Below are 225,051 nucleotides of genomic sequence, written 5' to 3' on the forward strand. Positions count from 1 at the left end.
TCGACGTGGCGAAAGAGAGCACGTCGCCGTCGCTTTCGGCGGGGACGGAAACGACGTCCCACTCGAAGTCGTTTCGGGCGTAGGGTCCGGGGGTCGCCCGCAGTTCCGGGACGCGCGGTGCGAGACCGTCCCGGTCGTCCGGTCCGACCGCGACGTCGACGCCCGTCCCGGTGGTGTCGGCCCCGAGGACGAACACCGGGTCCCGAATCGGTTCACCGACGTGGACGAACCGCGGCGGGCCGGGATGGTGGGAATCGACGGGGGTCCGCGGGTGGAAGTCGTGGGTCATCGGTCTGGAATCCGCCTTGAAGCGTCGCAAGCGGTGGAACCCGTTTTAAATCGTCGCGAACGGGGAAATCCGCCGACGCACGGGATCTCCGTTGCGACCGTTACTGCCGGCATCGTTCTAAGGATTGGGGCGCAGACGGTTCGGGCGGGAGCGCCCCGCGGTCCAGTCCGCGTCCTTTATCTCGAAGCCGCGGTCACCGGATAGGTATGGCATCGTCCGGTCCGGACCGAGCGACCGTTCGCGGGTTGCTCGAACTGACGCGTCCCGGGAACGCGGTCGCCGCGGGCGTGCTCACGTTCACCGGCGCGTTCGTCGCCGCCGGGATCGGGTTGGGTCCGATCGCCGTCGTCGCTGCCGTGGCGGCGACGGTCTTCGCGACGGCCGCGGGCAACGCGGTCAACGACTACTTCGACCGCGACATCGACCGGATCAACCGCCCCGACAGGCCGATCCCCCGCGGGGCGGTCTCCGCACGCGGGGCGCTCGCGTTCAGCGTCGCGCTCTTTCTCGGTGCCGTCGCCGCCGCGCTGGCGCTCCCGATGCTCGCCGTCGCCATCGCCGTGGTGAACCTCCTCGCGCTCGTGGCCTACACGGAGGTCTTCAAAGGGCTACCCGGCGTCGGAAACGCGGTGGTCTCGTATCTGACCGGATCGACGTTCCTCTTCGGCGCCGCCGCGGTCGGACGACTCGCGGATCCCGCCGTCCTGGTGCTGTTCGCGCTCGCCGCGCTGGCGACGCTGACGCGCGAGATCGTCAAGGACGTCGAAGACGTCTCCGGCGACCGCGAGGAAGGGCTCAGGACGCTGCCGATCGTCGTCGGCGAGCGGGCGGCGCTCCGGGTCGGTGCCGTCGTGATGGGCGTCGCCGTGCTCGCGAGCGCCGTCCCGTTTCTGATGGACACCTTCGGGATCGTCTATCTGCTGCTCGTGCTCCCGGCGGACGGCGTGATGCTCGCCGCGGTCCGGGCGTCGTTCTCGGCGCCGTCGATCGCCCAGCGACGACTGAAACGGGGGATGTTCCTGGCCGCGGCCGCGTTCGTGGCCGGGCGTGCCGTCGAGATCGTTGGAGCCGTGTGAGAATCCGTTGGAACCTGTGAGTACCCGTTGGAACCGTGTGAGTATCGACGCTGAGTGCGTCGACGGACGGGCGTCTCACGGCCCGATTTGGGAGATAAACCGTCCGGCGGCACCGTGGCACCGGTGTCGGAAATTCTCACCGCGGAACCCGTCACAATCAAAAAGAATATTATGTGCACCCAGTATGGTATACTCGTCAAATGACTCCCGGCGAGTCGATCCACCGAACGACCACTGTCGCTCCTGCAGCCGGCTCGACGCCGAGGAATCCGGATGTATGACCTCGGCCCGGACCTCGACAGAGAGGTCCCTCCGGGGACGAACATCCTGGTGAGCGGGCCACCGCTGTCGGGGAAACGGTCCCTCTGTTTGGACGTCCTGGCTTCGGGAACCGACCAAGGCGAGGGCGCGATCATCGTCACCACGAAGGACGGAGCCGACCGCGTGTTGAACGACTTCGCGAAGCGGACCGCGTACGAGGACCGCCCGGTGGCCGTCGTCGACTGCGTCACGCGCCAGCAGGGCGTCGGCGACGTCCGCGACGACGACCGGATCAAATACACCTCTTCGCCGGTGGACATGACGGGGATCGGGATCAAGCTCTCGGAGTTCCTGCAGGCCTTCTATCAGGACCGCGGCATCGAGCGGAACCGCGTGATGTTGCACTCGCTGTCGACGCTTCTGATGTACGCGGACCTGCAGACGGTGTTCCGCTTCCTCCACGTGTTCACCGGCCGAGTCCAGAGCGTCGACGGGCTCGGCGTGTTCGCCATCGACGCGAGCGCCCACGACGACCAGACGATGAACACGCTGAAACAGCTGTTCGACGGGATCGTCACGACCTACGAGGACCGCGAGCCCTCGGTTCGGCTCGCGGGCGACTGACGGTTCCGAAGCCGCGGTCGCGCGTTCGGAACCGCCGGGGACCGGAAGGACCAGAAACTATTTTTGGCGTAGTTCCATCGGGATCGGTATGTCATTCACTGTACTGCTTCAAGGTGCTGCCGGCGCGGTCGGCGTGGTGATCGGACTCCTCTTTCTGCTCGTCGGGATCGCGATGATCGTGTGGACGTACACCGACGCGAAGAAGAACAGCACGCACCCGGCGTTCCTCTGGGCGATCGTCGTCTTTCTGGCCCCGATTCTGGGACTCGTCCTGTACGTGCTGCTCGGTCGAAACGCCCGGTAACGCCGATCGACGCGCACGGAAGCGGTGATCCGTTCCCTGAGGTGATCGGCCGAAGAAGCGTCTGCGCCCCCGAGACGTACGTCCGGTCCGCACTGCCGCAGCAGTATTTTACGTCCCCCGAACGTCCGTTCACGTATGGTCATCACCGAAGACGACGAACTCCGAGCGGTACTGGACGCCGAGACCGTCGCGGTGGTCGGCTGTTCGACCACGGCCGGGAAGGCCGCCCACGACATCCCCGCGTACCTCCAGCGCAACGGGTACCGGATCGTCCCGGTGAACCCCTTCGCCGACGAGATCCTCGGCGAGACCGCCTACGACTCGCTCGCGGACGTCCCCGAGAAGGTCGAGATCGACGTCGTCGACGTGTTCAGGCCGAGCGAGGAGGCCGGCGGGATCGTCGACGAAGCGATCGAGCGACACGAGTCCGTCGGCGACGTCGATTCGGTGTGGCTCCAGCTCGGCATCACCGACGACGAGGCCGGCGAGCGGGCGTCGGCGGCCGGCCTCGGTTTCGTCCAGGACAAGTGTATGAAAGTCGAGCACGCGCGTCTCGCAGAGTAGCCGACCGCGCGTCCGGGCGAGTCGGTCCCGGGACGCGCTCGCCGTGTGTCCCCGAAACGACTACTCGCCGGCGTCGGTCTTCGTCGAGGACGGATCGACCGACGCCTCGTCCGCGGCCGTGTCCCCGTCGGCGCCGGGCCCCTCGCCCGAGGCCTCGGCCTCGAAGATGTGGGCGTCCGCGGAGACGCTCTCGACGTCGATGCCCTCCTCCTCGGCGAGCGCCTCGAGGAGCGCGCGCATCTCCGCGCTCTCGCGTTCGAGGCGGTCGACGCGCTCTTTGGTCTCCTGGGTGGTCTCCCGCATCTCGATGACCTGATCGCGCAGGTCGTTGAGCCGCGTGTAGACGTCCTCGGCCATATCTGTCACTTTCTGGAGCTTCTTCGCCGTTCCTCCGAGTCCCATAAGCCCCTCTTCTGGACCGGGCTTTGTGTGCGTTCCGGCTTCGACCGGGGAGCTAAAGGCGGGTCCGGGCCCGTCCGAACGCCTCACGCGAGGTCGTCGGCGTCGAGCCGCCCGACGAGACGGCGGAGCCCGCCGTAGACGACGACCGACCCGACGACGACGGCGGCGACGGAGAGGTACTCGGCCGTCCCGCCGCTGCCGATCGCCAGCCGCGCGGCGGCGTTGATCGGCCCGTTCGGGAGCAGCGCCGTGCCGCCGAAGACGAAGAGCACGCCGATCGAGTAGAGGAACTGCGCCGCGCGGCGTTCGGGCGTCAGGAGCGCCAGCGCGGCACCCAGCCCACAGATCAGGAGCGCCAGCGCCGCGACCAGCGCGAGGAGCGGGGGGACGTTCGCGACGCTCGTGCCGTTGAGTTCGAGGAGGCCGATCCACAGCGCGGCCTGGAGCGGCGCCAGCCCGGCCGCCGCGAGAAGCTTCCCGTCGACGACGTCGATCAGCGAGACGGGCGCGACCCGGAGCAGTTCGAGCGTGCCGCGGTCGATCTCCTCGGTCAGGGAGTCGACGGCGACGGAGCCCGAGATGAAGACCGGGAGAAAGAGCAGAAGCGGGAGCAACACCGTGTACGTGAACCCGAAGTACGGACTGGAGGCGGCTTCCGGCGGCAGTTCGAGCGGCAGCGAGTCCAGGTACGCCGCGCGGTCGGTCCGCTCGGCCCGCTCGAACGACCGGACCACGTCCCGCAACTGGACGACGACGACCGTCGTCTGGACGTTCGAGTCGGGTGCGACGGCCCTGAGGAACACCCGCTCGTCGCGCGTCTCCGCGACGAGCACCGCGTCGACGCCGGTCGCGCGGTACTCGTGGAACGCGCGCATCGCCGTCTCCTCCGAGCGGTAGAACCGCGCGTCGACGCCGCGGACCTCCCGCGAGGCGCGGATCAGTTCCTCGGCGGCGTCGCCCGTCACCGCGACGTCGACCTCGTATCCCTCGACCCCGCCCGGGTCGTACAGCGAGACGAGGCCGACGACGAGGAACGAGGAGAACGCCGCGATGAAAAGCTGCAGCGCGAGCGCCAGGAGGATCGTCTTCTCCCTGCGGAGGCTGTCGAACTCGCGGCCGGCGATGGTGATGCGGGGGTCCCGCCGCTTCCCGCCGCTCGCTCCCGGCTGCGGAGCGGGGCGGTCGCTTCCGACCGTGTCCTCTCGGTCAGCCAAAGTAACTCACCACCGTGAGGTTGTAGGCCGTGTGGACGGCCACGCTGCCGACGAAGGCGACGCCGTACCACCGGAGGTCTCGCATCGCTCCGAGAGCAGTCAGCCCCGCCGTGACGACGTGCAGCGCGAGCGGTGCGAACAGCAGGCCGAGGGCCGGGAACACGCCGATGCCCGACGGCGCGAAGGCCGCCTGCCCGAGCGCCAACTCGGGGAGTCCCACGACCTGCGAGACGGCGGTGAACTTCTCTCCGACGAAGAATCCGAGCCCCGAGAGCGCGCCGAGGACGACCGCGACGCGTCCGACGCGCGGGAACGTACCGCTCTCGAATGCGGCGTAGACGTGGAGGCTCTTGGCGACCTCCTCGACGAGGGCGACCACGAAGAGGAGAAGCGGCACGGTGAGCGAGACGGGCAGGGCGAACAGGACAGCGACGGCGAGCAGTTCCGCGACGAACACGAACGGGATCGACAGCCCCGAGAGGACGGCGACGTCCCGCGGCCGCGACACCCGGGCGTCGAGCGCGTCGAGCAGTTTCAGCGGCACCGCGCGCTGGGTGAAGAGGTCCTCCTCGCGGTAGATGCCGGTCCCGAGCAGGAAGAGGACGCCCGCACAGAGGACGAACGGGGCGGTCGCGAAGGCGAACGCGCCGGGCGATACCGACTCCAGCGGCTGGAGGTCGCGGACGACGACCGTCAGCGGCGAGATGAGCGCGATCGGCGTGACGTTCGCGAAGATGGCCGGGACGAACGTGTAGGCCGTCAGGAAGACCGAGACCGTGACCGTGACGAACGTGAGTTCCTTGAACGACCGGGCGAACATCGCGCCGGCGAACGTCGCCGCGAGGAAGACCAGCGCGATCGGCAGCACGGCCGCGACGGAGACGAGGCTCCCGCCGACGCCGAGGGCGATGAGCGCCGTGATCGCGACCATCGCGCCGAGATACGGCAGCGTCTTTCCGGCGACGATGTCGCCCGGGGAGACGGGCGCGACGAGGAGCAGTTCGCCGCGGCGGTTGATCCGCTCGTTGAGCATCGTGCTGCCGTACGCCTGCACGACGAAGTTCATCGGAACGAGGAAGACGAACGCGAGCACGAGCGAGCCGAACGGGAACGGAGGCTGGATGTCGGCGGGCGAGCCGGAGCCACCGCCGCCGAGGGGATTGATCCCCGAGAGCGCGGGCACGCCCAGCGGGCCGCCCCCGCCGCTCGTCGTGGAGGCGTCGCCGTCGCCGCTCCCGTCCCCGCCTCCGTCGTCGCCGTCACCGCCGGAGCCGTCGCCGCTGGAATCGACGACGGCCTCGCCGTCTCCGCCCCCGTCGGCGAACGCCTCGTCGGGAAGCGTGTCGTCGCGCGAGACGTACTGGAGGACGGTCACGACGGGAAAGGCCGCCGAGCCGTTCTCCTCGCCGCGCATCTGCTCGAAGTTGTGACGCCGAACCGCCGACCGGAGCTCCGAGAGCGCCGCGCGCCCCTTCGGCGTGTCGACGGCGCGGAACTCGCCGTCTCGAATCAGCACCTCGACGTCGCCGTCCCGGAGCGCGTCCGGGTCGGGCGAACGAGCGTCGAGGGCGACGCTCCGCTCGACCGGTTCGCGGTACGGGCTGTCGGCGGCGACGCCCACGCGGTAGACGTCCCGGTCGAGCGCGACGCCGCCCCCGAGCAGGCCGGCTCCGAGGATCGTGCCGGCCAAGAGCAGGGCGAGCACACCCAGAGCTGCCGTCCGCCTGTCGACGACGCCGGCCGAGCGCGAGACCTCCCAGCGAGCGATCCGGCGGATCGACGAGAGGTGGTCCCGAAGCGAGCGCTTCACCGCTCGCTGCCCCCGTCAGTCGACGACGCTGTCCGCCGTCGCCCCCGCTCGGAACCGGCCGCCGGCGTCGCCCCGCTGGCGAGGTCGAGGAAGATGTCCTCGAGGCTCTGTTCGCGCGTTCGGATGTCGACCACCTCGCCGCCGTCGGCAGCGGCACGCTCGCGGACGTCCTCGACGGCGTCCATATCGGGCACGACGCTCCGGTGACGGTCCGTCTCTGCAGGGACGCTCCCCGCGGACGGATCGGGTTCCGAACCCGCTACCGGGACCGTCGTGAAGACGTGGTAGGTCGTCTCGCCGTATTCTTCGCGTATCTCGGGGACGGTCCCGCGGGCGATGATCTCGCCGCGGTTCATGATCACGATCCGGTCGCAGACGCTCTCGACGTGATAGAGGTTGTGCGCGCTGAAGACGACGGTCTTTCCCCGGTCGGCGAGTTCGCGTGTGAACTCCAGGACGTAGTTCGTCGTCAGCGGATCCAGCCCCGAGGCGGGTTCGTCGTAGATCAGGAGGTCGGGGTCGTTGACCAGCGAGCGAGCGATGGCGACCTTCCGTTTCATCCCCTTCGACATGTCTCCCAGGCGGCGCTCTCTGTGCTCTAATTCGAGGCGGTCCAGCGTCCGCTCGGTTCGTTCCCTCGCCTCCGAGCGCGGGACGTCGTAGAGGTCGGCGAAGAAACGCAGGTACGACCGCGGCGTCATGTCCTCATAGAGCGGCGATTCCTCGGGGAGAAAGCCCAGGTTCCGCCGCATCTCCGGGTCGCCGGCGTCGTAGCCGGCCACCTCGGCGACCCCGTCGGTCGGCTCGACCAGCCCCGAGAGCATCTTCAGCGTCGTCGTCTTCCCGGCGCCGTTCGGGCCGACGATGCCGAAGATCTCGCCGCCCTCGACGGCGAAGTCGCTGCCGACGACGGCGGGGAAGTCGCCGTAGGTCTTGCGGAGCCCCTCGGCGCGTATCATCGTCATTGTCGAGCGCCACGGATCCGGCGGGAATAAAACCTGACCGCCGGGTATCGATTCTGATACGGGCTGAGTCACGAGGTTTCTTTCGTGTCATTTGGTGACAACACACAGTCGACAGTATGAAGTTCTCCACCGTGGAGGTACAACCGAACGGAGGCAAGCGTGACCGAGGACGAGGGGGACGAAAGAGCGTTCGACGCGGGCGAAAGCGACGCGACCGCCGAAGAGGGATCCGGCTGGTCCGCAGTGCCGGATGTCGGCGACGACGACCTCGAGATCCCGCTCCCGTGGAACACCGTCTCCGGCGGGGGGTCCGACCCCGACGGTATCGAGACTGGGAACGCCGACGAAGCCGACAGCGGGAGCGCCGACGAAGCCGACCGTGGGACCGCCGGCGAGGTCGCCGGCGACGAGGGTGGAGACGGGGAGGCGCCGACGGAGTCCGGAGAGGAGACGGCCGACCCCGAGACGTTCGAGGACGTCCGGTTCGTCGGACCGAAGAGCGCGGCCGTCCTCCGCGACTCCGCGGTGTCGCTCTCCGATCTGGTCGAGAAACGGGTCGCCTACCGGGATCTGACGGAAGCGGGCGTCAACCCGGGCGTCGCCGCGAAGATCAGGCGCGAACACTCGCTGTCGTGGTCGCTCGACGGCGGGGGGACGGACCTGGATCGGCGCTCTACGCAGGTCCGCGGCCTCGACGACGACGAGCGGGCGTGGATCGCGGCGTCGTCGGGCTGGTCCGACGAGTCGGCCGCGACCGAGACCGACGGGTCAGGGGACGCGACGGAGGCCGAGGCGGCCTGGCGGGCGCGGACCGACGACGCGGCGACGCCGTCCGGGGGGGAGGACCGTCCCCAGACAGCCGGCGAGGCCGCGTGGCGCGACGGAACCGGGGCGGGCGTCGGCGCGTCGGAATCCGACGAAAGCGTGGAGCGCTCCGACGTCGACGCCGAATCCGCCTGGCGAGAGCAGAGCGTGCCGACGCCTGTGACGGCGCTCGACGACATCGACGAGCGGGCCGCCGCGACGCTTCGTCGGGCGGGCATCGGGTCGGTCCGTCGACTCGCGACGGCCGATCCAGAGAGCGTCGCGGACGCGCTCGAACTGGGCCGCGACGAGGTCGAAACCTGGTGTCGGCTCGCGCGCGAACACGAGTAACGTGACGTGACACCGGTCGGTGAGTGACGTGGTACCGATTGGGGCACTGTGACGCCGATACCGCTCTTCGCGATGGACCTTCCGGTCGCCGCTTCCGACTATTAACGTTCCGAGTAAATATTTATACGACCGGAAGAACGGGGCGTACAGGCGACTAGAACGTCTTCTACGGCCGTTCAGACGTTCGAGAACGGATATTCGCCAACAAAGAGTTTATGTATATAGTCACCGCATACGCAACTAACGAACACCTCCGTTACTGACACGAGTACTCCGATGGCTACGAAAGAAAACTCCGGCTCGACCGACGCCGAATCGACCCAAAAGACCGTCAACGCCGTCCTCGACGCCGTCGCGCGCACCGCTCCGGAGGTCCGGCGTGGCCTGCCGGGCCGACGCATCGCCATCGAGGGGAAGAACCCCTCGGGCGAGGAACAGAAGGCCGCGGACGTCTACACGGACGAACTCCTCTTAGAGCGCATCGGCTCGATCTCGAACGTCGGCGTCTACGCCAGCGAGGAGCGGGCCTCCGGCGTGGACGTCGGCTCCGGGCTCTCGGTCTGCGTCGACCCGCTGGACGGCTCCTCGAACCTCGAACCGAACGCCGCGATGGGCACCATCGTCGCCATCTACGACGACGACCTGCCGGCGTCGGGTCGGGACATCGTCGCCGCCGCGTACGTCCTCTACGGCGCGACGACGACGATGATCGTCGCCCGGTCGAACAAGGAGACCGTCACCGAGTACGTCATCCACGAGAGCGGCGACTATCAGGTGGTCCGAGAGGAACTGACGCTCCCCGAGAACCCCTCGGTGTACGGCTTCGGCGGCCGCGTGCCCCACTGGGTGGAGGAGTTCGAGGAGTACGTCTCCGAGGTCGAGTCCGACCCCTCGATGAAACTCCGGTACGGCGGCGCGATGATCGGCGACGTGAACCAGGTACTCACCTACGGCGGCATCTTCGGCTACCCGACGCTCACGAACGCGCCGGAGGGCAAACTCCGCGTACAGTTCGAGGGCTACCCGGTCGGATACATCCTCGAGAAGGCCGGCGGGGCGTCCTCGGACGGCCGGAAATCGCTGCTCGACGTCGAGAAGGACGACCTCCACGCGCGGACGCCGGTGTACGTCGGCAACGAGGGACTGATCGACGACCTCGAAGCGGCGCTGGCCGATCGGTACTGAGACCGCCGGTCTCCGGGCGGGACGAGCCTATTTATATTTTCCAGAGTGCAGGCAGATGTAGAAAGAACTTGGTTTATATGACGAATACAGGCGTCTGATCGGTTTTAATATGCTATGTACCTGAAGAGAATATAAATATATCTTGGAGTCAGCTCACCAGGAATCCTCGAAGAGATTCGCGTAGGCGTCGATCCGTTCGTCGCTCGGCGGCGACGTCGCGAGCGCGACGACGAGCATCGCCGCGAGCTGGACCACGAGCAGCGGTATCACGGGCAGGAACCCGAAGGTGAGACTGCCCGGAAGTATCCCGAGCTGGAACCCCCACAGACCGGCGAAGCCGAGTGCGAGCCCGACCGCCGACGCGTGCTTCGTGACCCGTCTGGTGTACAGCGCGGTCACGATGGGGAAGAACATCAGCGCGTAGCCGCTGAACGCGAAGATGGTCGTGTCGATGATCGACTCGCGGGTCAGGAGCGCCGCGACGTACGCGACGGCCAGAATCGCGACGATGAAAAGCCGCGTCATCAGCACCTCCGCCCGGTCGGTGATGTCCACGAACGGTCGGAGGATGTCCTCGGTGAGCATCGTCGCCAGGGTGAGCACCTGTCCGTCGAGCGTCGACATCAGCGCGGCGAGGATCCCCGCGAGCGCGAGGCCGACGAGCCACGTCGGGAAGTTGGCCTGAATCAGCGCCGGGAGGATGAAGTCGGGGTTGTCGATGTTCGGGAACTGACCGACGCCCCAGAAGCCCAGCATCACGGCGGGCCCCCAGGTCAGCATCAGCGCGATCGGGTAGACGACGGCGGTTCGCTGGAGTTTGCGACTGGACCGCCCGGTCATGTACCGGATGAAAAGATGCGGCAGGATGAACGTCTCGATGGAGACCAACACGGCTACCGAGGTGTAGCTCTTCCACGTGAGCGGCGGGAGGTCCGCGCGGTTCAGCAGCGCCGGGTTGACCTCCAGCGCGGCGCTCGTGGCCGCTCGGAAGCCGCCGAGTTGCTGCGGGATGACGATCGCGAAGCCGATGAGCGCGATCACGAAGACCGCGCCCTGGAAGGCGTTCGTCCACCCGGTGCCCCGCATCCCGCCCGCGGAGACGTACGCCAACACGACGAGCGTGATGATCAGCCCGCCCGCCCAGTAGGGGACGAAGCCCTCGGTGAGCGCCTCGAAGGCGATCCCGCCGCCCTGGATGCCCACGAGCAGGTACGGCACCGTCCAGAACGTGAAGAGCAGCATCGCGAACAGTCCGAGATAGGTCGACTCGAAGCGGTGATTCAGCACCTGCGCCGGCGTGATGTGCCCGAACTGCTTGCCGACGAGCCACACCCGGTGTCCGATGGTCATCATGAGCAGCGGGAACGTGAACACCAGGAGGCCGATGAAGTAGCCGTAGGCGTTCGGACCGATGTTGTAGGCCAGCCCGGGCGCGCCGATCATCACCACCGCGGACATATTCGTCGCGAACAGCGCCGCGAGCAGGACGATCGTCCCGAAGGACCGACTGGCCATCAGGTACTCTTCGCGGGACCCGCCGGTCCGGCTGGAGGCGTACTGTCCCACTCCGAGGACCAGCGCGAGGTAGGAGACGACGATGACGAGGATCAGCGTGATGTCGGACGTCAGTGCCACCATCTCGATCACCTACCGTTCCGACCCCGACGCGGGCTCGTTCGGCGTGCTGACGTCGTCGCGCTCCTCGCCCTTCGGCGCGACCGTGTACACCCAGTACAGCAGGAGCACCGCGAGAACGGTGTAGGCGAGGTCGTAGGCCAACTGGATCGGCAGCCACCCGAACAGGAGGCCCGCGTCCATCAGTCCGAACAGTGAGGTGTGGTGCAACAGTACCATCCCGACGAGCATCACGAGAACCGCCGCGTTGCGCGGCGAACTCGGATACCAGACGCTCTCTTTGAACATACCCGAATCGAGGTATGTACAATCTACAATAATAAACTAACTATAAAATCGAGGTACGAAATCGAGTAGTTACGACTCGTCCCTGACGTTAGGGAATGCGGTTACGACAGCACGTGCGCCGTCTCGTAGTGCGTCCGGAACGCGAACCAGAGGCCGTGTCGGCCGGGGATCCGCTCGCGGGTCTCGCCGCCCGCCGACCGCAGTTCGTTCCGCGAGAGCGACCACCGCGTCCCCTCGCCGTCGACGAGGGCGATCTCTCCCTCGTCGGTCTCGACGCGCTCGACGGGGCCCGCCGGCGCCTCGTAGACGGCGACGTCGTCCGTCGCATCCAGCAGGGCGACGACGTCTCGATCTCCTATCTCGGCCTCCAGGACGCTGCCCTCCCCCTCGCGGAGGTCGTCGATCGAGATCACCCAGACCTCGTCTGGGTCGTCCGCGACGACGCCGTACACCGACGCCTTCTCCGGGAGCGGCCCCTCCTCGCGCCGGACCCCGGGCTGGACGATCTCCTCGCGGTTCCAGTAGTGCTCGAAGAAGTCGACGTTGCCGTCGTAGTACGAGTAGTCGTACCCGTAGCCCGTGTCGAGATCGAGCGCGAGGGTGGCCGGATACTCGGCCTTCCAGTCGCCCCACTCGGTCTGGGTGACGGCGAACTGGTCGAGGAACAGGTCCGGGTCCGTTGCGAGCGTTTCGCCGCCGATCGGTGTCCCGGCGTGTTGGTCCCACAGGGTCTCGGTCTCCTCGTCGTACATCACCTTGTTGCCCGAGGCGAGCATCCCGGTGCTGCCGAAGGTCCGGACGTCGAGGGCGTCGGCCCCGTCGGGGTCGTCCGCTCCGCTCGGCCCGTCAGCGCCGTCGCCGCCGGTCGGGACCCGCCGGTCGTAGAGGATCGGCGCGTTACAGAGCGTGCAGTAGGTGAGACTCACCGGCACGCCCTGGAGTTCCGCGTTCAGCAGTTCGTGCGGGAACAGCACCCACCGCGGGACGGCGTAGGCCGTCCCCTCGATCTCGAAGCCGAAGACGACGTGATCGTCGTCGAGGTAGCGTTCGGGGGCGTCGTCCTCGGGGACGTCACGGTCGTCCGCATCGCCGCTCGCGTCGACGGCCTCGCCGGGGACGAACGTCGGCCCGTTCAGCGCGGCGAGGAACGAGCGGTCGCAGTTGCCCCACCGGATCCCCTGCAGGTCGAACTCCCGCGGCTCGCAGTCCAACAGGCCGCCGACCGGCGGGAGGTACGACCGGTACAACCGCAGTTTCCACTCCTCGAACCCGTCGAGCGGGTCGATCTCCTGCTGGGAGTACCACGTCTCCCACTCGACCCACGCGTGATCGGAGTCGAAGTCGGGATCGGCGAGGCTCGCGAGCGCGTCGCGGATGCCGGGCCAGCGGACCTCCGGGAGTTCGAGGTAGCGCGGCGGATCGCGCTCTCTGAGCACGGCCGGGAAGCCGAAGCGCTCCCAGTCGTTCGCGATGCTGTCGATCACCAGCAGTTCGACGAGGTGCGGCACGACCCGTTCGTCGCCCTCGTCGGCGAGCGCCGAGACCGCCGTCGCGTGCACGTCGGCGTCGCGGACGAGCAGTTGCTCGGTCAACCACCGGAGCCGGTCCACCGAGGTTCGATCAGTCTGTGTCACGGTACCACATCTGACTGAATCGAGCGTCATAATCGTTCCTCATCGGGGGCCGATGACCCCGCTCCGATGGCCGACAACGGCGGGTATAAGTGATAGTTACACACAGTAGTACGCATATGCCTGACCGCGACAGCGATGCCGTTTCAGACGGCGGCGATGCCGTTCCCGACGGCGGCGTAGCCCGCGCCGCACCGGCGAGAGACGCCCGGTCGGACTACGAGTACGTCTCCGAGTCGGTCGAGCGACCCGACCTGGTCGACGCGCTCGAACCGCGCGTCGACGGCGAGGTCCGGTTCGACACCTACACGCGCCAGATGTACGCCACCGACGCCAGCGCCTACGAGGTGACGCCGATCGGCGTGGTGTTCCCGACGTCGACCGACGACGTCGCGAGCGTGGTCTCCTACTGCGCCGAGGAGGAGATCCCGGTCCTCCCGCGCGGCGGCGGCACCAGCCTCGCCGGCCAGACGGTCAACGAGGCCGTCGTCCTCGACTTCACGCGCCATATGGACGCGGTCTACGACGTCGACCCCGACGCCCGCGAGGCGCGCGTCCAGGCCGGGACGGTGCTCGCGACGCTCAACGACCGCGCCGCGGAGTACGGCCTGACGTTCGGGCCCGACCCGGCGGCGGGCAACCGCAGCGCGATCGGCGGGGCGATCGGCAACAACTCCACGGGCGCGCACTCGCTCGTCTACGAGAAGACGGACCACTACGTCGAGGAGGCCGAGGTAGTCCTCGCGGACGGGACGGTCACGACGTTCGGAGAGGTCGCGGTCGAGGACCTCCGCGAGCGCGCCGACCCCGAGGGCGACGCCGAGGCCCGAGTCGCCGCGGGCGTCGTCGCCGTGCTCGACGAGCACGCCGAGGAGATCCACGAGCGCTACCCGGAGATGAAGCGGAACGTCTCGGGGTACAACCTCGATCGGCTCGTCGCCGAGGCCGAGGGCGAGTACGGCGAGGAGGGCGTCGTCAACCTCGCGCGCCTGCTCGCGGGCTCCGAGGGGACGCTCGCGGTCGTCACGGAGGCCACCGTCTCGCTGGAGCCGGTCCCGGAGACGAAGTCGGTCGCGCTCCTGACGTACGACAGCGTCGTCGACACCGTCAGCGACGTCGTCCACGTGCTCGAACACGACCCGGCGGCGGTCGAACTCATCGACGACGTGCTGATCGAACTTGCGTCGAACACGAGCGAGTTCGAGGAGGTCGCGGGGAAGCTCCCCGACCGCACGGAGGCGGCGCTGCTGGTCGAGTTCTACGCCGAGAGCGACGAGGCCGGTCGCGAGAAAGTGCAGGCCCTCCTGGACGATCGCGTTCCCGATCGCGGTGACGCTGCGGGCGGCGGAGGCGACGCCGAGACGACCGCCGACCCCGACCGCTACGCCTTCGACGCCTTAGAGGCCCACGACGACGAGGATAGAAAGGAACTCTGGAAGCTCCGGAAGTCGGGTCTCCCGATCCTCCTGAGCCGGACGAGCGACGCCAAGCACATCAGCTTCCTGGAGGACTGCGCCGTCCCGCCGGAACACCTCCCGCAGTTCGTCACGGAGTTCCAGTCGGTCCTCGAAGAACACGACACGTTCGCCTCGTTCTACGCCCACGCCGGGCCGGGCGTCCTGCACGTCCGCCCGCTCGTGAACACCAAGTCCCAGACGGACCTGGACGCGATGGAGGCGATCGGCGAGGCCGTCACCGACCTCGTCGTCGAACTCGGCGGGTCGGTCTCGGGCGAGCACGGCGACGGCCGCGCGCGGACCCAGTGGAACCGGAAGCTCTACGGCGACGACCTCTGGTTCGCGTTCCAGGACCTCAAGACCGCGTTCGACCCCGACTGGCTCCTCAATCCGGGGCAGGTCTGCGGCGACGTCGCGCTCACGGAGAACCTCCGCTTCGATCCCGACTACGAGTTCGACGCCGGGTTCGACCCCGCCTTGGTGTGGGACAACGAGAACGGGATGCAGGGGATGGTCGAACTCTGTCACGGCTGCGGCGGCTGCCGCACCCAGCAGACCGAAGGCGGCGTGATGTGCCCGACCTACCGCGCGGCCGACGAGGAGATTCAGGCGACGCGCGGTCGGGCGAACATGCTCCGGCAGGCGATGAGCGGAGACCTCCCGGACGATCCGACCGACGACGAGTTCGTCACCGAGGTGATGGACCTCTGCATCGGCTGTAAGGGCTGTGCGAACGACTGCCCGAGCGAGGTCGATATGGCGAAGCTGAAGGCCGAGGTGACCCACGCCCACCACGAGGAACACGGCTCGTCGCTCCGCTCGAAGCTGTTCGCGAACGTCGACACGCTGGCGAAGGTCGGCAGCGCGTTCGCGCCGGTCTCGAACTGGGCCGCGAAGGTGCCGGGCGCGCGAACCGTGCTGGAGGAGACGATCGGCATCGCGAGCGACCGCACGCTCCCGACGTTCGAGCGCGAGACGCTGCAGGACTGGTTCGAGGCCCGCGGCGGCTCCCGCGTCACGGTCGGCGAGGCGGACCGCCACGCCCTCCTCCTCCCGGACACGTACACGAACTACAGTCACCCCGAGGTCGGGAAGGCCGCGGTCGAGGTGCTCGAAGCCGCCGGCGTCCACGTCGACGTCGCGGACGTGACCGACAGCGGTCGACCGGCCTTCTCGAAGGGCTACCTCGACGTCGCCCGGGAGACCGCACAGGAGGCGGTCGACGCGCTCGCGCCGCGGATCGAGGAGGGCTGGGACGTCGTCGTCGCCGAGCCCTCCGACGCGGTGATGCTCCAGTCGGACTACGGCGACCTCCTCGCCGGCGACGACGTCGAGAGCGTCCAGGCGAACAGTTACGGCGTCTGCGAGTACCTCGACACGTTCCGACTCGACGAAGCGATCGACTTTGCCACTCCTGATCGCTCGGTCGCCTACCACGGCCACTGCCACCAGAAGGCGACGAAGAAGGACCACCACGCCGTCGGCGTCCTCCGGCGGGCGGGCTACCGCGTCGATCCGCTCGATTCGGGGTGCTGTGGGATGGCCGGCTCCTTCGGGTACGAGGCCGAACACCGCGCGATGAGCCAGGCGATCGGCGACACCCTGAAGGGGCAGGTCGACGACAGCGAGGCCGAATCGGTCGTCGCCCCCGGTGCCTCGTGTCGGACGCAGCTCAACGACCTCGGCGCGACGGTCGACCGCGCGCTGTTGCCCGACGGCGACGCCGACAGGGACGAGCCGCCGACGCCGATCGAGGCGCTGGCGGCGGGGCTGGCGGACGGACGGTAAGCGGGGTCGCGGCCGAAGGACCGGCACGCGTTCCTTTTCGATCCGCGATTTCGATCACGCGAGCGTTTATCAACGATGGCGGGACCACAGTCTCCGTGACCTGAAGGCAGTCCCGCGTCGGGTCGCGGTCGTTCGGCACGTCGGCGCGGGCACGAGAACGACGGCTGCCAGTTAGGCGAGGAACCGGCCGGTCGTCCGACGCGGGTGCCGACTGTTCGCCACCACTGAGCGGCGTCTCCGCCCACGATCGAGCCACGCGTCGTCGCTGAGCGGCGTCTCTGTCCAGGACCGACCGGCATCGATCGGATCGGGGACGTGTACGCGTCTCGTACTGATTACTCTCACTTTTTACCGCCGAACCCACCCCCCGGCGCTCGGCGATAAGAGACGAGAGTAATCAGTCTCAGGCGTCCAGCGGAGCCGTTCCCCGGTAGAACAGCCACGCGCCGAGGAGCGTCGCGGCGCCGATCACCAAGAGCGGCGGGGCGTAGCCGCCGGTGAGTCCCCGGAGCACGTTCAGCGCGATCGGGATCGAGAACGCCGTCGTCGCCTCCGCGACCGTGAAGATCCCGACGATGGCCGTCGCGTTCGCCGGCCCGAACCGCTCGATGATGATCGGCGAGAACAGCGGCGCGACCGCCCCGAGGCCGACGCCGAACAGGACGAGTAAGGCGTACATCGGGAGCGGCGTCGTCACCAGCGGGAGGGCGCCCATCCCGAGCGCCGCGAGGACGACGCCCGCGGTGAGCGTCACCCGCATCCCGATCCGGTCGGCGAACTCGCCGCTGGCGACGCGGGCGGCGACGCTGACGCCGCCGACGATCCCGAACGCCGTGGCCGCGAGCGTCCGGCGGATGCCGTTCTCCGTGAGGATGCCGACGAAGTCCGCCGAGAGCACGAAGTACCAGCTCCAGATGAGCGCAAAGCCCGCGAGCGACGCCAGGAACGCGCGGTCGGTCAGGTTCGATCGGAACCACGTCGCGTCGACCGGCGAGACGTCCGTTCCCCGGCGCCCCGGCGGTCGACGGTACAGGAGGCTCGCGAGCAGGATGGCCCCCACCGTCGCTCCGCCGACGACCGCGAACGCGCCCCTGACGGAGGTCCGTTCGAGCAGCCAGACCCACACCGGCGGCAGGACGAAGACGCCGAGTCCGTTCCCGGTCATCGTGATCCCCATCGCCCGTCCCTGGTACTTCTCGAACCACTGCGGGACCAGCGAGATGACGACGACGAACACCGTCCCGCCGGCCGTCCCGAGCAGTCCGAAGGCGAGCACCAGTCCCGCGAAGGAGGCGGAGACCTGCAACAGCGCGACGGCCGTGGCGAAGACGACGCCGGCGGCCGCGACGACCGGCCGCAGCGGTACCCGGGCGATGAGGACGCCGATCGCGCCGCCGGCGACGTAAAACGCCGCCGTCGTGATGGAGAAGATCGACGAGACGCGAAGGCTCGTGAGCCCGAACGCCTCACCCAGCGCCTGGGAGTACACGGTGAACGTGAAGACGATTCCCCAGATGAGCACGAGCAGGAGGACGCCCAGCGCGACGATGAGCCAACTGGTGAGCGAGTCGAGGGCGGAGTCTTGCACGTCTGTCATAATGTGTCACGAGCGCCGGCCGTCCGAACCCGGAGCGCCGGCGACGCCGTAGTTCGGTCAGAGCGTGTCGCCAGCACCGCTTAGTGTTTTCTTTCGGTTCCGGAACAAAAACGCCCGTCGAGAGTTCCGATATCATCCGTGTAACCCGGTCACTACCGGTAAACGCCGTAATCTGACCAAACTTTCATTAGTGAATCACGGTAAGTATGACCTATGGCACTCGAAGGCCAGTCACGATACAGCATCGACGCGGACTGGAACAAACTCTATATCGACGGCGAGTGGGTCGAATCCGAGAGCGGCGAGTCCACGCCCGTCGAAGATCCGTCCACGCGGGAGGTCGTCACGGAGGTCCCCAGCGGAACCGAGGGCGACGTAGACGCCGCCTACGAGGCGGCCGTCGAGGCACAGAAGGAGTGGGGCGAACAGCCCCCGGCCGCGCGCGAGGAGGCCGTCCAGGGACTCATTCAGGCGATCGAAGAGCACTCAGAGGAGATCATCGAACTGATCACCACCGAGATCGGCGGCATCCACGGCGTCGGCGAGACCTCGATCCAGATCACGCAGGACCACCTCGCGGAGGCCGCGACGCTCCCCCGGCGGATGAAGGGTGAGACCGCCGCCTCGAACATCCCCGGCAAGGAGAACATCGTCTACCGCGAACCCGAGGGCGTCGTCACGGTCATCTCGCCGTGGAACTTCCCGCTGAACCTCACGGCGCGGGCGCTCGCGCCGGCGATCGCCGCGGGCAACTCGGTCGTCCTCAAGCCGGCGACCGACGCGCCGATCGTCGGCGGCCTCGTCTGGGCCCGCTTGGCCGAGGAGGCCGGCATCCCGCCCGGCGTGATCAACGTCGTCACCGGAAGCGGCTCGGAGATCGGCGACCACCTCGCCGGCCACCCCGACAGCGACGTCGTCGCGTTCACCGGATCGACCGAGGTCGGCCAGCACGTCGCCGGTCTCGCCGCGGAGAACCTCGCGGTCCCGGCGATGGAACTCGGCGGCAACAACGCCCACATCGTCACCGACGAGGCGGACCTCGACCAGGCGATCGACGCCGCGATCTTCGGCTCGTTCATCCACCAGGGGCAGGTCTGCATCTCGATCAACCGCCACCTCGTCCACGAGGACGTCTACGACGAGTACGTCGAGCGACTGACCGAGCGCGCAGAGAGCCTCCCGGCCGGCAGCGCCCACGACGAGGTCGTACTCGGCCCCATCATCAACGAGTCCCAGCGCGACGAGATGCTCGGGTACGTCGAGGAGTCGATCGAGGCCGGCGCGACCCTCGAAACGGGCGGAGAGACGGTTGAGCTCGAAGGCGTCGAGGACTCGCTGGTCGTCCGTCCCACGGTGCTCTCCGATGCGACGAACGATATGGCGGCGTCCTGCAACGAGCACTTCGGTCCCATCGCGCCCGTGATCCCCTTCTCGGACGTCGACGAGGCGGTCGAGATGGCCAACGACACCGAGTACGGGCTCACCGGCTCGGTCCACGCCGGCGACATCGGCACGGGGCTGCAGATCGCAAAGCGGATCGACTCGGGCAACATCCACGTCAACGACCAGGGCATCAACGACGAGGCGCACGTCCCCTTCAGCGGCACGAAGGCCTCCGGTCTCGGCGGCTACAACTCCACGGACTTCCTCGACGAGGTGACCGAGAAGAAGTGGATCTCCCTGCAGCACGAACCGCGGGAGTTCCCGTTCTGAGATGGTCGACGGGACGGTCTGCATCGTCGCCGGCGGGGGTAACGGCCTCGGACGGGCCGCGGCCCACGAACTCGCTGCCCACGGCGCGCGGGTGGTCGTCAACGACCTCGGCTGCGAGGTCGACGGCACGGGCAGCGACGCGTCCGTCCCCGAGGACGTCGCCGAGGCGATCCGCGAGCGGGGCGGCACCGCGACCGCCCACCACGGCGACGTGAGCGACTTCGAGTACGCCGAGCGCCTGATCGCCGACACCGTCGCGGAGTACGGTCGCGTGGACTTCGTCTGCAACTTCGCTGGCATCCTCCGCGACGGGATCAGTTACAAACTCTCGGAGGAGGACTGGCGTGAGGTGATCGAGACGAACCTCACCGGCCAGTTCGCGCCGCTGCGTGCCGCCGCGAAGCACTGGCGAGAAGCGAGTGAGGAACAGAGCGTCGAGAGCGACGGGGACGAGTCTGACGACGGCGGATTCGACCGCCAGCGCTCGTATCTCGCCGTCAGCGCCGGGGCGGCGCGCGGCAGCCTGGGCCAGGCGAACTACGCCGCCGCGAAGGCCGGCGTCCTCGGGATGGTCCGCTCGGTGTCGAACGAACTGATCCGCTCGAACGTCCGGGTGAACGCGCTGGTTCCGAACGGCTACACGCGGATGACCGAGACGGTGCCGGAGGAGCACCGACCCTACACCGAATCGGAGATGCCCCCCGAGAAGGTCGCGCCGCTCGTCGCCTACCTGGCCAGCGAGGCGGCCGAGGACGTCACGGGCTGTACGCTGTACGCCGGCGGCGACCGCGTCGGCGTCTTCTCCGACCCGGCGACCGAAGCCGTCGGCGTCAGTCCCGACGGCTGGACGCTGGAGTCGCTCTCGGAGCACTTCCGCGAGGACGTCGCGGGCGACGTCGAACTGAGTCGGACGGAGAGTTACCTGTAGGGCGGTCCCCTCGCCGTCTCGCTTTCGGCCGTCCGACCCGACGCTCGCGCCGAAAGGCATCTTTTATCACGGATTCCGCCGATGATTCGCGTATGCGATTCGTCCGCTACGACGACGACCAGCTCGGACTGCTCACCGACGACGGCACCGGCGTCATCGACCTCTCGGACCGCCTCGGGCTCGACGGCGACGAACCCCTCGTCGAGTACATCGAGGGCGACTACGACGCCGCCGAATACGAGGACGAGGATCCCGACCACGACGTCGAGGACGTCGAGATCGGCTCGCCCGTCGGCCGACCGGGGAAGGTCATCGCCGCGCCGCTGAACTACGAGAACCACATCGAGGAGGCCATCGCCGACAAGGACATCACCACCGACGAGTGGTTCTCGATCAAGGACAAGGGCTACTTCCTGAAAGCGCCCTCCAGCGTCGTCGGCCCGGACCACGGGATCGAACTCCCGTTCGAGGACCGCCGGACGGACCACGAGGTCGAACTCGCGTTCGTGATGGGCGAGGAGGCCAAGGACGTCTCCGCCGAGGAGGCCTGGGACCACATCTTCGGGTACACGATCCTGCTCGACATCTCCCTGCGCGGTGACCAGGACCGCTCGAACCGCAAGTCCTACGACACGTTCACCGTCATCGGGCCGTGCGTCGTCACCGCCGACGAGATCGACGACCCGCAGGACCTCCAGATGGAACTGCAGCTCAACGGCGAGCGCCGCCAGTACGAGAACACCGGCGACATGGTCTACACCTGCGCCGACGTCGTCCAGTACGCCTCGCTGGGCGCGACGCTGGAAGTCGGCGACGTCATCACCACCGGAACGCCCGAGGGCGTGAGCGAACTCCACGACGGCGACACCATCGACGCCGAGATCGAAGACGTCGGCTCGATGACCGTCGAGGTCACCGGCCGCGACGTCTCCTACGCCGACGCCAACGTCACGAAGGGCGGCCAGGAGTAGGCCGTCGGCCCGTTCGCGAGTGGGGCCAAGAGCGACGTCCGACCCGCTGTTCTTTCGGATCGACCGCCGTGACGAAGAGGGACTGCCGTGGCGATCGATCGGCGGTCGCCCTCCTCGCGCGCGCACCGGCAGCCGGACGGCCCCGAGTTCCCCGCCCTCGTCCGCCTCCGCCGGACGCTGCCCGAAAGGTAGGCTTAAGAAAGCCGCCGACGTACGACGTGACAATCGATGTCACTGCTCGAAGTAGATTCGATAGACGTCGCGTACGGCAACGTGCAGGTCCTCTGGGACGTGAGCCTCTCCGTCGACAAGGGCGAGACCGTGGCGTTGCTGGGAGCCAACGGTGCGGGGAAGACGACGACGCTGAAGACGATCTGTGGCGACCTCTCCCCTATGGACGGGGAGATCAGATACAAGGGCGAGTCGATCGGCGACATGCCGCACGAGGACGTCGTCGCGAAGGGCGTCGCCCACGTTCCCGAAGGGAGAGAGGTGTTCACCGAGAGCACCGTCCGCGAGAACCTCGAACTGGGGGCGTACCTCGACCGCAGCGGGATGGACGAGCGCCTCGAACGCGTCTACGACATCTTCCCGCGTCTCGAAGAGCGCGCGAAACAGCAGGCCGGGACGCTGTCGGGCGGCGAACAGCAGATGCTCGCGATCGGCCGCGGGCTGATGAGCGACCCCGACCTGCTGCTCCTCGACGAGGCCAGCCTCGGACTCGCGCCGGTGCTCGTCGACGACGTCTTCGAGGCCATCCAGCGGATCAACGACGAGGGAACGACCGTACTCCTCGTCGAGCAGGACATCTACAACGCGCTCCGCGTGGCCGACCGCGGCTACGTCATCAAGACCGGCGAGATCTCGCTGTCGGGGACGGCCCAGGAGCTCGCACAGGACGAGCGCGTCGAAGAGTCGTACCTCGGCGCGTAGCCGGGACGCTGTAGGCTTTTTTCCGAACGGCGTCGGAAACAGAAAAAAGAAAAGCGCGAGAACCGAGCCGACTCAGTCGTGGGCGGCGTCGGTCTCGACCGTCTCCTCGACGAGGTACTCCTTGATGAGGCCGTAGAGCCCCGTCGGGAGGAAGATGATGAAGAGGATGATCAAGATCCCCTCGACCGCAGAGGAGAACCCGCCGACGATCGCCGAGAGACCGTTGTCGAGAAGCAGGAACAACGCGGACCCGAAGATCGGCCCGGCGAACGTGCCCATCCCGCCGAGGATGACGATGACGAGCGAGTCGATCGTCCACGTCACCGCGAGCGTCGACTGGGGATTGATGTACAGCGTGTAGTGGCCGTACAGCGCGCCGGCCAGCCCCGCGAAGAACGAAGAGACGACGAACGCGTACATCTTGTACTTCAGCGGGTTGACGCCGAGACTGCTCGCGGCGTCCTCGTCGTCGTGGATCGCCTTCATTCCGAGGCCGGTGGGTCCGCGGACGATCAGGTAGGTGACGACCACCGTGGCGACCGTCGCGACGAGCGTGAGGAAGAACATCACGTCGCCGTGGGAGATGGCCTCCCCGATCGAGAGGTCGGCGTTCACGTAGTAGCCGGTCGCGCCGCCGGTCAGGTCCCGGCGGTCGAGCATCACGAGTTCGATGACGGCCGCGAGCGCGAGCGTCCCGATGGCGAAGTAGTGGCCGGTGAGCCGGAAGATGACCGGTCCGATCACCAGGGCGATGAGCGCCGACGCGAGCGCACCGATCGGGATCGCCACGAGGAGCGGTAGTTCGATCGAGCCGGGGAACCCGGCCGCAGAGGGCGTCGTGAGCCACGCGGAGACGAACGCGCCCATCCCGAAGAACGCGGCGTGACCCAGCGAGATCTGCCCGGCGTAGCCGGCGAGCAGGTTCCAAGAGACGCCGAGCATCACGAAGACCAGCCCCGTGAGGATGAGCCCGGTCAGCGAGTCCGTCGTGGTGAACGGAACCGTCACTAACCAGAGCACGGCGAGGACGCCGAGCCCCTGCACGCGCCGATCGGTGGCGAGCGACTCGCCGGGCGCCTTCTCGAGGAGCGCCACTACTCACCACCTCCCGAGCCACCGAAGAGGCCCTCGGGCTTGACGAGCAGGACGACCAGGAAGATGAGCAGGCTCACGACGTTGCGGTAGCCGCCGCCGAGATACAGCGCACCGAGGTTCTCCGAGACGCCGAGGACGAGGCCCCCGACGAGCGTCCCGATGACGCTGCCGACGCCGCCGAGGACGACCACGGCGAACGTCTTCAGCAGGTAGGACCACCCGACGTACGGGTCGATGGGGAACAGCATCGAGAGCAGCGCGCCGGCCGCGCCGGCCAGCGCCGTCCCGATGCCGAGCGTGATGACGTAGATCTGATCGGTGTTGATCCCCATGTACTTCGCGGCGGTTCGGTTCTGCGCGGTCGCCCGAATCGCCTGTCCCGTCTTCGTGTACTGCAGGAACGCCCAGGTGAGGACGATCAGCAGAACGGAGACGACGAACGTCACCGTCCGCGGGAACGACATGAACGCGAACCCGAGCTCGAATCCGTCTCCTGGGATGCCGATGTCGGCGGTTCGGGCGTCGCCGCCGAGCAGGACGCGACCGAGGTTCTGCAGGATCAACGCGAGACCGAACAGCACGATGATCGGCTGTTCGAGCCCCTCGTCGACGACGTGCTTCAGGAGCACCTTCTGCAACAGGACGCCGAGGCCGAACATCAGGACCATCGCGAGCAGCATCCCCACCAGCGGCGTGATTCCCGTCGCCGCGAAGACGAGGATCGCGACGTACGCACCGACCATCAGCATGTGGCCGTGCGCGAGGTTCACGATGTCCATAATCCCGAAGACGAGCGAGAGGCCCAGGGCTGCGAGGGCGTAGATGCCCCCGAGCAGCAGACCGTTCACCACCGATTGGGTGAGCAGGTCGGTTGCGACCATCGTCAGGCGTGTACGGCTTCTGTCCGGCCGGTCATCGCTCGCTCCACGGCGGGATCGGGTACTGGAAGTCGATAGCGCGCTCGGAATCGGTGTCCGGGTACGCCAGTCGCTGTGCGCCCTCCCACCACTGGCCGGTCGGCGCGGTCAGTTCGCCCTCGGTGGGCAGCCCGTTCTCCTCGAAGGTGAACGAGCCGATCACGGTCTCGAACTCCGTGCTGCGGAGCGCGTCGCGAACCGCGGTGGGCTCGACGGAGCCGGCCGCCTCGACGGCCTGCTGGGCGACCTGCGTCAGGTTGTACGACCCGCCGACGTTCGCGGGCATGTACTCGCTCTCGATGTCGTACTCGTTGAAGAACGTCTCGCGGAGCGCCGCGTTGCCGTTGCCCGTCAGACCGGGCACCCAGCCGGGGCACATCAGGGCGTACGCGCCGGACTCGCCGAGGGCGGACCACCAGGCGGACGGGTCGGCGCCGCGGACGAACTTCAGCATCTTCGGGGCCCAGTTGTTCGACTGCATCTGGTTGACCGCGGTGATGCCGCCCGGCGGCGTCGGGTTCGACAGCAGCACTTCGACCTCGTTGCTCTCGGCCTGCGAGATGAGCGTCGAGAAGTCCGAGGAACCGATCTCGAAGACCTCTCGCATCACGACGTCGTAGCCCGCCTCACTGAGAGTGTCCTCCCAGTACTGGGCCTGTTCCTCACCCCAGCCCGAGTTGGGCTCCCAGATACCGACGTTCGTCGGTCGCTCCTCCTCGGGGATGAGCTGGAGCGTCCCGAGCGTCGAGCGGGCGACGTCGCGGGACTTCGGGAACGGCGCGAACGTCCACTCGTAGTTGTCGTTTCGGTGCGGTGCCTCGTAGGCGAACGCGATGCCGAGGAAGGGAAGCCCCTGGTTCTCCGCGAAGGCGCTCCCGGCCGTGACGAGCAGGCTGGAGAAGCTCCCCCAGATCATGTTGACGTCGTTGTTGCTGACGATGGCCTGGAGCTGTTCGCGGAGCGTCTGCGCGTCGCTCTCGTCGTCGCGGAGGATGAGCTCGACGTCGCGGTCGAGCTCTTCGTTCATCCGGGCGACGCCGAGTTCGTAGCCGCGTCGGAGGTCCTCGCCGAGCGAGGAGAAACTCCCCGTCTCCGGAACCGTCCCCGCGATGGTGAGCGGCGTCGTGTCGCCGCCGCCGTCCCCACCGCTGTCTCCGCCGCCGTCTCCGCTGTCGCCACCGTCGCCGCCGCCGTCACCGCTACCGTCACCGCCGTCGTCTCCACCCCCGCCGCCGAGCGTGCAACCGGCGAGACCGGTGATCGCGAGTGTACTGGTCGCCCCAGCACCTTTTAGATACGTCCGTCGTCGAATTGAGGTGTCATCACGAGCCATACCGTGTGGCACAATAATTATAATGGAATATAAAAGTGTATGGTCCAGAAGCGGTGTGTTAGCGACTCCCGTTTCGGGCGGTAGAGAGTGCAGAGCGCAGCGTCGCAGACGGCCTCGACGGCCGAGCCGTCGTCGCTACGACGACGGCTCGGCCTCGGCGTAGAGGTTGAACGCCTCGAACACCGGCCGGTCGGTCATCGCGAGCAGCGTCGCCTCGCCGTGAGGTTCGTGGTGGTGGATCTCGTCCGGCGGGACGATGAAGATGTCCCACTTACTCCACTCGAAGGCCTCGTCGCCGATGTGAGTGATACCCTCGCCGTCGATGACGAAGAACACCTCGGTCATGTTGTGGAAGTGCGGGTCGGTGTCCTCCTGCATCAACTGCGCGCGGAACGACATCGTCGGGAACAGCGGCGGTTCGCCGCTGGCGGGGTTGACGTACGAGAGGCTGTAGCCGTCGTTCGGGTTCGGGTCGTTGTTGTCGGCGCGCTGGTGCAGCGACTCGACCATCTCCTCCCACTGGAACCGGTAGGGCGGCGTCGGCTCCCGGTTCCCCTCGAAGGGACCGGGGATGCCGTCCTCCTTGAGGTCCTCCTGCGCCCGGCCGCGACCGTACTGGGAGGCCCAGTAGCCCTGGCTCTTCGTGACCGGCTGGCGTTCGAGTTCGTGGTACTCGAAGGTGTTCTTGGCGTTCAGCGAGTCGAGGACCAGCGGGAGGTCGAGCACGTCGAGCCACGCGGCGGTCTCGTCGCTCTCGTTGACGTGGTCGTGCCACTCCCACTGCGGCGTCGTGATGAGGTCGTTGTCCTTCATCGGGAACTCCTCACCGGCGACGACCGTCTTCATATCCTCGTGGCCGTCGATCGTGAAGCGCAGCGCGTTCGCCCCGTGGCGGTGCGACGGCGCGGTCTCGCCCGGTGACACCGTCTGGATCCCGACGTAGATCGTGTTCGAGATGGCGTTCGCCGTGTTGATCGGCACGGCGACCCGTCGCTGGAACCCCGGCGGCAGGTCCGCGATCGGGACGTCGCGTTCGATCGCGTCGATGGACTCCTTGATGTCGTCCCACTTCCAGATGTCCGCCTCCGGATCGTCGAGGACGGTACCCATCTCGTCTTCGACTTCCCAGAGCGGACGGAGGTCGTGCTCCTCGAGGATGCTCCGTGTATCGGAACTCATCTCTAGGAGTTCCTCTGGCTCTTGCTGTGCCATACGCGATTATTCGTGAAACTCGATAATAAGTGTGTTGGAGGCTCGCACGCCACAAAACGGCACAGGTGTCCCTCAGAACGGCCTGTACCGTGATTTCGACGACACCGACGACCGGGGCGCGCCCCTATGCGGTGGCTTCGGCGGTCTCTGTCGACTGCGCCTCGAAGACCTCCTCGGTGCTGAAGAGCGACCGACAGTCCTCACACACCATCTGTCGCTGGATCGCGTACTCCCAGAGCTTACCGCCGCAGTTCAGACAGTCGAAGTGCGCCTCGACGAACGGGTCATTGGTCGCGTACGGGTTCTCGAACTCCGCCATACACCGAGTTACTCGCGTAATTCCTAAAAGCGTATCGCCGGGTCCGACGCTCCCGGCGAGGGTTTATATACGATACCGGGACCAGACGGCCCGTGAGTTGACGACCACCCCGCGCCGGGTCGCGGTTGCTCGGCACGTCGGCGCGGGAACCGAGCGGGGAACGGAACCGGCGGCGACGCCGCCGGCGAACGCCTCGCGAGCGGGTGCCGACTGTTCGCCAACCACTCCCGGTCGACCGAGCGCGGTCGCTCCGCTCGCGGAGGGAGCCGGCGTCGCGGCGCCACACGGGGTCCGGAGAAAGCCGTCCCGTACTCTCGCTGCGATTACTCCTCGGCGTACTCGACGAACTTCGAGTGGATCTCCTCGGGGATCTCGACGGCGCCGCCGCCGCCGGTCTCGGCGCAGACGCGCTGTTCGTATCCCGAGAACGCGAGCGTGTCGCCGTTGTACGCCTCGTACTCGAACCGGACGGCCCGCGTGCTGGGGTCCGGCGTCAGCGTCATCCGGACGTCGTCGCCCGCGTGGAGCGGCGCCTTGAACTCGAACTGCATATCGACGAGCGGGAACCCGAAGTCGTAGTTCTCCGTGAGCTCCCAGAAGGGATAGCCGATCTCCTGCATGAACATGTCCGAGGTCTCGTGGAGCGCGTCCACGATGCGGGGGTAGTGAGCGATGCCGTGCGGGTCGGTGTCCGAGAACCGGACCGTCCAGGTGCGTTCGTACATTATCGTTCCTCGAGTACGACCAGCGCATCGAGCGCCATCACTCCATCGGTCGTCGCAAGAACTGGATTGACGTCGAGTTCGGCGATCGGGTGGTCGTCGACCAGGTCGCCGACGGCTACGATCACCTCCGCGAGACGCTGCACGTCCGCGGGGTCGCTCCCGCGGTAGCCCGAGAGCAGCGGCGCGGACTGCAGTTCCGCGAGCATCCCGCGGGCCTCGGCGGCGTCGATCGGGGCGATCCGGTGGCTGGTGTCCTCGAAGATCTCGGTGAAGACGCCGCCCAGCCCGGTGAGTACGACCGGACCGAAGGACGGGTCCCGGACCCCGCCGACGATCACCTCGGTCCCTCGTTCCAGGTCCGCCGCCGCCTCGACGAGGACGTCGGCCTCGATTCCGCGCTCCGCCGCGGCGTCGAAGATCGCCTCGACGGCCCCTCGAACCGCGTCGGGGGTGTCGAGACCGACGGCGACGCCGACGCCGCCGGCCCACTCGCTCTTGTGCGTGACGTCCGGCGAGGACACCTTGACGACCGCCGGGTAGCCGACGGTCTCGGCCGCCTCGACCGCCTCGTCGACGCCCGAACACACCTCGAACGAGGGCGTGTCGACGCCGACCGACGCGAGGAGCCGCTTCCCCTCGGCCTCGGTCAGCGTGTCCCGGCCGTCGGCGCGAGCGGCGGCGATCGGTTCCGGGAGGGCCTCACTCATCGGTCGACACCTCCTCGTCGGCAGCCCCGGCAGGCGCGTGCCCGTCGGCGGCGGCTCCAGCAGACGCGTTCCCGTCGGTGACGACCCCGGCAGGCGTCGATCCGCCGTCGGCGACGCGGTCGTCGCCGTGTAACTGCGCGTACCGGGCGAGCGCGCCGGCGGCCTCGGCCGCGCGTTCGGGCGTCTCGAAGAACGGCACGCCGACGTCTTTCAGCGCCTCGCGCTCGTCGGCCAGATCCTCTTCGATCCCCTCGGTCGCGAACAGCACGGGCTTGTCGACGCGTTCTGCGAGACCGTCGAGTTCCTCGACCGGCAGACCGAGCGCCGCCTCGAACAGTTCGTAGACGAGGACGATGTCGATCCGGTCGTCCTCGGCGACGGCAGTGACGACGTCGCCGAACGCGGGCATCGGCCGGCCGGTGTCGACGGGGTTGTCGGCGTAGGTGATTCCGGGGAGGATCTCGTCGACGCGTTCCTGGGTCGCCTCCGTCAGCTCCGGAAGCCGCCCGCCGGCGCGCTGGATGCGGTCGGTGATGATGATGCCCGGGCCCGCCTGGGCGGTCACGACTCCGACGTTCGGGCCGTCCGGGGTGGGAGAGTTCCCGAGCGCCGCGGCGGCGTCCAGCAGGTCGTCGGTGGCGTCGACCGTCGGGACGCCGTACTGGGCGAACCCCGCGGTGTACAGCTCGTGATCGCCCGTGAGCGCGCCCGTGTGCGACTCGGCGAAGTCGCCGACGTCGGACTGGCCGACCTTGTACGCGATCACCGGCGTGTCGCTCTCGCGGCAGGCTTCGAGCAGCCGGCGGCCGTCGTCGGTCCCCTCGACGTGGAGGGCGATGGCGTCCGTCCGGTCGTCGCCGTCGAAGTACTCGACGGTCTCGGCGAAGCCGACGTTGGCCCGGTTCCCGAGGCCGACCATCGCGGAGATGCCGCGTCCCTGTCGCCGCGACTGGAACGCCAGGACGTGTGCGACACCGCCGCTCTGGGCGATGACCGCAGTGTTCCCCGCCGGGATCTCCTCGGCGCCGCTGGCGAACGTGCACCGCAGGTCGGTCCCGGGGACCAGAAACCCGCTGGTGTTCGGTCCGAGCAGCGAGATGTCGTACTCCTCGGCGATCTCGACGATAGCCGCCTGTAGCTCCTCGCCCTCCTCGCCGGCCTCGGCGAACCCGCTGGCGTAGATGACGGCCGCGCCGATGCCCGCCTCCCCGCACTCCTCGAGCACGTCCGGTGTCGCCGGTCCCGGGACACAACAGAGCGCGAGGTCGACGTCGCCGTCGATTTCGGTCACCGAGGGGACGAACGTCGAGCCGAACAGCTCCCCCGTGGCGGAGGGGTTCACCGGATACACCGGCCCGTCGAACTCCGCGGCGTTCGCCATCGCTTCGTACCCGATCTTTCCCTCGGTCGCCGACGCGCCGACGACGGCGATCCCCGAGGGGTCGAAGAGCTGTCTGAGAGTCACGTTCCCTCCTATACCGAATACCGTCAAAGCGTTTTCCCCCGTGGTCGACACCAGTCCCACACGACTCGCCGAGCGGAGGGCGCTTTCGCACTCTGGATCGGGGCCGAGGCCGCTGTCGGATCGGCCGTGACCGCTCTCCTCGACTCACGGCATCTCTTCGGCTATTCCGTAAGTTTATCATCTTGGGTTGGATATCGATCGATAATGACGTTACTGGAAGGACGAGGGCTGACGAAGAAGTTCGGCGGGGTCGTCGCCATCGAGGACGTCTCCTTCACCGTCGACCGCGGCGAGGCCGTCGGGCTCATCGGTCCGAACGGCGCCGGAAAGAGTACGCTGTTCCGGACGATCACCGGCGTGCACCCGCCGACGGAGGGAGAGGTGTTCTTCGACGGCGAGAACATCACAGGCGAGTCGCAACACGAGATCTGCCACCGCGGGATGGCGAAGACCCACCAGATCGTCCGGCCGTTCGAGAGCCTTTCGCTCCTCGAAAACGTCACCGTCGGCGCGTCCTTCGGCGGCCGCAAGTTCGACGACCCCAGAGAGCGAGCCGCGGAGATGCTTGAGTTCGTCGGGCTCGACGAGCAGATGCACGCCGACGTGGGCGAACTCAGCGTCGGCCAACTCAAGCGCCTCGAGATCGCGCGCGTGCTCGCGACCGATCCCGAGATGGTCCTCTTCGACGAGGTCGCCGGCGGGCTCGACCCCGAGGAGACAGAGGGCATCATCGACCTCGTCGGCGACATCATCGACGAGGGGAAGACGGTGTTCCTCATCGACCACGTGATGCGCGCGCTGATGAGCGTCAGCGAGCGCGTGATGGTGCTCGACAACGGGAAACTCATCGCGGAGGGAACGCCGGAGGAGATCCAGAACGACGACCAGGTCATCGAGGCCTACCTGGGCGAGCACGCCGGGAAGGACCTCTCGGACGCGATCGCCGAGAGCTGAAGTCGATTTTTTCGAGAACTCCTCGCCCGCCTACCGCTTCCCGGCGAAGTCGACGAACGCCGCGATCTTCTCGCTCGCGCCCTCGGTCACGCTCGACCCGTGGTAGACGAGGCCGACGTCGAACTCGTACTCCAGCAGTCGCGAGAGCGACTCGTCGGCCGTCGCGACGTCCGCGGAGTAGTACGCCGTCGGGAGGACGAAGTACCCCGCCGGGAGTCCCCTGGCGTCCGACCCGAACAGGGCGTCCCCGAGGACGGCGACGCCGCTCGCCTCGTCGACGAGCGCGTGATGGCCGTCGGCGTGCCCCGGCACGTGGACGGCCGTGAACGTCCCCACCCGGTCGCCGTCGCCGAAGCGGTGGTCCACCGCGACGTCGACGGCGACGCCCTCGGGAACCCACGTCTCCAGGTCGAAGCGTTCGACGAGACCCGCCAGGCCGCCCACGTGGTCGGGGTCGCCGTGCGTGATCACGATCCGCTCGGGCGTGATCCCCAGCGAATCGAGCGCGGCGGCGACGACGTCGACGGTGTCATCGAAGCCGGCGTCGACGAGCGTCGGCGTCTCGCCGTCGACACAGAAGACGCGCCAGCGGGCGTCGTCGGCCTCTTTCACGGTGATGTCGTAGACGTCCGGTGCGGTCTCCGTCACGGCCGGGTCGGTGTCCGTCATCACCCGTGTGTACGCCGCCGCGGGTGTTAAACCTACACTGTGAGTCCGAACGGATTCGGCGGGTGATCCGCCGACTGCGGACGCATCGACACCCCTATTGTGGTCCACGGTGACACGACGGACACGAACGATGACAGATGGAATCCCGGCGCGGGCACGCGGTGCGCTCCCGGTCGATCCCTCCTGGCTCGCGCTGCCTGCGGGCGTTCTCGTCGCCGGCGCGGTTCTCCAGTTCGCGCCGCTGTCGGCCGAGGCCGCTCGAATGCTCGCGATCACGCTGTTCTGCGTCGCGATGTGGATCGGGTCGCCGGTGGACCCGTGGTTCACCGCGCTGATCGGGATCGGGCTGATCGGCGTGGGGTTCTCGGCCGAACTCGCGCTGACGGGCTTTCAGTCGCCCGCGACGTGGCTGGTCGTCGTCGGCCTCCTCATCGGCGAGGCCGCGACGGCCAGCGGACTGGCCGGCCTCGTCGAGCGGACCTCGTTGCACCGGATGCCGGACCGGATTGCCACCGACGCCGTCGCCGTCTACCGCTATCTGCTGGTCGTCCTCTCGGTCGGGAGCCTGGCGCTCGCGGTGTTGGTCCCCTCTTCGCTGGTGCGGGTGCTGATCCTCGCGCCGATCCTCAAGTCGCTGGGCGACCTGTTCACCGAGCGGAGCGCGAAGATCGGGATCTTCCTCGGCCCGCTGTTCGCGACCTACTACGGGGCGTCGGGCGTCCTGACCGGGTCGCTGGCGAACATCATCGTCACCGGGCTCGTCGAGTCGAGCGGCGGGCCGGCGATCTCCTGGACGGAGTGGACGCTCTGGATGGGACCGGTGATGGGGATCGGCCGAGTCGTCGTCGTCGTCGCCGTCACGTACCTCCTGTATCGGCCCCGCGACAGGGACGCGATCGACGCTCCCGAACGTCTCGAATCTGTCTCCGCGTCGCCCGAGGAGCGACGGATGCTCCTCTTTCTCCTCGTCGGCGTCGCGGTCTGGGCGACGGACTTCGCCCACGGCCTGCACCCGCTCTTCGGCGCGGTCGTCGTCGCGCTCCTGTCGTTTTCCCCGCGGATCGGCGTCATCGACCACGAGGCGATCGGCGAGACCGACTTCTCGATCCTCTTCTTCCTCGGCGCGATCTTCGCCATCGCGGAGGGCCTCCAGCGGACCGCCTTCACCGACCTGGCCGCCGAGACGATGCTCTCGTACCTGCCGAGCGATCCGTCCCTGCCGCTCGTCTTGGTGTTCGTCGTCGTCGTCTCGATGTCGCTCGCGTTCGTGATGGAAGGGATGGCCGTCGCGAGCGTGATCACGCCCGTCTTCGTCTCCTTCGCGACCAGCGCGGGGATCCCGCTCGTCCCCGTCGCGATGATCGAGAGCGTCGCCCTGAACGCGTACTTCTTCCCGTACCAGTCGGCCGTGCTGGTCGCGATGCTCGGACTCGGCGTCGTCGACACGATGGAGCTGAGTCGGATGGCTGGACTCTGTACGGTCGCGACGCTCGTGTTCCTGCTGCCGATTCAGATCGCGATGTTCACGTTCCTGTTCTGAGCGCCGCCGGACGCGCGTTCACGGGGCGGTCCCCGCCGCTCCCCACCGACGACCGCGTTTTGAAATAGAAAATCCGACGCCGGCTACGAGAAGTACTTCTCGACGAGGTCCTCGCGCTGGATCGTCCCCGTGTCGGTGCGCGGCAGTTCCTCGTCGGTTATCGCGTACGCCCGCGGCCGCTTGAAATCCGCCAGCCCGTCGTGCTGGAGGCAGTACTCCTCGAGGTCGTCCTCGATGAGTTCCGCGCCGTCCTCCGTGACGACGACGGCCGTGACGACCTGTCCCCACTCCTCGTCGTCGAGGCCGAAGACGCAGGCCTCCGACACGTCGGGGTGGTTGCCGAGAACGCGCTCGACCTCCGCGGGGTAGACGTTCTCGCCGCCGCTGTTGATCATGTTGTCGACGCGGTCGACGATGTAGAGATAGCCCTCCTCGTCGATCCGGGCGACGTCGCGGGTGCGGAGCCACCCGTCGAAGTAGGACTTCTCGGTCGCCTCCTCGTTGTCGATGTACTCGTGGGACATCCCCGGACCGCGGGCGATGATCTCACCGCGCTCGCCGGCGTCGACGGTGGCCTCGGGGTCGGGATCCTCCGAGAGCGGGACGGTCTCGACGACGCGGATCTCCCAGGTGAACGACTCCTTGCCGATGGTGCCGGGGTGCTCCTCCTGGACGCTCGGGTGGGCGAAGGAGAGGTCCGGGCCCGCCTCGGTCATCCCGTAGGTGTTGTAGACGTGCTCGGAGAGGTGCTCGTGGGTCGCCTCGATGAGGTTCTCCGTGACGATGGCGCCGCCGGTGCGAATGTACGACAGCGAGTCGGTGTCGTACGGCGTCTCCGCCTCGCGCTGGACGTCGTTGAGCGCCTTCAGCTGGGTCGGCACGGCGAGCAGCCCCGTGACCTCGTGGGTCTCGATGAGGTCAAGCGCCTCCTCGGGGTCGAACGCCGAGTGGAGGACGACCGTCGCGCCCGCGACGAAGTGCGGATAGAGCCACGCGTCGGTCGTGACCATGTGGTACCACGGCGAGGTGCAGAGCGCGGTGTCGGTCTCGTCGATGCCGTGTTCCATGATGACCTGGGCCGCACCGTACCAGAGCTGCTCCTGGTCGAACGCGACGGTCTTGGGGACGCTCGTGGTCCCGCTTGTGTGTAACACCGCACACTCGTCGCCGGCCGGCAGCGACTCGTCGAGGCCCGGGTTCGACTCGTCGAGCACGGTCTCGTAGGACTCGACGGCCTCGTGGTCGACGTCGCGGTCGCCGGCGTGGATGGCCGCGTCGAACGCGCCGCGGTCGAGGAGTTCGAGGGCGTCCTCGACGTTGTGGTCGTCGAAGACCAGCGCCTCCGCGCCCGCGGTGTCGGCCATCTCCTGTAACTCGCCCACCGTCGCCCGGTAGGAGAGTTGCACCGTCGCGACACCGCGCTTGTTCCCGGCCCACATCGACTCGATCGCCGAGAAGTGGTTGATCGCGAGAGTGGCGAACCGCTCGGTCCCGATACGGTCGGTGAGGGCGTTCGCCAGACGCGTGCTCCGGTCGTCCAGTTCGGCGTACGTGAACGAGCGGCCGTCGTCGGTTACGAGCGCCGGTTTGTCCGGGTGACAGCGGACCGAGCGCGCGAGGGCATCTCCTAGTTTCATAGTCTCGTGGTAGGCATCAACAGGCCAACTGCAGCATTAATTGTTTTGATCGGTGCCGGTTCGCGGACCCGCGTCCGGCGCCGGCAGTGGCACCGACACGGCGAATTTATCACCGGCCGGGCGGAATCGCCCCGTTATGACACGAGTGCGCGGCGGCATCGACGCCCTCCTCGCGTACGTTCGACCCGCGTTCATGTTCCCCGCGGTCGGGATGTCGGCCTACGGCGGAGCGCTGGCGCCCGCGCCGGCGTTCGAGTGGCCGATCGCCGCGCTCCACGCCGGGACCGTCGGGCTGGCCCTGTTCGTCGCGCACCTCCGCGACGGCTACGTCGACGGCCACCTCCGCGAGGAGGAGACGCCCCGGCTCTCCGTCGCGGCGTTCCGGCGGAGCATCTGGGCGGGTTCCGCCGGCGTGGTCGCCCTCTCCGGCCTCTTGGCGGCCCTCTCGGGGATCGTACCGGCGCTCTCGACGGTCGCCCTCCTCGCGCTCGCGCTCCTGCACGCCCCGTATCTCGACCGACATCCGGTGACGGTCACCGTCGACTACCCGGTCGGTATCGGCATCGCCCTGATCGGTGGACACGCGGCGCAGGCGACAGTCCCCGCGACCGCCGCCGCCGTCGCCGCGCTCTTCGTCGGCCTCCTCGCGGGCATCAAGGTCGGCATCGACCGCCTCGACGAACCGTTCGATCGGTCGATCGGCAAGCGGACGCTGCCGGTCGCGTTCGGGCCGGAGCGAGCCGATCGCATCGCGGCGGGGCTCTTCCTGCTCACCGCGGCCGGGACCGTCGGTGTCGGGCTCTCCGGGACTGCGGGATTTCTCCCCGTCACTCCGGCGCCGGCCGTCGGCGCGGCGTTCGTTCCGGCCGCGTGTCTCCTCGCGACGGCCCGGCTGGCCCCCGAGCGGGCGGTTCGGGTGCAGATGGCGCTGACGTACGCTTTCGCTGCGCTCCTCTTTCTGTCCGCGTGCGACTCCGGGTGTGCGGGGATCGCCGTGGTCGAGGGGAGCCTCGACGTGCTCGGTCAGGGGGGTCTCGACGCGCTCGCCCGCGCGATCGGTGGTTAATGACCGGCGGACGGCGATCAGCGGTACGCGATCGTGAGATCGATCTCGTCGGTGGCCGCGCGCAGGCGTTCGAGGATCTCGCCCTCGCAGCGCTCCTTCGACATTCGGTGCGCGGGTCCGGCCACGCTCAATGCGCCCTGCACTTCGCCGTCGACGGTCAGCGGGACGCCGATCGCCTGGACCCCTTCTAAGTCCTCGCTGAGGTTGAGCGCGTACCCCTGCTCGCGGATCTGTTTCAGTTCCTCGTCGAGACGCTCCCGGTCGGTGATCGTGTTCTCGGTCCGGGCGGGCAGGCCGTGTCGCTCGACGATGCGGTCGACCTCCGCCTCCGGCAGGTGTGCGAGAATCGCCTTGCCGCCGGAGTTGTAGTGCATGTGGTCCTCCGTCCCGAGGATGGTGTTGACGTTGATGTCGTTGTCGCCCCCGCGCCCGTAGACGTAGATCGCCTTGCCGTTCTGGTGGGCGATGAGCCACGACATCTCGCCGGTCTCGCGTTCGAGTCGGTCGACGGCGGCGAGTCCGGACTGAAAGATCTCGAGCTGGCTCCGAACGTACTGTCCGTACTGGAAGAACCGGAGTCCCAGGTGGTACTCACCGCCGCGCTTGACGACGAAACCGCGGTCCACGAGCGTCGTCAGGTGGCCGTGAACGGTGCTCTTGGCCGCGTCGAGACGGTCCGCGAGTTCGGTCACCCCCGCCCCGTCGAGTTCCCGAAGGAGTTCGACCACGTCGAACAGCGTCTCGTCGGACTTGATCCCCCGGCTTTTCTCCGATTTCGGTCCCATACGTCCTTTTTTCGAACCGGAGGCAAGTATTTGTCGCGGACCGTCGCCCCGGGCCGTCCGGTCGCCGGTCGACGGTGATTCAGCAATCTATTCGATGTCGTCGAATACCCGCGAATCCGATCAGAAAGATAACAACCGTACGGATGTTACCGCCGCTCGATCTTATTTTCACATACAAAACAGTGGAGGCCGCCAAAACCGAACGGACGGACCGTGGTATCGGATTTCACGACGGGCGTCGCCGGTCGTCTCGACACCGCGCGTTCGATACCACCGAACAGCCGTCCGGGCGTCAGTCGACAGCGCGCGTGTCCAATCCCGCACCGCGGAACCGGGCGGCCAGTTCGACGTACGTCTCGTGGGTCCGGTCGATCTGTGCGAGCTGCTCGTCCGTCAGCGGTCGCGTCTCCGCGGGCGTGCCGTACGCGAGGTGTCCCGACGGAACCGTCTGGTCCTTCCGTACCACCGCGTTCGCGGCGACGATGCAGTGGTCCTCGACGGTCGCTCCTCCCAGGACGGCGCTCTGCATCCCCACGAGCGCGTGGTCACCGACGTCCGCGTAGTCGACGACCGCCCCGTGGCCGACGGTGACGGCGTCGCCGAGGGTCGCCCCGTGGAGCATCGCGAACTCCTGAACGTTCGTCTCCCGGCCGACGGCCACGCCCGTTCCGTGTCCACGGAGACAGGCGAACGGCCAGACGCTCGACCGAGCCCCGACGTCGACGTCGCCGACGAGGTACGCCATCTCCGAGACGAACGCGTCTTCTGCGACCGCTGGTTCCGCGTCCTCGAACGCACGTAACATACCGGACAACTGCCGGCGCGCGTCATTAATCTCACTGTCGCGCGATCCGCGCTCGGGCCGTCGAGGAAGCGTTTCCGACCGCTGTGTTCGACTCTGTCGAACAGAGTTGGCTGCTCTGCCGACTCTCCCCCGAGCACTCGGGGACGGATCGACGGCGAGGGGCTCGGAATCGGCGCGGAATTATAAGTGGGTGGCCGGCGGACTGAGAGGTATGGTTCGAGTACTACTCGCACTCGACGACGACATCGCACAGGCACACGCACAGACGAACGCCATCGAGGACATGGTCGAGACCGCAAGCGACGCGGAGGTGTTCATCCTCCACGTGTTCCGCGACAACCCCGAGGGGGCGTCCGTCCAGCAGGTCGAGGCGGTCCGAGAGGCGTCCGACCGGTTGGAGGAGGCCGGCGTCGACGTGCAACTCCTCGAAGCCAGCGGTTCACCGGCGGACGAGATCCTGCGGTACGCCGACGAGCGGGACGTCGATCAGATCTGCGTCGGCGGTCGGAAGCGCTCGCCCGCCGGCAAGGCGCTGTTCGGAAGCGTCACCCAGGACGTGATCCTCGGGACGCACCGTCCGGTGCTGGTCTGCGGGAGCACCGAGGAATAGAGAGCCGGACGTTCGATCGGAGCGAACGGATCGCCGACGACGCGTTTCGGAACCCGTCGTCGTTACTCGCTTTTGATCGCCGAGTCGAGATTCCGCTCCAGTGCGGCGACGCTCCGACTGATCTCTTCGACCTGGTCGGTCTGTTGCTGGTTCGCCGCGGCCAGTTCGGCGACCTCCTCGGCGATCCGCTCGACGCCCTCGACTGTCGTCCCGAGCATCGCCGAGATGTCCTCCGCGCTCGTCGCCTGCTCGTCGGTGGCCGTCGCGATCTGTTCGAGTTGGTCCGAGACGTCCGCGATCGACGATTGGATCTCGCGCTGGTTCTCGTTGACGGCCTCGATCTGGGTCTCGATCTCCTCGACCCGCTCGGTCGTCTGCTCGATCCCCTCGATGGTGTCGGTGGCGATCTCCGAGATCGACTCGACGAGCCCCTCGATGCGATCCGCCTCCGTCTTCGACTCCGAGGCCAGCGACTTCACCTCGTCGGCGACGACGGCGAAGCCCTCTCCGGCGTCGCCCGCCCGAGCGGCCTCGATCGACGCGTTCAGCGCCAGGATATTGATCTGGTCCGCGATGTCGTCGATCAGGGCGACGACCTCGTCGATCTCTTCGACCCGATCGGCGAGGTTCTCCGCGTCCGAGGCCATCCGGTCGCTCGCGCTCGCAACGTCCTCGACGGTCCGCAGGAGTTCGGTCGTCGACTCCTCGGACTCGGTGGCGAGATCGGCGGTGTCTGCGCTCTGCGTGCTGATCGTCTCGACGCTCGCGGCCACCTCTTCGGTCGTGGCGCTGAACGTCTGGATCTCGTCGTCGACCTCTCGGACGTGCTCGGCTTCCTGCTCTGCGACCTCGGCGATCACGTCGACGTTCTCTGTGACCTGCGAGGACGCCCCTTCGAGTTCACCGACGGTCGACTCTAAGTCCTCTCGGACCTGCTTTTGGACGCGCTGCATCGACTTTCGCTGTTCGACGAGGTCGGTCACCTGATAGAGGACCTCGAAGGATCCGACGACGGACCCGTCGGGGGCGGTGAGGGGGACCCCCATCGCTCGGCCGTGTCCCTTCTCGCCCTCGGTGTTCGTGATCGTCCGCACTTCGGTCTCTCGGATCGTCTCGCCGGTGCGTGCGACCTCCTCGGCGAGCGTCTCGGTCACCTCCTCGGTGCCGATCACCTCGTGGGCCTCTCGACCCAGCGCGTCCTCGGCCGAGAGGCCGACGAACGACGCCTGCTCCTCGTTCCAGTGTGTCAGCCGACCGTCGTCGTCGACGACGATGACCGGTTCGGGGAACTCCGCCGCGAGCTGGTCGAACATATGCCGCCAGTGGTCGCGTTCGGCCTTGTACCGCTCAGATTCGCTCAGCCCGTCTGGAAGGTCCGGGGCGAGGGTGGCGTTTTCGGGAACCGGGTTTTGGGTTGCCATCGCGAACGTGTCCATCGTGTCCCCACATAACTGATTCGCCCGGTTTTCACGAATGATACCGGAGGTCCCGAGAGCGTCTCGGGCCGGCGGACCCGCCGGCGATCAGTCGTACGCCCGCCCCTTGACGAGGACGACCGTCTCGAAGCTCGCGACGACCTCGTCGTCGTCGTTGAGCGCCTCCCCCGCCGTGGTGACGTAGCCGCGGTCGTCGTGCTTTTTCGAGGGCTGCTTGTCCAGTATCTCGGTGCGCAAGCGCAGCGTATCGCCCGGCCGGACCGGCTTTCGCCACCGGATGTGTTCGGCCTCGACGCCGGCCAGCGCCGCGGGCGGATCCGGCTGCTCTGCGATCATCCGCATACACATCGCCATCGTGTGCCAGCCCGAAGCGACGAGCTCTCCGAAGAAGGAGTCCGCAGCGGCCTCCTCGTCGGTGTGAAACGGCTGCGGGTCGTACTTCCTGCCGAACTCTTTGATCTCTTCGGCCGTCACGTCGTAGGATCCGAACGTCGCGGTCGATCCGACCTCGATATCCTCGAAATATCGCATACCCGATGCACACGCGGCGGTGTAGAAAACCCTTCGACGCCACGGTCGTCGTCACCACGTCGATCAGTCGTCCTCACCAGCCGCACGGCCCGCAGCGCCGCCGTGAGGAGTGCCACACCAACGTACCGCAAGGATTTATGTACCGTAAGTCGAAGTAGCGAGTATGGCGCGACAGTCAGATCTGGAAGAGGCTGCCGAGGCGGCGGACGACCTGCCGGACCCGCGCGACGTCATCGGCAAAGACGAGGAGGTCCCGCTCGGGGAGATCTTCGACGGGACGTTCATGACCGAGAACACCGACTTCGACACCTTCGACGAGATGGTGGCCGCGAGCCCCTCGGAGGCGACCTCCGCGGACGAACTCGGCCGGATCCCCCGCGGCGAGTGGGACGAGTTCATCGCGGAGACGACCGACTTCGAGGACGAAGAGGAGTTCGTCTTCGCCGCCAGAGACCACTGGGTCGCGAAGAAACTCGGCCTGAACTGACACCGAACCCGAATCCGCCGGCGTTCGCAACGGATTCGCTGAGTCCCTGCTGTACCCGTCGAAACCGCCGCGTCCGGCGGTCTCCAGCCGATGCAACCACAACGATTATGAGGTACGTGTGGTAACGTACGAACAGACACGATGAGCTCAACCGACATCGACCAACCAGTCTTAGTCGCCGGTGCGGGGCCGACCGGGATGACCGCGGCGCTCGCGCTGCACGCGCGTGGAATCCCGACCGCGATCCTCGAAGCCGACTCCGAGGACCGCGACCGCGCCGGGAGCCGTGCGATCTACGTCCACGGATCGACGCTCAAGACGCTCGAACGGAACTACCCCGGCCTCGGGAAAGACCTCGTCGACGAGGGGCTCGTCTGGCCGACCCGCCGGACGGTCTGGCGCGGCAAGGACGTCTTCGAGCGGACCTACGACAACCCCGGCGGCAGCGGCGAGTTCCCCCACTTCACCAGCCTCCCGCAGGTCACCACCGAGAAGTACATGCACGAGGCCCTGGACGACCTCGGCATCGACATCCACTGGGACGCCGGCGTCGAGTCCGTCGAGTCGACCCCCGACGGCGTCCACGTCGAGACGGCGGACGGTCGAGAGTGGGAGACGCCGTACCTCATCGGCGCCGACGGCGGCGGCTCGGCGGTCCGAAAGGAGATCGGCTCCGAGTTCGAGGGCGACCAGTCGGAGAACTCCTTCATCATCGTCGACGTGGAGACCCTCGACGGCAACACGATCGAGGAGGAGCCCATCCCGTTCGAGCGGCTGTTCCACTACGACGCCCCCGAGGCGGGCGGCCGCAACGTGATGCTCGTGCCCTTCTCCGGCGGGTGGCGGCTCGACATCCAGTGTCTCGGCGACGACGACCCCGAGGAGATCGCCAGCGACGAACAGATGCGCGAGTTCGTCCGCGAGATCATGGGCGAGGAGTACGTCGACAACATCCAGTGGACCTCGACGTACAAGTTCCTCCAGGTCATCGCCGACTCGTTCGTCGACGAGCACCGCCGCGTGCTGCTGGCGGGCGAGGCCGCACACCTGCTGGCTCCCTTCGGTGCCCGCGGGATGAACTCCTGCGTCGCCGACGCCGACGAGGCCGCCTCGGCCGTCGCCGTCGCCGCGCGGGCCCGACAGGACGCCGTCGCGCGCAACGAGGTCGAACTGTACGCCGCCCGCCGCGAGCGCGCCGCCGAGTACAACGTCGACGCCGCGGGGCAGGCCCTGGACTACCTGCAGGGCGACACCCCGGTCACCGTCCTCCGCAAGGAGGTCGCCGCGTCGCTGGCGGACCACTTCGAGTCGGCCGGCGAGTACCTCGACGACGCGCCGTACGGCCCCCACGACGCCCCGCCGATCGCGGCGACGGGCAACTACTGATACCGGTTACTCTCCCTTTGTACCGCCGAGCCTCACCCCGGTTGTCGGCGCTCGGCGGTACAAAAGGAGAGTAATCAGTCTGAGCGCGTCGACGAGCGGCCGCTCCGCGAACTCCGTTTTTTGCCGGCGCGATTCTCTCCGGGGCCTCGCCTCACCGGCTCTCGTTGGTCCGACCGGGTCGTGACCGGGCGGATCAGCGACCTGGCCGACCTCGGGCAGTGGCGCGACCGACCTCGGGAAAGAGCGCGACCGATCCCGCTCAGAAGTTCCGGTAGATGAGGTCGCGCTGGACCGCGCCGACGCCCTCGTAGGCCATCGGCATCCGGACGTCGCGGTAGACGCGGGTGACCCGCTCGTCGTCGAGGAGCGCCCGGCCGCCGTGGAGTTTCATCGCCGTCTCCGCGCACTCGGCGGCGACTTCGGTGGCCTTCGCCTTCGCCATCGCGGCCCACCGCTCGGCGTCTTCGCCCTCCATCACGTGATCGACCGCCTGCCACAGCAGCGCGCGAGCGCTCTCGAACTCCATCCGCATCTCCGCGAGGTCGTGCTGTACGGACTGGAAGTCCGCCACCTGCCGGCCGAACTCCTCGCGGTCGTGGACGAACTCCCAGGCCTCCTCGATGGCGGCCGCGGCGAGGCCGATGCCGTGCGCCGCCACCCGGACCCGACCGGTGTTGAAGAACTCCGCGACCATCTTGAACCCGTTCCCGCGCTCGCCGACGAGGTTCCCCTCCGGCACGCGGCAGTCGTCGAAGACGATGTGCGCCTGCTCGGACGCTCTGTAGGCCATCTTCTCGGGGATCGTTTCGGCCTCGTAGCCCGGCGCGTCCGTCGGGACGAGGAGCAGCGAGTGGTTGCCGTGCCGGTCGTCGGTGTCCTCCGTCTTCGCGTAGACGGTGATGTAGTCGCCGGAGACGCCGTTGCCGATCCAGTACTTCTCGCCGTTCAGGACCCACTCGTCGCCGTCGAGGCGAGCGCTCGTCTCCATCCCCGCGAGGTCGCTGCCCGTGTCGGGCTCGGAGATGGCCATCCCGGTCCGTTTCTCGCCCTCGGCGACCGCGCGGAGGTACTCTTCTCTCTGCTCCTCGGTGCCGAACTCCTGGAGGATCTCGGTCCCGAAGCTCTGGCTGACGATCCCGAGACCGAGTCCCGCGTCGGCGCGGAAGAACTCCTCGACGGCCGCGACGATCTCGTCGAGCGAACGGCCCGGGCCGCCGTACTCGGCGTCGATCTCCTGGGCGACCAGTCCCGCGTCGTGCGCGGCCTCGACGACGTCGACGGGGTACTCCCCCGAGTCGAAGTACTCGGCGGCGACGGGGGCCATCTGCTCTGCGGCGAACGACCGCGCGCGGTCTTTCGCGACTCGCGCCTCCTCGGGAACGACGGTGTGTGACAGTATATCTGATTGCATATCTTTTTTCCGTGGTGTCAGTTGTCAAAAACCTCTGCGTGGGAGCCCCGATCTCAGTCCTCCAGCGGAAGCGAGCCGTGTTCGTCGGTGAACTGGTCTCGAAGGCTCTTCTTGTTGAACTTGTGGGTCGTCGTCTTCGGAATCTCGTCGACGAAACGGAATACATCGGGCAGCCACCACTTCGGGAACGTCTCCAGCAGGTGTTCCCGCAGCGTCTCCTCGTCGACGCTCGGATCGTCGGTCACGACGAACGCGACCGGCCGCTCCTGCCACTTCTCGTGGGGAACGCTGATCACGGCCGCCTCGGCGACGCCCTCGGCGTCGATGAGCGAATTTTCCAGTTCGACCGACGAGATCCACTCCCCGCCGCTCTTGATCGCGTCGTCGATCCGGTCGACGATGTCGAGGTACCCGTACTCGTCGATGGTGCCGACGTCGCCGGTCTTGAACCACCCGTCCTCGGAGAACGACGTCTCGTTGGCCTCGGGACGCTTGAAGTAGCCGTCGGTCAGCCACGGCGACCGCGCGTGGATCTCCCCGGGCGTCTCCCCGTCGTGTGGCACCGGCTCGCCGTCGGTGTCGCGCAGGCGGATCCGCGCGCCCGGCGCGGGAATGCCCGCCTTCCGCTTGAGTTCGTAGCGCTTCTCCTCGGGGAGGTCCTGCATCTCCGTCGTCTCGAAGGTGTTCGCCAGGTGCGGCGACGCCTCGGTCATCCCGTAGCCCTGGTAGATCGGGGCCTCGTACACCTCCTCGAACTTCTGCATCAGCGACGCCGGCGGCGCGCTGCCCCCCGTGAGCACGCGGTCGAGGGTGTCGAGCGGTTCGCCCTCGGCGGATTCGAGGTAGCTGTCCATCTCGATCCAGACGGTCGGGACCGCCGCGGCGACGGTCACGTCCTCGGCGTCGATCAGGTCCGCGACCGCCTGCGGGGAGGTGTGTTGTCCCGGAAGCACGAGCTTCGATCCGTAGAACGTCCCCGAGTAGGGGAAGCCCCAGCCGTTGACGTGGAACATCGGGACGACCGGCATCACGGTGTCGTTCTCGCCGACGCCGAAGACGTCGACGTGCCCGTGGACCAGCGTGTGGAGGAACATCCTGCGGTGACGGTACTGGACGCCCTTCGGGAGGCCCGTCGTGCCGGAGGTGTAACACAGCGCGAACTCCCGCTCCTCGTCGAGTTCGGGCCAGTCGTACTCGGTGTCGTAGCCCGCGATGAACGACTCGTAGTCGACGACCTCCTCGAGGTCGGTGTCCGGGACCGCGTCGTCGAGTACGACGTACTGCTCGACGGTTTCGAGGTCGTCGGCGATGGCCTCGACGGTGTCGAGGAACTCGGGGTCGACGAACAGCATCCGGTCTTCGGCCTCGTTTATGATCTCCACGAGGTGGTGTTCCGGAAGCCGGTGGTTCGTCGTGTGGATGCTCCGGCCGCTGCAGGAGGGGCCGAAGTAGAGCTCGTAGTGACGGTAGTGGTTGACCGCCATCACCGACACGCGGTCGCCGCCCTCGAGGCCGTAGTCGTCGAGGGCGTGAGCGAGCTTACAGATCCGCTCGTAGGCGTCCGCGTAGGTGTAGCGGTGGATCGATCCGTCCGCCAGTTTCGAGACGATCTCCTTGTGGTCGAAGAGGTCGACCGCCCGTTGCAGGAACTTCGTGATCGTGAGTTCGTAGTCCTTCATGTCTCGTTTCTTGTCTACTCCTGTGGTTCGAACCGGTAAAAAACCCGCTCGTGGTCGACCGGGCCGTCGATCTCGACGATCTTCATCTCGACGGGATCGCCGATCGCGAGGTCGTCGTACTCCGCGTCGTCGATCCGCGCCGAGAGCTTCACGGGCCCGAGGTCGACGATGCCCGTGACGAACGGGACCTCCTCTTCCATCCCCATCGGCGCGCCCGCTCGGACCGTCGAGAACGCGAAGAGTTCGCCCTCGTGCGGGAGGTCGACGTACTCCAGATCCTCGCTCCGACACTCCGGACAGACGATCCGCGGCGGGAAGTGGAGTTCGCCGCACTCCTCGCACCGCGTCGTCGTCAACTGTCCGTCCCGGAGGTTGTCGTAGAACTCGACGATCTCCGTCGTCGCCTCGTTCTGTAGCTCGTAGAAGTCGAGCAGTCGGGGCAACTCGATCGTCTTCGGGATCTCGACGACGTCCCTGTCGGTCCCGCCGTCGGTCACCGCCTCTGCGCCGCTTCGGAGTTCGTCCGCGTTGTCTCTGTCGTTCTCGTTCATGGTCGACCTCGCGCGAGGGTCATCACGCTGTGCACCGAGGCGCTGCCGCTGAGGTTGTGGATCAGCCCGGTCTCGGGGTCCGGTACCTGCCGCTCGGGCTCGACGGTGCCGCGGAACTGGTTGAACACCTCCAGCGCCTGCGAGACGCCGGTCGCTCCCAGCGGGTGTCCACAGCCCAGCAGTCCGCCACGGGGGTTGACGGCGATGTCGCCGTCGAGTTCGCTGCGGCCCTCCTCGATGAATTTCCCGCCTTCCCCCTTCTCGACCCAGCCGAGGTCCTCGTACTCGACGATCTCGCTGATCGAGAAGCAGTCGTGGACTTCCGCGACGTCGAGTTCGTCGACGGGGTCGTCGATGCCGGCCTGCTCGTAGGCCTGTTCGGCCGCCTTCGTCGCCTGCGGCCACGCCGACATCGACGGGAGGTTGTTGATCGAGTTGCTGCCGAGACACGTCTGGCCGCTGCCGGTGATCCAGGCGGCCTCGTCTGTGACCTCTCTGGCTTTCTCCTCGTTCATCAGGATCAGCCCCGCCGCGCCGTCGGTGACGCCGCTGCAGTCGTACAGACACAGCGGCGGCGACAGCTCGAAGGAGTCGTAGACGTCTTCGACGGACACCTCCTTTTGGAAGTGCGCGAACGCGTTGTTCGCCGCGTGGGTCTTGTTCTTCGCGGCCACCTGCGCGAGTTGCTCGCGGGTGGTGTCGTACTCGTGCATATGCCGCTGGGCGACCATCGCGAAGTACGGCGGCGCGTTGAAGCCGTTGACGCCGTCGAACTCCCGATCCATCACGTTGGCCATACTGGTCTGCGCCTCGGGGGTGTACTCCCGCGGGAGGTTCATCTTCTCGACCCCGAGCACCAGCGCCGTGTCGATCTGCCCCGCGGCGATGGCGAGCCACGCGTACCGCAGCGCGGCCTGCCCGCTCGCGCAGGCGAGTTCCGTCCGCGCGATCATACTGTCGACGTCAACGCCGAGCAGTTCCGCGACCATCGGCGCGACGTGCGTCTGGAAGGCGAACCGTTCGGGCTGGACGGAGCCCACGAAGAGCCCCTCGATGTCGTCGGGCGTCACGTCCGGGACGTCCTCGAAGGTGGCCTTGCCGGCCTCCTGGATCAGGTCCTTGTAGCTGGCCTCGCGGACGCCCCACTTCGTGTGGCCGCCGCCGACGATGCCGACGTTTCGCGTCATCTCACTCGCCCCCGAAGTCGGGTTCGCGGTCCTGGTTGAACGCCGCCACGCCTTCGAGCATATCGTCCGTCGTCGCGAGCAGGCCGAAGCCCTGGCTCTCCAGCGTGAGGCCGGTGTCGAGACTCGCGTTCTGCCCCTCCTGGATCACGTTCTTCGCGACTTCCAGCGCGGTCTGCGGCCCGTTCGCGAGGTCGTCTGTGACGTCGTCGATCAGTTCCTCGAACTCGTCGTCCTCGACCGCGCGGTTGAGGATGCCCCACTCCTCGGCGCGCTCGGCGGACAGTTGCATCCCGCGGTAGACCATCTCCTTCGTCCGCGGCTCGCCGATGAGCCGGACGAGCCGCTGGGTGCCGCCGCCGCCGGGGATCAGGCCCAGGTCGATCTCGGGGCTGCCCAGCGTCGACCCCTCGGTGGCGTAGCGGAGGTCGCAGGCGAGCGTGATTTCGAGGCCCGCACCCAGACAGAAGCCGTCGATCTTCGCGATCGTCGGTCGCGGATACTCGTAGATCGTCTGGACGGTCTCGTCGACGCTCGCGAGGTCGGTCGGTTCGGCGGTGGTGAAGCCGGTGATGTCCGCACCGGCCGAGAAGGCGCGGTCGCCCGCCCCCTCGAAGACGACGCAGGCGACGTCCTCGTCGTCGACCGATTCGAGGACGCGCTTGACCTCGTCGAACATATCCGTCGAGAAGGCGTTGAGCCGCTCTTCGCGGTCGAAGACCACGTTTAGCACGCCGTCGTCGGTCAGTTCGTGGGAGATGTAGTGGTACGGACCGCCGTCGCGGTAGTCGTAGAACCCCCGTCCCGCCTTCTCGCCGGTGTGACCGTTCTCGACGAGTTCGACGAGGTAGTCGTCGGGTTCGTAGCGCTCCGCGCCCGTGCGCTCGTGGAGCGATTCCAGTTTCTCCAGCACGTTGTCGAGGCCGAGCTTGTCCGCGGTTCGACAGGTCCCCTCGGGGAGGCCGCCGCCGAGGCGCATCCCGACGTCGATGTCCTCGGGGTCGGCGACGTCGTCGCCGACGAGCCGGGCTGCCTCGTTGATCATCCGCGCCTCGATTCGGAGCGTGTCGACCCCCTCGCCGTCGGTCGGCTCGTAGTTCACGCCCTCGCCGTCCTCGTAGTCGTAGAAGCCCTTGCCCGTCTTCCGTCCGAGGTTGTCGTTTTCGACCCGAGAGCGGATCGAGTCGGGGACGGGGAGGTCCCACTGGTCGCGGGAGTGAGTGAAGATGTCCAGTCCACCGAAATCGTTGAGTTCGAACGGACCCATCGGATAGCCGCGCTGGAAGATCATCGCGGCGTCGACGTCCTGGATCTCGACGTCGCCCTCGTCGAGCATAAAGCCCGCCTCGCCCATCAGCGGCGTCAGGACGTTGTTGACGACGAACTGGGGGACGTCCTTTCGAACCCTGATCGGCGTCTTATCGAGCGACTCGACGAACTCGACGGCGGCGTCGACGACCCCCTCGTCGGTCTCCTCGCCCGAGGCGACCTCGACGAGGTCCATCTTCACCGGCGGGTTGAAAAAGTGCATCCCGCAGACGTACTCGGGGTGTTCGGTCGCCTCCGCGATGTCGGTCACGCGGAGGCTGGAGGTGTTCGTCGCCATAATCGTCTCCGGCCCGGACGCCGCGTCCACGTCGGCGAAGATGTCTCGCTTGATCTCCAGATCCTCCGGTGCGGCCTCGATCACGAGGTCGGCGTCGGCGACGGCGGCCTCCAGATCGACTGTCGTCGAAACCCTGTCGAGGACGTCCTCGGGGTCCTCCTCGAGTTGCCCCTTCTCGGCGAGTTTGCCGAGGCTCCACTCGATCTGGTCGTACCCGTCTTCGACGAGTTCTTCCTCGATATCGCGCATCACGACGTCGTAGCCGGCGATGGCGGCCACTTCGGCGATACCGTGGCCCATACTGCCGGCTCCGAGAACCGCGACGCTCTCGATTTCTGCGTCCATCGAGTGAAAATTCGGATCACACGTATTGAATGTAACGGTGCGACGGTGTCTCACGGATGGTGTGGTCTCACCATTCACGGGGGACGTGGTAGCGGTATTCGTACAGGGGTGAACAGCGCGTGAGACGGGTTCGGTTCGACGTCGCGGCCCCCCGTCCGCGCTCGGCGGCGCGCTCGGCCGTGCCGGCGACCTCGTCGGCGGCGGTGGCCCGCACCACATCCCGGCAGTCGATGACGCGACCCGGCCGTCGACGGCGAAATTTCACGCGCCAACCGAGCGACGGCCTCCGAGCGCTAGTCGCCGCTGCGGAGGCCGCCGAGTCGCTTGCGGAGGCCCTCCCTGTCGTCGTACAGCGACGTGATCGACGGCACGATGCCGTCTCGGAAGTACAGGAAGAGGACGGTGAGAAGCAGGCCGAACGCGACGGTCCGCCACTGCCCGAAGTTCCCGAGCAGGTTGTCGATGTAGATGATGACCGCAGCGCCGACCAGCGGTCCGTACCGCGACCGGAGGCCGCCCAGCACCAGGATGATGAGGACGAGCACGTCCACGGAGTTGAAACTGAACAGTGACGGGATGATGATGCCGGTCGTCTGCCCGTAGAACGGCCCCACGAGCCCGATGATGAACGTGCTGATGAACCCGGCGAACACCTTCAGCCGGACGACGTCGACGCCCGTCGCGCGGGCGGCGAACTCGTCCTGGCGGATCGCGTCGAACGCCAGCCCGTACTTCGAGCGGTTCAGCCAGGTGTACACGCCGAGCACCGCGGCGAAGATGGCGAGCAGGACGTAGAACTGGATCGCGTACGAGCCGAGTCCGGTCACCTGTTCGACGGCCGGCAGCTGGAGCCCGTTGAACGGGAACCCGGTGCTGCCGCGGGTGATGTCGCGAAGCCCGACGAGCACCTCGGAGATGATCATCTGGAAGGCGAACGTCACGATTGCTAGGACGATCACCGTGAACTGCCGGCGGGCGGCCACGTAGCAGACGATCGATCCGAAGACGCCGGCCACGAACGCGCCCAAGAGCAGCGTGATCCACGGCGAGATCCCGAGATACTGGGCGGTCAGCGCGGTCGTGTACGCGCCGACCGCCGCGATCCCGCCCATAAAGAGGATCAGCTGATCGGTCTCGCCGAAGACGATGTTGAGCGCCATCGCGAAGATGGCGAAGATCATCACGCGGATGAAGCGCCGCGAGATGTAGGTCGTCGCGGGGTCGAAAAAGAGGAACGGCACTGCCAGGAGTGCGGCGAACACGACGGCGGTTGTGAGTCTGTCCCGAGTCAGGGCGTCTGCGCCAGTTCGGTTCATGATATCTGCTCCGGTTTGTAGATCAGCACGGCGATCGCGACGGCGAAGAGCGTCACTGTGGACAGGTACGAGCCGAACAGCGCGCCCGCGACCGTGATGACGATACCGAGGACGATGCCCGCGGCGACGGTGCCTCTGATGCTGTCGACGCCGCCGACGATCGAGACCATAATCGCGAACGTGGTCAACTCGAAGGCGCTCGCGGGCGTCACCTCGGCGTCGAGGGCGTAGAGGATGCCCCCCGCCGCGGCGATGGCCGCGCTCAACACGAACACGATCGACTGCACCCGACGGGGACGGATGCCGCAGAGGATCGCGCCCGTCTCGTCCTGGATGACGGTCCGCGTTGCAACCCCGAGGTAGGTGTGGTTGAAGAAGTAGTAAATGAGTCCGAACAGGACCCCCGCAGACACGATAACCGCCATCGAGGACCCCGTTATTCCAGCGCCGCCGACCGACACCGACGGGACGCCGCTCTCGAGGAAGTAGCTCCCGGCCAGGTAGACGAAGAGCAGGCCCTCGAACAGTAACGACAGCCCGAGCGTGACGAAGATGCCGAGAAGCACTCGGTCTTCGCCTTCTTCCCGGTAGACGAGCGATAGTACCGATCGGTCCAACGCGAACGCGAACAGGGCGACGGCGACGATCCCGCCGAGTCCGGCGACGAGCAGCCCGGGGACGACTCCCAGGAGCAGGGAACACACGATGACGGCGATGACCGCGAAAACGCCGAGCATGAGGTTGAGAATGCCCCCCAACCCGAAGACGAGCGTGATCCCCAACCCGAGGAGCGAGAGGATCATCCCCCTCGCCAGCCCGTCGATAAGCAGTTCTACGCCTCTGGCAAACATAGTGGCTCATCGTTGGACTGTGTGTATAAATATTATGGATACCGAACCGCTTCCCGCGAAACTGGCCCCGGGGTCGGTTCCGACGTCGGTTCCAACACGTCGGTTTCGTGACGACGATCTCACACATTGCCGCGGATCCGACGATCGGACCCCGATCACCGAATTATTTATGTAGAATCGTGGGAAAGCCGAGTCTGTGCTAACCGCCACCAACGTAACCAAGCGATTCGGCGGGCTAGTCGCCGTCGACGACGTCGATTTCGCCATCGGCGACGAGGAGATCGTGGGACTGATCGGACCGAACGGGGCCGGCAAGACGACTCTGTTCAACACCATCACGGGCGTGCACCCCCCGAACGAGGGTTCGATCACGTTCAACGGCGAAGAACTGGTCGGCAAGACCCCGAACCAGGTGGCCCAACTCGGCGTCGCCCGGACCTTTCAGGCGGTCCGGACGTTCAACGAATCGAGCGTCCTCGACAACGCGACGGTGGGCGCGGTGTTCGGAAACGACGAGTCCGTCTCGATGACCGAGGCGACCGAGCGCGCCCGTGAAGCGCTCGCGTTCGTCGGACTGGGCGGCCGCGAGGAGGAAGAGGCCGGGTCGCTGACGATCGCCGACCGGAAGCAACTCGAACTCGCGAAGGGCCTCGCCGCCGGTCCCGACCTCATCCTCGTCGACGAGATCGGCGCGGGGCTCACGCCGGCGGAGATCGAAGAGATCACCCAGACCTTAGAACGCGCCCGCGACGAGCGCGGGATCTCGGTGTTCTGGATCGAACACATCATGGAGGCGATCATGAGCGTCACCGACCGTATCATCGTCCTCAACCGGGGCGAGAAGATCGCCGACGGCACCCCCGAGGAGGTCCGTTCGAACGAGGAGGTCACCCAGGCGTACCTGGGGGAGGTCGAATCGTGACGCTGATCGACGTCGACGGCCTCGACGTCCACTACGGCGATCTGCAGGTCCTGTGGGACGTCTCGCTTTCGATCCGCGAGGACGATTCGATCGTCTCGATCGTCGGACCGAACGGGGCCGGCAAGACGACGCTTCTGAAGACGCTTTCCGGCGTCCTGACGCCGACCGCCGGCCGCGTCGAGGTGCTCGGCCAAGACGTCACCCGGGTCCCCGCCAGCGACATCGTCGAGCGGGGGTTCGTCCAGGTGTCCGAAGAGCGGAACCTGTTCGGCGACCTCTCCGTCGAGGCCAACCTCCGGATGGGATCGTTCACCAAGCGCGAGACCTTCGAGCGGAACCGCGATAGGGTGTTCGAGATGTTCCCCGTGCTCGAAGACCGGCGGGACAAAAAGGCCCGAACGCTCAGCGGCGGCGAGCAGCAGATGCTCGCGATCGGTCGAGGGCTGATGGCCGAACCGGAGGTGCTGGCGCTCGACGAGCCGTCGAACGCCCTGGCCCCGCAGCTCGCCGAACAGGTCTTCGAGACGATCGAGGAGATCTCCGACGACGTGACCGTCGTCCTGGTCGAACAGCACGTCGACCGGGCGCTCGCGCTCGCCGACCGCGGCTACCTGCTCGAAAACGGCCGCATCGAGACCGAGGGAACCGGCGCGGAACTGCTCGAAAGCGACGCGATCAAAGAAGGGTATCTCCGCGGGTAGCCGTCTTTTTCAGCCCGACAGGATGTCGCTCGACGGGTCGTACGCCGGGAGCGGCTCCGAGCGGAACTCCTCGGTCAGGTCGACGCTCCCGTCGGGGTAGTACTCCGGCGAGCCGGACTCGAAGCCGACCATCAGCTGGACGAGGTTCTGCAGTTCGCCCCACTCGGTGTACTCGATCGGCGAGGCGAACAGCGTGTCGAGTTCGATGTTCCGGATCGAGTCGGCGATCGCGGTCGGGTTCGCCTCGCCGGCGTCCTCGATCGCGGCGGCGAAGAGGTCGGCGACGACGTAGCCGACGCCGTTCAGCACGCCGAACCACCCCTCCGTCTGGTCGTAGAACCGCTGGGCGACCTCGGCGTACTGATCGGAGAACGGGTCGGGCTGCGTCTGCGCGAGGAATCCCTGTGTGACCGAATCACCGAGCGCGTTGGCCGACAGCTTCGCGTCGCTCCGCCCGATGACGTAGTCGGGGTTGACGTCGCTGAGGCCCTGCAACTGGTTGTAGATCGTGAACACGCCCGGCGGGTGGCTTGCCGTAATGAGCAGATCCAGGTCGTCGGGCATCGACCGGAGGTACGTCGTGAACGAACTCTCGCCGAACGGGGCGACCTCCATATGCACGTCGATGCCGTCCGGGAAGACCGACTCGATGCTCTGCTCCCAGGCGCGACCGTACGAGTAGTCCGCGATGATGGCGCCGACGCTCTCGAACCCCTGATCTTGGATGAACTGGCTCACCGCCCTGGCGTTCGTCGGGGCCGGCGCGAGTCCCATCCGGAAGTTGTACCGGGAGTCCCGCGTCAGGAACTCCGAGCTCCCGACGAACTGGGGAACGTGCGGGACCTGGTTCTGCTCGGCGATCGGCCCGACCGTCAGGCCGATGTCGCTCGAGATCGGCCCGGTGAGGGCGACGGCGTCGTCGGCCTCGATGAGTTCGGTCGCGAGCGTACTCGCCTCCGCGGGATCGAGCTGAGTGTCCCGGTCCTCGAAGACCAGGTTGCGACCGAGCACGCCGCCGTCGGCGTTGATCTCGTCGAGCCGGAAGTTGAAGCCGTCGACGAACTCCTGAGTCGTCTGCGCGTAGGGCCCGGTGTAGGGCTGCAGCCCGCCGATGACGATGTCTTCGCCGCCGTCACCGCCGCTGTCGCCTGCTGTCGCACCGTTGCTATCACCGCCGCTGTCGCCGCCGCTGTCACCGCCGCCGTCCCCGCTGTCGCCGCCGTTGCCGCCGTTGCCGCCATTGCCGCCACAGCCGGCGAGGGATCCCGCGACCACGGTCGCACCGGTCAGTTTCAGGAAATTTCGTCGATCGGCCCGATTCGACCCACTGGTGTTACCAGATGGCATACTCCTAACTGTCTATCATCAACATATATACTTTTCTACTACGGCACGGCCCAGTCGAGCGCGACGAGGGGGTCGATCACCTACAGTCGACCGCCACACTACGGACCGTGGGCGTCGATCGTTCCGCAGCGACGGCGATCACTCCTCGTCGACTCCCTCGCGACTCCGAAGCGACTGGCGGCGGACCTTCCCCGTCGTCGTCGTCGGAATCTCGTCGGTGAACTCGACCTCTCGGGGGTACTCGTACTTCGCGAGCCGATCCTTGACGTGAGACTGCAGTTCCACGACGAGCCCCTCGCTCGGATCGTACCCGTCCGTGAGAACGACGAACGCCTTCGGGATCTCGCCGCGCGTCTCGTGGGGTATCCCGATCACGCCGACGTGCTGGACCGCCGGGTGCGTCAGGAGCACCTCCTCGATCTCCTTGGGCGCGATCCGGTAACCGGAGCTGATGATGACGTCGTCCGAGCGGGAGTGGAACCTGAAGTAGCCGTCCTCGTCGACCGACACGAGGTCGTCCGAGAGTAACCAGCCCTCCTGGACCGTTTCGGCCGTCTTCTCGGGCAGGTTGTGATACTCGAGGAACAGCATCGGGTCGTCCTCGTATCTGACCGCTAGCTCCCCGATCTCGTGTGGCTCCTCGATCCGCTCTCCCGTCTCGGGGTCGAGAACGGCCACCTCGTGTCCCACCGAGGGGACACCGAAGTACCCGAGGCGGTGATCGAGGCCGACCGCGGGATCGTCGCAGACGAGCCCCCCGATCTCGGTCGTTCCGTACCCCTCGATGAACGCGGCGTTCTCGAAGGTGTCGCCCACCCACTCGATGATGTTCTCGTCGGCGGCTTCGCCGCCGGTCGTCAGCGACTGCAGACTCGTGAGGTCGTATCTCGTCGCCGGGTCGTCGATCTGCATCATCATCCGGACCGCCGTCGGCGGGAGGTTGAGGTGGGTGACGCCGAGTCGGTCGATCAGCTCGAACTCCACCTCGGGGTCGAACTGGTCGCCGGCGTAGCCCACCACCGGCAGCCCGTAGAACAACGCCGGCAGGACCATCCCGGGGAGCGACATGATCCAGGACCACTCGGACACCGTCCGCACGACCTGTTCGTCGTCGGTGCGGTGACACTGGAGGCTGAGGAACTGCGGCAACTCGCCGAGGAGGTGACGGTGGGCGTGGACGACGCCCTTCGGCTGTCCCGTCGTCCCGCTGGTGTAGATGATGAACGCCTCGTCGTCGGCCGCGGTGTCCTCGCTCTCGAACCGCCCCGGCCGCCCGTCGATGGCCTCCGCGAAGGTGACCGCTCCGTCGACGCCGAAGTCGTCGTAGGTGACGACCAGTTCGAGGGAGTCGACCCGGTCGCGGACCGACCCGAGCGCGTCGACGGCGGCCTCGTCGACGAGGAACACGGAGGCATCGCAGTCAGAAAGCCGATATTCGAGGCCGTCGGATCCGAGGAGGACAGTCAGGGGGACGGAGACGGCGCCGAGTTTGAACGCCGCGAGGTGACCGGCGAGCGATTCGACGCACTGGGTTCCGTTTATCGCGATCCGGTCACCGGCGCCGACCCCCTCCGCCGCGAGGTACGCCGCGAACTTGCTCGCCTTCCGATCGACCTCCCGAAACGTGTAGGTCGCGTGGGCGTCGTCGGGTCGGGAGAGAGAGAGCGCGACGCGATCGGGGTCGGTTTCGGCCCACCGTTCACACGCGTACTCGGCGATGTTGAACGTCTCCGGGACCTGCCACTCGAACCACTCGCGGACCTCTTCGAGCGTCTCGAACCCCTTCTGGTGGAAGTAGTAGTTCTCGAGCTCGGCAGTCTCTGTCATCGTGTCCCTAATTGCAACGGTCTATAATAAAAATGCCCTCCTGGTCGCCCTCGCGCGCGTCGGACTGCGAGATGTTCGAACGTCCGCTAGGGCGCGTACTGGTAGTTCACCGAGACGATGTTGGCCGACTTCTGGACCTCGTCGGCGAGCCGCTCGCGGTACTCCTCGTCGCGGAGGCGGTCGGAGGGGCAGACGATCCCGATGGACCCGAGCACCTCCTCGCCGACCCTGATCGGGGCGGCGACCGCACCCATTCCGACGACCTGTTCGTTGCGGTCGATGCCGTACCCACGCTCTCGGATCGTCTCGAGCTCCGATTCGAGCTCCCTCTCGTCGGTGATCGTGTGCTCCGTCCGCGCCTCGAGCCCGTGCTCGTCGATGATCTCCCGAAACCTCTCTTCTCCGAGGTGTGCGAGTATCACCTTCCCACCCGCGTGCGTGTGAATCGGCGTCTTGAGCCCGGGGTAGATCCCGAGTCGGAGCGACTCGGAGCCGAACTCGGTGTGGAGTATGACGAACCGTCCCCGCTCCTCGACGTTGATGCTGACCAGCTCACCCGTCTTGTCCACCAGCCGTTCGAGCTCCGGCTTCGCCACGTGAAAGAGGCGGTTCCGGTACTTCACCTGTCCACCCAACTCCAGCAGCTGGAATCCCAGCCGGTAACTCCCGTTCTCGTTGATCACGTAGCCCATCGAACGCAGGGTTCGCAGGTAGTCGTGGACCGTACTCTTCGGCAGATCGAGGCGTCGAGAGAGCTCTGCGACGCCGACCTCCTTCTGCTCTTTGAGCACGTCCATTATCTCGAAGGCTCGCTGGATCGTTTTTAGTGGCGGCGCGTCGTCGGTCATCTCTACAGGCCAAGTGATTCCGAGGTGACCTAAAGACTACGGTTATCTCGAACAGTCCTTCCCGATATCGCGACGACCTAGAATCGGGTCGGCAACGGCGTGGACGGTCGCCGTTCCACTTTTAAATCGTAGCGCATCCCCGGAGATCGGTTCGTCACGCGTTTCGATCACTACCGAATCGCTCCCCGGTCTCGAACGACGTCGATACGGCCGTCACCGCGCCGTCTCTCTCGAACGCGTTTCCGACCGAAGCGGATCGGTATCACTGCGAGTAAATCGAACGCCCGATCGGTCACGAACGCGGCAGTCACAACGGGCGATCTACCCGAGGCCCGGCGCCGTGGGAGAAACTGTGACGAACCGTACGGTCGAAGCGGTCAGACGACACGCGGAATCGGACGCCGCTACCGTCCTCAGAACTGTTGTCTCCCCATCGCGAACGCCTCGAGGCCCGGAGTAAGACACGTAACGAAAGTACAACTGTTATCCTTTACTCCTCGATCGGGGGAACTTCGATCGCCGATACGAAATCGCTCGTAGTGACTTATCATCAAATAAAATATATCTGTATCGGTGCTGTACGCATTTTGGCTCGAAACGCGACCTGAAGCGGCTTGAAGTCGAAAAATAGATGAAGCGTTTTTTTATCATTCATCGGAACAAACGTGAATCGGCAGCCCACCCGTTCGCGTCGGTGTCTCACTTCCGGTAGTGCGGAGATATCGAACGAATCCCGTGTGAAAAATGATACTCGATACCGAGTTCTCCACACAAAGTATATATACATATGAACGGTTACATCGGGTATGGCGACTTCCGAACAACTGACTGACTCCGCGCATTTCTCTGTCGAGAACGTCGGCGGAATCGACCACACCGAAGTGGACATTCCGCCCGGCGTGACCGTCCTCACGGGGAAAAACGCGACCAACCGGACCTCCTTCCTCCGCTCGATCATGGCCGCGATGGGCAGCGAGCGCGTCTCCCTGAAAGGCGACGCCGAGGACGGCCGCGTCGAACTCACCCTCGACGACACCACCTACGAACGCACGCTCACCCGCGCCGGCGACGGCGTCACCTTCGAGGGCGACGCCTACCTCGACGACCCCGAGGTCGCCGACCTCTTCGCGTTCCTCTTAGAGACCAACGACGCCCGCCAAGCCGCCGCCCGCGGCGAGCAACTCCGCGACGTCATCATGCGCCCCGTCGACGTCGACGCCATTCGCTCCGAGATCCGCCGTCTCGAAGAGGAGAAAGGCGACATCAACGACGAACTCGCCCGCATCGAGTCCGACAAGCGTGAACTCCCGGAACTCGAACAACGACGCACCCAACTCCGCGAGAAGATCGAAGAAAAACGCGCGGAACTCGCAGAACTGGAGGACGAAATCGACGACAGCAGCCGCGACGTCGAGGAGGGCCGCAAAGAGCAAGCGGAACTCGAAGAGAAACTCCAGGAACTCCGCTCGACCCGCTCGGAACTGGAATCCATCCGCCGGAAGATCGAACGCCAACAGGAGAGCATCGCCTCGCTGAAACGCGAGCGCGGCGACCTCGAAGACGACCTCGAGGAGCTGCCCGAGACGCCGATGGGCGACCACCGCGACCTCGAATCGGAGATCGAGCGACTGCGATCCGAACGCCAGGAACTCAACACCGAGATCAACGAACTCCGCAGCCTCATCCAGTACAACGAGGAACGCCTGGAAGCCGAGGACTACGATCTCCTCGAAGACGGCGGTGCGACCGCCGAGGGCGGCGACGGCTCCGTGACCGACCAACTCGTCGCCTCCGACTCCGAAACCGTCGTCTGCTGGACCTGCGGGTCCTCCGTCGAGCGCGAGCAGATCGAATCGACCATCGAGCGGCTGAAGTCGCTCCGCACGGAGAAAGTCGAGGAACTGAACGGCGTCAAGAGCCGCCTCGAAGACCGGAAGCAACAGCAGCGAGAGGCGACGAAGAAACAGCGCAAGCGCTCGGAAATCGAGCAGAAACTCGACGACATCGAGTCGGAACTGGACCGCCGCGACGAGCAGATCGACGCGCTGAAGGAGAATCGCGAATCGCTGACCGACGAGGTCGAAGACCTCGAATCGGAGGTCGAGAGCCTCGAATCGGCGGACTTCGAGGAGATCCTCTCGCTGCACAAGGAGGCCAATCAACTCGAATTCGAGATCGACAGCCTCGAATCCGACCTCGATGAGGTGACAGAGGAGATCGAGTCGATCGAGGCGGACGTCGAGCGGGCGGACGAGCTCCGCGAGGAGCGCTCGGAGCTGGTCGACGAACTCACCGACCAGCGGACGAAGATCGATCAGATCGAGGCCGAAGCCGTCGAGTCGTTCAACGAGCACATGGAGTCGATTCTGGACCTCCTGGGCTATGAGAACATCGAGCGGATCTGGATCGAGCGGATCGAGGGCGCGGGGACGAGCGACGGGCAGACGCGCTTCGAGCTGCACATCGTGCGGACGACCGAGAACGGGGCGGCCTACGAGGACACGATCGACCACCTCTCGGAAAGCGAACGGGAGGTCACGGGACTGATCTTCGCGCTGGCTGGCTACCTCGTCCACGACCTCCACGAGACGGTGCCGTTCATGCTGTTGGACTCCCTGGAGGCGATCGACTCCGACCGGATCGCGGCGCTGGTGGAGTACTTCGCCGATTACGCGGACTTCCTGGTGGTGGCGCTGCTGCCGGAAGACGCCCAGGCGCTCGACGACGAGTTCACTCGCGTTACGTCGATCTAGGGACGTCCGGGTTCGCCGGGGATAGCCCAGTACATTTTTGAGGCTCTTCGGCGAAGGGACGTCAATGCCAGACACGACCGACAATCGGCCGTCGAGCAAGGTGGCGCGGCTGATCGCCGAGTACGGCCTCGACGGACTGGGCGACGAACTGGAGGCCCGCTGGACGGGCGACGGCGTCGAGCGGACGAGCCTCCGAGATCTCGCGGACTACTTCAACGAGCGGCTTCTGGAACAGACGCTCATCGACGCCGGGATGAACGCACTGGAGAGCGACGTCTCGACGATGTACCAGAACCTGACCGACGACGAGGTGAGCACCGGTGTGCGAACCGACACGCGGAGCCGCCTGGAGCAGAACGGAATCGACGTCGACGCGCTCGAGTCCGACTTCGTCAGTTACCAGGCGATCCGCTCGTATCTCACCGAGTATCGCGACGCCGAGTACCGCCGGCTCTCCGACGAGGAGAAGGTCGAAAAGGACCTCCAGAGCATCCAGCGGCTGATGACGCGGACCCTCTCTGTGACCGAAGAGCGGATCGAGAAGCTCCGCGAGACCGAACGCATCGACGCCGACGCGTTCGAGGTGCTGCTGGACGTGCAGGTGCTCTGTCAGGAGTGCGGCGAACAGTACTCCGTCTCGGAGTTCCTCGAGAACCGCGGTTGCGCCTGTCAGAAGGAAGAACAGTGAGACGCGCGACACGCGTACGATCGTAGCGTCCCCGGCTGCCGATCCGGTCGATGGTCCGTACGGTCGAGCGCGTGGCGACGAACGCTGCGGTCACGCCTGACTGAGTTTCAGCTCCAGTTCGTTGGCGGCCCCGCGGATCTGATCGACGATGCCGTCGGCGAGCTGCTGATCGGTCATCCGGTTCGCCGGCCCCACGATGCTTATCGCCCCGACGACGTCGCCGCCGACGATGATCGCTTTTCCGATGGCGCGTGCTCCCTCGACGGCTTCCTGATCGTTGACCGCGTACCCGCGCTCCCGCGTGGCCTCCAGCTCGGCGAAGAGTGCCTCACGGGAGTCGATGGTGTGGGGCGTCCGCTGTTCGAGGCCGTGTCTGTCGACGATCTCTTCGACCCGCTCTTCGGGGAGGTACGCCAGGATGCTCTTGCCCGACGCCAACTGGTGGAGATACGAGCGCGTTCCGATCCGAGCGTGCGTCTGGACCGCGTGCTCTCCGAGCGCGTAGTCGAGGTACACCGCGCGGCCGTGCTCCTCGGTGACGAGCCACGTCGCCTCGCCGGTCTCGTTCGCCAGTTGAGTGATCGTCTGTTTGCCGATCTCGGCGATGGCGTGGCGGTCCCGGGACGCGATGCCGTGATCGAGGAGCCGAAGCCCCAGATCGTACTTTCCCTCCGTCTTCACCAGGTATTCGAGGTCGTACAGCGAGGAGAGATAGTCGTGGGCGGTACTCGTCGGCACGTCGAGCGTCTCCGTGATCTCGGTCGCACCGAGCGGCCCCTCTTCCTGAAGCAATTCGATAATCTCGGAGACCCGCTGGATCGACTGTAACTTAACCGCATCGTCTGTCATTGTCATTCAGTACGTAAGGAGGGCGTATAAACTTAGCTTTGTGGTCTCTCGCCCGTTGCCCGCCGGTCGATACTGTCGGACCGCCCCGGAGGCCGATCGCCTCCCCTCGGTGTAGCCAGTCTCGCATTCGTCGACGGATATCCGGCGGGTCCGCATCAGTCCTGGGGACAGTGGCGACGGCGGCGTTACCGGGTTCGATGGCGAGATCGGGGAATCCGAAGCGGGCCCCTCGATCCGGCCATCTCGAATGGCTCGATGTCGCAACCACGCCGGGGGCCGGGCGGAAAACGCTATTTCTAACGCGCGTACTCTTGTTATTTCTATCCCGAAGAGGGGTAACCATCATAATAATTAATTTTATATCATCCGACAATATCGGATTTTTGAGGCCTCACACCGATAGCGGGGCAGGTGGATCGGTCACCCCGGGACAGAACCGATCGGCTTCCGCACGGGAGACGAAGGCCCAAAAGTCAGTGTCGGGGTCGGCACGTGGCCGCGTTCGTACTCACGGAGTCGTGCTACAGACGGTCCAAAAGCGGGTGGTCAACGGCCGAAACGGCGTCATACAACACAGTCGACGACGGGAGCGGTCGATACGACGAGAACGAGGACGTCGACGTTCCGGTTCGGGGTTACTCGCCTTTCCGCTGGTCGGGCGAGTACGGCACCTCACCGACCGTCGCGCGGATCTCGGTCTGTTCGTGCCGTTCGACTTTCGGGTTCGGCGAGTCCTCCTCGCCCCACACCAGCGTGACTTCGGTCCCGGGCTCGCTGTGTTCGACGTCGATGCTACACAGCGAGATGATCGTCCCCGCGTCGTACTCGTAGGAGCGCGAGTGGGAGAGACCGATCAGTTCCCCGCCTCTCAGCACCTCGTCGTAGTTCGCTCGTCCCCAGGCGATCCGCGGGAGGTCCATGAACTTGTTCGTCTCGCCATCACGGAACAGCGACGCGTAGACGTCGACGACGTCCTCGGTGTCCCAGGCCAGAGAAACGAGCGTCCGATCGGGGTCCTCGACTTTCTCCGCGAGCGCCTCGCGACCGACGTAGTCGTGATCGAAGCTGATGAGTTTCTCGTAGCCGAGTTCGATCGGGTCCATGTAGTACTCGGAGATGTCGTCGGAAACGAAGCTCCCGTCGATGGAGTAGGTCGCCTCTCGGCTGTCGGCGTCGAGCCACTCGCGGTAGTCGCGCATCTCCTCGACGTCGTAGATCGGCGGAACGCCCGGGGGAACCCACCCGAGCTTCACCGAGAGCGTGTGGTACGCCTTCGATCCGAGCCGTTTGAGTCCGTACTCCTGTCCGGCCTCGACGATCGCCTCCTGGACCTGGTCGGCGTGCTCGTAGGGACCGATGAACTCGAAGCCGAACTCCGTCGACATCCCGTGCCCGACCGCGAGGGTGTCGACGCCGGCGAGGTCGATCTCCTCGAAGTGGTAGAACGGAATCGAGTCGAGGTCGGCGTCGGTGACCTGCTCTAGGACCTCGCGGGCGTTCGGGCCCTGGACCTGGAACACGAACTTCTCGGGGTCGCCCTCGTGTGCGGAGGTTCTCGGCTCCGTCTCCACGGTCGCGTCGTAGTCGCCGGTCTCCAGGTTGTACCGAACCCAGTTCGCCGACAGCATTCCGGCGCTGTAGTACTCCTCGTCGCCGACCCGCAGCATCGGTCCGTCGCCGATGATGTGGCCGTTGGGGTTACACATCACGAGCTGCTTCGCGCGTCCGACCTCGAAGCTCTCGAAGCTGTTGACGCTGAGATCGCGAAGCAGATCGCGGGCGTCGGGGCCGGTAACGCGCAGCGAAGTCATATGGTGCGAGAGGTTGGCGAGCGAGACGGTCTCTGTGACGGCGCGCTGTTCGTCGAGCCAGTTCGTCTGCTCGTTCGGCACGACCGGGAAGTTGTCCGTGTAGTCGCTGCCCTTGCGACGCAGTACTTCCACGGGGTTACCAGACGCCTGAATCTCTTCGGGGTCCATACGTTGAGGGGCTTCCCCCACACACTTAAATATATCTTACATAGATCGTTTGCAAAACGCAGGTGAATTATCGGAAAATAATACGAGAAATCCCCCCTTCGGGTCGGGTCCCGCCGTCGTTACAGATCCAGCAGCCGCTTGATGTTGCCCGAGAAGATCTTCTCTCTGTCCGCCGCCGGGATGTCGAGCTCCTCGATCAGCGGGATGATCTCTGTGGCCCAGTACTGTCCCTTGTCGGGACCGAACGGGTAGTCGGCGCTGTAGACGACGTTGTCCGCGCCGAAGAACTCCAGTCCGCACTCCAGGGGGTACGATTCGCCCTGGCTACTGACGGCGGTGTCGCCGTAGATCCGATCGAAGTACGCGTCGAGCGGTTCCGAGAGGTCGGCGATGGCGGGGTTTTGGTACAGTTCCGGCTCCTCGGTCCGCGTCTGATACCACGAGCGGATCCGGCCGATCTGGTAGGGGAACGACCCGCCGAGGTGATGAGAGATGATCTCCAGGTTCTCGTGGCGGTCGAGAACGCCCGAGAAGATGAGTCGGGCCAGAGCGATGTTCGTGTCGAACGGCCACGCCAGCATCTTGTAGATCCAGGTATGGGACTGGTCGTAGTCGTGCCAGTCGGCGAGTTGGGGGTGGATCCAGATCGGGATGTCGAGGTCGTCGACGGTCGCGTAGAACTCCTCGAAGTCGTCGTCGTCGAGCATCCGCCCGTCGATGTTCGAGAAGATCTGCACGCCGGACATTCCGAGGTCCTCGACGCACCGACGGACCTCGTCGACGTACTCGTCGGTGAGAAACGGCACCGTCGCCGTCGGGATGAACCGATCGGGGTGCTCGTCGGCGATCCGTCGGATCTCGTTGTTCGCGACGCGGGTCGCCTCCAGGGCGTCGTCGGGGTCGATGCCCTGCCAGAGCATCGGCGCGGCGAGGTTGATCACCTGCCGATCGATCCCGTTTTTGTCCAGATACTCGATCCGTCCCTCAACGTCGAACATCCGCGGCGCGTTGCGGAGGCTGTCCAGTTCGGAGGTCGGGTGGACCTTCTCCAGTTCGTCGAGCGCCTCGCTCGACATAATGTGCGAGGTCGCGTCTATGATCTCGGGCATCGTTGGCTGCTTGGTGTGATATTACTTAAATCATTGTGTAACTCGGGTGAGCGAGCGCACGAGCGCTACTATGGCGATACCGTCTCAGAGCGCGATTCTCCCGGAGTCTGGGATTGACGACCCCGATCCGGTCGCAAAGCCTAATACCGTTACCCGGATACGTGATAGTATGTCTCAGGAGCGCGTCGAGCACCGCGGGATGTTCGTCAACGGGGAGTATCACAAAAATGAGAGCACGTTCTCGGTCGAGGACCCCTCGACCGGGGGACAAATCGCGTCGGTGACCGACGCCGGCGAATCCGGAGTCGACGCCGCGCTCGATTCCGCAGAGCGCGCACAGGCCGAGTGGGCGGCGATGGACCCCGTCGAACGCGGCCGCGTGCTGCGCGACGTCGCCCGCGCGCTGGAGGCCCACGTCGAGGAACTGGCCGAGATCTCGACGCGGGAGATCGGGCGTCCGATCGGCCAATCGAGGGGGCTGGTGGCCAACGCGGTCGATTACGTCGACTACTACGCGGGGATGACAGACAAGATCGAGGGGCAGACCTTCCCGCTGAAACAGTCGAATCAGGCGTTCAGCCGGAAGGAGCCGATCGGGATCAGCGCGCAGATCGTGCCGTGGAACGCGCCGGTGCTGCTCTGTTTCCGCGGCGTCGCCCCCGCGCTCGCCGCCGGCAACGCCGTCGTCGTCAAACCCTCGCCCTTCGCGCCCGGCGTCATCCTGAAACTCGCCGAGATCGCGAGCGAGGCAGGTCTCCCGGACGGGCTGTTCAACGTGGTTCCCGGACTGGTCGAGACGAGCAAGTCGCTGACCACCGACCCGCGGGTCGACCAGATCACGTTCACCGGCTCGGTGTCGACCGGCCAGATCGTCGGGAAGACGGCGATCGACCAGGTCGTCCCGACGGTCCTGGAACTCGGCGGCAAGAGCCCCGCCGTCGTGTTCGACGACGCCGACCTCGACGACGCGCTCGACGGGGCGATGAAGGCGATCACGCTCGTCAACGGCCAGGTCTGTTTCGCGACGACGAGGATCTTCGTCCACGAGGACGTCTACGACGAGTTCAAAGAGCGGTACGTCGACGCCGTCGAGTCGATCACGCTCGGTCCGGGCTCGGAGGACCCCGATCTGGGGCCGGTGATCTCCGCCGACGCGGTCGAAGAGATCGACGGCTACGTACAGAGCGCGGTCGACGAGGGGGCGACCGTGCTCACGGGCGGCCGGCCGGCGGACCGCGAGGGGAACTTCTACGAACCGACGGTCGTCGTGGGCGTCGACGACGACGCCGCGATCTCCTGTGAGGAGGTGTTCGGGCCGGTCATCAACCTCTACTCCTTCTCCGAGGAGGAGGAAGTCATCCGCCGGGCGAACGACACGGAGTACGGCCTCTACGCGACCGTCTGGACGAACACGCTGGATCGCGCCCACCGCGTGGCCAACGGGATCGAGGCGGGCAGCGTGATGGTCAACCAGTACGCCGGCTCCCGGCCGCAGACGCCGTTCGGCGGCTACAAGAAGAGCGGTCTCGGCCGCGAGAAGGGGATGCAGGCCGTCGATCACTACACGCAGTTGAAGACGATCAACGTCGACATCGGCTCCGTCGGCGACGAGTGAGGCGCGGCGTTCGTCTCCGCCGCAGTTTCTCCCCGTCCTACGGACGCTCGACCTTCACGTCGAGCACCGCGGGCGTCCCGCCGTCGACGGCCTCGACGGCGTCCGCCAGCGCCCCCGGCAGTTCGTCGGGATCGTCGACGACGCGCGTGTGGGCGTCGACCAGCGTCGCCGGAGCCGAGAGGTCCATCGTCGTCTCGATGCGGCTCTCCGGAACGGCGTCCGCGGCGGCCGCCCCGTCCGGGTACTGCGCCGTCGTCGCGCCCTCGACGGCGTTCCAGCCCTGGTTGTCGTAGACGACGGTGAGCGTCGGCGCGTCGTACTCCGCCGCGAGCAACGCGCACGCGGAGGGGTTCGCGAACAGGTACGAACCGTCGCCGACCAACGAGATCACGCGGCTGTCGGGGCTGGCGAGTTTCGCGCCCACGCCCGCTCCGCCCGCCCAGCCGAGCCCCGCGCCGCCCTTCCAGAAGTAGCTCCCCGGTTCCGCGAGTTGGATCTGCGACATGATCGCGGGACGGCTGGTGACGGCGTCCTCGACGACGATCGTCCCCTCGTCGACGATCGAGTCGATCGCGTCCGAGAGCACCGTCGGGGTGAGCCGATCCGCTTCGACGTCGGCCGACAGTCGGTCTGCCGCGTCCGCACGGCGTTCGGCGGCGACCCTCCGCCAGAAGGACCGGCCGCCCTCGTCCGTGGAACCGAGACGGTCGGCGACGGCCGAGAGCGTCGCCGCGGCGTCGGCCTGGATCGACTCGTCGACCGCGAACGGCCACCGCGGGAACGCGGGCTTCGTCGGGTCGGGATCGATCTGCACGACTGCGGCGTCGGTCGCGACGGCGTCCCCGTCGGGGATCCAGGGCACGTCGGTGTCGGCGAGAATCACGAGGTCGGCGTGCTCCAGCGCCACCGCCGGGTCGTAGCCGACGTGCTGCTCGTGGTCTCGCGGGAAACAGAGCGTCGTCGGCGTCTGCTCGACGACGCCCGCACCGGTCGCCTCGGCGAACCGCACGAGTGCGTCGACGCGCTCTTCGGCCGGCGCTCGGCCGATGTCGCTCGTGATCACGGCCGGTCGCTCCGCGTCCCGGACGAGTTCGAGGAGCCGTTCGGTCTCGTCGCCGTCGGCACCGCCGGGGCCGACTCGACGGCGCGCGGCGGTCGTCGGCGTCGGGTCGACGGTCTCGCTGAGCGCCTCCCGCGTCGCCGTGACGTAGACGGGTCCCGCGGGTTCCGACGCCGCGCGTTCGAGCCCCCGCCGGACCGTCTCGGCCGGATCGGCGGGCGGTCGGTACTGATCGGTCCAGCGGCAGTACTCCCGGACGATGCCGGGCTGGTCGAAGACGTCCTGGAAGTAGTGGACGGGGTGGTCGCGCGACCCGGAGTGTCCGGCGTCGGTCACGGGGGCGAGTCCGGCGAGGACGTACACCGGCGCACCGGCCCGGTGGGCGTTGTGCATCGCCGCGCCGAGGTTCTGCGTCCCGACGTCGACGTGGACCAGGACGACCTGTGGATCCCCCGTCACGGCGGCGTGGCCGTGCGCGGCGCTCATCGCGGCGAACTCGTGGGGACAGGAGACGATGTCGGGGATCTCGTCTCCCTCTCCCGCCCGTCTGACCGCGGCGGCCGCCTCCAGGAGCGGGGTGTGGTCGGTTCCGAGGTTCGCGAATATCTTTGTCACCCCCTGGCGGTGAAACGAGCGGAGGAATCTCTCTGCGGCGGTGCGGTCGGCGTTCGTGGAGTCTGGTTCGGATGGTGACACGGGCGTGGTCTCTCCTACGTGAGACACTCACTGCCGATCCGGATATAACTATGCCGACGGACGCTCGCGAATACGAGCGAAACGACGTCGGTGACGGACGAGGCCGTCGGAAGGTCGAGAATCGGAGTCGCCGTCGAGGTGCCCGGAAGGGAGGGGTGCCGTGACAGACCGGTTCAGCGGGGCCCGGTGCCCATCGAGGACTTGACGTCCTCGCGCCAGGAGAAGAGGTACGTTTCGGCCTTGCTGAAGACGCCGTACTCGATGATCATCATCACGATCACGAACAGGACGACGTACTGGAGCACGCCGACCATCGAGAATCGACTCATGTTGTCTCGGATGAGGAAGCCGATCCCGATGTTCGAGATGACGACCTCCGCGAGGATGGTCACCTTCCACGCGACCGAGAAGGTGAACCGAATGCTCGAGAACACCTCGGGGAGGATCGACGAGAACAGGACCCGTCTGTACACCCGCGTTCGCGACACGCCGAACGCGCTCGACATATTGAGCAGGTCCGAGTCGACGTTCTCGACGCCGCTCTGAATCATGTCCACGACGAACGGAGCCGTGATGACCGCCGTCGCGAGCATCGGCGTCGTGTCGCTGATCCCGAACGCCATCGCGGTGAAGATGACGACGAACAGTCCCGGAACGGCCATCCCGACCAGGACGTAGTAGCGGAGCACCCGCCCCCAGAAACTGCTCACACCGAGGACGATGCCGCCGACGACGCCCACGACGAGCGCGGCGACGAACCCGTATATGATCCGCTGCATCGACGCGACGAAGTGCATCACCCACTCGCCGGTCTGGAGCATCTCGTACATCGACGCGCCCACCAGAAGCGGGGAGGCGATGAGGTCGGTGATGCCGAAGACGCGGGCGCTCAGTTCCCAGACGAGGACGAGCAGGAGGATCGACTCGACGAAGACGACTCTCCGGTTGCCGAGGAGGACGCCTTCCACCGTCCCGCGTAGCTGTGAGGTGCTCATCGGGCCTCAGACCATCTCTTCGAGGTCGGACACCGTCATAAACGTGAGGTGGTCCTGCCACCCCGAGGGAACCTGTCCCAGGTCCTCCATCACGTTCATCACGCTCCGGGCGTCCTCGACGGACTGCTCGTCGAGACCGACTTCGGAGTACAGCGCCGAGCGCGAGAGGCTCTCGATCTGCTCTACCTCGTTGCCGGAGAACAGATCCATCAGGAACCGCGCTTCTTCCTGGCTCTCGGCTTCGAGCGTCTCCTGTCCCGCCGGATCCTCAGCGATCTCCGGGATGTTGTCCTGAACGTAGTTGAGGCCCTCACTCCACATGTTGATCATATTCAGGAGCACCTCGGGGTTCTCCTCGGCGAAGTCGAGTCGGGTCGAGAGGCTGACGAGCGGCGGTCGGCCCCACCCCTCCTCGAGGTAGTCGTTCCAGATCCACAGCAGCGGTTTGAGTTCGCCGTTGACGATCTCGGTGAGCCCCGCCGAGGAGGCCGAGTGAACGGCCGTCGCGAGGTCGCCGCGCAGTGTGAGTTGCGGCATCGTTCCCCGGTCGGTCGTCTGGACGTTGAAATCGCCGCCGTCCTGCGCCAGGTTGTAGCCGTACTTCTCCTGGATGATGTTCTGGAGGTGCGGCACCGCGCCGGCGGCCCAGCCGGGGATCCCGAAGCGCGCGCCCTCGTCGACGATCTTGTCGAGCGACGCCTGTACGCTTCCGGTCTCGGCGGGGTCGTAGGGGCCGCCGACCTCGACCCACGGAGTCGAGACGACACCCTCGATGTTCCCGAACGTGACGAGTTGCTGGTCCTGTTCGACGCCCAGACGGGCGTCTTCGACCCAACTGACGGTCCCCATATCGATCTGACCGGAAGCGAAGAGCGTCGCGTCCTCGAAGGTGAGTTCGTAGTCGAGCTGGTAGCCGTCCTCCTCGAAGCGCGGCTGGATGAGGTCGTTCTCGGCGAGGTAATACTCCATCACGATGTTCACCGGCATCCCGACCGGCGGGGTCGCGAACGACACCGTCGTCAGGTCACCGCTTCCACCGGAGTCGCCACCGCTGTCGCCGCCGGAGTCGCCGCCACCGTCGCCGTCCGAATCGCCGCCTCCATCGCCGGAGTCGCCGCCGTCTCCGCCGCCCCCGCCGCTCGTACAGCCGGCGAGGGTCGCAGCGACCGCACTTGCGCCGGTCGCCTTGATGAACTTCCGCCTGTTTATACGACTGACTGACTGAATTGGCCGCTCTTCCCGTGGCATACGGTATCAAATCAGCATCGATCATTAAAAACCCATCGGTCACGAACCCCCGGACGACGCCGAGTGCACCGGACGGCGTGTATTCCGAGCGCGATTCCTCCGCGTGACGCACGCCGCGGCATCAGTGCCACGTCTGCGGGTGCGAGTGGGGGCCGTGAAACGACAACTCGACGACACCGTGGGGTGGTGTCCCGTAGCAAACCTAAAGTACACCGAATATCTATAGGCGGTCACAGTTATGAACCGAAACGAGTCTCTCACAGTCCGAATCCGACCGTATTCGGAGATCGCGACGGACGGAGGTGGCCCGGATGGCGTCTGAGGTGCGACAGTCGGGGCAGACGGACGAGACGGCGGGGGTCGCCCACGGGACGTCCGCCGCCGGCGCGATCCACGTCAGGAACCTCACGAAGGTGTTCGACACCGAGGAGGGGACGGAGACGGTCTTCGAGGACGTGAGTTTCGACATCGAACCCGGATCGTTCGTGACGCTCATCGGGCGCTCCGGCAGCGGCAAGTCGACGATGCTGAACATCATCAGCGGCGTCCTCGAACCGACGGAGGGACGCGTCGAGTTCGAGGCGACGGAGGAAGGCGACGTGACGCTCGGACACGTGTTCCAGTCGCCCCGGCTGCTGCCCTGGAACACCTGCGTCGAGAACATCGAGTACGTCCACGAGGACAACCCCGACTACACCAGGGAACTGGCCGAGGAGTACCTCGACCTCGTCGGGCTCTCGAACCACTACGACAAGTACCCCTCACAGCTCTCCGGCGGACAGCGCCAGCGCGTCGGCATCACCCGGGCACTGAGCATCGATCCGGAGATCCTCGTCATGGACGAGCCGTTCAGCAACCTCGACGAGATCACCGCCGAGTCGCTCCGCGAGGAACTCATCGAGATCTGGCAGAAACTCGGGAAGACGGTGTTCTTCGTCACCCACGACATCACGGAGGCGATCGAACTCTCCGATCGGATCCTGATGCTGGGCAACGGAGAGATCTTCGACGATATGTCGATCGAACTCGATCGACCTCGCAACGTCGACTCCGAGGAGTTCCTGAAAGTACGACAGGACGCGATCGACCGGTTCCACGCGATCAAGTGAGTGGGTCGATGGAACGCAGCAATCCACACCCGTCTACGCAAAGAATTAAGTCTATAAGCGTAATCCCTGATCGTATGCGAGTGAGTGACCCACGAGTGTCTCGGGGACGTGTACCGGTTACCGGCAGCCGGGGACCGCCGGCGGTCGGGCCGGTGGAGTGAGAGCCGATGTCCACAAGCACCCGGTCGCTTCCGACGCCGCTCCGTTCGACGCTCGGAGACAAGTGGGCCGCTGCGCTCATCAGCGCCGCGCTCGGGCTCGCCGCCTGGTGGCTCGTCACGGTGGTCTTCCCGCGCGGGCTCTTCCCCGGGCCGATCGAGACGGTGAACGCCTCGGCGGAACTGCTCGCCTCCGGCATCGTCTGGACGCATATGGAGGCCACGTTCTTCCGGACGTTCCTCGGCTTCATCGGCGCCTTCTTCGTCGGCGGGGCGCTCGGCGTCGCGATGGGGATCAACAACTTCGGTGAGAACTTCTCGACGCCGATCATCATCATCGCGCTCTCGGTCCCCGGCATCGCGTGGGCCGCGATCACGACGATCATCTTCGGATTCGGCGTCGCGGCCCCGGTCGTCGCCACCGCCGTCACCGTGTTCCCGTACATCTCGCTCCGGATCTGGAAGGGGGTCGAGGACATCGATCCGAACCTCATTCGGATGAGCCGTTCGTTCGACATCTCGAAGACCCGCCTGCTCCGCCGGATGATCCTCCCGAGCATCGCCCCGGCGCTCTTCACCGCCGTCCGGTTCGGACTCGCGATCTCCTGGAAGATCGAGACGCAGGCTGAGATCTTCGCCTCGAACTCGGGCGTCGGCTACCGGGCGATCGAGGCGTTCTCGCGCTATCAGTACGACACCGCGATGGCGTGGGCCGCCGTGTTCGTCGTCATCGTGTTCCTCCTGGAGATGGCGGTGCTCCGCCCGCTCGAACGGAAGGTGTTCGCCTACCGGAAGGAGGCGGATTTCGGCGTTCTCTGATCCGCTCGGCGCCGCCCTGTCTCTTCCGTGGGCGTCGGTCTCACTCGGAGGGAGTATTATATACGTGGGTAGCGAACCCCTGGCGTATGTCCGTTCTCGCAGCAACCGACGGAACGACTGTCCCGGACCGCGTCGTCGAGGTGGCGGCCGATCTCGCAGCACAGTACGGAGAGGAGCTCGTCGTCGTACACGTGATCCCCGAGGACGTCTTCGAAGAGCAGCGGAAGTCCTCGGTCGAGAGCACCTCGGACCTCGCGCTCACGTTCGCCCCGGAGATAACCTACCGGGAACTCGGCGATCAGACGGGGACGCCGGGCGGAAGCGACGACCGGTACTCGCTCGAACACGCGCTCCGCGACGCGGCGGGCGTCGCGGAGGACGTGACAGAACGGACGGTCGACGACGTCGACGACGTCGAGGCGTCCTACCAGGGGCGCGTCGGCGACGTCACCGAGGAGATCCTGCAGGTGACAGACGAGACGGATCCGCGGTACCTCGTCGTCGGCGGGCGGAAGCGGACCCCCGTCGGTAAGGCCATCTTCGGAAGCGTCACGCAGTCGCTGCTGCTGGAGGCCGACCGGCCGGTCGTCACGGTGATGAGCGGGGAGTAACCCGGCGCCACCGAGCCGAACGGTTATCATCCCTCACGACAGACCACCGCATAGCAGATGAACGCTGAGAACACAGCCGTGGTGACAGGCGCGGCGACCGGCATCGGAGCGGCGATCACAGAGCGGCTCGCGGCGGACGGGTACCACGTCGTCGTGGCGGACGTCGCAGACGGGAGCGAGACGGTCGCTCGCGTCGAGGCGGCCGGCGGCAGCGCCGAGTTCCGCGAGGCCGACGTCACCGACGAGGACGCGATGCGATCGCTGTTCGAGGGCCTCGACCTGGACGTCCTCGTCAACAACGCGGCGTACTACGCGCCGCTCGTCACAGACAAGAAGCGGTTCGACGAGATCCCCTCCGAAGAGTGGGACACCGTCCTCGCGGTGAACGCGAAGGGGACGTTCCTCGCATCGAAACACGCGCTCGACGCGTTCGGCGACGGCGGGAGCATCGTGAACATCTCGTCGTCGGTCGTGACGATGGGCGTCCCGGGCTTTCTCCACTACGTCGCCTCGAAGGGGGCGGTGCTCGCGATGACGCGGGCGATGGCTGCCGAAGTCGGCGACATCGGCGTCCGCGTCAACGCCGTGATGCCGGGGTTCACCTGGTCGGAGGCCTCCCAGCAGGCGGGCGAGGAGTACCTGGAAGACTACGTCGGCGAACAGGACCTCGACCGGGTCGTCGAGCCCGAGGACATCGCGGGGGTCGTCGCCTTCCTCGCCAGCCCCGACAGCGGCGTGATGACCGGGCAGGCGATCAACGCGGATCCGGGGCTCTCGTACTACTGACGTTACTGACGTCGCGGGAACGTTTGCGCCGTCGACTTCAACTCAGAAGTGTCACGCCGATCGCGCCGGCGACGGCGACGAGCGCGCCGATCACCAGCCGCGGGGTGATCCGTTCGAGGTTGTCGCTCACGAAGAGGATCGAGAGGAAGATCACGACGAGCGGGCTCGACTGGACCAGCGGCACGACGAGCGACACCGGCTCCAACTCCAGCGCGCCGTAGTAGCCGAGGAGAAAGAGCGTGTTGGCGAGTCCCGCCCCGACCAGCCACGGGAGCTCGCGGCGCTCTACCTCCCGGAGGTCCGGAAGCCCCTGCGTCCACCACAGGTAGACGAGGAACCCGACGCCGGCGCTGACCGTCTTGACCGTCAGCCCGGTGAGGACCGCCGCCCCCTCCGCGAACCCGAGTTTGGCGAACGTCGGCTCGATCCCGTAGAAGAACGCCGCCGCGAACGGGAACGCGAGGCCGGCGTAGCCCGCACCGCCGTCCCCGGCGTCCGAACGCCCGTGCTCGTAGGTGATGATCGCGATTCCGAGGACGATGGCGACCATCGAGACCAGGTGGCCGCCAGTGACGACCTCACCGAGGACGACGACGGCGATGAGCGAGGCGTGCAGCGGCTGTGAGGCCTTGATGGGTTCGGCGCGGCTGGACCCGATCCGCTTGATCCCCTCGAAGTGCATCGCCCGCCCGACCATCGTTCCGAGCAGTCCCGCGGCGGTGAACGCCCCGAGAGAGCGGAGCGTCAGGTCCTGAATCGGCGAGCCGAGCAGGAACGCCGCCGGCACTAGCGCGAGGACGTTCACCACGAGAACGACGACCAGGGCGTCCGAGGAGTCGCTGGTGATCGTTCCGTAGCGGATCGACAGCGACTGTACCGCCAGCGCGAACGCGCCGAAGGCGGCCAGGAGGACGCCGAGCGAGAGGATCTCTCCGCCGGGGATCATCGCGTCGCTCCCGTTGCGGTTTCGATACGAACGCCGCTCGGAGCGTTGGGACTCTCGACGGGGCTGCGTTTCATCGGTAGCGACGTGGACGTGTTACGGTATAACAGTTGTCATTCGACGGACCGCGTCGAACCGAGTGGTTGGACGGGGCGTGACGAGAAGGTGAACGGTCGCCTCGACGCCGCCGCGCGAGTTGTCATCGCCACCGCATAATGCGGTGTTCTGCGGCGCGCAGCCCCTCTTGCCCGAGGATGATCAGGATCACGGGCACAACCACCCACCCGAGGAGGAGGTCGACCCGCTGCTGCTGGAACCAGTAGTTGACCATGTAGCCGACGCCGGACCCGGCCCCGAACACCTCGGCGATGAAGAGGACCTTCCAGGAGACGACGAGGCCCCAGTACATCGAGGGGAAGAGGTACTGGAGGACCTGCGGCAGGAGGATGTCGCGGTAGCGCTGGAGGCGACTCGCGCCGAAGAAATCGGCCATCTCCGTGATCTCGGGGTCGAGTTCCTGGGTGCCCTCCCACATGTTCAGGATCACGAACGGGACGCCGACGATCACGACCGTCAGGACGGGGACCCACTCGGAGATACCCAGCGCGATGATGAGAGCGAACGCGACCGCGATGGACGGGACCGAGAGCCCGAGGACGATCCACGCGCGCAGGAACGCCTCCGCCTCCTTGCGGAGGCCCATCGCCGTTCCGACGACGGTGCCGACGACGACCGAGATGGCGAACCCGGCCAGCAGCCGTCGGAACGTATCGAGGATGTTGCTCTGGTAGGTGCCGAACTGGGAGTCCGTGACCACCGTTTGGGTGGCCACGGCCAGTTCGACCAGGCCGGGAAGGACGTACGACGGATAGAACTGCGATCCCACCTGCCAGGCGATCAGAAGCACCGCCGCTACGGCCGCCTTCTTTTCGATATTTCGTTCTTGGATGTAAGAATACATAGGGAGTGTCGAGCCGTTGCGGACGTTACTGCGGGTTCCGGAGGACGTCGTCCTGCGACGGCATCTCTTCGAGGAAGTCGTAGCTGCTCATCAGTTCGACGAACTCCCAGGTGGCGTCGCGGTAGTCGTCGGTGGTGGTGTCGCGGAAGATCTGTCCGTCGCTGGCCCACTCGTCGACGACGTCCACCTTCGCCTGGTTGTCGATGGAGGCGGTCTCGCCGTACTCGTCGAGGATCGAGACGGTGTTCTCCCGCCAGTGTTCCGTGGCGCTCTGCCCGCCCCGGAGGAGCGCCGCGGCGGTCTCGGTGTTGTTCTCGTACCAGTCGGAGTAGCTCCACCACGAGGTGAGCGGCAGCGTGTAGCCCGTCCGCTCCCGCCACATCTCGTTCAGTTGCGTCAGCCGACGGTACGTGTCGGGATCGGACTCCATCGTGATCGTGAGCCCGCTCACGTTGATCACGCCGTCGATCTCCTCGTCCTGCAGGAGGCCGAGGAGGGCGGGCGGGGCAGCGGTCGTCGTCCCGAAGTCCTGTCGCAGTCGGAGCCCCGATTCCTCCGCGACGACCGCCTGGAACGCCTGGACCGTCGAGGAACCCCACGACCACACGCCGATGCGTTGGCCCTCCAGGTCACCGATCGACTCGTACTCGCTGCCGGCTCGGGTGTACAGCGCGTTGATGCTCTGGAGGCAGCCGTCCCAGCCGAACGTCACGAGGTCTTCCCCCTGGATGTAGTTGCCCATATAGGGGATCATCGAGACCATATTGACGTCGACTTCCCCGCTGGTCAGCGACTGCACCTGCGCGCTGAACGGGGCGTAATCGACCGTGAGGTCGATCCCCTCCGCCTCGAAGACGCCCGCGTCCGTCGCGGCCTCGTACATCGGGTAGTGAATCGTACCTTCCGGGAGCTGGATCCGAACCGACGTCAGATCGTCCCCCGCGGAGCCGGCAGTGGTCCCTTCGGACCCGCCGTCGCCGCTATCGCCGTCTCCGCTACCACCGCCGTCACCGCTGTCTCCGCCGTTACCGCCGCTGCTGCAACCGGCCAGTCCGGCGATTCCGACAGCACCCGATCCAGCGATAAACCGCCTTCTGCTAACACGATGCATAGTACTCCGAAATTTATCGAAGGTAATAAAATCACCGGGAAGATCGTGAATGATCGCGCGTTCGTCGACGGAGACCCGGGTTCGTCCCTCGTCAGCGTCGGGTCACCGACTCGCCGGCGTCGAGCCATAGAAAGATTATTATACACTCACAATCTTGTGCCAGGTGTTCACACGATCTATGTACCGACACGATCTCTGTGCCGATATTCTCTCGAGAAACGCCTCAGGAGGGGGGCGATGACCGCCGCCGAAGAGGAGGCGCCCGCCCGCGGGAACGGAGGGGGGTCGGAAGGGACCCTGGAACTCCGAGACATCGTCAAGACCTTCGAGAAACCCGGGCAGGGCCAGATTCTCGTCCTCGACGAGGTCGACCTCGACGTCGAGACCGGCGCGTTCATCTCTCTTCTCGGCCCCTCGGGCTGCGGAAAGACGACGTTGATGAACGTCGTTTCGGGGCTCATCGAACCGGACGGGGGAACGATGCGACGGGGCGGACGCGACGTCTCTCCGGACGACCTCTCGCTCGGGTACATCTTCCAGGAACCCCGGCTGCTCAACTGGAAGACCGTCGCCGGCAACATCGAGTTCGCGCTCGAAGCCAGGGACGTCCCGGAGGCCGAGTGGGACGAGCGGATCGAGCGCTACCTGGAGATGGTCAACCTGGGGGACGAGGGGGACAACTACCCGACCCGGCTCTCCGGCGGGATGAAACAGCGCGTCGCCATCGCCAGAGCGCTCGCGACCGAACCCGAGATCATGCTGATGGACGAACCGTTCAGCAGCCTCGATGAGATCACCGCCCGCGACCTCCGACAGGAGCTTCTGGACATCTGGAACCGCGAGGAGAAGACGATCCTGTTCGTCACCCACGACATCAACGAGGCGGTGTTCCTCTCCGATTACATCTACATGATGAACACCGACGGCGAGATGTTCGCCCGGCGGGACATCGACATCGACAGGCCGAGGCAGTACGACGATCCCGACATCGCACAGCGCGAGGCGGAACTGTACACGGAGTTCCACGAGCAAGTGGTGGACTGAGATGGACCGGCTGACACGGTACCTCTACACCGTCGCGTCGGTCATCACGCTCCTGGCGCTGTGGTACGTCGGCGGCGTCACGCTCCCCGAGGTCGTCCCCGGGCTGCCGGAGACGTACGCCGCGCTCGTCGTCGTGCTGACGACGCCGGGGCCGTACGATCACATGTTCTACTTCCACGTCTGGAAGACGATCCAGATGCTCTTCGCGTCGCTCGTCGTCTCGATGATCGCGGGGACGCTTCTGGGCGTCGCGCTCGGACGCAACGAGACGCTCGAGAGCACGCTCGCGACGTGGGTGTACGCCTGGCTCGCGATCCCCTCGCTGGTGATCGTGTTCCTCTCGGCGATCTGGATCGGGTTCGACGCCAGCAGCGGCTACTTCGCCATCCCGCTCGTGATCACGCCGTTCGTGGGCCTGAACATGTGGGAGGGCGCTCGCAACCTCGACGACGACCTCGCGGAGATGGCGGAGTTCTTCGGGGCGGGGCGCGTCCAGACGTTCACCGACATCGTCATCCCACAGCTCGCGCCGTTCCTGTTCGCCAGCTTCCGCTCGGCGCTCTCGATCGGGTGGAAGATCACCCTGCTCGTCGAGGCGTTCCTGCTCACCCGCGGCGTCGGGTTCATGTTCCGGCGGTACTTCGACCAGTACGACCTCCCGACGATGATGAGTTGGCTCATCATCTTCGTGGTGTTCCTGATCGTCGTCGAGTACGGCGTGCTCGCGCCGCTGCACGAGCGCGTGATGGAGTGGCGGCCGGACGCCGAGGGGGTGCGAGTGACGGAGTGAATCGACCGCCGGCCCGCCGAAGTATCGAGGCGGTTTCGGGAGCCCAGAACGGCCCCTCCGTCCCAATCAGCGGCGCTTCTTCCAGTCGCAACACGATCGACCTCATCGAGCGCCGGGAGCACTGCCGTACTGAATTTTGCCAGAGAAAATTCCCGTAGAATACGTTTTCAAATTGAGAACACACGATAGGGAGTCTCTCACAAATAGACGTTCCAAACGCGGTCGCAAACAGCGGTACATCTGTTATTTCACCGACCAATACTGACAGGGAATATACGCTGAACGCGCGTTTCCGCCTCTATCTGTCGAATCTTCCCCACGAGCGGCGGATCAATCTTTCCGACGTCATCGGGATCGCTTTCCGATTTCTGTTCTGAGATAGAAAATTCTCTCAGTTCGTAGTTTTCTTTACGTCCTCATCGGAGACGGACCGCGACGGGTCCGACGACGACTCCCGACCGGCGTTCACCCCTCGACATCGAGCCTGACGTCGAGGACGGCATCCTGCCCGCCATCGACCGCCGCGACCGCCTCCGAGAGGGCTTCGTCCAGCGAGTCGAGGTCGTCGACGCGCCGGGCGTGGGCGTCGCCGATCGTCGCGACCCGCGAGAGGTCGACCGTCTCGCCGTAATCGCCCTCGGGGACCCCCTGTGCGGCCGCCGCTCCCGTCTCGTGTTGTTTCCGCGTCGCCCGGCGGACGGCCTCCCAGCCCTCGTTGTGGTAGATAACGCTGAGCGTCGGCGCGTTCGCGTTGTCCGCCGCGAGGACGCTCGCGGCGGGGTTGCTGAAGAGGTAGCCGCCGTCGCCGAGCAGGGAGATCACGCGGTGGTCGGGCGCGGCGAGTTTCGCGCCGATCCCGGCGGGCACGGCCCAGCCGAGCCCCGCGCCGCCCCGCCAGAAGAACGACCCCGGCTCGGACAGCGGGATCTGCTCTAGGGCGGGCACCCGGTTCGTCGTCGCGCCCTGCAGGACGACCGTCTCCTCGTCGACGTGGTCGCCGATCGCATCCGAGAGCACCGCCGCGTCGAGCCGACCTGCCGCCCGCGACTCCTCGACGCGCCTCTCGGCCGCCGCGCGCTGTTCGGCGTGCATCTCCCGCCAGAACGTCCCGTCGCCGCCGCCCGCGGTACCGACGCGTTCGGCCAGTCGCCGGAGCGCGGCGGCCGGATCGGTCATCAGGGTCGTATCGATCTCGAACGGCCACTTCGGGTAGGCGGCCTTCGAGGGCTCCGTGTCGATCTGGACCACGTCGAGGTCGTCCGGAACCGTGGTCTTCGAGGGCACCCAGGGAACGTCGGACTCGAGGACCACCAGGAGGTCGGCCTCCCGTACCGGATCGGTGGGGTCGAAGCCGACGTGGAGGTCGTGGTCCCGCGGGAAACACAGTTCGTGCGGGACGTGTTCGACGACGCCGGCTCCGACGGTCTCCGCGAACCCGACGAGGGCGTCGAGGTCGGGGTCGCCCATCGGCCCGGCCCCGCTGCTCGTGACGACGAGCGGCCGCGCCGCGTCTTCGAGGCGCGCGACGACATCGTCGAGCGCGTGGTCGTCGGGGCCGGCGGGTCGTGCCCGTCGGACGGGTCGGACGTCACCGGGTTCGGTCGGTGAGGGGGTTTCGAGCGCCTCCCGGGTCGCCGTGAGGTAGACCGGCCCCGACGGCGTCGAGGCGGCGCGTTCGAGGCCGCGCCTGACCGTCTCGTTCGGATCGGCGGGCACCCGGTACTCCTCGGTCCAGCGGCAGTACTCCTCGACGATCGACGTCTGGTCGAAGACGTCCTGGGCGTAGTGGACCGGGTTGTCCCGCGAGCCCGGGTACCCGGCGTCAGACACCGGCGAGAGTCCCGCAATCACGAACACCGGAGCGTTCGCGCGGTGGGCGTTGTGCATCGCCGCGCCGAGGTTCTGCGTCCCGACGTCGACGTGGACCAGGACGGCCTGCGGATCGCCGGTCCGGACCGCGTAGCCGTGTGCGGCCGACAGCGCGACGAACTCGTGCGGACAGACCACGAACTCGGGGAGGCGGTCGTCGCCGCCGGATTCCCGGAGGCGAGCGGCGGCCTCGATGAGCGGGGTGTGGTCGGTGCCGAAGTTCGAGAAGACGTACTCGACCCCGCTTTCGGCGAGGGATCTGAGCATCGACTCCGCGACGGTCCGTTCGTCCGCGCCGGTCGAATCGTCGATCGGCGTCATCGTTCGAGTGGGCCCTGCGAGGTGGTGGGCGACCGCTTCCTGTCACCGAGAGACATATTCGAAGGAGAACGATAGACGACATAAATTTATGCACCCACGCGGACCCCCGGCCGGGTCTCCTCGGGGCGGTCGCCCACTCTCGAATCCACGAGACGGCCCCCGGATCCGAATCTATATACGACTGATGGTCGAGAACGCAGGTATGTGGGTCCCGAGACACGAAGGGGGACGCAGTGGCGTACGATGATGCGGTCTTCCAGGTCGTGGGCCCCGAGTCCCGCAGCCCTCTCGATTCCGGTGGCGATTCTCGCCGCGGCGGCCGTCCGGATCGCGGCGCCCTTCGCGCCGGCGGGGGCGACGATGCTTTCGATCACGACCCTCTGTATCGTCCTCTGGGTCGGGAACGTCGTCCCGCCCGCCTACACGGGCGTGCTCTGTCTGGGACTCGTCGGCCTCGCGTTCTCGCTCGACCTCGCGCTCGCCGGGTTCAGTTCGCCGGCGACGTGGCTGATCGCGTTCGGGCTGGTGATGGGCGAGGCGACGCGCCGGAGCGGGCTCGCGGAGTGGGCCGGCCGCTGGGTCATCCACCGCGTCACGCTCGACTCCCCGTCTGCGGCTCCGAGGCGGACGTACCGACGGCTGCTGTTCGGGCTCTCCGCCGCGGGGCTGCTTCTCGTGTTAGTGATCCCGGTCGGCATCGTTCGCGTGCTCGTGCTCGCCCCGGTCGTCCTCGAAGTCGGCGAGCGGTTCGACTCTCGGCGGGTTAAGCTCGGGCTGTTCTTCGGACCGATCCTGACCACGTACCTCGGGACGTTCGCCGTCCTCACCGGCGGCTCGCCGAACATCATCGTTCTCGGCGTCCTCGAATCGGTCGCGGGGACGTCGATTCCCTGGACCGAGTGGTTCGTCCTGATGTTTCCCGTGATGGGCGTCGGCCGACTGTTTCTCGTCGTCGGCGTCGTGTACGCGATGTACCGGCCGCCGGCGGCGGTGGAGATGGAGGAGACCGCGAGCGGGTTGCGGTCGATGACGGGGGACGAACGACGGATGCTCGGGTTCCTCGCCGCCGGCGTCGCGGTGTGGGTGACGGACGTCTTCCACGGTTTCCACCCGGTCTACGGCGCGCTCTTGGTGGTCGTCCTCGTGTTCCTGCCGCGCGTCGGTATCGCGGACTTCGAGGAGACCGTCGGCGAGGTCGACTTCTCGATCCTCTTTTTCGTCGCCGCCGTCCTGGCGATCGGCGAGGGGCTGACGCGGACGAACGTCGCCGCCGCGCTCGCCGAGGGGGCGTTGACGGTCGTCCCGACGGACGCCTCGACCTCGGTCGTGCTCGCGATCGTGTTCCTCGCGACCGTCGCGCTGATGGTCGTGATGGGCGGCCTCGCGGCCGTGAGCGTCGCGACGCCGATCGTCGTCGCGCTCGCCGCGGACACGGGGATCCCGTTGGTCCCGGTCGTGCTGGCGTCGACGGCCGCGCTGGGCGTCCCGTTCTTCCCGTACCAGTCCGCCGTACTTGTCGTCATCCTGGCGTTCGACATCGTCGACGCCCGGGAACTGATCCGCGTCGCCTCCGTCGTCGCGGTCGCGACGGTTCTGGTGCTGATGCCGCTCCAACTGGGGATTCTCTCGGTCGCGTTCTGATCGCTCTCGAATAGCCCTCTGATCGTTCTCTCGAATAGCTCTCTGATCGTTCTCCCGAATTCCCTCCGCTATCAGCTCCGAGCGGGAAGGGTCGACTGCGACGGATTTTTGTATTCGCTTGCGTATCTATGTACGATGCTACACGCCAACGGTTCGCTGCTGACGGTCGACGTGGGCGACCGGACCGCGGAGACGACGAACATCGACGACGAGCTCGAGGAGTTCGTCGGCGGACGGGGCGTCTCGACGAAGCTCGCGCACGATCGGATCCCCTTCGACGCCGACCCGCTCGGCCCGGAGAACCGTGTGTACCTCGCCTCGGGCCCCCTTCAGCAGTCCTCGATGAGTTTCACCGGTCGGATGAACATGACCGGCCTCTCGCCGCTGACGGACGGACTGCTCTCTTCGAACGCCGGCGGGTACCTCTCGCGGAACTTCGTCGGCACCGGCCACTCCGTCGTCGAGGTCGCCGGCGAGAGCGACGAACTCCTCGCCGTCCACGTCACCGACGAGGGCGTCGAGTTCGAGGAGGTGCCGGAACTGGCCGGCGCGACCGTCCCCGAGGTGACAGAGGAGATGAACGAGCGCTACGGCCTGGAGGCGGAGAACCTCGTCACGATCGGCCCCGCGGGCGAGAACGAGGTCCGGTTCGCGGCGGCGATGACCTACGACGAACGGGCGTTCGGCCGCGGCGGCCTCGGGGCGATCCTCGGCTCGAAGAACGTCAAGTGTCTCACCTTCGAGGGCGACTCCGCTCCCGACGTCGACCTGCCGAACGAGGACGTGCACATGGACGTCCACCGGCAAGCGGCCACGAGCGACGACATCTTCCGTCGACAGGGGACGACCCACCTCGTGCAGGTCCTCAACGACAACTTCTCGCTGCCGACGCGGTACTTCTCGGAGATGTCCTTCGAGCACGCCGAGAAGATCAACGGCGACCGCGTCGAGGAGAAGAAGTACAAGAAGGCGGCCTGTTCGGTCTGTGCGTTCGCCTGTAAGCTCCCGACCCGCGACGAGGAGCGCGGCGTGGAGACGGAGGGCCCCGAGTTCGAGACCGTGATGTCCTTCGGCAGCAACTCCGGCGTCGGCGACATCGTCGACATCATGAAGTCCAACGGCCTCTGTGACGATCTCGGGATGGACACCATCTCCTGTGGGAACACCATCGCCGCCTACCTCGCGAGCGAGGACGAGTTCGGCAACGTCGAGTTGATCCACGAACTCATCGAGAAGATCGCCCGCCGCGAGGGCGTCGGCGACAAACTCGCCGAGGGCATCGACCGCATCCACGAGGACCTCGACGTCGAGAACTGGACCGTGAAGGGGATGGACTTCGCCGCCCACGACGGCCGCGTCGTCCACGGGCAGGGCCTCTCCTACGCGGTGGCGAACCGCGGCGCCGACCACATGTACTCGACGCTGATGATCCCGGAGTACAACGACGTCATCCCCGCCGAGGGAACGGCCGGAAAGGCCGACTTCCTGATCGATCACGAGAACCGCAACGCGGTCCGCGACTGTGCGGTGCTCTGTCAGTTCGGCCTCGGTCGCGTCATCGAGGAGGAGGTCTTCGAGGCCCTCTTCGAGGAGGACTACGAGGACATCCTCGCGATCGGGGATCGAATCGTGAACCTCGAACGGCACTTCAGCAACCAGCGCGGCCGGGACGCCGCCGACGATCGACTCCCCTACGACCTGCCGGACCTCGACTCCTCGATTCAGGAGTACTACGAGGCCCGCGGGTGGACCGACGACGGGATCGTCCCCGGCGACCTCGTCGCGGACTTCGCCCAGGCCGCCGGCGACTGAACGCCCAGGCCGCCGGCGACTGAACCGCCTCGACGCTCTCGTCGCGATCGTGCGATCCCGTTTTGCTGTGCCGCGGAGCCTCCGCACCGGTTCGGAGAGTCAAAGGGGTGTCGCCGGTGGAAGGTCCGTCTCTCGACCCGTCGTTTAGTCGGCGTTCTCGGGGTCCTGTGACTTGTATCGGTCGCGGATGTGGTGTGCGCCCTCGTCGGACCAGTCGGTCTCGTCGGTCGGCACGTAGTCGTACTGTCGCCGGGCGTGCTGGCCGGCCTTGCCGCCCCACCAGACGAAGCTGTCCGATCCGTCCTCGGCGGTCCAGGTGACCGTCTCCCACTCCGGATCGAAGATGAGGTAGCCGCCGGCGAAGATCTCGATTTTGTTCCCCGACGGCTCGACGTAGTAGTTGAAGTGAGCCTGACTGACACCGTGGCGGGCGGGGCCGCCGACGAACTCGATGCCGCGCTCTCTGAGGAGGTCGGCGGCGCGTTCGAGTTCGCCGCGGTAGCCGCCGTCCATATAGTAGGCGACGTGATCGATCTTGTCGACGACGTTCGCGTCCGGCGGCGGGGCGACGAACGCGATCTCGTGGACCAGCGGGCTCACACTGAGCCACGCGCCGGCCTGGTTCCCGTCGGGGTCCAGCCCCTCCTCGCGGAGGTCGAACCCGAGGACGCTCTCGAAGAAGTCGACGCACTCGGGGACGTTGCTCACGTTGAAGTTCACGTGATCGATGCGGCGGAAGCCGGCACCGCGCTCGGGCTTGCGCGCGGGCTGATTCTTCAACCGGGGCTTGTTCTCCGGAGCAACCGTGTCGAACGCGCGGTCGACGTCGTAGACCAACTCCATGTACTCCGGCGTGGCCCCCGGATAGTCGAACTTGAGCGCTCGCCCCTGTCCGGGTTCGGCGCCCTCCTCGATCCACTCGGTGTCGTACCCGGCCGCCTCGATCCGCTCTTCGAACTCCTCGAAGTCCTCCTCGTCTTCCAGCATCCAGGCCACGTGTTTGCAGCCCCAGGTGTCGCCGTCGCGGAGGATGAGCGTGTAGTCCTGCCAGTCGCCGAAGGCCGCCAGATAGTACGCGTCGTCCTCCTCGTGGCGGACGTACATCCCCATCGTGTCGCGGAAGTGCTCCAGCGACGCTTCGAGATCCGGACAGTACAGTTCTGCGTGTGCAAGAGTTGCAATACCCATATGACTGGATCGATGATTACATTATTTATTTGTTACGCTGGTTTCGAGCGTTTGAGAAACAGATACAATTATTTTCCGAGTAGATATCGTGGCCACGAACTTACCCGTCTTAGAAAAATGTATATAATAGAACCTCCAACCGTTTCGTATGGCAGAACTTGCCAAACTCGGACACATAGCCTTCGAGACGCCCGATCTCGAGGAGTCGCTTTGGTTCTTCCGGGATCTGATGGGCATGAAGGTCGTCGAGCGCGACGACGACACCGCGTATCTCTGTGCGCTCCGAGACTACGAGCACCACACGATGAGCCTCACGGAGGGTGAGAGAGGCGCGGTCGATCACATCGGATTCCGCGCCAAAAACCCCGAGTCCGTCGAGGAGTACTACGACCGGTTCGAGGAACTCGGTCGGGACGTCTGGTGGACCGAGGACGGACACGAGGCCGGCATCGGCGACTCGATCATGTTCGAGTCGGAGTCCGGACACCGCTTCGAGATCTACTACGAGATGGAGAAGCCGGACATCGACGGCGAGCAGCGCTCGAACATCCCGATGCGTCGGTACAGCCCCGAGTACGCGAACCGAGTGTACCCCCAGCGCATCGACCACACGCACGTGCAGGACGGCAACCCCGAGGCGACCTCCCGGCTCTTCGAGGAGGAGTTCGGAATGGGTCTCAACGAGGTCTTCAAATCCGAGGACGGCACGACGTGGGGCTGGTGGCACGCGACGACGCCGCTGCCGCACGACATCGCCGTCCATAGACTCGAAGAGGACGCGACCGAGTTCCACCACATCGCCTACCACCTCGATCACCTCCAGGACCTCTGGGACGCCGCCGACATCCTCTCGGAGAACAACGTCGAGATCGACGGCGGCCCGGGCAAGCACGCCATCACGAACGCGAACTACCTCTACGTGAACGACCCCGCCAGCGGCATCCGACTCGAACTGTTCGCCGGCCCCGGCTACCTCAACTTCGAACCCGACTGGGAGACGGTCGTCTGGCAGGAGGACATCGGCTCCGAGTCCGATCACCAGTGGTTCGGGACGCAGTACAGCCTCGGCGGCATCCCGTACACGGACCGTTAGGATCGTCGGCGGAACACCCTTCTTTCCGCTACTCCTCGGCAAGTCGGGCGTTGACCGTCCCGATCGAGGTGAACTCGACGGAGACGACGTCGCCGGGCGCGAGATCGACCGCGGGCGTCAGCGACCCGCTCAGGACGACGTGCCCCGCTTCGATCCGCTCGTCGAGGTCCGACAGCGTGTTCGCGAGCCACGCGACCGACCGCGCGGGGTGATCGAGGACCGCCGCGCCGACGCCGGAGGATTCGAGCGTGCCGTTCTTGTAGAGTTTGACGCCCTCCAGAGAGAGGTCGGTGTCGGCGAGACTCGTCTGCTCGCCGGCGACGTACAGCGCCGAGGAGGCGTTGTCGGCGATGGTGTCTTCGATTCGGATGTCCCAGTCGCGGACGCGGCTGTCGATGACCTCGACGACGGGGAGCACAGAGCCCGTCGCGTCGAGGACGTCGAGGTACGTCACCGGCGGGTCGAGCGGTTCCTCTATGATAAAGCCGATCTCGGGTTCGATCCGCGGGGCGATCAGGTCCTCGCCGGGAATCTCTCTCCCCTCGACGAACATCGTGTCCAGCAGCCGGCCGTAGTCGGGTTCGTCGACGCCGAGTTGCTCCTGGATTCCATCACTTGTAAGTCCGATCTTGTGGCCGACGATCTCCGCGCCGTCGTCGAGGCGGCGGTCGATGAAGCGCGTCTGGATGTCGTAGGCGTCCGCCATCGTCAGGTCGTGCTCGGCGGTGAGCCGATCGATCGGTTCCTGCGTCCGCAGCGCGTCGTAGAGCGCGTCGGCCAATTCCTCGCGCGTGTCGTCTGAGACTGCCATAGGCTCGCTACCGCCGGAGGCGTCAAATAGGTTGGTGATCCGGTCGGTTCCGAGGAGTGGGTGGCCAAGAGCGAACCGGGTCGCCGGTTCGGCGGTGCCGTCGGCGACGCAGATCCCGGGCTTTTATGCGAGATTACCACCGAAGCTCCGGTATGGACGTGATCCACAGCGCGATCTGGGTGTCGGACGTCGAGCAGACCCTCGACTTCTACGTCGGAGAACTCGGATTAGAGAAGACGAACGACTTCGTCGGCGGCGACGACGCCCGGAACGTCTACGTGCGCGGCGAGAGCGAGACGGAGATCCAGTTCAAGCACAAGCCCGACCACGACCTCGGAGAGCCCACGACCCGGCGGTTCGACCACCTGGCGCTGGAGGTCGACGACACCGACGCGCTGGTCGAACGCCTCACTGAGGAGACCGAGAGCGAACTCCTCCGCGGTCCCCTCGACTCGACCGGCGTGAGCGCGCGGATCGCCTTCGTCACCGACCCTGACGGCCACGTGATCGAGCTGATCGAACCGCGCGAAGACCTCTGATACGGCGGCGCCGGGGATCGAATCGAAACACCGAGTCAAAAACGCGAACGGCGGGAACCGAATTCTGCGGACGGAAATGGCCGATCAGTCGTCGTCGGAGGCGGCTTCCGCGGCCGCGCCGGACTCCTTCTCCTCGGCGAGCCGCGAGGCGACGTCGGTGATCAGGTCCTCCTGCCCGCCGACGACCTCCATCTCGCCGAGTTCGACCAGGATCTCGCGGGGGTCGATGTCGTACTTCTCGCCGGCGCGCCGGGTGTGCCGGAGGAACGAGGAGTAGACGCCGGCGTAGCCGAGCATCAGCGAGTCGTTGTCGAGTTCGGGCATCTCGTCGTCGTCGATCATCGGCACGAGGACGTCCTCGGCGGCGTCCATCACGCCGAAGAAGTCGGGGTTGATGTCGTAGCCGGCCTTCTCTAAGACGCCGACGAGCACCTCGATCTGCGCGTTGCCCGACCCGGCACCGAGGCCGCGGAGGCAGCCGTCGGTCGTCACCGCGCCCTCTTCGAGCGCGGCGAGCGTGTTGCCGATGCCGAGACCGAGGTTGTTGTGCGCGTGAAAGCCCACGTCGATCGAGAGCTCGTCGACGAGCGGGCGGATTCGGTCGCGGACGTCGTTCGGCAGCAGCGCGCCCGCGGAGTCCATCAGGTAGACGGCGTCGGCGCCGTACTCCTCCATCAGTTTCGCCTCCTTCAGAATCCGCTCGGGCTCGGCCATGTGCGAGAGCATCAGCAGGCCGTTCGCCTCCAGACCGCGGTCTTTCACCTTCTCGAAGTGGTCCTCGGAGATGTCCGCCTCGGTGACGTGCGTCGCGATCCGGCAGATGTCCGCCCCGCGGTCGATGGCCATGTCCAGTTCCTCGACCGTGCCGATGCCCGGGAGCAGGAGTACCGAGAGCTCCGTGTCCGTGAGTTCGGGGACGACGGCGTCGAGGTACTCCTCGGTCGTGGCCGCGGAGAAGCCGTAGTTGATCGACGAGCCGCCCATCCCGTCGCCGTGGGAGACCTCGACGACGTCCATCTCCGCGGCGTCGAGCGCGGCCGCGACGTCGGCCATCTCCGCGGGCGTGAACTGGTGGTCGACGGCGTGCATCCCGTCGCGGAGCGTCATGTCGACCAGCCGGACGTCCGCGTCAGTCATCGCTGACACCCCCGATGGCGTCGGCGTCGACCGCGTGCTGTGCCACCCGTTCGGCCGCTCCGAGTGCTGCGCTTGTCATAATGTCTAGGTTGCCCGCGTACGGCGGGAGGTGCTGGCCCTCCCCCTCGACTTCGAGCATCGTCGTGAGGATGATCTTGTCTTCGAGGTCGAACGCGACCTCGTCTTGGTCCTTCACGGTCGGTTCGAGCGTGACGTCGTAGCCGGGGACGTACTCGCGAACCTCCGATTCGATCCGCGAGACGGAGTCTTTGACCTCGTCGACGTCCGTCTCCTCGTGGACCATCGTGTAGACGGTGTTCCGCATCATAATCGGCGGCTCCGCCGGGTTCAGCGTGATGATCGCCTTCCCCTCGTCGGCGCCGCCGACCTCCTCGAGGCCGGCCGCCGTCGTCTGCGTGAACTTGTCGATGTTCTGTCTGGTCCCCGGACCGGCGCTCTTCGAGGCGATGTGCGAGAGCATCTCCGCGTATTCGACGTCCGCGACGCGGTCGACCGCGTGGACGAGCGGGATCGTCGCCTGCCCGCCGCAGGTGACCATATTGATGTTCTCGTGGCCGCTCTCGACGACGTCGTCGACGTTGACGACCGGGACGGTGTAGGGGCCGATCGCCGCCGGCGTGAGGTCGACCGCGAAAATGCCGAGGTCCTCGTAGACCGGCGCGTGCTGTTCGTGGATGCCCGCGCTGGTGGCCTCGAAGACGACGTCGATCTCGTCGGCGTACTCCTTCACGCTGTCGATGCCGTCGGTGCCGACGCCGACTCCCTCGTCGACGGCGGCCTGGAGCCCCTCGCTCTCCTCAACCGGGAAGATGCCGATCATCCGCCGGAGGTCGATCTCCTCCCCCCTGTCGAGTATCTTGTACATCAGGTCGGTTCCGATGTTACCCGGACCGACGATCGCCGCATCTAACGACATACGTTCGGGTACGAATCTATCGTACTAATAACTTCGCTTGGCGCCGGTGGGACGCACCGGGTTCCGGCGGCTGACGGAACCGAAAGACGGGGGAGCGAAGTCGGAACCGACGATCCCGGCGAGGTCGGACGACAGCCGCGGGGAGTCGTCGGGCCGCCCCGCTCAGAAGAGGTACTCCCGGGGCTCGCGCTGGACCGACGTCCACTTCGTCTCGGTGAACTCGTCGATGATCCACTCGCCGTTGTAGCGGCCGAGACCGGACTCCTTCACGCCGCCGAACGGCACGTGCGGCTCGACGTTGACCGGCTGGTCGTTGACGTGCATCATCCCGACGTCGATCTGATCGGCGACGTCGCGGGCGTGCCCGCGGTCCGCGGAGTGAACCGATCCGGCGAGGCCGTACTCGGTGGCGTTCGCGAGTTCGATCGCCTCCTCGTCGTCCCCGAACGGGATGATCGGCGCGACGGGGCCGAAGTGCTCGTTGCACGCCGCGGCCATGTCGTTCGTGACGTCGGTGATGACCGTCGGTTCGACGAACAGGCCGTCGGAGCCGCCGCCGGTGAGGAGCGTGCCGCCCTCCTCGACGGTGCGCTCGATGTAGTCGAGCATCTCGTCGCGCTGGGACTCGTTGATGATCGGCCCGATCACGACGTCGTCGTCGGTGGGGTCGCCGATCTTCAGCTCCGAGGCGCGCTCGGCCAGCCGTTCGGCGTACTCGTCGTACAGCGACTCGTGGACGAGGTGGCGGTTGATCGAGATGCAGACCTGTCCCTGGTTCCAGAACGATCCGAAGACGCCGGCGTCGACGGCCTGATCGAGGTCCGCGTCTTCGAGGACGACGTGGGGGTTGTTGCCGCCGAGTTCCAGGGCGGGGAACGCGAAGTGCTCGATCGCGTTCTCGCCGACGAGCCGTCCCGCGCCGGTCGACCCGGTGAACGCGACGACGTCGCAGTCGGGGTGTGCCGCCGTGCGGTCGCCCGCGACGGAGCCACGTCCGGGGACGACGTTGAGCACGCCGTCGGGCAGGCCGGCCTTCTCGAAGAGCCGGGCCAGGAGGAGGCCGCCGGAGATGGTCGACTCCTGGGCGGGCTTGAGCACGACGCTGTTGCCGAGCGCGATGGCGGGCGCGACCGCGCGGATCGAGAGCTTCATCGGGACGTTCCACGGCGAGATCACGCCGACGACGCCGACGGGCTCCTTCCGGATGATGTTCTCCTTGCCGGGGATCTTCGACTGGTTGTGGCCGCCGGAGGAGCGGAACGCGAAGGACGCGGCGTCGTGGACGAACGTCACGGTCCCGCCGTGTTCGATGTCCTGGCGGGGCTTGGCGGCCCCGGTCTCGACGGCGAGGATCTCTCGGATCTCTTCCTCGTACTCGTCGATCAGATCGGCCGTTCGGCGGACGACCGCGGCGCGCTCGTCGGGTGTGGTTTCCTTCCACTCCTGCTGTGCGCGCGTGGCCGCCTCGAACGCGCGGTCGACGTCGGCCTCCGTCGCCGCCGGTACCTCGGTGATCGACTCCTGCGTCGTCGGGTTGCGGACGTCGATCCGGTCTCGCCCCTCGGGCGTCTCCCACTCGCCGTCGATGTAGAGCCCGCCCCAGGGGGCGTCGATCGAGATCTCCTGATCGCGTTCGGCTTCTTGCATACGTCCGATCCAACGGTCGCCACGAGTAAAATGATGTCGACCCCGGAACCGGTTGATGATTTAAAATGAACGTGTTCGGGTAACCGAATACCATTACGCGACGGGTGTCCCTCCGACCGAAAGTCCGGCTGTCGAAAGTATAATGAGCGCACCGGCGAACCGTAGGAGTGTATGCCACTCAGCCAGGACGAGGTCGACGACCTCGCGACGAAACTCTACGAGGCCTACGACGAGAAGGAGCCGATCGCGCCGCTGACCGACGACGTCGAGTTCTCCACCGAGGACGCCTACCGCATCCAGTTCGAGGTGTTCGACCGACTCAGCGCGGGCGGCCGCGACGACGTCGTCGGCCACAAACTCGGCCTCGTCAGCGAGGCGAAACAGGAGCAACTGGGGATTCCGGAGCCGATCTTCGGGTACGTCGCCCACGAGACGGTGCTGGAGAACGAGCCGATTCCGACCGAGGAGATGATCGCCCCGCGGATCGAGGCCGAGATCGGGTTCGTCCTCGACGAAGACCTCACGGCCCCGGTCTCGACGATGGACGTCCTCACGGCGACGCGGGCGGTCGTCCCCGTCGTCGAGATCCTCGAGAGCCGATACCAGGGCTGGGCGATCCCCTCCGCGCAGGACGTCATCGCGGATCTCACCTCCGCCGGCAAGGTCGTCGTCGGCGAGCAGTACCGCGACGTGACGGACGTCGACCTGAAGATGGAGAGCGTCGCCGTCTCGGTGAACGGCGACGTCGAGGCCACCGGCATCGGCGGCGACATTATGGGCAATCCCGCCCGACCCGTCGCCTGGCTCGCGGACCGACTGGCCGACGTCGACGACGGTCTCCGCGAGGGCGAACTCGTGATGAGCGGCGGGATCTCCGCCGCGATCGACATCGAACCCGGCGACGTCTACACCGTCGAGTTCGCGAACCTCGGCTCGATGGAAATCCGCGCCGAGTAACGAATCGGAACGCGTTCTCTATCTGAAAATTTCGGTCTCCCCGGGCGGAACCGACGTGAGGAGGCCGTTCAACCTTGATAATTCGCGTCCCGCCGAAAACAGATAACATATGTACGCCTGTTTTCTACAGAAACGCGACGTCTGGAGACGACGCCGGTTAGACGGCAGAGTTTTGATCTCGAAAACGGAATTCGTGAAACGCGACCTCTACGAGATCAGGTCGTAGAGATTGTCTGCGAAGATGTCCTCGCGCGTGTCGTCGTCGACGTCCATCCGGTCGACGGCGTCGATGGTGTATTCGACCGTTTGGCGACCGCGCTCGGGACTGAAGGGGTAGTCGGTCCCGAAGACGACGTTGCCGGCGTCGAAGAAGGACTCCGCACATTCGAGCGCCGGCGTCGACCCCGAGACCGCCGTGTCCGCGTTGAACTTCTTGAAGTACTCCTCGGCGGGCCTCGACAGTTCGGCGGCGTGCTCGTGGTACCCCTGGTAGTTCTCGGGGTAGGCCATCCGCTGCTGGTAGAACATCTCGATCCGGCGGCCGTAGAACGGGACCATCCCGCCGCCGTGGTGGGAGACGATCTGGAGGTCGGGGTACTCCTCCATCACGCCGCCGAAGACCAGCCGCGAGAGGGCGAGCGTCGTGTCGAACGGCCACCCGAAGAGCCGGTGTTCCATGTACTCGGAGGCCCAGTCGTACCACTCCCAGAGCTGGGGGTGCATCCAAAGCGGCGTGTCGGTCGCCTCCGCGCGCTCGAAGAGCGGCCAGAAGCGATCGTCGTCGAGTGGCCTCCCGTCGACGTTCGAGAAGATCTGGACGCCGGCCATGTCCAGGTCGTCGACGCAGCGGTCGAACTCCGCGAGGAACTCCTCGCTCACCGTCGGAATCGTTCCGACGGGGATGAAATCGTCGGGGTGCTCGTCGGCGAGCCGTCGGATCTCGTCGTTGGCTAACCGCGTGATGTCCAGCGCGAGGTCGTGGTCCATCCCCTGGAACATCGTCGGCAGCGCGAGCGTGATGACCTGTTTGTCGACGCCGTAGTCGGCCATGTCCTGTTTCCGCTGGTCGTGGTCCCAGAGGAATTCCGGGCGACCCGAGAGCCCCTGGAAGCCGAACTTGTCCGTGAGGTCCTCGAAGAACCGCTCGGTCAGTACGTGCGTGTAGCCGTCGACGATTTCCGGCATATACGGGTACTACGCGCGAACGGGGTGATAATTGTTCTCACTGCGTTTCGTCCTCACCGGATTCGCGGTCGCGTTTCACTGCCTGGCGTACTTGATGTCGAGAGCGAGTTCGTGAGCGGTGCTCTCCACTTCCGCGGTGATGTCGTCGTCGAACCCGGCGTTCCCGAGCCGCTTCGTGGGCGCGGAGATGCTGATCGCCCCGAGGACGTCGCCGCCGAGTTTGACCGGCGCGCCGATGCAGGTGAGCCCCTCGGTTCGTTCCTCGTCGTCGGTCGCATACCCCCGTTCGCGGATCGTCTCCAGCTCCTCGAACAGTTCCTCGCGGTCGGTGATCGTGTTCTCCGTCGCCTCCGGTAGCCCCCACTCGTCGACGATGGCGTCGACCCGGTCGCGGGGGAGCGAAGCGAGGATGGCCTTCCCGATTCCGATGTTGTGCAGTCGGAGCCGATACCCCACGTGGGTGTCGAGGTGGACGGCGTAACTCCCCCGGGACTGGTACAGATAGACGGCCCGCCCCCCCTCCTCGGTCGCGAGGTTCGCGAGCATCCCGGTGTCGCTCGCCAGTTGATCGATCTTCGAACGGCCGTACTGATACAGCGGCGACCGACTTCGAACGTGCCCTCCGAGAGAGAGAAACTTCAGGCTGAGAGTGTACTCGTCGCCGTCTTTCGTGACGTACCCGTGTTCCCGAAGCGTGCTGAGATGGTTGTGGATCCCGCTCTTGCTCATCTCCAGGCGGTCTTCGAGTTCGCTGAGTCGAAACCCGTCGTCGGTGTCGAGCGTCTCGATCAGCCTCAGTGTCTTTTCACTCGTTCGGACGGGGTGGTTCGCCTTTTTGTTCATACGTACTCGATGCGCACGGAGACACATACATTTTCGGTGTGAAAACTCTGCACTCTTTCGATGCCGATATAATTAACAACAATAGTAGTAAAGTTAATTAATTATCGGATAATATTCTTATATAGGGATAAATAAGTGGTTTGAGCGGATTTATTCTGACTACAGTAAGTATACTAATTGTTGTTACGTTTATTCACTGCGTCCCCCGACACCTAGGGACCGCTATCGAATCGGCACCCGGACGAAGGCGGTTACAATACAGTAGTTCTTAAATTCCCCCCGGCTGAAATTCCGGTTATGTCCGACCCGAACCCATTTGAGAGTCTTCAAGAGCAGGTCGACGACGCTGCGGCCTATCTCGATATCGACGAGGACGTTCTCACGCGACTGAAGCACCCGGAACGCGTTCTCGAAGTGAATCTCACGGTCGAACTGGACGACGGGTCCCACCGTCGATTCAAGGGGTTCCGTTCACAGTTCAACGGCGATCGGGGACCGTACAAGGGCGGAATCCGGTATCACCCGGACGTCTCTCGCGACGAAGTCAAAGCGCTTTCGGGGTGGATGGCTTACAAGTGTGCGATCGTGGGGATCCCGTTCGGCGGGGGCAAGGGCGGCATCGTCGTCGATCCCGACGACTACTCGGAGTCGGAACTCGAACGGCTGACGCGGGCCTTCGCGACCGAGCTTCGCCCGCTGGTCGGCCCGGACCGTGACATCCCCGCCCCCGACGTGAACACCGGACAGCGGGAGATGAACTGGTTCAAAGACACCTACGAGACGCTGGAGCGGACGACGGCCCCGGGCGTGATCACCGGCAAGGCCATCAGTTCCGGCGGGAGCGCGGGCCGCGTCGAGGCCACCGGTCGGTCGACGATGCTCGCGGCCCGCGAGGCGTTCGACTACCTCGATCGGGACGTCGCGGACGCGACGGTCGCGGTCCAGGGGTACGGCAACGCGGGCTCGATCGCCGCGCGGTTGATCGAGGACCTCGGGGCGACCGTCGTCGCCGTCTCCGACTCGTCGGGGGGATCTACGATCCCGACGGGCTGGACGCCCGCGCGGTGAAGTCGTTCAAGAACGAGACCGGAACCGTCACCGGGTACGAGGACGCCGAGGAACTGACCAACGAGGAGCTTCTCACGCTCGACGTCGACCTCCTCGTCCCGGCGGCGCTCGAGAACGCCATCGACGGCGACCTGGCCGAGGACGTCTCCGCCGACGTGATCGTCGAGGCGGCCAACGGGCCGCTGACGCCGCGCGCCGACGACGTCCTCACCGAGCGCGACGTCCACGTCGTGCCGGATATCCTCGCCAACGCCGGCGGCGTCACCGTCTCGTACTTCGAGTGGGTCCAGAACCGCCAGCGCTTCGCCTGGACCGAAGAGCGCGTGAACGACGAGCTCGAAGCCGTGATCACCGACGCCTTCGACGACCTGGTCGCCGCCTACGAGGAGAACGGCCTCCCGAACTTACGGACGGCGGCGTACGTCGTCGCGACCCGTCGGATCGCCGACTCCTACCTCGAAAGCGGCAACTGGCCGTAGTCTAGGGCGCGGTCTGCGAGCCCCCGATCGAGGCGACGCGCACCCGTCGTCGACCCGAGCGATTCAAGTCGGTTCCGGGCGGGGTTGCATACAATGCGTCAGGACCACCTCATCTCCGCGACGCAACTGTCGCGGCCCGACATCGAGGCGGTGCTCGACCGCGCGGCGGAGATCGACGCCGACCCGAGCGCCCTCCAGGGGCGACACGACGGTGCGATCCTCGGCCTCTGCTTCTTCGAGCCGAGCACCCGAACGCGGATGAGTTTCGACACCGCGATGAAACGACTGGGCGGCCGCACGATCGATATGGGATCGGTCGAGTCCTCGTCGGTGAAGAAGGGCGAGACGCTGGCGGACACGATGCGCGTCCTCGAGGGCTACGCCGACGCGCTCGTCCTCAGACACCCCTCCGAGGGCTCGGCGAAGATGGCCACGGAGTTCGTCGACGTCCCGCTTGTCAACGCCGGCGACGGCGCGGGCCAGCACCCAACGCAGACGCTGCTGGATCTCTACACGATGCGGCAGAACGCCGGCCTCGACGACGTCACGGTCGGGATCATGGGCGATTTGAAATACGGGCGCACGGTGCACTCGCTGGCCGCCGCGCTGACGAACTTCGATACCCGCCAGCACTTCATCAGCCCCGAGAGCCTCAGGCTGCCGCGGAGCGTCCGCTACGACCTCCACGAGTCGGGCGCGCAGGTGCGAGAACACACCGCGCTGGAGGAGGTGCTCTCGGAACTGGACATCCTCTACGTCACCCGCATCCAGCGGGAGCGCTTCCCCGACGAGAACGAGTACCTGAAGGTCGCGGGGGAGTACCAGATCGACGCCGCGGATCTGGAGGCCGCGAAGGACTCGCTGACGGTGATGCACCCGCTGCCCCGCGTCGACGAGATCGCGCCGGACGTCGATCAGACCGAGTACGCGACGTACTTCGAGCAGGCCCACAACGGCGTCCCCGTTCGGATGGCGCTTCTCGATATGTTGCTTTCGGAGGAGGGTGACCGATGAGCGACACCGACCGCGAACTCCGCGTCTCGAAGATCCGAAACGGCACCGTCATCGACCACCTCGCCGCCGGACAGGCGCTGAACGTCCTCGCGCTCCTGGGCATCGACGGCTCCGGGGGCGAGAGCGTCTCCGTCGGGATGAACGTCCCGTCGGACAAACTCGCGAAAAAGGACATCGTGAAGGTCGAGGACAGGGAGTTGAGCCAGTCGGAGGTGGACGTGCTCGCGGTGATCGCCCCGGAGGCGACGATCAACATCGTCCGGGAGTACGACGTCGTCGAGAAGAAGCGGATCGACCGTCCCGAGTCGGTCGACGGCGTCCTCTCGTGTCCGAACCGGAACTGCATCACCAACGACGACGAACCGATCCGGACGCGCTTTGCGGTCCTCGACGACGCGCTCCGCTGTGATTACTGCGGCGAGATCGTCCGCGAGGACGAGGTCGCGACGCACCTGGACGTCGCCTGAGCCTCAGCGACGCGTCTCGACGTCGCCCGGCCCACTGCGGCGCATTCCGACGTCGCTCGAATCACTGCGGCGCATTCCGACGTCGCTCGAATCACTGCGGCGCATTCCGACGTCGCCCGACCCACTGCGGCGCCCCTCCCCGGCCGATTGCGGCGGCAAGAGACCCGCAATCGACGACGGCGGGCGACGGTCGATCGGTTTCCGCCGCGCCGTCGCGCGGTCTCTCGGGAGGGAAACCACTTTGTACCGAGGGAGTCTAGGGACTGGTATGTCCGGAAAGTCCAAGTTCATCCTGGTACTGGCCCTCATCGCACTCGTCTACTTCGTCGTCTCCGGCGGCGAGGATCCCGTCGAGGTCGAAGTCGACGACGAATAAGCGCTCCTGATCGACTCCGCGTGAGGACCTCGCGTCCGAGGTCTTCGGTACATCACACCGACGAGCAGGTGGTCTCTCCACACGAATAGCGTCGGTACGACGCGAGAGCGACGCAGCGGGCGTCGCGCCCGGCGGTGAGATCCTCGCGGATCGTCGCGAACCGTGCCGACGGACTCATACCGCTCGGCCCGAAACGGCGCCTATGTACGGTGTCGTCACGCGGAACGCCGAGGAGGTCGAATGGAGCGAGTTCGACGTCGGCTTCTACGAGGTCAAGGACGTGACCGGGCGGGCCGCACAGCCGCTCTCGAACGCCGTGAATATGATCTCGTGTTTCGGCGACAGCGCGGCGGTCGACGCCGATCCCGACCTCGTCGCGGTCGACGCCGAGGGCACGCCGGCGACCCGCGAGCAGCCCTACTTCGACTGGTCGCACGTGTGCCCGACCAACGAACAGTATCGGGCGGGGCTCCTCGAGATCGTCGCAGACTGCGCGGCGGAAAACGGCGACGTCCGACTGGACGACGTCGGATTTCCACGCGAGGGGTACTGCCGGTGTGACCGCTGTGAGCAGCGCTTCGGGGAGAGCGGCCACGACGACTGGCGCGACTGGCGCGCCGCGGAGGTCACAGACTTCGTCGCCGACGCGGCCGAGCGGATTCCGGGGCGGACCTACCTGACGCTGTATCCCGACCCGTATCCGGGGCACCTGTTCCGCCGCGAGGGGATCGACGTCAAGTCCCTCGCGGAGTACGTCGACGAGTTCGTCGTCCCGCTGTACGACACCGCCTACGCGACGACCTACTGGCTCGAGACGATCGCCAAGGGGTTCGAGAGCTTGCTCGATCCGCTCGGGACGCCGTTCTCGATCGAACTCTACGCCGTCGACGTCGATCTCGACGCGCTCGTCGGAGCCACGGAGGTCGCGGAGACGTACGCGGAGAACGTGTACTTCGGCTACGACGCCTCGAACGCGGCGGCGGCGATCCGCCGCAAGGGAGCCGACGAGCGGTCGGGCGTCACCCACCGACCGGAGGGCGGAGCCGAGTGAGCGGACAGAGCGAGCCGAAAAACGACAGGAAGAGAGAGCGGCCGTCAGATCGCACCGGCGAGGAACGCGACGACCACGATCCCGACGACGAACACGAGCGCCGCAAACACGAACAGCCCGGCGACGAGTCGGCGTTGCTCCGCGGTCGGCTCGGCCATACGCTCGCTTACGAATCGGACTCGTAAATACCCGACGGCGGGATGGCCGGTCGGGTTCTCGGGGGTGGAAACGTCGTCACGCCGAGGCCGGGAACGCTGTCACTCCGGCGGCTGGCGAAGGGCGGAGAACGCGTCGCCCGCGAGCCCCGGACCCGCGGGAACCCGTATGCGACCGCCCTCCACCGGAGCCGGGTCGGGGGCGAGGTCGTCCGCGAGCATCGCCCCCGTCGCGAGCCCGCAGGCGGGGACGTCCGGAAGCGCCGCGGCGACGTGCACCGCGCCGACCCGTGCGATCACGGCGTCGATCGTGGTCGTCACGACGACGTCGACGCCGCGCTCTGACGCCTGCCGCGCCACGTCGAGCGTCCGGATCGGACCGCCGAGAGCCATCGGTTTACAGACGAGGGCGTCCGCGGCGTCGGCCGCGAGGACCCGCGCCGGTCCGGCCGTCGCCAGCGACTCGTCGAGCGCGACGCCGACGCCGCGGCCCCGAAGGTCGGCGTGTCCCTCGACGTCGGCGGACGGAAGCGGCTGCTCGACGTACGAGAAGTCGAGTTCGGCGGCCACGTCGAGCATTCGCCTCGCCGTCTCGACGTCCCAGGCGCCGTTGGCGTCCGCGCGGAGGCCGACGTCGTCGCCGGCGGCCTCACGGACCGCTCGGAGTCGCGTCGCGTCGACGTCTGGGTCGCGCGCGCCGACCTTCACCTTCACCGTACTGAACCCCTCCTCGACGGCCTCGCGCGTCGCCCCGGCGGTCGCGTCGACGGAGCCGTCGCCGACGGTGGCGTTGACTGCCACGGTGTCGGCGGGTGTCTCGTCGGCGAGGAACGCCGCCAGCGACTCCCCTGCAGCGCGTGCTTCTGCCGTCGCGACGGCGAGTTCGGCCCCGTGCCGGGCGGCCGGACGACGAGGCCTCCCCGCCTCGCCAGTCTCGCTCGGAAGCGACTCGGGGCCCCGCATACCCGAAAGCGCGTCCTCACACTCCGCGTAGGACTCCGTCCAGCCGGGGAGCGGCGTCGCCTCGCCGAGTCCGACCACGCCGTCGTGTTCGACTCGAACGAGAAAGCCCTCCCGTCGGCTGATGGGCCCGCTGGCGGTCGAGAGCGGCGACCGGAGATCGAGGGAGAACGGTTCGGTCTCCATTACAGCGGGAGCGCCGTGAACGAGAGGCCGACGGCGAACAGGACGGCGTAGGCCGCCAGGAGCCGTCCGGTCCGTTCCAGCGTCGGGTTGAGGATCCGACCGTCGGTCTCTCCCAGGATCGTTCGCGTGATGCTTGCGGCGTACGGGAGGGTGAGATACGGGAGCGCGATGGCCACCGTATACCCGGGACGGGCGAGGAACCACAGCGGCACTGCGTACGCCACGAGGAGCATCGCGAGGAACTCCGCGCGGGCGAATCCGTAGCCGAACCGAACCGCGAGCGTCCGCTTGCCGGTGGTGGCGTCCTCCTCCCTGTCGCGGACGTTGTTGACGACGAGAATGTCCGTCGACAGCGCCGCGATCGGCAGCGCCGCGACGAGGACCGCGAGCGGGAGCGTCTCGGGCGGGACCCCGAGGGGGAACGGCTCGGCGAGCACCGCCGCGGCCTGGACGTAGTACGTTCCCGCGACCGCGACGAGGCCGAAGAACACGAAGACGAACAGGTCACCCAGGCCGTGGTAGCCGAGCGGGTACGGGCCGCCGGTGTAGGCGATGCCGGAGGCGACCGAGAGGAGTCCGACCACGAGGATCGGCGCGCCGCCGACGTAGACCAGGTAGGTGCCCAAGAGGATCGACGCGGCGAACGTGAGATACATCGCGCGCTTGACCGTCTCGGGGTCGATGAGCCCCCCGCCGTCACTCGGGTGAACCCCTCTCGTTCCTCGGTGTCGGCGCCCTTGACGTAATCGTAGTAGTCGTTGGCGAAGTTGGTCCCGATCTGGATGAGGCCGGCACCGACGAGCGCCGCCAGTGCCGGGAGGACTGCGAACACACCGTCGTGGACGGCGATCCCGGTCCCGACGACGACCGGCGAGGCCGCCGCCGGCAGCGTCTGTGGCCGGGCGGCCATCACCCACGCCTCGCGTTTCGTGACCTCCTGCGTGCTCATTACTCTCCCCTCCGAACGGCGAGGGTGTCAAGCTTATCCTTCCACCTTTTTTCACGGAGGGGTCTGCAGGACCCCTCCGCGCAAAAACCGGGAGGAAAAAAGGCCGCCGACGTCGACGGTGAACCGCTCGCTTCGTCGCCAGCGTTCTGTGCTGGCTTCCAGCGAGACCGGAGGTCTCGCCCGGCTCGCGGATGCTCAGACAAGGAACGCCTAGGTCGTTCAAAACAGAACGATGAGATACTGTTACTCAGATCATCACAACTATTTTTCCCTCAGCGTGGGAGACTATACGTAACGTGAATAAAAATAAAGAATTGGTTATTTACGAACGACAGGATGACACTGAGTTTGAAGACGACTTATTCACGGCATTTGAGGTAGCCGGTGCAGACTTGGAGAACCAAGATGTACCGATGATGGAGTTCATTGACCCACTTGCGCTTAAGCAATTAAATTGGGATAATCCACAGTTAGAAGTCCGAACTGAAGTATGGGGATACCTCTTACGTATCACTCCCGACGATATTACGATCTACTCACGTGAATAAATTCGTTCAGTCCAGGACCTACACGTACCAATCTCCAGGAGGCTTCTGGTTGGTGTGAAATTCTCAGGGCGTCGATTCGACGCGCTCTCCTCGTACTGTGACGTAAATGAGTATGCCGAGCAGTCCGGGAACCAAGCCTGCCAAGAACAGCAATGCGATACCTACTCCCCATTGCCACGCCCAGTCGCTCCCACGAGCTTTCGCATCGCGGTAGACCCACCGACCGATTAGACCGAAGACGAGGGCCAGTATCAGGAAGATAATCATCAACTCGGGTCCACCGGGGACTTGTAAGGGAAGCGGGAACACAGATAATGCAATTCTCAGAACCCGTATAGACTTTTCTCATACGGTCAACCCACACTTCTGTTTCAACAGCTGATTCAGCTACAGAGGTGTGAAAACAGTCCCTCGGGAAGAGTTCAATAACACCTTCGGGCCCACACAAAATTACAAGAGTATCAGCGCGATTTTTCCGAGGAGACGGGCGGTAACGTTGAACAGAGACATCGAAGTGATCAGTCCAATCATACCGATGGGGACAGCGATCACTGCTTCAGTCAACGTGTCGATCGTCCAGATGCCGAGTTCGATCCCAGTACTGGGAACCGTGTAAATGAACGGTGCCAGCAGCAAGCCGGCAGACACACTCAGAGACGCGATGAGTAGACTAAACACCAAGATCCCGAGCGGGAGCTTCAACACTAAATAGACGATACCCTTCCACGTTGAGCGAGCTACCACCCGTACTCGTATCTGCGGCCATAGCGTCGTCTCGTCTGTAATTGCGTCTTCAGGTGGCCGGATATCGAGGTTCAGCAGCGCGTTTGTGAGTTCTCGCTCGAAGGCACTAAGATAGCGGCTCCCGAGAATGACGCCGATCAACAGCGGCACTCCCACCAGAACGACTGTTAATCCAAGTCCGAGGACAGTCCCGACAGTTAACAGAACGAAGTATGCTATCCCGAGAGGAAACATTATCAGTAGGTACAGGAGATTTCGGTACGTCTGTGCTCGGCTGAGTGGCCTGAGCACGGTGGACATCAGCGAATCGTCCCGTTTGGGTCGGTCGTCGTGACTGCCCGATTCATTTCTGAACACCAATCTCGTCGATTCCCGTGCTTGTAGGCTGCCGTTTTGTGTTGCGTGTCGCCCGTCGATCTTGCCAGAGAAGCCATACTCCGATCGCTCCGGCGAGCAGTACGAACCCGATTGAAATCAGTTCGTAGACCATCGACGTCGTCGCTGCGAGTGATCCGGTCACATCAACTGCGAAGTGCCAGACGATGAGCGGCCAGAGGCTCTCTAGCCGGAGTGCAATCGCACCGAGACCGATACCTAACGGGATGATGAGCAGCATCTGTGGGAGCCACTCGGCCAGCGAATTCCCGAGGATGACCTGTGAGATGTGGGCTAGACCAAACATCGTGGCCGGAAGCACGACAGCCAGCAGGCGGCTGCGAGGCTCAAGTGCACGGAGCAACACACCACGATAGATGAGTTCTTCAGAGATGGCCGCTCCGAGTGCCACACCCACGATGATCACGAAGAGTGCCGCCCACGGCGGAAGGGTTTGGCCCTCAATGAGCGAGATCTCGGGGATAGCGAGGCCGAATATGACTGGGACAAAGACGACGACCGCGAAGGGGAGCAGATAGACAATCGCACGCCGATTGACTGGTGCCGTGAGCCGAATTTTTCCCCACCACCCGAGCCAGGTGACGAGCGCGATACTAACCGCCACGATGAGCCAATTGAGCACGAGCCCGATTCCGTGAAGCGTCAACTGGGGCACGACAGCTTCGAGGATAGTTCGTGTGAGTAGTGTCAGGACAACAAGTGCGGCTGTGAACCCGAGTGTAAATCCGACTGGGTGACGTTCGACAATCGATACCATACAATATGTACGTCAAACTACTATATATAATCGTATTGACAAACGGACACTGACAACCTATATCAAAATCCTCGTGCTGGATATCAGAGAAGACGTAGATCGTTCGATAAAGGGCCACTATTTTGCAATCTATTCAACCACGGTGAAATCGGTGTCGTCGGTCACCAACAGTTGATTTTCGTTTTTCTTTACATATCTGTGATCTTTTACTCCTCTGAATCGAATCGTCTCCCCAACGTCGAAATGAGGATGTGAAACCCCATCCGAGACGACCAGCGGGACTCGTTTGGATGAGCCTTCTTCGCGGACGATAGCCTTTAGATCAGGTGTATTGGAGGTGTTTTTTGCTACGAATTCGACCTCACTGATCGTGGCTTCGACTGTGACAAACTCTTCAGAGCCACGTAATTCAGTAAGATTCCGTTCCGGATAATCCTTAGAAACGCTCGTGGTTGAGGTCTCATATTGTTCGTTTGGCTCTTGGCTTGATGATACAATATCTGGGTCTTTGAGTTCTACCGTCAGATAATTTGTTTCGCTGTCCGTTCCGATACGAAATGACTGAACCTCGACCGTGATCGTTGCCCCGCCATCTGTTGGGGTCGGTTCATCTCCGGGGAACAGACAAACAGTCTTAGAATCACCAGCTGGTTCGGTTACTACCCACTGACCGCCAGACCTTCGGATCTGAATTTCTCCCGTTCCACCAGACCTGTACCACACTTCAGTCATACACTCTCTTCATCAGGTATATGTTTCAAGCTTTGTCCGTTTAGCTACTATTAGGACAGCAAACATATCATCAGACTCTATTTAGGAAATATACTATCGGATCATACGTTAGAGAGTGGACTGGGCACTCTACGCAATACGCATCGTCTATCAGACGGCTAGTTCAGAGAGAAGGATATCGAATTAATAGGATTTCAACAGCGCCGGCTGTCCCTGTGTTGGGCACACCAAGATTCTGAAACAAGCGATTTACCTGTACGGTTCAAGCGAGTGGAGCGGCACATACGAGTGAGATCCCCTACTCCGTTATAAATACATTACCGGATTAAGCTAAATCTCGATGCTATTCTGGGCCCGTTATACTAATTGTATGGCACACAAAGGCCGCAGTGGCGAGACGAGCACAGACACTGAATCAAAATTCTATCTCCCTGTGGGGATCTCGCCATCTTCCAAAGAGAGCTGGATCGACCGCATCTGGACGGTCCTGTTCAATCACCGCGTCTGAGAAATCAGAATCGCAGCAAGTGGTGACGATGAAAGAGAACTAGTCAACTAGTTTTTCCAAGGACATCGTTATCGACCACGTTCGAGGACCATCATACGAGGACTTCTAACATTTCTTTGCGAACATCACAAGATGAGTTTCAACTAAATATCTGGGAAACTAACATAGAGTGGGAATACGTCTTGGAAATCACTCGTGTAGAAGACTAATGAGCGATATTAAAGCCGTCATCCGAGTCGAGCACCCTGATATTGTGCTCACGGGCACTGTCAGTCACGACCAAAGTGCGACGGTGATGCCTGTGTCAGAAGCAGGTACTGACCCCGACACGGGGAGGTTTCTATACCACGTTGAATCATCGGACTTCTGTCGATTCGAAGATGGATTACGAAGTGACCACACGATAGCAGAGTTCAAACGAGTCATCGAAACCACCGCTGAGAGGGCAATCTACAGCTTTGAGTACACTGACGAAGCAAAGACGTTCTCGCCGGTGATCTCGAAAGCGGACGGTGTAGCGCTTGAGATGGAAAACGAGAGCAACGCGTGGCTCATCTCGCTGTGGATGCCCGATCGAGACAGACTGGCCGACGTTTGGGACTACGCGCAAGCCAACAGTATCGACATCGATCTACGGCGGGTAAACGAGTATGCGAGTCTCGGGAAGACAACTGCTGGATTGACTGAAACGCAACGCGAGGCGTTACTCGTCGCTTTCGAGGCAGGATATTTCAAGGATCCACGCGAGGTAACACTCAGTGAGGTTGCGGACACGCTCGACATTTCGAAGCCAGCCGCCAGTGGTCTTCTTCGACGTGGAATCCAGCGATTAATCATCTCCAGCCTCGTCGAGGACAGTTGAACAATTACAGCCAGCTTTTTGTTGACTCGGGTGCGACTCCGGCGCACCGCTCTCCACGGGCGACCCGTGAGTCGCCCGTGGGGAAGCGAGACGGCTCTGCCGTCTCGCCCTCGTTGCAAAAAGCTGTCTTGCTGAGCGAAGCAGGGATTACATACACCGGATAGTTCGGATAGGTGTAACTCGAAGGTCCGGAGTTTGCACCCACTATTTACGCGTCCCCCGTGATTTTTGAACTATGGTCCCTTCCGAGAGCATAGACGACGACCAATATTTCGGTGGGCGAAGAGGTGTCGTAGTTCTCGCTGTTGCGTACGTGGCAGTTGGACTCGGGTTGTTCTACAGTCTCGCTACGCAGTCGATAGACCTTTTCAGCGGCGTTCTTGTCGCTATCATCGTTTTAGTGGGGCTATCACTGTATATCCTCTACAGACGGGAGGGATTAGTGACAGCCGAGAATAAACTCATTGCCATCTTCGTTCTGGTCGCAACGGGGCTTTTGTTTGGACTCCTTGAGTTCACCACCCTACCGTCAGAGATTGTCTATGGAATAGTATTTGGGGTCGGTGTCGTTGTTCCCGGGTTACTCCTACAGTATACTGATTACGGGAGTGACTGATTGGTTCGATTGTTCTATTCGCATCGTCTATCAGACGGCTAATTCATCGACGATAGACGTGAAATCAATGGTCCCGAACATCCGTCCCACGCTCAGATTCTAGCATATTCCACCGCGATCGAGGCCGAAGGCCGAGCGAGCGGCCTTTTTTGGTCCAGATTTTTTGCGGGGGTTCGAGGCCGCGCGCAGCGCGGCCGAGGACCCCCGATAAAAAAGGTGGGTTAGTAGTGCCAGGGGTACCCCGAGAAGTCGGGGTCGCGGCCTTCGAGGAACGCGTCCCGTCCCTCCTGGGCCTCCTCGGTCATATACGCCAGGCGCGTCGCTTCTCCGGAGAACACCTGCTGGCCGACGAGGCCGTCGTCGGTCAGGTTGAACGCGTACTTGAGCATTCGTATCGCGGTGGGCGATTTATCGGTCATCTCGTCGGCCCATTCCAGGGCGATGTCCTCCAGTTCCTCGTGGGGAATCGCCTCGTTCGCCATCCCCATCTCGACGGCCTCCTCAGCGGAGTAGGTCTTCCCGCGGAAGAACACCTCTCGGGCCTTCTTCTGGCCGATCTGCTTCGCGAGATAGGCCGAGCCGAACCCGCCGTCGAACGACGCGACGTCGGGGTCCGTCTGAAGGAACTTGGCGTGATCCTCGGAGGCGAGCGTCAGGTCGCAGACGACGTGCAGCGAGTGGCCACCACCCACCGCCCAGCCGGGAACGACGGCGACGACCGGTTTCGGCATAAATCGGATGAGGCGCTGCACCTCCAGGATGTGGAGCCGACCGGCCTTCGCCTCGCGGACGAGCGGGTCGTCTCCCTCGTCGGCCTCGTCGTCGTCGCGGTACTCGTAGCCCGACTCGCCGCGGACCGACTGATCGCCGCCGGCGCAGAAGGCCCAGCCGCCGTCCTTCGGCGACGGGCCGTTGCCCGTCAGGAGGACGCAGCCGACGTCTGCTCGCTTGCGGGCGTCGTCGAGCGCCGCGTAGAGTTCGTCGACGGTGCCCGGGCGGAACGCGTTGCGCTTCTCGGGCCTGTCGAAGGCGATCCGAACCGCCGGCACGTCGATCCCCCGGTGGTACGTGACGTCGTCGAAGGCGTCCGCGCCGTCGACCTGCTCCCAGCGCGCGCCGTCGAAGATCTCTGAAACCATACCGGGAGAGGGCCGGGAACCCGCAAAAAGATTGGTTTCGACCGTTCGGGAGCGCTCCCGCGATCCCGGGCGGTTACGTCGTCGTTTCGAGAACCCGTTCGACCGCCCGGTCACGGAGGTCCGTTCGGACCTCGTGGCTCGACTCGGCGTCGGTCACGACCTCCACGACGTGCGAGCCGTCGCGTTCCGTCGCCTCCGTGTACGCCTCGCGGAAGGCCCCTCGGTCTCCGCCCGCGACGCGCGCGAACGAGAGGTCGTAGAGGTCCCCCGTCGGCTCGAAGTCGAGCCCGTGCGGCGTCACGAACTGCGAGGTGAACGGCGGATCGTACGCCTCGATCGGGAGCATGTGGAAGATGCCGCCGCCGTCGTTGTTGAGGAGGACGATCGTCGCCTCGACGTCGCAGCGACCGAGCGCCAGGAGGCCGTTCATATCGTGGTAGTAGGCCAGATCGCCGGTGACGAGCGTCAGGTCGTCCGTCGTCGCCGAGCCGGCACCGAGCGCCGTCGAGACGATGCCGTCGATGCCCGACGCCCCACGGTTTCCGAGGACCGTCCGAGTCGCCGTCGTGGGGCCGCCGAAGCGATCCAGGTCGCGGACCGGCATCGAGTTCGAGACGAAGACCGTCGAGGGGTCGGGCGCGAGCTCGACGACGTCCGCCAGGATCTGTCCCTCGCAGAACGATTCAGTGTCGTCGAGAACCGCCTCGTGAGCCGCCTCGGCGTCCGTCCAGCGGTCGCGCCACGCGGTGCTCCCCGGACCGGCGAGCAGTCGGGAGAGCCGACCGAGCAGCCGCGAGGGGTCCGCGACGACCAGATCCGTCGCGGTGAACTCCGCCTCGCGCCACCCCGCGGTCGGATCGACGACGTACTGCCGGGCGTCCGCGGCGGCGAGGTACTTCCGGAGCGGCTTCGACGTCGGCGACGCACCGACGCGGACGACGGCGTCCGGATCGGGCCACGCCTCGCGGACGCGCTCGCCCAGGAAGCCGTCGTACCCACCGATCACGGGCGTCGTCCGAACCAATCCCCCGTATCGGACCCCCGAGAGCGGATCGGCCAGGACGGGGAAGCCGCTCGCGTGGGCGAACGCGGCGACCGCCTCGGGATCGACCCCTGGAGCGTCGGTGGGCCCCACCACGAGCAGCCCGCGGGGTGCCGAGAGATCCGCGGCCAGTTCCCGCAGCGCGTCGTCGTCGAGTTCCGGTACGCCCGCGGCGGTGTCGACGAACGGCCCGTCGCGCCCCTCGGTCGCGATGTGGGGCAGGTCAGCGGGCACGTCGCCCTCGACGGGCGTCGGTTCCAGCGGTTTGCGGAACGGGAGGTTCAGGTGCACCGGTCCTGCCGGCGTGCCTGTCGCCCTGGCGACCGCCCGGGCGGCCGTCGTCCGGAGCGACCGGAGCTTTCGCGGCGTCGCCTCCGGTTCGGCGACGTCTCGGTACCACCGCACGGCGTCGCCGTAGAGCTTCTCCTGATCGATGGTCTGGTTCGCACCGGAGTCGCGGATCTCGGGGGGCCGATCCGCCGTCAACAGCAGCAGCGGCACGCGGGACTGGGAGGCCTCGATCACCGCCGGGTGGTAGTTCGCGGCCGCCGTCCCCGACGTGCACACCAGCGGCGTCACCTCGCCCGTCCGTCGGGCGCGACCGAGCGCGAAGTACGCCGAGGAACGCTCGTCGAGGTGCGAGTACACGTGGACGTCCTCGTGCCTGTCGAACGCGACCGTGAGCGGCGTCGACCGACTCCCCGGAGAGATACAGACGGCGTCGACGCCGGCGGCGACGAGTTCGTCGACGAGCACGCGGGCCCACAGCGTGTTGCGGTTGGGGTCGCGGTCCCGCGTCGACTCACCGGATCGTTCTCTCTCGGTCATCGGTTCTCCGTTCGTTCTCGCTCAGTCATCGTCGTCCCGTCGGTCTCGCTCAGTCATCGTTTCTCCGTGCGGTTTCTCTCGGTCATAGCCGTCCCGTCGGTGGCGTTCAATCATCGCGTTCCCGTTCCAGTTCGTCCAGAATCGGTCGGTACTTCAACTGCACCTCGTCCCACTCCCGGTCGGGATCGGAGTCGGCGACGATGCCGACGCCGGCGAACAGCGTCGCGGTGTCGCCGCGGGCGACCGCAGAGCGGAGCGCGACGGCGAACGTGCCGTATCCGGCGGCGTCGATCCAGCCGACCGGCGCGGCGTACCACCCGCGGTCGAACGGTTCCGTCTCCCGGATCGTCGCCAGCGCCCGCCCGGGTGGAAGCCCCCCGACTGCGGGTGTCGGATGCAGGGCCTCCACCAGCGAGAGGACGTGCTCGTCGCGGTCCAGGGTCGCCGTGATCGGCGTCCAGAGGTGCTGGACCGTCGCCAGACGTTTGACCCGGCGCGAGCCGGTACTGACGGTGCCCGCGAACGGCGAGAGCTGCTCTTCGATGGTCTCGGCGACGAGGTCGTGCTCGTGGGCGTTCTTCTCGTCGCGGGCGAGTTCCTGCGCCAGCCACTCGTCCTCGGCCGGCGTCTCGCCGCGTCCCGTCGTCCCGGCGAGGGCGTCGGTCTCGACGGTCCGACCGCGAAGCGAGACGAGCCGCTCGGGCGTCGCCCCGAAGAAGGAAGACTGCGGACGCGACGACGTGGGCTCGGGTTCGACGAGGAACCGGTAGCACTCGGGGTACGTTCGGCCCAACCGGGTGAGGACGTCGGGGAGCGAGAGCGTCCCCGCGAGGTCGACGTCGAGCGCCTGGGCGAGGACGACCTTCCGGAGGTCGCCGGATTTGATCCGCGAGACGGCCGCCTCGACGCCCGTCTGCCAGTCCGACCGCGCGGTCGTTCGTCGGCGGTCGGTGACCCCGGGGGGCCGGCCGGCGAGTCCGGGGCGTCGAGCGAGTCGATCCGTTCCCGTTCTCGGGCGAGTCGCGACTCGACGGTCTCCGGGTCGACGTCTCGTCCCACGGCGTTGACCGTCAGCCACGCGCCGCCGTCAGTCCACGTGACCTGCACGCGCGGGAAGACGAACCGCGCGCCGGGGAAGTCCTCCCACGGCGACCCCGAGGTGCTGTCGGCGTGGAAGGCGAACCCGCCGAACAGCCTCGGACGGGCGGCCTCCGTCCCGGCGTGGACGTCGCCGGAGGCGAAGAGCGACTCCGCCGACTCGCGGATCGACGAAAAGCGGCTCGGGCCGTCGGCGGTGAGCGTCGCCGCCGCGCCGCTGCCGACGACGGTCGCCTCCTCGGGCGCGCTCCAGACCGTTCGCGGCGCGTCGGCCCCGTGCAGCACCGCACGGAACGACGGCGTCGAGATGGGGACAGAGCGGCTGACGAGGTTCGTTTCCGCCGCGTCGGTCCGCAACGATTCCATTACCCGTGCTGAGGGCGCCACGCTCTTTTATTTGACTATACCGGGGGCGGCGGTCGCGAGACCGACCCACGGATCGGGGTTCCGCTCGGGCCGCTCAGCCGTATCGCTCCTCCTCCCAGGGGTTCGCCGACGCGGAGTAGCCGCGCCGCTCCCAGTACCCCCGTTCGGTCTCGGTGAGGAACTCCACGCCGTCGACCCACTTGGCTCCCTTGTAGGCGTACTTGTGCGGCGTCACGACCCGGAGCGGCCCGCCGTGCGGTTCCGGTAGCGGGTCGCCGTCGAGGCGGTAGGCGAAAAGCACCTCGTCGCGCAGACACTCCGAGAGCGGGAGGTCCGTGGTGTAGCCGTCGAGGGCGTGAAAGAGCACGTGCGTCGCGTCGTCTCGAACCCCGGCCTCCGCGGCGAGCGTCGGGAACGTGACACCGGTGAACTCGCAGTCGAACGTACTCCACCCTGTGACGCAGTGGAAGTCCTGCCGTTGCGTCGTCGCGGGCAGGGCTCGAAACTCGTCGAGATCGTAGGAGCACTCGTCTTCGACGGCACCCCACACGTCGAAGGACCACGTCTCGGGCGTCCACGACGGCGTCCCCCCTTTCGAGAGCACCGGGAAGTCGTCCGTCTCGCGCTGGCCGGGCGGGAGCCGCTCGTCACCGAACTCGCGGTACAGTTCTGTCGCGTCCTGAACCATACCCGCCCTCGTGGCGCCAGGCACCTTACGCTGCCGTTAAGGGAGTCGAAGGCAACGAGAACTGATAATGGTTATCAGACCGCGGCAGCGCCGTTCGGTCACGTCCGGGGCACTTCCGATACGAGATAACGTGAAAAAGAAATAATTATGCGGTGACTAAGAAATTTATGTGTCTTCTTCGTAAAAGATAATTCTCTTATCACGGAAACTTCGCCGCAGGGTTTAAATAACCCGGCTTCAAACCCCCTCACGTTCAGATGCCCAAGGTGAACATCAACGTCCCCGAACACCTCGAGATGCAGATCGCACAACTCGTCGACCAGGGCGAGTTCGTCAACCGGGAGGAAGCAATCGAGGAACTGCTCTCGACCGGCCTGCGCGCGTTCAAGACCAGCGGCCCGATGGACGAAGACGACCGCTTCGAAGACGACGGGATGATGGGCCACGAAGACGAGTACGTCTTCTGACCGTGTCAGTTTCCACCAATAATCCTTAAATCGGCCTCTCACGTATCCACGTCTATGCACAAAGACGAGCTCCTGGAACTGCACGAACAGATGGTGATCATCAAGGACAACTTCGCCGCGCGCGAGGACGTCGATGGCAGCATCTTCGACAAGTACGAGAACCTCGAAGTCGACCCGTCTCACGTGCACAAGTCCAAGAGCGAGCACAAACACGCCGTCTTCGTGCTCGGCAACGCGCTCGCGACGGCGATGAGCGAAGACGAGTTCTCGAACGCCGGACGCGTGGGCAAGCGGATGGAGGAACTCGCGAAGGACGCCGAGAACAAACTCTGAGTTCGGGGCGCTCACGGTCTGACGGTCCTCTCACAGATCGCTCGTGTGCATCTCCTGTCTCCTCCCGGCGCGGCGTTCGGTCGAAACGACGTAGTTTCTTAACTGCCCGGTCACTCCTGGGAGACGATGGAACCCCTTCCGGTCGAGCTTCTGCAGCGCGTCGGCGTCGTGGCCGCGCTCGTGATCTCTCTCGCGGTCGCGTCCGCCCTGGACCGGCCGTCGGCGCTCGGCGCGCGCCTCCGCCGGCGGTTCGTCCTCGGCGTCCCGTGGGGGACGCTCGTCACGGTCGGACTCGTACTCGCGGTCTATCTCTTCCTGCAGGGCGGCTACGGCAACTGGTACTCGCCGGTCACGATCCCGTTCCGCGCGTGGTCGTACTTCTATCCGCTCGGAATCGCCAGCGCCGCGTTCTCACACGGCGGCGCGGGACACCTCGTCGGAAACCTCGTCGGGACGCTGACGCTCGCGCCCCTGGCGGAGTACGCCTGGGGGCACTTCCCGCGCGAGCGGGGCGCGCACTCGTTCGGATCGCCCCGGACGAACCCGTACGTCCGCGCGTTCGTCGTCTTCCCGGTCGTCGTCGTCGCCGTGGGGCTGCTCACCTCGGCCTTCGCGATCGGTCCGATCATCGGCTTCTCCGGCGTCGTCTTCGCGTTCGCGGGCGTCGCGCTGGTCAACTACCCGCTCGGTACCGTCGTCGCGCTCGCGGCCGGCGGGGCGCTTCGACTGGTGTACAACGCGCTCCGGGCGCCGGTGCTCACCGCCAGCGGCCGCCCGGGGTACATCACGCCCTGGTGGGCCGACATCGCCATCCAGGGCCACGCCCTCGGGTTGCTCATCGGCGTCCTCGTCGGCCTCGTGATCGTCCGCGCGCGAACGCGAGACGGCAGGCCGAGCGCGCGTCGACTGTGGCTCGGTACGCTCCTCTTCGCGGTCGAACAGTCGCTGTGGGCCGTCTACTGGTTCCGCGGCGGCGAGACGTACGTGCTCTACCGGGCCGCGGGCGTGATCCTCGTGGCGGCGCTCGCGCTCGTCGTCGTCTTCGCCGCCGTCGCCCGCGACGACCCGCTCTTCACTTGGGAACTCCTCGGCGACAGCGGCGTCGTGCGGAACTGGCAGGTCGCCGCCGGCGTCCTCCTGCTGTCGACCGCGGCGATCGCGGGCCCCGCGGTGCCCGCGAACCTGTTCACGGCCGAGTCGGGCGACCTCCCGGGCGAGGAACTGATGGTCCGCGACTACGAGGTCACGTACGCCGAGGACGTCGAGAACGGCCTCGTCGCGGTCGTCGACGTCGAGGCCTTCGGCGAGACGACCGCCGTCAACACCTCCGGCGTCATCGTCCGCAGCGAGGAGCGCGGCATCTGGACGACGACGGTCACGAAGGGCCGACTCGCCTTCGACGGCCAGGCCGCCGTCCGCCTCGGCGGCGTCGGGTGGCGCGAGACCGTGTACGCACAGCGCGACGGCTGGAACGTGCTCGGCAACGGCACGGCCTACCGGGTCGCGCTCGGCGACAAGGAGTCCGGCCGGGTGGTGTACACCTCCGATCCCGTCACGGCCGCGCCGACGCTCGCCGAGCGGAACGTGACCGTCGTCCCGACCGAAAACCGGTATCTCCTGCGCGTCGATCGCGGAAACGACTCCCTCAGCACCCGGATGCCGGCGAAGAACGAGTCGGTGACGCTCGACGGGCTGACGTTCACGCGCAACGACTCCCGCGTGTTCGTCTCCTACGACGGGACCCGGCTACAACTGCTCGCGAAGGAGACCTACGAGTGACAGGCGTCCTTCGGAGTCGGCTACGTCGCACCGTTCTCGTCCGTCGTCGCGCCGCCCCGATCTCCTAGTCCGTCGTCGCGCCGTCCTCGTCCGCCGTTGCGCCATTCTCGTCCGTCGTTGCGCCATTCTCGTCCGTCGTCGCGTCGCCCCCGCCGTCGTCGCCGGACCACTCGATCCGGTAGACCTCGGCGTCGATCTCCTCGGCGTCGGCCTCGTGGAAGTCGAACTGCCGCTCCAGAGCGAGCGTCGCTCGGAAGGCGTGGGTGACGTCGCCGCCCCTGTCGGCCGCGAACGACTCGACGAACTCCCGCGATCCCGCGTTGTGAACCGAGTAGGAGACCGTCGATATCGACGCCGCGGTTTCGAGGAAGGCGCGGTCGGCGTGTTCGTTCCCGCGCTGCGCGCCGAACGGCGGATTCATCAGGACCGTCGTCGGGCCGTCCGGACAGAGCGGCGCGCGCGTCGCGTCCGCGTGGATCCAGTCGATCTGGGCCCGCGTCCCGACCCGTCGACGGTTCCGCACGGCCGTCGAAAGCGCCGTGCGGTCGACATCGATCCCGACGACGCGCGCCGGCCCCCTGAGCGCGGCGCCGAGCGCCAGCATCCCGGTCCCGGTCCCGAGGTCGACGACGAGCCGGTCCTCGACGTCGCCGTTCAGGTCCGCGACGTGGACGACGTGGGCGGCCAGTTCCGGGGGCGTCGGATACTGTTCGAGGTCCGCCTGGGGGTCTTCGAACCCCGCGACGACGGCCAGCTGCGTCTCCAGCGCCGACTTCGTGCCCATCAGGGACACCCTCCGGTTACCGCGACGGCGACGCCGTCGACGAGGGCTGTCCCCTCGGCGGAATGCGGCGGCGCGAAGGTCGGTTTCATCGCCGTAGCGTTTCCGCCGAGAGCATAAAAACCCGGCCCCGCGTGAGCGCCGGCGGCGACGTGCTCACAGTGGTGCTTCACGCGGTCTTAGCCGCCGGAAACGACGTGCAGGCCCGTGATGCCGACGACGATCAGGCCGATGAACGCCACGCGAAGGGGCGAAGCCGGCTCGTCGAAGAGGACGACGCCAAGCGAGGCCGTCCCGACGGCGCCGATGCCGGTCCAGACGGCGTACGCCGTGCCGATCGGGAGGTCCTCGACGGCCCGGGCCAGGAGCACCATACTGGCGACGATGGCGACCGCCGTGCCGAGCGTCGGCCCCGGCTTCGAGAACCCCTCCGAGTACTCGAGTCCGATCGCCCAGCCGATCTCGAACAGGCCCGCGAGGAGCAGGAGGTACCACGACATACCGCCCGCTACCCGCTCGTCGCGACTATAGGTTCCGTTCTACCGACGACTCGACTTCAGTACGATTTCCGAACGACCACCGATCCGTCGGCGTCGCGGACGGTGACCACGTCGCCGTCGTTGTTCCAGACGGCGCCCCCGGCGCCCCAGTAGACGGTCGTTTCGGTGTCCGATCCCGATCCGGTCCGCAGGGTCAGCTCCGCCCCGGGGTCGACGACGGTCCCGTCGGGGAACGTGTAGGCGTGGTCCGCGGCGTCGGAGACGGTCCATCCCGAGACGTCCAGCGGCTCGTCGGCCGAGTTGCGGAACACGACGTACTCGTCGTTCAGGTTCTCGTTGTCGTTGCCCTCGGCGTCGTAGTGGACCTTTGCGATAGTCAGCGGCCCCTCGCCGCCGTCGGTGCGGGTCGCGGTCGCCTCGGTGGTGCCCGACACGGCCTCGGGGTCGGCGCAGGCCCACAGGCCGCGCCGGTCCTCGCGCGCCCTCGCCTCGGTCCGCTCGTAGCGTTCACGTTCGGTAAAGGTGCTCTCGTACAGGCGGGCGTGGCCCTCCCGGAGGAGCGCGTGGTTGAACGACCTGCCGTCCACGTAGACGTACGCGAGCAACCGCCCGTAGTACCCCCGTCGGTCCGACTCCTCGTCGAAGACGAGCGTGACCGTCTCGCCGGCCAACCGCTCTTTCGCGTACGCCGAGGCGCGCTCTCCCGCCGTGCGGAGACAGGACTCGCCGGCCTCCGTCTCGGGGACGCCCTCGAACTCGTCCGGCGAGTTCGATCCGTGCACCTCCGGCGTGTCGACGCCGAGCAACCGGACCGTCTCCCGCGTCCCGTTCGGATACGCGACCTTCACCGTATCCCCGTCCACGACGTCTGTGACGGTGACCTGGACCCCCTCGGTGCCGGGATCGAGCGTCGGTGCGTCCGTGCCAACAGTCGTAGTCGTCGCATCCGCGCCGCTCTCGGAGGCCGGCGTTCCGGAGAGACAACCCGTGGTAACGACGAGGAAGACGACGACGACCGTCAGGGCGCGCATACACGGTTTTCGGACGGCAGAGTCATATACCGATTGGGACTCCGCGGGAGGTTCTATTGGTATTTTGTCACAAAGGTTTAAATTCACTGTTCACCACAAACCTTATAATGGAACGTTCGCGTCGTCAGCGCCAGCGAGAGCAGGAGACCGAACAGACAGACGACGAACGGGTCGTCTGCCCGGAATGCGAATCCGAAAACATCGTCACGGACGCCGATCAGGGGGAGTTAGTCTGTGACGACTGTGGCCTGGTGTTGGACGAACAGCAGATCGACAGAGGGCCCGAGTGGCGGGCGTTCAACCACTCCGAACGGCAGTCCAAATCTCGCGTGGGCGCGCCGATCACGGAGACGATGCACGACCGCGGCCTGACGACGACGATCGACTGGAAGGACAAGGACGCCTACGGGCGCTCGCTCTCCTCGGAGAAGCGCTCGCAGATGCACCGGCTGCGGAAGTGGCAGGAGCGCATCCGGACGAAGGACGCGGGCGAGCGGAACCTCCAGTTCGCGCTCTCGGAGATCGACCGGATGGCGTCGGCGCTGGGCGTCCCGCGCTCGGTACGGGAGGTCGCCTCCGTGATCTACCGCCGCGCGCTCAACGAGGACCTCATCCGCGGGCGCTCGATCGAGGGCGTCGCCACCTCCGCGCTCTACGCCGCCTGTCGCCAGGAGGGGATTCCCCGCTCCCTCGACGAGGTAGCGGAAGTGTCGCGCGTCCCTCAGAAGGAGATCGGCCGGACGTATCGGTACATCTCCCAGGAACTCGGTCTCGAACTGAAGCCGGTCGACCCCAAGCAGTTCGTGCCGCGCTTCGCCTCTTCGCTCGGACTGAGCGAGGAGGTCCAGTCGAAGGCGACCGAGATCATCGACGTCTCCGCCGAGCAGGGACTGCTCTCGGGGAAGTCGCCGACGGGGTTCGCGGCCGCGGCGATCTACGCGGCGTCGCTGCTCTGCAACGAGAAGAAGACCCAGCGGGAGGTCGCCGACGTCGCGCAGGTGACCGAAGTCACCATCCGCAACCGGTACCAAGAGCAGATCGAAGCGATGGGCTTCCGCTGACCCCGGCCCAGCGTCGCTGACGACCGCATTCTCTCCGGCGGATCACCGTCTCCTCTGGACGCGTCCGACGATTCCGACGCCGCGTCCGCGACGAACACGATCACCTCGCGGTTCCACAGACCGAGCCGGTAGCTCTCCGGTTCGTACTCCGGGCCGAGACGCTCCGCGAGCGCGTCGCGGTCGGACGGATCGGCGACGACGATCGGCGGGGCCGACCCGTTCCTCTCGGCCGAATCGAACGACGAGACGTTCGCTACGCTTCCCGTGTCCGCGCCGGCCGACTCGAAGTACCAGGGAAGGGGGAGGCGGTTCCCCCAGGTGTCGTCGACCGGCGGGTAGCGGGTGGTCCGATCCGCCGGCACGTGGAACGACGGCCCGACGTAGCGAACCTCGACGGTCGCGGGGTCGCCGTCTGCGACGTCGCGGGCGGCCGATTCGAGGCCTTCGAGGTCGTCGCTCGGCTGCGCGAACTGGGCCAGTTCGTTGCTCCGGTCCGAGGGCCCGTAGACGTCGGCGGCGACGACCGCTCCCGTCTGCGCGCCGACGGCGACGAGGACGAGAACGACCGCGACGACGGTTCCGGCGTCGACCTCGGTCCGTGCCGCGGCGTCGACGTCGGCCCGCGAGGCGGCGGCGACGCCGCGGCGGAGGATCGCCGCGAGGCCGACCGCCGCGGGCAGCGAGAGCGGAACGACGACGTGGACGAGCGTCCACGGCGCGGACACCTCCGAGAGCGTCGGAAACACGACGACTGCGGCGAGTCCCCAGTAGCCGACGCCCTCGACGAGCGGCCGGCGCGACGGCGCGTAGCGCGTCCAGAGCGTGGTCGCGACGCCCGGGAGGAACACCGGGAGCGCGGCCGAAACGAGGAGGCCGGCCGCGTCGCCGACGTACGGGAGGAACGCGTGCGTGCCGTCGGGGAAGCGGTGGACGATGCGGACGCCGACCAGCCGACGAAACGCGCCGACGGTCCCCTCGTAGAAGGCCAGGTGGAGCGTCGTCGGATCGTACAGCCCGACGTCGACTCCGGGTCCCGACCGCGGGGCGAACAGGAACGCCGTGACGCCGACCGCGAGGAGACCGGCGCGGGCCGCGGGCGTCGCCGTCCCCGCGAGTCGCTCGCGGACCGCGATCGGGATCGCCCGAACGCTCGTTCCCCGATCGCTCGCGACGCTCCGCTGGTCGACGACGAGCACCCACGCCACGGCCCAGCAGACGAGATAGCCGGCGACGAACCCGGAGGCCGACGCCGCGAGCGGCAGCGCGACGGCCGCGGCGTAGGCGTCGCGTCGGCTCCGGCGGTTCCACGCCCTGAGCGCGAACCCGACGGACGCCAGGGCGAACAGCGCGAGCGGCACGTCGCCGCGGAGGAAGCGCGAGTAGTACAGAAGGAGCGGTTGAACGGCGAGGACAGCCGCGAAGAGCACCGTCTCCGCGTCGTCGAGGTACTCCCGGAAGAGCAGCGCGACGAGCGGCAGTGCGCCCCCGAGAACGGCGACGGGGAGCCGTGCGATCCGTTCTGAGACGCCGAGAGCGGCGAACAGGGCGCGATCGAGCAGGTAGAGCAGCGGGCCGCCGGCGACCGGGCGGTACTGGTACGCACCCGTGTCGAGGAACCTGAGCGCCCAGTAGCCGACGCGGGCCTCGTCCCAGTGGAACGGCCGCGCACCGAGGCCGACCAGTCGGAGTCCGAGGCCCGCGACCGCGATCGCGACGACGGCGAGAACGACGGAATCGGGTCGAAACGACGATTCGAGGGACGACACGCGCCGTCGCTCGGACCCGTCGGACGCGGCCTCGTCCTCGCCGGCCATACGGTGCCGTCGCCGCCGGGGGAGTAGAAGTTTTGTGATCGGCGTCGGAGCGGTACGATCGCCGTCGGGCGTTGTGATCGCCGTCAGGTGTTGTGATCGCCGTCGGGTCGTGTGACCGGTGTCGGAGAACGGCGGTGCCCGCGGGGAGCGCGTCGCGCTCGGCCGCGATCTCCGATCCGCAACGCACAAGCGACGTCCCGCCCCAGTCCGCCTATGAGCGTGGTCGAGTCGCTCCCGTCGCGGCCGCTGGAACCGCAGGAGCTACTGGAACTCAACGGCGCCGAGGCGCTGGAGATGGCCGTTCCGGTCGAAGACGAGGGCCGAGTGACGGGGGTGCTGATCGCGACGGCGTCCTGGGTGAAGGGGCTCGGGTTCGACGCCGACGCCGGGTCCTGGACCGTCGTCGAGGCCGTCTCACTCGGAGAGGGTGTCGAGCGCGTCGACGCCTTGCAGACCTGCGAGGCCGAGATCCTCCGGTTCCGCGGCGACGATCCCGACGACCTAACCGCCGCGGACGCCCCCGGCACGTACGAACCCACCGTCGACGGCGGCGAGTGACGCCGACGATAGCGAATTGAACCGCCGAGGAGCGAATTGAACCGCCGAGGAGGTGGTTCACGGGCGAGCACGCCATCGAAATCGCGAACCTCCTCCGACGTGACAACCACGGGTAGTTTCTAAACCCTCGGCGTCGTACTCAACTCCGAGACGATGTACGACAACATCCTCGTTCCGACCGACGGTAGCGCCGCCAGCGAGGGGGCGGTCGATCACGCCATCGAACTCGCGAAACAGTACGACGCGACGCTGCACGCGCTGTACGTGGTCGACACCGGCGCGTACTCGGCGATGGAAGTCGGCTCCGACATCGTCATCGAGGCGCTCCAGGAGGAGGGCAACCAGGCGGTCGACCGCGTCGCGAGCGAGGCCGACGAGGCCGGAGTCGCGGTCGAGACGTCCGTCCGAACCGGGATCGCCCATCGCTCGATCGTCGAATACGTCTCCGAGGAGGGGATCGACCTGGTGGTGATGGGAACGCACGGTCGGACCGGCGTCGGTCGGTTCCTCCTCGGCAGCGTCGCAGAGAAGGTCGTCAGAACGGCCGACGCGCCGGTGATGACGGTTCGAGCGAACGAGGAGGAGACAGAAGAGTGAACGGGTTCGGGACGATCATCGGGGACCCGCCCCGTCGTCCGGGACGGCCACACCCCGACCGCTTCGCGAAGAGTTTTGAATCGGTCCGTCGAACGGCGAGGTATGACTGACTACACCGTCGAGTTCGTCGGCACGGGCGAGACGATCGAGATCTCGGACAAGCAGACGATCCTGAAGGCCTGCATCGAGGCGGGAATCGCCCAGGAGTACTCCTGCCGCGTCGGGATGTGTCTGGCCTGTTCCGCCGAGATCGTCGAGGGCGAGGTCGCCCAGCCCGCGGCGAGAGGGCTCACCGACGAGGAGCGCGAGAACTACGCGCTCACCTGTATGGCTCGGCCGCAGAGCGACCTGAAACTCGACCGGGGCGTGTATCCGCCGAGCATCGAAGACGACGCCGCGAGCGCGGCCGCCGCGGCCGACGACGACTGATACTGGTTACTCTCGTCTCGTACCGCCGAGCGCTCCCCCCACTGACGGCGCTCGGCGGTGAAAAGTGAGAGTAATCATTATGAGATGGGGATACGGACCGCCGTGATTGTTCACGACGATCGTCAAGACGCGATGCTGACGGAAGCGAAGCCGATCGACGGCGTGCCGTCCGACAGAGGCGACCGCGGTCAGCCGATCGCGGGAGCGCGGAGGGACGTCTCACCGGTTCGGTCGTCGGGCCTCACTGACTCGCGTCGCTGGCCTTATCGACCCGCGTCGCCGGTTTTATCCACTCGAATCGGCGGCCCTATCGACTCGCGTCGTCGGGGCTGTCGGTCCCGTCTTCGACGACACCGCCGTCGGTTCCGACGAACGCGAACCCGTCCTCGGCCGCCGCGTCCGCCGATGCATCCGCCGAGACCGTGGGGGCGTCCCGTTCGCGTGAATCGTCGGCGTCGACCGACGGCGTCGCCTCGGGAGCCGACTCCGCGGCCGCCGGCCGAGCCGACCCGGTCCCGTCGCCGTCGGACGGGGATCCGTCCGAGTCCAGGTCGGCTAGTCGATCCGCCGCGCGTCGAATCCGCTCCATCTGTTGGGTCTGTTCCCTGCTCGCTTCGGCGACGTCATCGACGCGCTCTGCGACCTCGTCGGCCCGATCGCGCGTCTTCTCGACCATCGCGGTCACCTCCTCTGCGCTGACGGCCTGCTCGTCGGTCGCGACCGCCACCTCGGTGATCCCCTCCGTCGTCCGCTCGACCGCGTCGACGATCTCGTCGAGGCTGTCCATCGCGTCCTCGCCGCGGTCGATTCCCTCGTGGAGTTTGTCGGTCGTCTCCGAGAGGCTCTCGATCGTGTCGGCGGCGTCGGCCTTCACGCGGTCGACCGTCTCTTCGACGTCGCTCGCGCGCTCGCGGGACTCCTCGGCCAGCTGCTTCACCTCGTCGGCGACGACGGCGAACCCGTCACCCGCCTCGCCCGCCCGGGCCGCCTCGATCGACGCGTTCAGCGCCAGCAGGTTCGTCTGCTCGGCGATGTCGTCGATCGCCTCGATAACCGCGTCGATCTCGTCGATCTGCGACTGCAGGCGTTCGAGATCGGCCGACGCCTCCGTCGCAGCGTCGGCGACCTCCTCCATCACGTCGATGGCCTCGTCGGCCGCCTCCTCGCCCGAGCGTGCCCGGGAGGCCGCCTCGTCGCTCGTCCCCTCCACCTCGTCGGCGGTCGCGGCGATCTCCTCGACCGTCGCGCTCATCTGTGAGATCTCAGCCGCGACGTCTTCCATGTCGCCGGCCTGTTCGTTCGCGATGTCGCGAATCGCCGCCGAGCGTTCCGCGACGACCGACGAGGACGAAGAGACGTCGTCGATCGGCTCCCGGAGGTCCCGTTCGACGTCTCGGGCCAACCGCTCACGGTGCTCCGCCGCGCGGCGCGCCTCCTCGCTGTAGGCGTGGATGTACGTGTCCATCGCGATCTGCTGATCGAGCGCGAGCACTTTCATCAGCGAGGTCGTCCGCGCGACGACGGCGTCGACCGCCGCCTCGACGTCCGCGTCTCTCGTCTGCCCCACTTCCGTCTGCTCGTCGGCCCCGCCCGTCGCTTCGTCGTCAACGCTCTCGGACGCCGATCCGCCGAGGAGACCGGCGAGGAGACCACGTCGTTCCGAGTGGCCGGCGGCGGTGCGCTCGGCGTCGGCGGCGGGGGTTCCGCCGTCGGAGGGGTCGGCCGCGTCCCGCGGCCCGTCGCCCGAACCGCTCTCGCTCCCGAACTCCGCTTTCACTTCTTCACCGATCGCGTCGATCAGACCCTCGTAGTAGACGCTGTAGGCCCCCATATAGAACTTCGGCCCCATGTTCAGCATCTCGTGGACCTTGCCCACGCGCGCCCGACGGGCGAAGTAGTCTCGGCCGTAGTCCCCGTCGGTCAGCGACCGCAGGTACGACTGTTGGTCGGTCTTTAGCCGTTCGAGGCCCTTGCTCGACCGGCCGAGGACGTCCGTCGCGTCGGCGTCGCTCGTCAGGTGCTCGTAGAACTCGTCGACGACCTCGTCGGCGACGTCGTCGAAGGCGGACTCCAGTTCCCGCATCCGTTCTCTGTCGGCGTCTTCGAGACGAACGAACGACTTCCGCCACTCGATCTCCGCGTCGTCGATGTCCAGCGCGTCGATCAGCTCCTCGCCGTCGACGTCCCCCCGCTCCCGCTCGCCGACGACGACTCCCTGATTGTTCATACGTGGGATACCGACGTCTCGACTTAAGATTGTTCGCAGCTGCTATCAGATCTGATATCCACGGGACGCGTGCGCGAACGGTTCCGGATGGCCGAGATGCTCAGATGGCCGAGACGCCCGGATGTCGGGAACGAACCGGCGTCGAGAGCAACGGTTAGGTGACGCGACCCCGCGGTATCGATATGGACAGCGACGACGCGACCGCCGCGGAGGACGAACGGACGCCGGGCGGGCTCCGAACGCGCCTCGAATCCGACTACGCCGGAGAGCTCGCGTTGCTGGGATCGGATCGGTTCCGAACCGCCGCGGCGGACGGCACGCCGAGCCCGGAGACGCTGCTCGCGGCCGCGGCCGAGAGCGAACACGCCGCTCGTGTGACGTTCGCCGAGTGGGCGGCCGACGAGAGCGACGACGGCGCCCGCGACGCCTTCGAGTCGGTGGTCGAGCAGGAGACGGAACACCGCGAGCGGGTCGCCGCCGAACTCGACGGGTGGGCCCCGGAGGACGGCGGGCCGGGACCGATGCACGCGTACCTCCGGGGGCGCGAGGCGACGGTCGAACGGATCGCCGGCGGGATGGTCGGCCGCCCGCTCGTCTCGCTCCGAACGCACGCGCAGTTGATCGATTTCTTCGAGCGCGAGCGGGAGGAGGGCGATGGGTCCGCGCGGCGCGCGTCGCTGTTTCGCGACCTCAGGGCGGAGACCGCGGGGACGCTCGAGGAGGGGCTGGCTCTGCTCGGAGAGCGGTGCGGAGACGGAGAGTGGGAGACGGCGGAACTGGTCGCCGGCTACACGATCCGGCTCGCCCACGACGACACCGCCGACGCGCTTCGCTCGCTCGGGATCGACCCCGGCGTCGGCGACGAGCCGTGAGCGGACAACGTCCGGCGAGCCCGACTTCGCGCCGCTCAGTCGAACGCCGTGAGGCGCAGCCTCACGTGCCCGGCGAAGCTACGCTTCGTCGAACGCCGATGGACTCGCTCCGCTCGCCCATCGAGTCCGATTCGGCTCACGCCGAATCGAACAACTCCTCGCCGTCGACCATATGCTCCTCGACGGCGTCCATATCCAGCGTCAGGCCGAGCCCCGGTTCCTCGGGGATCTCGATGTAGCCGTCTTCGATGACGGTCTCCTCGACGAGGTCGTCCCACCAGCCGAGTTCGTAGGAGTGGTACTCGACGGCCAGGGCGTTCGGGATCGCCGCGCCGACCTGCGCGGAGGCCATCGTCGCGACCGGCGAGGAGACGTTGTGCATCGCGACGGGGACGTAGTACTGGTTCGCCACGTCGGCGATCTTCCGCGTCTCGCGCATCCCGCCGACCTTCGGGAGGTCGGGCGCGACGATGTCGACCGCCTGGTTCTCGATCAGGCGACGTTCCTCGGTGACCCGGTACCTGTTCTCGCCGACGGTGATCGGCGTCGTCGTCGACTTCGTGACCTCCTCCTGGACCTTCAGGTTCTCCGGCGGCACGGGGTCTTCGAGCCACCAGACGTCGTAGTCCTCGATGGCGGCAGCGAGGCGTTTCGCCGACCCGCCCGAGAACGTCCAGTGGCAGTCGAAGGCGACGTCCGCGCGGTCCTTCACGCGCTCTGTGACCTGTTCGACGATCTCGGCCTTGTGGCGGATCTCGCCCGGACGGAGGTGCCGGTTCGCGCGATCCTTCTCCAGTCCGGAGGGGACGTCGAGGTCGAACTTGAGGGCGTCGTAGCCGAGGTCCTCGACGACGCGCTCGGCCTCGTCGGCGCAGGCTTCGGGGTCGGCCTCTTCCTCGGTGTGGCAGTCGCAGTAGACCCGCATCTCGTCGCGGTACTTCCCGCCGAGCAGCTGGTAGGCGGGGAGTTCGAGGATCTTGCCCGCGAGGTCGTGCAGCGCGACCTCGATGCCCGCGATGGCCGTGACGGTGACGCCCTCGATCGATCCCTCGCCGGACATCTTCTGGATCAGGTGCTCGTAGAGGCGATCGATGTCCAGGGGGTTCTCGCCGACGATCATCGGCGTCATCCGCTCGATGAGTTCCGGGACGCCCGCGCCCCAGTAGGCCTCGCCGGTACCGACGACGCCGGCGTCGGTGTAGACGCGCACGAGCGTCCACGGGAAGTTCCCGTCGACCATCGTGGTCTGGACGTCCGTGATCTCGACGTCGCGGCCGCCGCCGCGCTTGGCGCGCACTCCCATCGTCTCCGCGGAGAGTTCCCGCATCGTGTATTCCGCGTTCGGATCGTGTAAGTCGGCGTAATCGACTCCCATAGATGTTGGTTTACTCGATATTAGGTAAACCTTTGGAGAGTACCGGAGGACCGGTCTCCGGCGAGCCGTCAGCCGAGCTGCGCCGCCCGGATCGCGATCCCGACGTCGTCGAGCGGCCGCTCGGTGATGCTCGGGCCGTGGCCGACGTGGATCACGTCGAGGTCCTCGTCCAGGGACCGCCGGAGGTACTCGATGCTCTCGACGAGCGTCTCGCGATCGCCGCCCTCCAGGTCAGTGCGGCCGAACGCGCCGTTGGCGAACACGAGGTCGCCGGCGAAGCAGACGCCCGCCGATCGGGAGTAAAAACAGAGGTGGTCGGGCTTGTGGCCGGGCGTGTGCAGGGCCTCGTAGCCGTCGTCGCCGATCTGGACCGTCTCGCCGTCGGCGACCGGGTGGTCGACGTACTCGCTCTCGGGGTCGAAGCCCCACGTCTCGACGTCGAACGCGTCGCGGACGGCGGCGACGTTCTCGACGTGATCGGGGTGCGTGTGGGTGAGATAGAGGCGGTCGAGGTCGTCGACGTGGGATTCGATCCTAGAGACGACGTCGAAGTTCGCGCCCGCGTCGACGAGTGCGGTGGTCTCACCGGTGACGAGGAAGACGTTCGCGGTGAACGCCTGCACGTCGCGTGCGAGGTTGTGGATCACGGCGGTCGGTAGGTCGGCCCCCGACTTGCGTCTTTCCGCTCGGACGCGTGGTACGCCCGCGCCGGCGTGACGCGCCGCATCGAACCGGGTCGCGCGGCATCCGATCCGCGTCGGTCGGGGCGCTTTTGTGTGCCCGAACCCAGCGGCCGATATGTACCGGAAGGGGCACTACGGCGTCTCGCTGCTCGTCTTCGCGCCGATCGCGTTCGTCCTGCTCGCGTTCGACCGGGCGGACCTCGCGCTCGTCACCGGGGGGACGATGCTGTGGCTCGCGATGCTCCCGGACGTCGATCACCGGATTCCGGGCGTTCCCCACCGCGGCCCCACGCACTCGCTGGCCTTCGCGGCGCTGGTCGGCGCGGCGTTCGGGGCGGCCGGCGTCGCCCTGCAAACGGCGGCTGGCGGGGTCGCCGTCGACGTCGCCGCGGTCTCTCGGGGCGTCTCGCTCGCGGCGGCCGGGTTCGCGCTCGGCGCGCTCACCGTCGTGGCGCACCTCCTCGGCGACGCGCTCACCCCCGCCGGCGTCAACTTCCTGTGGCCGCTCTCGGGGCGCACGTACACGCTCGGGTTGTGGACCGCCGACAGCGCGGTCGCCAACTACGGACTCCTCGCGATCGGCGTGTTCGCGACCGGTGCGGCGGCGTATCTCGGAGTCGCGATCTGACCTCGGACACGCCGGTCTGGCCTCGGACACGCGATCGACGGGGAGTCTCGACACAAGGCTTATTTATTGCCTTCGCGTATTGCCGGCCGCAATGGCGAAAGGTACGGTTGCGTTCTTTAACGACACGGGCGGTTACGGTTTCATCGAAAGCGACGATTCTGAAGAAGACGTCTTCTTCCACATGGAGGACGTCGGCGGCCCCGACCTCGAAGAGGGCCAGGAAGTCGAGTTCGACATCGAGCAGGCCGACAAAGGCCCGCGAGCGACGAACCTCCAGCGCCTGTAAGGACGCACCACGAGAGCGGTACTGCGGTCGGCGATCCCGTCGAGTCTCACCACGATTCTGCATTTCTCACCCGCCGAGCGACGCGTGTCTCTCGTTTCCAGGCTCGAAACGGGCCGAGGATTCCGTCACAGTTCGCCCTCGGCGGCAGCAGTCCGGAGGTCCTCGGCGCGCTGGCGGATGGCTCGCCACTCCGCGTCGTCCTTGCGGTCGACGTGTGAGTACATCAGTCCCATCCGACCGGTGCCGCGGAGCGTCTCCTCGTGTCGCTTCAGGAAGTCCCAGTAGAGCGCGTTGAACGGACAGGCGTTCTCGCCCGTCGTCTCGGATTTCGCGTACGGACAGGCGGCGCAGTAGTCGCTCATCCCGTCGACGTAGTTCGCGGAGGCGGCGTAGGGCTTCGAGGAGAGCACGTCGGTCCCGAACGATCCCATCCCGACGACGTTCGGCGTCGTCACCCAGTGGTAGGCGTCGACGAACCCGAGGTGGAACCACTCGTTGAGTTCGGCGGGGTCGACGCCGTAGAGCAGCGCGAAATTAGCGAGGATCATCAGCCGCTCGATGTGGTGGGCGTATCCCCGCTTTCTGACGTGCCCGACCGCCTCGGAGAGACACCGCATCTCCGTCTCGCCGTCCCAGTACAGCGGCGGCAGCGACGCCGTCTGTCCGAGTTGGTTCGCCTCCGCCAACTCCGGCATCGCCCGTCGGTAGACGTGTCGCACGAACTCCCGCCAACCGATCACCTGGCGGACGAACCCCTCGACGCTGTTGAGCGGGGCGTCCCCCGACTCGTACGCCGCGACCGCCGGATCGACGACCTCCCGCGGGCGCAAGAGGCCGAGGTTCAGCGCCGCCGACAGCAGCGAGTGACACAGCGCCCACTCGCCGTCGCGCATCGCGTCCTGGTAGTCGCCGAACTCCGAGAGCCGGACCGACACGAAGTGATCGACCGCCGTCAGCGCCTCCTCGCGCGTCACCGGCCAGCGAAAGCCGCTCGGGTCGCCCCAGTGGTCGTCGTAGCGCTCGGCGACGAACGCCTGAACCCCGCGGGTCGTCCCGTCCGGTTCGAACCGCGGGACGTCCGGGGGCGACCACTCCGGCGGCGGCGTCTCCCGGTTCTCCTCGTCGTAGTTCCACGCGCCGCCGACGGGGTCGTCGCCGTCCATCAGGATCCCGGTCTCCCGCCGGACGTGTCGGTACCAGTCCTCCTGACGGAACGCGGTTCCCTCGTCCGTAACGGCCGTTCCGGACTCGCCGTCGTCGGACGCGTCGACGCCAGCCCAGGCGTCGAAGTCCGCTCGCGAGGTCAGAAACAGGTCGTTCTCGACGAGCGTCAGCGCGCCGCCGCGCTCGTCGACGAGCCGGCGCCGCCACTCGTCGGCCCCGTGGCTCGGCGAGCGCATCCCGACCAAGTCGTCGCCGGGGTTGGCCTCGAAGTACTCCTCGAGCGCGTCGCCGAACGTCTCGGCGCGGAGGTAGGTGACGTCGTAGCCGCGGTCGCGGAGGTCGTCGCGGAAGTGTCGCATCGCGCTGAACACCAGCGTGAGCTTCTGGGGGTGATAGCGACGCCGTTCCGCGAAGGCGTGCGCTTCGACGAGCAACACGTGGTCTGCGGACCGGAGCGGCGTCGCGTCCGGGTGTAACTGATCGCCGAGGAGCCAGACCGTCATCGGGTTTGTCTTCGACGAGCGCGACCTAATTCTGTCGGCCGGACCGTTGTGACGCGTCGCGGTGCCTCGGGCTGCGGAACCACATTTTCACATCTGATAGTGGGGCCTCCCCGAGTGAGCCGATTTCGATCGCCTCAATCGGGGTCTCTCGCCGGCATCAGTGGTCAAAACGCCGTTCTCCGGTGGTCGTTATTCGGAGGGCAAGAATTTAGACGACGGCCGGAGAGGTGGGAGATAGACTGCAATGGACGGCGCTACTCCCCGGGTCCTCGTCGTCGAAGACGAGCCCGACTTGGCCGAGCTCTACGCGATTTATCTCTCGGACATCTACGACGTGCAGACAGCCACCGACGGTGAGACGGCCCTCGAGCTGGTCGACGAGGAGACGGACGTCGTCCTCCTCGACCGGCGGATGCCCGACCTGACCGGCGACGAGGTGCTCGATGAGATCCGAGCCCGCGGGCTGGAGACGCAGGTCGCGATGATAACCGCGGTCGAGCCCGACGTGGACATCGTCGAGATGCCGTTCGACGACTACCTGGTCAAACCCGTCACGAAGGACGACCTTCACGGCCTCGTCGAGGTGCTGCTTCGACGGGCGAACTACGACGAGCGCTCCCAGGAGTTCTTCAGGCTCGCCTCGAAGAAGGCCGCGCTGGAGTCCTCGCCGGACGTCTCCGTGGAGAACGAAGAGGAGTACCGGGAACTGACCGAACGGATGGAGTCGATCCGCACCGAACTCGACGAGACCCTCGCGGAGCTGAGCGACGACGACTTCCGCGAGGCGTTCGCGTCGTTCCCGGACATCGAAATCGACGAGTCCGAGGGCGACGGCGACGGGGTCGGCTCGCCTCCGCAGTCCTGAGCGGCCGTCTCGATCCGCCGATCGATCGCTCGGTCGACCGGGCGCTACTCCCGCCGTTCGACGCGCGTTATTCTCGCCGTTCGACGGGCGCTACTCCCGCCGTTCGACGCGCGTTATTCTCGCCGTTCGACGGGCGCTACCCCCGCCGTTCGACGCACGTTATTCTCGCCGTTCGACGGGCGCTACTCCCGCCGACTCCCGGGTTGCGGATCGACGTGCGCCGGGGCCAGGAGGTCGTCGAGTCGCCGGCCGTCGAGCCACTCGAGGAGTTCGACCAACTGCTCCGCCGCGGCCTCGAAGAGGCGTTCGCCGATCTCGGGAGTCGCGCCGGTCTGGTCGCCGAAGACGCCGTTCTCGGAGTTCTCGACGGCGTCATAGAACGTCCGCGCGCCGTTTTTCCGCAGGTGCGCTGCGGCCTCGATGTCCCGGACGCCGCCGTCGCGAGCGGATTCGAGCTCCTCCTCGCGGACCAGTTCGGGCGCGAGGTGCTGGATCATCGCCGTCTCCTTCGGCCCGCCGTGCGGGCCGTTCTGCTCGAAGGCCTCCTCGACGAGGTCGGGGATCGACTCGTCCCACATCCACTCGATCGCGTAGAGCGTCCCGTCGTCGCGGAGGCGACGGCCGACCTCACGGAGGTGCTGGACGTTGCCGCCGTGGGCGTTGACGTAGACGACGCGGTCGATGCCGTGGTACGCGAGGTTCCGCGTCAGCGACTCGACGTAGTCGCGGAACTGCGGTCCGTCGACCCACATCGTCCCGTGGAACTGCCGGTGGTGGGGGCTGACGCCGACGTTGACCGTCGGGGTGCAGAGAAACCCCGTCCGGTCTGCGGCCTCGCGAGCGAGTCCCTCGGCGATGAGGTGATCCGTCGCGAGCGGGAGGTGGGGGCCGTGCTGTTCGGTCGAGCCCAGCGGAACGACGGCGACCGACTCCTCGGCGACGTAGTCTCCGAGTTCCGGCCACGTCTGGTCTGCGACGTACATACCGGGGGAAAGCGGTGCGGCGTCAAGAAGGTACGGCACGGCGGTCCGGGTTCGGCGAGGCTCCGGTTCGGATTCGACGAGACGCCGGTAGGGGTTCACCGAGACGCCGCCCCGACGACGCCGCCTACGCCGTCGCCTCCGGTCCGCTAGCGGTCGCACCGGCGTCGCCGCCGCGCTCGTCGCCACCGGCGGTCCGCTCGCGGAGCACGGAGACGAACGCGCCGAGACCGACGAGGAGGACGAGGAACGAGACGAGGCCGCCGACGAACGGGACGAAGTCGGCGAGCGCGACGACGGCGACGCCGACGACGAGGGCGGCCCACCGGTTCTCCGAATCGGCCAGCGAGAGCACCCACGTCCCGACCGCGAGCGCCCCGTAGACCGACGCCACCCACAGGAGGACGGCGAAGACGACCACCCCGGCGATCGAGAGCGGGATGCCGACGACCGTCAGCAACAGGAGGAGCAGCGCGATCGGCGTACCGACGAGGGCGAGGAGGCCGATCCCGCCGCTTCGGAGCGCTCTCGACGTCCCGGTCGCGACGACGTCGCGGGCGAAGCGAGGCGCCGCGAGGAGCAGCACCGCGCCGAGGAGGAGGTTCACCAGCGCCCCGTAGATCACGCCGACCCAGGAGGGAATCGACGGCAGGGCGGGTCCGCCGCCGGATCCGAAGACGTCGGGACCGGCGACCGAGAGCGACTCGTCGCGGGTGACCGACCCCGCGACGGAGGCGTCGTCCGAGAGGGTGAACTCCTCGGCGTCGTACGTCAGCGATCCGCCGACGGTCGCCGTGGGGCCGACGACGAGCGTGTCGGCGCCGACGGTCGCGTCGCCGTCGACCGCGCCGTCGAGGCGGACGTCGACGGCACCGGCTTCGAGGCTCCCGACGCGGGACCCCTCGCGGAGTTCGAGCGACGCGCTGCCGACGGTGAGCGCGCCCTCGACGGCGCCCTCGATCACGACGCTGCCCGCCGCGGCGTCGACGGAGCCGGTCACCCGGCCGGAGTCGGTGACGATGACCGATCCGGCGGTCGCGGAGACGTCGCCCTCGACGGTGCCGGCGACGACGACGCTGCCCGCCGCGGCGTCCAGGTTACCCTGGTACGTCTCGCCGGCGTCGACGCGAACGGTACCGCCGACTGTCTCCCCGGGACCCGATCCGCTCGGGCCGGACTCCTGTGCGCCCGCGATCGCTGTCATCCCGCCGAACACGACGAGAGAAGTGACAAGGAGGACTGCGAGTCGTCTGCGCGCGTGTCCTGACATAGATCTCACGAGAGGGGGACCTCTCACCGCGGCGATACGATGGCATCCGCCTTAATTTCTCCTGAGTGACAGGCCGCCCCGACGCCGCTGCCCGTGTGGCTTTTTGCCCCTCCGTCGCGTGCGTTCGCTATGGAGTACACGACGCTCGGCGAGACGGGCACGAAAGTCTCGAAGATCTGTCTGGGCTGTATGAGCTTCGGCGACAGCGACTGGCGCGAGTGGGTGCTCGATCCCGAGGAAGGAAAAGAACTCGTCGACCGGGCCATCGAACTGGGAGTGAACTTCTTCGACACCGCCAATATGTACTCAAACGGCGGGTCCGAGCGCGTCCTCGGCGAGGCGCTTTCCCACTATGACCGCGACGAGTTCGTCGTCGCCTCGAAGGTGTACTTCCAGATGGACGACGACGACCCCAACTCGGGCGGCCTCTCGCGGAAGGCGATCGAACAGGAACTCGACAACTCGCTGGACCGGCTCGGGATGGACACCCTCGACCTGTTGCAGATCCACCGCTGGGACTACGACACGCCGATCGAACGGACGATGCGGACCCTCGACGACGCCGTGGACCGGGGGAAAGCGCGGTATCTGGGAGCGTCGTCGATGTGGGCCCACCAGTTCGCCGAGGCGCAGCACGTCGCCGAGCGGGAGGGATTGACGCCGTTCTCGACGATGCAGAACCACTACAACCTCCTCTACCGGGAGGAAGAGCGCGAGATGCTGCCGCTGTGTGAGAAGCAGGGGGTCGGGGTCATCCCGTGGTCGCCGCTCGCTCGCGGGTGGCTCACCCGGCCGCACGAGGACTCGCGGTCGACGACGCGGGGCGAGACCGACGACCACGCCCACCAGCACCCGTATCTGGAGGGCGGCGGCCGCGAGGTCAACGAGCGCGTGCAGGAACTCGCCGAGGAGAAGGGCGTGAAGATGGCGCAGATCGGCCTCGCGTGGCTGTTCGAGGACGATCGCGTCGACGCCCCGATCGTCGGGACCACGAGCGTCGAACACCTCGAAGACGCGGTCGAGGCGCTGTCGATCGACCTCTCGGCGTCCGACATCGAGTATCTCGAAGCGCCCTACGAGCCGGTCCGCGTCTCCGGCCACGAGTAATCGGACTCCGAGTCGGAGTCAGATCCCGAAATCCGCCAGACCGCTCGCGCGGCGACGGTCGCGATCGCCACCTCCGAGAGGCCGACGACGAGGAACGCGGCGAGATAGCCCGCCGTCGACGTCGTCGTGCCACCCAGCAGAAAGCCCGCGAGGAACCCGAGGCTACCGAAGACGTTGAAGCCGCCGAGGGCCGCGCCGCGGGTCTCGACGGAGGCGACGTCGGTCACGAGCGCCATCGTCGCGGGCGCGACGAGCGCACCGAGGGCGCCGACGGCGACCATCGCCGCGATCGCGACCCACAGGACCGGCGCGACGCCGACGGCGACGATCCCGAGCCCGTAGCAGATCGAGCCGACGATCACCGGGACGGCCCGCCCGACCCGGTCCGAGAGCACCCCCGCAGGGTACTGCAACAGTGCGAACGGGACGAAGAAGGCGGCGAGCGCCAACCCCGCACCCGCGGCGTCCAGCCCGAACGACTCCCGAAAGTAGTAGACGCCCACGAGCGCGAAGAATCCCGCGGTCATCCGGTCGATGAACCCGAACGCGTAGGGGACGGCGAGCACCGGTCGCCGCCTGAGCCGACCGAGCACGTCGGCGACACGGAGGCGTTCGCCACTCGGGAGTTCCTCCGAAACCGTCGCGAACAGGACCGCGACCGCGACGAGCGTGGCGGCGGCCGCGTACAGGGGGTACAGGGGATCCGCGTCGGCGAGGCGGCCGCCGACGACCGAGCCGAGCGCCGCGCCGAGGCCGATCGCGATCCCCGCCGCGCCCATGTTCCGTCCGTTCCCCCCGGCGAGGTCCGCGAGCGCCGTGATGGCCAGAGAGAACGCGCCGATCGTCGCGGCGCCGCCGAGGAGACGGACGACGAGGACGCCCGCGAACGGGAGCCCGATAGTCGGCGCCGCCGCGAGGACGAGATACCCCGCCGCGCCGCCGAGCGCCCCCGCCGCGGCCAGCGGCATCCGCCGCCCGACGGCGTCGCTGGCGGCGCCCCACACGCTGGCGAAGGCGACGAAGGCGGCGAACTCGGCGACGAGGAACCACATCCCCGCGCGGATGGTCCCGCCGCCGCCGAGGGCGCCGACGATGTCCTCGACGCCGGGGTACAGAAAGACCTGCGAGACGAGGACCCCCCAGACCCCGACGGCGAGCCGAATGCGAGTCCCGCGGCGTGTCACGGGGTGCGATTCGCCCTCCGCACAAATATCCGCGTCGTTTCCGGAGCCCATCCGAATTCACTTAGCCGTCCGCCGCGTACGTCGGGTATGTTCGGCGGGGAAGACGAGACGAGCCGGCGGGCCGTCCTGAAGGGTGCCGTCGCCGTCGGCGGCGCGGCGGCGCTGTCGGCGTGTCTGGAGGAGACCGAGCCGGAACCGGTGCCGAGCGGTCCCGACGACCCGTCGTCGCTCCCGGCGCGTCAGCACGCCTGGAACGATCACGTTCGAACCGACGATCACGGTAACACCCTCCTTCCGCGCCACCAGTTGCTCCTGTATCTCACGCTGCCCGGCGACGGACCGCCCGACGCCGCCGCTAGACGGGACGTCGAGTCCGCGCTCCGGACGCTCGATCGGGCCTACGAGCGGAGCAGCGACGGCCTCCTGCACTCGATCGCCTACTCGCCGCGGTACTTCGGCCGCTTCGAGGCGGGTCTGCCCGACTCGGTCGACCTCCCCGAACCGCGGGCGCTCTCGCCGTTCGAGACGCCGGAGTTCGACCGACAGGACGCGCTGCTACACCTGGCGTCGGACCGCGCGGACGTCGTCCTCGCCGCCGAGGAGGCCCTCCGAGGGAACGAACCGACGGTGAACGGGCGGGAGATGGAATCGACGCTGACCGACGTCTTCGAGGTCGCAGACCGTCGGAGCGGGTTCGTCGGTGCCGGGATGCCCGCCGAGCGGCAGGACGGGCTCGCGGGGATCCCGTCGTCGAACCCGGTCCCCGAGGAGTCGCCGCTGTTCATGGGTTTCATCGCCGGGTTTCGGGAGAATCAGGCGACCGAAGACCACGTCACGCTCTCGGAGGGCCCGTTCGCGGGCGGCACGACGAAGCACGTCTCGAACCTCCGGATGCGGCTCGAGGACTGGTACGGCGAGCAGTCCTTCGAGGAGCGCGTCGCGGAGCTGTTCTCTCCCGTCCACGCCGAGGAGGGACTGGTCGACGGCGTCGGCGAGGATCTCGGCGACGACAGCGGGATCACACAGGAGATGATCGAGAACGTCAGATCGAACGCCCGGCAATTCGGGAGGGTCGGCCACGCACAGAAGGCCGCACGGGCGAACCGCGAGGAGGACGGCACGGTTCGAACGCTCCGGCGGCACTTCGAGTCGACGGACGACGACGAGGCGAGTCTCCACTTTCCGAGCCTCCAGCGACGGATCACGACGTTCGAGGAGGTTCGAGAGGCGATGAACGGAACCGACCTCGCGGACCTCCCGGCCATCCGACAGCGCGTGAACAACGGGATACTGGAGTACATCTTCGTGAAGCGACGCGGCAACTTCCTCGTCCCGCCGCGGTCGCTGCGGGCGCTCCCGACGCCCGAACGCTGAGCCTACAGCTGACTGTCGATCGCGGAACGGACCGCGTCCCACCCGTAGTTGTCGAGCAGTTCCCCGTTCACGTAGACCGCCGGCGTCCCGGGAATGTCTCGTTCCGATCCGGTCTGTCGATCGGCCTCGACGACCTCGCGGTAGGGCTCCTGGTCGGCGGCCGCGGCGACGGCACAGCCGTCGACGCCGAGTTCGTCGGCGAGATCGTGGACGATCTGGTACCCGTTCGCGCTCAGGTCCCCCTGGTTCTCGTAGACGCCTTCGGTGAACGAAAAGAACGTCTCGTCGTCGGCGCGGTCCTGCACCGCGCGCGCGGCGGAGGCGGCCGCCCAGGACCACGTCTCGTCGACGGGAATCGGGAAGTCGAAGAACCGATACCGGACGTCGCCGGCGTCGACGTAGTTCGACTTGATCTCCGGGTAGACCTCGGTCGTGAACGTCTGACAGTGCGGACACGCGAAGTCCTCGAACACCTCGACGGTCACGGGCGCGTCCTCGGGACCGAGCGTCGGACGGGGGAGCGACGAGACCGATTCCAGCGTGCCGACGTCGCAGCCGTCGGGCAGGTTGGCGCTTCCCGATCCCGAGCCGCCGAGACAACCGGCCGTCGCGCCGAGCGCTGCCGTTCCGCCGAGTCCAGCGAGGAAGGACCGTCGTGTGGATCGCATATCCGTGCGATGGGAGCGACGACATATATACCGTGGCGGTCTCGGACGAACCCATACCCGGCGTGCGGTCCCGGACGAACGCCCTTCAGTCGGAGCGGCGGCATCGCTCTCTGGGGGCGACGCCCCCCGCGTCGTCGCCGCGTCCGAGCGGCGAATCGCGTCTGCGTTCCTCAGACGCGTCGCGTCCGGTCGGAACCAGTCGACTTTTCACCGCCGCGGCTCCCTTCTCCGGTATGGAGTTCGAAGAGGACGACAGCGTGGTACTGCACGACAAGCACAGCGAGTTCGACGGCGAGACCGGCACGATCACGCAGGTCGTCGAGACGATGTTCGGTGACGCCACCTACACCGTCAGCTTCGAGGACGGTCAGGAGGTCGGCATCTCCGCCGATCAGCTCGACCCCGCCGACGAGGCCGACGACGACGAGGAGTAGCGGAGTTTTTCCCCGTTCGACCCGAAGCGTCGCCAATGCCCCGGATTCCGTTTCACTACGTCGATCTGCGGACCTTCTGCTACGAGACCGAAGACGAAAAGCGGGTCGAGAGCGCGCTGCGGACGTTTCTCCCCGAGGAGTTCGAGCTGACCCGAACCGAGAGCGCCGGCCACCACGGCGACCGGATCGTCGTCCTCTCCGCGCGCGTCGAGAACGCCGACGACGTCCGGCACGTCCTCGCCCGCCTGAGCGAACTCCCCGAGTTCGAGACGTTGCTCTCGGAACTCGACGAGCGCGTCACCGACAACACGGAACTGTTCCTGCGCCTCGACAAGCAAGCGGCGTTCCGCGGCGACGTCCGCCGCGGCGACGGCATCACTCTCCGCGCCAAGGTGGAAGCCTACCCCGCGACCAAGGACGCGGCCGTCGAGAACGCCCGCGAGGCGCTCGAACGGGCGGACGCGCTCGACTCCGACGCCGAATCGTAGCGCAGTGACGAATAGCGGACAGGTAGCACGGTCGGGCGACGGCCGCAGGGCGCTGTGCTACGCGACCGCGGTACGCCCCACGTCGGCGGTCAGTACACGGGATGGGTGGTCCTGCGATCGGTTATAAACATCCGGGCTCCGCCCGAGAGGCGATTGGTCGGTATGGGGTCTTCTAATGCTGTTCGTGATGTTATTGGAATCAAATTTGATAATAGGATTTCCACGAATTCTACCGCTATTTTTGGAGTATTACGGACCTTATCCTGATTACTGCAGTATTGATAGCCCTGAATATTACACGTGAGAAGGTAAATGAGAATGTTGGGAACCCCCGGCGTATGCTGAAACGGCGCGATGTGTTACGGGCGGGCTGTACGATGGGGGCGGGTGCCATCGCCGGCTGTTCGGGATCGGGGAGCCAAAGCGGCTCTTCGGGCGGATCCTCGAACGAGATAGTCGTCGGATCGAAGACGTTCGCCGAGAACCGGATTCTCGGGTATATGGCCTACGAGGCGCTCTCGGAACTGACCGACCTGCGGGTCGTCGACGAGATCGGATACGGTGCGACGTCGACGGCGTGGGAGGGACTGGTCGAGGGGCGGTTGGACCTCTACTGGGAGTATACCGGAACGCTGCGACTGACACATCCCCCGGCGCAGGAGTCCCTGATCGAGGATCCAGAAGAACAGGCCCGAGCGGCCAGAGAGAGCATCGAGTCCACTCACGACCTGGTCGTGCTGAGCCGTGCGCCGTTCAACAATACCTACACCGTCGTCACGACGCCGGAGTGGATCGACGAGACGGGGATCAGCTCCCTGGGTGCGCTCGCAGACCACGTCAACGCGGGCAACACCGACCAGACGATCGCGCTCGGACCGTCGTTCTACGACCGCGCCGACGGGTGGCCCGGACTCCTCGATCACTACGGGTTCGACCCGGCGGCCGTCGAGGAGTGGGACGAGAACGTCGAAGTGGTCTCGCTCGGTCTCACTTACGAGTTTCTCGACATCGGCCGAGCACAGCTCGGGATGGGGTTCCTCACCGACGGGCGGATCGACGTCGACGGATTGGAACCGCTAGCGGACGATGAGAGCTTCTGGCCGATCTATAGTCCGTGTCCGTGTCTCTCCGCGTCGGTCGCCGAAGCACATCCGGAGGCGCGAGACGCGCTCGACCGGATCGGTCCGAGCGTCGACGGCGCCGGAGATATACGGGAACTGAACGCGGCGGTGACGATCGATGGCCGCTCCGCGCAGAGCGTCGCGCGCGAGCACCTCGAGTCCGCGGGGGTGATCTGAGATGACAGGGCGGAGCGATCCGGGGCTCGTCACCCGACTGCTCCCCGAACGCGTCCGAGAGTCGTACCTGCTGAAGTTCGCGCTGGCGACGGGCGTCGTGCTCCTCGCGATCGGTCTCGTCGGGTACGGCGTCCAGGCGAAGACCTCCGAGACGCTCCGGGGAGACGTCAAGGAGTCGCTGACGCAGCAGACGGAGTCGGAGGCCGCGAGCCTCTCGGAGTTCATCGACAACCGGCGTGGCCCCGTTCGGTTCATCTCCGACGACGACGTCTTTCGGGGAGGAACGCGCGATGAGATCCGCTCGTATCTCCTTTCGGAGCGGAACTCGAAACTCTCCGCCGACGCGCGGAACGTCCACTTCATCGACACCCGCGAGCGACGCGTCATCACGAGTACGGACGCCGACCGTGCCGGGACAGACGTGAGCGACGCGCCGTGGTTCCGCTGGTACCAGTTCGGCGACTTCGACGATGTCGTCGTGACCGATCCGTACGAGGGTTCCGACGGGACCGCGCGGACCGCGGTCATCAGCCCCGTCACCGGCGTTTTCAACGGTGCAGTCGTCGTGACGTACGACGTCGGCGGCGTCGAGAGCCAGTTCCAGAGTCACGTCAACGGGACGTTCACCCGCGTCGTCGACTCCGGTGGCACGGTCGTCTTCGCCGACGGCGGCGCGGAGACGCTCACGCCGTATCTCGACGACGAGAACGCGAGTTCCGCCGCCGTCACCGCCGGCAGCGAGGGTGAAAGCGGCTTCCTCGCGGATCCGGCGGTGTCCGAACAGCGAGACGGTGACTACGTGGTGGCGTTCGCACCCGTCGAGGGGACCGACTGGACGGTCGTGAAAGCCTCGCCGGCGGCAAACGCCTACGGGGTGGCACGGACCGTCGAGAACGGCGTTCTCCTACTTTTGGGGATCGCTCTCGTCGGCGTCGTCGCGCTCGGTGCGACGGTCGGACACAGCACGGCCAGATCGGTCCAACGGCTCTCCGACCGCGCGGCCGCCATCGAGTCCGGCGACTATGACGTCTCAGTCGGATCCGACCGCGAGGATGAGATCGGACGGCTGTACGATTCGATCGCCGGAATGCGGGACGCGTTGGTCGACCGGATCCAGGAGGCCGATCAGGCGCAGGCGGAGGCGGAAGCGCTGACCGACCAGTTGGAGACGACTGCGAACGAGTACGGTGCAGTGATGTCCGAGTGCGCCGACGGGGATCTGACACGCCGACTCGATCCCGAGGTCGACAGCGACGCGATGCGTGCGGTGGCACGCTCGTTCAACGAGATGCTCGACGAGTGGGAGGAGACGGTCGTCTCCATCCAGACGTTCGCCGACTCCGTCGAGGCCACGAGCGCAGAGAGCGAGCGGAGCGTCGAGGAGATCGAGACCGCCAGCAGCGACGTGAGCGAGGCCGCACAGACGATCACCGACGCGACCCAGGAACAGCGCGAGCGGATCGCCGACGTGTCCGACGAGATGTCCGACCTCTCGGCGACCGTCGAGGAGATCACCTCGACCGCCGCGACCGTCGCTGCCACCGCGGACGAGACGGCGACCGCGGGAGAGGACGGCCGCGAGGCCGCGAGCGAGGCCGTGGCGGAACTCGAAGCGATCCGGGAACGGACCGATCGAGCGGTCGACGAGGTCGAGCGCCTGGACGATCGGGTGACCGAGATCGGCGAGGTGGCCGAGATGATCGGCGACATCGCCGAGGAGACGAACGTGCTCGCGCTCAATGCGAACATCGAGGCCGCCCGCGCCACGGAGGGCGGGGACGGCGACGGCTTCGCCGTCGTGGCCGACGAAGTGAAGCAGCTCGCCGAGGAGACCAAGGAATCCGCCGAGGAGATCGAATCGCTCATCGGGGACGTCACCTCCCAGACCGAGGCGACGGTCGCCGAGATGCGCGAGGTCGGAGAACGCGTCGAGGACGGCACCGAGACGGTCTCAGAGGCGCTCGGCGCCCTCGACGACATCGCTGACAAGGCCGAGGACACTAACGCCGGAGTTCAGGAGATCCGCCGAGCCACGGACCAGCAGGCCGACGCCGCACAGGAGGTCTCCTCGACGACGGACCGGGTGGCCGAGATCGCAGAGGACACCACGCGCGAGACGGAGAACGTCGCCGCCGCCGCCGAGGAGCAGGCCGCACAGGTCGAGGAGATGTCCGATCGGATCGATGAACTCGCGGACCGCGTCACAGATCTCCGTGCGGAACTGGATGCCTTCGAGACCGACGAGACGCGCGTCGAGGGGTCGGGTTCCGGGTTGACATCCCGAAGCGGCGCAGAGTCTCCTGGACTCTCAGACCGGGCGGACCAGACGGCCGTAGACGGGGGGCGCGAGGGGTCGTTCGACGGGTAATCCCGACGGCAGACTCCGGATTCGGCGGGGGAGCCGACGGGACCCGGATGCGACAGACGCAACACCGGGTCGATGATGGGACGTCCGCTGGAACGCATCTCAGTCCTCGATCCACTTGATCGAACAGCCCTGCGACGGCGTCTCCTCGACCGGGATCTCCTCGCCCGCGAGAAGCGCCTCGACGGCCTCGCGCATCTCGTAGCGCTCCGGTTCCGCGTCGGGGTTCATCGCGTCGTCGATGCGGGAGTGGAAGGCCAGCCGGAAGGCGTCGCCGTCGCGTTCGAAGAGGAACGGATCGGGCGTACAGACGGCGCCGTATTCGCGGGCGACGTCCTGGGACTCGTCGCGGAGATACGCCGTGTAGCGGATCTCGCCGGCCTCGACGCGCTCGCGCATCCGCTCGAAGGAGTCGTCGGGGTACTCCTCGGCGTCGTTCGGGTTGATCCCGACGACCGCGAGGTCGTCGTAGGACTCGCTCAGGTGGTTGAGTTCGTCGACCTTCGCTTCGGCGTAGGGGCAGTGGTTACACGTGAAGACGACGAGCAGCGCCTCGTAGTCGGCGAAATCGGCGAGCGCGTACGTCTCGCCGTCCGCGGCGGGGAGCTCGAACGCCGGTGCCTCGTCGCCGCGCGTCAGTTCGGAGTCGGATTCGACCAGGACCATACCCGACGATTGGGGCCCGAGACAAAAGTCGTGTTCGTTCCGGGGGCTCGTAATGATCACTCGACGCTGACGAGGTACACGGCGACGACGCCCAGACCGATCCCGAGCAGTTTCCGCGCGCTCACGGACTCGTTCAAGAACGCGATCCCGAGGATCGAGCTGAGGACGAGGAACATCCCGAAGATGGGCGAGACGACGCTGACGGGCCCGAGCGACAGCGCCCGGTAGTACGCGAGGATCCCCACCGTCAGGCAGACGCCCGCGAGGACGACGTAGCCGACTTTCGGATGGGTCACGTACCCCAGCGCGTCCTCCCCGTTGTAGAGGACGATGCCGGCGGTCAGGACGACCAGGATCGTGTTCGTCATCATCGTCGCGACGTTGCTCGGAATCTGCGCCGTGCCGGTCGTCGCGACCCGCATAAACGGGGCCACGAGTGAGTAGGCGACGAGCGCGAGGATCGCCCACGGGAGGTAACTCATATCCGACTCTCGGTACAGCCGCGGATTCACCGTTTCGATCGCGGTCGGCGGTTCGCCGGTCCGCCGGTCCGCCGAGGCGGGCGCAGAAGTCACCGTCGGCTCGGACCCCGGTCGGTCGATCGGCGGAAAGCACGGTCAGTCGTCGGCGGTGACCGATGCTCCCGTCGCGGTCCGTTCCGCGTCGCGGACGATACGCCAGCCGAGCGCGAGCGAGCACGCGCCAAGCGCGGCGACGACGGCGAACGATCTGGCGAGGCCGACGGCGTCGATCAGATAGCCGAACACCGGCGGCGCGACCGCGCCGCCGAGCGAGATGCCGATCGTGACGAGCGCGAAGTTCTTCCCGAGGTCGGCCCGCGCCGAGAGCGCGTCCGCCAGCGACGACCGGGCCGGTCGGGAGAGGCTGATGCTGCCGCTGAAGAGGAGCACGACCCCGAGGGCGAGCGGCGGGAGCGCGAGCGTCGCGAGCAGCGCGGCGACGACGGTCAAGAGCGCGTAGCCGACGACGACGACCGGCCCGGTTCCGATCCGGTCGGTCAGCGCGCCGCCGACGAGGATGAGGCCCGAGCCGACGACGAGCATCGCGGCGGTGAGCGCGCTCGCGGACCCATCGGGCAGCCCGTACCCCGCCGCGAGGAGACTCGGCGTGTACGTCCGAATGGCCCACGCCGACGCCGAGGTGAGAAAGGCGAGTACCGTCAGTGCGAGGATGCCGCGCGAGGCCGCGAGCGTCCGGAGGAGCGACCGGACCCGCCCCGGGACCGAACGGAGCGTCGGCCGCCGGTCGGGGCGCTCTGCGAGCCCCGGCCGCGTGATCTCGTCGTCGACGGCGCGGAAGCCGTACAGACAGTACGCCGCGTAGGCGGCTCCGAGCGCGGCCACGACGCCGACGGCGACGCGCCAGGAGAGCCCGAGCGCCGTCGTCGCGGCGACGACCGCGTAGGGCGCGGCGAGACCGACCGCGCCGCCGAAGGCGTGGGCGCTGTAGGCCCGCCCCCGATTCTCGGCGGTCGAGACCGCCGCCAGGAGCGGGTAGTGCGCCGGGTGGTGGCCTGCGACGCCGACGCCGAGGATCACCTGCGCGCCGAGCAGCCAGTAGTAGGAGGGCGAAAGCGCCGTGAGCACGGCGCCGAGGGTGCCCGTGACGAGCGAGATCCCGAGGACGAGCGTCCGGCTGTGGGCGTCAGAGAGGTAGCCGAAGGGGAGTTGGAGGGCGAGCACGACGGCGTTCTGGACGCCGATCGCGAGTCCGATCGCGGCGATACTGACGTCGAACCGCGCCGCGAGCACGGTCACGAGCGGGGCCAGCATCACGATGTAGGCGTGATTGACGAAGTGCGAGCCGGCGACCAGGCCGACGACCCGGCGATCCTGCGCGTCGGTCACGTCCGAGCGTCACCGCCGGACGGAGATATAGTCGCCGAATCCGACCGGCGACCGCGCCGTATGAGGGTCGATCGTCGAAGCGTCGGCGCTCTCGGGACGTCGACGCTCTCGCGACCTCAGCACTCTCGCGACCTCAGCGCTCTCGGGACGTCCGAGAACTCGGGGCGTCTCGCGTCGCCCACACGGCGGCGAACGCGTCGAAGAAGTCCGCGTCGGTGTCGACGACGACGTGCTCGGCGCGGTACCGCCGCGCGCGCGCCTCGACCTCGTCAACGTGGGCGGAGAGCCGCTCCCGGTAGGACTCGACGGTCGACCCCGCGAAGTACGCCCGCTGTGTCGCCCCCGTCTCGGGGTCCTCGAAGACGGTGTCGCCGACGACGTCGGGGTCGCGCTCTTCGGGGGCGACGACGTGAACCAGGAGCACGTCGGTGTCGCCGAGGGCCGCGAGGCCGTCCTCGATCGCGTCGGGATCCTCCAGGAAGTCGCTCACGACGACGACGAGCGACCGCGAGCGGATCGTCCGGGCGTACGAGGAGAGCGACTCGACGAAGTCCGTTCTATCCTCCGGGTCGATCTCGTTGACGGAGTCGAGGAGGCCGAGCAGTTCGCCCCGGGTCGACCGACCGTGATCCAGCCGCTCGAAGCCGGTTCCGATCGTCGAAAAGCGGAACGAGTCGTGCCCCGAAGCCGCGACGTACGCGAACGCGAGGCCGACGCGGGCGGCGAACTCGAACTTGTTCTCGCTCCTGTCCCCGAAGTCCATCGACGCGGAGGTATCGAGGAGGACGTGGACCGTGAGGTTCCGCTCGGCCTCGTACTGCTTGATGAAGTACTCGTCCGTCCGGGCGTAGACGCGCCAGTCGATGAGTCTGACGTCGTCGCCGGGGGTGTACCGCCGGTAGTCGCTGAACGTCAGCCCCTCGCCGACGTTCGGCGACTGCTGTTGGCCCTGCCGCCGCGAGTCGGTCCGCTGCCGCAGCGACCGCTCCAGGCGGGCGAGTTCGTCGAAGAAGGAGGGCTCGATCGCCATCGTTACAGCAGGTTCGAGACGGCGTCGTCGGGCGTCACGCCCTCGCGTTCGGCCCGGAAGTCGACGATGATCCGGTGTCTGAGCACCGGATGGGCCATCGCCTCGACGTCCTCCCAGGAGACGTGCGCCCGGCCGTCGAGGAAGGCGCGGGCCTTCGCCGCGAGGACGAGCCCCATACTGGCCCGCGGGCTCGCGCCGAACTCGACGTCTTCGGCCGTCCGCGTCGCCCGGACCAGATCGATCACGTCGTCGCGGACGTCGTCGGCGATGGGCACCTGCCGGGTCAACTGCTGGGCGCGCTGGAGGCCGTCGCGGGAGAGCACCCGGTCGACCGCGGGGTCGGGCGCGCCCGTCGTGTACCGGTCGACGATCTCGCGCTCCTCGTCGCGGGCCGGGTAGTCGACGAGGATCTTCAGGAGGAAGCGGTCGGTCTGGGCCTCCGGCAGGGGATAGGTCCCCTCCTGGTCGATCGGGTTCTGCGTCGCGAGCACGAAGAAGGGGCGCGGCAACTCGCGGGTCTCCCCGGCGGTCGTCACCTGCTTCTCCTGCATCGCCTCTAAGAGCGCCGCCTGCGTCTTCGGCGTCGCGCGGTTGATCTCGTCGGCGAGGACGAGGTTCGCGAACACCGGCCCGCGCTCGAAGACGAACTCCCGCTCTCCGTTCACCTCGCGGATGATCTCCGTCCCGGTGATGTCCGCCGGCATCAGGTCCGGCGTGTTCTGGATGCGCGAGAAGGAGAGGTCAGTCGCCTCCGCGACGGTCCTGACCAGCGTCGTCTTCCCGAGCCCGGGGTTGCTCTCGATGAGGGCGTTGCCGTCGCAGAGTAGGCAGACGAGGAGCTGTTCGACGACGTCGGACTGGCCGACGATTCGCTTTCCGACCTCCTCGCGAAGGGCGGCGAGTCTGCGCTGGATCCGGTCGATCTCCTCGTTCGTTCCGTTCATAAGTTGGCGTGCATCGGTGAGTCTCTCCGTATATCAGCCGTTCTCGGTCGTTCCGTCCGCGTCCTCGTCCTCGATCTCCCTGATCCGGAGGTTGTACTCGCGGACGAGCTCGGCGTCCTCGATCCGCTCCTCGCCGGCGAAGCCGGCCTGCTGGCTGTCGAACTCGCCGGTCCCGCCGCCCCCGCCGAACCCGTCGCCCGGGCCGGTCGGGCCGTCGCCGCCGCCCTCGCCCGTCCCCGGGACCGAGATGTTCTCGAACTCGTCGCCGGCCTCGACGTCCTCGGGGTCGCCGAGGATTTCCTCGCCGTCCTGGAGTTCGTCCTCGTCCGGTCGGTCGACCGTCGGCTCGCCGCCGCCGACGCCCAGGATCCCCGCGAGGTCGGGGTCGACGACGGCGACCTGGACGCTCGCGAGGCTCACGAGGACGACCAGCACGACGGTCACCGCCACGCGGCGCGTCTCGACGAGTTCGAGCGTCGACGTCCGGCCGAGCGTCTCGATCACGTCCCCGTAGAGCCGACGCGCCATCTCCGTGTCGGCGCCGTGGTCGACCGCGTCGCGGGCGGTCCGTAGCGCCTCGCGTATCTGAGGGTTCGCCGCCTCGAACTGCTCGACGAGCGGGCGGCGGAGCCTGAAGGCGTACTCGCCGGCGAACGCGACGACGCCGACCGCGACGGCGACGAGCGACGTCGCGCCGACCGCCCGGGGGGCGAAGTCGCCGACGAGCGGGATCGCTCCGAGCGCGTCGGCGAGGGCGGTCGGGAGACGGACGCCGACGGCGAGCCACGCGGGGTCGACCAGCGCGAGGACGAGATTCGCGAGGAGGGCGAGGAACGCGGCGTCGACCGCCGCGTGGACGACTGCGGCCTTGCGGACCTCGGTCCTGACCTCGTCGAGCGCTTCGCGGATCCGCGCCGTCGACCCGTCGGCCGCCGAGTCGGCGTCGGCTCCGGCGCTATCGTCCGCCTCAACTTCGGTTTCGGGGCCGCCGTCCCCCTCCCGATCAGACATTCTCACACTCCTCCGGGACGCTGCCGTTCTCTTCGCGCAACTGCTCGCAGACCTCGGAGAGGCCCTCTCTGTACCCGTCGCGCTCGGACCGGACCGCAGAGAGCGTCTCGTTCGCGGCCGCCAGTTCCGACTCCAGGCCGCTCACCTGCGACTCCAGCGAGTCGATCCGGTCGCGAGCGGAGCGGAGGTCCTCGCGGAGCTGTTCGTTCTGTGACCGCAACTGCTCGTTCTGGGCCTCGACCTCGGAGACGCCGGACTGAAAGAGCACCGTGGCTCCGACCGTCCCCGCGGCGAGGACGAGGAGGGCGGCGACGAGCGCGAGGTTCAGTCGGCGACCGACGTACGTCACGGGAGGCCTCCGTCGGAGGTGGTCGTTCGGCGACGAACTTGAAGCCGCCGATAGCTCACTTCGGCCGTGAAGGCGAGCAGCCCGGTCAGGAGGAACAGCCACGTCCAGTCGGTCTTCACGGGCTCGACGCCGCGGGCGCGCTGGCTCGCGAACCGGGCGATTTCAGCGCCCTGCGCGGCGGTGAACTCCCGGCCGCCGGTGTCGTCGACGAGCGCGTCGAGCGCCGGATCCGGTCCGAACGCGGCGTACTCCCGCGGGTAGTTCGCGGCGTAGGTGGCGCCGAGGACATCGTGGTAACCCGTCTCCTCGGGCGTCACCGTCGCCTGGAACGTCTCCTCGCCGACCCGCCGGAACGATGCCCCTTCAGCCTCGGGCCGCTCCGTGCCCCGGTACGTCGCGGTCGTCGACTCGCCCACCCGGGTGTCGGGGATGCCGGTGATCCCGGTCGCCTTCCGCTCGGGGTCGCCGACGGCGTAGTTCGTCGTCCGCGTCACGAGCAGCGAGTCGGGCTCGCGGAGCAGGCCGTCGAGCGTCCCGTCCTCGCCGTGGGCGGTGAGCGTCGCCACCCGGCCGAGCCCGTAGCGCCACGTCGCGAGCGCCGGCTGGCCGTTGCCGCCGGCGACGAGGAAGTCCGCGCCCTGCCGGACGGAGACGTCGTTGAACGCCCCCGGCGACGACGTCAGCGTGACGCCTCTGGTGACGAACGCCCGCCGGTCGAGGACGATCAGTTCGGACGCGCCGGCCGCGCCCGAGCCGCCGAAGAGGATGCCGAGCCGGGTGGTCTCGGTCGCGCGGAAGTAACTGCCGCTGCCCGCGCCGGCGATGGTCCGCAGCGTGCGCTCGTTGACGCGCTCGCCGGCCCCGACGGTGACGACGCGGACGCCGCGCTCGGACAACCGGGAGGCGACGCCGGCGGCCTCGTCGGGGCTGTCGTGACCGTCGCTGACGACGATGATCGCCCCCGGGCGGTCCCCGAGGAGTTCGCCCCCGCCGCGGACGCCCGCGGCGATGTCGGTCGCGCCGCCGGCGCGGAGCCTGCGGATCTTGTCCTCGAGTTGCCCGCGGTTCTCCGAGAGGGGTTCGACGTCGGCGACGCGGTAGGCCTGGAAGTTGAAGCCGACGATCCCGACCTCGTTCTCGTCGCCCAACTGGTCGAGCACCGAGAGCGCCGCGGACTTCTGGATCGCCATCCCCTCCTGGGCGCTGCCCGACACGTCGACCGCGAGGACGATGTTCGTCGCCCGGGCCTGTCCCTCGCCGGTCGTGACCGGGAGCATCGACGCGAGGTTCGAGCCCTCGTAGCCGCCGCTCTCGAAGGAGTTGGGGCCGCCGACGACGAACAGGCCGCCGCCGTCGATGACGAACCGCTGGAGGCGGTCGACGTTCCCCACCGAGTCGGCCGGCGCGTCCTGAACGACGACGGCGTAGTACGGCGAGAGGTCCTCGGGCACCTCCTCGGCCGTGTCCACGTCGTAGAGGTCACCCAGGTAGTCGCGGAAGGGGTACTCGCCGGGCGAGACGTACAGGATCTTCGGCCGTTCGACCACGCGGACGGTCTTCCGGAAGACGTCGTTCTCTCCGAACCGATCGGTCGCGTCGATCTCGGCGGTGATCGTGTGGCTCCCGGTCGACTCGAACGTGTGGTTGAACTCGGCCGTCCGCGGCGCGTCCTCGAAGGACCGTTCGAGCACCCGCTCGCCGTCGACGCGAACCGCGAGCGTCGTCGACGTGTTCGGACCGACGCCGTCGACGCGGGCCGCGAAGGCGTTCTCGACGCCGAGGCTCACCTTCTCGGGGCCGGCGACGGTGACGTACCGCTCGGTAGTCCGCGGTTCCGGCGAGACCACGGAGACCGTGGCGTTGACAGAGCGCGCGAGGGTCGCCGCCTCCGGCAGGGACTGACCGCTCGTCACCCGGCCGTCGCTGAGGAGCACCAGATTGCCGTCCTCCTGCACGTTCGCCCCGACGGCGTCGCCGACCGGCGAGGAGTCGTCCGTGCCGACGGGGACGCGCCGGACGGAGACCCCCTCGGCCTCGATCGACTCGGTGATCCGGTCGGCGACGTTCGGCGTCACCGCCGTGCTGTCGGACTCGTCGACGAGCAGCGTCACGCTGGGGTCGCCGGCGGTCAGTTCCGACTGGACGGTGTAGGGTCCGGCCGCCGAGAGGACGACCAGCGCGACGACGGCGACCCGGGCGGCGAGGAACCAGCGCCTGGAGCGCTCAGACGCCGTCCCGTCGGCCTCGCGGAAGACGAGCGCCCAGAGCGCGAGGGCCGCGAGCGGCAACGCGAGGAGTAACAGCGGCCGTTCGAGGCCGACCGAGAGAGCCTCCGTGAGTTCGACGGAGACGGCGAGTGGGGAGAGAGACTGCGTCGAGAGCAGGGCCTCGGTATAAACCGATGGCGGCGATACGAAACCCCCCAGCATCACAGATCACCCCGCCGGCGGAGGAAGGCGACCTCGCCGAGCGCGACGGCGACGATCCCGAGAGCGACCCACTCGGTCAGCGGTCCCGGCACGGTCCGCTCCTCCTCTCTCGTCGTCGGGGCGCCGCCGGCGTCGGAGTCGACCGGCGCCGCCGACACGTCGGACTCGGCGGGATCGAGCAGCGACGCGCTGTACCGACTGCCGTCGGCGACGTAGAAGCCGGCGGCGGCGGCGTCGATCCGCGACGCCGTCACCTCGCCGCGCGGCGTCTCGATCGTCGTCTCGTTGCCGAAGGAGAGGCCCGCTCCCGTCTCGCGGTTCAGGTCCGAAAGCGACTCCCGATCCGCGAGCGCGTAGACGCTTCGCTTCCAGAAGATCGGGTACTCGAAGTCGTACTTGAACGACGATCCCGACTCGACGTAGCCGTAATAGAGGATCCGGCCGCCGCCCCGACTCTCGGTCGCGACGATCGGCGTGCCGTCGTTCGTCGAGACGAGCGCCCGTCCCGATCGCAGGTCGCCGCGGACGTACCGCTCCGGCGGCGGGAACGTGATGTCACGCGTCAGTTCGTCCGCCGCGGGCGTCGCGAGCGTCGGGTTCGAGCCCATCCCGTCCGGAGCGATCAGGAGCAGGTCGCCGTATGCGTCGACCGGCATCGACCCGTCGGCCTGGACGCCGACGCCGCCGTCCGCGGCGAGGGCGTCGCGGCCGGCGGCGACGTGTGCGTCGCGGATCTCGTCGGCGTCGACGTTGCTGTAGAGCACGACGTCGTAGGTCTCCTCGGGCGGGTCGGGGATTGAGTCCGGCGGCTCGACGACCGTCAGTTCGACCGGATCGATCACCGACAGCGCCGTCGTCAGGTAGCGGTTCTCGTCGTTCGTCACGAGGAGCACGTCGACGGCGGCGTCCTCGGGCGCGGCCACGTAGGCGACGTCGTCGGTGGGAAAGGAGTCGCCGGGCGAGAGTCGGACCTCGCCGCCGCCGGCGGGGACCGGGAGGGTGACGCTGCGGACGTCGCCGGGCGCGAGCGAGACGGTCTCCTCGGCCTCGCCCAGCGAGACCCGACGGGTGACCTCCTCGCTTCCGGAGTTCTGTACCGAGACCGTCACTTCCTCGCCGGAGAAACTCCGGTCGACGATACCGACGTTGTCGTCGCCGCCGCCGTCGAACTGCCGGAGGTCGACCGTCAGCCCGCGGGCGCGGGCTGATTGCACGGCGGCCTCCCAGTCATCGTCGCCGGCGAAGTCGCTGAGGACGACGACGCGCGCGTTCTCGCCGGCGAGACTCGATCCGCGCGCGATCGCCGTTCGGAGGTCTCCCGGAGCGTCGGTGGCGCGGAGGTCCGAGAGCGTCTCCGCCGCGTCGCCCGCGGTCCCGGCCCTGAGCGCGATCGAGGACTCCCCGTCGACGACGACCACGGAGGTCGTCGAGGTGGTCTCCTCGCGTGCGGCGGCGACGGCGCGGTCGAAGCGCGTCGTGCCACCAGTCTCGACGTTCATACTCGCGCTGGCGTCGACGACGAGGACCGTCTCCTCGACGGTCTCAGATTCCGAGACCGGGACGTACGGCGCCGCGAGCGCCGTCGCGAAGAGGACGATCGCGAGCAGTTGGAGCAAGAGCAGGGCGCTGCGCTTCAGGCGTTCCAGCAGCGGTCTCGAAGACGACGTGCCGTCGGCGTCGGTCAGAAAGCGGACCGTGGGAAGGGTCACGCGCCGCGGATCCGGACGAACCAGATACAGGAGGACGACGGGAACCGCAGCGAGGAGGGCGGCGAGTCCGAGCGGGGAGAGGAAGGCGTCCGAGAGGGCCATCGTGCGTGAGGCGGTCCCCCGGGGTATTGTGCCTTTCCCACCCGCGGCGAGGAAGCGGACCTCTCGTCCCGTTGCCGTCCCGGACGGGAGAGCAAACCCTTTCAATCGGGGCCGCTTCGGGTCGCGTATGGAAGCGAAGCGGGAACTGCTCGACCTGTTGCTGAGCGACGCTCGACAGAGCACCGAGGACATCGCGCGACAACTCGGCGTGGACGCAGCAACGGTCGAGAAACTGGTCGACGAACTGGAGTCCGAGGGGGCGGTCCGCGGCTACCAGGCGGTCGTCGACTGGGACAGCGTGGACGAGGAACACGTCCGCGCGGAGGTCGAGTTGAACGTCGAACTCGACCGCGAGACCGGCTACGAGGAGATCGCGCGGCGCATCGCGAAGTTCCCCGAGGTGTCCTCGCTGCGGCTCATCTCCGGCAGTTACGACTTCGCCGTCGACGTCGAGGGCGAGTCGATGCACGACGTCTCGAACTTCGTCTCCGAGCAGATCGCGCCGATCCCGGAGGTCACCCAGACGGTGACGCACTTCGTGATGACGACGTACAAGGAGCGCGGCGTCTACTTCGGCGACGGCGACGACGACGACCGCCTCGCCGTCTCGCCATGACGGAGAACGCGGATCGGCTCTCCCGGCGGGCCAGGGAGACGCCGCCCTCGGGGATCAGGCGGTTCTTCGAACTCGCCGAGGAGATGGACGACCTCGTCTCCCTCGGCGTCGGTGAGCCCGACTTCTCCGCGCCGTGGGCGGCCCGAGCGGCGGCGATCGACTCCCTGGAGCGGGGGCGGACGTCCTACACGGCGAATCGGGGGCGACGGGACCTCCGCGAGCGGATCGCAGCCCACGTCACGCGATACGACCTCTCCTACGATCCCGACGACGAGATCCTCGTCAGCACGGGCGCGAGCGAGGCGGTCGACCTCGCAATGCGCGCGCTCATCGACCCCGGCGACGCCGTCGCGGTCCCGCAGCCCTCCTACATCTCCTACGGGCCGACGGTGACGTTCTCCGGGGGCGAGGTCGTGCCGGTAGAGACCCACGCGGAGAACGACTTCGTCCTCACGTACGAGGACCTCGAACGCGCCGGCGCCGACGAGGCGTCGATCCTCGTGCTCTGTTACCCGAACAACCCCACGGGCGCGGTGATGACGCGCGAGGAACTCGCGGAAGTTGCGGAGTTCGTCCGCGAACACGATCTCTTCGTCCTCTCCGACGAGATCTACGCGGCGCTCCGCTACGAGGACGAGCACGTCTCGATCGCGACGCTACCGGGGATGCGCGAGCGGACCGTCGTGTTCAACGGCTTCTCGAAGGCGTACGCGATGACGGGGATGCGGCTCGGGTACGCGCTCGGTCCCTCCGAGGTGATCGACGCGATGAACCGGATCCACCAGTACACGATGCTGTCGGCGCCGACGACCGCGCAGTTCGCCGCCATCGAAGCGCTCGACTCCTGCGACGGGGCCGTCGAGGAGATGCGCCGGGAGTTCGACCGCCGTCGACAGTTCGTCATCTCGCGGTTCAACGAGATCGGGATGGACTGCTTCGAGGCGAAGGGCGCGTTCTACGTCTTCCCGAAGTGCCCGCCCGGCTGGGAAGACGACGAGGCGTTCGCGGAGGCGCTCATCCGCGAGGAGCGCGTCGCGCTCGTCCCCGGCCGCGTCTTCGGCGACGGGGGCGCGGGACACCTCCGCGTGTCGTACGCGTCCAGTATGGGCGAGTTGAAGGAGGCGCTGAACCGGATCGAATCGTTCGTCGAGGATCGCTGAGTTCGTCGTCGCGAGGGATTGAACCCCGTCGTCGCGGGGGGTTGACCCCTGTCGTTGCGAGGAATTTCCCCTCGTCGTCGTGAGGGCTCGCCTCTTTCGTCGGGCACGACCGACCTCGCGGCCGATTCGACGGACGCCGGCCGCGCAAACGTTTCGTATCACAAACTATTACTTCGGTCGATGCGTAGAGTTGCGACGAATGCACACAGGTGGCGGTACCGACGGGAGCACCGTCGGTGCCACTGTGGGCGTCGCGACCGCCCTCGACGATCTGAAATCCCGCGGCAGCGCGCTCTTGGTCGTCGGAACCGTGCCCGAAGACGTCTACAACCGAGTCTCCGCGTGTCTCCTCGGCGGGGACGCCGACGCGGACCGCCGGCGACTCGTCGTCGAACGCGGGTCCGGATCGGAGATCCGGTTCGACCGGATCGATCGCTGGACGCCGGAGTGGACGCGGATCCTCAGCGTCGACGTCGCCGCGCGAAGCTCGGCGGCGGACGCGTCGGGAGCGGCCGGTGACGGCGACCGGTTCGGCCCGGGCGCCTCGCCGGGCTACCCGTCGCCGACCGCCTCGCCGACTCCGACGTCCGACTCGACGTCGTTCGACGCGTACGGCGGCGATCCGACCCCGGACGACGCGACGGTCACAGTCGAGGGGTCGATCGTCGACCTCGGCGTCGAGATCGGGACGGCGATCCGCGAGTTCGACGCCGTCGCGGGCGACCTCGACCCCGGCGAGTTACGCGTCGCGTTCGACTGCGTGGCCGCGTTGCTCTCGGAGTACGACAGACGGACGGTGTTTCGCTTCTTGCACGTGCTCGCGAACGACGTCAGATCCGTCGAGGGGATGGGGCACGTCCGGGTTCCCGAACCGATCGATTCGGAGGTCGTGCGCCTCTTCGCCCCGCTCTTCGACGCGATCGTCGAGCTGCGACTCGACGGCAGAGAGCCACAGCAGCGCTGGCATCTCCGTGACGCCGATCTCACCTCGGAGTGGCTGCCGGTCGACGACGGGCGGTAGCACCGGCCACCAGTACGCTTTTTGCGGCGTAAGTGATGTATTGTCACGATGGAAGGGCTCGGCGGCCGCACGACGCCAGGGGGGGAGCCGACGGGGTCGACCGGTTCAGATCACCTCCAGGTCGAGTTCGATAGCTCGACCGGACGGACCGAACTCGAAGTCTCCGATCCGATCGAACGGAGTCAGTTCGTGCTCTCCTCGCCCGATCCGATGCGGATCAGATCGGCGGATCCGGACGCGTTCCGGTTTCCGGCCGACGGGGCGGTGAGCGTCCGAACCGACCGGTTAGACCTCGAGACGGTCGTGTCGGTCTGTGTTCGCGACGGCGAGGGGGACATGATCGCACAGGCCGAGCACTTCGCCGACGAGACGTTTCCGCGTGGGACCTACAGCGTCGAACTGTTCGCCCCGATCAAACTCTACCTCCGGGTCGACTCGTCGCTGCGCGTGGTCTCGGACGCGGCGCGGACGCGGGTGGAGTTCGGCGAGGAGACCGACGTGCTCGTCGGGGCCCGATCCCACCACAAGCGCCCGGCGGCGACCATCCGGACGACGGACCGGCCGCGGGACGCGATGCGTGCGGTGTCGCTTCTGGGGTCGGCGCTGAAGACGACGAGCGTCGAGCGGTCGTATCCGACGCTTCGCGGGCATCCGCCGCTCATCGAGCGCGGGGACCGGTTCGAGGCGCCCGACGGACTGGAGCCACCGGAGACGGACGTCACGATCGAACTGCCCGAGACGCGCGGACACGTCTACGCCGCCGCGCCGCTTGCGTACTACCTCGGTGCGACCGTCGTCCCCGGAGACGCCCCGCGGATCGTGACCGAAGGCGGATTCAGCCACGACCTCGACGGCGGAGGCGGGTTCGAGGCGTCCGTCGAGCGCGTGCTCAAGCAGACGTTCTTCCTGGACTGTCTCACCCGGACCGAAGGCTACTATCAGGTCGACCTCCACGAGCGGCGGACGCTCGAACCGACCCTCGGGCTGGACTTCGCGGACCTCTACGACCGCTCGATCGGCGAACAGCTCGAGGCGTATCTGGACGTCCCCTACGAGCTCGTCGAGTCCGAGGTTCCCGACTGGAAACTGACCGCGCACGTCGCGCCCTCGGCGTCGAACGTCGAGGTGCTGCCGTTCGTCGCGAACGACCTCGCCGTGGTGACGACGCCGCAGTCCGAACCGACAGCCGGGTCGGCGGTCCAGGCGAGTGCCGTCGAGGAGTTCGTCCGCGGCCCCCCGGAGCCGACGGCGACGCCGCCGAGGACCGGGGAGTTCACGCGGAGCGCGAGCACGCGAAGCCGGGACGCCCGAACCGCCGGCATCGAGCGGACGTACGTCCAGCCGCCCGAGACGGACTCGCTGGAACAGGCGTGGCTCGGTCCGGGGATTCCGATCGGCGCGAGCAAGGCGTCCCTGCAGGCGTATCGGAACCGGCTGACGCGAGAGCCGATCGAGGGCGACATCGGGATCACCGTCGTCTGCAACGACCCGCGGATGGCCGAGGAGCGCGACGCCGTCGAGGCCGTGTACGGGTCCCGCGAGGAGCTGCCGTTCGACATCCGGACGCACTACGAACTGACCGTCGAGGAGCTCCGAGCGGTGCTGGCGGACGAGACGGAGTTCCTCCACTACATCGGCCACATCGACGAGGACGGCTTCCAGTGTCCGGACGGCGCACTCGACGTGACGAGCATCGAGACGGTCGGCGTGGACTCGTTTCTCCTCAACGCGTGTCAGTCCTACGAGCAGGGGATGGAACTCATCGAACGGGGGGCGATCGCCGGCATCGTCACGCTCAGCGACGTCGTCAACAGCGGCGCGGTCGACATCGGCCGGAGCCTGGCTCGGCTGTTGAACTACGGGTTCCCGATCCGGATCTCGCTGGATCTGGCCTGTAAAGACAGCTACATCGGGAGCGACTACATCGTCGTCGGCGACGGGAGCTTCTCCGTGGCACAGGTCCAGGCGATGCTCCCGAATACGGGGATCATAACGAGGGACGGCGAAGAGTATCTCCTCGAATACGTCACCTACCCCGCCGCGGAGTTCGGCCTGGGGAGCCTCGTCAGTCCGTACGTGTCCGGCAACGAGAGCCACTACCTGTCGTCGGGGACGATCGATACGTTCCGGTTGTCGCACGAGGAGCTCGCGGACTTCCTGGCGCTAGAGAATATACCCGTACTGATCAATGGGCGGCTCCGGTGGAGCGATACCGTCGATTTCGAGGATCTGTAATCCGATTCAGGGACCCGAGATCGCGGTGTGGTTCCCGGCGACCGCGGATCCGGCCTGCGAGAGCAGGAGCAGCGCAGTGAAGAGGACGCCCATCGCGCGGGGGTGGTCAGCGAGGTACTGTGCGACCGCGTTGGTGTCATTTTCGGACATGACGATTGGTACCTCGACGCGCTTTAAAATAAAATTTTCTGACACTTTCTGATATAATATTATATTAATTTAGTTCCTATAGAACGATACAAAAAGATGTACGGCGCCGAGAGTGTCTCTCGAAGCCGGGTAGTTACTCGAAGCGACTCGATAGCCGTACTACGGGAGAACCGGAGCGGATCTGTCGTTACTCGGAACTGTCAGCGTCGACGTCGAGGTCGCCGCCGAGATCACGGTACATCGCGGTGAAGTCGTGTTCGTCGTCGAACGCGGTGAGCGTCTCGTCGAGCTCGGCCCGGAGGTTCTGAACGCGCTCTGTGAGCTCCTGGTACTCCGCGTGCTCTTCGAGGGTGGCCGCGTCCTTCTCCGATTCCAGGAGGGCCTTCTTCGAGGCGAGCGCGAACAGCTCCTGGATGCCGTCGTCGTAGCTGTTCCGGCGGAGCAGGTTCTCGACGGTGTCCTTCAGCGAATCCCGCGAGACCGGTTTGACGAGGTAGTCGTCGAAGCCCATCGCGACGATGTCGAAGTCGGGTTCGACGGCGGTGACCATCGCGACGCGACAGCCGACGTCGCGCTCGCGGATCGCCTCCAGCGCCTCGTCGCCCGAGAGGTCCGGCATCCGTCGATCGAGCAGGACTACGTCGACTTCCTCGTCGAGTTCTTCGAGTGCCTCGCGACCGCCGTAGGCGACGCGAACGCGATACTCGTCTCTCAGCCACGTTGCGTACAGGTCGGCGAGGTCCGGCTCGTCTTCGACGACGAGCACCATCGGCAGATCAGCACTCATTGGTTAGTCTGCGGTGTTCCGAGACACCGATACGAAGGCTTGGCTTCCGAGGGCATATCAAGATACCCCTTGTGAGCTCGTCGGGTGCGAATCGAGAAATCGCAGACGTGAACGGGTTAATATCCGGTTAAATCCCGGATCAGTTCCCGTCGGGGCTGTAGTTCGGCGCCTCGTCGGTGATCATCACGTCGTGGGGGTGACCCTCGGTCTGTCCGGCGCTGGAGACGCGGACGAACTCGGCGCGCTCTTTGAACTCGGGGATCGTTCCGGCACCGACGTAGCCCATCCCGGAGCGCATCCCGCCGACGAGCTGGTGGAGTTCCGAGGCGAGCGTGCCCTTGTACGGCGTCGCGGCCTCGACGCCCTCGGGGACGAACTCCTCGTCCTCCTCGTCGGTGTCCTTGAGGTAGCGTTCGCTCCCGCCGGACTTCATCGCGCCGACGGAGCCCATTCCTCGATACTGCTTGTACTTCTTGCCGTTCATCGTGATGACGCGCCCGGGCGCCTCCTCGGTCCCCGCGAAGTACGAACCGAGCATCACGGCGTCGGCGCCCGCGGCGATGGCCTTGATCGCGTCGCCGGAGTAGCGGATGCCGCCGTCGGCGATGACGGGAACGCCCTCGGGGGCGGCGACGTCGGCCACCTGTGCGACGGCGGTGATCTGCGGCATCCCCGCGCCGGAGACGACGCGCGTGGTACAGATCGATCCGGGCCCGATGCCGACCTTCAGGCCGTCGGCGAAGTCGACCGCCGCCTCGGCGGCCTCGCGGGTGCCGATGTTGCCGACGACGACGTCTGCGTCGACGGATCCCTTGATCTCGCGGGCGCTGTCGAGGACGTTGAGGTTGTGCGCGTGGGCGCAGTCGATGAAGATCACGTCGGCGCCGGCCTCGTCGGCGGCTTCCGCGCGGTCGGCGTCGAACGGCCCGACGGCGACGCCGACGCGCAGTCGGCCGCTCCCGTCGCGGGCGGCGTTCTCGTGCTCGCGCCGCTGGAGGATGCCCTGCATCGTGACGAGACCGACGAGTCGGTCGTCGTCGTCGACGATCGGGACGCGCTCGATCTTGTGGTCGTACATCAGTTCGAGCGCCTCGCGCGCGCCGACGTCGCGCGGCGCGGTGACGACCTCGTCGGTCATCGCTTCCCGGACCTCGTCGGTCTCGCCGACCTCCAGGTACGGCCGGATGTCGGTGCCGGAGATGATTCCCAGTACCGTGTCGTCGTCGTCGACGACGGGCGCCCCGGAGACGCCCTCGCGCTCCATCATCGCGTCGACGTCGCGGACCGTCTGCGTCGGGCTCGCGGTGACGACGTTCTCCCGGCGGATCACCAGCTCGTCCGCGCGCTTGACGCGCTCGATCTCGGCGATCATCTGTTCGGTGTCCATGTTCTGATGGAGGACGCCGAGGCCGCCCTCCCGAGCCATCCCGATGGCCATCCGGCCCTCCGTGACGGTGTCCATCGCGGCCGAGAGGATCGGGATGTTCAGTTCGACGTTCCTCGAGACGTGCGTGGAGACGTCCGCCGAGTCGGGCTCGACGCGGCTCTCCATCGGCCGAAGCAGCACGTCGTCGAACGTCAACGCTTCCGGTACCCGAAGCTTCTCCGAGAATAACCCCTGTGTAGAACCGTCTTTCGCCATATAAACGGTCCACAGCCGATCGACAAAAACATTGCGAGACGCCGTCGCTGTGCCGGCTGTTGGCATATCTTCGGCCCCGAACGGAACACAGTGACGTGTTTTCCTCGTCGATCCCGCAGAAGCGACCGGCGATCGGTGACGAACGACGCAAAAGTTGCCGTCAGAACACGTCGAAGACGACGTTCTCGTGGATTCCGAACGTATTTCTCGAACATCGCGTAGTTCTCTACCGCTCTGCTGTAAGAGACCCAGAACCGTGAGCACCAGTCCCACACAACGTTTAATATGCCACTCCGACTGATTTCAGGTATGGACTCCGAGTGTCCCTCTGCATCGCGCATCGCAGGTCAGCAGACCACGGAATTCGATGCGAACTTTACATTTACAGCGATGCAGAACTTCAAACGCGGGAACTGGACGCTCCCCGCGCTCGATTCGCTCGGAGTGCTCGGGCAGGCCCACGGCGCCTCCGCGCCGGGCTTGCGCCCGTATCGCCGTCTGGCCGATGGTGACGGCCGTTAGCCCCGAATGAGCGTCTCTCGACACCCAGTCGCACTCCGCCTCGAGCAGCAGGTGGGCGGTGCGACCCGGCTCCTGGCGACGGTGATGGCGCTGCCGCTCGTCGACGGGATCTTCCCGGCACTCATCATCGCGGGTGCCCTCAGCAGCCCGCTCGGGATCATCGAGACCGGGCTGTTGATCTTCGGCGGCTCCGCGACGGTCGCGGTCATCCTCGCGGAGATGGACGGCACCCGGCGCGAACAGGTGACGTCGGTGCTCCTCCTCGGCGCGCTCTTGCTCCCCGTCGCGGGGATCGAGGCCCTCTTCGCGGAGACGCTGAAGAGCGTGCTGAACTTCGAGGTCTTCCACCGGTTCGCGGGCCTGGTCATCCTCGCGGTGGCGGCGAAGACGGCCTCCGCGAAGGTCGGCGAGTACCTCCCCTCGCCGAGCGTCATCATCGGCTTCGGCCTGATCGCGAGCCTGGAGATCGGCGGCGCGACGCTCGTGATCAACCCCGACCCCGGGACGATCCTCCGGGCCGTCGCGGCCGCCGGCGTCGGCGTCGCCTTCGCGCTGGCGGTGGCGCTCTTCGCCCCGCGGCTCCGCGGCGCCGTCGACATCGACCGCTTCCGCTTCGGCAGTTCCGTCGCGCTCGGGATGCTCGCCGTCGACGTGCTGGGGCTGCTCCCCACGCAGGCACCCGTCGCACTGGCCGTGCTGGGCGTCACCGCCCTGTTCGCTTACGATCCCGACGCGAGCCTGGAGGGCGTCGAATCCGACGGCCCCGCGGAGGCGGCCGAGGGGACGGACCCCGACGTCGCTCCCGAACCCGACGCCGGTTCGGCGCTCTCCTCGCTGCGAGCCGCCGTCGCGGACGGCGGCGACCCCGGGGAGGACGGCGACGCCGACTCGCCCGACGAGCGGGACTCCGAGGAGAGCGGCGGCGACGTCGGATACGGCTACCCCGACTCCGACAGCTCCGGCTCCCGGGCGCCGTGGCTCTGACCTGAGCCCGTCGCCGAGTGTGGCGTCCCCGACGCGCCCGTACCCCCCGACACGGCACGACGGATTTACCACGCTCCGCGTCGTCTTCGAGGTATGAGCAACCGCGTCGTCGAGGGACGGATGGTCACGCCGAAACGGCTCGCCGAACTCGTCGAGGGCGAGGCCCCGCTGGAAGCGGAATCGATCGAAGACGCCGAGATGGACTGCCCCGAGTGCGGAGAGAACGTCATCTCCGTCGGGTACATGCCGAGCGTGACCGAGTTCGTGACGGCCTACAAGTGCCAGGAGTGCTCCTGGTCGGACACCGATCGGTGAGCGTCGATCGGCCCTCGATTCCCCGCCGACACGCCGACCGATCGTAATTCCTTTATGCGGTATCGGCATACGGACGGATGCACACACAGGGGCCGTGGCCAAGCCCGGCATGGCGACTGACTCCAGAGGCTTGGCGCCCGGTGACGACACTCCAGACTGATATACCGAGCGGCCGACTGATCATCGGCTCGCGATGACGACCCTCTGGAGTACCGAGGCGCGTACCGGAGATATCAGTCGATCGGGGGTTCAAATCCCTCCGGCCCCATTCCTAATTTAAACCCTTCTTAACGTCAGGTAAATACGGAGCCAAAAATCTGCGAGTTCCGTGACCGCTAATTGTCGAGATCAACCAGCGCTGCCCGGCTCTTTCATACGGGAGGTGTCAGGAATGACGCCGCTGGACGTCGCCGCCAAACGCGACAGCAACGTCGACGGCCGGCGGGCGTCGGAGCCCGATGGGGTGAGGCTTTCAGCGCAGCTACGTCCGCGGTTTCACTCCTAAAACAGGACTCATTGTTGGGGCAGGAACCTTTTAGGACTGGTACCCAAGCGTCGGATATGGACATCGACCTCGGACTGGAGGACAACGTGGTGCTCGTCACCGGAAGTGCGACCGGACTCGGACACGCCTGTGCCGAAGCGTTCTCGCGGCAGGGGGCGAAGGTCGCCCTCGCTGCGCCGAACCTGGACGGCCTCGCGTACGCCAGCGACAGGCTCCACGCCCTCGGCGAGGGCGAGATCTTCGGTCTCGAAGTCGACGTGCGCAACCGCGACCACCTGGCGGCGCTGGTCGAGGAGACCGTCGACCAGTACGGCGGCATCGACCACCTCGTCACGGGACCGCGGCCGCTCGAACCGGAGCGGTTCCTCGACGTCTCCGACGAGGACTGGTTCCGTGGGTTCGACCGGCTGTTCATGAGCGTCGTCTGGGCCATCCGCGAGTCCGCCGGCCACCTCGAAGACTCCGATCAGGGGACAGTCGTCACCGTGGCCAACCCCTCCATCCCCGCGCTCGCAGACGAGCTGCCGATGGCGACCGCGTACGGGCGGGCGGTTCAGGGTCTCACCGAGAGCCAGGCGACGACGTTCGCGCCCGACGTCCGCGTGAACGCGGTCGTCCCGGGCCCCCACGAGACTGAGGACCTGGAAAGCCTCCTCGCCCGGCGGGTCGAAGCCGGCGAGTACCCCGACGTCGACTCGGCCTGGGAGGCCGTGCTCGCGGACTGTCCCTACGAGTCGCCGGGCGATCCGCTCGATCTGGGGAAGATGGTCACCTTCCTGTCCAGCCGGCACGCGAGCTTCGTCAACGGCGCGACCGTCCCGATCGACGGCGGATCCGGGCTCTGAGAGTCCGAGCCGAAACGCTATTTCGACTATTCTACCGGCCTCGTTCTCCGTGACTCGCCCGTCGGGAGACGTGTCACAGCAACCGGGCGATTCACCGTCGTCGAAACTGGGACTGTCGCGATAGTAGCGTTTGCAAGTCTGCACTCACTCGATCGCACGACGGCGTGCGATCGGATGAGTAATCAGTTGCAAACGCTGCTATATTGCGCTGTGGGTTCCCGGTCGTCACGAGTCGCCGCACTAGTCGATACTCGCCGTCCTCGTCACCGTCCTCGTCGGCGTTCTGGTCGGCGTGGTCGCCGAGCTCTCCCCCGCGTGGCGGGGGGCGCGGGTCGATCCGATCGACGCGCTGCGGCACGGGTGGGGTCGGTAGGGAGAACCGCCTCCTCCGTCGCCGATTACCGCGAGGCGGAGGAGGGACTTCGACCCGTTTTTCGCTTCCTCGAGTACTAGTAGTAACCTGGTCACCATACGTAACTATTAGGTGGCTACCGGATCTACGCGGTCGTATGTCGAACCACGACGAACCTTCCGATACCGACGTGAAACTGGAAGTATGGTGTGCGGGCGAGGAGTGGTGTCCGGTGACGACGACGTCCTCGCTCATCGGAAAGAAGTGGCACCCGGTGATCATCCATCGGCTCTTGGAACACGGTCCCAGCGGATTCAACGAACTCAAGAAGAACGTCGACGGCATCTCCAGTAAGGTCCTCTCGGACAGCCTCGAAGACCTCGGCGAGAAGCAGCTCGTCGACAGGGAGATCGTCAGCGAGAAGCCGGTCAGGGTCCAGTACTCTCTCACGGGCCACGGCCGCTCGCTCGAACCGGTGATCTACGCGATGCGGGACTGGGGGCTCGAACACCTCACGGAGCCCTCCGACGAGTAGGTGTCGTCCGAGGACGCGGCCGTGCGAATCAAGACCGCAGCTCGACCCAGAACCCCCGCCCGAAGGGGTTCTCGTACTCGATGTCGAGCCGGTCGTAGACCGCCCGCGGGATCCCGATGTCCGCCAGGAAGAGCGGTTCGGCGCGACCCTCCAGACCTGTCTTCGGAAGCGCCAGCGTGACCGTGCGGTCGGGTCGGACGGCGTCGCCCAGCGTCTCTCCCGTCGTCGCGTCGATACCGGAGGGCACGTCGAGCGAGATCACGGGCGCGTCGTGTCGGTTCGTTTCCCGGATCAGTGCCTCGGCCGGTTCCCGGACCCGACCCGCGAGTCCGTACCCGATGAGCGCGTCGACCACGACGTCGACCGGGCCGGTCTCGGAGACGGGCTCGGGCCCCACCTGTGATGATACGCCCATCTCGCGGAGGATGCGATGCTGCCGTGCGGCGGCACCGGTCAGTTCCTCGGGGGCGCGGTCCAACACGACCGACACGTCGACGTCGTGGTTCGCGAGGTGTCGCGCACAGGCCAGTCCGCCGCCACCGTTGCCCCCGTTCCCGGCGACGACGAGGGCCGAACTGCCGCCGACGTCGAAGACGCGGGCGGCGAGGGTCCGCCCCGCGTTCTCCATCATCTGGAGGAGTTCGATTCCGACGTCGTCGACGGCGACGCGGTCGACGCGGCGCATCGTCTCCGCGGTCACTGCCGGGACGTCGACCCCGGCGGACGTGCGAAACCGCTCTGTGGTCATACTCGTCGTTGCGGACGCGGTCGACAAAACGGTGTGTGCGTCGGGGACCGCCTCCGGACGCAGTCAGTCGCGGCGGAGGTCGGATCCGTCGTGAAACGACAGCCAGCACGGCACCGTCTCGGTCTCCGGCGGACGAATAGCGGCGGTCTCCGACGGGCGAATAGCGGCGGTCTTCGCGGGATCGAAACACTGTCGCCGCGAGCGAATCGCCAGCTCCGCGAACGAAACCTTCGTATGCGGGCGTGAGCGTATCGAGAACGTGGATCTACGCGGACGTTCGATCGGCGTGGGGCTGCTGATCGTCGCGCTCGGTCAGCTTTCGGTTCGGGCGGTCCTCGGCGGGAGCGCGCTCCTCCTGGATCCCTCGGGATCGGTCGTCGGCCTCTCGGTCGGGACGCTCTCCGGGACGCCGTTCCGGAGCTTCCTCGTTCCGGGGGCGCTGCTCCTCGTCGTTTTCGGACTGGTCCCCGCCGCCGTCGCCGCCGCGCTCTACGAGGGACAGCGGTGGGGACGCCCCGCGGCGGTGACCGTCGCGGTCGCCCTGGTCGGGTGGGTCGCCGTCGAGGTCGCCGTCGGATTCGACCGCCCCACGGCGTATCTGAATCTCGCCACCGCCGCCGCGCTCGTCGCGCTCTCGGTTTACGCGCGACGTCCGGGAACCCGGGTTGAACGACCGGAGTAGAATTATATACACCCTGCGGGATACCTCCCACAGTGAGGTCACCCCAGCGCGTTCAGTACAGCGGCCTCGTGGTAGCGCTCTCCGGGTTCGGAATCACGCGCCTGTTCGTCGCCGAGACCGCCCGGGTCGACGCGGCGGTGCCGTTCCTGCTGGCCGGCGTACTGCCGCTCGTGGCGGGGCTCGCGCTGACGGTGTACGGCGTCGCGCTCGCGATCGGTCCGTTCTCCGAGGAGTACGTGGACACGATCGCCCGCTGGCACGTGCTCGGCGTCGGTGGGATGGTCGTCGTCTTCGCCGTGACCGCCGCCGATCAGTTCGTCCGCAGCGGCGGCGTGGGATTCCTGTATCAGGCCCCGCTGCTGGTGGGAAACGTCCTCCTGGGCGGGGCCGTCGGCGGGACGCTGACCGGCGTCCGCTCGGGGCGGATGGTGCGGCAGCGACAGGAGATCCGCCGCTCGGCGAACCGCGCGCTCCTCGTGAACCGGCTGCTCAAACACGAGGTCCTCAACGCGATCACCATCATCGACGGGCACGCCGATCTCTTAGACGAGACAAGCGGTGGCCGATCGGAATCGCTGGGCGCGATCCGGCGGGCCGTGACGCGGATCAAATCGACGATCGGGGAGATCGGGACGATCGCCAGGGACGGGAGGGCGACGAGGCGACTCGATTTCGAGGAAGTCGTTCGGCGGGAGATCGACGGGATCGAGGCGCCGTCCGACGTCGACGTCGAACTCTCGGTTCTCACCGAAGACGCGGCGATCGACGCCGACGACCGGCTCGCGCTCGTGGTTAGAGAACTGCTCGAGAACGCCGTCGGTCACGGCGGTACCGACGTGAGCGTCGAGTTGGGCGGTTCTCCGCACACGGTTCGGCTGTCGATCGCGGACGACGGCCCCGGACTCCCTGAGGGGCAGCGGTCGCTGCTGGAAGACGGCGCGTTCCCCGAGTACGACGATCCCGCCACGGGCTTCGGCAACCAGATCGCCCGCCTGTTCGTGGTGCAGTTCGGCGGGACGATCCGCGTCCGAGAGGGACGCGAGGCGACCCCCGCTGGCGACGACGGCGGAACCGGAGGCGATACCGGGGCCGGAACCGGGACCGAAATCACGGTGCTGCTCCCCCGAAGCGAGCGCCGGGGCGTGTCCGTGGAGACGGTCGGCCTCTCCGTTCGGAACCTCACCCAGGCGATCGTCGGGGGGCTCCTCGGCGGTCTCGCTATGGGCGCGTTCGTCCAGCTAACGACCGGACTGCTCCCGGTCATCGGCTCACTGTACGGACTCCAGAACCCGCTGATCGGGTGGATAACCCACCTGTTCCACAGCGCGGTTTTCGGGCTGTTGTTCGCGGCGATCGCCACGGAACCGCGGATGGACCGGTTCGCGAGGGGACCCCTCCGCTCCGGACTCCTGGGGTTGGGGTGGGGTACCGTCCTCTGGTTCGTGGCGGCGGGGATCGTGATGCCCGCGTGGCTGTCGCTCGTCGGGATCCCCGCGGCGATCCCGAACTTCTCGCCGACCGGCTTCGTCGGACACGCGCTCTGGGGGACGGTACTGGGAGTCACGTACCGTGAACTCGGCACGCTCGACGTGGTCGAACGCCTGTGACGACGAGGGGCGATCTGCGTCTACGACCGGTCAGAGAGGGTTACCAATGGGTTAGGGAGCGCTTTTGACGTTTTGCGACGAATACGTGGGTAATGGCGCGACTTCTCACTCGCCGTGCCGTCCTCGCCGGCGTCGGAGTCGCATCGCTCGCCGGCTGTCTCGGCGGGGGACGAACCGATAGATCCGACGATTCCGGGGATGCGGGCGGCTCCGGCGACACCGGCGAACAGTCGGCGGCCGAATCCGGCGAAGGGGGAGCGACGGCGTCCGGGGAATCGGGCGGGGGAGGATCGGGGCCGCCGACGCGTGACGACCGGCTTCCGCTTCCGATGGAGCCGTCGGCCCTCCGGAGCGAAGCGGTGTCCGGCGGCCCGCCGAAGGACGGCATCCCGGCGATCGAGAGTCCGAAATTCGTCTCGGCCGAGGCGGGATCGGCCGACCTCGATCCCGGCGATCCGGTGTTCGGGGTCGCGACGGGCGGCGAGCCGAAAGCGTATCCCCAGTCGATACTGGTGGCACACGAGATCTGTAACGACGTCGTCGACGGCACGCCCGTGAGCGTCACCTACTGCCCCCTGACGGGCACCGCGATGGGGGTCGAACGCGGCGAGACCACCTTCGGCGTCTCCGGGCGGCTGGTGAACAACAACCTGATTATGTACGACCGCGCCACGGAGACGTGGTGGCCGCAGGTGCTCTCGACGGCCATTCCGGGGCCGTGGAACGAGGATCCGGACGTCTGGTCGCTCCGGGAGTTCCGAGTCGTCTGGACGACGTGGGAGCGATGGCGGAACCGCTACCCCGACACGCGCGTGCTCTCGCGCGACACCGGGTTCGCGAAGAACTACGACCGGGACCCCTACGGGTCGTACAACCCCCGAGCGGGGTACTACGCGCCGAACTCCCAGCCGATGTTCGGATCGCTCTCCGAGGACGAGCGTCTCCAACCGAAACGGGTCGTGATCGGAGCGCGAGCCCCCGACGGAGCGGCTGCCTTCGAGAAGGACCGGCTCAGGGAAGCGAAGCTCATCGAAGGCGAACTCGGCGGGGCGCCGGTCCTCGCGGTCTACGAACCGACCCTGGATACGGGCTACGTCTTCCGGAACCCCGACGAAAGGCGGTTCGAGTACCGCGACGGTCGGGTCGTCGACGGCGCCGGCGACGCCCACGCGCCGGACGCGCTTCCTCTGGATCGAGTCATCGCGTTCGACGCGATGTGGTTCGCCTGGAGCGGGTTCTACCCGGAGACGACGCTGTATGCCTGATACGGACCGCTCGCCCGCGGCAACGGACGAGGTCGGGACGCTCGCTCGGACGGCCGCCGCCCTCCGCGCCGCAGGGGGGCGGTGGGACTCCCGGCTGGTCTTCCTCGGGGCCGGCGGCGCCTACCTCGTCGTGTATCTGGTGACGGTGGGCGACCTCTCGTTCGCGAGCGGCGGGACGGGTGGGCTCGCGGTCCGGACCGTCGACGACCTCTCCCGCGCGTTCGCCAGCCTCGGGTTCTTCCGGTTCGACGCCGTCGCCGTCGTGTCGATCGGGCCGCTCACGTACCTGTTCTCGCCGCTCAACCTCCTGATTTCGATCGTCCTGTCGGCCCTCGTGGGCGCGAACTTCGCGCTCTCGTACCTCGGAGTGATCCAGCCGCGGGCCTGCGGACTGGAGAGTTCGACCGGCGTCCTCGCGGGCGTCCCGGCCCTGTTGTCGGGCGCGGCCTGCTGCGGACCGACGATACTGCTCGTCGTCGGTGTTCAGGCGAGCGCCACCGTCATCACGGGCTTTCAGTTCCTGGTCCCGGTCGCGCTCGCGATGCTCGTCGGCGGCCTGCTGCTTATCGGCCGGCAGGTCGATCCTGAACTCCTGTCCGGCGGGATCGGGAGTTGATCGGTTCCGACACGTCGCGGAGGGTCACACCCCCTCGTCAGATTCCCGACGTCCTCGTCAGACGTCCAGGGCGTCTGCCAGTTCGTGGAACGACTCGACTGTGAGATCCGGTTCGCCGTCGAAGGACTCCCACGGCGTCCCCTTGCGGTCGACCCAGACGCCCTGCATCCCGGCGTGCTTCGCGCCCATCACGTCGAACCAACCCGCCGTGACGTGGGCGATCTCCCCGATCGGCGTCCCCGTCCGTCCGGCGGCGTGGCGGTAGATCTCGGCGTCGGGTTTGAAGGTCCGGACCTCCTCGGCGCTGATCGCGTCTTCGATCAGGTCGCCGATCCCGGCGTGTTCGACCATCGACGCCAGCATCTCGGGGTTGCCGTTCGAGACGACGTAGCAGTCGTACCCGCCCGAGCGGAGCCGTTCGATGCCGTCGCGGACGTCGTCGAAGACGTCGAGTTCGTGGTACACCGCCAGGATCTCGTCGCGCTCGTCCGTCGAGATCCCCTCGTCGTGGGCGTCCAGCGCGTACTGGAGCGCGTCGCGGTTCATCTCGTAGAACGGCTGGTAGGCGTCGACGTGGTTGGCGACGAACGTGTACTCGATCGATCGCGAGCGCCAGAGCTTCGAGACGGGCTCGGGCGCGGCGACGCGGTCGGCCAGCGCCTTCTCGGCCGCGTCCACGTCGACGAGCGTGCTGTAGGAGTCGAACGTGACCGTCCTCACGCGGTCTGGGTCGAACGTCATCGTGCACACGACGGCGGGCGGAGTGATAGTATTCGGGATTTGGCGCCCGGGCGCTCGTCGCGCCGGGCCGGTTCGACACGCCGGATCGGTCGGGGCCGGGGACGCTCGCTCGTTTCACCCTCGGTCGGCTCTCTCGGGACGACGAACCGTCTCACCGTTCGGGGACGTCGAGCGAATACACCCGCTTTCGGGCGTCGATAAACGAGATCTCGGACGTCACGAGGCCGTTCTCTTCGAGCTGTGTCAGTCCGTACCGGACGGTTCGCGTGGGCAAGAGCGTCGACTCTGCGAGCTGGGACTGCGTGAGGTCGCCCTCGTACTCGAGCGTCTTCGCGACGAGCTTCGCGCTCGGGGGGAGATCGCCCAGCGCGACGGCGTTCTCGGCGGTCGTCAACGAGGAATGTGCGCTCATCTGTCTCTACGTGTCCGGGGAGCGGTTTAACCGTACGTCGAGTATGCGGCTCCGTCGCACAAGCGGCGCGTGCGTTCCGTCGCGAACGCCCCGGCGGCGTTCACCGGTCGGTCGCCCACTCCAAGAGCGGCTCCAGACGGGTCCGCACCTCGTCGCCGTCCCGGGTCAGCGCGTACTCGACGCGCGGCGGGATCTCGTCGTACTGCGTCCGAGAGACCAACCCGGCGGCCTCGAACTCGTCCAGTCGGGTCGATATCGTGGACGTGCTCGCGCCGGGGAGGTGCTCCTCGATCTCGCCGAACCGGAGGGAGTCGTGCGCCCCGATGATGCTCACGAGCTGCATCGCATACTTTTTGCTGAGCGTGTCGATGACGCCCGTCAGCGGACAGTAGCACGTTCCGTCCACGTCGCACGTCGGCCCCTGGCGTGTCGTCGAATCTCTCATAGCTTCGGTCTCTCGAACCCACTCCGAGGGTTTGGACTCTACAGTATAATTACTTCAGGTTTCAAAGCCGAAGCGATGTCCGACCAACACTCCTACGACCTCGTCGTCCTCGGCGGTGGAGCCGCGGCGTTCGCCGCGGTCACCGAAGCCGGCCGGCGCGGGCTCTCGACGGCGATGGTGAACGCGGGCCTCCCGATCGGCGGGACCTGCGTCAACGTCGGTTGCGTCCCCAGCAAACGGCTCCTCGCCGTCGCGGAGAGCGCCTTCGCGTCGCGGGAGAACCCCTTCGACGCGGTCCGCTACGGCGACGGCGAGCCCGCCGTCGACTGGGCCGCCGCGATAGACGGGACCGACGACCTCGTCGAGCGGTTCCGCCGGACCAACTACGTCGACGTCGCCGACCACCACGGCACCGACGTCTACGAGGGCCGCGGGAGATTCGTGCGGGACACCACCATCGAGGTGGTCGACGGAACCGACGCGGGGGTACGCATCGCCGGCGAGAAGGCACTCGTCGCGACCGGGAGTTCGCCGTCGGCTCCGCCTATCGAGGGCCTCGACGAGGTGGACTATTACACGAGCGAAACGATCCTCCGAGAGCGCGATCTCCCCGAGAGCGTCGTGGTGGTGGGGGGCGGCTACGTCGCGCTCGAATGGGGGCAGATCCTCCACCGCGTCGGCGTCGACGTGACCGTCCTCCAGCGCTCCGCCCGCGTGCTCTCGAGTATGGAGGGGCGGCTCGGCCGGGAGCTGCAACGTGTCTTCGAAGCGGAGGGGATCGAGATCGTCACCGGCAACGAATTCGAGCACGTCCGCGGGACGGGAGCCGACGCGATGGAGTCGGGCGTGGCCGTCGAGACGACCGTCGACGGCACCGAGCGGACGGTCACCGGCGAGGCGCTGTTCGTCGCGACGGGCGTCCGGCCCAACAGCGACGGGATCGGCGTCGAGACCGACGACGACGGTAGCGTCACCGTCGACGAGTACCTCCGGACGACGAACTCCGACGTCTACGCCGCCGGCGACGTGATCGGCGATCCCGAACTCGAGACGGTCGCCGCCAAGGAAGGGAACCACGCCGTCGGGAACGCCTTCGGCGGGGAGGGCGTCACGATCGATTACGGCTCGGTTCCCGCGGTCGTATTCACCAGTCCGGAGGTGGCCTCCGTCGGCACCACCGAACGCGAGTACGCGGCCGAGCACGGCACCTGTTCCTGTCGGACCGTCCGGATGGAAGACGTCCCCCGGGCGAGAGTACTCGAGGATACGGACGGCCTCGTGCAGGTCGTAAAACACCACGAGACCGACGAGATCGTCGGCGTGCATATGGTCGGTCCCCGGGCGGCTGAGACGATCGGGGAAGCGACGCTGGCGGTGAAGTTCGGACTGACCGTCGACGACGTCATCGACACCGTCCACCCCTTCCCGACGTTCTCGGAGGCGTTCAAACACGCCTGTCAGGCGTTCCGGCGCGACACGTCGACGATGAGTTGCTGCGTGGAGTAATTCCGTCGGAGATGCACAGCCGAGAGGGCGAAGCGACCGACGGTATCGGGCCGACGACGTACGGATCGTGGGGACTCGATTCTCGGATCAGGGGCTTCTCGGTGATCGATCCCGGACCGATCACCGGTGTGTGACGCCGGTCCGCGCTTCGATGATCTGCTCTTGCATCTCGTCGATTTTGATGAGGTGACAGAGCGGATTGCCGGGATACACGACCGGGTTCTCCAGCACGCCGACGAGCAGTCCCGTGAACGGTGCCTCCACGGTCGTTTCCTCCGTTTTGAACGGGTTCGTGATCCGACAGACCGTCTCGCCCTCGTGGACCAGATCGCCCCGGCCGTGGAGCATCTCGACGATGCCGCCGGCGTCGGCCCGCAACCACGTCTTCTCCTCCCACCCCTCGACGACGGTTCGCCACCCCGGCCAGCGGACGGTCTCCTGCTGGTAGATCCCGTATTCGGCGAACACGCTCCGCACGCCCTCCAGCGCGTGGTCGATGAGCCGCCGTTCGAAGCGGTGCGCCTCGCCCATCTCGAGGGTGATGGTGGGGATCCCGTCCTCGGTCGCTTCGCGGCGAAGCATCCCGGAAGAGCCCTCGCCCGCGATGATGAGATTCGTCCCGAACGCCCGGGCCAGTCTGGCCGTGTCCGGCTCCGTCATATCGGCGCGGACGTGGAACATATTGGTTCGTCCGCGGGTGGACGTGTGGAAATCGAGACCGAAATCGCAGGGCTCGATGAAGTTCTGGTAGATCGCGTGCGCGATCCGGTTCGAACTCGTGCTGTGAGGCTTCCCCGGGAAGGCCCTGTTCAGGTCCCGTTCGTAGATCGGTAAGTACCGCTCTTGCGCCACGAACCCCTGTACGTTCAGTACGGGGAGACAGACGATGGTCCCGCAGACCTCACTGTGCGTCCACTCTTGGGCGACCTCCCGCACGACTTCGATGCCGTTGAGTTCGTCCCCGTGAATCGCCGCCGAGAGAAACGCCGTGGGGCCGGGGCGCGGTCCGTTGATGATCGTGACGGGGATTCGGACCGGGTCCCCGAGGTACGTCTCGCTCACCGAATAGCGGAGTTCTTCGGTCTCGCCCGGTTCGACCCGCCCACCGTCGAACGTGAACGTCTCGTCGTCCGTGTCGGTCATCGAGATCCCAACGGTTTGGAAGCGGGTTAAATGAGTAATGCGCGTGTAACTGTTTTGCACGCTCACCGTGCGGATAATACGTTGTCCCGACAACACGATACAGAGAGGCCCCTATGACCGCCCCTACTGATTCCGCAGCGCGGGAGGGAGCGACGGATCGGTATCACCCGGGGAGCGGTGAGCCGGGGGACGGAGCCGAGACACGACGAATCGGCGTGCTGAGTCTCCACAACAGCAAGGAGACCAAGGCGATCCTGAACGCCGTCCGAGCGCTGGGGCACGATCCGGTGTGGATCCGAGACGAGAACGTCACCTCGCAGATCCGTGACGGGCGCTTTCGGCTTTCGCCCCGCGTGGACGTTCTCGTCAACCGGATGCTGCTCACGAAAAGCGAGTCGCGGTTCGAGGACCTCCAGCTCGCGTCCCTCTACGAGGAGACGACTCCCGTCGTGAACTCGCCGCGGGCAGTCGCGGATACGCTTCACAAGTACCGAGCCGCGGCGAAACTCGCCGCAGCGGGGCTCCCGGTGCCCGACGCGTACTTCGGACGGTCCCCCCGAACCTTCGAAGCGTGGCCCGAGCGCCTCCCCGGCGACGCGGTCCACAAGCACACGGTCGGAACGAACGGGCGGCAGATGTCGATCGTCTCGCCGGACGAGCCGGTGGGCCCGATGATCGCCAACCGACACTCGTTCCTCCAGGAGTTCCTGAACGCGTCGGGCGACCGACCGTCCGACGTGCGGGTGTACGTCGTCGGCGACGCGGTCGTCGGGGCGATGCGCCGGCACGCTCCCGAGGGCGACTGGCGGACGAACGTCGCCCTCGGCGGGGACGTGGAAGACGTCACCGACAGCCTCGACCGGGAGGCCCGCGGCCTCGCGACGGAGGCGACGACCGTCCTCGGTCTGGACCTCGCCGGGGTCGACCTGATGTCCGTCGACGGCGACTGGTACGTTCTCGAACTCAACGCCACCGCCGGGTTCAAGGGGCTGTTCGATGCGACCGGCGTCTCGGTGGCACCTCACATCGCCCGGCTGGCGATCGAACGCGCCGGCGGGAGCGTCGACGCGGCGCGGGCGGAGGGGCTCGAATCGACGCTCGACGATTCGGTTCCCGACTGTAAACCGCCGCTCGTCGAGCGGGGCACGGACGGGGTCCTCGGATACACGACCCAGATCCGTATCAACGGTCACGGCGGAACCGAAGCGGTCGTCGCCAAGTCCGACACGGGGGCGAAACGGACGAGCATCGACACCGACCTCGCCGGTCGGATCGGCGCCGGCCCCCTCGTGGGGACGACGCAGGTTCGGTCGGGCATCGGAAGCGGTTCCGAAACTCGCCCCCTCGTCGACGTCGATCTGCGTCTCAACGGACGGTGGCGCCCCGTCACGGTCAGCGTCACCGATCGATCGGAGATGCGGTACCCGGTGCTGCTCGGTCGCGACGTGCTGGGATCGTACACGCTCGACGTGAGCCGAACGGTGGAGGAGTAGCCGTGGTGTACAGTCGTCGCCCCCCGCGCGGCAATCGGCCCTGTCGGTCGCTCGGGCCGGCGGCGACCGTCGGGAGCGCCCGATGACGTCGCGGTCGCGGGTGCGGATGCCACCGGAAAGAGACGGACGAGGGACGTGTCCGCCCTGAGGCGGCGAGCCGTGCTGGAACGCCTCGCTGCGACGAGCGACGCCGAACGGCGGAGAACGACGACCGTTCGGGCGCTCGCGTCGTCGCTCGGTGCCGACGAGGGAGCGGTCGAGACCCACCTGGACGCACTAGCGGCCTGTGGACTGGCCCGGAAGGACGCCGCGGGGCGAGCGCGAGTGACGATCACCGGGGAGGAGCTTCTGGAACTCAACCCCGGCGACGCGGTGGTCGTCGACGCCGACCCGACGGACTCGTGAAAAGAGGGGGTGGTTTTTACCCGAACCGCGCGTAGTCTGTAGCCAAATGGAACGGGATCGCTGATGTCGGGAAACGACGCCGACGAGTCGACGGAGGACGCCGAGGAAGTGCAGTACGACCCCACTTCCAGTCGGTACGATCTGTACGAGTGCCCCGACTGCGACAACGTCGTCCTCGCGCTGGGACGGGACGAACCACCGATGGCCTGCCACGGGAACCCGATGGAGCGCGTGACCGACGTGGAGATGAGCGTCAAGCCGCCGGACGTGAAACAGGTCCTCCTGCAGGCGTTCGGGCTGCCGAAGGCGGGGCTGGACATCTGCCTGTGCGTCATCGGGGAGGGGCCGCTCTCGGCGAGGGAAGTCGCCGACTCCCTCGGGTACGATCGGAGCACGATCACCCGATACCTCAATAAGCTCGTGGATCTGGGCCTTCTCAGGCGGTCCGAGCTGAACCGCGAGGGTGGCGGAATCGTCAACGTGTACCACTCAGTCGACCTCGAACGGATGCGGCGAGAGACCCTGATCGGCTTCTACATCTGGGCCGGCGAGGCGGCCGCGCTCATCGAAGACGCGAACGTGACGAAACAGGACTACCTCGAGGAGAACCCCGACAGGGAGTTGCCCGACGTCTTCTGGGACTCGTTCCGCGACGACTGATCGGTGCTTGTCCGGGAGTGGGTTCGGAGGGGAGTTCGCCGCCCGGGAGTTCAAACGAGGAGTTCGCTGCCCAGCACGATCACGCCCACGACGGCGAACACGACGCCCAGAACGGGCTCCATGATCTCGCTCGGGACGTACTTGCCGACTCTCGTTCCGACGGTCCCGCCGATCAGGACGCCCGGAATCGACCACGCCACCACGTACCAGACCGGGGTGGCCGCCAGCGCGTGGACGGCGGCACCGGCGATGGCTGCGATCGCCAGCACGAACACGCTCGTCGCGACCGCGACGCACGGCGGGAGTCGACACCTGACGATCAACTGCGTGGTCGTGATCTCGGGGAGCCCGGCGCTGATGAGCCCCGTTATGAAACCGCCGGCGGTCGCCAGGCCGACCCCCGGCGGACGCCAACAGGTGTCGTAGGTGAACGTCTCGCCGTCGGTCGTCTCGACGGTGGTCTGCCCGCGACCGGTGTTCTTCCGCTCGAGGTACTCGCCTTCGCCCTCGCCGGGCACGCACTCGTCGGGCGGGTCGTAGTAGACGAGGAAGGCGCCGAGAACGAGGAGTCCGACCCCGAACGCGAGGGTGAGAAGCGTCGTCGGAACGTAGTGGGCCGCGAACGCGCCCGCGACGACGGCCGGGACCGCACCGAGGAGCAGCCACTTCGCGGTCGCGTAGTCGACGACCCGTTGCCGGACGTAGTTCAACAGCCCGTTCCCCATCCCGAACACCTCCGTCAGAAGCCCGGCGCCGATGGCCTGGGAGGGCGAGAGACCGACGACCAACATGAAGAACGGGCTGAAGAACAGCGCCCCGGAGACGCCCGACGAGAGCGCGACGAGCGAGAACAGGATCGACACGGGAAACACCCACCAGTGGCCGAGGAACTGCTCGACCGGAAAGCCGGCCACGAGCGGTACGGATTGCAGCACGGCCGCGACGGAGCCCAGCTCCGCGGATCCGGCCGCAGATACGAGCGCGAGCAGTCCGGCGGTAGAGGCGATTCCGCCGAATACGGCAGTTCGGTCCCCGATCATTTATATCGTACTTCTAACATACTGTCGAGTGGTAAGTGCGCCCAGAATCCTTCGCGACGCGCGGAGTCGGCGGACGGGCACCTCAGGCGAGGATCCCCGCTCCGAGGAATGCACCGAGGAGCACCCCGTAGACGACGTGGACCGTCCCGAACATCACCATCGTGTCTCGGTCGGGTTCCATCCCCAGCACCATCCGCATCCAGAACATCATCCCGCCGATCATCAGGACGAGGCCATAGACGAGTCCGAGGACGACCGCGACGGCGATCGATCCGAGGCCGAGACCGAGGAGCGGGGCGCCGACGGCGAAGACCGCCCCGGCGACGACGCCGTAGATCACGTGCAACACCATCCCGGGCATCGCGTGATCCTCGGGTTCACCGCCCGCGAACTTCGCGACGAGTCCCGCCGTCGGCGGCGGTCCGCCGTCGCCCATCACCGTCATCACGATGGTCATACCGATCGTCGCGACGAGACCGCCCGCCAGCCCTGCGACAACTGATGCCATAGTTCGGTCGTACGAACGCGGCACGTGTATTAAACGCCGCCGCGGTCGTGGAACGCCGTTACACACCCCCGAGGGGGTCTAAGCCGAGCGTTCCACGTCGACCTCCGGAGCGTCCAACTCCGTCCGACAGAGCGCGTGGAGGAAGCACGTCTGTTCCGACATCCGGAGAACGTCGCGGGCCGACGACGCCGACTCGTCGGCGTCGAGATACACGTGCGTCTCGACGGGTTCGGCCTCGCCGGGCGTCTCCCCGTTCTCTCCGGCTCCGAACGAGAAGTGAGTGTCCTGAACGATGCGGTAGGCGTCGAGGTCCTTGTTCACGATGTCGGCGTACCGGCCGATCTGGGTCATAAAACAGAAGCCCAGGCCCGCCGCGACGTACGTCATCGCGGACGGTGCCCGGCCCGCACCGCCGCGTCCCGCCGGTTCGTCCGAGCGCAGCTCGAACACCGTCCCGATGGGACTGAACAGCTTCACTTCCACGGTCTTCACGCCCTCGTCGTCGGAGGTACAGACGCCTCGGACGTGGAGCACGCGGTCTTGGTCCTCCTGGAGGCTCGACCCGCTGCCGCTCGTGTACTTCGCTTCGGCCTCCGGCAGGGGCTCGGTCGTCCGGCCGGTGCGGTGGATGATCGGTCGCGCCTGCTCGTCGGCGTCGTAAGTGAGATCGGCGAAGACGCCTGCGGGATCCGCTATCGGTCCGTCTCCGAAGTCGTCACCGTCGTCGAGCGGGACGGCCGTACCGTTCAACCGGAGCGTGAACGAGCTGTTCTTGACCTCGGTCATCAACCCGTTGACGGGCGACGTCCGGGTCGCCGTCTCGACGAGGTCCCGAAGCGTCGACTCCTCCGCCTCGGAGGCCACCTGGACCGAGAGTTCGACGGGGAGGGCACCGCCCGTCATCGTCCCGCGGAGCGCCGACCCGTTCATCGTGTAGTAGTTGTCCTGGACCAACGTGACGTCGTCGAGGTCGACGCCACGGTCCTCGGCCAGCGCCACGATCTCGTTCGCGAAGGAACTCACCATCCCGGTCGTCATAAACGCCAGCGGCGCCGGCGCGACGTCGTCGCCGTCGAGGTACTCCCCCTCGTCGCTGACGAGTCGCCACGTCTTCCCGGAGACGGAGTCGGTCACCAGCGCCTCCTTTTGCATTCCGGATATCGACCGTACGAGCGTGCGCTGGGACTGTCCGAGTCGCACCGAGGGCGGTTCCAACAGGGGCGAAACCGGGTCGTCGACTTCGAAACCGAGCGGGTATCCGAGCTCTTGGAGTGGCGAGGTCATTGGGAACGTGACTCGCGGATACTCGTCCGGCAAAACAGATAAAATCTCGTACCGGAACAGAGGGGTGAGCCCGGCGTTACCCGATTACGACGAGGTTCGCTAACAATTAACGCGGAAGCGGACGAAGTACGCGTTATGAGTGGAGAACCCACCCGGCCGGCGGAGGAGTCGACCGCACCGGCGGAGCAGATCACCGACGAGGAGGCGTTCGATCGGTTGATCGCGTCCGAAGAGCGCGTCTTGGTCGACTTCTACGCCGACTGGTGCGGTCCCTGCCAGTTGATGGCCCCGACGGTGGACGAACTCGCCGCGGAGTGCGCCGTGCCCGTCGTCAAGGTCGACACCGAGGGGCTGCCACAGGTGGCTTACCGGTACGACGTGCAGTCGATCCCGACGTTTCTCGTCCTCGAAAACGGGGAGGCCACGGATCGGCTCGTGGGAATGCAGAACAAAGAGACGCTGTCCCGGCTTCTCGAGTGACCGACCGACAGCCGCCCCGGACGACGGGGGACCCCAGCGCCCCGGTTCTTGTGCGCGTTCGTGAAGGTGAGCGATCGCTCACTCCGGTGTTTTAGCCGTTGCGGGCCCGCCGTTCGAACACGATGGTGGAAACCGAAGACGGCAGGCCGGATCGCTCCCGGGAGCGATGAGACCGGAGACGCCCCGCGGCCGGTTCGATCGTGTGATCGAACTCGGGAGGAGCCTTCGATCCGCGTCGGTCGACCTGCTCTCACAGGAGTTCTCTTACTCGACGGGGCACCTCACCGCGGTCCTGAGCGGGTGTCTGTTCGCGCCGTCGCTTCTCACATTCTGGTTCGTCAACGGCCTGCTCGATTTCTCCACTGCCGTCGCCATCGGGGCGGTGGCCACGCCGGCCGGGCTCCAGGTGCGGTTGCTCGCGTACGTCCTCTTAGTCCCGACGTTCCTGCTCGCGAGGGCCGCGATCCACCTGCTCCACCCGGTTCACCGGTCGCAGGTCCTCGACGGCTCGTGTCCGAACACGCGGCTCCTGAGCCTCGATTGGGTCAGTATGGGGATCCTCGCTACCGGACTCCCGCTGGCGCTACAGAACTTCGGGCCGTGGTTCGGAATGAACGCCGTGTTCGCGTTCGGCGTGTTCGTCCTCCCGCGGGCGCTTCCGGATCGTCGTGCCGGGGGTATCAGACTCGCCGCCCTCGTCGCCGGCGCCCTCGTGTTCCTCTACGCGAACTACGGGGGTGCAGTCGCCGCGTTACCGCACCCGTCGACCGTCCTCGGCCCGGTCGCGACGTTCTCGCTCGGGGACGCCGCGACCGAGCGGCTGTTCCGCCTCGCCAACAGCGTCGCCTTCGGCCCGCCGGTGGTCGGGCTGTTCGGGATCGCGATGAACCACCTCCTGACGAGGCCGGAACTCGGCGAGATCCCGGTCGTACGTCACACTCTCCCACGGCGCGACCCCGACGCGGTCGTGGTGGCGAGCGCGGCGTTCGGAACCGCGTTCTATCTACTCGTCGTCGCGGTGGTGACCGGGGACCTGGTAGTGTTGCCGTAGCGGTCGCGGTCGAGGGGGCGATCGAGTCGGGGCTGTCACACCGATGCTCACAGCCGCCTCCGGGTTTTTATTGCCCGGACGGCCGATGCCACACCGATGACCGACGGATACGAGATGGTCGACGTCGAGACGGCCGAACTGACGCTCTCGGAGAAATCCGGGACTCGGAACGTCGACCTGGGAGAGGCGCTCGGGTGCGAGAAGATGCGACCCCGGATCTGGTTCGTCGAGCCGGGTCACGAGCGCAAGCGGTACCACTCTCACGAGGAACAAGAGGAGTTCTACTACGTGCTCTCGGGGCCGGGTCGGATGCGGATCGCCGGCGAGACGCACACGATACCGGAGGGAAACGCGGTCCGTATCTCGCCGGACACGCGTCGGAAGACGTTCAACGACACCGATCGCGAGCACGTCTGGTTGGTCGTCGGCGCACCCGCCGTCGAGGATCCCGGCATCGTCCACGAGGAGTGATACCGCCGGGGTCGACCACGGCGGGCGCTTCCGGACTCGATCGAACGACCACGGTCGGGTACTAACACCACCGCAGTTGGACGTGTTCGATGCACCGCCGGGCAGCGTACATACGTCTCGGCGGTGTATCGCGACCGTGATTGTACTCGATGCGGTCTTCCCGGTCGATCCCGAGAGGCGCGACGACGCGGTGGAACTGTTCCGAGCGGTCGCCGAGGAATCACGGGCCGAAGACGGGGTGCTCGACTACCGCGTCGCCGCGGGCGTCGACGACGGGAACCGGTTCCAGTTCTTCGAGCGGTACGAGGACGAGGCGGCCTTCGCCGCTCACGTCGGGTCCGAGCACGTCGACCGACTCGGCGAGCAGCTCCCGGAACTGCTGGCGGGAGAGCCCGAAGTGACTCGATTCGACGTCGACTCCGCGTCGACTGTCGAACTGTAACCCGGCGACGGAATCGTTCGTGACTCCCCACGACCGGAGAACGTAGTCCGTATGCAACGCCGGAAGCGTCGGGCCCTGTCGGTGATCGCCGCGGCCGAGCTGCTGGCGATGTCGCTGTGGTTCAGCGCGACCGCCGCCGCTCCGGAGTTAGCCGGTGAATGGGGGCTGACGGCCACCGAGACGGCCTGGCTCACGATCGCCGTGCAGTTGGGATTCGTCGCGGGCGCGTTCCTCTCCTCCGCGCTCACGCTGTCGGACGTGATCCGCCCGCGGTACCTCTTCGCCGGATCCGCTGTCGCCGGCGCGGCGTGTACGGCCGCGATCGCGGGGTTCGTCGACGCGGCGACGCCGGCCATCGCGCTGCGCTTCCTGACCGGCGTCGCGCTCGCGGGCGTCTACCCGCCGGGGATGAAGATCCTGGCGGGTTGGTTCGAGGACGGGAGGGGGTTCGCGATCGGCGTGTTGGTCGGGGCGCTGACGGTCGGGTCGGCGCTCCCGCACCTCCTCCGCGCGCTCGGCGGGGTCGGTAGCCCGAGAGTCGTCCTCTACGGTGCCGCCCTGCTGGCGACGGTCGGCGGGCTGTTGGCGCTCGTGGTGGAACCGGGACCGCATCAGGCGCCGACCGCGCCGTTCGATCCCGGCGCGATCGGTCGGATGCTGCGGGACCGCGGGACGATGCTAGCGAACGGCGGGTACTTCGGACACATATGGGAGCTGTACGCCGTCTGGACCTGGATTCCGTCGTATCTCCTCGCGAGTATCGCCGCCAACGGCGGCAGCGGTGGACCCGCGGTGGCGTCGCTGTTGGCGTTCGGGACGATCGCGGTCGGCGGCGTCGGTGCCGTCTCGGCGGGCGCGGCCGCCGATCGGTTCGGGCGGACGAGCGTCACCAGCGCGAGTATGGGGGTCAGCGGCGTCGCCTGCGTCGCTGCGGGGTTCCTGTTCGGGTCCCCGATGTACCTCCTTGTCCCGTTCGTGCTGGTCTGGGGCGTCGCCGTCGTCGCCGACTCGGCGCAGTTCTCCGCGGCGGTCTCGGAACTGGCGGAGGGGCCCTACGTCGGGACCGCGCTCACGCTGCAGACCGCGGTCGGGTTCCTGCTCACCACGGTTTCCATTCAACTGATCCCTGTTCTGGTCGACTCGGTCGGATGGCGGTGGGCGTTCGCCCCCCTGGCGGTCGGTCCCGCGATCGGGACGCTCTCGATGCTCCGGCTCAGGGGGCTTCCCGCGGCGTCGAAACTGGCCGGAGGGCGACGGTGACGAGGGCGTTCTCCCGATTCGACCGACCGAACGCACCGCCCCCGGAGATCGCACTTGATTGCGACACGTTCGCACAGTCGCGCTATTTTCATTGTTCGGCTGAGAGTACGGGCACCGATGACCGAACCCCCGACTGACTTCGCCGTTCCCAGCGACAAAGACGCGATCACGAGCACGCCGGCGGGGCAGAGCCAGCACGTCCTCGTGACGGCGAACCGGTACGCGGACAACCCCCGCTACCCGTATCAGGGCGCACTGATCGAGGAGACCTCGGCGTTCCGGTCCGACGTCGAACTGTTCTACGACCTCCACTCGATGGTCTGGGACGCCGAACTGGCGGAGACTCACGACGTTCGCAACGACGCGATCGAGAGCGACCTCGAATGGGCGTCCGCGACCGTCCCCGAACTGCGCCTCCGCAACGAGTTCGAGTTCGGCGACGGGTCGACGGGGAGCATCGAACAGGGGCTCGTCGCGAGCTCGAACCAGTGTTCGCTGCTCGTGCGCAACCGCGCTCGGTTCGACGCCGCGCACGAGCGGACGCTCTTCACCGTGTTCAACCTCGGCATCAAGGGCCACAGTCACGAGGACCCCAACGCGGTACAGGCCGCCCACGTCGTCCACGCCGACGACTGCGACGTCCTGACGGCGACCGACGGCAACCGCCACGTCGCGTTCGCGCAGGCGCACGACGGATCGAGACGCTTCGACGGGCACCGGATCGGACACAGCGGCCGGCGGTCCGGTCCCGAGCGGAGCGCCTGGGCGGACGTCTACGAGGAGAACGACGGCTGGATCGAGGAGACCGAGAGCGGCAGCGGCGACCTCGACGCCGGGTTCGGCCTGTTCGTCGGCGACGAGGAGTCCGCCGAGTGGCTGACGGCGGTCGGCTTCGCGACCGAAAGCGAAGAGAAGGCGATCGCACACGCCCGCGACGCGCTGGATGCGGGGTACGAGTCCGAACGCGAGGCGTTCGCTCGCGCGTGGCGGGAGTGGCACGACGGGGTGGGCGAGAGACCGACCGGCGATTCGGTCGTCGGGGACCTCTACGAGCGTTCGCTGACCAGCCTGAAGTGCGCCGAAGATCACTGTCAGGCGATGATCGCCGGCGCGTTCAAGCCTGCGAACATGACGTACAAGTTCATCTGGCCCCGCGATCAGGTCGTCGTGATCCAGGCGCTGGCCGCCGCCGGGGCGTTCGACGAGGCCCGACAGGCCCTGGAGTGGCTCGACCGCGTCCAGATCACCGCCGGAGACGAGGAGACGTCCGACGACCGCGGGATCGACCGCCGCGGGACGTGGTGGCAGAACTACTACACGACAGGCGAACCGCACTGGCGGGCGCTCCAGTTGGACCAGGTCGGGGGGCCGATCTACGCCCACTGGCTGCTCTGGCGGGAGACGGGCGACGACGACGTGCTCGAAGAACACTACGAGATGAGCGAGCGGGCGGCGACGTTCCTCCTGGAGTGGGACAACGGCTACGGGTTCCCGCGGAAGCACCAGGATCCCTGGGAGGAGGTGTGGGGCCACTCGACGGAGGGGAGCGCCTCGGCGATCGCCGGACTCCGCTGTATGGCCGAGATGGCCGAGCGGACCGGCGACGAGGGGTTCGCGACCGAGTGCCGCGAGCGCGCCGCAACCTGGGCGGACAACCTCGACACGTACTGCTTCCGCGAGGACACGCCCTACGGCGATCACTACGTCACCGCGGCCGACCCCGAGTACGGCGAACCCGCTCCGGACCAGCGACCGGACGCCGCGGCGTTCATGGCGTACTGGCCGTGGAACGTCCTCGACGCCGACGACGAGGGCCTCGTCTCGACCGTCGAACTCGCGGACGACCCGGTCTGGCGGGCGGACGGCACCCCCTGCGTCGGTCGGTACCCCGGAGACACGTACACGCCGAGCGGGACCGCCGAGGACGGCGGGTGGCCGCTCTGTGAGGCGTACGCCGACGTCGTCCGGTGGCAGTCCGGGGTCGACCCGGACGCCGTGGCCGACTACGTCACCGAGCACGCCGTGGAGTGGACCACCTCCGCGGGGCTGCTCCCCGAGCGCGTCGACGGCGACGGCACCGTGAGCTGGAACGCGAACCTCCAGTGGAGTCAGGCGACGTACGTCCTGCTCGTCGAGAGCCACCTGCGCGGGGAGCCGTACGGACTCGCCCCGGGAGAGTGACCGTCGGTGCGTAGCGGCGGGCGGCGGTTACCGCGGCGTTAGCGGGAGTTCAATACGACGGAGGTACTTCACACGACCAGAGAATGCTCGAACTATACAGGCTTCGGGGGTGTCCGTACTGCGAGAAAGTCGAACGGAAACTCGACGAGCTCGGACTCGATTACGAGCGACACGACGTGCCCTCGTTCCGGTTCCTCCGATCGGAGGTGAAGGAAGTGAGCGGGCAGTCTGGGGTGCCGGTCCTCGTCGACACGGAGAACGGCGTCGACGGGATGGCAGAGAGCGACGACATCGTGGCGTATCTCGAACGCACCTACGGGTGATCCGAGCCGCGGTCCGGCGGTCGCTGCGATCCTGGGAGACCGGAATGACGCCCGCGATGGTCGCCTCGACGTTCCCCTGGTTCGGCGTCGTCGGGGCGGCGTACGCGACCCGGCAGGCGGTCGCCCTACCGAGGCTTCTCGACCTGCTGTTTCGGCCGCCGGCGGCGTATCTCACGGTCGGTTCCGTCGTGGTGCTTCTGTGGGTCGCCGTCGACCGGGTTCGACCGGGAGCACAGGCCCCCGTCACGATCGCCGGCGGGCTCGCGCTCGACCTGTTCTCTCGCGGCAGCGAGGTCCTGCTGTGGAACGGCGTCGCGGTCGCATTCGCGCTCGGAGCGACCGCAGTCGTGTGGGGGGTCTACCGGTGGAGAGAGTCGGACGCCGTCTGGGTGGGACTCGGGAGCGGCGTCCTCTTCGCACACGTGCTCGACGCGGCCACGACCGGCGTCGGACTGGCGGCGCTCGGGACCGTCGAACGGAATCCGATCGCCGCGTCGATCATCGCGATCGGTGACACGGCGGCGCTCGCCCACTCGGGGATCGCCGCGTTCCTCGGCGTGAAAATCGCCGTGGCCCTCGCGACGGTGTCGATGCTCGCTGGATCGGCCGAGTCCGGGCGCGAAGAGGCCGCGCTACTCGTCGTCGCCGGCGGCGTCGGGTTGGCTCCCGCCGTTCACAACCTCGTCCTGTTTTCGCTCACCGTGTCGTGACCGCCGGCGTCGTCGCCCCCGACGGCTCTCTGACCGGATCGGAAACCGGTCGACGCCGATCGATCGTGCGCACACTGTCGGACAGAAGTCCGTGGCTACGGTGGCTCTCTCCGGCGGTGTCAGGTTGTTTCCGACGCCACCGTCAGGCCCGTGAACTCGAATCGCGTCCCGCCGGCGTCGCTGTCGGTGACGGTGAGGTCCCACCCGTGGCCGTCGGCGATCCGTTCGACGATCGCCAGTCCGAACCCGGTACCGCGCTCCTCGGAGGTATATCCCCACTCGAACAGCCGCTCGGTCCGCTCGGGCTCGATACCCGGGCCGTCATCGGCGACGTAGAACCCGACCGCGTCCGGCGATTCGATGGGTCCGACAGTGAGATTCACACCGGACTCGCAGTGCTGGACCGCGTTCCGAAAGAGGTTCTCGAGCAACTCCTGCAGGCGGGACGGGTCCGCCGCGAAGGTGAGATCCGTCTCACAGCGAAGCGTCGCCTCCCCCGCCGAGACGGACCGCCACGCGCGACGGCTCACGTCCTCCAGCGCGACCGACTCCTGTGCCCCGACGGCGTCGCCCTCGCGCACCAACGCCAGCAGTTCGTCGACGAGTTCGTCCATCCGATCGACGGCGTCCTGCGCCGCCTCGAAGTGCTTCGGATCGCCCGTCTCGCGGGCGAGATCCAGGTGGCCGTCGACCACCGAGAGCGGGTTCCGGAGGTCGTGTGAGAGCACCTGTGCGAACCGTTCGAGCCTGTCGACCTTCTCTTCGAGTTGCCGCCGGTGTTCCACCCGCTCGGAGATGTCTCTGAGGATGGCGACCATCCGCGTCGGCGGTCCCGCGGTCCCGTCTTCGAGCACCGCGCCCGAGATCTCGGTGGGGACCCGCTCGCCGTCTCTGGTGAGACACGAGAGGTCGTCCGTCCACCCGGACCCGGACTCTCTGACCTCCGAGATGAACCGTTCTCGAACGCGGTCGATGTCGTCCGGGTGGATGTCCTCGGGGTGCATCCCGAGGAGCGCCTCCTCGGCGTACCCCAGCAACTCACACGACGCGGGATTGACGTCCACGATCTCCTCGGCGTCGAAATCGACGATCATAATCGCGTCGTTGCTGTGTCGGAAGATCTTCCGGTATCGCTCCTCGACAGCGGTCTCCGACCGGTCGGCGGGGGCTGGCGTCGATTCGGATCGATCGGTGTCTCGTGGCATTTTGTGTTCCGTTTCCGTCGGTCATCGAGGATCCGGAATGAGCGTATTCGGCGGTGGGTTAGATATACTTTTTTCGCCCGGGGAGGCAGAGACGGGGACGGAATCGGCTTCGGCGGTCTGGGGGGGAGTGACGCCGGTTGCCGATTCCATCCGATAGTTGTCCTCGACTCGTATAATCTCGCGGCAACCGCGGGGTAACGGAGTGAAGGGAGCGTAACCGCGGCGACCGGTACGGAGGGTGTCGTCAAAACGGGCGGTTAACAGTGCTCACGGGATAACCCGGCGGTTACCGCACAGTTAGGTGAACGGTCACGAATCGTGTGAAGGATGGACGCAGACACACCGACTGGCGGACCCGACACGGACGTACGGTGGTACAAGGCGCTCTCACACGACGAACTCCCGGAGGGACGGGTCAAAGCGGTCAGCTGTGGCGGCGAGACCGTCGCGGTGACTCGCTACGACGGCGAGTACGCCGCGCTCGAAAACGACTGCCCGCATCAGGGCGGTCCGCTGGGAGAGGGATCGATCGAGGCCGGGTGTCTCCGCTGTCCCTGGCACGGCTGGGACTTCGACCCGCTTACGGGGGAGACGCCCGGCCCGCACGACGACCGGGTCGGGACGTACCCGGTCGAGGAGCGGGAGGACGGCATCTACGTCGGGTTCCCCGAAGAGGGGCCCCACGAACGTACGGTCTCGGACGTGATCGCCGAGACGCTCGTCAACTGGGGTGTCCGGCAGGTCTGGGGCATCGTCGGGCACTCGAACCTCGGCCTCGCCGACGCGCTGCGTCGAGAGGCCGACCGGGGGAACCTCTCGTACTACGGCGTCCGTCACGAGGGCGCCGGCGCGTTCGCCGCGTCGGCCTACGGGAAGCTCACCGGTCGCCCCGCCGCCTGTTTCTCCATCGCCGGCCCCGGCGCGACGAACATGCTCACGGGGCTGTGGGACGCGAACGTCGACCGGTCGCCGGCGATCGCGCTCACCGGCCAGGTGGACTCGCAGGTGCTCGGCACCGGGAACTTCCAGGAAATCGACCTCGAAGCCGCCTACGGCGACGTGGCCGAATTCGAGGCGACCGTCCTGCCGGACAGCCGACACGCCGAACTCGCGACGCGGGCGGCGAAGACGGCGATCCTCGAACGGGGCGTCTCCCACCTGATCTTCCCCGACGAGATCCAGACCAAACCGGCAGTTGACGTCGAGGCCGGCGATCCGGAAGGTCGGATCGCCGACCGAGACATCACTCCCCCCGAAGACGCCCTCTCTGACGCGGTCGAACTGCTGGAGACCGCCGAGCGGCCGGTCGTCGTCGTCGGCCACGGGGCCCGATTCGAGATGGACGGGATCGTCGAACTCGCCGAGCGGTTCGACTGTCCGGTACTGACGACGTTCAAGGCGAAGGGGCAGATCCCCGACTCGCACCCGCTGGCCGCCGGCGTCCTCGGGCGGAGCGGGACGCCGATCGCGAGCCACTTTATGAACGAGTCGGACCTCCTGGCGGTCTTCGGGGCGAGCTTCTCGAATCACACCGGCATCGCCGAGTACAAGCCGATCATCCACGTCGACTACGACGCGATGGCGCTCGGGAAGTTCCACGGCGTCGACGTCCCCGTGTGGGGGGAGATCGGCGTCACCGTCGAGGAACTCCGGGAGCGTCTCGGCGACGACGTGGACGCGGAGAGCCAGCGCGAGGAACTCGCCGATCGCTGGGAGATCTGGCGTGAGGAGAAGGCGACGCGCCGCGCGGGAACGCCCGAGCGGGGCGTCAACTACGCGACGGCCTTCGACGCGATGAGTCGGATCGTTCCCGACGACGCCATCGTCCCCGTCGACGTGGGGAACAACACCTACGCGTTCGGTCGGTACTTCGAACCGGCGGGGCAGTCGGTGTTGATGTCCGGTTACCTGGGCTCGATCGGGTTCGCGTTCCCGGCGGCGCTCGGCGCGTGGGCGGCCACGCGGGAACCCGAGTCGCGCTTTTCCGGCCGTCCGGTGGTCTCCGTCTCCAGCGACGGCGGATTCGGGCAGTATCTGAGCGAGTTCACGACCGCCGTGAAGTACGGGATGGACCTCACGCACGTCCTGCTCAACGACGACGAACTCGGCAAGATCAGCAAGGAACAGCGCACGGGCGGGTGGGACGTCTGGCAGACCGACCTCGTCAACCCGGACTTCGCGGCGTTCGCGGAGAACTGCGGCGGACACGGCGTCCGCGTCGAGGGCGAAGACAGCCTCGACGACGCGCTCGAGGAAGCGATCGACTACGACGGCCCGGCGCTCGTCGAGATCCTCACCGACTCGGACCCGGTGTGACGACGCCTCAGCGACGGCGTTGCAGACGGGTTACACGGTCGCCGCGGCGTTTTGTCCGCCCGGTGCACCTCGTCTCGCGTGACCGGAACACGGACACGTTCGACCCGGGGCGCGGTCCGCCGTACCCGTCCGCGCTGCGGCGTCTGCGGTCCGGTGCGGCCGGGCGCACGAAAGTTATGACACGCGATCACGCCGATATCGACCAGGACCGACCGCGGGCGAACCGACGATCAGTCGACGACCGACGCGGGAGCGTCGCCGTTCGGAGGGGGCGATGAACCGGCCGGACGCGGGCGACCCTCGGCGCGTCGCGACGTGGAGCGACCTGACCGACCGGGAACCGGCACACGCGCGGGTCGAGGGCGTCGACCTCGTCGTCGTCCGGTACGACGGCGAGGTCTCGGTCCTCTACGGGCGGTGTCTCCACCGCGGCGTGCTGCTCGGAGACGGCCGCGTCGACGGGCACAACCTCATCTGCGGCGTCCACGGCTGGGACTACCGGGTCGACACGGGCATCAGCGAGTACGACAACTCGGAGGTGCTGGAGAAGTTCACCGCGTGGGTCGACGAGGGCGAGGACGCCGTGTTCGTCGACGCCGCCGAGGTCGCCGAGTGGGCGGAGGCCAACCCGCAACCGTACGACGAGCCCGAGGCGGCCGACAGCGCGGCGAACCCCGAATTCTACGGCGACCTCGACGAAGACGCGGAGCCCCACACCCACTACATCCAGAAACTCGCCCAGCGGGGCGCGGAGGGAATCGGCGAGCACGGGAGCGTCTCGGCGATGGGCGTCCCGCGGTCCGAACTGCCCAGTTGGGACGACCTGCAGATCCTGACGGCCCAGCTCGCCCGCACCCCGCTCGACGACGAGGCGCCCGTCGACACGGAACTGGTGATCGGCCCGAGCGCCGAGAACCCGCTGGCTCTCGACATCCCGATCTTCGTCAGCGACATGAGCTTCGGCGCGCTCAGCGAGGAGGCCAAGATCGCAATCTCGGAGGGCGCCGAACGGGCGGGGACCGGCGTCTGCTCCGGCGAGGGCGGGATGCTCCCCGAGGAACAGGCGGCCAACTCGCGGTACTTCTACGAGTACGCGACCGGGGAGTTCGGCTGGGACATCGACCTCGTCGAGCGCGTGCAGGCGTTCCACTTCAAGGCCGGACAGGGCGCGAAGACCGGGACCGGCGGCCACCTCCCCGGCGAGAAGGTGCAGGGGCGGATCGCGGAGGTCCGCGGTCTCGAACCCGGGACGGACGCGGTGAGTCCCTCGCGGTTCGACGACCTCAGAACGCCCGAAGACTTCGCCGCGATGGCCGACCGCGTCCGCGAGGTCGGCGGCGGGATTCCGATCGGGTTCAAGCTCTCCGCCCAGCACGTCGAGGACGACATCGACTTCGCGCTCGAGGCCGGCGCGGACTACGTCATCCTGGACGGCCGGGGCGGCGGGACCGGTGCGGCGCCGGACGTGTTCAAGAACAACATCTCCGTGCCGACGATGGCGGCGCTGGCTCGCGCCCGGCGGCACCTCGACGCGCGCGGTCGCTCCGACGTGACGCTCATCGCGACGGGCGGCCTCCGGACGGAGTCGGACTTCATCAAGGCGATGGCCCTCGGCGCCGACGGCGTCGCGGTCGCCAACTCCGCGATGCAGGCGATCGGCTGTCTCGGGATGCGTGCCTGCGACTCGAACAACTGCCCCGTCGGGATCGCGACGCAGCGGGAGGACCTCCGGAGCCGGGTCGTGATCGATTCCGCCGCCGAGGGCCTGCAGAACTTCTTCGAGGCCACCGTCTCGCTGATGAAGGTGATGGCCAGAGCCTGCGGACACGACAGCCTCTCGGGGTTCGAGCGCCGCGATCTGACGACCTGGAAGGAAGAGATCGCCGACCTGACCGGCGTCGAGTACGCGGGGGTCGGCCGATGAGACCGCTGCAGATGGTAAATAAAACTACCGCTCGCGTGTACGGCCGGAGGCGGCGCGCGATAGCACCATACTCGTTCGACGCGTTCTCTGCCCTATGGAGACGAGCACGACAGCACCGGACCCGACGCCGGAACGGACCGACGTCATCCCCGAATCCTACGCCGTGCACGTGGGCGCAGACCGCATCGACGTCTGGCAGTACCGGATCACCATCTCCGAACCGGACGGGGCGTGGCACTTCGTCGAGACCCTGGATCGGGGCAACGACCCGAAACTCTCGATGGACCAGGCGTCGCCGATGCCGCCGACCGCGTCGGGGTACTGGATATACAGCCGAACGTACGACTGCGAACTGGACTGCGAGTAGCGGGAGCGACCGCTGTCGGACTGTGGGTAGCGGGAGCGACCGATCCCAGGCGAGCGTCGAGTGCGTCTCGGCGACGGGCGAGTCGGGGACCGCGCTCGGATCCGCGGCGTTGGGATGGGTCTTTAGGCCCGGGGAGCGTGCGTAGCGGTATGATATCGAACACCAGACTCTACGGCGCGGCGATCGCCTTCGCCTCGGGCCTGTACTCGCTGTGGAGCGCGTCGATGGCGACGCGGATGACGACGAGCGGGTGGCTGATGGGCCTCCTCGGCGTCGTCGTGCTCGTCCACGGCGCGGTCCTGCTCACCGGCTACGCGGACAGGCTCGGCGACGCCAGCGGTCCGCTGATGATCGCCTACTCGCTCGTGATGCTCCTCAATCAGGCCCTCCTCGGGACCGGGATGATGAACGGCGGCGCGATGGACGGAAGCCCGATGGGGATGAACGGCGGGATGGGCGGAAGCCCGATGACCGCCGGGATGGGGTGGGACGTCGGGATGGTCACCCTCGCCGCGCTGATGCTCGCGAGCGGCGTGATAATGACCCGGGGCGGGGGTTCCGATGCCGACGGAATGTGACCCGCAGCGACCGGAGACCGCGGTATGAACGTCGACGCCGTCCTCCCGAGGGACGCGATTCCGAGCGTCGACGACCCGTCGTTCGGTCGGGACTACGTCGGCGACCCCGATGACGAGGTCGTCGTCGTCGACGGGGCGGCCGTCGGCGGAACGGCCGGTGTGGACAGCGGAGACGGCGGGTCTGAGGAAGCGCCGCCTCCGGCGCGGGCGTACCCGATCCGGATCCTCAGCTACCACGAGATCGTCAACGACGCCGTCGGCGGACGACCGATCGCCGTGACCTGGTGTCCGATCTGCTGGAGTGCGGCGGTCTACGACCGGACCGTCGGCGGCCGGATGCTGACGTTCGGGACGTCGGGGAAGCTCGCCGACGACGCGCTGGTGATGTACGACCGGGCGACGGGCACGGAGTGGCGGCAGACGACCGGCAGGGCGATCTCCGGCGAACTGGAGGGAGAACGGTTGCGAACGCTCGCGGCGCCGGTCACGACCTGGAAGCGCTTCGCGGCGGAGCACCCCGACGGCGTGGTCCTCCAGCCGGTCCGCGGAGGCGAGTCGGGATCCGGCCGGTCCGCCCGGGACGCCTACGATATGAGGCCGTACGAGCGCTACGCCCGGAGCGGCGAGTTCGGCCTCTACGGGATGCGCGGCGAGGGGCGAAGGCGCACCTGGGACCGGGAGGACGTCGACGCGAAGGCGGTCGTTCTCGGTATCGAACGCGGCGACGAGGCGGCGGGCTACCCGGTCGACCACGTCGAGGCCGCCGGGGGCGTCGTCACCGACACGGTGGGCGGTCTCGACGTGGTGGTGTTCGCCGCGGACGGTCGCACCGGGGTCTTCGAGGATCCGGGGTTCGCGTTCGAGACCCGCGAGGGGACGGTCCGCGGCGACGGGGCGACGTGGGACCCGACAACGGGGCGGAGTTCCGACGGGCGGCGGCTGGACCGGGTCCCCGCGCGGCGGCTGTTCGCGTTCGCCTGGCAGGACGCACACGGCCCGGATTCGTTCGTCGGAACCTGAGCCTGCCGTCTGGACGGGACCACCGGGCGAGTGCCGTCCGCCGGTCATAGGTCCGTCTCGACTGTGTGCGCGCGCTACAACAGCCGCGTACGTTCAAATACCGGAACGGAGACCACACGACGTAATGGGCGCGACAGACGGCGCGACACCGGCGGTGGCATCGGGCTCGGATTCGACGAGGTGGCTGTCCTACGGCGGCGCGGTGTGCACCGCGCTCGTCGCGGGCGTCCACCTGTTCCATCCCGACCACGGGATCCTCGGGCTGGCGAGCGCGCTGACCGCGAACCCGGCCGCCCTCGCGTTCGATCCCCGTCCCGTGGCGTTCGTGCTCTCGGCGACGGGGCTGTTCGTCGGGCTCTCGTTGAGCCGGAACGCGCCGAACCGCCGACCCTACTACGCCGCCGGCGTCCTGCTCGCCGCGACGTACTTCCTCGGATACTTCGCCTGGCACTTCACCGGCCACGGCGGGTTCCTGCCCGGCCGCGAGCCCCTGCTGCACGGCCTCTCACCCGTCGAGAACGTCGTGGACCACGTCACCGGTGACGCCTGGGCCGCGGCCTCGAAACTCGCAGAGGCGGGAATGATCCTGACGTTGGGGCTGCTGTACCGGCGGGGATAGCCGAGGGCGAGGCCCGGCTTCCGTCACCCGTCGCTACGCGTTCGGACCGGGTGTGGAAGACGGTTGCCGAGCCGGGGTACGTTTTTCAAGACCGGCGCGGTCTGCTGTCGTATGTCTGAGGACCTCCCTACCGAGGAGTACGAAGTCGTCGTCGTCGGCGGTGGGCCGGCCGGACAGACCGCGGCGCTCTACAGCACCCGTCTCGGCCACCAGACGGCGCTGGTCGACCGCGGCGGCGGACGCGCCGCGATGATGCAGGAGGTGCACAACCTCATCGGCGTTCGAGAGGAGACGAGCGGGAACGAGTTCTTAGGCGTCGGCAAAGAGCAACTGGAAGAGTACGGCTGTGACCTCCACCGGGACATGCTCACCTCCTGTCACCGGACCGAGGACGGCTCGGTCGAGCTGTGCGGAAACAGCGCGAACTACCGGGCGGCGTACGTCGTGCTCGCGACCGGCTTCAACGACGTCCGGCCCGATCCGCCGCTCCCGCGGACCGGCCGCGGGCTCCACTACTGCCTCCACTGCGACGCGCACATGTTCGTCGACGAGTCGGTGTACGTGATGGGCCACTCCGAGAGCGCGGCCCACGTCGCCGCGATTATGCTGAACTTCACCGACGAGGTCGACCTCCTCACCCGCGGGGAGAACCCCGAGTGGAGCGACGAGACGGATCAGATGTTGGAGGACCACCCCATCGACGTGGTTCACGAGGACGTCGCCGGCGTTCAGAACGGCGGGGACGGCTGGTTGAAGGCCCTGGAGTTCGACGACGGATCGATCCGCGAGTACAAGGGCGGGTTCGCGATGTACGGCGCGGAGTACAACAACGGCCTCGCCCGGGAACTCGGCTGCGACCTCAACGACGACGGCACCGTCGCCGTCGACGACCACGGACAGACCTCCGTCGGGGAGGTGTACGCGGTCGGCGACCTGACGCCCGGACACAACCAGGTCCCCATCGCGCTGGCGGACGGAGCGAAGGCCGGCATCTCGATCCACTTCGGGCTCCGGGACTTCCCCCGGGACCCAGACGCCGTCGAGGCGGCGGGGCCGGTCCGCTCCGAGGAGGTCCCGGGAATCCCCGACGACCTGATCGAACAGGCGGTCGACTTCCACACCTACGACTGATGCACGGTCGGCCGTGAACTCGCGCCCCCGACGCACGGCGGTTCGATCACCGAACCGGATTACCGCCGGGTAGCTTCCCCATTCATTACCCGGCGCACCGAGTGTATCGGTATGCGAGAGTTCGACTTCCTGGTCATCGGTTCCGGTTCCGGACTCGACGTGGCGAACGTCGCGGCCAACCGGGGACAGTCCGTCGCCGTCGTCGAGAAGGGGCCGCTCGGCGGGACGTGTCTCAACCGGGGATGCATCCCCTCGAAGCACCTGTTGTACCACGCGGACGTCCTCGAGACGATCGAGCGCGCCGACGAGTTCCACATCGACGCGACCGTCGACGGCGTCGACTTCGCCGACATCGTCCGCGAGGTGAACGAGGAGGTCGAGGCCGACTCCGAGTCCATCCGCAGCGGCCTGCGCTCGTCGTCGCGCCACGAACTGTTCGAGGGGGAGGGTCGGTTCGTCGACGACCGGACCGTCGAGGTGTCGGGCGGGGAGGACGACGGGGCGCGCCTCCGCGCGGACACCGTCCTGATCGCCGCCGGGACCCGTCCGTCGGTGCCGCCGATCGACGGCATCGACGACGTGGACTACCTGACGAGCACCGAGGCGCTGCAACTGGAGACGCCGCCGGAGCACCTGGTGATCGTCGGCGGCGGGTACATCGCGGCCGAACTCGGGCACTTCTTCGGGGCGTTCGGGAGCGAGGTGACGATCGTCGGCCGGCGTCCGAACCTCCTTCCCGAGGCCGACGAGGAGGTCGCCGAGGCGTTCACCGACCGCTACGCCGAGCGGTTCACCGTGCACACGGGCCACGCCGCCACCGCCGTCCGGGCGGAGGGCGAGTCGGTGACCGTGGAGGCGCGGCCGTACGAGTACGGCGGCGAGGGCGGCATCGTCGACGGCGCCGATTCCGTGACGGTGACCGGCGACGAACTGCTCGTCGCCGCGGGGCGGGTGCCCAACACCGACGCGCTGAACCTCGACGCGACCGGCGTCGAGACGGACGCGGCGGGGTTCGTCGAGACCGACGAGTACCTGGAGACGACCGCCGACGACGTGTGGGCCCTCGGCGACATCGTCGGCGAGTACCTGCTGAAACACAGCGCCAACCACGAGGCGCGGGCCGTCGCGCGGAACGTCTTCGGCGACGAGCCGGAACCGGTCGATTACAGCGCGATGCCGTTCGCCGTCTTCGCCTCGCCGGAGGTCGCGGGCGTCGGCGCCTCGGAGAGCGACCTCCGCGCCGCCGAGCGCGAGTACGCGACGAACACCTACCGCTACGGGGACACCGCCCGCGGCGACGCGATGAAGGCCGAGGGGTTCGTGAAGGTGCTGATCGACCTTGAAGGGGAGATCCTGGGCTGTCACATCGTCGGGCCGGAGGCGTCGTCGCTGATCCAGGAGGTCGTCGTCGCGATGAAGTCCGGATCGGGGACCGTTCGGGACGTCCGCGAGGCCGTTCACATCCACCCGGCGCTGCCGGAAGTCGTCCAGCGGGCCTTCTCCGGGCAGTTCACTCGCGGTGGCGGCGGACACCAACACCACCACTGATCGCGCTCCCGGCCAGTGACACGCGTGTAACTCCGTTACCGGATCGTTCGCGTGAGCTTTTGATGCTCCCGAGAGTACCGGAGAGTGGATGACGAAAGCAGCCATCGTAATTCTGGCAGGAACGGACGGACACGCGAACGTCGGCCGAGTCGTGAACGGACTCGAAACGGCCAAGGAGTTCGCCGAGACAGACGGCGACGAGGTCGAACTCATCTTCGACGGCGCGGGGACCCAGTGGATCCCGGAACTCGAAGACGAGGACAGCGACTACCACGAACTCTACCAGGCCGTCCGCGAGAACGCCTCGGCCTGCGACTTCTGTTCGGGCGCGTTCGGCGTCGCCGACGCCGTCGCCGACGCCGGCGTCGTGACGCTCGACGACCACGAGGGGCACCCGAGCATCCGCTCGCTGGTCGACGACGACTACGAGATCATCACGTTCTAACCCGGTCCGGACGTCCCGACGCGAGCGGAACCGCTATTCTCGACCACCCCCTACGGACGGGCAGCCCCGTTCGGCGACCCGAACGGGCGAACGGAGGACGCCGACGAAAGATGACGCCGACACTCACGTTGACGCTAGTCGCGGCGGTGACGCTCGTCGTTGTCGTCGCCGGCGCCACGAACGGCCTCGCCGGGTTCGGGTTCGCCGTCGTCGGGACGATGGCGCTCGCGACCGTGATCGACCCGGCGACGGCCGTCGTGTTCATGATCGTCCCGATCCTCGCGGTGAACGTCTCACTGGTGCGCGACCTCTCGTCCGAGGAGCTACGCACCTGCAGCCGACGCTTCTGGCCGCTGATCGCCGCCGCGCTGGTGGGCACCGTGGTCGGGATGGCCGCCCTCGACAGCGTGCCCGAGGCGCCGCTCAGAGTCGGTCTCGGGCTCCTCTCGCTCGGGTTCGTGCTCACCGCGCAGCGGCGGTTCCCGCTCCCACCGTGGCTGGCCGTCGGCGACAGCGACGCCGGACGGACGCCGCTTTCGATGGCCGGCGTCGGCGCCGTTTCGGGCCTCCTGTTCGGCGGCACCAACGTCGGCGTGCAGCTGATCGCGTACCTCCGGAGCTTCGATCTCTCCCACGGGCTGTTCGTCGGCGTCGTCGCGTTGGTGTTCCTGGGTCTGAACGGGATCCGGGTGATTCTCGCGGCTGCCCTCGGCCTCTATCCGAGTGCGACCGTGGCCGGGGCCTCGGTCGTCGCGGTCGTGCCTGCCGTCGCCGGCGTCGCCATCGGCAAGCGCCTCCGCTCCGCGGTCGGCGAGCGGCCTCGACGGGTCCTGGTCCTCGGCCTCCTGACTCTCGTGGGCGTCCGACTGGTGACCGGCGGACTCGGCATCGCGTGACTCGTCCGGCCCCGATCGCCGTGATTCGAGACGTTCACGCGACCGACCGTCGACGGCGTCCGTCGGAGCAACCTAGTAGCGTTTGCGAGCCTTCGATCACTCCCGGCGCTCGAACCGGTAGGTCAGGACCTCGTCGCTGTCGTCCCACTCGAAGCTACCGGGATGGACCCGCTTCATCCGTTCTTTGTACGCCGCCAGCGACTCCGATCCCTCCCGCTGTGCGTCGGCGTCGGTGAACTCACCGAGCGTTCGGCGTTCGACGCTCGTCACCACGAACGTCTCGCCATCGATCTCGAAGGTGTCTCCCTCGCTGGCGTAGCGGTTGCTCGCGCCGCGGGTCAACTGCGTGATGTCCCCGTCGCGGACCGACTGCTGTACGCGGTCGTTGGGCAGAAGCTCTCTGGCGTCGATTTCCGACATAGCGTCGCGTAGGATCGCCGCCGCCAAAACCCCATCGCGTACGTCCGCCGACCGTTCGCGTAGCGCCTTCGGTCTTCGAGCGTCGCGGGAGACCGACAATCCGACACCCCCGGTATCGACGTTCGGTCGGCAGCGCGGGTAGAAGGGCGATTTTCGCCGCGGTCTTGCCGTGGCTCGTCCGTCGGATCGAAGCGGACGGGCCGGGCCGGTACCGTCGCTCGGCCGCGGACGGTCGAACGCCGGCTCGTATAAATACTGCCGGACCGATCCGGCACCACTGTCACACGAGCGGCGCCACTCGTTCGAAGTGATGGCGACGCAGAAATCACGGTCGTCGCGACCGGGGACGACCCGCGGCGACGAAGCGGTCCGGACCGTTCGGTCGGCGACCGCCGGCGAACTCGCCTACACCGAATACGGCCCGGCGAGCGGGACGCCCGTGGTCTGGTTTCACGGCACACCGGGGTCCCGCCGTCTCGGGAGCCTGTTCGAGGCCGCCGCGACGGACTGCGGCGTTCGCTTGCTCGCATTCGATCGCCCGGGATACGGTCGGTCCCCGCCCTGGCCGAGTCGGACCGTCCGGGACGGAGCGCAGTGCGCCGCAGCCGTCCTCGACGATGCGGACGTCGACAGCGCCGGGGCGGTCGCGTTCTCGGGCGGTGCCCCGTACGCGCTCGCGGCGGCCGCGACGCGGTCGGACAGGATCGACCGCGTCGACCTCGTCAGCGGCGCGGTGCCTCCCGAGATGACCGAGGAACCGCCCGCGATACAGCGGCTCCTCCGCGGGATGGCGGCGGCGACGCCGCGCCTACTCCGCGGGCTCTTCCGCGGCCAGGCGTGGCTCGCGCGGCACCGGGAGCCGTCGTTCGTCGTCTCCCAGTATACGGCGGGCGACGCGACGGAGGGGATCCCGGAGCGTGCGGCCGAGGTCGTGCGGGCGGACTTCGTCGAGGCGCTCTCTCGGTCCCGCCGCGGCGTGGTGACCGAGTTCCGGCACGCTGGGGGCGACTGGAACGTCCCGTTCGACGAGATCGACGCAGACGTGTGCCTCTGGCACGGCGCGCTGGACACGAACGTGCCGATCGCTGGCGCTCGGCGCCTCGAGTCGGCCCTCCCGACCGCCACGTTACGCGTCCTCGACGACGCCGATCACCTCCGAACGCTGTTGGAGAGCGTCCCAGAGATCCTGGCGGGCTACGACTGACGCTCTCGAAGGCACGGGAAAGCCGAACCGGAACGGGGTGCGTGCTCACACGCTCGGTCGCACGACGGCGTGTGATCGAGTGGGTGAAGACTTGCAAACGCTACGATGGATGCGGGTATGCTCTCTTTCGTGTCGGCTTCCCGACGGGGCGAAGGAGGTACTGTTCAGATAACGAGAGAAGTGGAATCGGCGGTGAGACGTACTCGAAAGCCCCCGCCGTCTCGACTCCCGGGACTCGCTGCGGTCCTCAGACTCCGTCCTGCGGTCCTTACGTCGTCCAGGTTCGTCGAGACGGCGGCCCCTTTCAATCCCACCCAGCGGTGGTGTTCCGGCAGCAATCGCTTATTTGAACACTGCCGGCGAAGGACACCCGGGAATTGAAATGCCGACTGTACGAAGCCCGCGTGACGGCGGATGAAACGCGTCCAGTTCACGGCGACCTATCCCGCGGAGTTCGTTCACCCGCTTCACCGCGGGGTCATCGAACGCGAATCCATCAGCCGAGCCGAGTTGTTGACGTGGAGTCCAACGGCGGAGGCGACGGCGTTGCTCTGGTTCGACGGCCCTCCGAACGCCGCGGCAGCGGCCCTCCGAGCTATCGACTCGCTTCTCGTCTACGACCTCGTCGAGGGTCCCGACGGGACGTACGCGTTCCTCCGGCAGGACGAGTTCGAGCTTGCGGCGGAGTTGCTGGAGCTGATCGCGGACGCGGAGGTCGTCTTCGTGCCCCCCGTGGTCTTTCTCGATACCGGAGCGGTCCGGTTCGAGGCCGTCGGCGAGGCCACGGCGCTCAGTGCGTTCTACGAGCTGCTCTCGGACCTCGGTGAGACGACGATCGATCGGGTTCACGCGTTCGAACGGACGCGGTCGGCGTCACGGCTCACCGACCGACAGCGGGCCGCGTTGGACGCAGCCGTGGAGGTGGGGTACTACGACGTGCCCCGGGACGGCGCCATCGCCGACGTCGCAGCGACGCTCGACTGTTCGACGAGCACGGCCGGCGAGTTGGTTCGGAAGGCCGAGGCCGCGGTGATCCGCGACTACACCGAGACGGGTGACCACCGCCGCGGCGGGCGACGGTGTTTCCGTCATCGGTCCCTCGGACCTCGAAGCTACAAACAGGCGAGGTGAGTGCCTCGGGGCTTCGAGACACTTCTCACGGGAGCGGTTCTCGACGACTGTGGACTCGACGTGCGGATTTCCGACGGCGATTGTCTGCCGTCTGTGCCGGCGTTCGTCCGCCGACCGAAAGGCGGCGGTACGTTCGATTGCCCCGTCGCGTTTGCTTGCCCTCGGATGGGAGTAAACGGGCGTCGGAATTACAGAAAACCACCGGACAGCGAAGGGGTAAGAGTGCTCCGTCAGGGATTCGAACCCTGGTCCTTGCCGTGAGAGGGCAAGATGATTGGCCGGACTACACCAACGGAGCCATCTTGCACTCCCTGCTATCGCCGGGATGTGTAAAACGGTTCCGTTTTGCCCCCGCCGTGCGGTGGTGTCCCGAACCCAGAACGGCGCGAATGCGGGTCAGCTACGCGTCGTCCTCGGTATCGTCGGCGTCGGCAGCCGACCCGTATTCGTCGATCACGTCGGCGATTTCGTCGTCGGAAACGACCCGATAGCCGTCCGTCGTGACCGTGGCAACGGTCACGCTCTCGGCGTCGAGGTCGTCGTTGGACTCCAGCAGTGACCGAACCGCGATTTCGACGCCGTCGTCGATCGAGAGGTCCTCGGACCAGTTGGATTCGAGGAACTCCTGGATGTCGTCACGACCCGAGCCGATCGCGACCGCCCGCCACTCCTGTGGCGCGCCCGAGGGGTCGGTCTGGTAGAGACGGGGCTCCGATCCCGAATCGTCCATCCCGGCGATCAGCAGTGCGGCCCCGAACGGCCGGGTCCCGCCGTACTGCGTCGTCTCCTGGATCTCGTCGGAGAGGGTCTTGGTGAGCGTTTCGACGCCGAGCGGTTCGCCGTAGCGCAGGCGGTTCCGCTGGGCGGCCGTCCGCGCCCCGTCGATCAGTCGGCGGGCGTCCGCGACGTGGCCGGCCGACGCCGCTCCGAGGAAGTCGTCGAGTTTGTGCAGCTTCTCGATGCTCTCGCCCTCCATCAGCGGTGAACTGGTCCGCCGCTGTGCGGCGAGCACGACGCCCTCTGCAGTCCGGATACCGAGACTCGGGGCTCCGCGCTTGACCGCTTCGCGAGCGTACTCGACCTGGTAGATGCGCCCGTCCGGGGAGAAGAGCGAGGTCCCCCGATCGTACGCCTGCTGGTCGTTTCGGTTCATCTACCCTCACTCCGACCCGTGGACGGATAAAGCCACCACCGGCACACGTTTTTACCGGAACCCCAGTCAGCGTCGCCGGTGTTCAGGAGTCGACGTCGACGACGTCGGCCCCGGGCGCGTTCTCCTTGACGCTCTCGACGCCCTGTTTGGCCTTCTGTTTCGTCGCGTATCCCTCGCCGCTGTCGGCGATGATGTTGCCGTTTGCGTGGACGAGTCGCCAGCGGTACTTCCCGGAGCGGTCCTCGTACACCTCGAACGTGGCGCTCATACGGCTTGGAATTCGGCGGCGCGACGCAAAAGCGTACCCCCGACGTCACCGGGGTCGGTCGGGGGCACCGAGGGCGGGCCGCCTCATACCGATCACTCCTCGACGCGCTCGTACGTCACGAAGTCGAACTCGTCGTGGGACTCACGCGACGTTTCGATCCACTCCTCGTCGTTCCAGACCGGAAAGCGCGTGTCGCCCTCGTAGGCGCCGTCGATCTCGGTGAGGACGAGTCGCGTCGCGTAGGGGAGGAACTGCTCGTAGACGCGGCCGCCGCCCGCGACGTACGCCGTCTCGACGCCCCGCTCCTCCGCGTCGGCTTCGGCCCGTTCGAGGGCATCTGCGACGGAGTTCGCGAGCACCGCACCCTCCGGAAGGTCGAGCGACCGCGAGGAGAGCACGACGCTCGTCCGGTCGGGGAACGGTTCGCCGAGGGCGTCGACGACCGTCTCGTAGGTCTTCCGACCGACGATCACCGGGTGTCCGGTCGTCGTCCGCTTGAAGTGCTTCAGGTCCTCCGAGTAGTGCCACGGCATCCCGCCGTCGCGGCCGATGACGCCGTTCTCCGCGACGGCGGCGACGAGGACGATTTCGAGGTCGGTGTCGACGGTCGCGTCGTCGACCCCTGCGTCCCGCTCCGCCGTCATCACTCGGCCACCGCGAACCTGATCCCCGGCGCGGGGTCGTACCCCGACAGTTCGACGTCGTCGAAGGACAGTTCGTCCAGGGGGACGTCGGCGACGTCGATGGCGGGCCGCTCGCGGGGCTCGCGGGCGCACTGTTCGAGCAGCCCGGGCACGTGGTCGTACCGCTCTTCGCCGTCGGCCTCCGGCGGGGCTGTCGCTTCGAGCCACTCGCGGACCTCCCGGTAGCCGGATCGGTCCTCGACGGCCGCGACCCGCGACTGCAACTCGTCGAGGTTGTCGGCGTACCACGCGCCGCGCTCGCCCGCCCCGCAGTAGATGTGCGAATCGACGACGGAGTGCGCGAAGCTCCCCGGTTCGAACCCGGTCCGCTGCGCGATGGCGGTCGCAAGCAGCGAGTACGCCGCGATGTTGAACGGGATGCCGAGCGCGACGTCGCCGGAGCGCTGGTGGAGGTGGACGTTCAGCTCGTCGCCCTGGACGTTGAGCACGAACGTGTAGTGACACGGCGGCAACGTCGAGACGGCGGCGTTCGCCGGGTGCCACGCGTTGACGACGATTCGTCGGGAGTTGGGGTTCTCGCGCAACTGATCGAGGACGTACTGAATCTGGTCGAACGTCCCCTCGTCGTTCATCCAGCGGTGCTCGTCCTCGGGCCAGGATTCGCCCGGGAGCCCCTCCTCGGGGACGGGGTACCGCCGCCAGAAGCGCCCGTAGGCGGTGTCGAGGTGGCCCTCCTCGTCGGCCCAGGCGTCCCAGATACCGGTCTCCTCGCGGAGGTTCCGGATGTGTTCCTCGCCGGAGAGGTACCAGACGAACTCGTGGATCAGCGAGTTCCACCGCCCCCCGAGAGGTCCTTCGTGGTGAGAAGCGGGAAGCCCTCCGAGAGGTCGACTTCGTAGTGGCGGCTGAAGGCCGAGATGGTGTCCACGCCCGTGCGGTTCGGCTTGTGTCCCCCGGTTTCGAGGACGTCGGTGACGAGGTCGAGATATTGGCGCATACGGATCGGGTTGGCGTACGTTGTTCGCCCCGCAATCTTGAATCGTTCGGGTGCTCGCGAATCGCCGTCCGACAGTTAAGTGACCGCGCCGCAAACGGCTCCCCGATGGCGACGCTCGCAGAGCCCGCGGTGCTCGCCGCCGCGAAGGACGCGCTCTACCCCGACCTCGAAACCCGAGACGACCAGTACGCCGTCACGGAGACGCAGTTCACGGCCGATTCGTGGGGCGAGTGGCCCGTCCCCGACGACGTCCGCGAGCGGCTCCGACCCTTCAACTCGATCCGGCTCGAATCGGGCGAGCCCGACCTGCTCGGCGTCGGCCCGCCGGCCGGCGAGGTACTCGACGGGTCCGTCGCGAGCGCGCCCGTCGTCGCCGTCGAGGCGAAGGGCCGCCGCGAGAGCGGGACCGTCGACGTCGCCCGCGGCATCGAGCAGGCGCACGCCCGCCTCTCGGAGGTGAACCTCGGCTACGTCGCCGCGCCCGCGACGAGCGTCACCGAGACGGCGCGGTCGCTGGCGCGCGAACTGAACGTCGGCGTCGTCGGCGTCGAGGGTGTCGAGACCGCGACGGTCCTCGAACCGCCGCGCGTGACCGGCGCGGGCGAGTTCTCCACGGGCGTGGAGGCGATCCGGTTCCGGGCGCGCACCCACCAGTTGACCGACGGGAGCTTCCCGGTGAACCACCCGAAGAACTACCTCGGCTACCCCCTCGCGATCGCGGCCGACGACGACACCGACGCGGCCTACGAGGAGCACGTCATCCGGCTCGCGGGCGACGGCCGCCGGGGCGCGGTCCTCCTCGGGCTCGTTGAGGGCCGCGGCGCCGACCGGCTCACGCACCTCGGTCGCGAGGTCGTCCGCTTCGCACGCGCGGAGTGCGGGAGCGTCGAGTCGGCGCTCGCCCGCTTCGATTCGTGGACGGGACGGTCGATCCGCTTCACCGAACTCGCGCCGCGCTGGGCACAACTCGCCCGGAGCGTGACGATGGGGTACGAGCCGACGCGGCTCGTCGTCGAGGCGCTGGAGCGGCTCCACGCCGACGGCGTCCGGCCGGCGACGCTCCCGCAGGTCGCGGCGGCGGCCTGCGAGATCAACCGCCCGCTGGCCGTCGAGGTGTTCTTCACCGAGGGCGGCCGCGACGCCGTGCTCGAACGCGATGGGGCCCTTCGAGCGGAGGCGCTCGACGATCCGGGCGTGTACAAGACGGGGATCCACTTCCAGTACAAGGCGCAGCTCTACCACGTCGGACTCCTGACCGAACGCGGGACCGACGACAGGGCCGCCGCGCTGGCGGACGCGTGGGCGCTCGAACACCCGGTCGGACGGCGGTAGCAAGCGTCCAGTCCGACGGCGGTAGCGAACACCCGGTCGGACGGTGGTGGCGAGTCCGCAGGTACATATACGAAGGCGAGACCACACCCCTCGATGACACGGACGCTCCGCGTCGTCGGCGACGACCGATCGTTCACGATCACCGGCGTCGAGAGAGGCGAGTGGGAGGGGATGGACGACGCGTGCCCGGCCTGCGGCGGCCGCGAGTTCGATCACGTCGCGACCGCGGGCGGACACTACGGCGTCCGCGACGGGACCGCCGTGTTGCGCTCGGACTTCTGGGGCGCCGACCGGGCGGTCCGCACGCGCTGTCGGGACTGCGGAACGGTGCTCCACAAGCACCCGGCGTTCGATCTGCTGTTCGGCCCCGACGCCGACGGGGGCGCAGGGTTCGATCCCTGACGGCGGGGACGAGCCTTGACGGACCACCAATACCTATACGTCGTCCGGTCGTCGCGGCGGACGTGAGGGGAAACGGGCGCGAAACCGGGGGACCGAGCGGCACCGGGGGTGTCGGGTCGCCGCCGGAACGGGCCGCCACCGGCGGCGACGGCGGCGACGAATCCAGTGACACCGACGTCACCGACGGCGACAAGCCCAGTGGCACTGACGCCACCGACGGCGGCAGGACCGGTAGCACAGACGGTGGTAGAACGAACGTCACCGGCCACGGTCCGCCGGACGCCGATGGGTGGCTCTACGGGTGGGCACTCGGGTACGCGGCGGTCGGCGCGGCGTCGCTTCTCGTGCCCCTCTACGCCATCGACCTCGGTGCCGGGGCGCTCGTGGTCAGCCTGATCGCGGCGACGGCCGCCTTCGCCGGGGTTCCCGGGGCGATCCTCTGGGGGCGGCTGGTGACGCGGACGCGACGCCGCCGGCCCTTCGTCCTGGTCGCGCTCGGACTCGCGGCGGGCGTGTTCCTCCTCCTCCCGTTTCTCGCCTCGCCGTGGACGGTACTGCTCGCGAACGCGGCGCTGTGGTTCGTCGTCGCCGCCGCCGCTCCGGTCCTGAACGTCATCGTCGTCGAGGGGTTCGACCCCGCGCGGTGGACACAGCGGTTCGGACTGCTGAACCACTACCAGGGCTACGGCTGGCTGGCCGGACTCGTCGCCGGCGGCGTCTGGTCGACCGTCGCCGGCGCGCAGTTCGGAATTGAGGCGCTCGCCGCGAAGCGGCTGTTCTTCGTGCTCAGCGCCGTCGTCGCGCTCGGCGGCGTCGCCGTCGTGCTGCTCCGGTATCCAGAACCGGCGACGCTCTCAGACCAGCGGTTCAGGCGGCTTTCGAGCCGAGTCCGTTCCGCCGGCGGGACGACCACGCGGGCCACGTGGGCGGTCCCGTTCAGTCCCGGACGGATCCTCTGGGGACTCCGCGACCTCGGAATCGGCCGGACCGGCGGTTCACGCCGCTCGGGCCGGGACGTCCTCTCCCGGCTCCGGACCCGCTTTTCGGGGGCGCTGCTCAGATATCTCCTCGGGGCCGTCGTCTTCTTCGCCGGCTTCTCGGCGTTCTTCGGACCGCTTCCGGCGTACCTCGTCGACTCCGGGTACGCGACCGACGAGGTGTTCGGCCTGTTCATCCTGAGCGCCGCGGCGTCGGCCGCGGCGTACGCCAGCGCCGGGACGGCCGCCTCGAAGTACGACCCCTTCCGTCTGCAGGCCGGCGCGCTGCTCTTTCGAGCCGGGTCGTTCCCGATCGTCGCCGTCGTCGGCGCCGCCGTCGCCCCGCCCGCCGGTCTGATCGCCGTCGGCGCGCTCTTCCTGGCCATCGGCGCCTCCTGGGCCGTCATCGCGGTGACCGCGACCGGACTCGTTTCGAGACTGGCTCCCGATTCGGTCCGGGCGGAAGCGCTCGGGGTCTACACGGCGGTCGGAAGCCTCGGCGGCGGTGTCGGGAGCGTGTTCGGGGGGTCGATCGCCGACTGGGTCGGCTACCTTCCCGCGTTCGTCGTCGCCGGCGGGTTCGTCGTCGGCGGCTTCCTCGTCGCCGCGAGCGCGAGGGGGACGAGGCCCGCTTCGACCTAGGCGGGGCGACGACCGTCCGACGCTACGAAACCCGAGGCACAGAGCGGGCTACGCCGCGCTCTCCGTCTTCGTGGGGGAGATCCAGACGACGAGTTCGTCTTCCCGTCGGACGATTCCCTCGATGAAGTCGCTGCGCTCCATCGGCGGGTCCTCGACGTCGTCCATCGAGACGCGGAGGACCTGATCGACCTCGTCGACGAGCCAGCCGATCGCGGCCTCGTCCTCGAACTGTTTCGCGTCGAAAATCACGATACGGCTGGCCTCGCCGGTTTCGCCGACGTTCAAAAGCGTCTTCGGGTTGACGATCGACGTGGTTCGTCCGCGGAGGTCCATCACGCCCTCGACGAACTCGGGGGCGTTCGGAACCGACGTGAGCGATCCGCGATCGACGATTTCGGAGACGTAGTCGATGTCGACGCAGTACGTCTCGCCCCCGAGCTCGAATTCGAGCACCTGCATCTGGCGGGCGGTGGCGTCGCCGTCGTCTGTCGCGGCGGGGTCGGACGCGCCCGCCGCCACGGGTTGTTCCTGTGACATAGTGGCGTCGCCGGCGACCCCGACGAGGGTCACCGGTTGCTACGTCGTGCTGGCGGCGAGACCGGCAATAAATGTACGCACGCTATTATCACGGCTGATTCTCGCCGGCGAGCGCTTAAGTCCCCCAGTCAGGAAGCGTCGATAGAGATGAGCGGGTACGAACACGCCGTCGATCGGTGGGGCGACGGCGACGAAGACGGGAGCGGCGGGCGATGAGTGCGGCCTCTGAACCGGGCGGCGGCGGCGATCGAACGCGGGCGGTCATCGTCGACGATTCGCGGTTCATGCGGACGCTCATCCGGAGTCTGCTCGAAGAGGGCGGTATCGAGGTCGTCGGCGAGGCGAAAGACGGGTCGGCCGCACTCGAGACCGTGCGCGAACACGACCCCGACGTCGTGACGATGGACATCGAGATGCCGACGATGAACGGCCTCGAAGCCGTCGACGCGATCATGGACGGCCACCCGACCCCCGTGCTGATGCTCTCGGCGCACGCCGAGGAGGACGCCGACGTGACGTTCGAGGCCCTGGATCGGGGCGCGGTCGACTTCGTGACCAAGCCCGGCGGCGAGGTCACCTCGTCGATGCCGCGCGTCAAGAAGGAACTCGTCGAGAAGGTCGAATCCGCCGCCCGGGTGGACCTCTCGGCGAACGCTCGGGCGGCGACGCGTGAGCGGCGCGGTGACGCGGGCGGCGCGGGAGCATCCGGGGCGACTGTGGGATCCGAGGCCGGCAGTTCGGCGACGAACGCCGCGAGCGAGACGCGGCCGTCGTCGACCGGGCAGTCCGGGACGACGGACCGCCCGGCGCCCGACACCGGGGCGGCGTCGACGGCGGAGGCCGACTCCGGGCGAACCTACCCGGACGTCGGAACCCTCGTCGTGGGCGCGTCGACCGGCGGACCGAACGTCGTCGAGCGCGTCCTCGCCGGGCTTCCCCGAGCGGCGAACCTCCGCGTCCTGGTCGTCCAGCACATGCCCGAGGGCTTCACCTCGCGGTTCGCCACGCGACTCGACGAACGGTCGGCGTACGCCGTCCGCGAGGCCAAGTCGGGCGAGCGGATCGAGGCCGGAGAGGCCCGGGTCGCCCCGGGGGGCACCCACCTCCTCGCCACGGGCGACCGGAGCGGTCGACTGAAACTCGAACTGACCGACACCGAACCGATCCACGGCGTCCGCCCGGCGATCGATCTCACGATGGCGTCGGCCGTCGAGACCGTCTCCGACTCGCTGTGCGGGATCCTGCTCACCGGGATGGGTCGCGACGGCGTCGACGGGATGGAGCGCATCGACCGCGGCGGCGGTCACACCATCGCCCAGGACGAGGCGACGTCGGCGATCTTCGGGATGCCGCGTCGGGCGATCGAGACGGGCTGCGTCGACGTCGTCGCGCCCGCCGAAGAGATCGCCGAGAACGCACTGCGGTACTTCGCGGAGGAGTGACAGATGGACGACGAACTCTACCAGGAATTCATCACCGAGTCCGAAGAGAGCATCACGCAGTTGAACAACTCGCTTCTGGACCTGGAGTCGAACCCGGAGAACACGGAAGCGATCGACGACATCTTCCGACAGGCCCACACGCTGAAGGGGAACTTCGGCGCGATGGGGTTCGACAACGCCGCGAAGGTCGCCCACTCCGTCGAGGATCTGCTCGACGCGGTCCGGAACGGGGAGATCGAGGTCACCCACGAGCGGATGGACCTCGTCTTCGACGGGATGGACGAGATCCTCGACATCCTCCACGAGATCGAGGCCGAGGGGGAGTCACAGCGGGATCCGAGCGACCTCGTCGAGGAGATCCGCGCGGCCGCATCACCGGACGCGGAGGCCGGTGCCGACGCGGACGGCGGGGGGAGGCCGACGCGGAGAATGCGGCGGCCGGAGCGGACGCAAACGCCGACGGTGAGGCGCTCGACCTCGCCGCCGACGTGCTCGACCTCGACGACCCGGAAGTCGCGGACGCGGACGAGCTCTTCCACGCGAGGATCGAACTCGACGCGGGCGATATGAAGGGCGTCGACGCGGGGCTCTTCGTCGGCGGTCTCCCGGACGACCTCGCGGTGGTCGGGGCCGAGCCGGCCGTAGAAGAGATCGAGGAGGGCGAGTTCGACGAGGACTTCGTCGTCTTCGTCGCGGACGTCCCCGAACTGGAACTCGAACCGCTCCTCGAAGACCTCTGGAAGGTCGAGTCGGTGACGCTGACGGACGTCTCCTCGCTCGTCGAGAGCGGACCCACCGGCGAGCGCGGGACGGGTGAGCCCGAAACGACGGCGGAAACAACGACCGACGCGAGCGAGGGTTCGGGAGCCGAAGACCCCGAAGCGACGACCGGCGACGTCGACGCCGATTCCGCTGCGGCCGCGGTCGACGCGGTCGTCGACGCCTACACCTCCGGCGGCGCGTCGACCGGCGGCACGGACGCAGGTGGCAGCGACACCGAAGCCGTCGGAACCGACCCCGATACCGACGTCGCAGAGAGCGGTTCAGGCGACGACAGTGAGGCGGCTCCGAGCGTCGGAGATGACGCTGAGGAGGTGAGCAGCGACACCAGCGACGGCCAGCGGTCCGGTGGTCGTGACGAGCGACCGGACTCCGGCGGCAGCGACGGAAGCGGGAATGCCGACAGCGACGGAAGCGGAAATGCCGACAGCGACGGAAGCGGAAATGCCGACAGCGACGAGAAGAAGCGTTCCAACGGTGACGACGCGGACGACGACAGCAGCACGGACGAGACGCCGTCGATCTCGGAGGTGAAGTCCGTCCGGGTCGACGTCGACCAACTGGACGAACTCCACAGCCTCGTCGAACAGCTGGTCACGAGCCGGATCAAGCTCCGGCAGGCGGTCGGCGAGGACGAGACCGCGGGGAGAGACACCCTCGACGAACTCGACAAGATCTCCTCGAACCTCCAAGACACGGTGATGGACATGCGGCTGATCCCGCTGAAGAAGGTGTTCGACAAGTTCCCGCGGCTAGTCCGCGACCTCGCCCGAGAGGAGGAAAAGCGAGTCAGCTTCTCCGTCGAGGGCCAGGACATCGAACTCGACCGGACGATCCTCGACGAGATCTCCGACCCGCTGATGCACGTGCTCAGAAACGCCGTCGACCACGGCATCGAACCGCCCGAAGAGCGGGCGGCCGCCGGCAAGTCCAAGACCGGGTCGGTCGAGTTGCGCGCCGAGCGCGAACACGACACGGTCGTCATCACCGTCGAGGACGACGGGGCCGGCATCGACGCCGACGTGATCAGAGAGAAGGCCGCCGAGAAGGGGATCCGCCCGCGCGAGGAGCTGGCTGAGCTGCCCGACGAGGAGATCTACGAGTACATCTTCCACCCCGGCTTCTCGACCAACGAGGAGATCACCGACGTCAGCGGGCGCGGCGTCGGGATGGACGTCGTCAAGACGACGGTCGAGTCTCTCGACGGGTCGGTGAACGTCGACAGCACGCTGGGGGAGGGAACCGAGATCTCGATCCGGCTCCCCGTGTCGGTCGCGATCATCAAGGTGCTGTTCGTCCAGATCGGCGGCCGGGAGTTCGGCGTCCCGATCAAGTACATCGACGAGATCTCCCAGCAGACGCGGATCCAGCGGGTCGACGGCGCCGAAGTGATCGTCCACGAGGAGAAGATCTTCCCGCTGATCCGACTTCGCGAAGCGCTCGAACTCGGCTCCGCGCGCGCCGATTCGGGGATGATCGTCCGAGTCCGACCCGCGGACCGACAGGTCGCACTCCGCTGCGACGGCGTCTCGCGACAGGAGGAGGTCGTCGTCACGCCGTTGCAGGGGCCGCTCCGAGGGACCGACGGGCTCTCGGGGACCGCCGTCGTCGGCGACGGCAACGTCGTCCCGATCCTGGACGTCAACTCCCTGCCGATCCCCGACGAGGGCAAACAGGCGCGTCGGCAGTGGGCGCCGCCGGAGGACGACGGTTCCGAGGCCGAGGGGGCCGCCGACTGATGGCCCTCGGAACCGACACGGACGGGACGGACGGGTTCGACGAACTGCTGGAGTTCGTCGAGTCGTCGCTGTCCTTCGCGACGAGTTCGTACAACCGGTCGTACCTCGATCGACGGATCTCAGCGCGGATGCGGCGTCGGGACGTCGAAGAGTACGGCGCTTACCAGGCGCTACTCCGGGAGGACGAGGAGGAACGGGAGGCGCTTTTGAACGCCCTCAGCGTCAACGTCACGAGTTTCTTCAGGAACCCGGAGGTCTGGGAGGGGCTCAGAGAGATCATCGCGGAACTGAGCGAGAGCGGCCGGACGCGGATCTGGAGCGCCGCCTGTTCGGACGGCCGCGAGGCGTACTCGGCGGCGATGCTCGCGCTCGACGACGACCGGATCGACGACGGCCGAGTCGAGATTCTCGGGACCGACATCAAGCCCGAGATCCTCCGCGCGGCGCGACGCGGGGAGTATCACGCCTCGGAGACGAACGACCTCGAAGAGCAACTCGAACCGCTGGCCGACAGCGAGCGGTACGTCGAGCGGGACGGCGACACCTACAGCGTCACCGACGAGGTCCGCGATCTCGTCTCGTTCCGGAGACACGATCTGGTCCAGGAGAATCCGCCGCGGACGTTCGATCTCGTCGTCTGTCGGAACCTGTTCATCTACATCAACAAGGGGGCCAAGGAGGCCATCTTCGAGACGCTCGGCTCGGCCGTCGAGCCCGGCGGGTACCTGACGATCGGGATGACCGAAACCGTGCCCTCCTCGTGTCGGGACCGGTTCGAGCCGGTGGAGAAGCGGCTCAGGATCTACCGCGACACGGCGAAGAAGGAGACGTCGCGATCCCGGAGGTGAGGCAGCCGTGAAACCAGGCGAAACGAAGATCGCGGACTCGCGCGGGCGGTTCCTGCAGGCGCTCCGCAACGGCCGCGAGCGGAACGACGCCGCGTGGACGAACGGCCGCATCCTGCTCTCGAACCGCCGGATCGTGCTGGCGGGCACGGGTGGCAAGCGGACGTTCCCGCTCTCGGAGATCGACCACATCGGCGGCCGCTTCGACGTCAACCAGCGCGTCGCGACCGTCGCCGACTACCTCGCGCTTCAGTTCGACGACGGCGAGGACGTCATCCTCGTCGCCCCGGCGGAGTTCGAGGAGTTCAAGACGGACCTCTACGACGCGATCCTCTCCTCGACGCAGTTTCTCGTCCGTCACCCCGCCGTCGAGGGCGGCGTCGTGCAGAACACCGAGTGGGTCGGCGGGCGGATCGCAGTCGAGGGGGACGCCGACGCGGAGGCGCAGGCGGTGAACATCGCGACGGTCACCGGCACGTTCGTCGAGATCCCGCTCGACGACATCGGCGACATCGCGATCGGGCGGCGAACGGTTAGAGAGGAGCAGCGCAAGGTCGTCGAGGTCGAACACTCCGACGAATCGACGAGCGTTCAGACGTACATCTCCGGCCCCGAACGGCCGGTGGGCGTCCTGAGTTCGCTCTTGCGCATCGGCGAAGAACAGACCGAGACGTCGCTGGATCTCTCCCAACAGGACAAACAGGTACTGATGGCGCTGTACTCCGGCGTCTCGCCGTTCGACATCCCGCAGTTTCTCGGGATCGACGTCGACCAGGTCGAAGAGCTGTTCGTCCGGCTGATCGATCACGACGTCTTAGACGAGGTGCGGATCCGCCACGAGGTGGAGCTGAACGCCAGGGGACGTTCGATCGCGGCCGACGCGATCGACGAGCACGGCGCGGAGATGTGACCGGTGCGGAACGGGCGCGGCTGCCCACCGGGCGGCCCCCCGCGACCGCCGATCAGCCGCGGGCGATCGACAGGATTTCCGTCCGCGCGTCGCCGGCGCAGTCGCGACCGCCGCGCCCGAAGTGTACGGTGTTCGCGTTCACCGGATCGCTGAGCAGCCCGCCGCTGTCGACCGGAACGCCGACCTGCTCGATCTGGAGGTAGCCGATCGTGACGCCCTTTGCGAAATCGACGCCGCTGATCTCGTCGGCCGGGATCGTCTTGTCGTCGAACCGCGAGCGAGCGACGCGCTCGATGCGGACGCGGTCCGCGTAGACTATCAGGGTCCCGTCCTGGAACTCACAGACCAGCGTGGCGTCGGGGTGGCGTTCGCTCGGAGTCGAACCGGCGTCGTCGCCGTCGTCTCCCTCCGCGACGTCGCTGTCGTCTCTCTTCTCACCGCCGTCGCGGCCCCACGGGAGGATGCCCATCGGTCGCTCGTACGTCCGAAGGTCGCAAAAGCGTTCGCCCGATCGGTACGCCGGACTGACCGCGCCGGCTCTCGGCGACGAGAGTTTATATACGAACGGGCGGCCAGGGCGGCTGTGACGTAGGATTCACCCCGCGTCGGGTCGCGGTTGCTCGGCACGTCGGCGCGGGAGCGAGCGCGACGACCGCTTCGCCCGGCCGTCGTCGCGAGCGGGTGCCGACTGTTCGCCACTCGCGACGGCAGCGGGTCGATCGACACCCCCACCGGCGTGCGTCCTCGTCCTTCACTCGCCGGACCACTCGGCGTCCGAGAGCGTCCGCTGGACCGCCTCCTCGCCGACGGCGAACGCCAGCGCCTCGAACCCGCGCCGCTCAGCGCGGTCCCGCGCGTTCGCGACGAGTCGGGAGACGATGAACTCCGGCGTCGACTTCCCGACCGTGCCGAACCGCGGCTGGTAGTCGACGCGGAGTTCCAACTCTTCGGTCAGCCCCTCCGCGAAGATGCCGTCGATGCGCGCCTCCGGCGGCAACGGACTCAGATCCTCGGCCAGATGCGTCACGTAGACGCCGAGGGCGTCGCGGTCGACGGTCAGGTCGACGAGGCCGTTCAGCAGGTCCGCGGCCCGACCGGGTTCGGTGATCGCCTCGAACTCGTCGACGAGCATCAGCGTCCGTTCGCCTGTCGACAGCGGCGGCACGATCGATTTCAGCGTCGATTCGAGGACGCCGGCGTTGAAACTGGCGTGCCGGCGGTGGAAGACGATCGTGTCGAAGCGGCCGACGTCGGCGCGGTCGGCCGGGACGGGCAGTCCCATCGACGCGAGGAGGACGACCTGCGCGAGCGTTTCGAGGAGCGTCGTCTTCCCGCCGGAGTTCGCCCCCGTGAGGACGGCGACGCGGTCGCCCGACGGCGGCTCCGGGTCGCCGTCGACGTCGTGCGTCCCGACGCCGTACGTCACGGGCTGGACGTCTCCGGAGAGCGTGAGGTTCCGCGCGCCCGCCACCGCGAGTCCGTCGTCGACGAGCCGCGGCCTCGTCAGGTCGTGGGCGGCCGCGAAGCGACCCAGCGAGAGGTCGAACGCGATCTCGGAGACCGCGTCGACGGCGACGTCGACGTCCCCGCGCGCGGCCTCGACGTCCTCACGCAACTCGGCGGCGACGGCCGCCTCGCGTTCTTCGACCTCCGCGTCGAGTTCCGACAGGAGCGTCCGCAACGAGGTCGACGCGAAGTCCGCCTCGTCGCGGGCGTCCTCGGCCACGGCGGCCTGCACGCGCCCCCGTCTGACGTCCGCCTCGCTCGCGACGTACTCGACGAAGGCGGATCGGAACTCCTCGAAGCTCCGGACGCCGCGCTCGCGGACGGATTCGAGGACGTCGAGCGCGCTCGACTCCAGTTCGGCGACGGCGTCCCGACGCTCTCGGAGCCGATCGAGTTCCTGATCGGTGCCGGACGCGACGGTGCCGTCCTCGTCGACGGTGCCGAGCGCGTCCACGGCGGCCCGAAGGGCCTCGTCGTCGAGGTCGTCCAGGGCGGCGAACGTGCCGCCGCGGAGGCCGGCCTCCCGGAGCGCCAGCGCCGTCTCGACCGCGACGCGGTCGGAGCCGCCGGCGTCGTCGTAGGCGTCGAACGCCGAGCGGATCGCCTCGCGGTCGTCCGCAGCCAGGTCGATCCACGCGTCGCGGGCCGCGAGCACGCGGTCGAGTCGGGCCGCCCGTTCGTCGACGTCCGCGAGCGGGGTCAGCACCCGGATCCGATCGGCGGCGTGCTCCGTGAGCGCGTGCTCGCTCGCGAGCGTCAGCAGGTCGTCGTAGACGTCGCGGGCGTCGCGCGTGCCGAGCGTCTCGATGCCCGCCGCACCGTTGGCCCGTCGGAGGATCCGAACCGCGCGCCCCCGCGAGATGCCGGCGTCGGCGAGCGCGCGGATGTCAGCGCCCTCGATGGCCTCGACGGCTCTCTCGACGCCGAGCGTCTCCCGGAGCCGTTCGCTCGTCTTCGGGCCCACCCCCCAGTAGTCCTCCAGTCGCATACCGGCATCTCCAGCGGGACCGTCTTGTAGGTTGGCGGTCCGGCGGCGGTGCTGGGCACCCAGCGGGGACCCGAACCACGGCCCCTGTCCGGATTCTTACAACGAGGAGACGCGTCGCGACCGGGCGTCGCGGACGGCCGCTCCCTCGCGGATCGCGTCCTCGCATCGGGGGCACACGCGCGCGTTCTCGAACCCGTCGGGGGCGAACACGCGGACGTAGTCGCGCGAGACGAACGAACCGCAGTTCTCGCACTCAGGCACGGGACTCCACCTCGGTGACGGATCGGTCGGTCATATCCACCTGTGTCGAAGCGTCCCACACCCCTAACACGGAACCCTACGTCGTTAGGCCGCGTCGACCGAGCGGCGTATCGGCCGAGTGAGGGGCAACTATTTGTCGATGGAATCGTTCCCTCGCAATACGCAGTGATGCTATCTGAGGGAGTGCCGGGCGACGCGGCGGCGGCCTCCGACCCGGAGAGCGCCGAAGCGGACCCGGTCGTCCTCGTCGTCGACGACGACAGAGACCTCGCGGACACCTGCCGGTACTGGCTCCGCGACGACTACGAGGTTCGCGTGGCCTACGGCGGGGAGTCCGCCCTCGATCAGATGGACGACGCCGTCGACGTCGTCCTCCTGGACCGTCGGATGCCGGACCTCTCGGGCGACGAGGTCCTCGACGAGATCGACGCCCGGGGGTACGACTGCCGCGTCGCGATGATGACCGCGGTCGAACCCGACACCGACATCGTCGACATGCCGTTCGACGAGTACCTCGTCAAGCCGGTCGACGAGGACGACCTCAGAGAGACCGTCGAGGAACTGCTGGTCCGCTCGGAGTTCGACGACCGGATCAGGGAGTACTTCGCGCTGGTTTCGACGGAGACGGTCCTCGACGAACGGGACGTCGGCGAACTGGGGAACCCCGACGTCCTCGACGATCTGACGGAGCGAGTCCGAGCGCTCAGAGACGAGCGCGAATCGGAGATCCGCGAGCGCGAACGCCAACTGGATCGGATCCGGCGGATCAACGACTTCATCAGGGAGATCGACCGCGCGCTGGTCGACGCGACGACCCGCGAGGACATCGCAGACAGCGTCTGTGCGACCTTCGAGGCGTCGCCGTACGAGGGCGCGTGGGTCGCCCGATACAACCGCGCGACCGACACCGTCGAGTGCCAGTCGGCGTCGGATTCGGTCGCCGCGCCCTTCGGGATCGAGGCGTCCGGGTCGTCGCCCGTCGAGGGGATCGAGACTGACTCGACCGTCGGAGACGGCGTGGCTCCGGAAACGGTCGAGGACGCACCGGTGGCGCCCGCCGACGTCGTGCGAGAGGCGGTCGAAACCGGCGCGGTCGTGACCGCGACCGTATCGCCGAGCCACGCCAGCGCGGTGCTGACGGAGGCCGACCCGTCGGACGCCGAACGGAGCATCGTGGCGGTCCCGATCGGGTACCGCGAGACGGTCTACGGCGCGTTGGTCGTCTACGTGCGCGGCACCGTGACCGACGAGGAGCGCTCGATGCTGCGAGACGTCGGCGAGACGGTCGGTCACGGGATCAACGCCGCGGAGTCGAAGCAGTTGCTCTACAGCGACACCGCGGTCGAACTGGAGTTCGAGCACGGCGACACCCGCGATCTGATCGTCGACCTCTCACTGGAGTTCGAGACGACCGTCAGACTGGAGGGGACCGCACTCGCCGACGGCGGGGTCGTTTCCTGTTACGTGGCCGTCGAAGGCGTCGACCCCTCGGCGGTGCTGTCGGCGATCGCCCCGCTGGAGGCGCTCGTGGACGCCCGCATCGTCACCGAAGAGAACGAGGAGGCGGTGCTCGAACTCCGACTGACCGCGGCGTCGGCCGTGGTGACCCTCGTCGAACTGGGCGCGACCGTCGAGTCGTTCGTCGCCACGCGCGGCGAGGGTCGACTCGTCGTCAGGGTCCCGACCGGATCGGACTTGCGGGCACTCACCGACGCCGTCCAGTCCTCGTTTCCGGACGCCTCGGTGGTGGCCAAACGCGAGGTCGAGGACGCCGTGCAGTCGACCTCGTCGTTCCGCCGGCAACTCGACGAGAAGCTGACCGACAGACAGCGCGACGTGATGGAGACGGCGCTCGCCTCGGGGTACTTCGAGTGGCCGCGGGGGAGCACGGCCGAGGAGGTCGCCTCCTCGCTGGGGATCGCGGCGCCGACGTTCCACGAGCACCTCCGCTCGGGCGAGCGGAAACTCATCGAGGCGTTCTTCTCCGAATCGTCGGACGAGCGGCGAGCGGGGGAGCGCGACCGCGACGCGGCGGCCGACGAGAGGTGAGGACGTCGCGGTCTTCGCCCGACGGCTCAGGCGTCGTTCATCCGCTGGGCGCGTTCGTCGCCGCAGGCGCGACACTTCGTCACGCGGTAGGGTTCACGCGAAAACGCGCGGTTCGTCTCCTTCTTGCTCTCGGTCTTGAGTTCGATCGAAACCTCGTGTGGCGTCCGAGTGCCGCACTCCTCGCAGTACTCGGTCAGTTCGGTCAGCGTCGGTTGGCTCTTGGACATCGTGGTTCAGTACCCGAAGGTATGGACGAAATCCCAATCACTACCGACCCTACAGGGTTAGGGACACACGTCGACGGTCGCTGAACGGGAAGATGTCGAAGAAGAGAGAACAGCCGATCGCCGTTACCGCCGTTCACACGCCGCCCTGTCGGTAGATGAGGTTCCGCTGGATCTCGTTTGCGCCCTCGTAGATGACGGGAATGCGGACGTCGCGGTAGACCCTGGAGATGGGGTACTCTTCGAGCACCGAGCGGCCGCCGTGGAGCTGCATCCCGCGTTCGGCGCAGTGCATCGCCGTCTCGGTGGACTTCGTCTTCGTCGCGGCCGCCCAGAACCCGGCGTCTTCGCCGTTTGCGACTTTGTGCGCCGCCCGCCAGTTGAGCGCTCGGGCGGCCTCGAACTCCATCCGCATATCCGCGAGGATGTGCTGGGTCGACTGGAAGTCGGCGACGTCGCGGCCGAACGCCTCCCGGTCGTGGACGAACGCCCAGGTCTCCTCGATGGCGCGCGCCGCGAGGCCGACGCCGTGCCCGCCCACGACGACGCGGCCGTGGTTGAAGAAGTCCGCGAGGACGTAGAACCCGCCGCCCTCGGTCCCGACGAGGTTCTCCTCGGGGATCTCGCAGTCGTCGAAGATTATGTGCCCCTGTTTGGAGGCGCGCATCCCGATCTTCTCGGGGATGTGTTCGGCCTCGTACCCCGGCGCGTCGGTCTCGACGATGAACATCGAGTAGTTCGAGTACCGGTCGTCGCCGTCGCCGGTCTTCGCGTACACCGTCAGCCAGTCGGCCTCCACGGCGTTTCCGATCCAGTACTTCTCCCCGTTGAGCACCCAGCCGTCGTCGGTCCGCTCGGCGGTCGTCGTCATCCCGGCCATGTCCGAACCGGTCTGCGGTTCCGAGACCGCGAGTCCCGAGATCTGCTCGTTCGCCGCGACCGGCCGGAGGTACTCGTCTTTCTGTTCCTCGGTACCGTACTTTTCGACGATCTCACACCCGAACGAGGCCAGCATCAGCGTCAGCGCGATGCCGGCGTCGGCGGCGTAGAACTCCTCGTTGATCGCGAGGATCTGTTCGAGGTCGTATCCCTTCCCGCCGTACTCCTCGCCGATGTCTTGAGCGACCAGGCCGGCGTCCATCCCCGCCTCCAGAACCTCCCAGGGGTACTCCGCCGAGTCGAAGTACTCCTCGGCGTTCGGTCGGATGTACTCGTCGGCGAACTCCCGCGCCTCGCGCTTGACCTCGCGAGCGTGCTCCGGCACCACGGATTCGTCGAGAAGATCCATACGGGACGCTCACGTGCCACGAGCAAATAACTCTCGGAACTTTGAAAAACTTCAAACTCGTTTCTAGATTTCTTCGTCGGGTTCGGAGCCGGGTTCGTCCGCAGCCTCGTCGTCGCTTCCGATGTCGGGAGCGGATTCGCCCACGTCCTCCGCGTCGCGCTCTTCGTCGCCGCCGCTTTGATCGCCGGCTTCATCACCGCCGTCGCTTTGATCGCCGGCTTCACCACCACCGCCGCTTTGGTCACCGGCTTCACCACCACCGCCGCTCTCGCCGCGTTCGCTATCCTCGCTCCGATCAGCTTCCGCATCGTCGCCTTCGCCGCGCTCGTTCCGAGCGCTGTCGTCGCTATCGACCGGGTCGCTCACCTCGGCCGTGTCGTCCGTTCGGTCCCCGGAGTCCGCCACGCCCGAATCGACGGCGTCGTCTTCGGCACCGCCCGAGCGGCTCTCGGTGGTCTCCGCCGGAGCACGCTGCGCTCCGTCGTCGAGCTCGTCGCTCCGCTTCCCCGCGTCCGAGAGCGCTTCTCGGACCGCGTCCCGGTCGACGGTTCCGGAGACCGTCCGCGGCAGCGACTCCGAGACCGCGAGCGTCTTGGGGAGTTTGAACCCGGCCAGCCGTTCGCGGGCGAACTCGATCAGATCCGCTCGGTCGATCGCGTCCTCCTCGGGGACGACCATCGCCGAGACGCGCTCGCCCCACTGCGCGTCCGGAACGCCCACGACGGCCGCCTCGCGAACGTCCGGATGAGAGCGGAGGACGTCGACGACCTCGCCGGGGTCGACGTTCTCCCCCCGGTGACGATGCGGTCGTCCACGCGGTTCAACACCGTGAGCGCGCCGCTGTCGTCGCGGACGCCGGCGTCGCCGGTGTGGAGTCCGAACGGACCGAACGAGTCGGCGTTCGCGTCCGCGTCGCCGTAGTACCCGGGCGTCACGGTCGGCCCGTCGACGACGAGTTCGCCCGACTCGCCCGACGGAAGCGGCGTTCCCTCCTCGTCGACGACGGTCACCCGGGTCAGAAAGAGGGGTCGGCCGACGGTACCGGGGTTCGCGAACGCCTCCCGGGGGCGCGCGGTGGCGATCTGGGAGGCGGTCTCGGTCATCCCGTAGGTCGGATACACCGGAACCGAGTAGTTCCGGCACCGCTCGATGAGGTCCGTCGGGGCGGGAGCGCCGCCGAGGAGGACGACGCGGAGCGACTCCGAGAGCGTCCCGCGGCGGTCGAGCATCCGGCGGAGCATCGTCGGGACGAGCGAGACGGCGGTGGCCTCGTACCGCTCCAGGTCGTCGGCGGCCGCCCCCGCGTCGAACCCCTCGCGGAAGACGACCGTCATCCCGTACAGCGGCATCCGGAGAATCGGCGCGATCCCGCCCATGTGATGCAGCGAGAGCGTCACCAGCCAGCGGTCGTCCGGGTCGAAGCCGAGCCGGAACACCGAGGCGACCGCGCTCGCGAGCAGGTTGCCAGTCGTCAGTTGGACCGCCTTCGGATCGCCCGTCGTCCCGGAGGTGAAGAGCACGAGTTGCCGGTCGTCGAGGGACCACTCCGCGGGCGAGACCGACTCGGCGACCACGCCCGAGAGCGGCGCCGCGATCTCCGTTCTCGGCTCGTCGACGGTGAGCACGCGCGCCATCTCGGAATCGGAAGCGGTGTTCCCCTCGCCGTGGTCCCCCTCGCCGTCGTCTCCGGGTTCGGTGCTCTCCGCCGCGGTCCCGTCGTTCGCCGCATCGTTCGCAGCGCGCTCCGTCTCGCTCCCGGCGTTCGTTGCATCGCTCCCGGCGTTCCCGGTCTCGCCGCCCCCCGCCGCGCGCACGACGGCGTCGACGACGGTCGCCTCGGTCTCGCCGCTGCAGACGACCGTCGACACGTCCGCGGTGTCGATCTGGCCGGCGAGTTCCCGGGCGGTGAGCGACTCGCCCATCGGGACGAGCGTGACGCCGAGCCGCATCGCCGCGTGGACGAGACAGACGTACTCGAGTCGAGCGTCCAGCACCGCGCCGAGGTGCGTTCCGGGCTCGACGCCCGCGGCGGCGAGCCGACCGGCGAGGTCGTCGACGAGCGTGTCGAGGTTCCCGAACGTGTAGACGTCGCCCGTGGCGGCGACGACGAGCGCCTCGCCGTCGGGATCGATCTGAGCGCGGTGAGAGAGCCAATCGCGCATCTCACTTACGTTGGCGACGGCAGCGGCCTAAACTGTACTGCTGTCGCCTCCGCGGGAGCGATCGCATCGACCCAGCCCCGGCGGCGCTCGGGGCGTCGTTCACCCCTCGCCGGCGTGTTCGACGTACTCGACGAGGACGCCGCCGGTCGACTTCGGGTGCAGGAAGGCGACCTCGTGGCCCCACGCGCCCGGCCTGGGTTCCTCGTCGACGAGGTCGACGCCGGCGTTCCGGGCCCGGTCGAGAGCGGCCGCGACGTCGTCGGTCCGGAGCGCGACGTGGTGAACTCCGGGGCCCTGCCGGTCGAGAAAGCGCGCGATCGCCCCGCCGTCGGCCGGTTCGAGCAGTTCGAAGTAGCCGCCGCCGAGGTCGAGAAATCGGATCGCCATCCCCTCGAAGGTCTCCTCGTGAACCACGGGCGCGTCGAAGAGCGTCTCGAACGTCGCTGCGAGGTCCGCCCCGTCGGTCGTCGCGACCCCCAGGTGGTCGAAAGCTACCGTCATACCCGGATCGTCGCGGGAGCGAGAGATAAACGTGGTCCCGTATCGACCTCGGTACGCGGCTGCGCCGCGTTTCGAGCGCCGCCGCGGCTGTCGTCCGAGACCGCCCACGCTACTGCCGCGGCCGATACTCCCCGAAGACCTCGCGCAGCACGTCCGAAATCTCTCCCACCGTCGCGTACGCCTTCACCGCGTCGACGATCGGCGGGACGAGGTTGGCCTCGCCCTCGGCGGCCTCCCGGATCGCCGCCAGCGACGCCTCGACCGCCTCGTCGTCGCGCTCGTCTTTCACCTCCCGAAGCCGCTCTCGCTGCCGCTTCTCGTCTTCCTCGTCGACCTCCTCGATCTCGACCCGTGGCTCCTCGTCGACCTGGTACTCGTTGACGCCGACGACGACGCGCTCGCCCGATTCGATCTCCCGCTGGCGCTCGAAGGCGACGTCCTGGATCTGTCGCTTCACCCACCCGGACTCGACCGCCTCTAACATCCCGCCGCGGTCGTCGACCTCGCCGAGGATCTCCGTCGCCTCCGCCTCGATGTCGTCGGTGAGCGACTCGACGTAGTAACTGCCACCGAGCGGGTCGATGGTGTCGGCGACGCCCGACTCGTGCGCGAGGATCTGCTGGGTCCGCAGCGCCGTCCGCACCGACTGCTCTGTCGGCAGCGACAGCGCCTCGTCCTTCCCGTTGGTGTGGAGGCTCTGGGCGCCGCCGAGGACGGCCGCGAGCGCCTGGTAGGCGACTCTGACGACGTTGTTCTCGACCTGCTGGGCGGTGAGCGTCGACCCCCCGTCTGGGCGTGGAACTTCAGCTGCTTCGACTTCTCCGATTCGGCGCCGAAGCGCTCTTCCATTATCTTCGCCCACATCCGCCTGGCGGCGCGGAACTTCGCGACCTCCTCGAAGACGTTGTTGTGGGCGTTGAAGAAGAAGGAGAGTTGCGGCGCGAACTCGTCGACGTCGAGGCCGGCGTCGAGCGCGGCTTCGACGTACTCGATGCCGTCGCCGAGCGTGAACGCGACCTCCTGGGCCGCCGTCGAGCCCGCCTCGCGGATGTGGTATCCCGAGATGGAGATGGTGTTGAAATTCGGGACCTCGGCCGCGCAGAACTCGAAGACGTCGGTGATGAGCCGCATCGACGGCTCCGGCGGGTAGATGTAGAGGTTCCGGGCGATGTACTCCTTGAGGATGTCGTTCTGGATCGTCCCGCGGAGCCGCTCGCGGGGGACGCCCTGTCGGTCGCCGATCGCGACGTACATCGCGAGCAGCACCGCCGCGGGCGCGTTGATCGTCATCGACGTCGACACCTCGTCGAGGGGAATCCCGTTGAAGACGACCTCCATATCGCGGAGGCTGTCGATGGCGACGCCCGCCTTTCCGACCTCGCCCGCCGCCATCGACGCGTCGGAGTCGTAGCCCTTCTGCGTGGGGAGGTCGAACGCCATCGACAGGCCCGAAGAGCCCTGGTCGATGAGGTAACGGAAGCGCTCGTTGGTCTCCCGAGCGGTCCCCATCCCCGCGTACTGCCGCATCGTCCAGAGCCGCCCGCGGTGCATCGTGGGATACACCCCGCGCGTGTAGGGGTCCTCGCCGGGGAAGCCCAGATCCTCCGTGTAATCGAGGTCGGTGACGTCCTCGGGCGTGTAGAGCCGCTCGACCGCCTGGCCGCCCGTGTCGGTGGTGAACCGCTCCTTGCGCTCCCCGAACTGATCGAGCGTCGACGCGAGGGTCTCTTCCTCCCACTCGCGTTTGGCCTCTCGGATCCTCGCGAGGTCGTCGGGGTCGAACATACTCGATGGTGTACGTCCGACCGGTATTGAACCTGTCCGACGGTCGGGCGCTCGGCCGGAGCGCCGGAGACCGACGGAAGGAACAGGTCCATTACGGAAGCCGACGAACGGCGATCCATGGCCGAAGAAGTCGACCCCGAACGAGTCCGCGGCGGTCGGATGACCGACGCGGAGATCGACGCCTTCCTCGAAGCGCAGGGAACCGGCGTGCTCTCACTGGCCGACGGCAGTCGGGCCTACGCCGTCCCGATCTCGTTCGGGTACGAGCGGGGCCGTGCCGTGTTCTCCTACTGGCAGTTCAGATCCGACAGTCAGAAGGTCGCCTACAGCGACGCGACCGAGCGGGCGTGTCTGGCGGTCTACGACATCGAATCCCAGCACGACTGGCAGAGCGTCCTCGCGTTCGGCCCGATCCGAGAGCTCACGCCCGGGGAGTGGGGAGACGTGGGCGAACTGCTCGACGAGAACGCGTGGTCTCCGGACCTCACGGGCGTCGGCCGCAGGCAGCTCTCGATCGTCGGCTACGAGATGGAGATCGAGGAAGTGACCGGCCTCCAGCGGCGGCCGGAGCGCTAGCCGGGTCGACGGCTTTCGCACACGGAGCCGCAGCGACGGCCGTCCGCGTCCGACCGCCACGGCCGCGTCGACACGCGTCGCTCGCCTTCGCGAGGCGCGTTCGCCACGCTTTTGCTATCGGCCCCCTCGGATCGGGCAACTATGTTTGGCGGAGGCGGTATGAACCCGCGGAAGATGCAGCAGATGATGGAACAGATGGGCATCGACGTCACCGAACTCGACGTCGAGGAGGTCGTGATCAAGACGGGCGAGGAGGACCTCGTCTTCTCCGACGCGCAGGTGACCCGGATGGACGCCCAGGGACAGCAGACCTACCAGGTCGTCGGCGAACCCGAATCGCGGGAGTCGACGGCGGGCGGTTCCGGCTCGACGGCCGAACTCGACGGCGACGAGCGCGGCGACGGCGACGAGAGCGGTGGCGACGCCGGGATCCCCGAGGACGACGTCGAACTCGTCGCCCAGCGCGCCGGCGTCGGCTCGGAGACCGCGCGCGAGGCGCTCGAAGCGACCGACGGCGACCTGGCGGCCGCGATCGCCCGACTGGAGTGAGCTACCTCCTCGTCCACGACGACCGGGAGTACCTCCGCGCGCCGGGCGACGAGCTACAGACCGACCTCGGCGTCTTAGACGTGCCCGAGAACGTCGAACCAGGCGACGTCCTGGAGACGCATCTGGGCGAGCCCTTCGTCGTCCGCCGGCTCCGCGGCCCGGACTTGTTCAACCACTTCGAGCGGACGGGCGCGCCGATGATGCCGCGGGACGTCGGGCTCGTCGTCGGCCACACCGGGATCGCCGCGGGCGACCGCGTGCTCGACGCCGGCACCGGCACGGGCGTCCTCGCCGCCTACCTCGGCCGGATGCACGCCGACGTCGTCTCCTACGAGATCGACCCCGACTTCGCCGAGGTCGCCCGGGAGAACATGCGACTCGCTGGCGTCGACGACCGCGTCGAGGTCAGAGCGGGCGACCTCTCGGCGGAACTCGACGCCGCCGTCGACGACGGGCCGTTCGACGCGATCACGCTCGACACCGGCGACGCCCCCGAGATCGTCGCGCGCGCCCCGGACCTCCTCGCCGACGGCGGCCGCGTCGCCGTCTACTCGCCGTTCGTCGAGAACAGCCGCGAGGCGGTCGAGGCCGCCCGGGATGCCGGCCTCGTCGACGTCGAGACCTACGAGACGATCCAGCGGGAGATGGACTTCGGCGAGCGCGGCTCCCGCCCTTCGACCGCGGGCGTCGGCCACACGGGCTATCTGACGTTCGCGCGAAACGAGTAGTCCCGTCGTCGACGCACGGCGCGTTTCTCTGTTCTTCTATCCGTACCGTATCGTCGGCCTCGACCTACCGGATCGACCGTAGCATCGAGAACAGTTCGTCGCGAGCGCGTTCGGGATCCAACGACTCCGGGTCGGGGACCGACAGGGGGTACGCCCCGCCGCCGAGGAGGAACTCGCCGTCCCCCGCCGGCCACGCCGCGAAGTACGCCTCGACGGGGACCGACCGGTCTTCGAGGCGGACCGCCGCGCGGAACCGGACCGCCTCCACCGTCGGCCTATCGCCCTCCTCACCGTCCGAGCCGGCGTCGCCGTCGGAGAGGTCGAACCGGTGCGTGTCGGCCCGTTCGACCGACTCGAACCCCCGGTCTCCGAGCACTTCGACGAACCTGGCGGTCGCGCGGTCGGTGACGAGTCGCGTGAGCGGCCCCGACGGCGACTTCGCGGGCGAGATCCGGAGGCGGCTCGCGAAGACGAAGCGCCACGTCGTCTCGGCCCCCGTCGCCGCGGCCAGTCGCTCGCGGAGGTCGCTGTCCTCGTAGATGCGTGTATGGGCGGTGACGGTCACGACGCGGACGTCGAACGGCGTCGTCACCTCCTCGGAGACCAGCCGCCACCCCGCCGGGGGGTCGAGCGCCGGCGGGGGGATATCAACGGTCACGCAGGCGGGTTCGGGCGCGTCCGACTTAATTCGGGGCGGCGGAGACGAGAGTAATCGTTACGAGTCGAGTGATGGAGCCGCAGGTCGGGACGGCCGAACCGCCGGCGACAGCGGGGGGCGAGGGCCGATCAGTGATCGTCCTCGCGCCACTTGTGGCCGCACTCGACGCAGGTGAAAAAGCGGGTCTCCGACTCGTCGGCCGATCGGATCTGCTTCATCTCGTACCGCGCGCGGTCGTGGCCGCACTCGGGGCAGATCACCGTGGTCGTCGGCCCGATCTCGGCGTCGTCGACGTCGGACATGTCGACGACCTCGCTGTCCTCGCGCTCCGCCGTCGAGGTCATATCGGCCTCCTTGTCGGCGTCGCGGGCCTTCTCGTAGCCGCAACTGCCGCAGACCCAGACGTCGCCGTCGGTCTTCATCATCGAACCGCATTCGTCGCAGAACTCCATTATACCCCGACGGAAGACGCTTCAGCGACTTAAACACCGGGATCGAGCGCCCGCCGGACCGGTCGCGTATCCGACAGGGCGGTGTGGTGAC

General features: G+C 67.3%; 210 protein-coding genes, 2 tRNA genes and 7 pseudogenes (1 of these 219 running past the window's edge). 107 read left to right on the top strand and 112 right to left on the bottom strand.

What is annotated here, in order from left to right; translation table 11 throughout:
- Positions 1–289: the start of an alpha-amylase family glycosyl hydrolase gene (locus DV707_RS09100; protein WP_103992243.1), read on the bottom strand. 2,243 nt of this gene lie to the left of the window's left edge; the window shows 289 of its 2,532 coding nt (coding positions 1–289); it begins with the start codon at positions 287–289; its stop codon lies beyond the left edge, outside the window.
- 206 nt (positions 290–495) lie between these two features.
- Between DV707_RS09100 and DV707_RS09105 the strand changes: the two genes are divergently transcribed.
- From DV707_RS09105 to DV707_RS09120, 4 genes are all read left to right on the top strand, one after another.
- Positions 496–1,365 carry a geranylgeranylglycerol-phosphate geranylgeranyltransferase gene (locus DV707_RS09105; protein ID WP_103992244.1) on the top strand — a complete coding sequence of 290 codons (870 nt, stop codon included), beginning with the start codon at positions 496–498 and terminating at the stop codon, positions 1,363–1,365.
- Positions 1,366–1,638: 273 nt separating this feature from the next.
- Entirely contained in the window at positions 1,639–2,250 is a 612-nt protein-coding gene (locus DV707_RS09110; protein WP_103992245.1) for an RAD55 family ATPase, read from the top strand.
- An 88-nt stretch (positions 2,251–2,338) separates the two neighbouring features.
- A complete protein-coding gene (locus DV707_RS09115) occupies positions 2,339–2,554 on the top strand; it encodes a PLDc N-terminal domain-containing protein (protein ID WP_103992246.1) in 216 nt (71 codons plus the stop codon).
- Between the two features lie 135 nt (positions 2,555–2,689).
- On the top strand, positions 2,690–3,118 hold the full coding sequence (locus DV707_RS09120) for a CoA-binding protein (protein WP_103992247.1): 429 nt from the start codon (positions 2,690–2,692) through the stop codon (positions 3,116–3,118).
- Positions 3,119–3,178: 60 nt separating this feature from the next.
- On the opposite strand, the gene DV707_RS09125 is transcribed toward DV707_RS09120, so the two are convergent.
- The 4 genes from DV707_RS09125 to DV707_RS09140 all read right to left on the bottom strand — a co-directional run bounded on the left by DV707_RS09125 (position 3,179) and on the right by DV707_RS09140 (position 7,503).
- Complete coding sequence (locus tag DV707_RS09125) at positions 3,179–3,520, bottom strand: DUF5798 family protein (RefSeq protein WP_103992248.1); 342 nt, start codon at positions 3,518–3,520, stop codon at positions 3,179–3,181.
- Between the two features lie 83 nt (positions 3,521–3,603).
- Entirely contained in the window at positions 3,604–4,650 is a 1,047-nt protein-coding gene (locus DV707_RS09130; RefSeq protein ID WP_235010805.1) for an ABC transporter permease, read from the bottom strand.
- A gap of 76 nt (positions 4,651–4,726) precedes the next feature.
- Positions 4,727–6,544 carry an ABC transporter permease family protein gene (locus DV707_RS09135; RefSeq protein ID WP_103992250.1) on the bottom strand — a complete coding sequence of 606 codons (1,818 nt, stop codon included), beginning with the start codon at positions 6,542–6,544 and terminating at the stop codon, positions 4,727–4,729.
- On the bottom strand, positions 6,541–7,503 hold the full coding sequence (locus DV707_RS09140) for an ABC transporter ATP-binding protein (protein WP_103992310.1): 963 nt from the start codon (positions 7,501–7,503) through the stop codon (positions 6,541–6,543). Before DV707_RS09140 ends, DV707_RS09135 begins: the two co-directional genes overlap by 4 nt.
- A 165-nt stretch (positions 7,504–7,668) precedes the next feature.
- Between DV707_RS09140 and DV707_RS09145 the strand changes: the two genes are divergently transcribed.
- Both DV707_RS09145 and DV707_RS09150 read left to right on the top strand, forming a co-directional pair.
- A complete protein-coding gene (locus DV707_RS09145; RefSeq protein WP_200820908.1) occupies positions 7,669–8,664 on the top strand; it encodes a DUF7409 domain-containing protein in 996 nt (331 codons plus the stop codon).
- A gap of 276 nt (positions 8,665–8,940) precedes the next feature.
- On the top strand, positions 8,941–9,849 hold the full coding sequence (locus DV707_RS09150; RefSeq protein ID WP_103992251.1) for a class 1 fructose-bisphosphatase: 909 nt from the start codon (positions 8,941–8,943) through the stop codon (positions 9,847–9,849).
- A 153-nt stretch (positions 9,850–10,002) separates the two neighbouring features.
- Here DV707_RS09150 and DV707_RS09155 read toward each other — a convergent pair whose 3' ends face one another.
- The 3 genes from DV707_RS09155 to DV707_RS09165 form a co-directional block, all read right to left on the bottom strand.
- Positions 10,003–11,484 (bottom strand): sodium:solute symporter family protein, encoded by a 1,482-nt coding sequence (locus DV707_RS09155; RefSeq protein ID WP_160113938.1) that lies wholly within the window; start codon positions 11,482–11,484, stop codon positions 10,003–10,005.
- 12 nt (positions 11,485–11,496) lie between these two features.
- Positions 11,497–11,772, bottom strand: a complete 276-nt coding sequence (locus DV707_RS09160) for a hypothetical protein (protein WP_103992253.1) — start codon at positions 11,770–11,772, stop codon at positions 11,497–11,499.
- 101 nt (positions 11,773–11,873) lie between these two features.
- Positions 11,874–13,406, bottom strand: coding sequence for a DUF3179 domain-containing (seleno)protein (locus DV707_RS09165; protein ID WP_160113939.1), 1,533 nt, complete (start codon positions 13,404–13,406; stop codon positions 11,874–11,876).
- A 116-nt stretch (positions 13,407–13,522) separates the two neighbouring features.
- Here DV707_RS09165 and DV707_RS09170 point away from each other — a divergent pair, with 116 nt between their 5' ends.
- Positions 13,523–16,648, top strand: coding sequence for an FAD-binding and (Fe-S)-binding domain-containing protein (locus tag DV707_RS09170; protein WP_103992255.1), 3,126 nt, complete (start codon positions 13,523–13,525; stop codon positions 16,646–16,648).
- A 403-nt stretch (positions 16,649–17,051) separates the two neighbouring features.
- On the opposite strand, the gene DV707_RS09175 is transcribed toward DV707_RS09170, so the two are convergent.
- Positions 17,052–18,245 (bottom strand): MFS transporter, encoded by a 1,194-nt coding sequence (locus tag DV707_RS09175; RefSeq protein WP_103992256.1) that lies wholly within the window; start codon positions 18,243–18,245, stop codon positions 17,052–17,054.
- A gap of 213 nt (positions 18,246–18,458) precedes the next feature.
- Between DV707_RS09175 and DV707_RS09180 the strand changes: the two genes are divergently transcribed.
- The 4 genes from DV707_RS09180 (at position 18,459) to DV707_RS09195 (ending at position 22,790) form a co-directional block, all read left to right on the top strand.
- Complete coding sequence (locus DV707_RS09180; RefSeq protein WP_103992257.1) at positions 18,459–19,958, top strand: aldehyde dehydrogenase family protein; 1,500 nt, start codon at positions 18,459–18,461, stop codon at positions 19,956–19,958.
- Between the two features lies 1 nt (position 19,959).
- Positions 19,960–20,886 carry an SDR family oxidoreductase gene (locus DV707_RS09185; RefSeq protein WP_103992258.1) on the top strand — a complete coding sequence of 309 codons (927 nt, stop codon included), beginning with the start codon at positions 19,960–19,962 and terminating at the stop codon, positions 20,884–20,886.
- 92 nt (positions 20,887–20,978) lie between these two features.
- Entirely contained in the window at positions 20,979–21,857 is an 879-nt protein-coding gene (locus DV707_RS09190) for a fumarylacetoacetate hydrolase family protein (RefSeq protein ID WP_103992259.1), read from the top strand.
- A gap of 228 nt (positions 21,858–22,085) precedes the next feature.
- Complete coding sequence (locus DV707_RS09195; RefSeq protein WP_235010801.1) at positions 22,086–22,790, top strand: ABC transporter ATP-binding protein; 705 nt, start codon at positions 22,086–22,088, stop codon at positions 22,788–22,790.
- Between the two features lie 72 nt (positions 22,791–22,862).
- Here DV707_RS09195 and DV707_RS09200 read toward each other — a convergent pair whose 3' ends face one another.
- The 8 genes from DV707_RS09200 to DV707_RS09235 form a co-directional block, all read right to left on the bottom strand.
- Positions 22,863–23,885, bottom strand: coding sequence for a branched-chain amino acid ABC transporter permease (locus DV707_RS09200; protein WP_103992260.1), 1,023 nt, complete (start codon positions 23,883–23,885; stop codon positions 22,863–22,865).
- Positions 23,885–24,766: a branched-chain amino acid ABC transporter permease gene (locus DV707_RS09205; protein ID WP_103992261.1), complete on the bottom strand. Its 882-nt coding sequence runs from the start codon at positions 24,764–24,766 to the stop codon at positions 23,885–23,887. The genes DV707_RS09200 and DV707_RS09205 overlap by 1 nt, the downstream gene beginning before the upstream one ends.
- 31 nt (positions 24,767–24,797) lie before the next feature.
- On the bottom strand, positions 24,798–26,135 hold the full coding sequence (locus tag DV707_RS09210) for an amino acid ABC transporter substrate-binding protein (protein WP_103992262.1): 1,338 nt from the start codon (positions 26,133–26,135) through the stop codon (positions 24,798–24,800).
- Between the two features lie 135 nt (positions 26,136–26,270).
- On the bottom strand, positions 26,271–27,347 hold the full coding sequence (locus tag DV707_RS09215; RefSeq protein ID WP_235010802.1) for a cupin domain-containing protein: 1,077 nt from the start codon (positions 27,345–27,347) through the stop codon (positions 26,271–26,273).
- A gap of 124 nt (positions 27,348–27,471) precedes the next feature.
- A complete protein-coding gene (locus tag DV707_RS09220) occupies positions 27,472–27,666 on the bottom strand; it encodes a hypothetical protein (RefSeq protein ID WP_103992263.1) in 195 nt (64 codons plus the stop codon).
- A gap of 323 nt (positions 27,667–27,989) precedes the next feature.
- Positions 27,990–28,391 (bottom strand): acyl-CoA thioesterase, encoded by a 402-nt coding sequence (locus DV707_RS09225; protein WP_103992264.1) that lies wholly within the window; start codon positions 28,389–28,391, stop codon positions 27,990–27,992.
- On the bottom strand, positions 28,391–29,098 hold the full coding sequence (locus DV707_RS09230) for an acetate--CoA ligase family protein (protein ID WP_103992265.1): 708 nt from the start codon (positions 29,096–29,098) through the stop codon (positions 28,391–28,393). Before DV707_RS09230 ends, DV707_RS09225 begins: the two co-directional genes overlap by 1 nt.
- Complete coding sequence (locus DV707_RS09235; RefSeq protein WP_103992266.1) at positions 29,091–30,563, bottom strand: CoA-binding protein; 1,473 nt, start codon at positions 30,561–30,563, stop codon at positions 29,091–29,093. Before DV707_RS09235 ends, DV707_RS09230 begins: the two co-directional genes overlap by 8 nt.
- A 204-nt stretch (positions 30,564–30,767) precedes the next feature.
- On the opposite strand from DV707_RS09235, the gene DV707_RS09240 reads away from it, so the two are divergent.
- Complete coding sequence (locus DV707_RS09240; RefSeq protein WP_103992267.1) at positions 30,768–31,517, top strand: ABC transporter ATP-binding protein; 750 nt, start codon at positions 30,768–30,770, stop codon at positions 31,515–31,517.
- Between the two features lie 30 nt (positions 31,518–31,547).
- Here the strand turns inward: DV707_RS09240 and DV707_RS09245 are convergent, their stop codons facing one another.
- Complete coding sequence (locus tag DV707_RS09245; protein ID WP_200820909.1) at positions 31,548–32,186, bottom strand: MBL fold metallo-hydrolase; 639 nt, start codon at positions 32,184–32,186, stop codon at positions 31,548–31,550.
- Positions 32,187–32,316: 130 nt separating this feature from the next.
- On the opposite strand from DV707_RS09245, the gene DV707_RS09250 reads away from it, so the two are divergent.
- Positions 32,317–33,726 carry an SLC13 family permease gene (locus DV707_RS09250; RefSeq protein WP_200820910.1) on the top strand — a complete coding sequence of 470 codons (1,410 nt, stop codon included), beginning with the start codon at positions 32,317–32,319 and terminating at the stop codon, positions 33,724–33,726.
- 83 nt (positions 33,727–33,809) lie between these two features.
- Here the strand turns inward: DV707_RS09250 and DV707_RS09255 are convergent, their stop codons facing one another.
- Positions 33,810–35,363: a class I adenylate-forming enzyme family protein gene (locus tag DV707_RS09255; protein WP_103992268.1), complete on the bottom strand. Its 1,554-nt coding sequence runs from the start codon at positions 35,361–35,363 to the stop codon at positions 33,810–33,812.
- Between the two features lie 136 nt (positions 35,364–35,499).
- Here DV707_RS09255 and DV707_RS09260 point away from each other — a divergent pair, with 136 nt between their 5' ends.
- Positions 35,500–36,429: a UbiA prenyltransferase family protein gene (locus DV707_RS09260; protein WP_136361841.1), complete on the top strand. Its 930-nt coding sequence runs from the start codon at positions 35,500–35,502 to the stop codon at positions 36,427–36,429.
- A 17-nt stretch (positions 36,430–36,446) separates the two neighbouring features.
- On the opposite strand, the gene DV707_RS09265 is transcribed toward DV707_RS09260, so the two are convergent.
- Complete coding sequence (locus tag DV707_RS09265) at positions 36,447–37,214, bottom strand: IclR family transcriptional regulator (protein ID WP_103992270.1); 768 nt, start codon at positions 37,212–37,214, stop codon at positions 36,447–36,449.
- Positions 37,215–37,506: 292 nt separating this feature from the next.
- Entirely contained in the window at positions 37,507–38,019 is a 513-nt protein-coding gene (locus DV707_RS09270) for a gamma carbonic anhydrase family protein (protein ID WP_103992271.1), read from the bottom strand.
- Positions 38,020–38,230: 211 nt separating this feature from the next.
- On the opposite strand from DV707_RS09270, the gene DV707_RS09275 reads away from it, so the two are divergent.
- Positions 38,231–38,629, top strand: coding sequence for a universal stress protein (locus DV707_RS09275; protein WP_103992272.1), 399 nt, complete (start codon positions 38,231–38,233; stop codon positions 38,627–38,629).
- A gap of 62 nt (positions 38,630–38,691) precedes the next feature.
- Here the strand turns inward: DV707_RS09275 and DV707_RS09280 are convergent, their stop codons facing one another.
- Positions 38,692–40,050 (bottom strand): methyl-accepting chemotaxis protein, encoded by a 1,359-nt coding sequence (locus DV707_RS09280; protein WP_160113940.1) that lies wholly within the window; start codon positions 40,048–40,050, stop codon positions 38,692–38,694.
- A gap of 102 nt (positions 40,051–40,152) precedes the next feature.
- Positions 40,153–40,596: a MaoC family dehydratase gene (locus DV707_RS09285; protein ID WP_103992274.1), complete on the bottom strand. Its 444-nt coding sequence runs from the start codon at positions 40,594–40,596 to the stop codon at positions 40,153–40,155.
- Positions 40,597–40,759: 163 nt separating this feature from the next.
- On the opposite strand from DV707_RS09285, the gene DV707_RS09290 reads away from it, so the two are divergent.
- Together DV707_RS09290 and DV707_RS09295 are read left to right on the top strand one after the other, a co-directional pair.
- On the top strand, positions 40,760–41,083 hold the full coding sequence (locus tag DV707_RS09290; protein WP_103992275.1) for a hypothetical protein: 324 nt from the start codon (positions 40,760–40,762) through the stop codon (positions 41,081–41,083).
- A gap of 141 nt (positions 41,084–41,224) precedes the next feature.
- A complete protein-coding gene (locus tag DV707_RS09295; RefSeq protein ID WP_103992276.1) occupies positions 41,225–42,469 on the top strand; it encodes an FAD-dependent monooxygenase in 1,245 nt (414 codons plus the stop codon).
- A gap of 259 nt (positions 42,470–42,728) precedes the next feature.
- Here DV707_RS09295 and DV707_RS09300 read toward each other — a convergent pair whose 3' ends face one another.
- The 8 genes from DV707_RS09300 to DV707_RS09330 all read right to left on the bottom strand — a co-directional run bounded on the left by DV707_RS09300 (position 42,729) and on the right by DV707_RS09330 (position 51,412).
- On the bottom strand, positions 42,729–43,880 hold the full coding sequence (locus DV707_RS09300) for an acyl-CoA dehydrogenase family protein (RefSeq protein WP_103992277.1): 1,152 nt from the start codon (positions 43,878–43,880) through the stop codon (positions 42,729–42,731).
- Between the two features lie 53 nt (positions 43,881–43,933).
- Positions 43,934–45,559, bottom strand: coding sequence for a long-chain fatty acid--CoA ligase (locus DV707_RS09305; RefSeq protein WP_103992278.1), 1,626 nt, complete (start codon positions 45,557–45,559; stop codon positions 43,934–43,936).
- Positions 45,560–45,573: 14 nt separating this feature from the next.
- Complete coding sequence (locus tag DV707_RS09310) at positions 45,574–46,110, bottom strand: Zn-ribbon domain-containing OB-fold protein (protein WP_200820911.1); 537 nt, start codon at positions 46,108–46,110, stop codon at positions 45,574–45,576.
- The gene (locus DV707_RS09315) at positions 46,107–47,297 is read right to left on the bottom strand and encodes a thiolase C-terminal domain-containing protein (RefSeq protein ID WP_103992279.1); all 1,191 of its coding nucleotides are present in this window, start codon (positions 47,295–47,297) and stop codon (positions 46,107–46,109) included. Before DV707_RS09315 ends, DV707_RS09310 begins: the two co-directional genes overlap by 4 nt.
- Before the next feature lies 1 nt (position 47,298).
- Positions 47,299–49,245 carry a 3-hydroxyacyl-CoA dehydrogenase/enoyl-CoA hydratase family protein gene (locus DV707_RS09320; RefSeq protein ID WP_103992280.1) on the bottom strand — a complete coding sequence of 649 codons (1,947 nt, stop codon included), beginning with the start codon at positions 49,243–49,245 and terminating at the stop codon, positions 47,299–47,301.
- 67 nt (positions 49,246–49,312) lie between these two features.
- Positions 49,313–49,462 carry a hypothetical protein gene (locus DV707_RS18455; RefSeq protein ID WP_160113941.1) on the bottom strand — a complete coding sequence of 50 codons (150 nt, stop codon included), beginning with the start codon at positions 49,460–49,462 and terminating at the stop codon, positions 49,313–49,315.
- A gap of 76 nt (positions 49,463–49,538) precedes the next feature.
- On the bottom strand, positions 49,539–50,561 hold the full coding sequence (locus DV707_RS09325) for a branched-chain amino acid ABC transporter permease (protein ID WP_103992281.1): 1,023 nt from the start codon (positions 50,559–50,561) through the stop codon (positions 49,539–49,541).
- Complete coding sequence (locus tag DV707_RS09330; RefSeq protein WP_103992282.1) at positions 50,558–51,412, bottom strand: branched-chain amino acid ABC transporter permease; 855 nt, start codon at positions 51,410–51,412, stop codon at positions 50,558–50,560. Before DV707_RS09330 ends, DV707_RS09325 begins: the two co-directional genes overlap by 4 nt.
- A 196-nt stretch (positions 51,413–51,608) precedes the next feature.
- Here DV707_RS09330 and DV707_RS09335 point away from each other — a divergent pair, with 196 nt between their 5' ends.
- Complete coding sequence (locus DV707_RS09335; RefSeq protein WP_103992283.1) at positions 51,609–52,334, top strand: ABC transporter ATP-binding protein; 726 nt, start codon at positions 51,609–51,611, stop codon at positions 52,332–52,334.
- Positions 52,331–53,035, top strand: coding sequence for an ABC transporter ATP-binding protein (locus DV707_RS09340; protein WP_103992284.1), 705 nt, complete (start codon positions 52,331–52,333; stop codon positions 53,033–53,035). Before DV707_RS09335 ends, DV707_RS09340 begins: the two co-directional genes overlap by 4 nt.
- 9 nt (positions 53,036–53,044) lie before the next feature.
- Here DV707_RS09340 and DV707_RS09345 read toward each other — a convergent pair whose 3' ends face one another.
- From DV707_RS09345 to DV707_RS09355, 3 genes are all read right to left on the bottom strand, one after another.
- Positions 53,045–54,382 (bottom strand): ABC transporter substrate-binding protein, encoded by a 1,338-nt coding sequence (locus DV707_RS09345; protein WP_103992285.1) that lies wholly within the window; start codon positions 54,380–54,382, stop codon positions 53,045–53,047.
- Between the two features lie 138 nt (positions 54,383–54,520).
- A complete protein-coding gene (locus DV707_RS09350; protein WP_103992286.1) occupies positions 54,521–56,209 on the bottom strand; it encodes an acyl-CoA synthetase in 1,689 nt (562 codons plus the stop codon).
- Positions 56,210–56,295: 86 nt separating this feature from the next.
- Positions 56,296–57,057, bottom strand: coding sequence for an IclR family transcriptional regulator (locus tag DV707_RS09355; protein ID WP_103992287.1), 762 nt, complete (start codon positions 57,055–57,057; stop codon positions 56,296–56,298).
- Positions 57,058–57,863: 806 nt separating this feature from the next.
- On the opposite strand from DV707_RS09355, the gene DV707_RS09360 reads away from it, so the two are divergent.
- On the top strand, positions 57,864–59,810 hold the full coding sequence (locus tag DV707_RS09360) for an archaea-specific SMC-related protein (protein ID WP_136361842.1): 1,947 nt from the start codon (positions 57,864–57,866) through the stop codon (positions 59,808–59,810).
- 64 nt (positions 59,811–59,874) lie between these two features.
- Positions 59,875–60,498, top strand: coding sequence for a rod-determining factor RdfA (gene rdfA / locus DV707_RS09365; RefSeq protein ID WP_103991956.1), 624 nt, complete (start codon positions 59,875–59,877; stop codon positions 60,496–60,498).
- 90 nt (positions 60,499–60,588) lie between these two features.
- On the opposite strand, the gene DV707_RS09370 is transcribed toward rdfA, so the two are convergent.
- The 3 genes from DV707_RS09370 to DV707_RS09380 form a co-directional block, all read right to left on the bottom strand.
- Positions 60,589–61,347, bottom strand: coding sequence for an IclR family transcriptional regulator (locus tag DV707_RS09370; protein WP_160113931.1), 759 nt, complete (start codon positions 61,345–61,347; stop codon positions 60,589–60,591).
- A gap of 635 nt (positions 61,348–61,982) precedes the next feature.
- Positions 61,983–63,326: an aminomethyltransferase family protein gene (locus DV707_RS09375; RefSeq protein WP_103991954.1), complete on the bottom strand. Its 1,344-nt coding sequence runs from the start codon at positions 63,324–63,326 to the stop codon at positions 61,983–61,985.
- Between the two features lie 119 nt (positions 63,327–63,445).
- Positions 63,446–64,435: an amidohydrolase family protein gene (locus DV707_RS09380; RefSeq protein ID WP_103991953.1), complete on the bottom strand. Its 990-nt coding sequence runs from the start codon at positions 64,433–64,435 to the stop codon at positions 63,446–63,448.
- 169 nt (positions 64,436–64,604) lie between these two features.
- Between DV707_RS09380 and DV707_RS09385 the strand changes: the two genes are divergently transcribed.
- Positions 64,605–66,050, top strand: a complete 1,446-nt coding sequence (locus DV707_RS09385; RefSeq protein WP_103991952.1) for an aldehyde dehydrogenase family protein — start codon at positions 64,605–64,607, stop codon at positions 66,048–66,050.
- A gap of 37 nt (positions 66,051–66,087) precedes the next feature.
- Here the strand turns inward: DV707_RS09385 and DV707_RS09390 are convergent, their stop codons facing one another.
- From DV707_RS09390 to DV707_RS09400, 3 genes are all read right to left on the bottom strand, one after another.
- Entirely contained in the window at positions 66,088–67,725 is a 1,638-nt protein-coding gene (locus DV707_RS09390; protein ID WP_235010783.1) for a thiamine pyrophosphate-requiring protein, read from the bottom strand.
- A 254-nt stretch (positions 67,726–67,979) separates the two neighbouring features.
- Positions 67,980–68,801 (bottom strand): ABC transporter permease, encoded by an 822-nt coding sequence (locus tag DV707_RS09395; RefSeq protein WP_103991950.1) that lies wholly within the window; start codon positions 68,799–68,801, stop codon positions 67,980–67,982.
- Between the two features lie 6 nt (positions 68,802–68,807).
- Positions 68,808–70,049, bottom strand: coding sequence for a twin-arginine translocation signal domain-containing protein (locus DV707_RS09400; protein ID WP_136361843.1), 1,242 nt, complete (start codon positions 70,047–70,049; stop codon positions 68,808–68,810).
- 311 nt (positions 70,050–70,360) lie between these two features.
- On the opposite strand from DV707_RS09400, the gene DV707_RS09405 reads away from it, so the two are divergent.
- The 4 genes from DV707_RS09405 (at position 70,361) to DV707_RS09420 (ending at position 73,532) form a co-directional block, all read left to right on the top strand.
- Positions 70,361–71,158, top strand: coding sequence for an ABC transporter ATP-binding protein (locus DV707_RS09405; RefSeq protein ID WP_103991949.1), 798 nt, complete (start codon positions 70,361–70,363; stop codon positions 71,156–71,158).
- Between the two features lie 167 nt (positions 71,159–71,325).
- A complete protein-coding gene (locus tag DV707_RS09410; RefSeq protein WP_103991948.1) occupies positions 71,326–72,135 on the top strand; it encodes an ABC transporter permease in 810 nt (269 codons plus the stop codon).
- An 86-nt stretch (positions 72,136–72,221) separates the two neighbouring features.
- Positions 72,222–72,746 (top strand): universal stress protein, encoded by a 525-nt coding sequence (locus tag DV707_RS09415; protein WP_103991947.1) that lies wholly within the window; start codon positions 72,222–72,224, stop codon positions 72,744–72,746.
- A gap of 57 nt (positions 72,747–72,803) precedes the next feature.
- Positions 72,804–73,532, top strand: a complete 729-nt coding sequence (locus DV707_RS09420) for an SDR family NAD(P)-dependent oxidoreductase (protein WP_103991946.1) — start codon at positions 72,804–72,806, stop codon at positions 73,530–73,532.
- A 37-nt stretch (positions 73,533–73,569) separates the two neighbouring features.
- On the opposite strand, the gene DV707_RS09425 is transcribed toward DV707_RS09420, so the two are convergent.
- From DV707_RS09425 to DV707_RS09435, 3 genes are all read right to left on the bottom strand, one after another.
- Positions 73,570–74,478 (bottom strand): DMT family transporter, encoded by a 909-nt coding sequence (locus tag DV707_RS09425; RefSeq protein WP_103991945.1) that lies wholly within the window; start codon positions 74,476–74,478, stop codon positions 73,570–73,572.
- 196 nt (positions 74,479–74,674) lie between these two features.
- Positions 74,675–75,436, bottom strand: coding sequence for an ABC transporter permease (locus DV707_RS09430; protein ID WP_103991944.1), 762 nt, complete (start codon positions 75,434–75,436; stop codon positions 74,675–74,677).
- 25 nt (positions 75,437–75,461) lie between these two features.
- Positions 75,462–76,547 carry an ABC transporter substrate-binding protein gene (locus tag DV707_RS09435; RefSeq protein WP_103991943.1) on the bottom strand — a complete coding sequence of 362 codons (1,086 nt, stop codon included), beginning with the start codon at positions 76,545–76,547 and terminating at the stop codon, positions 75,462–75,464.
- A 237-nt stretch (positions 76,548–76,784) separates the two neighbouring features.
- Here DV707_RS09435 and DV707_RS09440 point away from each other — a divergent pair, with 237 nt between their 5' ends.
- The gene (locus DV707_RS09440; protein ID WP_160113930.1) at positions 76,785–77,591 is read left to right on the top strand and encodes an ABC transporter ATP-binding protein; all 807 of its coding nucleotides are present in this window, start codon (positions 76,785–76,787) and stop codon (positions 77,589–77,591) included.
- Position 77,592: 1 nt separating this feature from the next.
- A complete protein-coding gene (locus tag DV707_RS09445) occupies positions 77,593–78,381 on the top strand; it encodes an ABC transporter permease (RefSeq protein ID WP_103991941.1) in 789 nt (262 codons plus the stop codon).
- Positions 78,382–78,846: 465 nt separating this feature from the next.
- On the opposite strand, the gene DV707_RS09450 is transcribed toward DV707_RS09445, so the two are convergent.
- The gene (locus tag DV707_RS09450) at positions 78,847–80,571 is read right to left on the bottom strand and encodes a thiamine pyrophosphate-requiring protein (protein WP_103991940.1); all 1,725 of its coding nucleotides are present in this window, start codon (positions 80,569–80,571) and stop codon (positions 78,847–78,849) included.
- A gap of 246 nt (positions 80,572–80,817) precedes the next feature.
- Here DV707_RS09450 and DV707_RS09455 point away from each other — a divergent pair, with 246 nt between their 5' ends.
- Positions 80,818–82,212, top strand: coding sequence for an SLC13 family permease (locus DV707_RS09455; protein WP_200820887.1), 1,395 nt, complete (start codon positions 80,818–80,820; stop codon positions 82,210–82,212).
- 135 nt (positions 82,213–82,347) lie between these two features.
- Entirely contained in the window at positions 82,348–84,024 is a 1,677-nt protein-coding gene (locus tag DV707_RS09460) for an aldehyde ferredoxin oxidoreductase family protein (protein ID WP_103991938.1), read from the top strand.
- Positions 84,025–84,168: 144 nt separating this feature from the next.
- Here the strand turns inward: DV707_RS09460 and DV707_RS09465 are convergent, their stop codons facing one another.
- Positions 84,169–85,212 (bottom strand): VOC family protein, encoded by a 1,044-nt coding sequence (locus DV707_RS09465; protein WP_103991937.1) that lies wholly within the window; start codon positions 85,210–85,212, stop codon positions 84,169–84,171.
- A 148-nt stretch (positions 85,213–85,360) separates the two neighbouring features.
- On the opposite strand from DV707_RS09465, the gene DV707_RS09470 reads away from it, so the two are divergent.
- A complete protein-coding gene (locus DV707_RS09470) occupies positions 85,361–86,305 on the top strand; it encodes a VOC family protein (protein WP_103991936.1) in 945 nt (314 codons plus the stop codon).
- A gap of 28 nt (positions 86,306–86,333) precedes the next feature.
- Here DV707_RS09470 and DV707_RS09475 read toward each other — a convergent pair whose 3' ends face one another.
- The gene (locus tag DV707_RS09475; RefSeq protein ID WP_103991935.1) at positions 86,334–87,116 is read right to left on the bottom strand and encodes a 2-keto-4-pentenoate hydratase; all 783 of its coding nucleotides are present in this window, start codon (positions 87,114–87,116) and stop codon (positions 86,334–86,336) included.
- Between the two features lie 152 nt (positions 87,117–87,268).
- Between DV707_RS09475 and DV707_RS09480 the strand changes: the two genes are divergently transcribed.
- On the top strand, positions 87,269–87,655 hold the full coding sequence (locus DV707_RS09480) for a VOC family protein (RefSeq protein ID WP_103991934.1): 387 nt from the start codon (positions 87,269–87,271) through the stop codon (positions 87,653–87,655).
- A gap of 84 nt (positions 87,656–87,739) precedes the next feature.
- Here DV707_RS09480 and dmpG read toward each other — a convergent pair whose 3' ends face one another.
- From dmpG to DV707_RS09495, 3 genes are all read right to left on the bottom strand, one after another.
- Entirely contained in the window at positions 87,740–88,792 is a 1,053-nt protein-coding gene (dmpG, locus tag DV707_RS09485; protein ID WP_103991933.1) for a 4-hydroxy-2-oxovalerate aldolase, read from the bottom strand.
- Positions 88,785–89,729 (bottom strand): acetaldehyde dehydrogenase (acetylating), encoded by a 945-nt coding sequence (locus DV707_RS09490; protein ID WP_103991932.1) that lies wholly within the window; start codon positions 89,727–89,729, stop codon positions 88,785–88,787. Before DV707_RS09490 ends, dmpG begins: the two co-directional genes overlap by 8 nt.
- Before the next feature lie 162 nt (positions 89,730–89,891).
- Entirely contained in the window at positions 89,892–91,376 is a 1,485-nt protein-coding gene (locus tag DV707_RS09495) for an aldehyde dehydrogenase family protein (protein ID WP_103991931.1), read from the bottom strand.
- 171 nt (positions 91,377–91,547) lie between these two features.
- On the opposite strand from DV707_RS09495, the gene DV707_RS09500 reads away from it, so the two are divergent.
- A complete protein-coding gene (locus tag DV707_RS09500; protein ID WP_103991930.1) occupies positions 91,548–92,333 on the top strand; it encodes a 2-keto-4-pentenoate hydratase in 786 nt (261 codons plus the stop codon).
- 207 nt (positions 92,334–92,540) lie between these two features.
- On the opposite strand, the gene DV707_RS09505 is transcribed toward DV707_RS09500, so the two are convergent.
- Both DV707_RS09505 and DV707_RS09510 read right to left on the bottom strand, forming a co-directional pair.
- Complete coding sequence (locus DV707_RS09505) at positions 92,541–93,518, bottom strand: amidohydrolase family protein (RefSeq protein WP_103991929.1); 978 nt, start codon at positions 93,516–93,518, stop codon at positions 92,541–92,543.
- 75 nt (positions 93,519–93,593) lie between these two features.
- Positions 93,594–94,361 carry an IclR family transcriptional regulator gene (locus DV707_RS09510; protein ID WP_103991928.1) on the bottom strand — a complete coding sequence of 256 codons (768 nt, stop codon included), beginning with the start codon at positions 94,359–94,361 and terminating at the stop codon, positions 93,594–93,596.
- Between the two features lie 297 nt (positions 94,362–94,658).
- Between DV707_RS09510 and DV707_RS09515 the strand changes: the two are divergent.
- From DV707_RS09515 to pyrI, 3 genes and pseudogenes are all read left to right on the top strand, one after another.
- Positions 94,659–95,908: pseudogene (locus DV707_RS09515) on the top strand (Glu/Leu/Phe/Val family dehydrogenase).
- Positions 95,909–96,001: 93 nt separating this feature from the next.
- The gene (gene pyrB, locus DV707_RS09520) at positions 96,002–96,922 is read left to right on the top strand and encodes an aspartate carbamoyltransferase (protein ID WP_103991926.1); all 921 of its coding nucleotides are present in this window, start codon (positions 96,002–96,004) and stop codon (positions 96,920–96,922) included.
- A complete protein-coding gene (gene pyrI / locus DV707_RS09525; protein WP_103991925.1) occupies positions 96,919–97,389 on the top strand; it encodes an aspartate carbamoyltransferase regulatory subunit in 471 nt (156 codons plus the stop codon). The genes pyrB and pyrI overlap by 4 nt, the downstream gene beginning before the upstream one ends.
- 428 nt (positions 97,390–97,817) lie before the next feature.
- Here pyrI and DV707_RS19175 read toward each other — a convergent pair whose 3' ends face one another.
- Positions 97,818–97,943: a hypothetical protein gene (locus DV707_RS19175; protein WP_268806878.1), complete on the bottom strand. Its 126-nt coding sequence runs from the start codon at positions 97,941–97,943 to the stop codon at positions 97,818–97,820.
- A 24-nt stretch (positions 97,944–97,967) separates the two neighbouring features.
- Here DV707_RS19175 and DV707_RS09530 point away from each other — a divergent pair, with 24 nt between their 5' ends.
- Positions 97,968–98,816, top strand: a complete 849-nt coding sequence (locus tag DV707_RS09530) for a hypothetical protein (RefSeq protein ID WP_103991924.1) — start codon at positions 97,968–97,970, stop codon at positions 98,814–98,816.
- A gap of 257 nt (positions 98,817–99,073) precedes the next feature.
- Here the strand turns inward: DV707_RS09530 and DV707_RS09535 are convergent, their stop codons facing one another.
- The 6 genes and pseudogenes from DV707_RS09535 to DV707_RS09560 all read right to left on the bottom strand — a co-directional run bounded on the left by DV707_RS09535 (position 99,074) and on the right by DV707_RS09560 (position 104,243).
- The gene (locus DV707_RS09535) at positions 99,074–100,117 is read right to left on the bottom strand and encodes a mandelate racemase/muconate lactonizing enzyme family protein (protein WP_103991923.1); all 1,044 of its coding nucleotides are present in this window, start codon (positions 100,115–100,117) and stop codon (positions 99,074–99,076) included.
- A pseudogene (locus DV707_RS09540) lies at positions 100,117–101,066 on the bottom strand (1,4-dihydroxy-2-naphthoate polyprenyltransferase). The gene DV707_RS09535 and the pseudogene DV707_RS09540 overlap by 1 nt, the downstream one beginning before the upstream one ends.
- A gap of 611 nt (positions 101,067–101,677) precedes the next feature.
- Positions 101,678–101,881: a hypothetical protein gene (locus DV707_RS09545; protein ID WP_103991921.1), complete on the bottom strand. Its 204-nt coding sequence runs from the start codon at positions 101,879–101,881 to the stop codon at positions 101,678–101,680.
- A gap of 183 nt (positions 101,882–102,064) precedes the next feature.
- Positions 102,065–102,658, bottom strand: coding sequence for a sensor domain-containing protein (locus tag DV707_RS09550; protein ID WP_103991920.1), 594 nt, complete (start codon positions 102,656–102,658; stop codon positions 102,065–102,067).
- Positions 102,659–102,701: 43 nt separating this feature from the next.
- Positions 102,702–103,511, bottom strand: a complete 810-nt coding sequence (locus DV707_RS09555) for a CPBP family intramembrane glutamic endopeptidase (RefSeq protein ID WP_103991919.1) — start codon at positions 103,509–103,511, stop codon at positions 102,702–102,704.
- Positions 103,512–103,640: 129 nt separating this feature from the next.
- Positions 103,641–104,243, bottom strand: a complete 603-nt coding sequence (locus DV707_RS09560; protein WP_136361844.1) for a hypothetical protein — start codon at positions 104,241–104,243, stop codon at positions 103,641–103,643.
- A 716-nt stretch (positions 104,244–104,959) separates the two neighbouring features.
- Here DV707_RS09560 and DV707_RS09565 point away from each other — a divergent pair.
- Entirely contained in the window at positions 104,960–105,613 is a 654-nt protein-coding gene (locus DV707_RS09565; protein WP_103991918.1) for a helix-turn-helix domain-containing protein, read from the top strand.
- Between the two features lie 235 nt (positions 105,614–105,848).
- Positions 105,849–106,229 (top strand): hypothetical protein, encoded by a 381-nt coding sequence (locus DV707_RS09570; protein WP_103991917.1) that lies wholly within the window; start codon positions 105,849–105,851, stop codon positions 106,227–106,229.
- 221 nt (positions 106,230–106,450) lie between these two features.
- Here DV707_RS09570 and DV707_RS09575 read toward each other — a convergent pair whose 3' ends face one another.
- From DV707_RS09575 to DV707_RS09590, 4 genes and pseudogenes are all read right to left on the bottom strand, one after another.
- The gene (locus DV707_RS09575) at positions 106,451–107,368 is read right to left on the bottom strand and encodes a 1,4-dihydroxy-2-naphthoyl-CoA synthase (protein ID WP_103991916.1); all 918 of its coding nucleotides are present in this window, start codon (positions 107,366–107,368) and stop codon (positions 106,451–106,453) included.
- Positions 107,369–107,441: 73 nt separating this feature from the next.
- Complete coding sequence (menD, locus tag DV707_RS09580) at positions 107,442–109,238, bottom strand: 2-succinyl-5-enolpyruvyl-6-hydroxy-3-cyclohexene-1-carboxylic-acid synthase (protein WP_103991915.1); 1,797 nt, start codon at positions 109,236–109,238, stop codon at positions 107,442–107,444.
- Between the two features lie 106 nt (positions 109,239–109,344).
- Positions 109,345–110,702 (bottom strand): annotated as a pseudogene (locus DV707_RS09585) (isochorismate synthase).
- Positions 110,703–110,796: 94 nt separating this feature from the next.
- Complete coding sequence (locus DV707_RS09590) at positions 110,797–111,390, bottom strand: sulfite oxidase-like oxidoreductase (RefSeq protein WP_103991913.1); 594 nt, start codon at positions 111,388–111,390, stop codon at positions 110,797–110,799.
- A gap of 257 nt (positions 111,391–111,647) precedes the next feature.
- Here DV707_RS09590 and DV707_RS09595 point away from each other — a divergent pair, with 257 nt between their 5' ends.
- The 3 genes from DV707_RS09595 to DV707_RS09605 all read left to right on the top strand — a co-directional run bounded on the left by DV707_RS09595 (position 111,648) and on the right by DV707_RS09605 (position 113,969).
- Positions 111,648–111,857 carry a ribbon-helix-helix domain-containing protein gene (locus DV707_RS09595; protein WP_103991912.1) on the top strand — a complete coding sequence of 70 codons (210 nt, stop codon included), beginning with the start codon at positions 111,648–111,650 and terminating at the stop codon, positions 111,855–111,857.
- Between the two features lie 54 nt (positions 111,858–111,911).
- Positions 111,912–112,190 (top strand): UPF0058 family protein, encoded by a 279-nt coding sequence (locus tag DV707_RS09600; protein ID WP_103991911.1) that lies wholly within the window; start codon positions 111,912–111,914, stop codon positions 112,188–112,190.
- 126 nt (positions 112,191–112,316) lie between these two features.
- Positions 112,317–113,969, top strand: a complete 1,653-nt coding sequence (locus DV707_RS09605) for a rhomboid family intramembrane serine protease (protein WP_103991910.1) — start codon at positions 112,317–112,319, stop codon at positions 113,967–113,969.
- Positions 113,970–114,033: 64 nt separating this feature from the next.
- On the opposite strand, the gene DV707_RS09610 is transcribed toward DV707_RS09605, so the two are convergent.
- The 3 genes from DV707_RS09610 to DV707_RS09620 form a co-directional block, all read right to left on the bottom strand.
- Positions 114,034–114,753 carry an METTL5 family protein gene (locus tag DV707_RS09610; protein ID WP_103991909.1) on the bottom strand — a complete coding sequence of 240 codons (720 nt, stop codon included), beginning with the start codon at positions 114,751–114,753 and terminating at the stop codon, positions 114,034–114,036.
- Between the two features lie 176 nt (positions 114,754–114,929).
- Positions 114,930–115,250, bottom strand: a complete 321-nt coding sequence (locus DV707_RS09615) for a DMT family transporter (protein ID WP_103991908.1) — start codon at positions 115,248–115,250, stop codon at positions 114,930–114,932.
- Between the two features lie 56 nt (positions 115,251–115,306).
- The gene (locus tag DV707_RS09620; protein ID WP_103991907.1) at positions 115,307–116,281 is read right to left on the bottom strand and encodes a lamin tail domain-containing protein; all 975 of its coding nucleotides are present in this window, start codon (positions 116,279–116,281) and stop codon (positions 115,307–115,309) included.
- Between the two features lie 107 nt (positions 116,282–116,388).
- Between DV707_RS09620 and DV707_RS09625 the strand changes: the two genes are divergently transcribed.
- Positions 116,389–117,342: a transcription initiation factor IIB gene (locus DV707_RS09625; protein WP_103991906.1), complete on the top strand. Its 954-nt coding sequence runs from the start codon at positions 116,389–116,391 to the stop codon at positions 117,340–117,342.
- A gap of 329 nt (positions 117,343–117,671) precedes the next feature.
- On the opposite strand, the pseudogene DV707_RS09630 reads toward DV707_RS09625, so the two are convergent.
- Positions 117,672–119,156 (bottom strand): annotated as a pseudogene (locus tag DV707_RS09630) (flippase activity-associated protein Agl23); the annotation flags it as partial.
- 213 nt (positions 119,157–119,369) lie between these two features.
- On the opposite strand from DV707_RS09630, the gene DV707_RS09635 reads away from it, so the two are divergent.
- The 3 genes from DV707_RS09635 (at position 119,370) to DV707_RS09645 (ending at position 120,740) form a co-directional block, all read left to right on the top strand.
- Positions 119,370–119,714, top strand: a complete 345-nt coding sequence (locus DV707_RS09635; protein WP_103991905.1) for a hypothetical protein — start codon at positions 119,370–119,372, stop codon at positions 119,712–119,714.
- 153 nt (positions 119,715–119,867) lie between these two features.
- Positions 119,868–120,311, top strand: coding sequence for a universal stress protein (locus DV707_RS09640; protein WP_103991904.1), 444 nt, complete (start codon positions 119,868–119,870; stop codon positions 120,309–120,311).
- 102 nt (positions 120,312–120,413) lie between these two features.
- The gene (locus DV707_RS09645) at positions 120,414–120,740 is read left to right on the top strand and encodes a 2Fe-2S iron-sulfur cluster-binding protein (RefSeq protein ID WP_103991903.1); all 327 of its coding nucleotides are present in this window, start codon (positions 120,414–120,416) and stop codon (positions 120,738–120,740) included.
- 307 nt (positions 120,741–121,047) lie between these two features.
- Here the strand turns inward: DV707_RS09645 and DV707_RS09650 are convergent, their stop codons facing one another.
- A complete protein-coding gene (locus DV707_RS09650) occupies positions 121,048–122,967 on the bottom strand; it encodes a globin-coupled sensor protein (RefSeq protein ID WP_103991902.1) in 1,920 nt (639 codons plus the stop codon).
- 182 nt (positions 122,968–123,149) lie between these two features.
- Here DV707_RS09650 and DV707_RS09655 point away from each other — a divergent pair, with 182 nt between their 5' ends.
- A complete protein-coding gene (locus tag DV707_RS09655) occupies positions 123,150–123,839 on the top strand; it encodes a rubrerythrin family protein (RefSeq protein ID WP_235010782.1) in 690 nt (229 codons plus the stop codon).
- A gap of 136 nt (positions 123,840–123,975) precedes the next feature.
- Here the strand turns inward: DV707_RS09655 and DV707_RS09660 are convergent, their stop codons facing one another.
- Both DV707_RS09660 and DV707_RS09665 read right to left on the bottom strand, forming a co-directional pair.
- A complete protein-coding gene (locus DV707_RS09660) occupies positions 123,976–125,214 on the bottom strand; it encodes a mandelate racemase/muconate lactonizing enzyme family protein (protein WP_103991901.1) in 1,239 nt (412 codons plus the stop codon).
- Between the two features lie 68 nt (positions 125,215–125,282).
- On the bottom strand, positions 125,283–125,861 hold the full coding sequence (locus DV707_RS09665) for an MBL fold metallo-hydrolase (protein WP_103991900.1): 579 nt from the start codon (positions 125,859–125,861) through the stop codon (positions 125,283–125,285).
- A gap of 151 nt (positions 125,862–126,012) precedes the next feature.
- Between DV707_RS09665 and DV707_RS09670 the strand changes: the two genes are divergently transcribed.
- The gene (locus DV707_RS09670; protein ID WP_103991899.1) at positions 126,013–126,525 is read left to right on the top strand and encodes a metal-dependent hydrolase; all 513 of its coding nucleotides are present in this window, start codon (positions 126,013–126,015) and stop codon (positions 126,523–126,525) included.
- 91 nt (positions 126,526–126,616) lie between these two features.
- A complete protein-coding gene (locus tag DV707_RS09675; RefSeq protein WP_103991898.1) occupies positions 126,617–126,811 on the top strand; it encodes a cold-shock protein in 195 nt (64 codons plus the stop codon).
- 125 nt (positions 126,812–126,936) lie between these two features.
- On the opposite strand, the gene DV707_RS09680 is transcribed toward DV707_RS09675, so the two are convergent.
- Positions 126,937–128,478 (bottom strand): cryptochrome/photolyase family protein, encoded by a 1,542-nt coding sequence (locus DV707_RS09680; protein ID WP_103991897.1) that lies wholly within the window; start codon positions 128,476–128,478, stop codon positions 126,937–126,939.
- Between the two features lie 244 nt (positions 128,479–128,722).
- Between DV707_RS09680 and DV707_RS09685 the strand changes: the two genes are divergently transcribed.
- A complete protein-coding gene (locus DV707_RS09685; RefSeq protein ID WP_103991896.1) occupies positions 128,723–129,343 on the top strand; it encodes a response regulator in 621 nt (206 codons plus the stop codon).
- Between the two features lie 182 nt (positions 129,344–129,525).
- On the opposite strand, the gene DV707_RS09690 is transcribed toward DV707_RS09685, so the two are convergent.
- Both DV707_RS09690 and DV707_RS09695 read right to left on the bottom strand, forming a co-directional pair.
- Complete coding sequence (locus DV707_RS09690) at positions 129,526–130,326, bottom strand: creatininase family protein (RefSeq protein WP_103991895.1); 801 nt, start codon at positions 130,324–130,326, stop codon at positions 129,526–129,528.
- Between the two features lie 124 nt (positions 130,327–130,450).
- Positions 130,451–131,593 carry a bactofilin family protein gene (locus DV707_RS09695; protein ID WP_103991894.1) on the bottom strand — a complete coding sequence of 381 codons (1,143 nt, stop codon included), beginning with the start codon at positions 131,591–131,593 and terminating at the stop codon, positions 130,451–130,453.
- A 129-nt stretch (positions 131,594–131,722) separates the two neighbouring features.
- On the opposite strand from DV707_RS09695, the gene DV707_RS09700 reads away from it, so the two are divergent.
- On the top strand, positions 131,723–132,700 hold the full coding sequence (locus tag DV707_RS09700; RefSeq protein ID WP_103991893.1) for an aldo/keto reductase: 978 nt from the start codon (positions 131,723–131,725) through the stop codon (positions 132,698–132,700).
- Here the strand turns inward: DV707_RS09700 and DV707_RS09705 are convergent.
- A complete protein-coding gene (locus DV707_RS09705) occupies positions 132,667–133,935 on the bottom strand; it encodes an MFS transporter (protein WP_103991892.1) in 1,269 nt (422 codons plus the stop codon). The two genes, DV707_RS09700 and DV707_RS09705, sit on opposite strands and share 34 nt — an antisense overlap.
- A 36-nt stretch (positions 133,936–133,971) precedes the next feature.
- Here DV707_RS09705 and DV707_RS09710 point away from each other — a divergent pair, with 36 nt between their 5' ends.
- On the top strand, positions 133,972–135,258 hold the full coding sequence (locus DV707_RS09710) for a DUF7405 family protein (protein WP_103991891.1): 1,287 nt from the start codon (positions 133,972–133,974) through the stop codon (positions 135,256–135,258).
- Positions 135,259–135,260: 2 nt separating this feature from the next.
- On the opposite strand, the gene DV707_RS09715 is transcribed toward DV707_RS09710, so the two are convergent.
- Positions 135,261–135,926, bottom strand: coding sequence for a thioredoxin domain-containing protein (locus tag DV707_RS09715; RefSeq protein ID WP_103991890.1), 666 nt, complete (start codon positions 135,924–135,926; stop codon positions 135,261–135,263).
- A gap of 233 nt (positions 135,927–136,159) precedes the next feature.
- Between DV707_RS09715 and DV707_RS09720 the strand changes: the two genes are divergently transcribed.
- From DV707_RS09720 to DV707_RS09735, 4 genes are all read left to right on the top strand, one after another.
- The gene (locus tag DV707_RS09720; RefSeq protein ID WP_103991889.1) at positions 136,160–136,360 is read left to right on the top strand and encodes a DUF1918 domain-containing protein; all 201 of its coding nucleotides are present in this window, start codon (positions 136,160–136,162) and stop codon (positions 136,358–136,360) included.
- A gap of 35 nt (positions 136,361–136,395) precedes the next feature.
- Positions 136,396–136,848, top strand: coding sequence for an RNA-binding protein (locus DV707_RS09725; RefSeq protein WP_103991888.1), 453 nt, complete (start codon positions 136,396–136,398; stop codon positions 136,846–136,848).
- 338 nt (positions 136,849–137,186) lie between these two features.
- Positions 137,187–138,146 (top strand): glycine betaine ABC transporter substrate-binding protein, encoded by a 960-nt coding sequence (locus tag DV707_RS09730; RefSeq protein WP_103991887.1) that lies wholly within the window; start codon positions 137,187–137,189, stop codon positions 138,144–138,146.
- 1 nt (position 138,147) lies between these two features.
- Entirely contained in the window at positions 138,148–140,514 is a 2,367-nt protein-coding gene (locus DV707_RS09735) for a methyl-accepting chemotaxis protein (RefSeq protein WP_103991886.1), read from the top strand.
- A 99-nt stretch (positions 140,515–140,613) separates the two neighbouring features.
- Here the strand turns inward: DV707_RS09735 and DV707_RS09740 are convergent, their stop codons facing one another.
- The 9 genes from DV707_RS09740 to DV707_RS09780 form a co-directional block, all read right to left on the bottom strand.
- Complete coding sequence (locus DV707_RS09740; RefSeq protein WP_103991885.1) at positions 140,614–141,177, bottom strand: thioredoxin family protein; 564 nt, start codon at positions 141,175–141,177, stop codon at positions 140,614–140,616.
- A gap of 56 nt (positions 141,178–141,233) precedes the next feature.
- The gene (locus DV707_RS09745) at positions 141,234–141,659 is read right to left on the bottom strand and encodes an EamA family transporter (RefSeq protein ID WP_103992001.1); all 426 of its coding nucleotides are present in this window, start codon (positions 141,657–141,659) and stop codon (positions 141,234–141,236) included.
- Between the two features lie 135 nt (positions 141,660–141,794).
- Positions 141,795–143,045, bottom strand: coding sequence for an MFS transporter (locus tag DV707_RS09750; RefSeq protein ID WP_103991884.1), 1,251 nt, complete (start codon positions 143,043–143,045; stop codon positions 141,795–141,797).
- A 133-nt stretch (positions 143,046–143,178) separates the two neighbouring features.
- Positions 143,179–144,075 (bottom strand): DUF58 domain-containing protein, encoded by an 897-nt coding sequence (locus tag DV707_RS09755; protein WP_103991883.1) that lies wholly within the window; start codon positions 144,073–144,075, stop codon positions 143,179–143,181.
- A 2-nt stretch (positions 144,076–144,077) separates the two neighbouring features.
- On the bottom strand, positions 144,078–145,019 hold the full coding sequence (locus DV707_RS09760) for an AAA family ATPase (protein WP_103991882.1): 942 nt from the start codon (positions 145,017–145,019) through the stop codon (positions 144,078–144,080).
- Between the two features lie 33 nt (positions 145,020–145,052).
- Complete coding sequence (locus tag DV707_RS09765; RefSeq protein WP_103991881.1) at positions 145,053–146,030, bottom strand: DUF7502 family protein; 978 nt, start codon at positions 146,028–146,030, stop codon at positions 145,053–145,055.
- Positions 146,023–146,379, bottom strand: coding sequence for a hypothetical protein (locus DV707_RS09770; protein WP_103991880.1), 357 nt, complete (start codon positions 146,377–146,379; stop codon positions 146,023–146,025). Before DV707_RS09770 ends, DV707_RS09765 begins: the two co-directional genes overlap by 8 nt.
- Entirely contained in the window at positions 146,376–148,808 is a 2,433-nt protein-coding gene (locus tag DV707_RS09775) for a vWA domain-containing protein (RefSeq protein WP_103991879.1), read from the bottom strand. Before DV707_RS09775 ends, DV707_RS09770 begins: the two co-directional genes overlap by 4 nt.
- Positions 148,808–150,619 (bottom strand): vWA domain-containing protein, encoded by a 1,812-nt coding sequence (locus DV707_RS09780; RefSeq protein WP_103991878.1) that lies wholly within the window; start codon positions 150,617–150,619, stop codon positions 148,808–148,810. Before DV707_RS09780 ends, DV707_RS09775 begins: the two co-directional genes overlap by 1 nt.
- Positions 150,620–150,746: 127 nt before the next feature.
- Between DV707_RS09780 and DV707_RS09785 the strand changes: the two genes are divergently transcribed.
- From DV707_RS09785 to DV707_RS09800, 4 genes are all read left to right on the top strand, one after another.
- The gene (locus DV707_RS09785; protein ID WP_103991877.1) at positions 150,747–151,235 is read left to right on the top strand and encodes an Lrp/AsnC family transcriptional regulator; all 489 of its coding nucleotides are present in this window, start codon (positions 150,747–150,749) and stop codon (positions 151,233–151,235) included.
- The gene (locus DV707_RS09790; RefSeq protein WP_103991876.1) at positions 151,232–152,395 is read left to right on the top strand and encodes a pyridoxal phosphate-dependent aminotransferase; all 1,164 of its coding nucleotides are present in this window, start codon (positions 151,232–151,234) and stop codon (positions 152,393–152,395) included. Before DV707_RS09785 ends, DV707_RS09790 begins: the two co-directional genes overlap by 4 nt.
- Positions 152,396–152,594: 199 nt before the next feature.
- Positions 152,595–153,416, top strand: a complete 822-nt coding sequence (locus DV707_RS09795; RefSeq protein ID WP_103991875.1) for a DUF7504 family protein — start codon at positions 152,595–152,597, stop codon at positions 153,414–153,416.
- A 48-nt stretch (positions 153,417–153,464) separates the two neighbouring features.
- Complete coding sequence (locus DV707_RS09800; RefSeq protein WP_235010779.1) at positions 153,465–155,651, top strand: hypothetical protein; 2,187 nt, start codon at positions 153,465–153,467, stop codon at positions 155,649–155,651.
- 6 nt (positions 155,652–155,657) lie between these two features.
- Here DV707_RS09800 and DV707_RS18620 read toward each other — a convergent pair whose 3' ends face one another.
- The 3 genes from DV707_RS18620 to guaB form a co-directional block, all read right to left on the bottom strand.
- Positions 155,658–155,801: a DUF7503 family protein gene (locus DV707_RS18620; protein WP_170216831.1), complete on the bottom strand. Its 144-nt coding sequence runs from the start codon at positions 155,799–155,801 to the stop codon at positions 155,658–155,660.
- Between the two features lie 187 nt (positions 155,802–155,988).
- Positions 155,989–156,588 (bottom strand): HalX domain-containing protein, encoded by a 600-nt coding sequence (locus DV707_RS09805; protein WP_103991874.1) that lies wholly within the window; start codon positions 156,586–156,588, stop codon positions 155,989–155,991.
- 139 nt (positions 156,589–156,727) lie between these two features.
- Positions 156,728–158,230, bottom strand: a complete 1,503-nt coding sequence (guaB, locus tag DV707_RS09810; RefSeq protein WP_103991873.1) for an IMP dehydrogenase — start codon at positions 158,228–158,230, stop codon at positions 156,728–156,730.
- A 309-nt stretch (positions 158,231–158,539) separates the two neighbouring features.
- On the opposite strand from guaB, the gene DV707_RS09815 reads away from it, so the two are divergent.
- The 6 genes from DV707_RS09815 to DV707_RS09835 all read left to right on the top strand — a co-directional run bounded on the left by DV707_RS09815 (position 158,540) and on the right by DV707_RS09835 (position 162,288).
- A complete protein-coding gene (locus tag DV707_RS09815; RefSeq protein ID WP_103991872.1) occupies positions 158,540–158,752 on the top strand; it encodes a hypothetical protein in 213 nt (70 codons plus the stop codon).
- Positions 158,753–158,758: 6 nt separating this feature from the next.
- Positions 158,759–159,736: a DUF5794 domain-containing protein gene (locus tag DV707_RS09820; protein WP_103991871.1), complete on the top strand. Its 978-nt coding sequence runs from the start codon at positions 158,759–158,761 to the stop codon at positions 159,734–159,736.
- 93 nt (positions 159,737–159,829) lie between these two features.
- The gene (locus DV707_RS09825; RefSeq protein WP_103991870.1) at positions 159,830–160,051 is read left to right on the top strand and encodes a DUF5795 family protein; all 222 of its coding nucleotides are present in this window, start codon (positions 159,830–159,832) and stop codon (positions 160,049–160,051) included.
- A gap of 88 nt (positions 160,052–160,139) precedes the next feature.
- Positions 160,140–160,319, top strand: a tRNA-Trp gene (locus DV707_RS18380).
- A gap of 293 nt (positions 160,320–160,612) precedes the next feature.
- On the top strand, positions 160,613–161,401 hold the full coding sequence (locus DV707_RS09830; protein ID WP_103991869.1) for an SDR family NAD(P)-dependent oxidoreductase: 789 nt from the start codon (positions 160,613–160,615) through the stop codon (positions 161,399–161,401).
- A gap of 509 nt (positions 161,402–161,910) precedes the next feature.
- On the top strand, positions 161,911–162,288 hold the full coding sequence (locus tag DV707_RS09835; RefSeq protein WP_103991868.1) for a winged helix-turn-helix transcriptional regulator: 378 nt from the start codon (positions 161,911–161,913) through the stop codon (positions 162,286–162,288).
- A 28-nt stretch (positions 162,289–162,316) separates the two neighbouring features.
- Here DV707_RS09835 and DV707_RS09840 read toward each other — a convergent pair whose 3' ends face one another.
- Complete coding sequence (locus DV707_RS09840) at positions 162,317–163,036, bottom strand: NAD(P)H-hydrate epimerase (protein WP_103991867.1); 720 nt, start codon at positions 163,034–163,036, stop codon at positions 162,317–162,319.
- A gap of 259 nt (positions 163,037–163,295) precedes the next feature.
- On the opposite strand from DV707_RS09840, the gene DV707_RS09845 reads away from it, so the two are divergent.
- The 4 genes from DV707_RS09845 (at position 163,296) to DV707_RS09860 (ending at position 167,206) form a co-directional block, all read left to right on the top strand.
- Positions 163,296–163,718, top strand: a complete 423-nt coding sequence (locus tag DV707_RS09845) for a hypothetical protein (RefSeq protein ID WP_103991866.1) — start codon at positions 163,296–163,298, stop codon at positions 163,716–163,718.
- A gap of 32 nt (positions 163,719–163,750) precedes the next feature.
- Complete coding sequence (locus tag DV707_RS09850) at positions 163,751–165,325, top strand: ATP-binding protein (RefSeq protein WP_136361845.1); 1,575 nt, start codon at positions 163,751–163,753, stop codon at positions 165,323–165,325.
- Between the two features lie 92 nt (positions 165,326–165,417).
- Complete coding sequence (locus tag DV707_RS09855; protein WP_103991864.1) at positions 165,418–166,590, top strand: DUF3179 domain-containing protein; 1,173 nt, start codon at positions 165,418–165,420, stop codon at positions 166,588–166,590.
- Entirely contained in the window at positions 166,583–167,206 is a 624-nt protein-coding gene (locus DV707_RS09860; RefSeq protein WP_103991863.1) for a hypothetical protein, read from the top strand. Before DV707_RS09855 ends, DV707_RS09860 begins: the two co-directional genes overlap by 8 nt.
- A gap of 57 nt (positions 167,207–167,263) precedes the next feature.
- On the opposite strand, the gene DV707_RS09865 is transcribed toward DV707_RS09860, so the two are convergent.
- The 3 genes from DV707_RS09865 to DV707_RS09875 form a co-directional block, all read right to left on the bottom strand.
- Positions 167,264–167,947, bottom strand: a complete 684-nt coding sequence (locus DV707_RS09865) for a haloacid dehalogenase type II (protein ID WP_103991862.1) — start codon at positions 167,945–167,947, stop codon at positions 167,264–167,266.
- Positions 167,948–168,098: 151 nt separating this feature from the next.
- The gene (locus tag DV707_RS09870; protein ID WP_103991861.1) at positions 168,099–168,359 is read right to left on the bottom strand and encodes a winged helix-turn-helix domain-containing protein; all 261 of its coding nucleotides are present in this window, start codon (positions 168,357–168,359) and stop codon (positions 168,099–168,101) included.
- 100 nt (positions 168,360–168,459) lie between these two features.
- On the bottom strand, positions 168,460–168,804 hold the full coding sequence (locus DV707_RS09875) for a winged helix-turn-helix transcriptional regulator (protein WP_103991860.1): 345 nt from the start codon (positions 168,802–168,804) through the stop codon (positions 168,460–168,462).
- Positions 168,805–168,879: 75 nt separating this feature from the next.
- Between DV707_RS09875 and merA the strand changes: the two genes are divergently transcribed.
- Together merA and DV707_RS19180 are read left to right on the top strand one after the other, a co-directional pair.
- Positions 168,880–170,310 (top strand): mercury(II) reductase, encoded by a 1,431-nt coding sequence (merA, locus tag DV707_RS09880; protein ID WP_103991859.1) that lies wholly within the window; start codon positions 168,880–168,882, stop codon positions 170,308–170,310.
- Between the two features lie 11 nt (positions 170,311–170,321).
- Positions 170,322–170,444: a hypothetical protein gene (locus tag DV707_RS19180; protein ID WP_268806877.1), complete on the top strand. Its 123-nt coding sequence runs from the start codon at positions 170,322–170,324 to the stop codon at positions 170,442–170,444.
- Here DV707_RS19180 and DV707_RS09885 read toward each other — a convergent pair.
- Positions 170,431–171,453, bottom strand: a complete 1,023-nt coding sequence (locus DV707_RS09885; protein WP_103991858.1) for a succinylglutamate desuccinylase/aspartoacylase family protein — start codon at positions 171,451–171,453, stop codon at positions 170,431–170,433. The genes DV707_RS19180 and DV707_RS09885 overlap by 14 nt on opposite strands.
- A gap of 113 nt (positions 171,454–171,566) precedes the next feature.
- On the opposite strand from DV707_RS09885, the gene DV707_RS09890 reads away from it, so the two are divergent.
- The 3 genes from DV707_RS09890 (at position 171,567) to DV707_RS09900 (ending at position 174,011) form a co-directional block, all read left to right on the top strand.
- Positions 171,567–172,946 (top strand): RimK family alpha-L-glutamate ligase, encoded by a 1,380-nt coding sequence (locus tag DV707_RS09890; RefSeq protein ID WP_103991857.1) that lies wholly within the window; start codon positions 171,567–171,569, stop codon positions 172,944–172,946.
- 135 nt (positions 172,947–173,081) lie between these two features.
- Complete coding sequence (locus tag DV707_RS09895; protein ID WP_136361846.1) at positions 173,082–173,351, top strand: LexA family transcriptional regulator; 270 nt, start codon at positions 173,082–173,084, stop codon at positions 173,349–173,351.
- Between the two features lie 63 nt (positions 173,352–173,414).
- Positions 173,415–174,011, top strand: coding sequence for a MarR family transcriptional regulator (locus DV707_RS09900; protein ID WP_103991855.1), 597 nt, complete (start codon positions 173,415–173,417; stop codon positions 174,009–174,011).
- Positions 174,012–174,061: 50 nt separating this feature from the next.
- Here DV707_RS09900 and DV707_RS09905 read toward each other — a convergent pair whose 3' ends face one another.
- The 3 genes from DV707_RS09905 to DV707_RS09915 all read right to left on the bottom strand — a co-directional run bounded on the left by DV707_RS09905 (position 174,062) and on the right by DV707_RS09915 (position 176,843).
- On the bottom strand, positions 174,062–175,051 hold the full coding sequence (locus DV707_RS09905; RefSeq protein WP_235010778.1) for a sulfite exporter TauE/SafE family protein: 990 nt from the start codon (positions 175,049–175,051) through the stop codon (positions 174,062–174,064).
- A gap of 82 nt (positions 175,052–175,133) precedes the next feature.
- Entirely contained in the window at positions 175,134–175,559 is a 426-nt protein-coding gene (locus tag DV707_RS09910; RefSeq protein ID WP_235010777.1) for a hypothetical protein, read from the bottom strand.
- A 78-nt stretch (positions 175,560–175,637) separates the two neighbouring features.
- Entirely contained in the window at positions 175,638–176,843 is a 1,206-nt protein-coding gene (locus DV707_RS09915; protein WP_103991854.1) for an OsmC family protein, read from the bottom strand.
- A 135-nt stretch (positions 176,844–176,978) separates the two neighbouring features.
- Between DV707_RS09915 and trxA the strand changes: the two genes are divergently transcribed.
- The 8 genes from trxA (at position 176,979) to DV707_RS09955 (ending at position 183,761) form a co-directional block, all read left to right on the top strand.
- Positions 176,979–177,323, top strand: a complete 345-nt coding sequence (gene trxA / locus DV707_RS09920) for a thioredoxin (protein ID WP_103991853.1) — start codon at positions 176,979–176,981, stop codon at positions 177,321–177,323.
- Positions 177,324–177,525: 202 nt separating this feature from the next.
- Positions 177,526–178,374, top strand: coding sequence for a hypothetical protein (locus tag DV707_RS09925; RefSeq protein WP_235010776.1), 849 nt, complete (start codon positions 177,526–177,528; stop codon positions 178,372–178,374).
- Between the two features lie 96 nt (positions 178,375–178,470).
- On the top strand, positions 178,471–178,845 hold the full coding sequence (locus DV707_RS09930; protein WP_103991851.1) for a cupin domain-containing protein: 375 nt from the start codon (positions 178,471–178,473) through the stop codon (positions 178,843–178,845).
- A 136-nt stretch (positions 178,846–178,981) separates the two neighbouring features.
- The gene (locus DV707_RS09935) at positions 178,982–179,287 is read left to right on the top strand and encodes a putative quinol monooxygenase (RefSeq protein ID WP_103991850.1); all 306 of its coding nucleotides are present in this window, start codon (positions 178,982–178,984) and stop codon (positions 179,285–179,287) included.
- Positions 179,288–179,338: 51 nt separating this feature from the next.
- Positions 179,339–180,547 (top strand): MFS transporter, encoded by a 1,209-nt coding sequence (locus DV707_RS09940; protein ID WP_103991849.1) that lies wholly within the window; start codon positions 179,339–179,341, stop codon positions 180,545–180,547.
- A 117-nt stretch (positions 180,548–180,664) separates the two neighbouring features.
- Positions 180,665–182,728: a glycoside hydrolase family 15 protein gene (locus tag DV707_RS09945; protein ID WP_103991848.1), complete on the top strand. Its 2,064-nt coding sequence runs from the start codon at positions 180,665–180,667 to the stop codon at positions 182,726–182,728.
- 83 nt (positions 182,729–182,811) lie between these two features.
- Complete coding sequence (locus DV707_RS09950) at positions 182,812–183,051, top strand: glutathione S-transferase N-terminal domain-containing protein (protein ID WP_103991847.1); 240 nt, start codon at positions 182,812–182,814, stop codon at positions 183,049–183,051.
- Positions 183,048–183,761 (top strand): DUF63 family protein, encoded by a 714-nt coding sequence (locus tag DV707_RS09955; RefSeq protein WP_103991846.1) that lies wholly within the window; start codon positions 183,048–183,050, stop codon positions 183,759–183,761. Before DV707_RS09950 ends, DV707_RS09955 begins: the two co-directional genes overlap by 4 nt.
- Before the next feature lie 119 nt (positions 183,762–183,880).
- Here DV707_RS09955 and DV707_RS09960 read toward each other — a convergent pair whose 3' ends face one another.
- Positions 183,881–184,966, bottom strand: a complete 1,086-nt coding sequence (locus tag DV707_RS09960; RefSeq protein ID WP_103991845.1) for a two-component system sensor histidine kinase NtrB — start codon at positions 184,964–184,966, stop codon at positions 183,881–183,883.
- Between the two features lie 327 nt (positions 184,967–185,293).
- Between DV707_RS09960 and DV707_RS09965 the strand changes: the two genes are divergently transcribed.
- The 10 genes from DV707_RS09965 to DV707_RS10010 all read left to right on the top strand — a co-directional run bounded on the left by DV707_RS09965 (position 185,294) and on the right by DV707_RS10010 (position 195,810).
- Positions 185,294–187,282: a thiamine pyrophosphate-binding protein gene (locus tag DV707_RS09965; protein WP_103991844.1), complete on the top strand. Its 1,989-nt coding sequence runs from the start codon at positions 185,294–185,296 to the stop codon at positions 187,280–187,282.
- Between the two features lie 274 nt (positions 187,283–187,556).
- Entirely contained in the window at positions 187,557–189,206 is a 1,650-nt protein-coding gene (locus DV707_RS09970) for a glutamate synthase-related protein (protein WP_103991842.1), read from the top strand.
- Positions 189,207–189,300: 94 nt separating this feature from the next.
- Positions 189,301–189,573 carry a hypothetical protein gene (locus tag DV707_RS09975; RefSeq protein ID WP_103991841.1) on the top strand — a complete coding sequence of 91 codons (273 nt, stop codon included), beginning with the start codon at positions 189,301–189,303 and terminating at the stop codon, positions 189,571–189,573.
- Positions 189,574–189,722: 149 nt separating this feature from the next.
- The gene (locus DV707_RS09980) at positions 189,723–190,151 is read left to right on the top strand and encodes a hypothetical protein (protein WP_103991840.1); all 429 of its coding nucleotides are present in this window, start codon (positions 189,723–189,725) and stop codon (positions 190,149–190,151) included.
- A 24-nt stretch (positions 190,152–190,175) separates the two neighbouring features.
- Entirely contained in the window at positions 190,176–191,171 is a 996-nt protein-coding gene (locus DV707_RS09985) for a DUF3179 domain-containing protein (RefSeq protein WP_103991839.1), read from the top strand.
- Positions 191,172–191,295: 124 nt separating this feature from the next.
- Entirely contained in the window at positions 191,296–191,790 is a 495-nt protein-coding gene (locus DV707_RS09990) for a hypothetical protein (RefSeq protein WP_103991838.1), read from the top strand.
- A 111-nt stretch (positions 191,791–191,901) separates the two neighbouring features.
- Positions 191,902–192,921 (top strand): NAD(P)/FAD-dependent oxidoreductase, encoded by a 1,020-nt coding sequence (locus DV707_RS09995; protein ID WP_103991837.1) that lies wholly within the window; start codon positions 191,902–191,904, stop codon positions 192,919–192,921.
- 111 nt (positions 192,922–193,032) lie between these two features.
- Positions 193,033–194,469: a dihydrolipoyl dehydrogenase gene (locus tag DV707_RS10000; RefSeq protein ID WP_103991836.1), complete on the top strand. Its 1,437-nt coding sequence runs from the start codon at positions 193,033–193,035 to the stop codon at positions 194,467–194,469.
- Between the two features lie 88 nt (positions 194,470–194,557).
- Positions 194,558–194,914 (top strand): DsrE family protein, encoded by a 357-nt coding sequence (locus DV707_RS10005; RefSeq protein WP_103991835.1) that lies wholly within the window; start codon positions 194,558–194,560, stop codon positions 194,912–194,914.
- Between the two features lie 110 nt (positions 194,915–195,024).
- Positions 195,025–195,810, top strand: coding sequence for a sulfite exporter TauE/SafE family protein (locus tag DV707_RS10010; RefSeq protein WP_103991834.1), 786 nt, complete (start codon positions 195,025–195,027; stop codon positions 195,808–195,810).
- Between the two features lie 96 nt (positions 195,811–195,906).
- On the opposite strand, the gene DV707_RS10015 is transcribed toward DV707_RS10010, so the two are convergent.
- Positions 195,907–196,230 carry an ASCH domain-containing protein gene (locus tag DV707_RS10015; RefSeq protein ID WP_103991833.1) on the bottom strand — a complete coding sequence of 108 codons (324 nt, stop codon included), beginning with the start codon at positions 196,228–196,230 and terminating at the stop codon, positions 195,907–195,909.
- 310 nt (positions 196,231–196,540) lie between these two features.
- Here DV707_RS10015 and DV707_RS10020 point away from each other — a divergent pair, with 310 nt between their 5' ends.
- The gene (locus tag DV707_RS10020; protein ID WP_103991832.1) at positions 196,541–197,434 is read left to right on the top strand and encodes an alpha/beta fold hydrolase; all 894 of its coding nucleotides are present in this window, start codon (positions 196,541–196,543) and stop codon (positions 197,432–197,434) included.
- A gap of 414 nt (positions 197,435–197,848) precedes the next feature.
- On the top strand, positions 197,849–198,565 hold the full coding sequence (locus DV707_RS10025) for a helix-turn-helix domain-containing protein (RefSeq protein WP_103991831.1): 717 nt from the start codon (positions 197,849–197,851) through the stop codon (positions 198,563–198,565).
- Between the two features lie 223 nt (positions 198,566–198,788).
- On the opposite strand, the gene DV707_RS10030 is transcribed toward DV707_RS10025, so the two are convergent.
- From DV707_RS10030 to thyA, 5 genes and pseudogenes are all read right to left on the bottom strand, one after another.
- Positions 198,789–198,863 (bottom strand) — tRNA-Glu (locus DV707_RS10030).
- A 102-nt stretch (positions 198,864–198,965) separates the two neighbouring features.
- The gene (psmA, locus tag DV707_RS10035; RefSeq protein WP_103991830.1) at positions 198,966–199,718 is read right to left on the bottom strand and encodes an archaeal proteasome endopeptidase complex subunit alpha; all 753 of its coding nucleotides are present in this window, start codon (positions 199,716–199,718) and stop codon (positions 198,966–198,968) included.
- 82 nt (positions 199,719–199,800) lie between these two features.
- Positions 199,801–199,986, bottom strand: coding sequence for an HVO_2922 family protein (locus tag DV707_RS10040; RefSeq protein WP_103991829.1), 186 nt, complete (start codon positions 199,984–199,986; stop codon positions 199,801–199,803).
- A gap of 92 nt (positions 199,987–200,078) precedes the next feature.
- Positions 200,079–200,630 carry a dihydrofolate reductase gene (locus DV707_RS10045; RefSeq protein ID WP_103991997.1) on the bottom strand — a complete coding sequence of 184 codons (552 nt, stop codon included), beginning with the start codon at positions 200,628–200,630 and terminating at the stop codon, positions 200,079–200,081.
- Positions 200,630–201,627 (bottom strand): annotated as a pseudogene (thyA, locus tag DV707_RS10050) (thymidylate synthase). The gene DV707_RS10045 and the pseudogene thyA overlap by 1 nt, the downstream one beginning before the upstream one ends.
- Positions 201,628–201,732: 105 nt before the next feature.
- Between thyA and DV707_RS10055 the strand changes: the two are divergent.
- The 3 genes from DV707_RS10055 to DV707_RS10065 all read left to right on the top strand — a co-directional run bounded on the left by DV707_RS10055 (position 201,733) and on the right by DV707_RS10065 (position 204,980).
- Complete coding sequence (locus DV707_RS10055) at positions 201,733–202,959, top strand: hypothetical protein (protein ID WP_103991827.1); 1,227 nt, start codon at positions 201,733–201,735, stop codon at positions 202,957–202,959.
- A gap of 93 nt (positions 202,960–203,052) precedes the next feature.
- Entirely contained in the window at positions 203,053–203,361 is a 309-nt protein-coding gene (locus DV707_RS10060) for a hypothetical protein (protein ID WP_103991826.1), read from the top strand.
- 62 nt (positions 203,362–203,423) lie between these two features.
- Positions 203,424–204,980, top strand: coding sequence for an MFS transporter (locus DV707_RS10065; RefSeq protein WP_235010775.1), 1,557 nt, complete (start codon positions 203,424–203,426; stop codon positions 204,978–204,980).
- 48 nt (positions 204,981–205,028) lie between these two features.
- On the opposite strand, the gene DV707_RS10070 is transcribed toward DV707_RS10065, so the two are convergent.
- A complete protein-coding gene (locus DV707_RS10070; RefSeq protein ID WP_103991995.1) occupies positions 205,029–205,517 on the bottom strand; it encodes a chemotaxis protein CheW in 489 nt (162 codons plus the stop codon).
- A gap of 212 nt (positions 205,518–205,729) precedes the next feature.
- On the opposite strand from DV707_RS10070, the gene cheB reads away from it, so the two are divergent.
- From cheB to DV707_RS10090, 5 genes are read left to right on the top strand one after another with little or no spacing between them, the layout of a single operon-like run.
- Positions 205,730–206,959 (top strand): chemotaxis-specific protein-glutamate methyltransferase CheB, encoded by a 1,230-nt coding sequence (cheB, locus tag DV707_RS10075; protein ID WP_103991825.1) that lies wholly within the window; start codon positions 205,730–205,732, stop codon positions 206,957–206,959.
- Positions 206,960–206,962: 3 nt separating this feature from the next.
- A complete protein-coding gene (locus DV707_RS19400) occupies positions 206,963–207,529 on the top strand; it encodes an Hpt domain-containing protein (RefSeq protein WP_240728551.1) in 567 nt (188 codons plus the stop codon).
- Positions 207,448–209,478 (top strand): chemotaxis protein CheA, encoded by a 2,031-nt coding sequence (locus tag DV707_RS10080; protein ID WP_240728552.1) that lies wholly within the window; start codon positions 207,448–207,450, stop codon positions 209,476–209,478. The genes DV707_RS19400 and DV707_RS10080 overlap by 82 nt, the downstream gene beginning before the upstream one ends.
- Positions 209,478–210,326: a CheR family methyltransferase gene (locus DV707_RS10085; RefSeq protein WP_103991823.1), complete on the top strand. Its 849-nt coding sequence runs from the start codon at positions 209,478–209,480 to the stop codon at positions 210,324–210,326. The genes DV707_RS10080 and DV707_RS10085 overlap by 1 nt, the downstream gene beginning before the upstream one ends.
- Before the next feature lie 7 nt (positions 210,327–210,333).
- On the top strand, positions 210,334–211,233 hold the full coding sequence (locus tag DV707_RS10090) for a CheF family chemotaxis protein (protein ID WP_103991822.1): 900 nt from the start codon (positions 210,334–210,336) through the stop codon (positions 211,231–211,233).
- A 52-nt stretch (positions 211,234–211,285) separates the two neighbouring features.
- On the opposite strand, the gene DV707_RS10095 is transcribed toward DV707_RS10090, so the two are convergent.
- The 3 genes from DV707_RS10095 to DV707_RS18625 all read right to left on the bottom strand — a co-directional run bounded on the left by DV707_RS10095 (position 211,286) and on the right by DV707_RS18625 (position 213,988).
- Positions 211,286–211,702: a hypothetical protein gene (locus tag DV707_RS10095; RefSeq protein WP_103991821.1), complete on the bottom strand. Its 417-nt coding sequence runs from the start codon at positions 211,700–211,702 to the stop codon at positions 211,286–211,288.
- A gap of 282 nt (positions 211,703–211,984) precedes the next feature.
- Positions 211,985–213,727, bottom strand: a complete 1,743-nt coding sequence (locus DV707_RS10100) for a MutS-related protein (RefSeq protein ID WP_103991820.1) — start codon at positions 213,725–213,727, stop codon at positions 211,985–211,987.
- A gap of 96 nt (positions 213,728–213,823) precedes the next feature.
- Complete coding sequence (locus DV707_RS18625) at positions 213,824–213,988, bottom strand: DUF7563 family protein (RefSeq protein ID WP_170216833.1); 165 nt, start codon at positions 213,986–213,988, stop codon at positions 213,824–213,826.
- 168 nt (positions 213,989–214,156) lie between these two features.
- Here DV707_RS18625 and DV707_RS10105 point away from each other — a divergent pair, with 168 nt between their 5' ends.
- Positions 214,157–216,037 (top strand): bacterio-opsin activator domain-containing protein, encoded by a 1,881-nt coding sequence (locus DV707_RS10105; RefSeq protein WP_103991819.1) that lies wholly within the window; start codon positions 214,157–214,159, stop codon positions 216,035–216,037.
- 26 nt (positions 216,038–216,063) lie between these two features.
- Here the strand turns inward: DV707_RS10105 and DV707_RS10110 are convergent, their stop codons facing one another.
- The 5 genes and pseudogenes from DV707_RS10110 to DV707_RS10135 all read right to left on the bottom strand — a co-directional run bounded on the left by DV707_RS10110 (position 216,064) and on the right by DV707_RS10135 (position 221,997).
- Positions 216,064–216,264, bottom strand: a complete 201-nt coding sequence (locus tag DV707_RS10110) for a DUF7835 family putative zinc beta-ribbon protein (protein ID WP_103991818.1) — start codon at positions 216,262–216,264, stop codon at positions 216,064–216,066.
- Positions 216,265–216,397: 133 nt separating this feature from the next.
- Positions 216,398–217,549, bottom strand: a complete 1,152-nt coding sequence (locus DV707_RS10115) for an acyl-CoA dehydrogenase family protein (protein ID WP_103991817.1) — start codon at positions 217,547–217,549, stop codon at positions 216,398–216,400.
- Positions 217,550–217,612: 63 nt separating this feature from the next.
- Positions 217,613–219,711 (bottom strand): annotated as a pseudogene (locus tag DV707_RS10125) (AMP-binding protein).
- Positions 219,712–219,810: 99 nt separating this feature from the next.
- Positions 219,811–220,212, bottom strand: a complete 402-nt coding sequence (mce, locus tag DV707_RS10130) for a methylmalonyl-CoA epimerase (protein WP_103991815.1) — start codon at positions 220,210–220,212, stop codon at positions 219,811–219,813.
- A gap of 109 nt (positions 220,213–220,321) precedes the next feature.
- Positions 220,322–221,997 (bottom strand): annotated as a pseudogene (locus DV707_RS10135) (acyl-CoA mutase large subunit family protein).
- A gap of 117 nt (positions 221,998–222,114) precedes the next feature.
- Between DV707_RS10135 and DV707_RS10140 the strand changes: the two are divergent.
- The 3 genes from DV707_RS10140 (at position 222,115) to DV707_RS10150 (ending at position 223,850) form a co-directional block, all read left to right on the top strand.
- Complete coding sequence (locus DV707_RS10140; RefSeq protein ID WP_103991813.1) at positions 222,115–222,573, top strand: pyridoxamine 5'-phosphate oxidase family protein; 459 nt, start codon at positions 222,115–222,117, stop codon at positions 222,571–222,573.
- Between the two features lie 141 nt (positions 222,574–222,714).
- Positions 222,715–223,122: a nascent polypeptide-associated complex protein gene (locus DV707_RS10145; RefSeq protein WP_103991812.1), complete on the top strand. Its 408-nt coding sequence runs from the start codon at positions 222,715–222,717 to the stop codon at positions 223,120–223,122.
- Entirely contained in the window at positions 223,119–223,850 is a 732-nt protein-coding gene (locus tag DV707_RS10150; RefSeq protein WP_103991811.1) for a tRNA (adenine-N1)-methyltransferase, read from the top strand. Before DV707_RS10145 ends, DV707_RS10150 begins: the two co-directional genes overlap by 4 nt.
- Positions 223,851–223,914: 64 nt before the next feature.
- On the opposite strand, the gene DV707_RS10155 is transcribed toward DV707_RS10150, so the two are convergent.
- Both DV707_RS10155 and DV707_RS10160 read right to left on the bottom strand, forming a co-directional pair.
- Positions 223,915–224,508, bottom strand: coding sequence for a hypothetical protein (locus DV707_RS10155; RefSeq protein ID WP_103991810.1), 594 nt, complete (start codon positions 224,506–224,508; stop codon positions 223,915–223,917).
- 128 nt (positions 224,509–224,636) lie between these two features.
- The gene (locus tag DV707_RS10160) at positions 224,637–224,960 is read right to left on the bottom strand and encodes a transcription factor S (protein ID WP_103991809.1); all 324 of its coding nucleotides are present in this window, start codon (positions 224,958–224,960) and stop codon (positions 224,637–224,639) included.
- Positions 224,961–225,051 lie beyond the last annotated feature (91 nt).

Source organism: Halobellus limi (assembly GCF_004799685.1).
Classification (GTDB): domain Archaea; phylum Halobacteriota; class Halobacteria; order Halobacteriales; family Haloferacaceae; genus Haloquadratum; species Haloquadratum limi.

Bases quoted from the DNA above. Each gene is read 5' to 3' on its own strand.
- DV707_RS09105 (WP_103992244.1), top strand. From the start codon at position 496: ATGGCATCGTCCGGTCCGGACCGAGCGACCGTTCGCGGGTTGCTCGAA.
- DV707_RS09110 (WP_103992245.1), top strand. From the start codon at position 1,639: ATGTATGACCTCGGCCCGGACCTCGACAGAGAGGTCCCTCCGGGGACG.
- DV707_RS09115 (WP_103992246.1), top strand. From the start codon at position 2,339: ATGTCATTCACTGTACTGCTTCAAGGTGCTGCCGGCGCGGTCGGCGTG.
- DV707_RS09120 (WP_103992247.1), top strand. From the start codon at position 2,690: ATGGTCATCACCGAAGACGACGAACTCCGAGCGGTACTGGACGCCGAG.
- DV707_RS09125 (WP_103992248.1), bottom strand. From the start codon at position 3,520: ATGGGACTCGGAGGAACGGCGAAGAAGCTCCAGAAAGTGACAGATATG.
- DV707_RS09140 (WP_103992310.1), bottom strand. From the start codon at position 7,503: ATGATACGCGCCGAGGGGCTCCGCAAGACCTACGGCGACTTCCCCGCC.
- DV707_RS09150 (WP_103992251.1), top strand. From the start codon at position 8,941: ATGGCTACGAAAGAAAACTCCGGCTCGACCGACGCCGAATCGACCCAA.
- DV707_RS09160 (WP_103992253.1), bottom strand. From the start codon at position 11,772: ATGTTCAAAGAGAGCGTCTGGTATCCGAGTTCGCCGCGCAACGCGGCG.
- DV707_RS09170 (WP_103992255.1), top strand. From the start codon at position 13,523: ATGCCTGACCGCGACAGCGATGCCGTTTCAGACGGCGGCGATGCCGTT.
- DV707_RS09175 (WP_103992256.1), bottom strand. From the start codon at position 18,245: ATGACAGACGTGCAAGACTCCGCCCTCGACTCGCTCACCAGTTGGCTC.
- DV707_RS09180 (WP_103992257.1), top strand. From the start codon at position 18,459: ATGGCACTCGAAGGCCAGTCACGATACAGCATCGACGCGGACTGGAAC.
- DV707_RS09185 (WP_103992258.1), top strand. From the start codon at position 19,960: ATGGTCGACGGGACGGTCTGCATCGTCGCCGGCGGGGGTAACGGCCTC.
- DV707_RS09190 (WP_103992259.1), top strand. From the start codon at position 20,979: ATGCGATTCGTCCGCTACGACGACGACCAGCTCGGACTGCTCACCGAC.
- DV707_RS09195 (WP_235010801.1), top strand. From the start codon at position 22,086: ATGTCACTGCTCGAAGTAGATTCGATAGACGTCGCGTACGGCAACGTG.
- DV707_RS09205 (WP_103992261.1), bottom strand. From the start codon at position 24,766: ATGGTCGCAACCGACCTGCTCACCCAATCGGTGGTGAACGGTCTGCTG.
- DV707_RS09210 (WP_103992262.1), bottom strand. From the start codon at position 26,135: ATGGCTCGTGATGACACCTCAATTCGACGACGGACGTATCTAAAAGGT.
- DV707_RS09215 (WP_235010802.1), bottom strand. From the start codon at position 27,347: ATGGCACAGCAAGAGCCAGAGGAACTCCTAGAGATGAGTTCCGATACA.
- DV707_RS09220 (WP_103992263.1), bottom strand. From the start codon at position 27,666: ATGGCGGAGTTCGAGAACCCGTACGCGACCAATGACCCGTTCGTCGAG.
- DV707_RS09225 (WP_103992264.1), bottom strand. From the start codon at position 28,391: ATGTACGAACGCACCTGGACGGTCCGGTTCTCGGACACCGACCCGCAC.
- DV707_RS09230 (WP_103992265.1), bottom strand. From the start codon at position 29,098: ATGAGTGAGGCCCTCCCGGAACCGATCGCCGCCGCTCGCGCCGACGGC.
- DV707_RS09240 (WP_103992267.1), top strand. From the start codon at position 30,768: ATGACGTTACTGGAAGGACGAGGGCTGACGAAGAAGTTCGGCGGGGTC.
- DV707_RS09245 (WP_200820909.1), bottom strand. From the start codon at position 32,186: ATGACGGACACCGACCCGGCCGTGACGGAGACCGCACCGGACGTCTAC.
- DV707_RS09250 (WP_200820910.1), top strand. From the start codon at position 32,317: ATGACAGATGGAATCCCGGCGCGGGCACGCGGTGCGCTCCCGGTCGAT.
- DV707_RS09255 (WP_103992268.1), bottom strand. From the start codon at position 35,363: ATGAAACTAGGAGATGCCCTCGCGCGCTCGGTCCGCTGTCACCCGGAC.
- DV707_RS09260 (WP_136361841.1), top strand. From the start codon at position 35,500: ATGACACGAGTGCGCGGCGGCATCGACGCCCTCCTCGCGTACGTTCGA.
- DV707_RS09265 (WP_103992270.1), bottom strand. From the start codon at position 37,214: ATGGGACCGAAATCGGAGAAAAGCCGGGGGATCAAGTCCGACGAGACG.
- DV707_RS09270 (WP_103992271.1), bottom strand. From the start codon at position 38,019: ATGTTACGTGCGTTCGAGGACGCGGAACCAGCGGTCGCAGAAGACGCG.
- DV707_RS09275 (WP_103992272.1), top strand. From the start codon at position 38,231: ATGGTTCGAGTACTACTCGCACTCGACGACGACATCGCACAGGCACAC.
- DV707_RS09280 (WP_160113940.1), bottom strand. From the start codon at position 40,050: ATGGCAACCCAAAACCCGGTTCCCGAAAACGCCACCCTCGCCCCGGAC.
- DV707_RS09285 (WP_103992274.1), bottom strand. From the start codon at position 40,596: ATGCGATATTTCGAGGATATCGAGGTCGGATCGACCGCGACGTTCGGA.
- DV707_RS09290 (WP_103992275.1), top strand. From the start codon at position 40,760: ATGGCGCGACAGTCAGATCTGGAAGAGGCTGCCGAGGCGGCGGACGAC.
- DV707_RS09295 (WP_103992276.1), top strand. From the start codon at position 41,225: ATGAGCTCAACCGACATCGACCAACCAGTCTTAGTCGCCGGTGCGGGG.
- DV707_RS09300 (WP_103992277.1), bottom strand. From the start codon at position 43,880: ATGCAATCAGATATACTGTCACACACCGTCGTTCCCGAGGAGGCGCGA.
- DV707_RS09305 (WP_103992278.1), bottom strand. From the start codon at position 45,559: ATGAAGGACTACGAACTCACGATCACGAAGTTCCTGCAACGGGCGGTC.
- DV707_RS09310 (WP_200820911.1), bottom strand. From the start codon at position 46,110: ATGAACGAGAACGACAGAGACAACGCGGACGAACTCCGAAGCGGCGCA.
- DV707_RS09315 (WP_103992279.1), bottom strand. From the start codon at position 47,297: ATGACGCGAAACGTCGGCATCGTCGGCGGCGGCCACACGAAGTGGGGC.
- DV707_RS09320 (WP_103992280.1), bottom strand. From the start codon at position 49,245: ATGGACGCAGAAATCGAGAGCGTCGCGGTTCTCGGAGCCGGCAGTATG.
- DV707_RS09325 (WP_103992281.1), bottom strand. From the start codon at position 50,561: ATGAACCGAACTGGCGCAGACGCCCTGACTCGGGACAGACTCACAACC.
- DV707_RS09330 (WP_103992282.1), bottom strand. From the start codon at position 51,412: ATGTTTGCCAGAGGCGTAGAACTGCTTATCGACGGGCTGGCGAGGGGG.
- DV707_RS09345 (WP_103992285.1), bottom strand. From the start codon at position 54,382: ATGCCATCTGGTAACACCAGTGGGTCGAATCGGGCCGATCGACGAAAT.
- DV707_RS09350 (WP_103992286.1), bottom strand. From the start codon at position 56,209: ATGACAGAGACTGCCGAGCTCGAGAACTACTACTTCCACCAGAAGGGG.
- DV707_RS09355 (WP_103992287.1), bottom strand. From the start codon at position 57,057: ATGACCGACGACGCGCCGCCACTAAAAACGATCCAGCGAGCCTTCGAG.
- DV707_RS09360 (WP_136361842.1), top strand. From the start codon at position 57,864: ATGGCGACTTCCGAACAACTGACTGACTCCGCGCATTTCTCTGTCGAG.
- rdfA (WP_103991956.1), top strand. From the start codon at position 59,875: ATGCCAGACACGACCGACAATCGGCCGTCGAGCAAGGTGGCGCGGCTG.
- DV707_RS09370 (WP_160113931.1), bottom strand. From the start codon at position 61,347: ATGACAGACGATGCGGTTAAGTTACAGTCGATCCAGCGGGTCTCCGAG.
- DV707_RS09375 (WP_103991954.1), bottom strand. From the start codon at position 63,326: ATGGACCCCGAAGAGATTCAGGCGTCTGGTAACCCCGTGGAAGTACTG.
- DV707_RS09380 (WP_103991953.1), bottom strand. From the start codon at position 64,435: ATGCCCGAGATCATAGACGCGACCTCGCACATTATGTCGAGCGAGGCG.
- DV707_RS09385 (WP_103991952.1), top strand. From the start codon at position 64,605: ATGTCTCAGGAGCGCGTCGAGCACCGCGGGATGTTCGTCAACGGGGAG.
- DV707_RS09395 (WP_103991950.1), bottom strand. From the start codon at position 68,801: ATGAGCACCTCACAGCTACGCGGGACGGTGGAAGGCGTCCTCCTCGGC.
- DV707_RS09400 (WP_136361843.1), bottom strand. From the start codon at position 70,049: ATGCCACGGGAAGAGCGGCCAATTCAGTCAGTCAGTCGTATAAACAGG.
- DV707_RS09405 (WP_103991949.1), top strand. From the start codon at position 70,361: ATGGCGTCTGAGGTGCGACAGTCGGGGCAGACGGACGAGACGGCGGGG.
- DV707_RS09410 (WP_103991948.1), top strand. From the start codon at position 71,326: ATGTCCACAAGCACCCGGTCGCTTCCGACGCCGCTCCGTTCGACGCTC.
- DV707_RS09415 (WP_103991947.1), top strand. From the start codon at position 72,222: ATGTCCGTTCTCGCAGCAACCGACGGAACGACTGTCCCGGACCGCGTC.
- DV707_RS09420 (WP_103991946.1), top strand. From the start codon at position 72,804: ATGAACGCTGAGAACACAGCCGTGGTGACAGGCGCGGCGACCGGCATC.
- DV707_RS09425 (WP_103991945.1), bottom strand. From the start codon at position 74,478: ATGATCCCCGGCGGAGAGATCCTCTCGCTCGGCGTCCTCCTGGCCGCC.
- DV707_RS09430 (WP_103991944.1), bottom strand. From the start codon at position 75,436: ATGTATTCTTACATCCAAGAACGAAATATCGAAAAGAAGGCGGCCGTA.
- DV707_RS09435 (WP_103991943.1), bottom strand. From the start codon at position 76,547: ATGCATCGTGTTAGCAGAAGGCGGTTTATCGCTGGATCGGGTGCTGTC.
- DV707_RS09440 (WP_160113930.1), top strand. From the start codon at position 76,785: ATGACCGCCGCCGAAGAGGAGGCGCCCGCCCGCGGGAACGGAGGGGGG.
- DV707_RS09445 (WP_103991941.1), top strand. From the start codon at position 77,593: ATGGACCGGCTGACACGGTACCTCTACACCGTCGCGTCGGTCATCACG.
- DV707_RS09450 (WP_103991940.1), bottom strand. From the start codon at position 80,571: ATGACGCCGATCGACGATTCGACCGGCGCGGACGAACGGACCGTCGCG.
- DV707_RS09455 (WP_200820887.1), top strand. From the start codon at position 80,818: ATGCGGTCTTCCAGGTCGTGGGCCCCGAGTCCCGCAGCCCTCTCGATT.
- DV707_RS09460 (WP_103991938.1), top strand. From the start codon at position 82,348: ATGCTACACGCCAACGGTTCGCTGCTGACGGTCGACGTGGGCGACCGG.
- DV707_RS09465 (WP_103991937.1), bottom strand. From the start codon at position 85,212: ATGGGTATTGCAACTCTTGCACACGCAGAACTGTACTGTCCGGATCTC.
- DV707_RS09470 (WP_103991936.1), top strand. From the start codon at position 85,361: ATGGCAGAACTTGCCAAACTCGGACACATAGCCTTCGAGACGCCCGAT.
- DV707_RS09475 (WP_103991935.1), bottom strand. From the start codon at position 87,116: ATGGCAGTCTCAGACGACACGCGCGAGGAATTGGCCGACGCGCTCTAC.
- DV707_RS09480 (WP_103991934.1), top strand. From the start codon at position 87,269: ATGGACGTGATCCACAGCGCGATCTGGGTGTCGGACGTCGAGCAGACC.
- dmpG (WP_103991933.1), bottom strand. From the start codon at position 88,792: ATGACTGACGCGGACGTCCGGCTGGTCGACATGACGCTCCGCGACGGG.
- DV707_RS09490 (WP_103991932.1), bottom strand. From the start codon at position 89,729: ATGTCGTTAGATGCGGCGATCGTCGGTCCGGGTAACATCGGAACCGAC.
- DV707_RS09495 (WP_103991931.1), bottom strand. From the start codon at position 91,376: ATGCAAGAAGCCGAACGCGATCAGGAGATCTCGATCGACGCCCCCTGG.
- DV707_RS09500 (WP_103991930.1), top strand. From the start codon at position 91,548: ATGCCACTCAGCCAGGACGAGGTCGACGACCTCGCGACGAAACTCTAC.
- DV707_RS09505 (WP_103991929.1), bottom strand. From the start codon at position 93,518: ATGCCGGAAATCGTCGACGGCTACACGCACGTACTGACCGAGCGGTTC.
- DV707_RS09510 (WP_103991928.1), bottom strand. From the start codon at position 94,361: ATGAACAAAAAGGCGAACCACCCCGTCCGAACGAGTGAAAAGACACTG.
- pyrB (WP_103991926.1), top strand. From the start codon at position 96,002: ATGCGTCAGGACCACCTCATCTCCGCGACGCAACTGTCGCGGCCCGAC.
- pyrI (WP_103991925.1), top strand. From the start codon at position 96,919: ATGAGCGACACCGACCGCGAACTCCGCGTCTCGAAGATCCGAAACGGC.
- DV707_RS19175 (WP_268806878.1), bottom strand. From the start codon at position 97,943: ATGAGTCCGTCGGCACGGTTCGCGACGATCCGCGAGGATCTCACCGCC.
- DV707_RS09530 (WP_103991924.1), top strand. From the start codon at position 97,968: ATGTACGGTGTCGTCACGCGGAACGCCGAGGAGGTCGAATGGAGCGAG.
- DV707_RS09535 (WP_103991923.1), bottom strand. From the start codon at position 100,117: ATGGAGACCGAACCGTTCTCCCTCGATCTCCGGTCGCCGCTCTCGACC.
- DV707_RS09545 (WP_103991921.1), bottom strand. From the start codon at position 101,881: ATGATTATCTTCCTGATACTGGCCCTCGTCTTCGGTCTAATCGGTCGG.
- DV707_RS09550 (WP_103991920.1), bottom strand. From the start codon at position 102,658: ATGTCCACCGTGCTCAGGCCACTCAGCCGAGCACAGACGTACCGAAAT.
- DV707_RS09555 (WP_103991919.1), bottom strand. From the start codon at position 103,511: ATGGTATCGATTGTCGAACGTCACCCAGTCGGATTTACACTCGGGTTC.
- DV707_RS09560 (WP_136361844.1), bottom strand. From the start codon at position 104,243: ATGACTGAAGTGTGGTACAGGTCTGGTGGAACGGGAGAAATTCAGATC.
- DV707_RS09565 (WP_103991918.1), top strand. From the start codon at position 104,960: ATGAGCGATATTAAAGCCGTCATCCGAGTCGAGCACCCTGATATTGTG.
- DV707_RS09570 (WP_103991917.1), top strand. From the start codon at position 105,849: ATGGTCCCTTCCGAGAGCATAGACGACGACCAATATTTCGGTGGGCGA.
- DV707_RS09575 (WP_103991916.1), bottom strand. From the start codon at position 107,368: ATGGTTTCAGAGATCTTCGACGGCGCGCGCTGGGAGCAGGTCGACGGC.
- menD (WP_103991915.1), bottom strand. From the start codon at position 109,238: ATGACCGAGAGAGAACGATCCGGTGAGTCGACGCGGGACCGCGACCCC.
- DV707_RS09590 (WP_103991913.1), bottom strand. From the start codon at position 111,390: ATGGTTCAGGACGCGACAGAACTGTACCGCGAGTTCGGTGACGAGCGG.
- DV707_RS09595 (WP_103991912.1), top strand. From the start codon at position 111,648: ATGCCCAAGGTGAACATCAACGTCCCCGAACACCTCGAGATGCAGATC.
- DV707_RS09600 (WP_103991911.1), top strand. From the start codon at position 111,912: ATGCACAAAGACGAGCTCCTGGAACTGCACGAACAGATGGTGATCATC.
- DV707_RS09605 (WP_103991910.1), top strand. From the start codon at position 112,317: ATGGAACCCCTTCCGGTCGAGCTTCTGCAGCGCGTCGGCGTCGTGGCC.
- DV707_RS09610 (WP_103991909.1), bottom strand. From the start codon at position 114,753: ATGGGCACGAAGTCGGCGCTGGAGACGCAGCTGGCCGTCGTCGCGGGG.
- DV707_RS09615 (WP_103991908.1), bottom strand. From the start codon at position 115,250: ATGTCGTGGTACCTCCTGCTCCTCGCGGGCCTGTTCGAGATCGGCTGG.
- DV707_RS09620 (WP_103991907.1), bottom strand. From the start codon at position 116,281: ATGCGCGCCCTGACGGTCGTCGTCGTCTTCCTCGTCGTTACCACGGGT.
- DV707_RS09625 (WP_103991906.1), top strand. From the start codon at position 116,389: ATGGAACGTTCGCGTCGTCAGCGCCAGCGAGAGCAGGAGACCGAACAG.
- DV707_RS09635 (WP_103991905.1), top strand. From the start codon at position 119,370: ATGAGCGTGGTCGAGTCGCTCCCGTCGCGGCCGCTGGAACCGCAGGAG.
- DV707_RS09640 (WP_103991904.1), top strand. From the start codon at position 119,868: ATGTACGACAACATCCTCGTTCCGACCGACGGTAGCGCCGCCAGCGAG.
- DV707_RS09645 (WP_103991903.1), top strand. From the start codon at position 120,414: ATGACTGACTACACCGTCGAGTTCGTCGGCACGGGCGAGACGATCGAG.
- DV707_RS09650 (WP_103991902.1), bottom strand. From the start codon at position 122,967: ATGAACAATCAGGGAGTCGTCGTCGGCGAGCGGGAGCGGGGGGACGTC.
- DV707_RS09655 (WP_235010782.1), top strand. From the start codon at position 123,150: ATGGACAGCGACGACGCGACCGCCGCGGAGGACGAACGGACGCCGGGC.
- DV707_RS09660 (WP_103991901.1), bottom strand. From the start codon at position 125,214: ATGGGAGTCGATTACGCCGACTTACACGATCCGAACGCGGAATACACG.
- DV707_RS09670 (WP_103991899.1), top strand. From the start codon at position 126,013: ATGTACCGGAAGGGGCACTACGGCGTCTCGCTGCTCGTCTTCGCGCCG.
- DV707_RS09675 (WP_103991898.1), top strand. From the start codon at position 126,617: ATGGCGAAAGGTACGGTTGCGTTCTTTAACGACACGGGCGGTTACGGT.
- DV707_RS09680 (WP_103991897.1), bottom strand. From the start codon at position 128,478: ATGACGGTCTGGCTCCTCGGCGATCAGTTACACCCGGACGCGACGCCG.
- DV707_RS09685 (WP_103991896.1), top strand. From the start codon at position 128,723: ATGGACGGCGCTACTCCCCGGGTCCTCGTCGTCGAAGACGAGCCCGAC.
- DV707_RS09690 (WP_103991895.1), bottom strand. From the start codon at position 130,326: ATGTACGTCGCAGACCAGACGTGGCCGGAACTCGGAGACTACGTCGCC.
- DV707_RS09695 (WP_103991894.1), bottom strand. From the start codon at position 131,593: ATGTCAGGACACGCGCGCAGACGACTCGCAGTCCTCCTTGTCACTTCT.
- DV707_RS09700 (WP_103991893.1), top strand. From the start codon at position 131,723: ATGGAGTACACGACGCTCGGCGAGACGGGCACGAAAGTCTCGAAGATC.
- DV707_RS09705 (WP_103991892.1), bottom strand. From the start codon at position 133,935: ATGGGCTCCGGAAACGACGCGGATATTTGTGCGGAGGGCGAATCGCAC.
- DV707_RS09710 (WP_103991891.1), top strand. From the start codon at position 133,972: ATGTTCGGCGGGGAAGACGAGACGAGCCGGCGGGCCGTCCTGAAGGGT.
- DV707_RS09715 (WP_103991890.1), bottom strand. From the start codon at position 135,926: ATGCGATCCACACGACGGTCCTTCCTCGCTGGACTCGGCGGAACGGCA.
- DV707_RS09720 (WP_103991889.1), top strand. From the start codon at position 136,160: ATGGAGTTCGAAGAGGACGACAGCGTGGTACTGCACGACAAGCACAGC.
- DV707_RS09725 (WP_103991888.1), top strand. From the start codon at position 136,396: ATGCCCCGGATTCCGTTTCACTACGTCGATCTGCGGACCTTCTGCTAC.
- DV707_RS09730 (WP_103991887.1), top strand. From the start codon at position 137,187: ATGCTGAAACGGCGCGATGTGTTACGGGCGGGCTGTACGATGGGGGCG.
- DV707_RS09735 (WP_103991886.1), top strand. From the start codon at position 138,148: ATGACAGGGCGGAGCGATCCGGGGCTCGTCACCCGACTGCTCCCCGAA.
- DV707_RS09740 (WP_103991885.1), bottom strand. From the start codon at position 141,177: ATGGTCCTGGTCGAATCCGACTCCGAACTGACGCGCGGCGACGAGGCA.
- DV707_RS09745 (WP_103992001.1), bottom strand. From the start codon at position 141,659: ATGAGTTACCTCCCGTGGGCGATCCTCGCGCTCGTCGCCTACTCACTC.
- DV707_RS09755 (WP_103991883.1), bottom strand. From the start codon at position 144,075: ATGGCGATCGAGCCCTCCTTCTTCGACGAACTCGCCCGCCTGGAGCGG.
- DV707_RS09760 (WP_103991882.1), bottom strand. From the start codon at position 145,019: ATGAACGGAACGAACGAGGAGATCGACCGGATCCAGCGCAGACTCGCC.
- DV707_RS09765 (WP_103991881.1), bottom strand. From the start codon at position 146,030: ATGTCTGATCGGGAGGGGGACGGCGGCCCCGAAACCGAAGTTGAGGCG.
- DV707_RS09775 (WP_103991879.1), bottom strand. From the start codon at position 148,808: ATGCTGGGGGGTTTCGTATCGCCGCCATCGGTTTATACCGAGGCCCTG.
- DV707_RS09780 (WP_103991878.1), bottom strand. From the start codon at position 150,619: ATGGCCCTCTCGGACGCCTTCCTCTCCCCGCTCGGACTCGCCGCCCTC.
- DV707_RS09785 (WP_103991877.1), top strand. From the start codon at position 150,747: ATGGAAGCGAAGCGGGAACTGCTCGACCTGTTGCTGAGCGACGCTCGA.
- DV707_RS09790 (WP_103991876.1), top strand. From the start codon at position 151,232: ATGACGGAGAACGCGGATCGGCTCTCCCGGCGGGCCAGGGAGACGCCG.
- DV707_RS09795 (WP_103991875.1), top strand. From the start codon at position 152,595: ATGCACACAGGTGGCGGTACCGACGGGAGCACCGTCGGTGCCACTGTG.
- DV707_RS09800 (WP_235010779.1), top strand. From the start codon at position 153,465: ATGGAAGGGCTCGGCGGCCGCACGACGCCAGGGGGGGAGCCGACGGGG.
- DV707_RS18620 (WP_170216831.1), bottom strand. From the start codon at position 155,801: ATGTCCGAAAATGACACCAACGCGGTCGCACAGTACCTCGCTGACCAC.
- DV707_RS09805 (WP_103991874.1), bottom strand. From the start codon at position 156,588: ATGAGTGCTGATCTGCCGATGGTGCTCGTCGTCGAAGACGAGCCGGAC.
- guaB (WP_103991873.1), bottom strand. From the start codon at position 158,230: ATGGCGAAAGACGGTTCTACACAGGGGTTATTCTCGGAGAAGCTTCGG.
- DV707_RS09815 (WP_103991872.1), top strand. From the start codon at position 158,540: ATGGACTCCGAGTGTCCCTCTGCATCGCGCATCGCAGGTCAGCAGACC.
- DV707_RS09820 (WP_103991871.1), top strand. From the start codon at position 158,759: ATGAGCGTCTCTCGACACCCAGTCGCACTCCGCCTCGAGCAGCAGGTG.
- DV707_RS09825 (WP_103991870.1), top strand. From the start codon at position 159,830: ATGAGCAACCGCGTCGTCGAGGGACGGATGGTCACGCCGAAACGGCTC.
- DV707_RS09830 (WP_103991869.1), top strand. From the start codon at position 160,613: ATGGACATCGACCTCGGACTGGAGGACAACGTGGTGCTCGTCACCGGA.
- DV707_RS09835 (WP_103991868.1), top strand. From the start codon at position 161,911: ATGTCGAACCACGACGAACCTTCCGATACCGACGTGAAACTGGAAGTA.
- DV707_RS09840 (WP_103991867.1), bottom strand. From the start codon at position 163,036: ATGACCACAGAGCGGTTTCGCACGTCCGCCGGGGTCGACGTCCCGGCA.
- DV707_RS09855 (WP_103991864.1), top strand. From the start codon at position 165,418: ATGGCGCGACTTCTCACTCGCCGTGCCGTCCTCGCCGGCGTCGGAGTC.
- DV707_RS09860 (WP_103991863.1), top strand. From the start codon at position 166,583: ATGCCTGATACGGACCGCTCGCCCGCGGCAACGGACGAGGTCGGGACG.
- DV707_RS09865 (WP_103991862.1), bottom strand. From the start codon at position 167,947: ATGACGTTCGACCCAGACCGCGTGAGGACGGTCACGTTCGACTCCTAC.
- DV707_RS09870 (WP_103991861.1), bottom strand. From the start codon at position 168,359: ATGAGCGCACATTCCTCGTTGACGACCGCCGAGAACGCCGTCGCGCTG.
- DV707_RS09875 (WP_103991860.1), bottom strand. From the start codon at position 168,804: ATGAGAGATTCGACGACACGCCAGGGGCCGACGTGCGACGTGGACGGA.
- merA (WP_103991859.1), top strand. From the start codon at position 168,880: ATGTCCGACCAACACTCCTACGACCTCGTCGTCCTCGGCGGTGGAGCC.
- DV707_RS19180 (WP_268806877.1), top strand. From the start codon at position 170,322: ATGCACAGCCGAGAGGGCGAAGCGACCGACGGTATCGGGCCGACGACG.
- DV707_RS09885 (WP_103991858.1), bottom strand. From the start codon at position 171,453: ATGACCGACACGGACGACGAGACGTTCACGTTCGACGGTGGGCGGGTC.
- DV707_RS09890 (WP_103991857.1), top strand. From the start codon at position 171,567: ATGACCGCCCCTACTGATTCCGCAGCGCGGGAGGGAGCGACGGATCGG.
- DV707_RS09900 (WP_103991855.1), top strand. From the start codon at position 173,415: ATGTCGGGAAACGACGCCGACGAGTCGACGGAGGACGCCGAGGAAGTG.
- DV707_RS09905 (WP_235010778.1), bottom strand. From the start codon at position 175,051: ATGATCGGGGACCGAACTGCCGTATTCGGCGGAATCGCCTCTACCGCC.
- DV707_RS09910 (WP_235010777.1), bottom strand. From the start codon at position 175,559: ATGGCATCAGTTGTCGCAGGGCTGGCGGGCGGTCTCGTCGCGACGATC.
- DV707_RS09915 (WP_103991854.1), bottom strand. From the start codon at position 176,843: ATGACCTCGCCACTCCAAGAGCTCGGATACCCGCTCGGTTTCGAAGTC.
- trxA (WP_103991853.1), top strand. From the start codon at position 176,979: ATGAGTGGAGAACCCACCCGGCCGGCGGAGGAGTCGACCGCACCGGCG.
- DV707_RS09930 (WP_103991851.1), top strand. From the start codon at position 178,471: ATGACCGACGGATACGAGATGGTCGACGTCGAGACGGCCGAACTGACG.
- DV707_RS09940 (WP_103991849.1), top strand. From the start codon at position 179,339: ATGCAACGCCGGAAGCGTCGGGCCCTGTCGGTGATCGCCGCGGCCGAG.
- DV707_RS09945 (WP_103991848.1), top strand. From the start codon at position 180,665: ATGACCGAACCCCCGACTGACTTCGCCGTTCCCAGCGACAAAGACGCG.
- DV707_RS09950 (WP_103991847.1), top strand. From the start codon at position 182,812: ATGCTCGAACTATACAGGCTTCGGGGGTGTCCGTACTGCGAGAAAGTC.
- DV707_RS09960 (WP_103991845.1), bottom strand. From the start codon at position 184,966: ATGCCACGAGACACCGATCGATCCGAATCGACGCCAGCCCCCGCCGAC.
- DV707_RS09965 (WP_103991844.1), top strand. From the start codon at position 185,294: ATGGACGCAGACACACCGACTGGCGGACCCGACACGGACGTACGGTGG.
- DV707_RS09970 (WP_103991842.1), top strand. From the start codon at position 187,557: ATGAACCGGCCGGACGCGGGCGACCCTCGGCGCGTCGCGACGTGGAGC.
- DV707_RS09975 (WP_103991841.1), top strand. From the start codon at position 189,301: ATGGAGACGAGCACGACAGCACCGGACCCGACGCCGGAACGGACCGAC.
- DV707_RS09980 (WP_103991840.1), top strand. From the start codon at position 189,723: ATGATATCGAACACCAGACTCTACGGCGCGGCGATCGCCTTCGCCTCG.
- DV707_RS09985 (WP_103991839.1), top strand. From the start codon at position 190,176: ATGAACGTCGACGCCGTCCTCCCGAGGGACGCGATTCCGAGCGTCGAC.
- DV707_RS09990 (WP_103991838.1), top strand. From the start codon at position 191,296: ATGGGCGCGACAGACGGCGCGACACCGGCGGTGGCATCGGGCTCGGAT.
- DV707_RS09995 (WP_103991837.1), top strand. From the start codon at position 191,902: ATGTCTGAGGACCTCCCTACCGAGGAGTACGAAGTCGTCGTCGTCGGC.
- DV707_RS10000 (WP_103991836.1), top strand. From the start codon at position 193,033: ATGCGAGAGTTCGACTTCCTGGTCATCGGTTCCGGTTCCGGACTCGAC.
- DV707_RS10005 (WP_103991835.1), top strand. From the start codon at position 194,558: ATGACGAAAGCAGCCATCGTAATTCTGGCAGGAACGGACGGACACGCG.
- DV707_RS10010 (WP_103991834.1), top strand. From the start codon at position 195,025: ATGACGCCGACACTCACGTTGACGCTAGTCGCGGCGGTGACGCTCGTC.
- DV707_RS10015 (WP_103991833.1), bottom strand. From the start codon at position 196,230: ATGTCGGAAATCGACGCCAGAGAGCTTCTGCCCAACGACCGCGTACAG.
- DV707_RS10020 (WP_103991832.1), top strand. From the start codon at position 196,541: ATGGCGACGCAGAAATCACGGTCGTCGCGACCGGGGACGACCCGCGGC.
- DV707_RS10025 (WP_103991831.1), top strand. From the start codon at position 197,849: ATGAAACGCGTCCAGTTCACGGCGACCTATCCCGCGGAGTTCGTTCAC.
- psmA (WP_103991830.1), bottom strand. From the start codon at position 199,718: ATGAACCGAAACGACCAGCAGGCGTACGATCGGGGGACCTCGCTCTTC.
- DV707_RS10040 (WP_103991829.1), bottom strand. From the start codon at position 199,986: ATGAGCGCCACGTTCGAGGTGTACGAGGACCGCTCCGGGAAGTACCGC.
- DV707_RS10045 (WP_103991997.1), bottom strand. From the start codon at position 200,630: ATGACGGCGGAGCGGGACGCAGGGGTCGACGACGCGACCGTCGACACC.
- DV707_RS10055 (WP_103991827.1), top strand. From the start codon at position 201,733: ATGGCGACGCTCGCAGAGCCCGCGGTGCTCGCCGCCGCGAAGGACGCG.
- DV707_RS10060 (WP_103991826.1), top strand. From the start codon at position 203,053: ATGACACGGACGCTCCGCGTCGTCGGCGACGACCGATCGTTCACGATC.
- DV707_RS10070 (WP_103991995.1), bottom strand. From the start codon at position 205,517: ATGTCACAGGAACAACCCGTGGCGGCGGGCGCGTCCGACCCCGCCGCG.
- cheB (WP_103991825.1), top strand. From the start codon at position 205,730: ATGAGTGCGGCCTCTGAACCGGGCGGCGGCGGCGATCGAACGCGGGCG.
- DV707_RS19400 (WP_240728551.1), top strand. From the start codon at position 206,963: ATGGACGACGAACTCTACCAGGAATTCATCACCGAGTCCGAAGAGAGC.
- DV707_RS10085 (WP_103991823.1), top strand. From the start codon at position 209,478: ATGGCCCTCGGAACCGACACGGACGGGACGGACGGGTTCGACGAACTG.
- DV707_RS10095 (WP_103991821.1), bottom strand. From the start codon at position 211,702: ATGGGCATCCTCCCGTGGGGCCGCGACGGCGGTGAGAAGAGAGACGAC.
- DV707_RS10100 (WP_103991820.1), bottom strand. From the start codon at position 213,727: ATGCGACTGGAGGACTACTGGGGGGTGGGCCCGAAGACGAGCGAACGG.
- DV707_RS10105 (WP_103991819.1), top strand. From the start codon at position 214,157: ATGCTATCTGAGGGAGTGCCGGGCGACGCGGCGGCGGCCTCCGACCCG.
- DV707_RS10110 (WP_103991818.1), bottom strand. From the start codon at position 216,264: ATGTCCAAGAGCCAACCGACGCTGACCGAACTGACCGAGTACTGCGAG.
- DV707_RS10115 (WP_103991817.1), bottom strand. From the start codon at position 217,549: ATGGATCTTCTCGACGAATCCGTGGTGCCGGAGCACGCTCGCGAGGTC.
- mce (WP_103991815.1), bottom strand. From the start codon at position 220,212: ATGACGGTAGCTTTCGACCACCTGGGGGTCGCGACGACCGACGGGGCG.
- DV707_RS10140 (WP_103991813.1), top strand. From the start codon at position 222,115: ATGGCCGAAGAAGTCGACCCCGAACGAGTCCGCGGCGGTCGGATGACC.
- DV707_RS10145 (WP_103991812.1), top strand. From the start codon at position 222,715: ATGTTTGGCGGAGGCGGTATGAACCCGCGGAAGATGCAGCAGATGATG.
- DV707_RS10160 (WP_103991809.1), bottom strand. From the start codon at position 224,960: ATGGAGTTCTGCGACGAATGCGGTTCGATGATGAAGACCGACGGCGAC.